Origin of the sequence: Streptomyces sp. NPDC091292, from assembly GCF_044757265.1 — a bacterium.
Taxonomy (GTDB): domain Bacteria; phylum Actinomycetota; class Actinomycetes; order Streptomycetales; family Streptomycetaceae; genus Streptomyces.
Genome location: NZ_JBIVUQ010000017.1, coordinates 1 through 189150 on the forward strand (window position 1 = coordinate 1; position 189150 = coordinate 189150).

Annotated in this window: 181 protein-coding genes, 1 tRNA gene and 1 pseudogene; 89 read left to right on the plus strand and 94 right to left on the minus strand. The window is 70.4% G+C overall.

Features of this window, described 5'->3' with window-relative positions; genetic code table 11:
- Positions 1 to 177: 177 nt before the first annotated feature.
- Positions 178 to 435: a hypothetical protein gene (locus ACIQNU_RS33035; protein WP_401373432.1), complete on the minus strand. Its 258-nt coding sequence runs from the start codon at positions 433 to 435 to the stop codon at positions 178 to 180.
- A gap of 553 nt (positions 436 to 988) precedes the next feature.
- Here ACIQNU_RS33035 and ACIQNU_RS33040 point away from each other — a divergent pair.
- Both ACIQNU_RS33040 and ACIQNU_RS33045 read left to right on the plus strand, forming a co-directional pair.
- Positions 989 to 1222: a DUF397 domain-containing protein gene (locus ACIQNU_RS33040; protein ID WP_401373434.1), complete on the plus strand. Its 234-nt coding sequence runs from the start codon at positions 989 to 991 to the stop codon at positions 1220 to 1222.
- Positions 1223 to 1466: 244 nt separating this feature from the next.
- Positions 1467 to 2297 (plus strand): SAM-dependent methyltransferase, encoded by an 831-nt coding sequence (locus ACIQNU_RS33045; RefSeq protein ID WP_401373436.1) that lies wholly within the window; start codon positions 1467 to 1469, stop codon positions 2295 to 2297.
- Between the two features lie 12 nt (positions 2298 to 2309).
- Here the strand turns inward: ACIQNU_RS33045 and ACIQNU_RS33050 are convergent, their stop codons facing one another.
- Positions 2310 to 3245, minus strand: a complete 936-nt coding sequence (locus ACIQNU_RS33050) for a helix-turn-helix domain-containing protein (RefSeq protein WP_401373437.1) — start codon at positions 3243 to 3245, stop codon at positions 2310 to 2312.
- Positions 3246 to 3583: 338 nt separating this feature from the next.
- Positions 3584 to 4336 (minus strand): SDR family NAD(P)-dependent oxidoreductase, encoded by a 753-nt coding sequence (locus tag ACIQNU_RS33055; protein WP_401373439.1) that lies wholly within the window; start codon positions 4334 to 4336, stop codon positions 3584 to 3586.
- A gap of 95 nt (positions 4337 to 4431) precedes the next feature.
- Between ACIQNU_RS33055 and ACIQNU_RS33060 the strand changes: the two genes are divergently transcribed.
- Entirely contained in the window at positions 4432 to 4764 is a 333-nt protein-coding gene (locus ACIQNU_RS33060; RefSeq protein WP_401373705.1) for a TetR-like C-terminal domain-containing protein, read from the plus strand.
- A 224-nt stretch (positions 4765 to 4988) separates the two neighbouring features.
- Here the strand turns inward: ACIQNU_RS33060 and ACIQNU_RS33065 are convergent, their stop codons facing one another.
- The 6 genes from ACIQNU_RS33065 to ACIQNU_RS33090 form a co-directional block, all read right to left on the minus strand.
- Positions 4989 to 5492: a hypothetical protein gene (locus ACIQNU_RS33065; RefSeq protein ID WP_401373441.1), complete on the minus strand. Its 504-nt coding sequence runs from the start codon at positions 5490 to 5492 to the stop codon at positions 4989 to 4991.
- A complete protein-coding gene (locus tag ACIQNU_RS33070; protein ID WP_401373443.1) occupies positions 5489 to 5668 on the minus strand; it encodes a hypothetical protein in 180 nt (59 codons plus the stop codon). Before ACIQNU_RS33070 ends, ACIQNU_RS33065 begins: the two co-directional genes overlap by 4 nt.
- Positions 5665 to 6081, minus strand: a complete 417-nt coding sequence (locus tag ACIQNU_RS33075; RefSeq protein ID WP_401373445.1) for a hypothetical protein — start codon at positions 6079 to 6081, stop codon at positions 5665 to 5667. The genes ACIQNU_RS33070 and ACIQNU_RS33075 overlap by 4 nt, the downstream gene beginning before the upstream one ends.
- Complete coding sequence (locus ACIQNU_RS33080; protein ID WP_401373446.1) at positions 6078 to 6290, minus strand: hypothetical protein; 213 nt, start codon at positions 6288 to 6290, stop codon at positions 6078 to 6080. Before ACIQNU_RS33080 ends, ACIQNU_RS33075 begins: the two co-directional genes overlap by 4 nt.
- 96 nt (positions 6291 to 6386) lie before the next feature.
- The gene (locus ACIQNU_RS33085; protein WP_401373447.1) at positions 6387 to 7622 is read right to left on the minus strand and encodes a multiprotein-bridging factor 1 family protein; all 1236 of its coding nucleotides are present in this window, start codon (positions 7620 to 7622) and stop codon (positions 6387 to 6389) included.
- A gap of 114 nt (positions 7623 to 7736) precedes the next feature.
- A complete protein-coding gene (locus tag ACIQNU_RS33090) occupies positions 7737 to 7898 on the minus strand; it encodes a hypothetical protein (RefSeq protein ID WP_401373448.1) in 162 nt (53 codons plus the stop codon).
- Positions 7899 to 8031: 133 nt separating this feature from the next.
- Here ACIQNU_RS33090 and ACIQNU_RS33095 point away from each other — a divergent pair, with 133 nt between their 5' ends.
- The 3 genes from ACIQNU_RS33095 to ACIQNU_RS33105 all read left to right on the plus strand — a co-directional run bounded on the left by ACIQNU_RS33095 (position 8032) and on the right by ACIQNU_RS33105 (position 12387).
- Positions 8032 to 10278, plus strand: a complete 2247-nt coding sequence (locus ACIQNU_RS33095; protein WP_401373449.1) for an ATP-binding protein — start codon at positions 8032 to 8034, stop codon at positions 10276 to 10278.
- Positions 10275 to 10919, plus strand: a complete 645-nt coding sequence (locus tag ACIQNU_RS33100) for a response regulator (protein WP_401373451.1) — start codon at positions 10275 to 10277, stop codon at positions 10917 to 10919. The genes ACIQNU_RS33095 and ACIQNU_RS33100 overlap by 4 nt, the downstream gene beginning before the upstream one ends.
- Positions 10920 to 11094: 175 nt before the next feature.
- Positions 11095 to 12387, plus strand: coding sequence for an alpha/beta hydrolase (locus ACIQNU_RS33105; RefSeq protein WP_401373452.1), 1293 nt, complete (start codon positions 11095 to 11097; stop codon positions 12385 to 12387).
- 235 nt (positions 12388 to 12622) lie between these two features.
- Here the strand turns inward: ACIQNU_RS33105 and ACIQNU_RS33110 are convergent, their stop codons facing one another.
- The 5 genes from ACIQNU_RS33110 to ACIQNU_RS33130 form a co-directional block, all read right to left on the minus strand.
- Positions 12623 to 13573, minus strand: a complete 951-nt coding sequence (locus tag ACIQNU_RS33110) for an MBL fold metallo-hydrolase (RefSeq protein WP_401373454.1) — start codon at positions 13571 to 13573, stop codon at positions 12623 to 12625.
- Positions 13574 to 13665: 92 nt separating this feature from the next.
- Complete coding sequence (locus ACIQNU_RS33115) at positions 13666 to 14586, minus strand: fumarylacetoacetate hydrolase family protein (RefSeq protein ID WP_401373455.1); 921 nt, start codon at positions 14584 to 14586, stop codon at positions 13666 to 13668.
- On the minus strand, positions 14583 to 15614 hold the full coding sequence (locus ACIQNU_RS33120; RefSeq protein ID WP_401373456.1) for an amidohydrolase family protein: 1032 nt from the start codon (positions 15612 to 15614) through the stop codon (positions 14583 to 14585). Before ACIQNU_RS33120 ends, ACIQNU_RS33115 begins: the two co-directional genes overlap by 4 nt.
- Before the next feature lie 130 nt (positions 15615 to 15744).
- Positions 15745 to 16737: a LysR family transcriptional regulator gene (locus tag ACIQNU_RS33125; RefSeq protein WP_401373458.1), complete on the minus strand. Its 993-nt coding sequence runs from the start codon at positions 16735 to 16737 to the stop codon at positions 15745 to 15747.
- Positions 16738 to 16771: 34 nt separating this feature from the next.
- On the minus strand, positions 16772 to 17392 hold the full coding sequence (locus ACIQNU_RS33130; protein WP_401373459.1) for a TetR family transcriptional regulator: 621 nt from the start codon (positions 17390 to 17392) through the stop codon (positions 16772 to 16774).
- A 122-nt stretch (positions 17393 to 17514) separates the two neighbouring features.
- On the opposite strand from ACIQNU_RS33130, the gene ACIQNU_RS33135 reads away from it, so the two are divergent.
- On the plus strand, positions 17515 to 19089 hold the full coding sequence (locus tag ACIQNU_RS33135) for an aldehyde dehydrogenase family protein (RefSeq protein WP_401373460.1): 1575 nt from the start codon (positions 17515 to 17517) through the stop codon (positions 19087 to 19089).
- Here the strand turns inward: ACIQNU_RS33135 and ACIQNU_RS33140 are convergent.
- Complete coding sequence (locus ACIQNU_RS33140; protein WP_401373461.1) at positions 19036 to 19956, minus strand: helix-turn-helix domain-containing protein; 921 nt, start codon at positions 19954 to 19956, stop codon at positions 19036 to 19038. The genes ACIQNU_RS33135 and ACIQNU_RS33140 overlap by 54 nt on opposite strands.
- Positions 19957 to 20150: 194 nt before the next feature.
- On the opposite strand from ACIQNU_RS33140, the gene ACIQNU_RS33145 reads away from it, so the two are divergent.
- Entirely contained in the window at positions 20151 to 21131 is a 981-nt protein-coding gene (locus tag ACIQNU_RS33145; protein ID WP_401373463.1) for an aldo/keto reductase, read from the plus strand.
- Between the two features lie 119 nt (positions 21132 to 21250).
- On the opposite strand, the gene ACIQNU_RS33150 is transcribed toward ACIQNU_RS33145, so the two are convergent.
- Together ACIQNU_RS33150 and ACIQNU_RS33155 are read right to left on the minus strand one after the other, a co-directional pair.
- Positions 21251 to 22345, minus strand: coding sequence for an NAD-dependent epimerase/dehydratase family protein (locus ACIQNU_RS33150; RefSeq protein ID WP_401373465.1), 1095 nt, complete (start codon positions 22343 to 22345; stop codon positions 21251 to 21253).
- A 126-nt stretch (positions 22346 to 22471) separates the two neighbouring features.
- Positions 22472 to 23740: a chloride channel protein gene (locus ACIQNU_RS33155; protein WP_401373466.1), complete on the minus strand. Its 1269-nt coding sequence runs from the start codon at positions 23738 to 23740 to the stop codon at positions 22472 to 22474.
- 337 nt (positions 23741 to 24077) lie between these two features.
- Between ACIQNU_RS33155 and ACIQNU_RS33160 the strand changes: the two genes are divergently transcribed.
- Positions 24078 to 24884, plus strand: coding sequence for a helix-turn-helix transcriptional regulator (locus tag ACIQNU_RS33160; protein WP_401373468.1), 807 nt, complete (start codon positions 24078 to 24080; stop codon positions 24882 to 24884).
- A 76-nt stretch (positions 24885 to 24960) separates the two neighbouring features.
- On the opposite strand, the gene ACIQNU_RS33165 is transcribed toward ACIQNU_RS33160, so the two are convergent.
- Positions 24961 to 28728 (minus strand): S8 family peptidase, encoded by a 3768-nt coding sequence (locus ACIQNU_RS33165; protein WP_401373470.1) that lies wholly within the window; start codon positions 28726 to 28728, stop codon positions 24961 to 24963.
- Between ACIQNU_RS33165 and ACIQNU_RS33170 the strand changes: the two genes are divergently transcribed.
- The gene (locus ACIQNU_RS33170; protein WP_401373472.1) at positions 28727 to 28858 is read left to right on the plus strand and encodes a hypothetical protein; all 132 of its coding nucleotides are present in this window, start codon (positions 28727 to 28729) and stop codon (positions 28856 to 28858) included. The two genes, ACIQNU_RS33165 and ACIQNU_RS33170, sit on opposite strands and share 2 nt — an antisense overlap.
- Before the next feature lie 5 nt (positions 28859 to 28863).
- Here the strand turns inward: ACIQNU_RS33170 and ACIQNU_RS33175 are convergent, their stop codons facing one another.
- From ACIQNU_RS33175 to ACIQNU_RS33185, 3 genes are read right to left on the minus strand one after another with little or no spacing between them, the layout of a single operon-like run.
- The gene (locus ACIQNU_RS33175; protein WP_401373473.1) at positions 28864 to 30240 is read right to left on the minus strand and encodes a DUF2254 domain-containing protein; all 1377 of its coding nucleotides are present in this window, start codon (positions 30238 to 30240) and stop codon (positions 28864 to 28866) included.
- Positions 30241 to 30245: 5 nt separating this feature from the next.
- Positions 30246 to 31991, minus strand: coding sequence for a SulP family inorganic anion transporter (locus ACIQNU_RS33180; RefSeq protein ID WP_401373475.1), 1746 nt, complete (start codon positions 31989 to 31991; stop codon positions 30246 to 30248).
- A 10-nt stretch (positions 31992 to 32001) separates the two neighbouring features.
- Positions 32002 to 32301, minus strand: a complete 300-nt coding sequence (locus tag ACIQNU_RS33185; RefSeq protein WP_401373477.1) for a DUF202 domain-containing protein — start codon at positions 32299 to 32301, stop codon at positions 32002 to 32004.
- 366 nt (positions 32302 to 32667) lie between these two features.
- On the opposite strand from ACIQNU_RS33185, the gene ACIQNU_RS33190 reads away from it, so the two are divergent.
- On the plus strand, positions 32668 to 34575 hold the full coding sequence (locus tag ACIQNU_RS33190; protein WP_401373478.1) for an alkyl/aryl-sulfatase: 1908 nt from the start codon (positions 32668 to 32670) through the stop codon (positions 34573 to 34575).
- A 133-nt stretch (positions 34576 to 34708) separates the two neighbouring features.
- On the opposite strand, the gene ACIQNU_RS33195 is transcribed toward ACIQNU_RS33190, so the two are convergent.
- On the minus strand, positions 34709 to 35209 hold the full coding sequence (locus tag ACIQNU_RS33195) for a hypothetical protein (RefSeq protein ID WP_401373480.1): 501 nt from the start codon (positions 35207 to 35209) through the stop codon (positions 34709 to 34711).
- A 298-nt stretch (positions 35210 to 35507) separates the two neighbouring features.
- Positions 35508 to 36365 carry a helix-turn-helix domain-containing protein gene (locus tag ACIQNU_RS33200; RefSeq protein WP_401373482.1) on the minus strand — a complete coding sequence of 286 codons (858 nt, stop codon included), beginning with the start codon at positions 36363 to 36365 and terminating at the stop codon, positions 35508 to 35510.
- A 196-nt stretch (positions 36366 to 36561) separates the two neighbouring features.
- On the opposite strand from ACIQNU_RS33200, the gene ACIQNU_RS33205 reads away from it, so the two are divergent.
- Both ACIQNU_RS33205 and ACIQNU_RS33210 read left to right on the plus strand, forming a co-directional pair.
- Entirely contained in the window at positions 36562 to 37506 is a 945-nt protein-coding gene (locus ACIQNU_RS33205; RefSeq protein WP_401373484.1) for an alpha/beta hydrolase, read from the plus strand.
- Positions 37507 to 37768: 262 nt separating this feature from the next.
- Entirely contained in the window at positions 37769 to 38842 is a 1074-nt protein-coding gene (locus ACIQNU_RS33210; protein WP_401373486.1) for an aldo/keto reductase, read from the plus strand.
- 1106 nt (positions 38843 to 39948) lie between these two features.
- Here ACIQNU_RS33210 and ACIQNU_RS33215 read toward each other — a convergent pair.
- A tRNA-Thr gene (locus ACIQNU_RS33215) sits at positions 39949 to 40022 on the minus strand.
- 216 nt (positions 40023 to 40238) lie between these two features.
- Here ACIQNU_RS33215 and ACIQNU_RS33220 point away from each other — a divergent pair.
- The 3 genes from ACIQNU_RS33220 to ACIQNU_RS33230 all read left to right on the plus strand — a co-directional run bounded on the left by ACIQNU_RS33220 (position 40239) and on the right by ACIQNU_RS33230 (position 42830).
- A complete protein-coding gene (locus ACIQNU_RS33220; RefSeq protein ID WP_401373488.1) occupies positions 40239 to 41375 on the plus strand; it encodes an ABC transporter ATP-binding protein in 1137 nt (378 codons plus the stop codon).
- 216 nt (positions 41376 to 41591) lie between these two features.
- Positions 41592 to 42035 (plus strand): hypothetical protein, encoded by a 444-nt coding sequence (locus tag ACIQNU_RS33225; RefSeq protein WP_401373490.1) that lies wholly within the window; start codon positions 41592 to 41594, stop codon positions 42033 to 42035.
- 63 nt (positions 42036 to 42098) lie between these two features.
- Entirely contained in the window at positions 42099 to 42830 is a 732-nt protein-coding gene (locus ACIQNU_RS33230; RefSeq protein ID WP_401373491.1) for an NDP-sugar synthase, read from the plus strand.
- An 88-nt stretch (positions 42831 to 42918) separates the two neighbouring features.
- Here ACIQNU_RS33230 and ACIQNU_RS33235 read toward each other — a convergent pair whose 3' ends face one another.
- From ACIQNU_RS33235 to ACIQNU_RS33265, 7 genes are all read right to left on the minus strand, one after another.
- On the minus strand, positions 42919 to 44601 hold the full coding sequence (locus tag ACIQNU_RS33235; RefSeq protein ID WP_401373492.1) for a DoxX family membrane protein: 1683 nt from the start codon (positions 44599 to 44601) through the stop codon (positions 42919 to 42921).
- A 105-nt stretch (positions 44602 to 44706) separates the two neighbouring features.
- Positions 44707 to 45651, minus strand: a complete 945-nt coding sequence (gene rlmB, locus ACIQNU_RS33240) for a 23S rRNA (guanosine(2251)-2'-O)-methyltransferase RlmB (protein WP_401373494.1) — start codon at positions 45649 to 45651, stop codon at positions 44707 to 44709.
- Positions 45652 to 45708: 57 nt separating this feature from the next.
- Positions 45709 to 47109 (minus strand): cysteine--tRNA ligase, encoded by a 1401-nt coding sequence (gene cysS / locus ACIQNU_RS33245; protein WP_401373496.1) that lies wholly within the window; start codon positions 47107 to 47109, stop codon positions 45709 to 45711.
- Positions 47110 to 47198: 89 nt separating this feature from the next.
- Entirely contained in the window at positions 47199 to 47603 is a 405-nt protein-coding gene (locus tag ACIQNU_RS33250) for a PPOX class F420-dependent oxidoreductase (RefSeq protein ID WP_401373497.1), read from the minus strand.
- 102 nt (positions 47604 to 47705) lie between these two features.
- A complete protein-coding gene (gene ispF, locus ACIQNU_RS33255; RefSeq protein ID WP_401373499.1) occupies positions 47706 to 48239 on the minus strand; it encodes a 2-C-methyl-D-erythritol 2,4-cyclodiphosphate synthase in 534 nt (177 codons plus the stop codon).
- Positions 48229 to 48987, minus strand: a complete 759-nt coding sequence (gene ispD, locus ACIQNU_RS33260; RefSeq protein WP_401373501.1) for a 2-C-methyl-D-erythritol 4-phosphate cytidylyltransferase — start codon at positions 48985 to 48987, stop codon at positions 48229 to 48231. Before ispD ends, ispF begins: the two co-directional genes overlap by 11 nt.
- 316 nt (positions 48988 to 49303) lie before the next feature.
- A complete protein-coding gene (locus tag ACIQNU_RS33265; protein ID WP_003953493.1) occupies positions 49304 to 49786 on the minus strand; it encodes a CarD family transcriptional regulator in 483 nt (160 codons plus the stop codon).
- Positions 49787 to 50439: 653 nt separating this feature from the next.
- On the opposite strand from ACIQNU_RS33265, the gene ACIQNU_RS33270 reads away from it, so the two are divergent.
- The gene (locus tag ACIQNU_RS33270; RefSeq protein ID WP_401373503.1) at positions 50440 to 51105 is read left to right on the plus strand and encodes a DUF461 domain-containing protein; all 666 of its coding nucleotides are present in this window, start codon (positions 50440 to 50442) and stop codon (positions 51103 to 51105) included.
- A 95-nt stretch (positions 51106 to 51200) separates the two neighbouring features.
- Here ACIQNU_RS33270 and ACIQNU_RS33275 read toward each other — a convergent pair whose 3' ends face one another.
- Both ACIQNU_RS33275 and ACIQNU_RS33280 read right to left on the minus strand, forming a co-directional pair.
- The gene (locus tag ACIQNU_RS33275; RefSeq protein ID WP_033322296.1) at positions 51201 to 51881 is read right to left on the minus strand and encodes a response regulator transcription factor; all 681 of its coding nucleotides are present in this window, start codon (positions 51879 to 51881) and stop codon (positions 51201 to 51203) included.
- Positions 51878 to 53143 carry a sensor histidine kinase gene (locus ACIQNU_RS33280; protein WP_401373506.1) on the minus strand — a complete coding sequence of 422 codons (1266 nt, stop codon included), beginning with the start codon at positions 53141 to 53143 and terminating at the stop codon, positions 51878 to 51880. Before ACIQNU_RS33280 ends, ACIQNU_RS33275 begins: the two co-directional genes overlap by 4 nt.
- Positions 53144 to 53366: 223 nt before the next feature.
- Between ACIQNU_RS33280 and phoU the strand changes: the two genes are divergently transcribed.
- Complete coding sequence (gene phoU / locus ACIQNU_RS33285; protein WP_401373508.1) at positions 53367 to 54047, plus strand: phosphate signaling complex protein PhoU; 681 nt, start codon at positions 53367 to 53369, stop codon at positions 54045 to 54047.
- A gap of 133 nt (positions 54048 to 54180) precedes the next feature.
- Here phoU and ACIQNU_RS33290 read toward each other — a convergent pair whose 3' ends face one another.
- Positions 54181 to 54330, minus strand: a complete 150-nt coding sequence (locus ACIQNU_RS33290) for a hypothetical protein (protein ID WP_401373510.1) — start codon at positions 54328 to 54330, stop codon at positions 54181 to 54183.
- Positions 54331 to 54747: 417 nt separating this feature from the next.
- Between ACIQNU_RS33290 and ACIQNU_RS33295 the strand changes: the two genes are divergently transcribed.
- Positions 54748 to 56562 carry a trypsin-like serine protease gene (locus ACIQNU_RS33295; protein WP_401373512.1) on the plus strand — a complete coding sequence of 605 codons (1815 nt, stop codon included), beginning with the start codon at positions 54748 to 54750 and terminating at the stop codon, positions 56560 to 56562.
- A 133-nt stretch (positions 56563 to 56695) separates the two neighbouring features.
- Here the strand turns inward: ACIQNU_RS33295 and ACIQNU_RS33300 are convergent, their stop codons facing one another.
- Complete coding sequence (locus ACIQNU_RS33300) at positions 56696 to 57988, minus strand: MDR family MFS transporter (RefSeq protein ID WP_401373513.1); 1293 nt, start codon at positions 57986 to 57988, stop codon at positions 56696 to 56698.
- 170 nt (positions 57989 to 58158) lie between these two features.
- Between ACIQNU_RS33300 and ACIQNU_RS33305 the strand changes: the two genes are divergently transcribed.
- The 4 genes from ACIQNU_RS33305 to ACIQNU_RS33320 all read left to right on the plus strand — a co-directional run bounded on the left by ACIQNU_RS33305 (position 58159) and on the right by ACIQNU_RS33320 (position 60572).
- On the plus strand, positions 58159 to 58920 hold the full coding sequence (locus tag ACIQNU_RS33305; RefSeq protein WP_401373515.1) for a phosphoglyceromutase: 762 nt from the start codon (positions 58159 to 58161) through the stop codon (positions 58918 to 58920).
- A gap of 164 nt (positions 58921 to 59084) precedes the next feature.
- Positions 59085 to 59432: a transcriptional regulator gene (locus ACIQNU_RS33310; RefSeq protein ID WP_401373517.1), complete on the plus strand. Its 348-nt coding sequence runs from the start codon at positions 59085 to 59087 to the stop codon at positions 59430 to 59432.
- Positions 59429 to 60103 carry a nucleotidyl transferase AbiEii/AbiGii toxin family protein gene (locus ACIQNU_RS33315; protein ID WP_401373518.1) on the plus strand — a complete coding sequence of 225 codons (675 nt, stop codon included), beginning with the start codon at positions 59429 to 59431 and terminating at the stop codon, positions 60101 to 60103. The genes ACIQNU_RS33310 and ACIQNU_RS33315 overlap by 4 nt, the downstream gene beginning before the upstream one ends.
- A 64-nt stretch (positions 60104 to 60167) precedes the next feature.
- Positions 60168 to 60572, plus strand: a complete 405-nt coding sequence (locus ACIQNU_RS33320; RefSeq protein WP_401373520.1) for a hypothetical protein — start codon at positions 60168 to 60170, stop codon at positions 60570 to 60572.
- A gap of 13 nt (positions 60573 to 60585) precedes the next feature.
- Here the strand turns inward: ACIQNU_RS33320 and ACIQNU_RS33325 are convergent, their stop codons facing one another.
- A complete protein-coding gene (locus ACIQNU_RS33325; RefSeq protein ID WP_401373522.1) occupies positions 60586 to 61605 on the minus strand; it encodes a ferric reductase-like transmembrane domain-containing protein in 1020 nt (339 codons plus the stop codon).
- Between the two features lie 240 nt (positions 61606 to 61845).
- On the opposite strand from ACIQNU_RS33325, the gene ACIQNU_RS33330 reads away from it, so the two are divergent.
- Together ACIQNU_RS33330 and ACIQNU_RS33335 are read left to right on the plus strand one after the other, a co-directional pair.
- Positions 61846 to 62580: a hypothetical protein gene (locus tag ACIQNU_RS33330; protein WP_401373524.1), complete on the plus strand. Its 735-nt coding sequence runs from the start codon at positions 61846 to 61848 to the stop codon at positions 62578 to 62580.
- Positions 62581 to 62635: 55 nt separating this feature from the next.
- Positions 62636 to 63400, plus strand: a complete 765-nt coding sequence (locus tag ACIQNU_RS33335) for a sigma-70 family RNA polymerase sigma factor (protein ID WP_401373526.1) — start codon at positions 62636 to 62638, stop codon at positions 63398 to 63400.
- On the opposite strand, the gene ACIQNU_RS33340 is transcribed toward ACIQNU_RS33335, so the two are convergent.
- From ACIQNU_RS33340 to ACIQNU_RS33360, 5 genes are all read right to left on the minus strand, one after another.
- Positions 63303 to 64709 (minus strand): MFS transporter, encoded by a 1407-nt coding sequence (locus tag ACIQNU_RS33340; RefSeq protein ID WP_401373528.1) that lies wholly within the window; start codon positions 64707 to 64709, stop codon positions 63303 to 63305. The genes ACIQNU_RS33335 and ACIQNU_RS33340 overlap by 98 nt on opposite strands.
- Positions 64706 to 65950 carry an ATP-grasp domain-containing protein gene (locus ACIQNU_RS33345; protein WP_401373529.1) on the minus strand — a complete coding sequence of 415 codons (1245 nt, stop codon included), beginning with the start codon at positions 65948 to 65950 and terminating at the stop codon, positions 64706 to 64708. The genes ACIQNU_RS33340 and ACIQNU_RS33345 overlap by 4 nt, the downstream gene beginning before the upstream one ends.
- A complete protein-coding gene (locus ACIQNU_RS33350; RefSeq protein WP_401373531.1) occupies positions 65947 to 67062 on the minus strand; it encodes a pyridoxal-phosphate dependent enzyme in 1116 nt (371 codons plus the stop codon). The genes ACIQNU_RS33345 and ACIQNU_RS33350 overlap by 4 nt, the downstream gene beginning before the upstream one ends.
- 42 nt (positions 67063 to 67104) lie before the next feature.
- The gene (locus ACIQNU_RS33355; protein ID WP_401373707.1) at positions 67105 to 67800 is read right to left on the minus strand and encodes a class I SAM-dependent methyltransferase; all 696 of its coding nucleotides are present in this window, start codon (positions 67798 to 67800) and stop codon (positions 67105 to 67107) included.
- 227 nt (positions 67801 to 68027) lie between these two features.
- Complete coding sequence (locus tag ACIQNU_RS33360; protein WP_401373532.1) at positions 68028 to 68735, minus strand: TetR/AcrR family transcriptional regulator; 708 nt, start codon at positions 68733 to 68735, stop codon at positions 68028 to 68030.
- Positions 68736 to 68814: 79 nt separating this feature from the next.
- Between ACIQNU_RS33360 and ACIQNU_RS33365 the strand changes: the two genes are divergently transcribed.
- Both ACIQNU_RS33365 and ACIQNU_RS33370 read left to right on the plus strand, forming a co-directional pair.
- Positions 68815 to 70386, plus strand: a complete 1572-nt coding sequence (locus ACIQNU_RS33365) for a DHA2 family efflux MFS transporter permease subunit (RefSeq protein ID WP_401373534.1) — start codon at positions 68815 to 68817, stop codon at positions 70384 to 70386.
- The gene (locus ACIQNU_RS33370) at positions 70383 to 71156 is read left to right on the plus strand and encodes an SDR family NAD(P)-dependent oxidoreductase (RefSeq protein ID WP_401373536.1); all 774 of its coding nucleotides are present in this window, start codon (positions 70383 to 70385) and stop codon (positions 71154 to 71156) included. Before ACIQNU_RS33365 ends, ACIQNU_RS33370 begins: the two co-directional genes overlap by 4 nt.
- An 85-nt stretch (positions 71157 to 71241) precedes the next feature.
- Here ACIQNU_RS33370 and ACIQNU_RS33375 read toward each other — a convergent pair whose 3' ends face one another.
- From ACIQNU_RS33375 to mshA, 3 genes are all read right to left on the minus strand, one after another.
- Positions 71242 to 72951, minus strand: coding sequence for a glycosyl hydrolase family 28-related protein (locus ACIQNU_RS33375; protein ID WP_401373538.1), 1710 nt, complete (start codon positions 72949 to 72951; stop codon positions 71242 to 71244).
- A 132-nt stretch (positions 72952 to 73083) separates the two neighbouring features.
- Positions 73084 to 73575 carry a YbjN domain-containing protein gene (locus tag ACIQNU_RS33380; RefSeq protein ID WP_401373539.1) on the minus strand — a complete coding sequence of 164 codons (492 nt, stop codon included), beginning with the start codon at positions 73573 to 73575 and terminating at the stop codon, positions 73084 to 73086.
- Positions 73576 to 73750: 175 nt separating this feature from the next.
- Entirely contained in the window at positions 73751 to 75082 is a 1332-nt protein-coding gene (mshA, locus tag ACIQNU_RS33385; protein WP_401373541.1) for a D-inositol-3-phosphate glycosyltransferase, read from the minus strand.
- Between the two features lie 231 nt (positions 75083 to 75313).
- Here mshA and ACIQNU_RS33390 point away from each other — a divergent pair, with 231 nt between their 5' ends.
- The 3 genes from ACIQNU_RS33390 to ACIQNU_RS33400 all read left to right on the plus strand — a co-directional run bounded on the left by ACIQNU_RS33390 (position 75314) and on the right by ACIQNU_RS33400 (position 79180).
- The gene (locus ACIQNU_RS33390; RefSeq protein WP_401373543.1) at positions 75314 to 76096 is read left to right on the plus strand and encodes a class I SAM-dependent methyltransferase; all 783 of its coding nucleotides are present in this window, start codon (positions 75314 to 75316) and stop codon (positions 76094 to 76096) included.
- Between the two features lie 302 nt (positions 76097 to 76398).
- On the plus strand, positions 76399 to 77457 hold the full coding sequence (locus ACIQNU_RS33395; protein WP_401373545.1) for an NlpC/P60 family protein: 1059 nt from the start codon (positions 76399 to 76401) through the stop codon (positions 77455 to 77457).
- A gap of 331 nt (positions 77458 to 77788) precedes the next feature.
- Entirely contained in the window at positions 77789 to 79180 is a 1392-nt protein-coding gene (locus ACIQNU_RS33400; RefSeq protein WP_401373546.1) for a PP2C family protein-serine/threonine phosphatase, read from the plus strand.
- Between the two features lie 95 nt (positions 79181 to 79275).
- On the opposite strand, the gene ACIQNU_RS33405 is transcribed toward ACIQNU_RS33400, so the two are convergent.
- The 3 genes from ACIQNU_RS33405 to ACIQNU_RS33415 all read right to left on the minus strand — a co-directional run bounded on the left by ACIQNU_RS33405 (position 79276) and on the right by ACIQNU_RS33415 (position 80866).
- A complete protein-coding gene (locus ACIQNU_RS33405) occupies positions 79276 to 79611 on the minus strand; it encodes a DUF2516 family protein (RefSeq protein ID WP_401373548.1) in 336 nt (111 codons plus the stop codon).
- 118 nt (positions 79612 to 79729) lie between these two features.
- Entirely contained in the window at positions 79730 to 80344 is a 615-nt protein-coding gene (locus ACIQNU_RS33410) for a hypothetical protein (RefSeq protein WP_401373549.1), read from the minus strand.
- A 114-nt stretch (positions 80345 to 80458) separates the two neighbouring features.
- The gene (locus ACIQNU_RS33415; RefSeq protein ID WP_401373551.1) at positions 80459 to 80866 is read right to left on the minus strand and encodes a helix-turn-helix domain-containing protein; all 408 of its coding nucleotides are present in this window, start codon (positions 80864 to 80866) and stop codon (positions 80459 to 80461) included.
- A gap of 326 nt (positions 80867 to 81192) precedes the next feature.
- On the opposite strand from ACIQNU_RS33415, the gene ACIQNU_RS33420 reads away from it, so the two are divergent.
- From ACIQNU_RS33420 to ACIQNU_RS33435, 4 genes are read left to right on the plus strand one after another with little or no spacing between them, the layout of a single operon-like run.
- Positions 81193 to 81894: a TnsA-like heteromeric transposase endonuclease subunit gene (locus ACIQNU_RS33420; protein ID WP_401373553.1), complete on the plus strand. Its 702-nt coding sequence runs from the start codon at positions 81193 to 81195 to the stop codon at positions 81892 to 81894.
- On the plus strand, positions 81860 to 83974 hold the full coding sequence (locus tag ACIQNU_RS33425; protein ID WP_401373554.1) for a Mu transposase C-terminal domain-containing protein: 2115 nt from the start codon (positions 81860 to 81862) through the stop codon (positions 83972 to 83974). Before ACIQNU_RS33420 ends, ACIQNU_RS33425 begins: the two co-directional genes overlap by 35 nt.
- A gap of 44 nt (positions 83975 to 84018) precedes the next feature.
- A complete protein-coding gene (locus ACIQNU_RS33430; protein ID WP_401373556.1) occupies positions 84019 to 84993 on the plus strand; it encodes a TniB family NTP-binding protein in 975 nt (324 codons plus the stop codon).
- On the plus strand, positions 84990 to 85994 hold the full coding sequence (locus tag ACIQNU_RS33435; protein WP_401373558.1) for a TniQ family protein: 1005 nt from the start codon (positions 84990 to 84992) through the stop codon (positions 85992 to 85994). The genes ACIQNU_RS33430 and ACIQNU_RS33435 overlap by 4 nt, the downstream gene beginning before the upstream one ends.
- 91 nt (positions 85995 to 86085) lie before the next feature.
- On the opposite strand, the gene ACIQNU_RS33440 is transcribed toward ACIQNU_RS33435, so the two are convergent.
- Entirely contained in the window at positions 86086 to 86985 is a 900-nt protein-coding gene (locus ACIQNU_RS33440) for a hypothetical protein (protein WP_401373559.1), read from the minus strand.
- A gap of 341 nt (positions 86986 to 87326) precedes the next feature.
- Here ACIQNU_RS33440 and ACIQNU_RS33445 point away from each other — a divergent pair.
- The 7 genes and pseudogenes from ACIQNU_RS33445 to ACIQNU_RS33475 all read left to right on the plus strand — a co-directional run bounded on the left by ACIQNU_RS33445 (position 87327) and on the right by ACIQNU_RS33475 (position 93259).
- Positions 87327 to 87791, plus strand: a pseudogene (locus ACIQNU_RS33445) (DUF2199 domain-containing protein).
- 33 nt (positions 87792 to 87824) lie between these two features.
- Positions 87825 to 88280 (plus strand): DUF6228 family protein, encoded by a 456-nt coding sequence (locus ACIQNU_RS33450; protein ID WP_401373561.1) that lies wholly within the window; start codon positions 87825 to 87827, stop codon positions 88278 to 88280.
- Positions 88277 to 88822 carry a hypothetical protein gene (locus tag ACIQNU_RS33455; protein WP_401373563.1) on the plus strand — a complete coding sequence of 182 codons (546 nt, stop codon included), beginning with the start codon at positions 88277 to 88279 and terminating at the stop codon, positions 88820 to 88822. The genes ACIQNU_RS33450 and ACIQNU_RS33455 overlap by 4 nt, the downstream gene beginning before the upstream one ends.
- Positions 88823 to 88969: 147 nt before the next feature.
- Positions 88970 to 90454 (plus strand): AAA family ATPase, encoded by a 1485-nt coding sequence (locus ACIQNU_RS33460; RefSeq protein ID WP_401373564.1) that lies wholly within the window; start codon positions 88970 to 88972, stop codon positions 90452 to 90454.
- Positions 90454 to 91338 carry an HNH endonuclease gene (locus ACIQNU_RS33465; protein ID WP_401373565.1) on the plus strand — a complete coding sequence of 295 codons (885 nt, stop codon included), beginning with the start codon at positions 90454 to 90456 and terminating at the stop codon, positions 91336 to 91338. Before ACIQNU_RS33460 ends, ACIQNU_RS33465 begins: the two co-directional genes overlap by 1 nt.
- Positions 91339 to 91703: 365 nt before the next feature.
- Positions 91704 to 92138, plus strand: coding sequence for a VOC family protein (locus tag ACIQNU_RS33470; RefSeq protein WP_401373566.1), 435 nt, complete (start codon positions 91704 to 91706; stop codon positions 92136 to 92138).
- A 503-nt stretch (positions 92139 to 92641) separates the two neighbouring features.
- A complete protein-coding gene (locus ACIQNU_RS33475) occupies positions 92642 to 93259 on the plus strand; it encodes a DUF6461 domain-containing protein (protein WP_401373568.1) in 618 nt (205 codons plus the stop codon).
- Positions 93260 to 93291: 32 nt separating this feature from the next.
- On the opposite strand, the gene ACIQNU_RS33480 is transcribed toward ACIQNU_RS33475, so the two are convergent.
- Complete coding sequence (locus ACIQNU_RS33480) at positions 93292 to 93726, minus strand: PPOX class F420-dependent oxidoreductase (RefSeq protein ID WP_401373569.1); 435 nt, start codon at positions 93724 to 93726, stop codon at positions 93292 to 93294.
- Positions 93727 to 93919: 193 nt separating this feature from the next.
- Here ACIQNU_RS33480 and ACIQNU_RS33485 point away from each other — a divergent pair, with 193 nt between their 5' ends.
- Complete coding sequence (locus ACIQNU_RS33485; protein WP_401373570.1) at positions 93920 to 94621, plus strand: alpha/beta fold hydrolase; 702 nt, start codon at positions 93920 to 93922, stop codon at positions 94619 to 94621.
- Positions 94622 to 94652: 31 nt separating this feature from the next.
- On the opposite strand, the gene ACIQNU_RS33490 is transcribed toward ACIQNU_RS33485, so the two are convergent.
- Positions 94653 to 95165, minus strand: a complete 513-nt coding sequence (locus ACIQNU_RS33490; RefSeq protein WP_401373572.1) for a GNAT family N-acetyltransferase — start codon at positions 95163 to 95165, stop codon at positions 94653 to 94655.
- Between the two features lie 119 nt (positions 95166 to 95284).
- Between ACIQNU_RS33490 and ACIQNU_RS33495 the strand changes: the two genes are divergently transcribed.
- Both ACIQNU_RS33495 and ACIQNU_RS33500 read left to right on the plus strand, forming a co-directional pair.
- On the plus strand, positions 95285 to 95968 hold the full coding sequence (locus ACIQNU_RS33495; protein WP_401373574.1) for a class I SAM-dependent DNA methyltransferase: 684 nt from the start codon (positions 95285 to 95287) through the stop codon (positions 95966 to 95968).
- An 83-nt stretch (positions 95969 to 96051) separates the two neighbouring features.
- On the plus strand, positions 96052 to 96705 hold the full coding sequence (locus ACIQNU_RS33500; RefSeq protein WP_401373576.1) for a DinB family protein: 654 nt from the start codon (positions 96052 to 96054) through the stop codon (positions 96703 to 96705).
- A gap of 16 nt (positions 96706 to 96721) precedes the next feature.
- Here ACIQNU_RS33500 and ACIQNU_RS33505 read toward each other — a convergent pair whose 3' ends face one another.
- The 4 genes from ACIQNU_RS33505 to ACIQNU_RS33520 form a co-directional block, all read right to left on the minus strand.
- A complete protein-coding gene (locus ACIQNU_RS33505) occupies positions 96722 to 97687 on the minus strand; it encodes an aldo/keto reductase (protein ID WP_401373578.1) in 966 nt (321 codons plus the stop codon).
- Entirely contained in the window at positions 97684 to 98613 is a 930-nt protein-coding gene (locus ACIQNU_RS33510) for an amidohydrolase family protein (protein ID WP_401373580.1), read from the minus strand. The genes ACIQNU_RS33505 and ACIQNU_RS33510 overlap by 4 nt, the downstream gene beginning before the upstream one ends.
- Before the next feature lie 80 nt (positions 98614 to 98693).
- On the minus strand, positions 98694 to 99017 hold the full coding sequence (locus ACIQNU_RS33515; protein WP_401373581.1) for an L-rhamnose mutarotase: 324 nt from the start codon (positions 99015 to 99017) through the stop codon (positions 98694 to 98696).
- Between the two features lie 5 nt (positions 99018 to 99022).
- Complete coding sequence (locus ACIQNU_RS33520) at positions 99023 to 99778, minus strand: SDR family NAD(P)-dependent oxidoreductase (protein ID WP_401373583.1); 756 nt, start codon at positions 99776 to 99778, stop codon at positions 99023 to 99025.
- 481 nt (positions 99779 to 100259) lie between these two features.
- Here ACIQNU_RS33520 and ACIQNU_RS33525 point away from each other — a divergent pair, with 481 nt between their 5' ends.
- From ACIQNU_RS33525 to ACIQNU_RS33550, 6 genes are all read left to right on the plus strand, one after another.
- Entirely contained in the window at positions 100260 to 101111 is an 852-nt protein-coding gene (locus ACIQNU_RS33525; RefSeq protein ID WP_401373585.1) for a FadR/GntR family transcriptional regulator, read from the plus strand.
- Between the two features lie 95 nt (positions 101112 to 101206).
- Positions 101207 to 104608, plus strand: coding sequence for a discoidin domain-containing protein (locus ACIQNU_RS33530; protein WP_401373586.1), 3402 nt, complete (start codon positions 101207 to 101209; stop codon positions 104606 to 104608).
- Positions 104609 to 104696: 88 nt separating this feature from the next.
- Positions 104697 to 105794 (plus strand): enolase C-terminal domain-like protein, encoded by a 1098-nt coding sequence (locus ACIQNU_RS33535; RefSeq protein WP_401373587.1) that lies wholly within the window; start codon positions 104697 to 104699, stop codon positions 105792 to 105794.
- 100 nt (positions 105795 to 105894) lie between these two features.
- Positions 105895 to 107298: an ABC transporter substrate-binding protein gene (locus tag ACIQNU_RS33540; RefSeq protein ID WP_401373589.1), complete on the plus strand. Its 1404-nt coding sequence runs from the start codon at positions 105895 to 105897 to the stop codon at positions 107296 to 107298.
- Positions 107295 to 108227, plus strand: coding sequence for a carbohydrate ABC transporter permease (locus tag ACIQNU_RS33545; protein WP_401373590.1), 933 nt, complete (start codon positions 107295 to 107297; stop codon positions 108225 to 108227). The genes ACIQNU_RS33540 and ACIQNU_RS33545 overlap by 4 nt, the downstream gene beginning before the upstream one ends.
- Entirely contained in the window at positions 108224 to 109138 is a 915-nt protein-coding gene (locus ACIQNU_RS33550) for a carbohydrate ABC transporter permease (RefSeq protein WP_401373592.1), read from the plus strand. Before ACIQNU_RS33545 ends, ACIQNU_RS33550 begins: the two co-directional genes overlap by 4 nt.
- A 3-nt stretch (positions 109139 to 109141) precedes the next feature.
- On the opposite strand, the gene ACIQNU_RS33555 is transcribed toward ACIQNU_RS33550, so the two are convergent.
- The 3 genes from ACIQNU_RS33555 to ACIQNU_RS33565 all read right to left on the minus strand — a co-directional run bounded on the left by ACIQNU_RS33555 (position 109142) and on the right by ACIQNU_RS33565 (position 112107).
- Positions 109142 to 109954: a DUF899 domain-containing protein gene (locus ACIQNU_RS33555; protein ID WP_401373594.1), complete on the minus strand. Its 813-nt coding sequence runs from the start codon at positions 109952 to 109954 to the stop codon at positions 109142 to 109144.
- Positions 109955 to 110226: 272 nt separating this feature from the next.
- Positions 110227 to 110856, minus strand: a complete 630-nt coding sequence (locus ACIQNU_RS33560) for a choice-of-anchor C family protein (protein ID WP_401373596.1) — start codon at positions 110854 to 110856, stop codon at positions 110227 to 110229.
- A gap of 405 nt (positions 110857 to 111261) precedes the next feature.
- Positions 111262 to 112107: a helix-turn-helix transcriptional regulator gene (locus tag ACIQNU_RS33565; protein WP_401373597.1), complete on the minus strand. Its 846-nt coding sequence runs from the start codon at positions 112105 to 112107 to the stop codon at positions 111262 to 111264.
- 101 nt (positions 112108 to 112208) lie between these two features.
- On the opposite strand from ACIQNU_RS33565, the gene ACIQNU_RS33570 reads away from it, so the two are divergent.
- Positions 112209 to 113231 (plus strand): SDR family NAD(P)-dependent oxidoreductase, encoded by a 1023-nt coding sequence (locus ACIQNU_RS33570; RefSeq protein WP_401373599.1) that lies wholly within the window; start codon positions 112209 to 112211, stop codon positions 113229 to 113231.
- Positions 113232 to 113262: 31 nt separating this feature from the next.
- Here the strand turns inward: ACIQNU_RS33570 and ACIQNU_RS33575 are convergent, their stop codons facing one another.
- Entirely contained in the window at positions 113263 to 113715 is a 453-nt protein-coding gene (locus ACIQNU_RS33575) for a VOC family protein (RefSeq protein ID WP_401373601.1), read from the minus strand.
- 120 nt (positions 113716 to 113835) lie between these two features.
- Between ACIQNU_RS33575 and ACIQNU_RS33580 the strand changes: the two genes are divergently transcribed.
- The 3 genes from ACIQNU_RS33580 (at position 113836) to ACIQNU_RS33590 (ending at position 116899) form a co-directional block, all read left to right on the plus strand.
- Positions 113836 to 114273 (plus strand): ArsR/SmtB family transcription factor, encoded by a 438-nt coding sequence (locus tag ACIQNU_RS33580; RefSeq protein ID WP_401373603.1) that lies wholly within the window; start codon positions 113836 to 113838, stop codon positions 114271 to 114273.
- 68 nt (positions 114274 to 114341) lie between these two features.
- Positions 114342 to 114830, plus strand: a complete 489-nt coding sequence (locus tag ACIQNU_RS33585) for a MarR family winged helix-turn-helix transcriptional regulator (protein WP_401373605.1) — start codon at positions 114342 to 114344, stop codon at positions 114828 to 114830.
- Between the two features lie 137 nt (positions 114831 to 114967).
- Positions 114968 to 116899, plus strand: coding sequence for a DHA2 family efflux MFS transporter permease subunit (locus ACIQNU_RS33590; protein ID WP_401373606.1), 1932 nt, complete (start codon positions 114968 to 114970; stop codon positions 116897 to 116899).
- A 153-nt stretch (positions 116900 to 117052) separates the two neighbouring features.
- Here the strand turns inward: ACIQNU_RS33590 and ACIQNU_RS33595 are convergent, their stop codons facing one another.
- The 4 genes from ACIQNU_RS33595 to ACIQNU_RS33610 all read right to left on the minus strand — a co-directional run bounded on the left by ACIQNU_RS33595 (position 117053) and on the right by ACIQNU_RS33610 (position 120457).
- Positions 117053 to 117847 (minus strand): ABC transporter permease, encoded by a 795-nt coding sequence (locus tag ACIQNU_RS33595; RefSeq protein WP_401373608.1) that lies wholly within the window; start codon positions 117845 to 117847, stop codon positions 117053 to 117055.
- The gene (locus tag ACIQNU_RS33600) at positions 117844 to 118872 is read right to left on the minus strand and encodes an ATP-binding cassette domain-containing protein (protein WP_401373610.1); all 1029 of its coding nucleotides are present in this window, start codon (positions 118870 to 118872) and stop codon (positions 117844 to 117846) included. The genes ACIQNU_RS33595 and ACIQNU_RS33600 overlap by 4 nt, the downstream gene beginning before the upstream one ends.
- A gap of 96 nt (positions 118873 to 118968) precedes the next feature.
- Complete coding sequence (locus tag ACIQNU_RS33605; RefSeq protein ID WP_401373611.1) at positions 118969 to 119811, minus strand: DUF4097 family beta strand repeat-containing protein; 843 nt, start codon at positions 119809 to 119811, stop codon at positions 118969 to 118971.
- A gap of 130 nt (positions 119812 to 119941) precedes the next feature.
- On the minus strand, positions 119942 to 120457 hold the full coding sequence (locus tag ACIQNU_RS33610) for a hypothetical protein (RefSeq protein ID WP_401373613.1): 516 nt from the start codon (positions 120455 to 120457) through the stop codon (positions 119942 to 119944).
- Positions 120458 to 121757: 1300 nt separating this feature from the next.
- Between ACIQNU_RS33610 and lpdA the strand changes: the two genes are divergently transcribed.
- Complete coding sequence (lpdA, locus tag ACIQNU_RS33615; protein ID WP_401373615.1) at positions 121758 to 123161, plus strand: dihydrolipoyl dehydrogenase; 1404 nt, start codon at positions 121758 to 121760, stop codon at positions 123159 to 123161.
- 101 nt (positions 123162 to 123262) lie between these two features.
- Here the strand turns inward: lpdA and ACIQNU_RS33620 are convergent, their stop codons facing one another.
- The 4 genes from ACIQNU_RS33620 to ACIQNU_RS33635 all read right to left on the minus strand — a co-directional run bounded on the left by ACIQNU_RS33620 (position 123263) and on the right by ACIQNU_RS33635 (position 129573).
- A complete protein-coding gene (locus tag ACIQNU_RS33620; RefSeq protein ID WP_401373616.1) occupies positions 123263 to 125398 on the minus strand; it encodes a HelD family protein in 2136 nt (711 codons plus the stop codon).
- A 43-nt stretch (positions 125399 to 125441) separates the two neighbouring features.
- Positions 125442 to 126122, minus strand: coding sequence for a TetR/AcrR family transcriptional regulator (locus ACIQNU_RS33625; protein ID WP_401373618.1), 681 nt, complete (start codon positions 126120 to 126122; stop codon positions 125442 to 125444).
- 54 nt (positions 126123 to 126176) lie between these two features.
- Positions 126177 to 128489, minus strand: a complete 2313-nt coding sequence (locus ACIQNU_RS33630; RefSeq protein WP_401373619.1) for a phosphotransferase family protein — start codon at positions 128487 to 128489, stop codon at positions 126177 to 126179.
- Between the two features lie 208 nt (positions 128490 to 128697).
- On the minus strand, positions 128698 to 129573 hold the full coding sequence (locus ACIQNU_RS33635) for a winged helix-turn-helix domain-containing protein (RefSeq protein WP_401373621.1): 876 nt from the start codon (positions 129571 to 129573) through the stop codon (positions 128698 to 128700).
- A 202-nt stretch (positions 129574 to 129775) separates the two neighbouring features.
- Here ACIQNU_RS33635 and ACIQNU_RS33640 point away from each other — a divergent pair, with 202 nt between their 5' ends.
- Entirely contained in the window at positions 129776 to 129958 is a 183-nt protein-coding gene (locus ACIQNU_RS33640; protein ID WP_401373623.1) for a hypothetical protein, read from the plus strand.
- Between the two features lie 74 nt (positions 129959 to 130032).
- On the opposite strand, the gene ACIQNU_RS33645 is transcribed toward ACIQNU_RS33640, so the two are convergent.
- Both ACIQNU_RS33645 and ACIQNU_RS33650 read right to left on the minus strand, forming a co-directional pair.
- On the minus strand, positions 130033 to 130740 hold the full coding sequence (locus ACIQNU_RS33645; protein ID WP_401373625.1) for an HAD family hydrolase: 708 nt from the start codon (positions 130738 to 130740) through the stop codon (positions 130033 to 130035).
- Between the two features lie 29 nt (positions 130741 to 130769).
- On the minus strand, positions 130770 to 131684 hold the full coding sequence (locus ACIQNU_RS33650) for a GntR family transcriptional regulator (protein WP_401373627.1): 915 nt from the start codon (positions 131682 to 131684) through the stop codon (positions 130770 to 130772).
- A gap of 143 nt (positions 131685 to 131827) precedes the next feature.
- On the opposite strand from ACIQNU_RS33650, the gene ACIQNU_RS33655 reads away from it, so the two are divergent.
- On the plus strand, positions 131828 to 132016 hold the full coding sequence (locus ACIQNU_RS33655; protein ID WP_401373628.1) for a hypothetical protein: 189 nt from the start codon (positions 131828 to 131830) through the stop codon (positions 132014 to 132016).
- A 42-nt stretch (positions 132017 to 132058) separates the two neighbouring features.
- On the opposite strand, the gene ACIQNU_RS33660 is transcribed toward ACIQNU_RS33655, so the two are convergent.
- The 4 genes from ACIQNU_RS33660 to ACIQNU_RS33675 all read right to left on the minus strand — a co-directional run bounded on the left by ACIQNU_RS33660 (position 132059) and on the right by ACIQNU_RS33675 (position 136206).
- The gene (locus ACIQNU_RS33660; protein WP_401373709.1) at positions 132059 to 132901 is read right to left on the minus strand and encodes a GntR family transcriptional regulator; all 843 of its coding nucleotides are present in this window, start codon (positions 132899 to 132901) and stop codon (positions 132059 to 132061) included.
- A 357-nt stretch (positions 132902 to 133258) separates the two neighbouring features.
- Positions 133259 to 134515, minus strand: a complete 1257-nt coding sequence (locus ACIQNU_RS33665; protein WP_401373629.1) for a GNAT family N-acetyltransferase — start codon at positions 134513 to 134515, stop codon at positions 133259 to 133261.
- 68 nt (positions 134516 to 134583) lie between these two features.
- Complete coding sequence (locus tag ACIQNU_RS33670) at positions 134584 to 135597, minus strand: asparaginase (RefSeq protein WP_401373630.1); 1014 nt, start codon at positions 135595 to 135597, stop codon at positions 134584 to 134586.
- Between the two features lie 69 nt (positions 135598 to 135666).
- On the minus strand, positions 135667 to 136206 hold the full coding sequence (locus ACIQNU_RS33675) for an ABC transporter substrate-binding protein (protein ID WP_401373711.1): 540 nt from the start codon (positions 136204 to 136206) through the stop codon (positions 135667 to 135669).
- Positions 136207 to 136573: 367 nt separating this feature from the next.
- Between ACIQNU_RS33675 and dtd the strand changes: the two genes are divergently transcribed.
- Positions 136574 to 137011 (plus strand): D-aminoacyl-tRNA deacylase, encoded by a 438-nt coding sequence (gene dtd, locus ACIQNU_RS33680; protein ID WP_401373632.1) that lies wholly within the window; start codon positions 136574 to 136576, stop codon positions 137009 to 137011.
- A 22-nt stretch (positions 137012 to 137033) separates the two neighbouring features.
- Here dtd and ACIQNU_RS33685 read toward each other — a convergent pair whose 3' ends face one another.
- The 6 genes from ACIQNU_RS33685 to ACIQNU_RS33710 form a co-directional block, all read right to left on the minus strand.
- Positions 137034 to 137999, minus strand: a complete 966-nt coding sequence (locus ACIQNU_RS33685) for a YgfZ/GcvT domain-containing protein (RefSeq protein ID WP_401373633.1) — start codon at positions 137997 to 137999, stop codon at positions 137034 to 137036.
- A gap of 34 nt (positions 138000 to 138033) precedes the next feature.
- Positions 138034 to 138489, minus strand: coding sequence for a Fur family transcriptional regulator (locus tag ACIQNU_RS33690; protein ID WP_401373635.1), 456 nt, complete (start codon positions 138487 to 138489; stop codon positions 138034 to 138036).
- A 30-nt stretch (positions 138490 to 138519) separates the two neighbouring features.
- Entirely contained in the window at positions 138520 to 139092 is a 573-nt protein-coding gene (locus tag ACIQNU_RS33695; RefSeq protein ID WP_401373636.1) for an FABP family protein, read from the minus strand.
- 288 nt (positions 139093 to 139380) lie between these two features.
- Positions 139381 to 140223 carry a hypothetical protein gene (locus ACIQNU_RS33700; RefSeq protein ID WP_401373637.1) on the minus strand — a complete coding sequence of 281 codons (843 nt, stop codon included), beginning with the start codon at positions 140221 to 140223 and terminating at the stop codon, positions 139381 to 139383.
- Positions 140220 to 141083, minus strand: a complete 864-nt coding sequence (locus ACIQNU_RS33705; protein WP_401373639.1) for a hypothetical protein — start codon at positions 141081 to 141083, stop codon at positions 140220 to 140222. Before ACIQNU_RS33705 ends, ACIQNU_RS33700 begins: the two co-directional genes overlap by 4 nt.
- Positions 141080 to 141946 carry a hypothetical protein gene (locus ACIQNU_RS33710; protein ID WP_401373640.1) on the minus strand — a complete coding sequence of 289 codons (867 nt, stop codon included), beginning with the start codon at positions 141944 to 141946 and terminating at the stop codon, positions 141080 to 141082. The genes ACIQNU_RS33705 and ACIQNU_RS33710 overlap by 4 nt, the downstream gene beginning before the upstream one ends.
- 103 nt (positions 141947 to 142049) lie before the next feature.
- Between ACIQNU_RS33710 and ACIQNU_RS33715 the strand changes: the two genes are divergently transcribed.
- Positions 142050 to 142412: a DsrE family protein gene (locus tag ACIQNU_RS33715; protein WP_401373642.1), complete on the plus strand. Its 363-nt coding sequence runs from the start codon at positions 142050 to 142052 to the stop codon at positions 142410 to 142412.
- A gap of 18 nt (positions 142413 to 142430) precedes the next feature.
- Complete coding sequence (locus ACIQNU_RS33720; RefSeq protein WP_401373644.1) at positions 142431 to 142691, plus strand: DUF3099 domain-containing protein; 261 nt, start codon at positions 142431 to 142433, stop codon at positions 142689 to 142691.
- 204 nt (positions 142692 to 142895) lie between these two features.
- On the opposite strand, the gene ACIQNU_RS33725 is transcribed toward ACIQNU_RS33720, so the two are convergent.
- The 7 genes from ACIQNU_RS33725 to ACIQNU_RS33755 form a co-directional block, all read right to left on the minus strand.
- The gene (locus ACIQNU_RS33725; protein WP_127832476.1) at positions 142896 to 143183 is read right to left on the minus strand and encodes a DUF1416 domain-containing protein; all 288 of its coding nucleotides are present in this window, start codon (positions 143181 to 143183) and stop codon (positions 142896 to 142898) included.
- 50 nt (positions 143184 to 143233) lie between these two features.
- Positions 143234 to 144073, minus strand: a complete 840-nt coding sequence (locus ACIQNU_RS33730) for a sulfurtransferase (protein ID WP_401373646.1) — start codon at positions 144071 to 144073, stop codon at positions 143234 to 143236.
- 161 nt (positions 144074 to 144234) lie between these two features.
- Positions 144235 to 144315 carry a putative leader peptide gene (locus ACIQNU_RS33735; protein ID WP_353963671.1) on the minus strand — a complete coding sequence of 27 codons (81 nt, stop codon included), beginning with the start codon at positions 144313 to 144315 and terminating at the stop codon, positions 144235 to 144237.
- Between the two features lie 222 nt (positions 144316 to 144537).
- Positions 144538 to 145293, minus strand: coding sequence for a DUF2993 domain-containing protein (locus tag ACIQNU_RS33740; protein ID WP_401373648.1), 756 nt, complete (start codon positions 145291 to 145293; stop codon positions 144538 to 144540).
- Positions 145294 to 145432: 139 nt separating this feature from the next.
- Complete coding sequence (locus ACIQNU_RS33745) at positions 145433 to 146401, minus strand: hypothetical protein (protein WP_401373650.1); 969 nt, start codon at positions 146399 to 146401, stop codon at positions 145433 to 145435.
- Positions 146402 to 146412: 11 nt separating this feature from the next.
- Positions 146413 to 146667, minus strand: a complete 255-nt coding sequence (locus ACIQNU_RS33750; protein ID WP_401373651.1) for a MoaD/ThiS family protein — start codon at positions 146665 to 146667, stop codon at positions 146413 to 146415.
- A 33-nt stretch (positions 146668 to 146700) separates the two neighbouring features.
- Entirely contained in the window at positions 146701 to 147564 is an 864-nt protein-coding gene (locus tag ACIQNU_RS33755) for an alpha/beta hydrolase (protein WP_401373652.1), read from the minus strand.
- Between the two features lie 200 nt (positions 147565 to 147764).
- Between ACIQNU_RS33755 and ACIQNU_RS33760 the strand changes: the two genes are divergently transcribed.
- The 6 genes from ACIQNU_RS33760 to ACIQNU_RS33785 all read left to right on the plus strand — a co-directional run bounded on the left by ACIQNU_RS33760 (position 147765) and on the right by ACIQNU_RS33785 (position 153348).
- Complete coding sequence (locus ACIQNU_RS33760; RefSeq protein ID WP_401373653.1) at positions 147765 to 148592, plus strand: response regulator transcription factor; 828 nt, start codon at positions 147765 to 147767, stop codon at positions 148590 to 148592.
- 67 nt (positions 148593 to 148659) lie between these two features.
- Positions 148660 to 149682 carry a LacI family DNA-binding transcriptional regulator gene (locus tag ACIQNU_RS33765; RefSeq protein ID WP_401373655.1) on the plus strand — a complete coding sequence of 341 codons (1023 nt, stop codon included), beginning with the start codon at positions 148660 to 148662 and terminating at the stop codon, positions 149680 to 149682.
- A 104-nt stretch (positions 149683 to 149786) separates the two neighbouring features.
- Positions 149787 to 150839, plus strand: a complete 1053-nt coding sequence (locus ACIQNU_RS33770; protein WP_401373657.1) for a S1C family serine protease — start codon at positions 149787 to 149789, stop codon at positions 150837 to 150839.
- 60 nt (positions 150840 to 150899) lie between these two features.
- The gene (locus ACIQNU_RS33775; RefSeq protein ID WP_401373659.1) at positions 150900 to 151157 is read left to right on the plus strand and encodes a hypothetical protein; all 258 of its coding nucleotides are present in this window, start codon (positions 150900 to 150902) and stop codon (positions 151155 to 151157) included.
- A 44-nt stretch (positions 151158 to 151201) separates the two neighbouring features.
- Positions 151202 to 151933 (plus strand): response regulator transcription factor, encoded by a 732-nt coding sequence (locus tag ACIQNU_RS33780; RefSeq protein WP_401373661.1) that lies wholly within the window; start codon positions 151202 to 151204, stop codon positions 151931 to 151933.
- Positions 151930 to 153348, plus strand: coding sequence for an ATP-binding protein (locus ACIQNU_RS33785; RefSeq protein WP_401373662.1), 1419 nt, complete (start codon positions 151930 to 151932; stop codon positions 153346 to 153348). The genes ACIQNU_RS33780 and ACIQNU_RS33785 overlap by 4 nt, the downstream gene beginning before the upstream one ends.
- 183 nt (positions 153349 to 153531) lie before the next feature.
- Here ACIQNU_RS33785 and ACIQNU_RS33790 read toward each other — a convergent pair whose 3' ends face one another.
- Together ACIQNU_RS33790 and ACIQNU_RS33795 are read right to left on the minus strand one after the other, a co-directional pair.
- Positions 153532 to 154416, minus strand: coding sequence for a phosphatidylinositol-specific phospholipase C (locus ACIQNU_RS33790; protein ID WP_401373664.1), 885 nt, complete (start codon positions 154414 to 154416; stop codon positions 153532 to 153534).
- A gap of 179 nt (positions 154417 to 154595) precedes the next feature.
- Positions 154596 to 156437, minus strand: a complete 1842-nt coding sequence (locus ACIQNU_RS33795; RefSeq protein ID WP_401373665.1) for a bifunctional metallophosphatase/5'-nucleotidase — start codon at positions 156435 to 156437, stop codon at positions 154596 to 154598.
- A gap of 169 nt (positions 156438 to 156606) precedes the next feature.
- Between ACIQNU_RS33795 and mshD the strand changes: the two genes are divergently transcribed.
- The 11 genes from mshD to pstB all read left to right on the plus strand — a co-directional run bounded on the left by mshD (position 156607) and on the right by pstB (position 168513).
- A complete protein-coding gene (gene mshD, locus ACIQNU_RS33800) occupies positions 156607 to 157557 on the plus strand; it encodes a mycothiol synthase (RefSeq protein ID WP_401373667.1) in 951 nt (316 codons plus the stop codon).
- A 96-nt stretch (positions 157558 to 157653) separates the two neighbouring features.
- Entirely contained in the window at positions 157654 to 158094 is a 441-nt protein-coding gene (locus ACIQNU_RS33805) for a GntR family transcriptional regulator (protein ID WP_401373669.1), read from the plus strand.
- Complete coding sequence (locus ACIQNU_RS33810; protein WP_401373670.1) at positions 158091 to 159032, plus strand: ABC transporter ATP-binding protein; 942 nt, start codon at positions 158091 to 158093, stop codon at positions 159030 to 159032. The genes ACIQNU_RS33805 and ACIQNU_RS33810 overlap by 4 nt, the downstream gene beginning before the upstream one ends.
- Positions 159029 to 160036 carry an ABC transporter permease gene (locus ACIQNU_RS33815; protein WP_401373671.1) on the plus strand — a complete coding sequence of 336 codons (1008 nt, stop codon included), beginning with the start codon at positions 159029 to 159031 and terminating at the stop codon, positions 160034 to 160036. Before ACIQNU_RS33810 ends, ACIQNU_RS33815 begins: the two co-directional genes overlap by 4 nt.
- 233 nt (positions 160037 to 160269) lie before the next feature.
- Positions 160270 to 162498: an RNA degradosome polyphosphate kinase gene (locus ACIQNU_RS33820; protein ID WP_401373672.1), complete on the plus strand. Its 2229-nt coding sequence runs from the start codon at positions 160270 to 160272 to the stop codon at positions 162496 to 162498.
- Positions 162479 to 163573, plus strand: a complete 1095-nt coding sequence (locus ACIQNU_RS33825) for a CHAD domain-containing protein (RefSeq protein ID WP_401373674.1) — start codon at positions 162479 to 162481, stop codon at positions 163571 to 163573. The genes ACIQNU_RS33820 and ACIQNU_RS33825 overlap by 20 nt, the downstream gene beginning before the upstream one ends.
- Positions 163570 to 163998 (plus strand): NUDIX hydrolase, encoded by a 429-nt coding sequence (locus ACIQNU_RS33830; RefSeq protein WP_401373675.1) that lies wholly within the window; start codon positions 163570 to 163572, stop codon positions 163996 to 163998. Before ACIQNU_RS33825 ends, ACIQNU_RS33830 begins: the two co-directional genes overlap by 4 nt.
- Before the next feature lie 369 nt (positions 163999 to 164367).
- Positions 164368 to 165501 carry a phosphate ABC transporter substrate-binding protein PstS gene (pstS, locus tag ACIQNU_RS33835; protein ID WP_401373677.1) on the plus strand — a complete coding sequence of 378 codons (1134 nt, stop codon included), beginning with the start codon at positions 164368 to 164370 and terminating at the stop codon, positions 165499 to 165501.
- A gap of 101 nt (positions 165502 to 165602) precedes the next feature.
- On the plus strand, positions 165603 to 166610 hold the full coding sequence (pstC, locus tag ACIQNU_RS33840; protein ID WP_401373679.1) for a phosphate ABC transporter permease subunit PstC: 1008 nt from the start codon (positions 165603 to 165605) through the stop codon (positions 166608 to 166610).
- Positions 166607 to 167665, plus strand: coding sequence for a phosphate ABC transporter permease PstA (gene pstA / locus ACIQNU_RS33845; protein WP_401373681.1), 1059 nt, complete (start codon positions 166607 to 166609; stop codon positions 167663 to 167665). Before pstC ends, pstA begins: the two co-directional genes overlap by 4 nt.
- A gap of 71 nt (positions 167666 to 167736) precedes the next feature.
- Positions 167737 to 168513 (plus strand): phosphate ABC transporter ATP-binding protein PstB, encoded by a 777-nt coding sequence (gene pstB, locus ACIQNU_RS33850; RefSeq protein WP_401373683.1) that lies wholly within the window; start codon positions 167737 to 167739, stop codon positions 168511 to 168513.
- 210 nt (positions 168514 to 168723) lie between these two features.
- Here pstB and ACIQNU_RS33855 read toward each other — a convergent pair whose 3' ends face one another.
- Together ACIQNU_RS33855 and ACIQNU_RS33860 are read right to left on the minus strand one after the other, a co-directional pair.
- Complete coding sequence (locus ACIQNU_RS33855) at positions 168724 to 169722, minus strand: anion permease (RefSeq protein WP_401373684.1); 999 nt, start codon at positions 169720 to 169722, stop codon at positions 168724 to 168726.
- 6 nt (positions 169723 to 169728) lie between these two features.
- The gene (locus ACIQNU_RS33860; protein WP_401373686.1) at positions 169729 to 170349 is read right to left on the minus strand and encodes a DUF47 domain-containing protein; all 621 of its coding nucleotides are present in this window, start codon (positions 170347 to 170349) and stop codon (positions 169729 to 169731) included.
- A gap of 236 nt (positions 170350 to 170585) precedes the next feature.
- Between ACIQNU_RS33860 and ACIQNU_RS33865 the strand changes: the two genes are divergently transcribed.
- Complete coding sequence (locus ACIQNU_RS33865) at positions 170586 to 170945, plus strand: metal-sensitive transcriptional regulator (RefSeq protein WP_401373688.1); 360 nt, start codon at positions 170586 to 170588, stop codon at positions 170943 to 170945.
- A 91-nt stretch (positions 170946 to 171036) separates the two neighbouring features.
- Here ACIQNU_RS33865 and ACIQNU_RS33870 read toward each other — a convergent pair whose 3' ends face one another.
- Positions 171037 to 171216 carry a hypothetical protein gene (locus ACIQNU_RS33870; RefSeq protein WP_401373690.1) on the minus strand — a complete coding sequence of 60 codons (180 nt, stop codon included), beginning with the start codon at positions 171214 to 171216 and terminating at the stop codon, positions 171037 to 171039.
- Between the two features lie 97 nt (positions 171217 to 171313).
- Positions 171314 to 172153, minus strand: a complete 840-nt coding sequence (locus tag ACIQNU_RS33875) for a hypothetical protein (protein ID WP_401373691.1) — start codon at positions 172151 to 172153, stop codon at positions 171314 to 171316.
- Between the two features lie 125 nt (positions 172154 to 172278).
- On the opposite strand from ACIQNU_RS33875, the gene ACIQNU_RS33880 reads away from it, so the two are divergent.
- Both ACIQNU_RS33880 and ACIQNU_RS33885 read left to right on the plus strand, forming a co-directional pair.
- Positions 172279 to 172461, plus strand: a complete 183-nt coding sequence (locus ACIQNU_RS33880; protein ID WP_401373717.1) for a hypothetical protein — start codon at positions 172279 to 172281, stop codon at positions 172459 to 172461.
- Positions 172462 to 172605: 144 nt separating this feature from the next.
- Positions 172606 to 174201: an FAD-binding oxidoreductase gene (locus tag ACIQNU_RS33885; RefSeq protein ID WP_401373692.1), complete on the plus strand. Its 1596-nt coding sequence runs from the start codon at positions 172606 to 172608 to the stop codon at positions 174199 to 174201.
- Between the two features lie 571 nt (positions 174202 to 174772).
- On the opposite strand, the gene ACIQNU_RS33890 is transcribed toward ACIQNU_RS33885, so the two are convergent.
- Both ACIQNU_RS33890 and ACIQNU_RS33895 read right to left on the minus strand, forming a co-directional pair.
- On the minus strand, positions 174773 to 175492 hold the full coding sequence (locus tag ACIQNU_RS33890; RefSeq protein ID WP_401373694.1) for a phosphatase PAP2 family protein: 720 nt from the start codon (positions 175490 to 175492) through the stop codon (positions 174773 to 174775).
- 329 nt (positions 175493 to 175821) lie between these two features.
- On the minus strand, positions 175822 to 176832 hold the full coding sequence (locus ACIQNU_RS33895) for an NlpC/P60 family protein (protein ID WP_401373713.1): 1011 nt from the start codon (positions 176830 to 176832) through the stop codon (positions 175822 to 175824).
- Positions 176833 to 177090: 258 nt separating this feature from the next.
- Here ACIQNU_RS33895 and ACIQNU_RS33900 point away from each other — a divergent pair, with 258 nt between their 5' ends.
- The 9 genes from ACIQNU_RS33900 to ACIQNU_RS33940 all read left to right on the plus strand — a co-directional run bounded on the left by ACIQNU_RS33900 (position 177091) and on the right by ACIQNU_RS33940 (position 188423).
- The gene (locus tag ACIQNU_RS33900; RefSeq protein ID WP_401373695.1) at positions 177091 to 177753 is read left to right on the plus strand and encodes a hypothetical protein; all 663 of its coding nucleotides are present in this window, start codon (positions 177091 to 177093) and stop codon (positions 177751 to 177753) included.
- Positions 177741 to 178808, plus strand: a complete 1068-nt coding sequence (locus ACIQNU_RS33905; RefSeq protein WP_401373696.1) for a hypothetical protein — start codon at positions 177741 to 177743, stop codon at positions 178806 to 178808. The genes ACIQNU_RS33900 and ACIQNU_RS33905 overlap by 13 nt, the downstream gene beginning before the upstream one ends.
- 120 nt (positions 178809 to 178928) lie before the next feature.
- Positions 178929 to 180803: a hypothetical protein gene (locus ACIQNU_RS33910; RefSeq protein WP_401373697.1), complete on the plus strand. Its 1875-nt coding sequence runs from the start codon at positions 178929 to 178931 to the stop codon at positions 180801 to 180803.
- A gap of 323 nt (positions 180804 to 181126) precedes the next feature.
- Positions 181127 to 181435, plus strand: a complete 309-nt coding sequence (locus ACIQNU_RS33915; protein ID WP_389885176.1) for a hypothetical protein — start codon at positions 181127 to 181129, stop codon at positions 181433 to 181435.
- A gap of 202 nt (positions 181436 to 181637) precedes the next feature.
- Positions 181638 to 182549, plus strand: a complete 912-nt coding sequence (locus tag ACIQNU_RS33920) for a hypothetical protein (protein WP_401373699.1) — start codon at positions 181638 to 181640, stop codon at positions 182547 to 182549.
- Positions 182539 to 183891, plus strand: coding sequence for a hypothetical protein (locus tag ACIQNU_RS33925; RefSeq protein ID WP_401373700.1), 1353 nt, complete (start codon positions 182539 to 182541; stop codon positions 183889 to 183891). Before ACIQNU_RS33920 ends, ACIQNU_RS33925 begins: the two co-directional genes overlap by 11 nt.
- 23 nt (positions 183892 to 183914) lie before the next feature.
- Positions 183915 to 185456 (plus strand): SCO6880 family protein, encoded by a 1542-nt coding sequence (locus tag ACIQNU_RS33930; protein WP_401373715.1) that lies wholly within the window; start codon positions 183915 to 183917, stop codon positions 185454 to 185456.
- 62 nt (positions 185457 to 185518) lie between these two features.
- Positions 185519 to 186931, plus strand: coding sequence for an ATP-binding protein (locus ACIQNU_RS33935; RefSeq protein ID WP_401373701.1), 1413 nt, complete (start codon positions 185519 to 185521; stop codon positions 186929 to 186931).
- A 1-nt stretch (position 186932) separates the two neighbouring features.
- Positions 186933 to 188423, plus strand: coding sequence for a type VI secretion protein (locus tag ACIQNU_RS33940; RefSeq protein ID WP_401373702.1), 1491 nt, complete (start codon positions 186933 to 186935; stop codon positions 188421 to 188423).
- 25 nt (positions 188424 to 188448) lie between these two features.
- On the opposite strand, the gene ACIQNU_RS33945 is transcribed toward ACIQNU_RS33940, so the two are convergent.
- Positions 188449 to 189027 carry a GNAT family N-acetyltransferase gene (locus ACIQNU_RS33945; RefSeq protein WP_401373703.1) on the minus strand — a complete coding sequence of 193 codons (579 nt, stop codon included), beginning with the start codon at positions 189025 to 189027 and terminating at the stop codon, positions 188449 to 188451.
- Positions 189028 to 189150: the final 123 nt, after the last annotated feature.

A 189150-nucleotide genomic window follows, 5' to 3' on the forward strand; every position in this document is an offset into this window, starting at 1 on the left:
GGCCCGGCCCGGGCGGGGGGGGGGGGGGGGGGGGGGGGGCGGGGGGCCCCGGGGGGGGGGGGGGCGCCCCGCCGGGGGGGGGGGGGGGGCCCCGCCCGGGGGGGGGGGGGGGGGGGGGGGGGGGGGGGCCGGGGGGGGGGGGGCGGGGCCCCCGGGGGCGCCCCCCCCGCCACGGGTTCACAGATGCCGGTCGCTCGGGCAGTCGCCCGTGAGTTCCGCCGTGCGGTGCCGGCCGAGCCGCAGGGCCACGGCGGCGACCGTGGCGGTGGTCGTCAGCCAGTGCCCCGGCTGTTGCTGGAGCAGGGCGTGGGCGGCGGTGGCGGCGACGAGTTCCAGACACTCGGTGAGACAGGGCAGACAGGCCCGTACGGGACGTGGGGCGCGCGGGCGGGCGCGCCGCGGTTTACGGCGGCGCCGCCAGGGGGATGTGGCCATCGCGATCTCCTAGGGGAGTCGTGGACTCGGGACCCCGGCGGAGGCTGGCAATCCGTAAGCCGGGGTCCTGGTGTCACCCGGCCCTCGTGGCCGAGCGCGATCGACGGTAAACGGAGCGTGGCCGCTTTTCCGGTGGTCCGCGGGCCCTGAGCGGGCGGAACGCGACCGTCGACGCGCCCTACGACAGCGCCGCGCCCTCCCGGAAGACGCCGGTGCGTTCGATTGAGGCAGGCCGGATGCGCCCGCTCGCGCTCCCCCTTTTCCCTGGTGAGAGCCTGCCGTGAGCCTGTTGCGAGCCGAGCGCACTCCGTACGGGCCACCGGTGTACGAATGCCGTTCCGGTGTCGCGGCCGGCCCGCGAACACTGTCCGACAGTGCGATGAACGCGACGGTCCCCAAGACGCATTTGCACACGGCGCAACAGTTGAAATCGAGACAATGTGTGCTCGCGCATGCTTGAGGGGCCTGCTGGGCGGCGATCCTCAAGTCTGTCGGGCCCGGATGCAATTGCATGCGGGCAACGGGGAGTTCGTTCACCGCAGGAGGTTGTCCGGTGAGGAAACCGACGAGTGCGCAGGACCGGGCGCAGGGCGCCGGACGGCGGAACGACGCCGTATGGCGCAAGAGTTCGCACAGCAGCCCCGAAGGGGCGTGCGTGGAGATCGCGGAACCGGCCGACGGGCAGGTCCTGTTCCGCGATTCGAAGAATCCGCGAGGCCCCGTGATGGGCGTTTCCAGGGAGACCGCAGCCGCCTTCACCGTCGCGGTGCGCCGCGGCGCCCTGTGAGGCGACGGCCGACCGCTGCCGGGCGCGCTGTCTGCTTCTGCAACGACGTGCCCGGTGGACACCCCCGGCCCCGACCCGTACCGAAAGGCGGCAGGCGCGCGGACCGGCCGCCGCGCTATGTCGAGAAAGCGTTCAACATTGGACATCGCCGCTGACCGACCAGTAGGCATGGGGATAATGCACATGCATCCCGCTCATGCCTGACGTGCGCGGATGCGTCATTCCGACGCCGGGGAGGGTCACTGTGGGGGAGCAGCCGACACCTGAACGGGACGGCGGCGACGGGGACCTCGGGCAGGACAGACCGCACAGCGCGCGGATGTACGACTACTACCTCGGCGGCAAGACGAACTACGCCGTGGACCGCGAGGCGGCCCGCGAGGTCATCCGGGTGTTCCCCGCGATCGAGACGGTGGCCCGGATCAACCGGGCCTTCATGCACCGCTCCGCGCGCTTCCTCGCCCAGCGGGGCATACGCCAGTTCATCGACGTCGGAACCGGCATCCCCACCTCGCCCAACCTGCACGAAGTGGTGCAGGAGGTCGCCCCCGAGTGCCGTGTGGTGTACGTCGACAACGATCCGATCGTGCTCATCTACGCCGACGAACTGCTCGACGGATCACCGGAGGGCACCACGAGTTACGTCCACGCCGACGCGAGACGGCCGGCCGACGTCCTCGCGGCGGTGAGAGCCGAGGGTGTGCTCGACTTCGACCGCCCGGTCGCCCTCAGCCTGCACGCCCTGCTCCACTTCGTCACCGACGAACAGGAGCCGTACGCCCTGGTCGGCCGGCTCCTGGAACAGCTGCCCCCGGGTTCGTGTCTGAGCCTGTCGCACTGCACGGGCGACTTCGAACCCGAGGCGTGGCAGGCCATCGTGGACACCTACACCCGGCGCGGAACCCCCCTGCGGGTGCGCAGCAAGGCGGAGGTTCAGGGGTTCTTCGACGGTCTGGAACTCTTCGGTCCCGGTCTGGTGGTCGCGCACCGCTGGCGCCCCGAACCGGCGAGCGGCCCGAGCCTGGTGAGCGACGGCCACGCGTCGCTCTATGCGGGGGTTGCCCGCAAGACCTGAGGGGGCGGGGGGTCAGCGGCAGTAGTTGGACGCCAGCAGATCCCGCAGCTTCTGGACCGTCTTGGGGGGTGTCAGTGAGGCGGCGCGCAGCGCGTCGAACGCCCTCTCCCGGCGGTCCACGCTCTCCTCGTCCTGAATGATCAGGCCGCCGTCGAAGCTCTCGGCGTAGGCGACGGTGGGGAGTATGCGTCCCGCGAAGTCGAACAGGGTGGTCGTGCACAGCTCCACGGGCAGGTTGTAGCGGTTCAGCTCGGCGAGCCGGATGACGTACCGCGGGTTGGCGGACAGGTCGATCACGTGCTCGACCTGTCGGCGCATGATCTGCGGCGATCCGACGAGGCGCCGCAGCGCGGCCTCGTCGATGACGCAGATCAGCCGCTTGTCCGTGGCCGCCGCGAACCGGGCCTGGCGCTCCTTGCGGAGCTGGAGCAGCGACTCGTGCCGGCTCCGCGAACCGCGTCCCCGCTCGATCAACGCGCGCGCGTACTCCGGGGTCTGGAGCAGGCCGTGCAGGTGCTGGGACTCGTAGGACCTGATGCGCTGGGCCATGTCCTCGAAGCTGACGACGGCCTGCAAGTAGCGTTGTGCCGCGGTCGACCGCTTCTGGTACCACGTGGGCTGGTTGGCGGTCCTGGCCAGCTCTTCGAGCTGCCGCTGCTCCTCCGGGTCGGAGATCCCGTACAAGGAGAAGAACCCCAGCAGGTCCTGTTCCTTGAACTTGTGCTGGCCCTTCTCGATCCTGCTGATCTTCGACGGGGACGCGCCCAACCGGCGCGCCACCTCTTCCTGCTTCAGGCCGAGCGCCTGACGCCGATGGCGCAGCGCGTTGCCCAGCACCATCCGCGGGGCGGAGGGGGCGGCCTCGTCCTGGAGGTACCGCACCCTGCGGCCCGACTTCTGGCCGTCGCTTTCGCCAGGCTCCTCAGGACCGGCCGGCTGCTGGACCACGTTCTCTCCTTGACTGTCTGCTCGACGACTGTCCGCTCGACTGTCTCTCTCGACTATCTATACGGACAGTGATGCTCTCGGGGCTCATCGTGCAGGAAGACCCGTATCGGGGAGGAACAATCGTAAGAAAGTCCAGTTTTGCGCATGCGGTCGGCCGGAATCCATCTATGGGCGGCGCCTTACCAGGAGTAATGCACCGTGCCCGCCGAGGTCAACGCGGCACGCCCCGCGGTGAGTTGGCGCGCCACCGTCCGAACTCGTACCGGGTCGGCGTCCGACGGAGGGCGGACGAGGGCGCATCGGCAGGCGCATTGCGCCGCGCACGATCGGACGGACAGTCAGGCGTGTGCCGTCAGGGCGGGTTCCGGGAAGGTGACGCCGGTCAGCTCCTCGGAGACGGTCCACAGGCGTCGGGCCGTGGCCGGGTCGGCCCGGCTGTCCTGGGCGATGACCCGGTTGCCGAGCCGGGTGACCAGACGTCGCAGGGCGTTGGCGTCGTGGCCCTGGAGGTTGGTGGCGGCCCAGCCGGGGTGGGCGGCCAGCGCGCGGACGGGCGAGCCCGCCGCGTCGAGCCGCCGCTGGAGTTCCAGCGTGAACAGGAGGTTGGCGAGCTTGGACCGGTTGTAGGCCGCCATGGGCCTGTACTCGCCGGTCAGGTCGAGGTTGTCGAAGTGGATACGGGGGTTGCCGACCCGGTGGGCACTGGACGCGAGGGTCACGACGCGGTCGGTGATGTGGGGCAACAGCAGGTTGGTCAGGGCGAAGTGGCCCAGGTGGTTGGTGCCGAACTGCATCTCGAAGCCGTCCTTGGTACGGGCCTCGGGGATGTTCATGACACCGGCGTTGTTGATGAGCAGGTCCAGGCCGCCGTGCCAGCCGGCGGCGAACTCGCGTACCGAGGAGAGGTCGGCCAGATCGAGCCGACGGACCTCCACGCTCCCCCGCGCATCGCTCCGCACGGACCCCCGCACGGTCGCAGCCGCGGCCTCACAGCGACCGGTGTCCCGCACGGCGAGAACCACATGGGCGCCCGCTCCGGCGAGCGCCGCGACGGGGGCGAGGCCCAGCCCACTGTTGGCACCGGTCACCACGACGGTCCGGCGCGCTCGCGCTCCGCGGGTTCGAGCGGCTGGCCGAGGCCGTCGAGGCGTCGCAGGAAGCGGCCGGGGATGCGTTCGCCGAGCGGCTGGACGCCGCGGCCCGCGCCTACGTGGAGTTCGCCCTGTCCAACGCCGCGCTGCTCGACCTGATGTTCGCGGTCAAGCACAGCCCGCAGGCGTCCCAGGCCCTCGGCACGACCGCCCAGGAGTGGGGCGACCAGCTCCTCGAACTGATCGCCGCGGGCCAGCGCACGGGCGAGGTCCGCGAAGGCCCCCCGGAACGGGTCGCCCTTCCGGCCTTCGCGGCGCTCCACGGCTACGCCACCCTGACGGCGAGCGGCATGCTGCCACCGGAGATGACGGAACACGGACTGGACGACGTGATCGCGTCGATCCTGCGGCAGAGCAGACCGAAGTAGCCGGAGTAGCCGGAGTAGCCGGAGTAGTCGGAGTAGTCGGAGTAGAACGTCACCGCGCGGGGCTGCGGGTGCGCCACTTCGCCATCTCGGTCACCAGTTGGTCGAGGGGCATGACGGGGGTGGACGGTTCCAGGTGGCGGTACTCGGAGTACGGGTTCGCGACGACGCGTTCGCTGCCACGGTCTCCATTCGGTTGGCGAGCGGGGGTCGTAGGTGCCCGGTGCTCACCACGGGCTCTCGCGCCACATGCAGGCCCCGGTGTGGATGAAGCCTCTGTGGGTCGCGCTGGGTCCCGTCCAGACGAGAGGCGCGAAGGTGCCGGCCGTCAGTTCCTGTTCGGTGATGGGGTCGTGGCAGGAGAAGCAGACCGGCCGGCCTTTGTCGGCGGCGGTGCGGGCCCGCAGGAGCGCCGCCTGTCCCGACAGGGCCCCGGCGCAGAGTCGTTCCCCGAGCAGGGCGGCGGTCTCGCACGGCTCGCAGGTGGTCCAGTGGGTGTAGAGGTCCCTGTAGGTGCTCACGACCGCAGCCCGGATCGGGTAGCAGGTCCGACAGGCGTGCGGTGCCCAGCCGGAGAATGCGCGGAGGTCGACGCCAGTGCCGGGGGCGAGTGGACCGGCGCACCACACGCAGGCGCCGCCCTCGTTCTGCTCGGTGGTGAGCAGGCGCATGTGCGGGATTTCGAAGAACTGGACGTCGGCCAGGTCCTGGTCCTCGTCGGCGGTGCTCACCGTCGGGTCTCCCGCAGCGCGCGGCGCAGGGCCGTACCGGGCTCGCATTTCCTCTGGTCCGTGTTGCATTGGGCGCAGGTGATGGTGTGCGTGATGAGGGCTTCGTAGGCGAGGGCGGCGTCCGGGTACATCACCGTGTCGCCGTCCTCGGTAAGGGTGAACAGGCTCCTGGTCATACCCGTGTCCCTACGGCGATCCTGTCGGACCCGGCCAGCTTGGCCATCGCCCGGAGCACGATCGCCAGGCGTCGGTCGCCCAGCGACTCCAGGTTCCAGAAGGTCATGTTGCGGGGGAACCGGACGGCGACGACGTAGCCGAGGAACGCCTTGTCCGCCGGAGTCAGGCCCGGGGCGCGGGAGTAGCGGGCCTCGAACGCCAGCCAGTCGCACGAGACCGTACCGTCGTCGTGCTCGGTGACCAGGAGGCGGCGGACATCCTCACGCGCCAGCAACTCGTCCTCCTCGATGAGCGCGGCCACAGCGATCCGCTCGCAGTGGGGCTGGTCCCGCACCCACACGGCCAGTTGGCCGGTCAATAGGGGCGGGCTGTCCGCCGGAGGCGCCGCTACTGCCGGCTGAGGCTGTGTCACTGGACTGCCTCCGGGCGGCGGCGCAGCGCGGCGACCAGGCTGCCGAGCAAGCTCTCGCCCTCGGTCCGTGACAGCACCAGTTCGCTGTCGCCCTGGTACTCGTCGACGGAGTACAGGGCGATGGGCACGCGGACCTCGCCGGTGCCGTGGTCGACAGTCGGCGGTTCATCGCGGCGTGTGGACGCGTGCCATCGCAGGCGTGGGCTCATGGGTTCCCCCTTGGTGGTCTCAGCGGGAGAGTCACCGTAGAGCCGTGCGCAAGCGGAAAGGGGGACAGATTGTCCCCCTTTCCCAAACTGTCCCTGTTACCCGGCAGTCATAACGCCTACTGCCTCAGCGAGTTGACCCGCCTCTTTACGCATTGCACGGGGTGCGGACCGCCACAGGTCCGCAGCGATGGCGCGGGCGGACGGGGTGTAGGCGACGGTCTCCGCACCGATCTCGTGAGCCAGCTTCATCACGTGCAGGGCGGCCGTGCGGTCGCCGCGCTGGAGGTGCCCGCGCGCGACTTCCACCCACAGACGGGCCCGCCGTTCCCGACTCGGCATGATGTCGGGGTCGATGTCATCGGCGAGGCCGAGCGCCTTGCTGCTCTTGCGCAAGTCCGTCGCGACGCTCACGGCGTGGAAGTCCACGTTGGCCCTGCCGAAGACGGTGCTGGGGTGAATGTAGGAGGCGGGCAGGGACTTCGCGACCTGGTCGCCCTTGCCCCAGTACCGCCACGCGTCGCCCTCCCGGCCCTCCCGCGCGGCCGTTACCGCGGCATGGAGTTGGAGGGCGCCGTACACGCCGTGCCAGTCGTCAGGTGCGTTGTCCAGGTGCGGGCGGATCAGTTCGGCTGCCTCCGTCACCACGCGCAGCGCCTCATCCGGATAGGCCGTCTCCCGCAGGATGTTGCCCAAGTTCCATGCCGAGGCCGCTATGGCCGCGGGCTGGTCGGCGTCCTGCGCTGCCGACAGCGCCCGATCCGCCACAACCCACGCCAGCTCTGCGGGAGCCACGAACGCAGTGGCCTGACCCGTGAGGCGACAGATGTCGGAGAGAGTGCCGAGCGCGGCCCGCCGTTGGTCGCCGTCAAGGGCGCGCACTGCGGCTTCTGCGTCGCTGATCAGCTCGGGCAGCAGAGCCCCGACCTCGGTGCGGTTACGGGGCGAGCTGTGCCAGAGGCGCCAAGTCTGATCGGCCCTGCCTTGAAGCAGGACGGGGTCAACGGGTCCGGTCGCCGGGGTGGTCGCGAAGCTACGGTTCATGACAGCAGACCAGATCGCGGGCAGGCCCGGGTGACTGAGGCGTCCGAGCGGCACGGTCACCGTCGCTCCGTCGTTACGGCCCGTCAGGACCGCCAGGTCCGAGATCTGGAGCGCGGCGGCGAGTCGCAGAAGAAGCGTGTGGTTGCTCAGTTCCCGCTCGCCGCTCTCGATCTTCTTGAGCCAGTCGGGGCCCCGGCCGCAGAGCTGGGCAAGGACAGGGCGGGACATGCCGCGTGACTCTCGTAGGGCCCGGATGCGTTCGCCTGTGCTGAGGTCGTCTGGGATGTCCACGCGTGCCCCCTTGTGTGGCGGTGCCGTCTTCGCCAGCGTACGGCGACGGTCAATGCCCTGGGCATGACGAAGACCCCCTCTCGCACGGTGCGGGAAGGGGCCCGAGTGTCGGCGTCAGTATCGGGCGAGCTGGTACCGGTACAGGTGGGACGCGACGACAGTCGCGGCCATGACGCCCCACGCGATCCACCAGCCCTGTGCGGGCTGCACGGCGGCGAGGACGATTCCTCCGCCCGCGACGCCCATCACGTCGCTGTACTTGAGGATCGGATGCACGGTGGGTCTCCTTCCTGTCTGGGTTCTTTCTGGTGGGCGGTGCTGTGGTCTGAGAGACCGTGACCCCGGAGGGGGGTCGGTAGTCTGCGGGCATGCGGTGTCCTGTGCCGCGGGTCCGGTCCCGGTGGTTTCGGTGGGCGACGCGGTCACCTCGCGGGAGCGCGTGCCCGTATGGGTTGCGGCGGTGAGCCTGACCGTGGCCGCCGCCGTCGTGGCCTTCCTCGTGCTGTACGCCCTCGCGCTGCGGCGTACCGCCGGGCTCGCCGTCGCGGGATCGGCCGTCGCCGTCGCCGCGGCCACCGCGACGGGCGCCGCTGCCGGACTGCGCCCGTGGAACGTCGTGGGCACGGCGCTGGTCGCGGCCGGCGCCGCGGCCGTGGCCTGGGTGCTGGGCAGATCGCAGCGGCGGCGCCGGGCCGAACGAGCCGCCCTGGCCGCGTACCGCAGCGGCGCCGCGGCCATTCCGCGGTTCGCCGCGCTCGCCGAGCGGGACCGGCTCGCCGTAGAACTGCACGACGTGGCCGCGCACCGGCTCACCGCGGTCGTCGTCTCCGCCGCGGCGGCCCAGCGGCTCACCGACCCGGACCTGACCGCCGACGCCCTCCGGCACGCGGCGGACGCGGGCCGGAAGGCCATGGCGGAGCTGGACCGCCTGGCGGACCGGGGCGAAGGTGCGGGCGGCTTCGCCGCAGGCGTCTCACTCGCCGATGTCGCCGCGCTGGCCGCCGAGTACGGCGCCGAACTGCACGAGACCACCGACGCCGGACCGGACGCCCCCGCCGCGACGGCCGCGGTCGCGTACCGCGTGGTCCGCGAAGCGCTGACAAACGCGGCCCGCTACGCCCGTGGCGCGGCCGTACGCGTCACCCTCGGCAGCCGCCCCGGAATCCTCACGGTCACCGTGACGGACGGCGGCGGCTCCGCCGCGGAACCGGACCTCGGCACCGGCCACGGCTTGACCGGACTGCGCGGCACGGTCGCCGCGGCCGGCGGCACGCTCTCCTACGGGCCGACGTCCCGTGGCTGGACCGTCCACGCCGAACTCCCCTTGCCCGAAGAGCCGTCGTCGGCGGAGGGCGTACGCCGCCGGGTCCGGTGGTCGCGTCCTCCGGCGGTACCGGCGGTACGCGGACGCCCGCTGCTGCCCGCGTACCCTTCCGCCGGCACCCGCAGCCCGCGCCGCCACCCCCTCTGGCGCGGGCCCACCGCCCTCGACTGGGCCTTGGTCGTGCTTGCCGTAGCGCTCTCGCTCGGTGCGGGCCTGCTCTCCGACGACGTGCCCGATTCGTGGCGCGGTGTGCTGTCCGGCCTCCCCTTCGTCCTCCTGTCCGTCCTGCACGCCGTGCCGCTCGGCTGGCGGTCGCGAGCGCCCGGGGCGGGGCTGACCGCGGTGCTGTCGGCGCTGGTGCTGTGGTGGGGCTGCGACCAGGCCGGCTGGACGCAGCCGCCGGTCAGCGACATCTTCCTCGTCTACTGGTGGGTCGAGCTGACCTTCGCGTACAGCGCCGGCGCGTATCTGCCCGTGCGCGGCGGCGCCCTGGCCCCCGTCGCGGTGGCCGCGACCGGCGGGCTGGCCCTCGCCGACGGCAGCGGCATCACCGGCAGCCGGGCGGCGGCCTGGGCGGCGCTGACCGTGCTGCTGGCCGTCCCCGCCTTCGCGCTGTGGGGGCTGGGAGTACGTACCGCCCTGCGGCGTGAGCGCGGCCGGGCCGCCGCGGCCCGCAGCCGCGAACTGCTCGAACGGGATGCCGACGCCGCCGTACGCGACCAGCGCCGCGTCATCGCCGCGGGCCTGCTGCGCACCGCGCACCGGCACGCGTGCGACGTGGTCGCCGCCGCCGACGCGGGACGGCTCGACACCGTCCTCGCCGCGGCACGGGCCGGCCTGGCCGCGCTCAGGGAACTGCTCGCGGAGCTGCACGGCGAGGACGACGGCGGCACGGACGGCGACAGCAAAGGCGCTGACAGCAAAGGCAGTGACAGTAAGGGCGCTGACAGCAAAGGCGGTGACAGTAAGGACGGTGACAGTGAAGGTCAGGGCAGCGGTGGCGGCGCCGAACCGCCGCCCACGGTCGCCGGCATCTCCGCGCTGGCCGTTCGCCACGGTGCCACCGTCACCTACCAGGGGCCGCGTACCGCCGAACCCGTTGTCGTGGGTGTGGCCGCGTACCGTATCGCCGCGATGCTGCTGGCCGAGGGCGTCGCCCTGACCGTGCGGTGCGGCGCCTCGGGCGTCGAGGTGTCGGGACCGCTGCCGCTGGCGCCGGGCACGCGGCGGCAGGTACGGGCGGTGGCCGACGCCCTGGGCGGTACGCTCACCCGGACCGACGACGCGGTACGCGTGTGGCTGCCGGAGGTGTTCCCATCACGATCACGGTGACCGTCGCCGATGACCAGGCGGTCGTACGCGCCGGAATCGTCGCGATCCTCGACGCCGAACCCGGTCTGTCCGTCGTCGGGCAGGCGGCCGACGGTGAGTCCGCCGTCGCGCGCGTGCTCGAACTGCGGCCGGACGTCGCCCTGATGGACATCAGGATGCCGGGCGGCGGCGGACTGGCCGCCACCGCCCGGATCACCGCCGACGCCCCCGGCACCCGTGTCGTCGTCCTGACCACCTTCGACCTCGACGAGTACGTCTTCGCCGCGCTGCGCGCCGGAGCCGTCGGCTTCCTGCTCAAGGACGCGGAGCCGGAGCGCGTGGTCGACGCGGTGCGCGTCGCCGCCCGCGGTGCCGCGCTGCTCGACCCCGTGGTGACCCGGCGGCTGATCGAGCGGTACGCCACAGGACACGTCCCCGCCGACGCCACCCGGCTGCGGCAGCTCACCCCGCGCGAGACCGAGGTCCTGCGGTACGTGGCCCGCGGGCTGGCCAACGCCGAGATCGCCGCCGAACTCGGCCTCAGCCCGGCCACCGTCAAGGACCACGTCTCGGTGGTCCTCGCCAAACTCCGCGTCCGCGACCGCGTCCAGGCGACGATCGCCGCGTACGAGACCGGTCTCGTACGCCCCGGGATCGGCTGAGGCGGCCAGGGATGGCGAACGAGGTGCGAACGAGGTCGTGACGGGGGGGCGACCGGGGTGGTGACCCCCGCCGTGCGGCGGGGGTCACCACCCCCTCCACCAGCGGATATCGCCGCCTGCCGGTCGTCCGGCGGCCTGACGACCGGGCCCCGCATCGGCGCCTAGCCTCGCGGCCATGGCACTCAGCAACGGCAGGATTCCCTCGCCCGGTCCGCTTCCCCCGCTCGTCCGCCGCATATGCGGCGGCCTCCTGCTCGCCGTCACCGTGGCGCTGACACCGGCAGCCGCGGCGGCCGGCTTCGTCGCGGCGGCGTTCGCGACCGCGAGCGTCCCGCTGCTCGCGGTCGCCGGTCTGGCCGCCGCATCGGCGGTCGCCGCACTGCTCGGCCGGGCGGCGTTCGGCCTGCTCGGCAAGGGCGGCATGCGGGCCACGGCCGCCCTCACCGGCGTCCTGCTCCTCGGCGTCACGGCCCTCGCGGCCACCACCGTCTTCCACCCGATGCCGGCCCCGGCCGCGGGCCCGGTCCCGTCCGACGTCCGCTTCTGGAACCTGCCGACCGGCTCCCGTATCGCCTACGTTCACGCGCCCGCCACCGGCACGCCCCGGCCGACCCCCGTCATCTTCCTGCACGGCGGCCCCGGCACCCCGGCGGAGGGCATCCCCGCCGGCGGGCGGGAACTGGCCGCCGACGGTTTCGACGTCTACTCGTACGACCAGGTCGGCGCGGGCCGTTCCACCCGGCTCTCGGACGCCACCGGCTACACCGTCGCCCGCCAGGTCGCCGACCTCGACGCGATCCGCCGACGCCTCGGCGCGGACCGGATCATCCTCGTCGGCCAGTCGTGGGGCGGCTCGCTGGCAGCCCAGTACTTGCGGGCGCACGCCTCGCACGTGGCGAAGGCTGTCTTCACCTCGCCGGGCGCCCTGTGGGGGCGGGAGTATCCGGGGTCCAAGGCCGGTGAGCCCTGGGACGACCTGACGCCGGCCCAGCGCACCCGGCGCGACGACCTGGAAAGCCGGCCCCGCCTGATCGCCGCGAGCGTGCTCCTCGGCGTCAACCCGCGCGCCGCGCACGCCCTGGTCGGCGACCGCGAACTCGACCACTGGATGCACGAGGTGGCTCTGCTCGGCAAGGACAGCGCCTCGTGCGCGGGAGCGGCGCCCACAAAGGCGCACGACAACCCGCAGGGCTTCTACGGCAACCAGATGACCGTCAAGGACTTCGAACAGCTCCCCGACCCGCGTCCCGTACTGCGCACGGTGCACGTCCCGTCGCTGATCCTGCGCGGCCAGTGCGACTTCATCAAAGCCGAGGTCACCCAGGAGTACCGCCAGACCCTGCCGGACTCCCGGCTGGTCAACGTCCAGGGCGCGGGCCACGGCATCGCGCATGCGCGACCGCGCCTGTACACCGCGCTCCTGCGAGCCTTCCTGTCGAACGAGCCCCTCCCGGCACCGGCGTCCTGAGGGCAGACGCCAAGGGCGTCGGGGGCGCCGCCTTCGGCATCGTGCTGGAGTCCGTCGGCGGCGACCCCGGGCCCAGCGCGACCCACAAGCTCCGCCCCGGCGGCCGGTTCCAGTCCTGGCCACGATGACAGAACACGGCCTGGACGACGTGATCGCGTCGATCCTGCGGCAGAGCAGGCCGGAGTAGCCGGAGTAGTCGAGTAGCCGGACTAGCCGGACTAGCCGGACCAGAACGTCACCGCGCGGGGCTGCGGGTGCGCCACTTCGCCATCTCGGTCACCAGTTGGTCGAGGGGCATGACGGGGGTGGACGGTTCCAGGTGGCGGTACTCGGAGTACAGGTTCGCGACGACGCGTTCGCTGCCGTCGAGAGCGGCGAAGGGGCCCAGGTCGACGCGGTGTGCGGCCTCGGTCCACGGTTGCCCGGCCGCGTGGCTCTCGGCGGCGTACCGGCCGATGAAGCGCAGGTAGTCCTGGACCTCTCTGATTCCGGAGACGTCGGTCACGGGGCCGTGCCCGGGGACGACCGTCTCCGGTTCCAGGGCGATCATCCGGTCGCAGGCGGCGCTCCATGAATGCGCCGGTCCGGCCCACATGACGGGTGTTCCCTGGATGAAGAGAAGGTCCCCGGCGAAGAGGACCCGACTGTCCGGCACCCATGCGATCACGTCACCGGCGGTGTGCGCGGGGCCGAGGTCGAGGAGGTCGACCCGGCGCCCCCCGACCTCCACGGTCAGGTGGTTCTCGACGGTGACGGTCGCGCCCCGGAGCTGGATGCCGTCATGACTGAAGGGCCCGAAGGCTTCCCGCAGATACGCGGCGACCTCGGGGTCCGTCTGTGCCGCCGTCAGCTCGGCGTAGACGCCTGGCGCGAAGGCGTGCAGTTCCTCGTTGAAGTGAGGGCCCGCGTAGATGTGGGTGTCCGGCGGGACGAGTTGGTTGCCGTAGCAGTGATCGCCGTTGGCATGGGTGTTGACCAGATGCCTGATCGGTGCGGAGCGGGTCAGCGGCTCCAGTCCGTCCAGCATCTCGCGGGTGAGGGCGAGATCGAAGAGGGTGTCGACCAGCATTCCCTCGCCGTCTCCGGCGATGAAGCCGGCGTTGCTCCATCCCCAGGAGCCGTCGGGAAGGAGCCACGCGGACACGCCGTCGGCGAGCGCGTGCAGGCCCTTGGTGTACGGGGGCATGGAAAGCCTTCCTGTAGTGGGTGTCGCCTGGTACGGGTGTCGCCTGTTACGGGTGTCGCCTGTTACGGGTGCCGGTGGCTGGTGTACCGCCGTCAGTGGCCGGTCGACAGGCGGTGTACCTCGGGACCGGGGACGACGCGGTTCTCGATGGCGCCCAGTTGCTCGCTGCGGAGGCCGACGGTGTCGCCCGCCTTCAGCCATCCCCGGTACTCGCCGGGTGAGGTGTCGACATGTTCCAGGAGGCACCCGCCCGGGATGGTGCCCGAGCCGATGACGTCGCCGGGGCGCAGCGGGGTGCCGCGTGAGATGTACGAGAGGAGTTCGGCGAAGGACCAGTCCATGTCGCGGCTGGATCCGTGGGCGATCTCTGTGCCGTTGACAAAGGCGCGCAACTCGATGTCCGCCGGGTCGAGTTCGTCGGGGGTGACCAGGTAGGGGCCGAGGGTCAGTGCGCCGTCCTTGCCCTTGGCCTGTCCGATCCCCTGGGCGATGTCGCGGAGTTGCAGATCGCGGGCGGTCCAGTCGCAGAAGAGGGTGTAGCCGGCGACATGGTCCATGGCCCGCTCCGGTGACAGGTCACGGCCGGGGCGGCCGATGACGACCCCGATCTCGGCCTCGAAGTCGAACCACTTCGCGCCGGGGGACACCGGCACGTCGTCCCGCCCGCCGAAGAGCGTGGCGGGGTTGGCGAAGTAGAACGCCGGCACCTGGTCCCACACTTCGGGCAGCTCGCCCGGGTTGCCGATGGCGCGCAGACACCCTCGTACGTGATCCAGGAAGCACGCGCCGTCACGCACCGAGCCGGGGCGGGGTACGGCGGGCCGGAGGGTGACCTCACCGATGTCGGCGGCCACTCCGCCGCGGTGCGCTTCGCGGGCGGCCTCGGCCAGGACGCCGGGGCCCAGGCCGATCAGGTCCTGGATGCCGAGGCCGGTGTCCAGGGCGAACAGTTCACGGCCCACGAGGACGCCGGTGCGGGTGGAGCCGTTCCAGTCGTACGTCGCCCACTTCACGGGATCAGCCCCAGCCGTGCGGCGTTGCCACCGGCCACGCTGTCCCGCTGCTCCGGCGAGAGCCCGGCGGCGGTCAGACGTGCCGGCGGATCGGTGACGCCCATGTCGTACGGGTAGTCGGAGCCGAGCAGGACCTGACCCGCGCCGACGGTGTCGACGAGGTGCCGCAGCGCGTGCGGGGTGTAGACGAGCGAGTCGAAGAAGATCTCGCTGAGGTACGCGCTCGGCGGGCGCTCGCATGTACGGGCGTCGGCGCGCTCACGCCAGGCGTGCTCCGCCCGGCCCATGTAGACCGGCAGATAGCCACCACCGTGGGCGGCCAGGATCCGGAGCCGGGGATGGCGGTCGAAAACCCCGGAGAAGATCAGGTGGCTGAGGGCGATCGTGTGCTCAAGGGGCTGGCCGATCACGTTGTACAGGTACCAATGGTCGAGTCGGCCGTCGACCGTGCAGCCCAGCGGGTGCAGGAACACCAGCGCGTCCAACTCCTCCGCGCGGGCCCACAGCGGGGCGAGCGCGGGGTGGGACAGGTCGATGCGCCCCTCACCGTTCGGCCGCCCCTCGCCGTACGGCGCGAACGAGGAGATCTCGATGCCCTTGAGTCCGCAGGTGAGGACCGCGTGCTCCAGCGCCTCGACCGCGAGCGCCGGGTGTTGCAGCGGGGCGACCCCGAGACCGGTCAGCCGGCCGCCCGCCTGTGCGCACAGCGCCGCGATGCCCTCGTTCGTGGCGGTGAAGATCTCGCGGGCGAGCGAGGGTTCGGCCCAGTAGTAGTACTGGGACGGGCTGGGCGAGACGAGTTGCGCGTCGACCGACGCCGCGTCCATCGCTTTGATCCGGGTGTCGAGGTCCGTCAGGGACCTGTGCGCGTCCTGGGACATCCGGAGGGTGATCCGCACCGAGTCCTGACCCATGAGCCGGGCCTGCGCCTCCTGTTCCCGCTGCTTGCGGCCATCGCCGTCCACGAGCGGCTCCACACTCGGCACCAGTGCGTGCGCGTGTACGTCCGTCACAGTCACGGGTGTCATGGATCCGGGTGTCATGGATACGGGAGTCATGACGTCACCCCTTTCCGTCGCTGTCGTGTCGCCGTAAACGGTCGATCACGCGACGACACCGGCGGAAGACGAATCTGCCGATGCGGCGTATAGAGCGGGGCTATGCGCTGCCCTCGGTGTACGGGCGACCCGGCGCCATCGATTCGGCGAGGTCGAATCCGGGGACGTCGGCCGCCACCCGCACGGCGGCGCGCCGCAGCATGGCGCGCAGCCAGCGGTGCCCCCGGTCGTGGGCGAGATGGGGGTGCCACCAGAACGCCTGCACGACCTCGCCGACGGGGAACGGTGGCGCGAAGACGCGCAGGCCGTAGAGGTGCCGGGCGCGTTCGGCGAGGGAGCGGTGGACCAGCGCGACGCGGTCCGTTCCCTCGATGAAGGCCGGCACCACGGAGAACGTCGCCACGGTGGCCACGGCACGGGGAGCGATCCCGGCGTACCGGAGCTGACGCATCACGATCGACATCCCCGCATCCGCTGTCGCGGAGAACCGGTCGGCGTACACGACCCACGGCAGGGCGGCCAGGACCGCCGGGTCGGCGGCCTCACCGACCTTCGGATTGTCACGGCTGGTGACGCACCGCCACTCGGTGCGCAGCAGATCCAGGTGCGGGGGCCCGCTCAGCACTCCGTGGGGTGCCAGCATCCCGTCCACGTTCCGCAGACCCTCCAGCGGTTCGCGTGGTTCCCAGCCGCGGGGAATCTCGAACCGGACAGCGGCGAGCGGGGCGGCCTCGCTCACCAGCCGGCTGAGCGCCGGGCCCATGGTCTCAAGCCAGAAGTCGCTTGCCAGCAGCCGGAATTCGCGGCGCGAGGTGGCGGGGGCGAAGGCCGTCCGGTGGACGAAGACCCCTTCGAGACCGACGATCACCCCTGCCACCGCGGGCCGCAGGTCCTCGGCCAGCGCGGTCAGCTCGTACCGGCTGCCACGGCGCCGCAGCAGCTCATCGCCGAAGTGCCGGCGCAGTCGGGCCAGCGCGGCGGACATGGAGGGCTGGCTCACCGCCAGCTCGTCGGCCGCTCCAGAGACGCTGCGGTGCGACAGCAGTGCGTCCAGGTGGATCAGCAGGTTGAGATTGAGGCTGCGCAGCTCCACGGAACCCCACTCCTTTCCCCTCCCGTCACTCCCGTCACTCGCGCGCGGCCGTGTCCGGTGCGCGCGGGGCGGCGATCTGTCGTGCGGCCTGCATGACGGCGTCCCGTCGGTGCGCGCGTGAGTCCCGGGCTCCCGCGTCTTCGGCGGACAGCATGCGGGCCATCTGCGGGACGGCCGACCAGTTGCCGGCCAGGGAGATGAGCAGGAACACCAGATGTGCCGGTGCGACGGAATCGTCGACCAGACCGGCCTTCTGGGCCGCCTCGACGGCCCGGGTCTTGCCGGTGTACAGGTCGGTGCGGGCCGCTTCGTCCCGTACACCGCCGGTATCGGCCAGCCCTTCCCACAGCACCAGGCGGGCCGCTTCCGGGTGGTCCTGCTGGTAGTCGAAGGCCTGCCCGGCGAACTGGGCCAGGTCCTCCGCGCAGGTCACGTGCTGGAGCGGGACGTCGGCGGCGAGGCGGTCCAGCTCGCTGCGGATGACGGTCGCGAACAGCGCCTCCTTGTCGCCGAAGTAGTTGTACACGCGCTCCCGGTTGACCCCCGCGCCCTTGGCGATCCTGTCGATCGTCGTGCCCGAGGGCCCGTACCGCGCGAACTCGGCCAGCGCCGCCTCGTGAATCCTGCGCTTCGTTCCTTCGACGTCCCAAGCCATGCCCCGAGCGTATCCCAACACCAGCGTTGCAGTTGGAGATCTGCGGGCGTACAGTCGGATCCAGGCGAAGCCAACACGAGTGTTGGAAATTCCGGTACGGAAGAGACGCCAGGAGGAGAGCCATGACCACGACCGACGAAAACCAGAAGCCCGCCCACGACAACGCCCACGACCGCGACCACGATCACGCCCCCGTCTCCGCTCCCGCCCCCGCCCCCGACATCGGCGAGAGCGTCCGGACGACCCGCTCCCGCTGGTCGTCGGAGCGGGACGAGGACCGGTTCACCGTCGAGGATCCGGCCACCGGCCGCGCGCTGACGGTGGTGCAGGGGAGCGGCGAAGCCGAGGTCGACCGCGCGGTACGCGCCGCCCACGAGGGCTTCCTCTCCTGGAGCCGCCGTACCCCCGCCGAGCGCGGCCGGCTGCTCCAGGACGTCGCGCGGGAGATCCGGTCGTACGCCGATGAACTCGCCGAGCTGGAGTCGCGCGAGAACGGCAAGCCCCGTGGCCAGGCCCAGTTCGACCTGGAAGCCTGCATCGCCTGCTTCGAACTCTTCGCCGGACTCACCCACGACCTGCCCGGCTCCGTGCGGGACAGCGGCTACGCGCTGGATGTGACCTCGCTCCAGCCCTTCGGGGTGATCGGCGGCATCATTCCCTTCAACTGGCCGCCGATCCATACGGCCGGGAAGACCGCCCCGGCGCTCGCGGCCGGGAACGCCGTCGTACTGAAGCCGCCGGAGCAGGCCCCGCTGACCGTCATGCGGCTGGCCGAGATCATCCAGTCGGTTTTGCCCGACGACGTGGTCCACACGGTGCCGGGCAAGGGCTCCGTGGGCGCCGCCCTGGCGGGCCACCCCCTGGTGCGCAAGCTGTCCTTCACGGGCGCCCCCACCACCGGCGCCGCCGTCCTCAGGACGGCCGCGGACAACCTGACCCCCACCCTGATGGAGCTGGGCGGCAAGAACCCCCTGGTGATCTTCGAGGACGCCGACCTGGACGCCGCCGTCGCCGGTGCCGTCGAGGGCGGCTTCTTCAACCAGGGCGAGGCCTGCACGGCCGCCTCCCGCCTGCTGGTCCACCGCTCGGTGCACGACGAGGTCGTGGACCGTCTCGCCCGTGCGGTCGCCGAACTCCGGGTGGGCCGGGGCCTGGACGCGACCACCCACGTCGGCCCGCTCGTCACGCGGGCGCAGCAGCGACGCGTCCTGGACTACATCGACATCGGCGTCAGGGAAGGCGCCAAGATCACCGCGCAGGCCCAGCTACCGGCGGACCCCGACCTCGCGGGCGGCTTCTACGTGGCCCCGACCCTCTTCACCGGCGTACGCCCGGACATGCGTATCGCGAAGGAGGAGATCTTCGGCCCGGTGGTCTCCGTGATCCCGTTCGCGGACGAGTCCGAGGCCGTCGAGATCGCGAACGGCACCGACTTCGGGCTGGTCGCGGGCGTCTACACCGCCGACAGCGCGCGGGCCCTGCGCGTCAGCCGGGGCATCGAGGCGGGCATCGTCTTCGTCAACAACTACAACCGGGCCATGATGGGGTCGCCGTTCGGCGGCACGAAGCACAGCGGCTACGGCCGCGAGCACGCCGCCGAAACCCTCAGGGAGTTCGGCTACAGCAAGACCGTCAGGCTGCCCTCAGGACTCAGGCCGATCCCGCGCTGGACCGCGGTCGACGAGGTCCTCACCTGACACCACACCCTTGCCGTCCCCGTCGACGGTCGCGGCCCAACTGGCCAGCAGCCTCAGGGCGTCGCAGGTGGGTGTGGCGGGTTCGGCGCTGTAGGCCATGATCGTCAGCCCGGTGTCGGCGGGGAGTTCCAGGGCCTCGTACGCGAGGGTGAGTTCGCCGACGACGGGATGGCGGAGTTGTTTGGTGCCGGCGCGGTGCTGGAGGACGTTGTGGGTGGCCCAGCGGGTGCGGAACAGATCGCTCCGGGTGGAGAGTTCCCCGACCAGCTCGGTCAGGGCTCTGTCGTGGGGGTCGCGTCCGGCTTCGGCGCGCAGGATCGCGACGGTGCCGGCGGCCATGCGTTCCCAGTCGACGTAGAAGTCGGTCGCCGCGGGGTCCAGGAACATGAAGCGGGCCCCGTTGGGCGGCCGGCGCGGGGTCGCGAGGATCGGGCTGAGGAGGGCTCTGCCGAGTTGGTTGGTGGCCAGGATGTCCAGACGGCGGTTGCGTACGTAGGCCGGGGTGGTGGACATGGAGTCCAGGATGCGCTGGACGCTGGGGCGCACCTGGGGCCTGGGGGTGCGCGGGGGTGTCCGTGTGCCGGCGTTGGCGGCGGCGGCCAGGTCGAACAGGTGGGCCCGTTCGGCCTCGTCGAGGTGGAGGGCGCGGGAGAGGGCTTCGAGAACGCTGTCGGAGACGCCGCGCGCGTTGCCGCGTTCGAGCTTGATGTAGTAATCGGCGCTGACGCCGGCCAGGAGCGCGACCTCCTCGCGGCGCAGACCGGGCACCCGGCGGTTTCCGCCGACGACGGGGAGACCGGCTTGTTCGGGGGTGATTCCGGCGCGGCGGGACGTGAGGAAGTCGCGGAACTCGGAGCGGGCGTCCATGCCGTCCACGATAGGTCCGCCCACCGTCCACGACAGGTCCGTTTCCGCGCGCGTGAGGGGGCCTGGCAGTACCTGCAACAGCAGGAACTCCCTGGTGGGAGGCCATGCGCGGCATTTCGTGCCACGGTGGGGAGGGAAGGCAGCCGCCTTCTGGACCCCGTACGCACGTCCGCGTCACCGAGGAGCAGTGAGCGATGGAGTACACGCGATTGGGCACGTCAGGGCTCAAGATCAGCCGGATCGCCCTGGGCTGTATGAGCTTCGGCGACCCCGCCGAGAGGACGAGCTGGGCGCTCGACGACGTCGCGGCCGAGCCGGTCTTCCGCCAGGCCGTCGAGCTGGGCATCACGTTCTGGGACACCGCGAACATCTACGGCCTGGGCACATCGGAGGAGATCGTCGGGCGGGCGCTGCGCAAGTACACCCGGCGTGAGGACATCGTCCTGGCGACCAAGTTGTGGGCGCCGATGCACGAGGGTCCGGGCGGGGCGGGTCTGTCCCGCAAGGCCGTCATGGAGCAGATCGACGCCTCGCTGCGACGCCTGGACACCGACTTCGTCGACCTCTACCAGATCCACCGCTTCGACCCGGAGACGCCGGTCGAGGAGACGATGGAGGCGCTGCACGACGTGGTCAAGGCGGGCAAGGTCCGCTACATCGGTGCCTCGTCGATGTGGGCCTGGCAGTTCGCCACCATGCAGCATGCCGCGCAGGCCAACGGCTGGACCCGGTTCGTCTCCATGCAGGACCAGTACAGCCTGGTCCACCGCGAGGAGGAACGCGAGATGTTCGGCCTGCTCGCCCACCAGGGCGTGGGCAGCATCCCGTGGAGCCCGCTGGGCGGCGGCCTGGTCACACGCCCCTGGGGCGAACGCTCCACACAGCGCGCGGAGCTGAACCGGACCGTCGACCAGCAGGACCGGCCGATCTTCCTCGACAGCGACCGCGCCATCGTCGAGGCCGTCCAGCGCATCGCCCAGGCCCGCGGAGTGTCGATGGCGCAGATCGCGATGGCCTGGGTCCTGAAGAACCCGGTGGTCTCGGCCCCGATCGTGGGCGCGACCAAGCCGCACCACCTCGCCGACGCCGTCGCCGCGCTGGACATCGAACTCACCACGGAGGAGATCGACGCCCTCGAAGCCCCGTACGTCATCCGCCGCCCCACGTTCTTCTGACGCCGCCACGTTCTTCTGACCCCGCCACGGCAAGGCGGACCTGGGCGGCGCCCGGCCTCACCGGAGCCGGCCGGGACGGAGCCTGCCCCTTCGAACCGCGGCACGGGCACGGCTCCGATTCACCGGCGCTGCCCGGAAGACGTGGCGGTGCCGTTCCCCGGCAGGGTGACGGCGCCCAGCCGGATCAGGCTCTCCGCGGTTGCCACGATGGTGTCGCTGACGTCCAGGGGCTCCCAGCCAAGGACGGAGCGGGCCTTCTCGTTGCTGATGTCGGGGATCCTCCCCTCCAGAACGGCGGCGTCCCGCAGCGCGGGCTCGGTCTTCGCGGCCTCGCGTACCTGCTCGATGGTCAGTTCGGCGGCGGGCAGTCGGTCGGCCGCAGCGGGGAAGTGCTCGCGAAGGATGTTCGCGATGATGAAAAGGCTCGACGATCCGCTGTTGGCGAGGAACCGCTCGCCCGCGGCCCTCGGGTGCAGCATCGCGCGCAGATGCAGGTCCACGACGTCACGCACATCGACGACGCCGAAGTTCCAGACCGGCACCGCGGACATCTCCCCGGCCATCAGCGCCTTGATGAGTCCGATCGAACCGGAGGGCCGGTCCACGAGTTGGGGGCCGAAGATGCCGGTGGGGTTGACGACCGCCAGCTCGATGCCGCCGTTGGTCCGGACGTAGTCCCACGCCGCCGCCTCGGCCAGCACCTTCGACTTGTGGTAGGCGGGGAGTCCCGGGGTGTCCGGGTCGGTCCAGTCCGTCTCCGTGTAGTGGTCGTCGGGCGTCAGGGTGTAGCCGACCGCGGCGAAGGAGGACGTCATGACGACCCTCGGGATCCCGGCGCCGCGAGCAGCCGCGATCACCCGCAGCGCACCGTCGCGGGCGGGGAGGACGACCTCGTCCTCCGTCTCGGGCGGGGTGGGCGGGAAGGGCGACGCGTGGTGCAGGACGTGCGCGATCCCGTCCATGGCCTGTACCCAGCCGTCGTCGGCGCTGAGGTCCGCCACCGCGAACTCCAGCAGGTCCGCCGGATCGACCCCGGCCTGCTGGAGCGCCGCCAGCACTTGAGCCTCCTGTGCGGGGCTGCGGACCACCACTCGGATGCGATGGCCCTCGCGCAGCAGGCGGACGGCCGTGTGGCTGCCGACGAAACCGCTGCCACCGGTGACCAGGACCCTCTCCTCTTCGGGAAAGGAGACGGTGAAGTCTTGTCTGCTCATTCTTCGGTCCTGCTCATTCTTCCGTCCTGCCTCACCACCGTCGCACGGACCACAACGGCCCACCACCGCGACCGCCACCGCCACCGCCGCCCCCCACCGTCAGCCCTCCCCCGTCACCTCTCCCCGTCAACTCTCCCGAAAGGGCGGGACATCCGGCCCCGTCGGCAGCAGCTCGGTGACCACGAAGGACGTCACCGCCGCCAGGATGATCACCGGAAGGGCGTCCGTGTGGCCCACCAGCAGCGCGACCAGCACCACCGAGCTGACCGGCAGCCGCAGCGCCGCCACGGACGCCGCCGCCATGCCCGCGGCCATCGCGGGCACCACCCCGTACCCGGGCAGCGGCGCCAGCAGAGCGCCGGCCGCGCCGCCCAGGAACAGGGAGGGGAAGATCGGGCCACCGCGCAGGCTGCCCAGGCACAGGGCGTACGCCGCGCCCTTGAACGCCAGCACCGCGATCAGCGCGCCGACCGGCCAGGAGCGCGGGTCCTTGGCGAGTTCGGCGAGCGCCGTCTGCCCGGACAGCGCCGCCTCGGCGGGTGAGCGGCCCGTCGTCACCGCGTACAGCGAGACGCATACCGCCATGGCCGCCGCGCACGCCGCGATCACCGGCAGCGGACGGGCGGCGGCCGACACGGCGGTGCGCCGCCCGAACACCAGCACGTAGTGCACGGCCGCCCCGATGGCGGCGGCCATCAGCACCGACCAGACCACGTCCCCGGTGTCCAGTTGCGGCGGCTCGGGCAGCCCCAGCTTCAGGCTGCCGACCTGCAGTCCGGTCCAGCGGCCGAAACCGGTGAACACGATCGACCCGACGCCACTGGCCAACAGGGCGGGCAGCATCACGGCGACCAGCCGCGCGCCGCCGAACCCGGCGGCCTCCATCAGCAGGATCGCGCCCACCAGCGGGTTGCCGAAGATCGTCGAGATCGCCGCGGCCGACCCGGCGGCGCCCATCAGCGCGGTGCTCGCCGGCGTGGCCGGCGGCCGTACCAGGCCGCGGAAGAACAGGGCCAGCCCGCCGCCGAGTGCGATGAGCGGCGCCTCCGGGCCGAGCACCACGCCCCACGGCAGGCAGCAGGCGGCGGCCAGCACGACGCCGGGCAGGGCGGCCTTGGACGCGCCGCCCGGCTGGAGCCCGGCAGCCGGTACGTGTCCGCCCCGGCCAGGCAGGTACCGCACCGCCAGGATCACGCCCACCGCGGGCACCACGGCCATCGGCAGCGGCCACCACCACGGCGGAGTGCCGTACGCGAGGGCGTGCGGCCAGGTGACCCAGACGATGTGTTCCAGCTCGTGCATACCGGCCAGGAACCAGAACGCGAGCAGCGAGACCGGGATGCCGATGATCCCGCAGTACACCAGGTCCTTCAGGTAGCCCGGTCGGCGCAGCATCTCGCGCAGGGGGACCTCCTGCGGATTCCGCGGCGCGGGTTGCACGGGGTTCGCGGGGCTGGGGGGCTCGGCGATGGTGGCACTCCTCGTGGCGGGGCCGCCGGTTGCACGAGGGACGTTCGGCGCGCGCCCCCGGGGCGGGCAGCAGACCCTACCCACAGGGTTGGTGCCGCTCCGCCCGCCACACCCACGTCCACACCCACCACCACACCCACCGCCACGGCCCAACCCCCGTTCGGCCCACCGCCGGGGCCGGCAGCCATGTGGGCCGTCACCGGCGGGGCCTGTCCGTGGACGGCCTGTGCTGCCGGCGGGGACATGCACGACACTGTGCGGCATGCCGTCCGACCCAGGAATACCGCCGTCAGATCCGTACCCGCCGCACCCACCGCTCCCCGCGCTCACCCGGCTCCAGGAGGAGCTGCGCCGTGCCGAGGCGACCGTCACCGGGATGCTCGAAGCCGGCGAGCGGCAGCACCGGCAGCAGCAAGGGACGCTGATGGCGGGGCTCGTGGAGTTGGTGGAGGGACGGGAGGCTCAGCGGCGCAGGCTGCTGGAGTTGGAGCATGGTGCGCGTTCGACCTTCGTCGGGTGCCAGTCGGGAGCCAACCTGGTGGCTCCGGTGCCGTCGACCATCATCGATCCGCAGATCGAGCCCCTGCCGGGGGGTGCGCGTACCGGATTGGCCGGTGTGGACTACCGCAACCTGGTGGACCGGGACTTCCTGACCGAGCCGGCCGCCCTGCGGGCCCTGGACAAGCGACTTGAGGAGGGCCAGCAGGTCCGGGTGGTGGATCATCCGCTGACCAAGCTGGTCGTGGTCGACGACCGCCTGGCCATGGTGCGGTTGAGCCCCGAACGGTCGATGGTGCTCAAGCCGCCGCTGGTGATGCTGGTGAGCGAGCTGTTCGAGGCGCACTGGCGGCGCTCGCGCCCGTACCTGCGCGAGGAGGGCGATCTGGGCCCGGCCGACCAGCGGATCCTGCAGTTGATGCTCTCCGGGCTGACCGACGCGGCGACCGCCAAGCAGCTCGGCACGTCGCCCCGCACCGTGCAGCGCAGGCTGCGGGTGCTGATGGACGCGGCGGCCGTGTCCTCCCGCGTTCAGTTGGGCTGGTACGCCGTGCGCAACAACTGGGTGTGATCCCGGGACCCCCGGGACCGCCGGGCCCGAAGCTCCGACCCGGATCGGGCCGGAGCTTCGGGGAGTCCCGTTGCGGCTACTTCAGTCCGAAGGCCCGGATGACGTCCTGGCCGACCGTCAGCCCCCCGGGCGCCTGGGCGGTGGCGCGCAGCGAGACGAAGCCGCCGGTCCGGCGCGGGGTGTCGAGGTTCGCCGTCCAGCGGCCGTCACCCGCGCGGCGCAGGGCCACGGGCTGCCAGGTGGTGCCGTCGTCGTAGGACACCTGGAGCGTCGCGGCGGTCGCGGAGACCCCGCTGGGGTGGACGGCGGCATCGAGACCGAGCGTGGTCCTGTGGCCCGCCCGGACGCCGTTGGCCAGGTCGGTGTCGACGTCGTAACCGAGGTTGAGCAGGTCGAGCGGTTTGCTGCCCGACGTGCCGGACGGGAACGGAGCGGTGGTGAAGCCCCATTCGGTGCGGGTGCTCGTCGAGGTCTTCCACAGCGAAGCGTCCCGGGAGCCCTGGACGACGAGGCGGTAGTCGCCGGAGGGCTGGCCGAAGACGACGTTCGCGGTGGAGGTGGCGGAGCGGACCAGGGTGTCACCGCGGTAGAGGGCGCTGGTACCGCCGCCCGGTGCGGTGTGGCCCGTGCCGCCGCCCGACCAGGCGGGCACGACCCAGCGGATGGTGCCGGTGCTGGAGTAGGAGGACGTCTGGTACGCGTCTCCGAACCGCGGGGCCTGTACGGGGGCGAACCACTCACCCGGATAGGTCCGGCCCGCCCGGTAGGTTTCGAGCCCGCTGCTCTCCTGCAGGCCCGAGCCGAGAGCGGTGGTGTGCTGCTCGAACCAGGTACCGAAGCCTGCGGCGACGGGAGTGACGTAGTCGGCGCTGGTCGCGGGGTAGGACTCCGGCTCTTCGAGGCCGACGCCGCGGCCCCACGCGGGCACGAAGTAGCGGTTGCCCGAGCCGGGCGTGGCCGCCGGGGAGTGGAAGCGGTTGTCCACGCGGGCCAGATCGCGCACGCGCGGGACGTAACGCAGGGAGCGGTCCGGGATCGCGCCGTCGTACGCCTGGACCAGGTCGTAGCGGTAGTCCGGGAACCGCTGCTCGCGGACGGTGAGGACGCCGTGCCCGGACTCGGCCTCGGAGATGAGCCGTTGGCCGTCGCCCGTCATGACGGCGGCGATGGTCAGTCCAGTACCTGACGGGAACTTCTCGTAGAGCAGGCCGCGCTTGTCGTTGACGGTGATGAGCATGGCGGCGCCCGCCGCCGCGGCGGCCTGGGCCCGCTCGGCGGGCGGGACGGCGCCACCGCGGTCGACGACGACCGCCTTGCCCTTGGCGTCCAGGCCCGCGTAGTCGCCGGCCGCGCCCGCGCCGGCGTAGACGGTCCGCAGCACCCGTTGTCCGTCCCGCGCGGTGGTGCCGAGCTGGCCGTGCAGTGCCACATCTCGGCCGGTGCCGGTCCTGGCGTCGAGGTTCTTCTGCCGCATCCGCCAGTGGATCATCAGCTTCTGCTCGCCGAGAGTGGGCGCATCGGAGGGTGCCGCATAGACCGAGTCGTAGATCGCCCCCAGTTGGACCGTGGTGTCGAAACCCAGGCCCGAAGTGCCGCCGCCGCGCGGGAAGGAGCGGTGGTAGTCGATCACGGTCTGGGTGGTCTCGGACTCGCGCGGCGGCACGGCGGTCGCCTGGTGCACGGCGCTCGCGTCCAGGCGGACTGTCGTATCGGCGGTGAGTTTCGTCTCCGGCGCGGTGAGCAGCGCCAGCCCCTGGGAGTCGGGGGTGTCCCCGGGGACGTCCAGGAAGTCCCACGCGGTGTACGTGTTCGGCGGCAGGCGCAAGGTGGACTGACCGTCGACGTCCACCGCGACCGGCGCCGACGCGCCCTCGTAGGAAAGCAGGACGGTGTCGTGGGCGGGTTTGCCGTCGCGGCCGGTCAGTTTGATCGTGTAGTCGTACAGCTCCCTCTCCTTGTGGAGCGCGAAGCCGGAGTGGGCGGCGACCTCGCCGGTGGCGGCGTCGGTGGCCACGACCTGCCCCGAGTACGTGGTGTCCAGCGAGACGGCCGACGGGTCCAGGACGAGCGTCACGTCGGCAGCGCCGCCCGCCGGTACGGTCACGGTCGTCGCGGACAGGGTGGCGGCGGCAAACGGCTTGTCCAGGGCCAGGTTCAGCGTGACGTCGGCGCCGCCGCTGTTGCGGTAGGTGAGGGTCCGCCGGGCGGGCTGTGCCGCGGTGTGGGGCCACCGGAACACGGCCTCCCGTACCGAGCCGGTGGCCTCGACGGTGCCGGTGACCGCGGCGGCGACGTCGACGCGGCCGGTGCCCATGGAGTACGGGGTGTACGCGCTGAGCTGCCGGGAGGTGGACATCAGCGCGTCCTTGAGCTGCCGGCCGGTCCAGTCGGGGTGGCGCTCCTTGAGGAGGGCGGCGGCGCCCGCGACGTGCGGGGTGGCCATCGAGGTGCCGCTCATCGTCCGGTACGGGCCGTCCGTCCACCCGGGGACGGACTGCGAGGCAGCCGCGGTGACGCCCACACCGGGTGCGGAGATGTCGGGCTTGAACCCATAGGAGCCGGTCAGTGGGCCCTGGCTGGAAAAGGAGGCGCGTACGTCGTTGCCGTCGACCGCGGCCACCGTCAGCGCGGCGGCGGCCGAGCCGGGCGCGCCGATGGTGCCCTTGCCGCCGGTGTTCCCGGCCGCGACGACGTACAGCGGGCCGCCATCGGCGGACAGCGCGTCCACGGCCTGCGACAGCGGGCCGTCGCCACCGTCGCCGTCCGGGGACCCGAGGCTCATCGACACGATGTCGGCACCCCGCTCCTTGGCCCACTCCATGCCCGCGATGACGGCGGAGTCGGCGCCGGAGCCGCTGTTGTCCAGCACCTTGCCGACGAGCAGGCTCGCGCCCGGCGCCGCGCCCTTCTCGACTCCGCCGGACGCGGCGCCGGTTCCGGCGATGGTGGAGGCGACGTGCGTACCGTGGCCGTTCCGGTCGTCGACCGCCTCGCCGGGCACGAAGCTCTCCTCCGCGACGACCTGGCCCACCAGGTCGGGGTGGTCCTCGTCGATACCGGTGTCCAGGACCGCGACCTTGACGTCCTTGCCGTCGTAGCCGCTCGCCCACGCCGCGGGCGCGCCGATCCGGGCGACGGAGTCGCTGAGGGTGGCCCGCACCCTGGCGTCGAGCCACAGCTTGCCGCCACTCGCGGACCGGGCAGTGCCGCCGGCGCCGAGGCTCGCCTCGACGTCCTGCCAGAAGGTCCGGGCCCGCCGGGCGTCCGCCTTCATGGCCGTGCCCTTGATACTGGGCAGGTCCCGTATGTGTTCGGCTCCGCGAAGTGCGGCGGGGGCTTTGGCGGACGCGGACCGGGCCTGCGACGCCGGGGTCCCGATCACGGGAATGCCGCCCGAGCGGGCGTCGTCGTAGCCCATCGCGATCAGCGCGGTGACGTCGAACAGCCGCGGGTCCAGCCGGTCGGCCGCCAGCAGGGGCTCCGCCTCGGCCGGGATCACGTAGGTGTCGTCGCCGTAGCTGTGCACCTGTACGTTGCCCGTGGCGCCCGCGGGCCGGTCGATGGTGACGATGTCGTTGCTTCCGGGCAGGTCCGTGTAGTGCACGACGTCACCTGTGATCAGCGTGATGTCGTAGCTGGGCGCGAGACTCTTGTCGTCTGTTGCTGTCGCTGTTGGTCTTGCTGTCGCTGTTGGTCTTGCTGTCGCTGTTGCTGATGCCGTTGGCCTTGCCGTGGCGGAGTCGGCGGCGGTTGCCGGGGTGGCCGGCAGTGCGAGCCCGCCTCCGAGCAGCGCCGCGACCGCGGCGGCGACCGGCGCGGTCCTGCGTCTGAATGTCGAGGTCATGCCGCGTGTCTATCGGCCGGAGATCCTCAACACAGCGCTGTTCGTTGACGAGATCTCGTCACGTCGCCAACTCGCCACGGCGACCCCGGCACACCACCTCGTCACGCTAGTCACGCTCGTCACGGCGTGAACGGTTCACTCGGTCGGCCCGGGGCGGGGTGCCGGTCCGTCGTCGGTGGAGGCCGGGCCGCCGAGGCCCTGGGGGTCGGGTGTGGTGGCGGTCGCGGTCATGGCGGGGTCCGCAAGAGTGTGTGCCGAGCGGTCCAGCATGCCGCGGTAGGCGGTGAGGGCCGCGATCCGCGCGGGCGGGACGGACCGGGCGAGGGTGTCGAGGAGGGCGCGCAGGCGCCGTTGGACCTGGAGCGAGTCGGAGCCGTAGTGGAGGATCTCGGCCAGCGCGAGGTCGAGGATCTCGTCCCAGCCGGGGCGAGGCACGGTGAGGCGGGCGGTGCCCTCGCGGTCGTGGAACGTCGCGGTGCCCAGGGGGCGGGGCGCGAGGCGCAGCAGGACGGCTTCGATCTGGTCGAGGGACTGGACGGCCGTCGTGGGGTCGTTGACGGCGGGCGACAGTGCGCGGATCGCTACGTCGACGAGGAGGCGCAGGCCGTAGGCGGGGTCGTGGTCGACGTGCCGGGAGGGGCCGAGGCGCACCGCGCGGGTCAGGCGGCGCGCGGCGCTCCTGGGCACGGTCCGCGGGGTGGTGTGCGGCGAGTTGGTGTCCAGTGGGGTGGTGTCCAGTGCGGTGACGCGCAGGAGGGGGGCGCCGGGTTCGACGAAGCTGCCGACGGCGGTCAGGCAGGTGACGTGCACGCCGTGGCGTGCGGCGACCTCGACGATGGCCGGTGCGTCGACGTTCTGGACGACTCCGCTGCGGGGCGCGGTGAGCGTGGCGGGATCTCCGGGTCCGGGGCCGGGGCCGGGTCCGGGTCCGTTCCGCGCCGTGGCCGGGGGCTCCGGAGACTCCCAGACGCTGTCCAGCACCGAGTGGACCCGCAGGCCGACGGCCCGCGCGAGGCCGCCGCCCGTGACCACCTCGCGCAGACCGGCGAGGGTGGCCAGGGTCGCGCCGGTGGACAGTACGACGAAGACGATGGCCAGCGTGACGGACAGGCGCGGCACGTGCTCCGGGCTGACCTGCGCGAGGACCACCAGGGCGTAGACGGCGGTGCCGGTGAGCGCGCCGAACAGGACCAGGGAGTGCTCGAAGAAGCCGAGGAGGCCGGCGAGCCGGGGCGAGGTGTTCTGCACGGACTGGATGACGAGGGTGACGGCCGTCAGGACGAAGCCGGTGAGGGTGATGATGCCCGACGCGATCGCCCCCAGGGTGGCCTGGGCCGCGCCCGTGTCGTAGGACAGACCGCCGAGGGGGTGGCGGCGTTCGATGTGCGGCAGCCACCAGCCCAGGAGTACGGCGCCGATGATGAGGGCGACCGCGAGACCGCGGTTGGGCCAGGCGGCGCGCGGCGAACGGTAGGTGCGCTGCCGTTCGCGCCGTGACGGTGCGTCGCGCATGGGGCTCACTCCTGCCCTGGCCGGGCATCGGCAGCCGCCCGCAGGGCGTCGTCGACGGTGGCGTGGACCGCGGCGGGGCCGAGCCGGGCGGCGAGGGGGTGGCGGGCGAACTCGCCGCGGGCTGCGGCGCGCAACTCCGCCAGGTGCAGGACGCACCCGCGCCGGTCGAGCGCGTCGCGGAGTTCGTCCAGGACGTCGAGGACGGGGACGCCGAGGTGGTACGTGGAGCCCAGGTCCAGGACGACGGTGTGCGGCGCGGGTTCGGCCGCCGCGGCGAGGGCGAGTACGTCCTTGCGGATGCGGTCGCAGTTGCCGAAGAAGAGGGCGCCGTCGGGGCGGGCGACGAGGACGCCGGGTGTGGTGATGGCGTCCGGATGCCGACTGGTCTCGCCGTAGAGTCCGCTGGTCTCCCCGTAGAGTCCGCTGGTCTCGCCGTACAGCCCACTGGTCTTGCCGTTCGGCCGGCTGCCGGGGAGCCGCCCCAGGACCGCGACGCGGATGGTGCTCGCCGAGGCGATGAACAGCACCAGGGACAGTGCGACGGCCAGCAGCAGACCGGGCAGCAGGTCGAAGAGCAGCACGCCGAACAGGGCGGTGAGCGCCACCCACATACTCGCGGAATCCGCCCGCGCGTAGCGGCGCAGCTGGTCGGTGGAGAGGAAACCACGGACGGCGACGATCACGATCGCGCCGAGCACCGGTTCGGGCAGATCGGTGAAGAGAGGGGTGAGGAACGCGCCGGTGAGGAGGATGAGTACGGCGGCGATCAGCGAGGCCAGCCGGGAGCGGGCACCGGCCGCCTCGGCGGCGGCGCTGCGCGAGGCGCTGCCCGAGACGGTGAAGCCGCGGAACAGCCCGACGCAGATGTTCGCCGCCCCGACGGCCGCCATCTCCCGGTCGGCGTCGACCTCGTCCCCGTGCTCGCGGGCGAAGCGCGAGGCGATGCTGAACGCCTCCGCGAACACCACCAGGGCGACACCGCAGGCACCACCGGCCAGGTGCCACCAGTCGGCGGCCGGAATGCCCGGCAGGTGAGGGACCGGCACGGCCGCCGGGATCGGCCCCACCACCTCCACGCCGTGGTCCTTCAGCTCGGCCGCCGCCGACACCACCAGCGCCACCACCAGCACGACCAGGGACGCGGGAAGGCGCGGTACGTAGCGTTCCAGCGCGAACAGGGCCACCAGGGCCGCCCCGCCGACGGCCAGCGACGCGAGCGACCAGTCGGGGAGCTGCCGCAGCACCGTCCACAGCCGGGGGAAGAACTGCCCGTCGCCGCTGGACGTTCCGACGATCTTCGCCGCCTGCCGTACGACGATCGTCAGGGCCATGCCGAACAGGAACCCGTAGAGCGCGGGCTCCGCAAGGAAGTTCGTCACGAACCCCAGTCGTGCGAGGCCGGCCGCCAGCAGCACACCGCCGGCGATCACGGCGAGCGCGGCGGACAGCCCCACCGCCTGCTTCGGATCCGAGCTGATGTCCGCGACGGTCGCCCCGGACAGGACCGCCGCCGCCGAGGTCGCCCCGATGATCAGGAACCGGGAGCGGCCCACCAGGACGTACACGACCAGGGCGACCGGGGCGGCGTAGAACGCGTTCTGCGGCGGCACCCCCGCGATCTGCGCGTACGCCACGCACTCCGGCACGATCAGTGCCCACGCGGTGGCCGCTCCCAGCGCGTCGCCCCGTACGCTCGCGCCGTTCATGGCGTTCATGCCGAGCAGCGACCGCAGGCGGTCCGCGGCGCTCATGACGCGGCACTCATGACGCGGTGACGATGACCGCGACGACGAAACCGGCGAGCACCAGCAGGGCCGTCATGAGAACGGCGGGCCCCGCGGCGTGGCGCAGCGGCCGGCCTTCGCGCATCCGGAGCTGGCGGGAGCGCCACTGGGCGTATCCGGCGACGGTGACGGTGCCGGCCAGGGCCACCAGATAGCAGCCCAGGGCCAGTCGCAGGGCGCGCGGCGTGACGTCGGTGAGTTTGACGACGGCGAACGCGGCGGCCAGGAAGGCCAGCGCGGTACGGGACCAGGCCAGCAGGGTGCGTTCGTTGGCCATGGTGGCCCGGTAGTCGGGTTCCTTGCCGCGCTTCCACCAGGGCCCGCGCCCAGAGCCGCCCTCCCGACCCCGTCCCCCACTCTGTCCCCCGCCCTGTCCCTCGCCCCGGTCCTCCACCCCGTACTCCGATCGCCACGGCCAGAACGTTTCCCAAGCTCCACGGGGCGCCCCGGGCCCGCCACCTGGCAGACCCACCTGAGTGAGTGACCTCAGGCACCGGCTGCCTCGAACGGACCAGGCCCGCTCGTGGGGCAGCGCTGTCCGGGTGAGGCTGGCCGAGGTGGTGCCGGTCGGGCATCGGCCGGCCCGATGCCCGCAGGAAGCAGCAGCAGAAGAAGACGAAGAAGAAGGAAGAAGGAGACCGCGATGCCGCAGCACAGCGAACCCGGGCCCGCCCAGCCCGCCATCGGCGGCGCCAACCGGAAGGCGGCGTCACACCTCCCCTTCGACGACACGCAGGACTTCGACGACGTGCGCCGTGGCTTCGTCGGGACGGCATCGGACCCTCTGATCAAGGACGCGGACGGGCGCGCGGTCTGGGACCTCGACGCGTACGCCTTCCTGACCCAGGACTGCCCGGACACCGTCAACCCCAGCCTGTGGCGGCAGAGCCGACTGTGCGCCAACCACGGCCTGTTCGAGGTGGCCGACGGGATCTACCAGATCCGCGGCTTCGACCTGTCGAACATGACCCTCGTCGAGGGCGAGCGCGGGATCCTCGTCATCGACCCGCTGCTGTGTGCCGAGACCGCCGCCGCGGGCCTGGCCCTGTACCGGTCGCATCGCGGCGACCGGCCGGTGACGGGCGTGCTGTACACCCACAGCCACGCCGACCACTTCGGCGGCGTGCGGGGCGTGGTGACCGACGACGACATCAGCGGCGGCGTACCGGTGTTCGCGCCGCGGGGCTTCCTGGAGCACGCCATCAGCGAGAACGTGTACGCGGGCACCGCGATGAACCGCCGCGCCGCGTACATGTTCGGAGCGGCTCTGCCCAAAGGCGCGCGCGGGCAGATCAGCACCGGCCTGGGGCAGACGCTCTCGACGGGGTCGGTCGGACTGATCCCGCCCACGCGGGACATCACCCGCACCGGGCAGGAAGAGACCGTCGACGGCATCCGCATGGTGTTCCAGTTGACCCCGGGCACCGAGGCGCCGGCGGAGCTGAACATCCACTTCCCCGACCACGCGGCACTGTGCATGGCGGAGAACGCCACGCACAACCTGCACAACCTGCTGACGCTACGGGGCGCCGAGGTCCGCGACCCACGGGTGTGGGCGCACTACCTCACTGAGGCGATCGACCTGTTCACCGGCTCGTGCGACGTGGCGTTCGCCTCGCACCACTGGCCCACCTGGGGGCGCGAGCGCGTGGTGCGGTTCCTGTCCGAGCAGCGGGACCTGTACGCCTACCTGCACGACCAGACGCTGCGCATGATCAACCAGGGCCTGACCGGCGCGGAGATCGCCGAACAGCTGGAGACGAGCATGCCGCCCGCCCTGGAGCGGGCCTGGAACACGCACGGCTACTACGGTTCGGTGAGTCACAACACCAAGGCGATCTACCAGCGCTACCTGGGCTGGTTCGACGGCAACCCGGCCCACCTGTGGGAGCACCCGCCCGTCGAAGCCGCCCGCCGGTACGTGGAGTTCATGGGCGGCGCCGACCAGTTGCTGAGCCGGGCCCGGCAGTCCTTCGCCGACGGCGACTTCCGCTGGGTGGCCCAGGTCGTCGACCACGTGGTCTTCGCCGACCCCGACAACGCCGAGGCCCGCGCCCTCCAGGCGGACGCCCTGGAGCAGCTCGGCTACGGCAGCGAGAACGGCACCTGGCGCAACTTCTACCTCATGGGCTCCCTGGAGCTGCGCGACGGTTCGGTGGGCACGCCGACCGCGACCACGTCGCCGGACGTGCTGGCCGCGCTGACGCTGGACCAGCTCTTCGACGCCCTCGCCATCCGGGTCGACGGCCCGCGCAGCTGGGACGCCGACATCTGCGTGCGCTGGAACATCCGGAACCAGGACCCCGTCACGCTCCGCCTGCGCAACGGCGTCCTCACCCACGTCACCGGCAAGGGACCGGCCGCCGCCGACCCCGATGTCGAGATCGCCCTGGACGAGGACACCTTGCGCGCCGTACTTCTCGGCACGGTCCCACCGTCCGACCTGGCCACCCACCCGGGCGTGACGCTCACCGGCACCCCCACCAAACTCACAGAACTCCTGAGCCACCTCGCGGCCCCCGACCCGGACTTCGCCATCGTCACCCCCTGACGAAACGATCACGGCGAAGGTAAAGGCCCAGGTCAGAGATGTCTGACCTGGGCCTCACGCGAGCCCCCGGCGGGCAGTCTGACGGTGAGCGAGATTTCATCGGTGCCTCCACGCAGCTCGATGACGAGCTGGGTCAGCTCGAACAGGTGCCGAAGAAGTGCTTCGGGGCCTGGGCCAGATTCATCTCAAGGAAGGGCAGCGCGTCCAAGATGCCCATGATGTTCTCGGCCGGCCCGGCGGGTTCAGCCGCGTCTGTTGCCCTTCGGCCAGCTCTGGTAATAGGTGAGCTGCTTGCGTTCGACACCACGCATCCGGCGGTCGCAGAAACGTGCGAGGGTTCCGGAGACCAGACCCGCGGCTGGGTTCCAGTCGTGTCTTCGTGGCGCCCTTCGCCGCCTTGGCCGGGTTGGGGTGCCGGTAGTGCTTGGCGGCGTACCCGGGGGATGTCGAACCGCTCGTGGTTCCTCTTGCGTCCACGTGCATCGAGTTCCAGTCGGCCTGACTCGACGTCGTAGAAGTGGCAGACGATCACCCAAGCCTCGGGCAGGGCGCTCTTGCTGTTGTGGAGTTGACGCATCAAGGACTGGCGCGGATCCTGCTGGTCCTCCGTCGATGTCCGGCCCATCCAGGCCACTCGTACCTCACCATGCAGGAGGGGGGCATACCGAAGGGAGAGCGGGCCAGGTCCGACAGTTCCGACCCGCCGCCGATACCGGGAAGTACCCGCCCGTCCGGCGCCGGCGTGGCGCAAGGGGTCCAGGACGGCCACCCGGGGCCATGAGCAAACACCGGGCACCCCGCTACGACGTCGGCAGAACCGTCAAACGCGCCGAGACCCTCAAGGCCATCGGCAAGCCCGGAAGATCTTGGTGGCCAGGGAACAAGCTCAGCAGCGGCTCAGCGGTGCTACCCCCGCCCCTTCGGGCCCGGTGTCATGCCCGCTTCCCGGCCCATTGGAGGAGGAAGCGCAGGGCATGGCGGGATTCGGTGTCGTGGCCTGTGTACGTGGCGAGGAGTTGGTCGCGGGCGGTGTCGACGGAGAGTTGCTGAACGTCGACGGTGAGGCTGCCCGCCGTGGGGTGGTGCAGGCGTTTGACCAGTTGGCGGGGGCCCGCGACCTGGTAGTCGGCCCACCAGCGGCGGAAGTCGGGGTCGCGGTCGTTCAGTTCGGTGACCAGGGCGGTGAGGTCGGGATCGTCACGGTGGTGGCCTGCTTCCTGGCGCAGCACGGCCACGCATTCCCGGGCCACTCTCGGCCAGTCGACGTACAGGGACCTGAATCCGTCGTCGAGGAAGGTCAGTCTGACGATGTTGCGGTGGGGTACCGGTAGTGCCTGGAAGTCACCGAGCAGGGCGGAGGCCGCGCGGTTCCAGGCCAGGATGTCCATGCGGCGGTGCAGGACGACGGCGGGGATGTCGTGCATGTCGTCGAGGAGTCCGCGCAGTTGCGGGGCCACGTCGGGGCGGCCCGGGGCACGGGCGGGGGTGTCCGTGGGGACGTCGGCGAGGCTGAAGAGGTAGTCGCGTTCGTCGGGTGTGAGCTGTAGGGCGTCCGCTAGGGAGTCCAGGACCGAGCGGGAGATCCGCCGGGTGCGGCCCTGTTCGAGGCGGACGACGTAGTCGAAGCTGATGTGGGCGAGGTGGGCGAGTTCCTCGCGGCGTAGGCCCGGTACCCGGCGCAGCCCCACGTCGCCGGGCAGGCCGGCCTGTCCCGGGTCTGTGGCGGCGCGCCGGGCGCGGAGGAACAGGCCCAGTTCATTGTGGTGGGCGGGAGTGCTGCGGTCGGCCATACCGCCAGTGTCCGTCCGCCCGGAGCCGGCTGCCTGGTACTGGCTTCCATAGCTTCCCCGGTCTCTGGAACACCCCCGGCAAGGCGGTGAATCTGGATGTGTGACCGGCTGACCCGCCCGGATCCCGCAGCCCGCGGGAAGTGGTCGGCCCGGCCGGTCCGGAATCCTGACCCGTCTTGTGCAAGGAGCATCAGCGATGCGTACCGACGTCACTTTCGACAGCGCGGGCCTCAAGCTCGCCGGACATCTCTACACCCCCGACCAGCCCGCCGACGGCCCGCGTCCCGCAGTCGTGGTCTCCCACCCCATGACCGGCGTCAAGGAGCAGACCGCCGGCCTGTACGCGGAGCGGCTCGCCCGTGAGGGGTTCGTGGCCCTGGCCTACGACTCGGCGCACTGGGGCGAGAGCGAGGGGCAGCCGCGGTTCCTGGAGAACCCCTTCCAGCGCGTCGAGGACATCAAGAGCGCCGTCACCTTCCTCACCACCCGCGACGAGGTGGACCCGGACCGGATCGGTGCGCTGGGGATCTGCGCGGCCGGCGGTTACACGGTCGCCGCGTCCGCGACCGAGCACCGGATCAAGGCCGTCGCCACGGTCAGCGCCGCCGACGAGGGCAGTTGGTTCCGTGACGGTCTGGCCGGCGGCCAGAGCCCGGCGGAGCTGAGCGCCCTGCTGGACCGCTCCGGCGCCGCCCGCACCGAGGAGGCGCGGACCGGCGAGGTGGCGCGGATGCCGATCCACCCGGACAACCCGGAGCGCGGGGACGTCAAGCGGAGCCTGACCCGGCATGTGTACGAGGGCTGGGAGTACTACCGCACGCCCCGCGCCTTCAGCCCGCGCACCGAGAACTACTTCGCCCTGCGAAGCGTCGATCTGCTCACCCAGTTCGCCCCGTTCCAGCACGCCGGCCTGATCTCGCCCCGCCCACTGCTGATGATCGCCGGTACCGAGGCGATCTCCGACTACTTCAGCATCGACGGCATCAAGCAGGCTCGCGGGCCCAAGGAACTCTTCTGGATCGAGGGGGCCAGCCATGTCGACCTCTACGACCTGGACGAGTACGTGACCCCGGCGATGGTCAAGCTGACCGACTTCTTCACCGCCGGACTCACCCAGGACAAGGAGGCTCCCGCCGCCTGACCAGCCGTGTCCCGTGCCCCGGGCGCCAGGCCCAGGGCACGGTACCGCCGCCCCCGCTCCCTGGACGCCGCCGCGTACACCCTGGTCCGACGAAAGGCATGGCCATCTTCCGGGCCGGGCCCATCGTCGAAACAAACGCGTTATGGATTCGGGAGAGTGCGGGTGCGGAATTCCGGCATGGGTTACGGGGAGAATCGGACATGGCCGGCGCCAGAGAAGCCCGCGGTTTCCGAATGAACGGCGCCCAAGAAAGGGGAAAGAGATGCCCACGAGCATGGATTCCTATCGCACCCTCGGACGCAGCGGACTGCGGATCAGTCCGCTCACGCTCGGCGCGATGCTCTTCGAGGACACCCGGCGCGGCTGCGACCGTGACACCGCGTTCGAGATCATGTCCCGATTCGTGGACACCGGCGGCAACATGATCGACACGGCGAACAGCTACGCGGAAGGGCGTTCCGAGGAGACAGTGGGCGCGTTCCTCGCCACCCGCCCCGGGCTGCGGGACCGGCTGGTCATTTCCACCAAATTCGGCAACAGCCTGTTCCCCGGCGACCCCAACGGCGGAGGAGCGGGCCGCAAGGCCCTCATGCGGCAACTCGACGGCTCGCTGCGGCGGCTGGGCACCGACTACGTCGACCTGTACTGGCTGCACGGCTACGACCAGCACACGCCGCTGGAGGAGACGGTCGCCGCGCTCGACGACGTGGTCCGCGCCGGCAAGGTCCGCTACGTCGGCTTCTCCGACGTGCCCGCCTGGGCCATCGGCCGGGCCGCGACCATCGCCGAACTGCGCGGCTGGGCGCCCGTCGTGGCCCTCCAGCCCGAGTACTCGTTGCTGGCCCGCACCGCCGAGAGCGAAATGCTCGGCGTGGCACGCGAGCTGCGGCTCGGTGTGACGCCCTGGAGCCCGCTGGCCGGGGGCGTCCTGTCCGGCCGCTACACCCGCGACGGGGGCGCCCCCGAAGGCTCTGGCCGCACCGCCGCCCCGACCGTCCGGACCCTGCTGTCCGAGCGGACCTTCCAGGTCCTGGACGCCCTCGGCGAGATCGCCAAGCGCCAGGACACGGACGTGGCCGCGGTCGCCCTCGCCTGGGTGCTCCAGCAGCCGCTGATCACGTCCCCGATCGTGGGCACGCGTACGGTGGCCCACCTGGAGGGCGCCCTACGGGCCCTGCCCGTCACCTTCACCGACGAGGAACTCATCACCCTGGCCGAACTGACCACCCCCACCTTCGCCTTCCCCTATCCCTACCTGGGCGGCGTGGCGCAGCTTCAGCAGGCCGGAGCGACGGTGAACGGCGTCACGTCCACGCCTTTCACACACACCTCGTAGAAACCCATTCCCCGGGGTACCGCTTTCGGAGCACCTCGGGGAATGACATGTAACCCCGCAAACGCGGATTCACCCCTTCAACCGCAATGGACATCTGCACCGGGCTGTAATTTCCACGGCGGCAGTGTTGCAGGCAGTACCTTGTCCTTCTCTTACGCCGGCCTGGTGACGGTGGAGGCGTGAGCTGCTCTGGCTGCTGGCATACAGCGGCAACGTCAGTGAACTGATCCTGGCGCCCGCGCTGGTCGCGGCAGGCATGATTGCCGCCTCCTGGCTCTGGGCTGCACAGCGTCGGCCGTACCGCCACCTGGCACCCGCCGTGGTGGCCGCCGCCGCCACCGTGAGCGCCTTGGCCGTCCACCCGCTGGGCTACGCCGAAACCAGGTGCTGTCACTTGTCGCCTCCAACGCCGTCCCCAAAGACATCCCCAGGTGCGCTCACACGGGGCCTTGGCCCGGCGGCTTCGCCTTGGGGCCGATCAGCGTCCGGCTTTCACTCACGGCGGGAGCCGACCCCGGCGTCGTATCAGCCGGCTTCGCCCCCGACAAGGTACGCATCGCCGAGCAGGTACGCCGCCTTCCGCAGGAGGCTCAGCTCCCCGTCCCCGTGGTGGTCGGCGGTATCACTGGGCATCGGCATGGCCCGCAACTTCCTTGGCTACCTTGGCCTCGCTCTTCTCCTCCAAGTTCTCGCGGGTGCCCGGTTCGCCTCTGCGGTTGTGTCGCTGTTTCCGATTCTGTGCTCTGCCTTCGGCATCAGATACGGCACGCCAAGTGTCTGGGCGTGGCCTTTGCACGAACCCTCTTCCCGATCGGCCCTGACACAGGCCGGCATTCTGCTCGCCATCGGCCTCACCGCGTCGGCAGGTCCCCGGCGTTTGCCTCGGATGTCCGGTTGATCATGTGATGCCGTAGAGGGCGAGGAGGCGGTGGCGTTCGATGTGGGCTCGGCGCTCGGCAATCACCCGCCCGCCCACCGCACGCCTGTCCACCGAATGTCCACCGGTAGCGATCACAGCTCCCACGGAGCGCCGCCCCGCCACCGCAAAATGATCACAGAACGGATAAAGGCCCAGGTCAGACACCGTCCGACCTGGACCCCACAAGAGCCCCCTGTCGGATTCGAACCGACGACCTTCGCTTTACAAGAGCGGCGCTCTGACCAGCTGAGCTAAGGAGGCGTTGCCGAGCAGTGTACCCAGTGCCGCGCGAGGTCCCGACGGGAATTGGGTCGAAGTTCACAGGGTCCCGGCTACTGACAGATCGGGTGAACGGGAGGTAGCGTCCGGAGTCAGTTCACCCAGGTGGACTACACCACTGCGGAACACCCCGCGGTGGTCACCTTCTTTACTCGGATCGTCCGGCACGTTCCTGCCGGTGAAGGGGGCTTCACAGCCATGGCAACTGTCACGTTCGACAAGGCGACCCGGATCTACCCGGGCACCGAAAAGCCCGCCGTCGACGGCCTGGAGATCGACATCGAGGACGGCGAGTTCCTCGTCCTCGTCGGCCCGTCCGGCTGCGGCAAGTCGACCTCGCTGCGCATGCTGGCCGGCCTGGAGGACGTCAACGGCGGCGCCATCCGCATCGGCGACCGCGACGTCACACACCTCCCGCCGAAGGACCGGGACATCGCCATGGTGTTCCAGAACTACGCGCTGTACCCGCACATGACCGTCGCCGACAACATGGGCTTCGCCCTGAAGATCGCCGGCGTCAACAAGGCCGAGATCCGCAAGAAGGTCGAGGACGCCGCGAAGATCCTCGACCTCACCGACTACCTCGGCCGCAAGCCGAAGGCGCTCTCCGGCGGTCAGCGCCAGCGTGTCGCGATGGGCCGCGCGATCGTCCGTGAGCCGCAGGTCTTCCTCATGGACGAGCCGCTGTCGAACCTCGACGCCAAGCTCCGCGTCTCGACCCGTACGCAGATCGCGTCGCTCCAGCGCCGCCTCGGCATCACCACCGTGTACGTCACCCACGACCAGGTCGAGGCCCTGACGATGGGCGACCGGGTCGCCGTACTGAAGGACGGTCTGCTCCAGCAGGTCGAGTCGCCGCGCAACATGTACGACAAGCCCGCGAACCTCTTCGTCGCCGGCTTCATCGGCTCCCCCGCCATGAACCTGATCGAGGTCCCGATCACCGACGGCGGCGTGAAGTTCGGCAACTCGGTCGTGCCGGTCAACCGCGAGGCCTTGTCCGCCGCGGCCGACAAGGGCGACACCACCGTCACGGTCGGCATCCGCCCCGAGCACTTCGACGTCGTCGAGCACAACGGCGCCGCCGCCAAGTCCCTCTCGAAGGAGAGCGACGACGCCCCGGCCGGCCTCGCCGTCCGCGTGAACGTCGTCGAGGAGCTGGGCGCCGACGGCTACGTCTACGGCACCGCCGAGGTCAACGGCGAGCAGAAGGACCTCGTCGTCCGCGTCGGCGGCCGTGAGGTCCCGGACAAGGGCGTCGAGCTGCACGTCGTGCCGCGGCCCGGCGAGACCCACGTGTTCTCCACGTCGACCGGCGAGCGCCTCTCCGACTGAGCCTCCAACAACACAAAAACGTACACAGGGCCACGCAGCCCTCGGGAGCCCCGCGCACACCGCGCGGGGCTCCCGTACGTTGTCGACAAATACCCCGGCACAGCGGGGCATTTCGAGCAGTGTGCGTCAACACCCGCGAAGAAAAGGACGCGTTGCCGTCCCTCTCCCGAGTGACTAAATGTCGCCAAATCATCACTGACCGCTACGCTCTCCCGCGTGACGCCTTCGCACTCCTACAAGACGCAGCCGCGGCGCGGCCCCGCCCGCCGTATCGGCCGCACCCTCGCCTTCGTCCTGCCCGTCGTCCTGGTGCTCTCGGGCACCCTCGCGGTCACCAGTGTGAACTGGTCGGGCAACTCATCGGACTCGGTGCTCACCGCCTCCGCGGAGAACGTATCGAGCCGGGCCAAGTCCCGCGCACCGCAGGACGTCCTGCGCGACCGACTGCTCCTGGAACTCCAGGAGAAGAACCCGGGCGTGGCCCTGACGCACCTCCAGGAGGAGATCAACCGCAAGCCCTCGCTGGCCGCGCACTGCGTCTCCATCGCCCGCGCCCTGGGCCGCGCCGCCGTCCGGACGTACGGGCCGGCCCGCGCCCAGTCGTACGCCCGCCCGGTCTGCGACACCTCCTTCGCCACCGGAGTCGCCGCCCAGGCGTGACCCCCACGGCACCGGCACGGAACCTCAGCGAGCCGGTCCGCACGTAACCCGTACAGTTCGGGCATGACCGATCCGAACGCCCACGCGCGTCCGACGCAAGCCGTGGTCCTGGCAGGCGGCCAGGGCTCACGGCTGCGCCCGTACACCGACGACCGGCCGAAGCCGATGGTCGAGATCCCCGGCACCGGGACCCCGATCATCGGCCATCAGCTCGCCTGGCTCGCCGAAGAGGGGGTGACGGACGCGGTCGTCTCGTGCGGCCACCTCGCCGAGGTGCTCCAGGAGTGGCTGGAGGCGGCGGATCTCCCCCTGCGCGTCACCACGGTCGTCGAGAAGGAGCCGCTGGGCCGCGGCGGCGGACTCAAGTACGCCGCCGCGCACCTGCCGCACACCGACCGGCCCTGGTACGCGACGAACGGCGACATCTGGACGCGCTTCTCGCTGCGCGAGATGGCCGCCTTCCACGCCGAGCGCGACGCGACGGCGACACTGGCCCTGGCCCGCCCCCGTATCCCGTGGGGCGCCGTCGAGACCGACACCTTCGGTCACATCACGGACTTCATCGAGGCCCCGCCGTCCCCGTACCTCATCAACGCCGGTGTGTACGTGTTCTCGGCCGCCTTCACCGAGCTGCTGCCCGACCGCGGCGACCACGAGCGGACCACCTTCCCGCGCCTGGCGCGGCAGCAGCGGCTGGCCGGCTTCCCGCTCCCGCAGGGCGCGTACTGGCGGGCCATCGACACCGCCAAGGACCTCACGGAGGCGTCGAAGGAACTGGCCGCCGCCCGCTCCTGACCACGCACCGGGACACAGAACGGGACACAGAGGAGGGGCCCGGCACGCACACCGCGCGCCGGGCCCCTCCCGTCATCCGTCCGACCCGTCAGCCGCCCCCACCGATCAGGCCGCCCACCAGACCCGGCTTCCGCCCGGAGTCGCCCCCGGAACCGCCCGATCCGGTGCCGCCCCCGGTGGAGCCGCCCGACCCCGTACCGCCATCGGTACCGCCACTCGTCGCGGGCCCGGCACTCGTCGCCGGGGCCTGCTGCGGCGGGGCCGTCTGCTGGGGCGGCGCCTGGCCCGCGGTGCCCTGGGTCTGGCTGGGCTGCTGCCCGGCGCTCGCCGCGCCCGCCGTCTCCCGCGCCGCCGCCCCGGGCGTCTCCGCCGCCTTGGAGGGACCAGCGGTCGCGCCGCCCTGCTGGCCCTGTGTCGGCGTACCGGACGCCGACGGGCTCTGGCTGCCCTCGCTGCTCCGACCGGGCTCCTGCGGCAGCGGAGAGCCGGGCAGTTCGTTGCGCGGGGCCTCGCCGGGACCGGGCACGGTGACCCGGTCCGCGTCTCGTACAGCGCCGCCGAGCAGCGAGCCGACGAGCAGCGTCACACCGACCACGACGGCCGCCACGAGCGAGCCGCGCCGCAGCACGCGCCGCCGCAGCTCCCACAGTTCGGCGCGCGGCCCGAGCGTCCGCCACGCCTCCGACGCGAGCCGTCCGTCGACCGAGTACACCGGGGCGCCCGCGATGATCAGCGGGGACCAGGCGGCCAGGTAGATGATGTCGGGCGCGTCGTACGCCGGTACGGTCTTCCAGCTCACGGTGAGGATGAGCGCGGCCGAGAGCAGCGCGCCCACGACGGCCGCGACCCGCTGCCAGAGTCCGAGCACCGTCAGCACACCGACGATGACCTGGAAGAACGCGATGCACAGCCCGGCGCCGACCGGGTGCTGGAGCGCGAAGTCACGCAGCGGCTCGGCGAGCGCCCAGGGGTGCAGCGAGTTGAGCCACTTGACCATGGAGCCGCGTTCGCCGCCGTCGAAGTAGACGGGGTCGCACAGCTTGCCCATGCCGGCGTAGATGGAGATGAAGCCGAGGAAGACGCGGAGCGGGAGGAGCACCACGCCCAGGTTCATCCGGCGGCCCGGATAGTAGGCGTGCCGGACCGGGTCGGCGCCGTGTCTGCGGGTGGTGGGCTCGTCGCCCGCCTCGTCGAGTGCGTAGGAGTCGCCGTCGAAGGTCCGGAACTCGTCGGTCCGGTCGGTCCGGTCGGTCTCGTAAGGGAGTTCGTCGTAGGCGCTGCCCGCGCTGCGCATCTGCGCCGGGAGCAGCCGGGTCTCGGGGCCCGCCGCGCGGTAGGGCTGGGAGAGGCCGGGGGTCTCGACGGTGTCGTCGAAGTCGATCCGCGGGATGACCTGCGTGGCTCCCCCGTCGGCTGCCGCCTCGCCGTCCGCGTGGCGCACGCTGCTGCCGCGCACGGCCTGGAGGAGTCCGGTGGCGCCGGGGTCGCCAGGGGCTGACCGGCCGCTCCAGACGACGGGGGCGCGGCGGCGCGCGCCGACCGCGCCGGCGACGGGGGTACGCGCGGTCTCCCCGGCGGCGCCCTGGTGCCGCGCGATACGCGGGGACCGGGTCTGCGGCGCGGTGGGGAGCTGCACGCGGAAGCTCGCATGATTGACGATGACCTGCGCCGGATCGCTCGGCACCTTCACCATGCTCAGCGCGGGAGCGTCGTCGAAGCCCGACGAGCGGTCCCCCGTGGGTGTGCGGGGTGTTCTGGTGTCCACACTCATCTAACCGAGTGACGCGAGGTTTGGACACTGCCTTGACCCGGCCCAAATGTCCGGGCCGCGTCAAAGGATCACCAGAGTCCCGACATCTGGGGATGTACCCCCAGTTCAGGCCCGTCGCCGCGAGGCCTCGTACAGCACAACTCCCGCCGCCACGCCCGCGTTCAGCGACTCCGTGCCGCCCGGCATCGGGATGCGGACCCGGAAGTCGCAGGTCTCGCCCACGAGTCGGGACAGGCCCTTGCCCTCGCTGCCGACGACGATGACGACAGGGCCGCCGAGCGCGGCGAGTTCACCGACCTCGGTCTCTCCGTCGGCGGCGAGCCCGACGACGGTGATGCCCGCCTTCTTGTACGCCTCCAGGGCCCGCGTCAGATTCGTCGCGCGCGCCACCGGCGTACGGGCCGCGGCACCGGCCGACGTCTTCCAGGCGCCCGCGGTCATCCCGGCGGCGCGCCGCTCGGGTACGAGGACGCCGTGGCCGCCGAACGCGGAGACGGACCGGACCACGGCACCGAGGTTGCGCGGGTCGGTGACGCCGTCGAGGGCGACGATCAGCGGGTCGGCGCCCTCGTCGTACGCGGCGCTCGCCAGGTCCTCCGGGTGCGCGTACTCGTACGGCGGGACCTGGAGGACGAGGCCCTGGTGGTTGAGGCCGTTGGTCATCCGGTCGAGTTCGGGCCGGGGGGCCTCCATCAGGTGGATGCCGCCGCGCTCTCCGGCGAGCTGGAGCGCTTCGCGGACCCGCTCGTCGTTGTCCACGAACTGCTGGACGTAGAGCATCGTGGCGGGCACGCCCTCGCGCAGCGCCTCGACGACCGGGTTGCGGCCGACGACGAACTCGGACGTGCCCTTGCCGCCGCGGCCCTTCGGGGTCGCGGTGCGGCCCGTCGCGCGGCGCGCCTTGGCCTGCGCGGCGCGCTGCTTGGCGTGGCCCTTGCGCATCTCGGCGGGCGGAGTCGGGCCTTTGCCTTCGAGTCCCCTGCGCCGCTGGCCGCCACTGCCGACCTGCGCGCCCTTCTTGCCGGACATGCGGCGGTTGTGAGCGGCCATGACCTACCTGTTCTCTGAATTCTCTGGAAATTGACGATCTGACGATCTGGGTGTGGCTCAGCGGGGGCCGAGGGTCCAGCGCGGGCCCTGCGGGGAGTCCTCGATGACGAGTCCCGTCTGGTTGAGCTGGTCGCGGATGGCGTCGGCGGTCGCCCAGTCCTTGCGCGTACGGGCCGACTCGCGCTGCTGGAGCACCAGGCGTACGAGAGTGTCGACGACGCCGTGCAGATCCTCGCCCCGGTCCGTCTCACCGGACCACCGCGGGTCGAGCGGGTCGAGCCCGAGGACACCGAGCATCGCACGGACCTCGGCGAGACGCGCGACGGCGGCTTCCTTGTCGTCGGCGGCCAGCGCGCTGTTGCCCTGCCGGACCGTGGTGTGCACGACGGCGAGCGCCTGCGGCACCCCGAGGTCGTCGTCCATCGCCTCGGCGAAGGCGGGCGGCACCTCGGCGGCGGCCGGTACGGTCTCCCCGGCCTTCTCGGTGACGCGCTGCACGAACCCTTCGATCCGCGCGAACGCCGACTCGGCCTCGCGCAGGGCTTCCGGGCTGTACTCGATGGTGGAGCGGTAGTGCGGGGTGCCGAGGTAGTACCGCAGGACGATGGGCCGCCACTGCTTGAGCATCTCGCTCACGAGCACCGAGTTGCCCAGCGACTTGGCCATCTTCTCGCCACTGATCGTGACCCACGAGTTGTGCACCCAGTACCGCGCGAACTCGTCGCCGTACGCCTTGGCCTGCGCGATCTCGTTCTCGTGGTGCGGGAAGATCAGGTCGATGCCGCCGCCGTGGATGTCGAAGGCGGGGCCCAGGTACTTGTGCGCCATGGCCGAGCACTCCAGGTGCCAGCCGGGGCGGCCCCGGCCCCACGGGGTCTCCCAGGACGGCTCGCCGGGCTTGGCGGCCTTCCACATCGCGAAGTCGCGGGGGTCGCGCTTGCCGGTCTCGCCCTCGCTCTCCGGCTGGAGCAGGTTGTCGAGTTCCTGGTTGGAGAGCTGGAGATAGCCGGGGAACGACTTCACGTCGAAGTAGACATTGCCCTCGGACTCGTAGGCGTGGCCGCGCTCGATGAGGCCGCGCATCATCTCGACCATCTCGGTGATGTGGCCGGTGGCGCGGGGCTCGTAGCTGGGCGGGAGGCAGCCGAGCGCGGCGTAGCCGTCGTTGAACGCGCGCTCGTTCTCGTAACCGATCGACCACCACGGGCGGTGCTGCTCCGCCGACTTCCGGATGATCTTGTCGTCGATGTCGGTGACATTGCGGATGAACGTGACGTCGTAGCCGCGGTACTCGAACCAGCGGCGCATGATGTCGAAGTTCAGCCCGGACCTGATGTGCCCGATGTGCGGGGCGGCCTGCACGGTGGCGCCACAGAGGTAGATCGAGACACAGCCCGGGGTGAGCGGGACGAAGTCACGGATCTGCCGGGCGCTGGTGTCGTACAGGCGAATGGTCACTCCTCAAGGGTAGTGGGCGCAGGGCAGTGCCCCGCGACCCTTGGGCCGGGGGGCACTGATTCGTGACCGGGGCGCGCGGGCGGGCGCGGTCAGATCCGGCCGACGACCTTGCGGGGAGTGATGCGCACGACGACCCGCTGACCGTCCTCGGCAGCCGCCGGGTTGAACTCGGCGTACGGCTTGCCGGTGTACTTCAGCGACAGCTCGTCGATCAGCTCAGGACCGCCCTCGGTGGTGAGCGTGGCGGTGCCGCGGATCTCCGCGTAGGTGTACGGGGCGTCGAAGGGCTGGACGACGACGCTGACGCGCGGGTCGCGCCGGAGGTTCAGTTCCTTGCGGCGCCCGACGGTGGTGGAGAAGAGGACGTCGTCCCCTTCCCGCTTCACCCAGACCGGCGACACCTGCGGACTGCCGTCGGGCTGAAGGGTGGCGACCGTGATGAACACGGGGGTGTCGAGAAGTGTCTTGAGCCCATCGGAAAGCGAGGCGGACATGGTGGCCTTTCTTGGCGTACGAAGTTCCAGGCGTACGAAGTTCCCGCGCCCGATCCTGCCGCGCCCCCGATTCGGGGCCGCACATTTCGGCCTCCGGCCCTGTCAGCCCGTCGGATGCCGGTGGACCACCAAGGCCGTCGCGATCGCCGCCAGACCTTCCGCCCGGCCCGTGAGGCCGAGGCCGTCCGTCGTGGTGCCCGAGACGGAGACCGGTGCTCCGGCGGCCTCGCTCAACGCCTTCTGGGCCTCGTCGCGCCGCTTGCCGATCTTGGGGCGTACGCCGATGACCTGGACGGCGATGTTGCCGATCTCGAAGCCTTCGGCGCGGACGATACGGGCGGCCTCGGCGAGCAGGGTGGTGCCGGACGCGCCGGACCACTCGGGCCGTGACGTGCCGAAGTGGGCGCCGAGGTCGCCGACGCCGGCGGCCGAGAACAGGGCGTCGCAGGCGGCGTGCGCGGCGACGTCCCCGTCGGAGTGCCCGGCGAGCCCGTACGTCTCGTCGGGCCAGAGCAGGCCCGCGCACCACAGCTCGCGGCCCTCCTCGAAGGCGTGCACATCGGTGCCGACGCCGATCCGGGGCAGCGGCGGCGCCAGCGGTGTCGCGGGGTTCGTCGCGGGGATGTCAGTAGCCATCGTTCGCCCTCCTGCGGGCCAGGACCGCCTCGGCGAGGACGAGGTCCAGCGGCCGGGTCACCTTGAACGCCTCTTCGTGCCCTGCCACGAGGACCACGGGCTCCCCCATGCGCTCCACGAGCCCCGCGCAGTCCGTCGCTCCCTCGCCACCGACGGTGACGGTGGCGTGCGCGCGGACGAGCGTGTCGTGGTCGAAGCCCTGCGGGGTCTGCACGGCCCGCAGCCGGGCCCGCTCCGGCGTCGCGACGACCGGCTCGGGCTCCCCCTGCGGACGCGGCTCGATCTCCTTGACGGTGTCGGTGAGCGGCAGCGCCGGTACGACGGCGGGGGCGCCGTCGCGTACGGCGTCGATGACCGCGTCGACCGTGTCGACCGGCACCAGCGGCCGGGCCGCGTCATGGACGAGGACGATGCCGATACCGGGCGGCAGCGCGTCCAGGCCGAGCCGTACGGACTCCTGGCGGGTCTCACCGCCGGGTACGACAAGAAATTCGGTGCGCTCGGGCAGCGTGTTCGCGTCGAGGAGTGCCTTGACCTCGGGCGCGCCGTCGGACGGCGCGACGACCACGACCAGGGACACGGACCGCGAGGCGGCCATCGCGCGCACCGCGTGGACCAGCATCGGAGTGCCGCCCAGCGTGCGGAGGGCCTTGGGGGCGCCGGGGCCGAGGCGCACGCCCCGGCCGGCGGCGGGGATCACTGCCGCGGTGCGCGGGAGCGGCGGTGACGGGCGCGAATCGTCAGACATCGGTTCCGTTCAGGTTTGTTTGCTCGGCCGACATGGGTATGGCCACAGCGTGCCGGGCGCGACACCTCGACCGAACCCTTCCGTGACACGGTCGAGTGAGCGTCCGGGCCCGGCACACAGCCGTCACTCGGCGGGTGCCGCGGGGTCACGATCCGCACCGTGACACACCAGCGCCGTGGCAGGTGTACGAACATGCCGCAGCCGAACATGCCGCAGCGCCCGGCGACCGCCCGTGCTTCCCAGCACAGGCGTCATCGGGCACCGCGGCATCGCTGTGCGTCGGGGCGTATCGGATCCGGGCAGCGGATCCGCTGCGTCAGGACGCGAGGACCTCGTCGAGGAGCGCCTCGGCCTTGTCCTCGTTCGTGTTCTCCGCGAGAGCCAGCTCACTCACCAGGATCTGGCGAGCCTTGGCGAGCATGCGCTTCTCACCGGCGGACAGTCCGCGCTCGCGCTCACGACGCCACAGGTCGCGCACTACCTCCGCGACCTTGATGACATCGCCGGACGCCAGCTTCTCAAGATTTGCCTTGTAACGACGCGACCAGTTCGTGGGCTCCTCGGCATACGGCGCGCGCAGCACCTCGAAGACCCGGTCCAGCCCGTCCTGACCAACCACATCACGCACGCCGACGAACTCCGCATTGTCCGCTGGCACACGCACCGTCAGGTCGCCCTGGGCGACCTTCAGCACCAAGTAGGTCTTGTCCACGCCTTTGATCTGGCGAGTTTCGATAGCCTCGATCAGCGCGGCCCCGTGATGGGGATAGACCACGGTGTCGCCAACCTTGAACGTCATGTGACAGGTACCCCTTCCGTGGCTATCCAGGGTAACACGAGAACGGCGTCTTCTGAATGGCGTTTTCGCAGGTCAGGGCATATCTCGGGGCTTGACAACCACGACTGGAACGTGCTGCGGAGGGGGCGCGGAGGCTGCTATGCGACGGGTATGCGCAGGTCGGAGGCGCTGTCCGGGTGGGGAGAAACGCGCACGTTACACACACCGGAACGGCACGCCAAGTGGCTGAACGTCCCGTTTTGCCTGGTTCGTAAGGGCGTACTTCTTCGAGTTCCCGCTACTCCGTTCGGCCGCCCGAGCACTGTCCGAAGGGAATCAGGACACGTACGCGGAGAATCCGGAATTGATCATCGAGTGGCGTGATCAATTCCTGTGAGCGATCCGCATTCCTTAACGAAAAATCCGCAAGAGGTCGTTCGCGGGCCGTTCGGGGGGCTTATGTGAATGGTGAACGAGCGGGCAATACGACCGTCACGGGGGCGGTAGGGGCGGGTCGGGTGCGGTGGCGCAGGAACGGCTCGGTAACCTAAGGCCGCTGACACACCCTCGGGACGGCTTCGCCGCCGTCCGCACCGCCGTATCGCCGTAGCACCGCACCGCCGTATCGCCGTACGTCCGTCCGCACCGTCCCCGTTCAAGGAGTTGCCGCCGCCGTGAGCCGCAGCCTTCGACGCGGCAGCCTCGCCGCCACCGTCCTCGCGTTCTCCGTCGCCTCGCTCGCCGCGTGCGGCGCGGGTACCAACGCGCAGACGCTCCAGGTCAAGCCGGACAACGCCGCCACGTCGGTCGGTGACGTCCAGATCCAGAACGCGCTGATCATCACGCAGCCGGATCTCAAGGCGACCGGGCCGGCCGTCGTCTCCGCGACCGTCTTCAACAACGGCACCACGGACCAGACGCTCGACTCCATCACGCTGACGGGCAGCGGCGCCGGCACCAAGGCCGACATCAAGCCCGCCTCGGGGAGCGGGCCGATCACCGTACCGGCCGGCGGGTCCGTGATCATCGGCGGCAAGGGGAACGCGTCCGCCGTGCTGCCGAGCGGCCGGGAGGCCGTCCAGGACGGGAACGCTCAGCCGGTGACGTTCGCGTTCAGCAAGACCGGGGACGTGAAGCTGGAGTCCTTCGTCGTGCCCGCCGCCGGGTACTTCTCGGGCTGGGGCCCGAGCGAACTCCCGAGCGCCCCGGCGTCCCCGTCGACCTCACCGGGCGCCTCGACCTCACCGGGCGCCCCGGGCAGCACCCCCTCGGGTTCACCGTCGGAGTCCACGTCGGGCGCACCGTCGGAGTCGGCATCGGAGACGGCGACCGGCCACTGACACGGCCCCCTCACGGGGGCACGCGGACAAGAGCAGGGGCGGGAACCGGCCGGTTCCCGCCCCTTTGCTCGGTGCGATGGTTGGTGAGCTGCGGTTTACGGCTCGAACTTGTAGCCCAGGCCGCGGACCGTCACCAGGTAGCGCGGGGCGCCCGGGTCGGGTTCGATCTTGGCGCGAAGGCGCTTCACGTGGACGTCGAGCGTCTTCGTGTCGCCCACGTAGTCCGCGCCCCACACGCGGTCGATCAGCTGCATGCGGGTCAGGACGCGTCCGGCGTTCCGCAGGAGCATTTCGAGGAGGTCGAACTCCTTGAGCGGAAGGTCGACCTTGGAGCCCGAGACCGTGACCACATGGCGGTCCACGTCCATACGGACCGGGCCCGCCTCCAGCGCGGCCGGGGTGACCTCCTCGGGCTCCCCGCGGCGGCGCAGCACGGCGCGGATACGGGCGACCAGCTCGCGCGAGGAGAACGGCTTGGTGACATAGTCATCGGCTCCTATTTCCAGGCCGACCACCTTGTCGATCTCGCTGTCCTTGGCGGTCACCATGATCACCGGAACGTTGGAACGGCTGCGCAGCTGGCGGCAGACCTCCGTACCGGGCAGGCCCGGCAGCATCAGGTCGAGCAGGACGAGGTCGGCGCCATTGCGCTCGAACTCGTCGAGACCGTCGGGCCCGGTGGTCGCGATGGCGACCTCGAAGCCCTCCTTGCGGAGCATGTACGACAGGGCGTCGGAGAAGGATTCCTCGTCCTCGACGACGAGCACTCGGGTCACGGAAGGACCTCCGGGGCAGGAAGCGGTTCATACGGGGATGAGACGGTTGTCTCGGGCTGCCCGTTCTCGTCCTCGTCGATGAGGCCGGGCTCCAGGGGCACGCGGTCACGGGCCGCGCCCGCCTCCGGTAGCCGCAGGGTGAACGTGGAGCCCTGACCCTCGGAGCTCCACACCGTGACCTCCCCGCCGTGCGAGGCGGCCACGTGCTTGACGATGGCGAGTCCCAGACCGGTGCCTCCCGTGGCGCGGGAGCGGGCCGGATCGACCCGGTAGAAGCGCTCGAAGATGCGCTCCTTGTCCTTGTCGGAGATGCCGATGCCCTGGTCGGTGACCGCCAGTTCGATGAGGTCACCGCCGGAGGCTGACACCCGGCGCGCGGCTATGCCCACGCGGGTACGGGCCGGGCTGTAGTTGACGGCATTCTCGACGAGATTGCCGAGGGCCGCCGCGAGCTGTCCGCGGTTGCCCCAGATCTGGAGGTCGGCCGTCCCCCCGGAGGCCATGGTGATCTGCTTGGTGCCGGCCTGATGGCGGCAGCGGTCGATCGCCTCGACGACGAGTTCGTCGACGCGGACCGGTTCGGCGTCCTCCAGCGGGTCGTCGTTCTGCACCCGGGAGAGGTCGATGAGTTCCTGGACGAGGCTGGTCAGCCGGGTCGCCTCTATCTGCATCCGGCCGGCGAAGCGCTCCACGGCCTCCGGGTCGTCCGAGGCGTCCATGACGGCCTCGGAGAGCAGGGACAGGGCGCCGACGGGCGTCTTCAGCTCATGGCTCACATTCGCGACGAAGTCGCGGCGTACCGCCTCGATGCGGCGGGCCTCGGTGAGGTCCTCGACCAGCAGGAGCACCAGGCGGGAGCCGAGCGGGGCGACCCGCGCGGACACGGCCAGGGCCTCGCCGCGACCGGTGCCACGGCGCGGCAGATCCAGCTCCACCTGCCTTATCTCACCGTCCCGCCGGGTGTCACGGGCCATCTGGAGCATCGGCTCCACGGCGAGCTTTCCACCACGCACAAGACCGAGAGCGTACGCGGCGGAGCTGGCCTTGACCACGGCGTCCGCCTCGTCGAGCACCACGGCGGACGAGCGCAGGACCGACAGGACCGTGTCGACGCCGGGCGGCAGTACGGGGTCGGTGTGCAGCGAGGTCCGCGTGGGGCGTTTCTGGTCGCGCTCGCTCCAGCGGAACGCCAGCATGGCGATCACGCCGGTGCACACCCCGGCGATCGCTGCCGCTGCGGCGACCGCCGCGTTCACGTCCATGTCCCCAGGTTATGCACGGTCTGTCCCCCATCCACAGCCATCCGGGTGTCAGCTCGAACACTCGTCGCTCAGAGTTCACTGAGGGGACAGGGGTGATTCACTTGCGATGCCGGAAACCGTCGCGTAGGGGCCGGAACGTGGGAGCGTGGGGTTGACGGGCCCCTGAATACCGGAGTGAACACCCGAGTGAACCCCGAGATGACCTGAGAGAGGGACGAGCCACATGCGGGACGCGTACCACGAGGAACTTGACTCGATCGGTGAGGACCTGGTCGAGATGGCCCGGCTCGTCGGATCGGCGATAGGACGCGCCACGACCGCGATCCTTGACTCCGACCTGAAGCTGGCCGAGACCGTGATAGCCGCTGACCAGAAGGTGGACGACCTCCAGCACGACCTGGAGGCCAGGGCCATAGCGCTGCTCGCGCGGCAGCAGCCCGTGGCGACCGATCTGCGGATCGTGGTCACCTCGCTGCGGATGAGCGCCGACCTGGAGCGCTCCGGCGACCTCGCCCAGCATGTCGCGAAGCTGGCCCGGCTGCGCTTCCCCGACCGTGCCGTCCCGCACGACCTGCACGCCACGATCCTGGAGATGGGCCAGCTCGCGCAGCGCCTGATGGCGAAGGCCGCCGAGGTCATCGTCTCCAAGGACGTCGATCTGGCGATGCAGCTGGAGCAGGACGACGACGAGATGGACCAGCTCCACCGCACGCTGTTCCAGCACCTGATAGACGAGCGCTGGCACCACGGCATAGAGACGGCGGTCGACGTGACGCTGCTCGGCCGGTACTACGAGCGGTTCGCGGACCACGCGGTGTCGGTCGCCAAGCGGGTCGTGTACCTGGTGACGGGTGAGCACGCGGACGAGCTGTCCGCCGTGCCGACGCCGGTCGAGGGCGCCTGACCCCTCGGGGAGGGACACCCGGTTCTTCTTCTGACAGTGCCCCGCACGAGTGCCGTGCGGGGCATTCGTCTGTCTGCCGGTTCTGTGGGCGGTCGGCGGTTCTGTGTGCGGTGGGCGGTGTGCCGTACTGCCGTCAGCCGCAGCCGCCGCCGCACTGGCAGGGGCCGCCGCTCTGGCAGCCGCACGAGCAGCCGGGGCCGCACTGACAGCCGCTGTACGGCAGGGGTGCGCCCGGTGACGCGGTCGGCTCGGGAATGGTGTCGGGCTTCGGGGACTCGGCCATGGGTTCCCTCCCAGCGAGGACATCGAGGCACTGCGCCTCCTGCCCATTGCATGCCCACCCGGCCGGGCGCATCAACGGCGCACACGCGCGCGAAGCGGGACGGCGCCGACGGGTTCGCGTACCCCGCCAGGTGAACGCCGGGCGACCTGACCGGGTCGGTACGGCCAACCTCCGGCGCGCGACGGAAGAACACCTCCGGGACGCCCGGGGCGGGCGTGGTCCAGGGGGTCGGCGCGGCCCTAATATCACTCCGCCGGAGGGGGGCTCCGCGGTGTTCGCCGAGCTGAGGCGCGTGCGTGTAACGCGTACGAGACGACGCCCCGCCCCACCCGGTCTCGTTCTCACGCACCGTGACGTATCACTGCGACGTCTCACCGTGACGTCTCACTGTGACGTCACTCTCAGGGGGGTTCCTGAATGAATCATGTTCTTGACCGGCGTCGGCGGTCCAGACGCCGGGGCGCGGCTCTGGCCGGGTTCGCGCTGACCGTCTCGCTCGCCGGGGGCGCGCTCGCCGTGCCCGCTTCGGCCGCTTCGCCGGAGCCGGGACCGTGGCGCGGGGCGTCGGCCGGTACGCCGGCCCCGTACGCGTACCCCGGCGCTTCCGCGAACCGGGGCGTGCCCGCCGCCGCGCCGGACGCGGAGCTGCGCGAGCGCGTGGTGGCGGCGGCCGAGATGGGCGCCGCACCGGGCGCGGCGCCGACGCGGGCCGCGCGGACCGGGGCCGGTCCGACCCCGTTCCTCATCGGCGGCACCGAGACGTCCATCTCGTCGGCGCCCTGGATGGTGCAGCTCGGCTACTACGACGAGGCCAAGGACGAGGGCTACTTCTGCGGCGGCACGCTGGTCGCCGCCGACAAGGTCCTCACCGCGGCCCACTGCGTGTCCGGGCTCAACTGGTCGCGCAACGGCGCGGTGCTCGCCGGGGCCACGAAGCTGGACGACGCGGCCTCCGGGACCGTCGCCGGGGTGCACCGCCAGTGGCAGCACCCGAAGTACAGCTCCACGACGCTCCGCAACGACATCGCGGTCCTCACGCTGGACCGTGCGCTGGACAAGCCGTGGCTCCGGCTCGCCGCGTCCGACGACAGCGCCCTGTACAAGACGGGCACCAGCGCCACCGTCTACGGCTGGGGTCTGACCTCCGGCGCCGCCGACGCGACCCTGGCGTCGAAGCTCCGCAAGGTGACGCTGCCGATGGTCGCCGACTCGACGTGCAACACGGCGATGAAGCAGGTACTCGGTGCGGACTGGTTCGCCGAGGGCTCCATGGTGTGCGCGGGGACGCCCGCCTCCGGCGCCGACGCGGGCACGAAGTCGACGTGCAGCGGTGACTCGGGCGGTCCGCTCGTGGTCGGCGGCAAGATCGCGGGCATCGTCTCGTGGGGCGCCGAGAGCTGCACGGCCAAGGGCGCGTACCCGGTGTTCACCAAGGTCAGCTCGTACGTCGGGGCGGCTACGGCCCGTATCAACGACACGGATCTGAGCTGGGACGGGAAGGCCGACCTGATGGCGCGTACCCCGTCCGGCGGGCTGTTCCAGCTCAACAGCAAGGGCAGTTCGCTCGCCACGCCCGCCTACGTGTCGAAGGACTGGCAGTCGATCAGCTGGGGCATGCAGACCGACCTCGACCGTGACGGCTACCAGGATCTGCTGATCCGGGACAAGACGGACGGGAAGCTGTACCGGAACTACCTGAACCACTCCACGGGCAAGTGGGCGTGGATGCAGGTGTCTTCGGTGTGGGGCGGCTACAGCTCGTACGCGATACCCGGGGACCTCACCGGGGACGGGCGGCCGGATCTGATGGCCGTGGACTCGTCGGGCAACGCGTATCTCTATCCCGGCAAGGGCAACGGCCAGTTCTACGGCAAGGTCCAGACCGTCAAGGGCTCGTGGAAGGGCGTCAAGCTGCTCGGCCACGGGGACCTGAACGGGGACGGCAAGGCCGATCTGCTCGTCGTCGACCGGTCCAAGACGCTGTGGCTGTACCGGGGCACCGGCAAGCAGAAGACGCCCTTCTCGACCCGTATCAAGGCGCGTACCGGCTGGAACTTCACGGCGCAGGTGGCCAACGGTGACATGAACGGCGACGGCATCGCCGACATCCTGGCCCGCACCTCGTCGGGAACGCTGTACCTGTATCCCGGTACGGGCAAGGCGTCCTCGGCGTTGTTCGGGGCCCGCAAGTCGCTGGGCACGAGCTTCAACAAGTACAACGCCCTTTTCTGAGGCGGCTTTTGAGGCGGCTTTTGCGGTACTGAGGCGGGATCGTGTGCTGTTTCGATGGCGCGGTCCCGCCGATGACCTGGGTGAAGCCGTCGTTCCTGTGGATGACGTACCGCTCCGGGCGGTGTCTCCTTGGTCAGGCCGCGACCTCGTCCGTAGGGGTGGGCGCCGGGGCCATGGTCGGCGCCGGGGTGTCCTTGACGTCGGCTGCCGGCCCCCGCATCACGACCCAGTACCCGACGGCCGCCACCGTCCCGACCACCGCGCAGCCCGCCCACAGCCAGTCCGCGCCGTACCGGTCGATCATGAAGCCCGACATCAGGGGTGCGATCAGGGCGGCGGCCGACCAGGACAGGGTGTACATGCCCTGGTAGCGGCCCCGGCCGTGGGTCGGCGAGAGGCTGACGACGAGGCTGGTCTGGGTGGGCGCGTTCACGATCTCGGCGAGGGTCCACACGCAGACCGTGAGCGCGAAGACGCCCACCGACCCGGCGAAGGCGGTGAGCCCGAACCCGTATCCCGCGACGAGCGACGACAGGACGAGCAGGCGGCGGGGGTCGCGGTGCTCGATGAAACGGGTGACCGGGATCTGGAGGGCGACGATCAGGACGCCGTTGACGGCGAGGGCCATGCCGTAGTCGGCGGGCGTGAATCCGGCCTGGCCCATCGCGACGGGCAGGCCGACGGCGCCCTGCTGGAAGATCAGCGCGACCAGGAACGACAGCCCGACGACGGCCATGAACCGCCCGTCCCGCAGCACGCTGCCGAGCCCGACCTCCGGCTCGGCCGCCTTCTCCTGCGCGGTGCGCACGGGCCGCGACTCGGGGAGCTTGACGAAGACGAGGATCGCGCAGATCAGGGTCATGGCGGCCTCGGCGAGGAATCCGGCGAGGTAGCTGTACTCGGCGACGAAACCGGCGCCGGCGGCGGAGACCGCGAAGCCGAGGTTGATCGCCCAGTAGTTGAGCGAGAAGGCGCGGACCCGGTCCTCGGGGCGCACGATGTCCGCCATCATCGCCTGCACGGCGGGGCGCGACGCGTTGCTGGCCATGCCGACGAGGAACGCGACGCCCGCGATGGCGACCGGGTGTTCCACGAACCCGAGCGCGGCGACCGTCACGGCCGTGGACGACTGCGCGACGAGGAGGGTGGGGCGGCGCCCGAGCCGGTCGGTCATGACGCCCGCGCCGATCGAGGAGACGACGCCGCCGAGCCCGAGGAGGGCGGCGACGAGTCCGGCGTACGAGGCGGAGTAGCCGCGGTCGAGGGTGAGGTAGAGCGCCATGAAGGTCGCCACGAAGGCGCCGAGGCGGTTCACCAGGGTGCTGAGCCACAGCCACCAGAAGGCGCGGGGCAGCCCCGAGACGCTCTCCCGGACGGCCCGCCGTATCCGCCCCTCGCCTGTCCGTCTCTCACCTGCGCGCGACATAGGGGTCCCCCCGACAACCGGAATGTAAGTGGCCCTTGTAAGTGGCTCTTATGGTGAGCACAAGTTACGAGTGGCGGGTCGGGCGGCGCCAGTGAATTGACGGCGACCGTCAATCGACGGGGCGGTGGGCGCGGGGCGGGCGCGGGGGTGGGGTCGATTAGGCTCGGGGCATGGCCGACGCACCGTACAAGCTGATCCTCCTCCGCCACGGCGAGAGCGAGTGGAACGCGAAGAACCTGTTCACCGGCTGGGTGGACGTCAATCTCAACGAGAAGGGCGAGAAGGAGGCGGTCCGCGGCGGTGAGCTGCTGAAGGACGCCGGCCTGCTGCCCGATGTCGTGCACACCTCGCTGCAGAAGCGCGCGATCCGCACCGCGCAGCTGTCGCTGGAGGCCGCCGACCGCCACTGGATCCCGGTCCACCGCAGCTGGCGCCTGAACGAGCGGCACTACGGCGCGCTCCAGGGCAAGGACAAGGCCCAGACGCTGGCCGAGTTCGGCGAGGAGCAGTTCATGCTCTGGCGCCGCTCGTACGACACGCCGCCGCCCCCGCTGGCGGACGGCGCCGAGTACTCCCAGTCGGACGACCCGCGCTACGCGACGATCCCGCCGGAGCTGCGTCCGCGCACGGAGTGCCTCAAGGACGTCGTCGCCCGGATGCTGCCGTACTGGTACGACGACATCGTCCCCGACCTCCTGGCCGGCCGCACGGTCCTGGTCGCGGCCCACGGCAACAGCCTCCGCGCCCTGGTCAAGCACCTGGACGGCATCTCGGACGAGGCCATCGCCTCCCTGAACATCCCCACGGGCATCCCCCTGTCCTACGACCTGGACGCCAACTTCAAGCCCCTGAACCCGGGCGGCACCTACCTCGACCCGGACGCGGCAGCGGCGGCGATCGAGGCGGTCAAGAATCAGGGGAAGAAGAAGTAGCCCCTCTTGACGCGGCTGAACTTGGCCGTGCGTCTCGCGGCCTCCTGCCTGCGGAATATCCGTGGGCGGGGGGCCGATGCCGGTTGCCGGGAAGGGGCTCGGGCTGGAGGGCGGGCGCCCCGGTCGAGGACCCGTAATAGTCGAGGACCCGTAATAATCGGGGCATGGCTCCCACGCCCACTGTCTCCGAACTCCGGCGTGACCGGTTCGACCGGCGTCGGCCCGGTCGCCTCGCCGAGCTGGCCGGTCCCGTTCACGGCACCGTGTTTCTGCCGCTGCACCTGGCCTGGTCCGGGCTGACCGAGTTCGACCTCGACCAGCCGCGTCTCCGGATGAGCTGCTATCGGATCGTTCTGGCCGAGGGGCAGCGCGAGGACCTGGTCCGGTACCTCGACGCAGACCTGCTCACCGAGATGTGGCCAGTCCTTCGTACGCTCGTCAGTCGCGACCTGCGTGACGTCTGGGAACACGCCTTCCCCGAACTGGCCCCACCCAACAGGGCTGTCGCGTGAACCTCACCGACCTGCACCGCCGTCTCCTCACCGACGTACTCAACGTGGGCACGCCCTACCCTCTCGCCCTCACCGGCGGCTACGCCGTCCAAGCTCACGGTCTGGTGGACAGGCTCAGCCAGGACCTTGATGTCGCCACCGAAAACCCGGAGGCGATGGAGACCATCGCCGCCACTGTCCGGACGGGCCTGGAGCAACGGGGCTGGTCGGTACGCACGCTGGAAACGGATCCCCTCTCGGCTCGGCTGATCGTCACCGACCCGGGGAGCGGTGAGGAGTGCGAGGTCGACGTTCTGAAGGAAGCTCTCTGGCGCCCGCCCGTGCGGACCGAACACGGCCTCGTCCTCTCCCTGGAGGACGTCATCGGTACGAAGGTCCGGGCGCTGGCCGATCGGGGGCTGGCCCGGGATCTCATCGACGTTCGGGCCGCCGCGGACCTCCGTAGCCGGGCCGAACTCGAAGAAGTCGGGCGCCGGCACGCCCGCGACACATTCGAACTCGTCGAGCTGCAAGCCCGGCTGACTGGTGCCGACTGGATCGACGACACCGAGTTCGCCGCCTACGGGCTCGACGACCAGGCCATCAGTGACTTGCGGCGATGGGCCCAGGAGTGGGCGGACGACATCGCCGAGCGTCTTGCCGAGTTGAGTTCTCCGGAGGAAGAGGAGTAGCGGCGCAGCAGGCTGTTCCTGCTGGTCAGGGGCGTTGTCAGTGGGGGGCGTTAGCTTGGGGGGCATGACCAGTAAGCCGTCTGAGCAGTGGCGTGATCGTGTGGTGGAAGAGGCTCGGGAGGTGGCCGCGGGGCGGCGGGCGCCTGAGTGTGCTGTGTGGGCGCGGTTGTTTCCGGAGTCGTTGCTCGATGCGACCGACGGGGCGCTCGCCGGGTTCGAGGGGGCGGTCGCCGCGTTGGGGCCCGAGCCGTCGGACGCCGACGTTTTCGGTGTGGTCGAGCGGGTGGTGCTCGCGCTCAACGGGATCAATGAGGACCACGGCGGCAGTGGCTTCGAGACCAGTGAGCGCGAGCAGTTGTGCGACTACATCCACCTCACGCTCACCGGGCAGGGAATTGACATACCCGCCCTCGCCGAGCGCAACGGCATGGGCGCCCATGAGATCACCGACAAGTGGCGCGATTGGTGATCAGCCGTAGTGATCAGCCGTGGTTGTGCGTCGACGACGTGTCCTCCGGGGGTTCCGCACGGCCGCCGTCTCGGCCTGTGGCCAGCACCGCCACCAGTGCCACGAGGACGCCCGCCGCGAGCACCCGGCCCGTGAGGCGGGTCGTCCAGCCCGCCGCCGAGCCGGGGTGGTCCCGGGGTGCGCGGAGGCGTTCCGAGCGGCGGGCCGGGGCGAGCAGTCGGAGCAGGAACAGGGCGGCCAGGGGGAGTTGGAGGAGCCAGATCGTGGTGCGGAACCAGCCGTCGTACCAGACGTTCGTGCCGTAGAGGAGCGTGTGCCAGACCGACAGGACGTAGACCGCGATCACGAAGCGGTGCAGGACGCGCCAGGTCTTCGGGCCGATGCGGTGGCGTACGTAGAAGAGGAGGCCCAGCGGGATCGCCAGGTACAGCGCCGCCTGACCCACGGGGATGGCGATGCGGCCGGTGCCCGAGTCGTAGCCGCCGGGGACGAAGGTCTCCACGAACGCCGTGCCCACGCGCGCGTACCACGCGTCCGTGTCATGGCGGATCAGCTCCACCGCGAACAGCAGCGCGTGCGCCGTGATCAGGGCGATGGTGTTCAGGCTGGTGGTGCGGTGCAGGCGTTCCAGGGACGGGCCCGACCAGGGCAGCCACCCCGGGCGCGGGCCCGACAGGAGCAGACCCAGGATCACCGTCCCCCACGCCCAGAGCAGCGCCGACCAGCCGAACGCCTGGCTGAGGAAGTACACCCAGAACGCTCCCGCGTCCGCCATGAACGGCATCACCGTCACGGTCGACGACGTCTTCGCGCGGATACGGAGATAGAGGACGCCGAAGATCGCCGCCGTGATCGCCAGGGCGATGGCGCCGTCGAGGAGGGAGGCGCGGAGGTCGGAGCGGAGGGTTACGCGGGGGGAGGAGGTTGGGGAGGAGGGGGGCGCCTGATCCGGGTGGGGTTCCGGTTCCGCCACCGGCTCCGTCACCGACCCCGGTTCCGGTGCTGTTTCTTCCGGATTCGATCGCATCGCCATCGTTTCCCCTCCGCCGACACCGGGACACAGACCGGGAGCGAGCCCGCACACCCCCGCCCGCGCAGCGCCTCCCGTGCAGGAGTCGGGCGGGGTCGCACGAAAGTTCCCCCCGAGCCCTCACCGTACGAATGTGATGTGCATCACGCACCATCCGTGTCCTGATTACCACCCTCAACACCCGTTCCGTCCGCATCAGTTGTGCTTCCCCGCCTCCCCCACGTGCCTGGCACCATGGCGGGCATGCGCGCAGGACCGGGACTCCGCGTCGCCCACACCGCGGTGCTCGCCGCGGTGTGCCTCGTGCTGTCCGGGCTCGGCCACGCCCTGACGTCGGGCATGTCGCCGTCCCCGTGGGCGTACGCGCTCGCCGTCCCGCCGCTCTGCGCAGGCGGCTGGCTGCTCACCCGTACGGAACGTTCCGCTTCGGCCGTCGTCGCCTTCTGCGCGCTCGTCCAACTCGCCCTGCACGCGTGGTACGGGCTGATCGAGCCCCATGGTCCGGCGGCGCGTTCCGGTACGCACCCGGGCCACGGCTCCCCTTCCCTTTCCATGGCGCCCGGCATGACCCATGGATCCGCCCACCCGCCCCCCGCGCCCGCGAACCCCTCCGCCGGCTCCCCCGACGACGTCGTCGCCGAAACGTTCGCCGTCCTCTTCGACGGTCTCACCCCCGGTATGACCGCCGCCCACCTCCTCGCCGGCGCCGTCTGCGGCTGGTGGCTGTGGCGGGGCGAGCGGGCACTCGTCCAACTCGCCCGCGCCCTGCGCCTGTTCGCCGGAGCGCCGCTGCGGTCGGCCGGCGCGCGGCTGCGGTTCGCCCGCGCGGTACTCGCCGCCGTACTCGGCGGTGCCTACGCCGGGCTCCCGCCCGCCGCGCCCGTACCGGTACGGGACCGCCGCCCGGCCCGGCTCCCGGCCTCCGTCGCCCTGCTGCGCGCCGTCCCGCGCCGCGGCCCCCCGCTCCTTCCGTCCTGAGCCGCCCCCTCACCCCCTCACGGGCCCCGCGCCCGGACGCGAAGGACGATCCGCGATGCCCCCTGCCCACACGCCGCTTCCCCCTGCCCGCACACCCATTTCCCCTGCCCGTCAGCCGGTTCCCCCGGCCCGTGCGCAGACCCCGCCCGCCCGTACGCGGGACGAACGCGATGCCGAGGTCACCGCCTGGGCCATCGCCGCGGGGCTCGGCGACCGCCGCGCCGCCGAGCTGTTCGTGCACGCCACGTACGACGACGTACGCCGCTTCGTCGCCCATCTCACCGCCGACGTACGCGGCGCGGACGACCTCACCCAGGAGACGTTTCTGCGCGCGCTCACGAGTCTGCGCGGGTTCGCCGGGCGGTCCTGCGCGCGGTCCTGGCTGCTCGCCATCGCGCGGCGCGTGGTGGTGGACCGGTACAGGCGGGCCGCCGCGCGGCCCCGGATCGCCGAGACCGTCGACTGGCTGGGCGCCGCCGACCGCGCGCAGCCGCGCCATCTGCCCGGATTCGAGGAGTCCGTGGCGCTGACGGACGCCCTCGACGCGCTGGAACCCGGTCGCCGGCAGGCGTTCACCCTGACCTGTCTGCTCGGCCTGTCCTACGCGGAGGCCGCCGACGCGCTCGGCTGTCCCGTGGGCACGATCCGGTCCCGGGTGGCGCGGGCCCGCCGGGACCTGGCGGAGGTGTGGAACGAACCGACTGGAAGGACCGAGAAGGTACTTACGAGCGAGCCGCCGCCGCATGCCGCTGCCGCGCACGTCCCCGTCGGACCGACGCGCCCCACAGCGCCACCGGCAGCAGCACGCTCTGCGCGCTGACCGCGAACCAGAACACGGCCGCGTCGCCCACCTGTTCGGCGGCCCCGTACAGCGGGCCGCCGAACAGGGCGGCGGCGAAGGCCCCGAACCCCGCCGCCAGCCGCTGCCGGCCGAAGACGGTCGCGGCGGGCGCCCGGGAACGATCCAGTGCCTCCAGGTCGTTACGGAGGAAGAGCACGGTTTCAGCGAAGCAGAGCAGTAACGACCCGACCACGATCCCGACCACGATGCCGGCCCCGGCGCCCACCCCGAGGCCGACCCCATCACCGGTCCCCGACCCGGACCCCGACCCCGCCCCCATCCCGGTCCCGACGATTCCGCCCGCCCCGATGACCGCCGTCCCCACGGCCATCGCGGCGAACCCGAGCCGGAGCGCCCGCCCGTACGGGAGTCCGGCGATCCAGCCCGCGAGCAGCGGTTGCGCCACGACGAGCAGCAGCGCGTACGCCATGAGCACCGAGGCGTAGAAGGCGGCGGACGTGCGGGGTACGGCGTAGAGCGCCAGGTAGTGCTGGAAGTACATGAAGACGAGTACGGAGAGGAGGGTGTACGCGAAGGGGGCGCGAGCCCAGTCCGGGCGCGCGGCACGCTCAGGGACGACGCGATCCTCGTGGGTCCGCGCGGGGACGACGCGATCCTCACCCGCCATGTCGGGGACGACGCGATCCTCGTGGGTCCGCCCGAGGACGACGCGATCCTCACCCGCGGCCTCGGGGACGACGCGATCCTCACCCGCCACCCCGGGAACGACGTCCACCACCCCCGGCAACCCCATGTGCCCCACCCCCACCACCGCGAACAGCACGGCGACCCCCGCGAACAGGGTGGTCGGGGACGTGAGGACGAAGGGGGCGGCTGCGGGTGGGCCGAGGGCTATGCCCGCGTTGAAGGCCGAGCCGCTGGCCGCGAGCAGGGCGGGGCGCCGCTCCGGCGCGCAACCCGCCACCAGATACGCCTTGTTCGCCGGGAGATACAGCGCGGCCCCGGCCGACACCAGGAACAGGGCCACCACGGCGAGCCACGGCCGGTCGAGGCCCGGTACGAAACAGGCGAAGCCCGCCGTGCGGACCGCGAGTGCCACCAGCATCGTCGCGCGCAGCCCGATCCGGCGGGCGACGGCGGCCCCGACGACCCCGCCGCCGAACTGCACCAGCGAGGCCACCGCGAGCACCGCGCCCACCGTGCCGAGGCCGAAGCCCCACCGCTCGTGCAGGAGCACCGACATGAAGGGCAGGACGGCGAAGCTGCCGAGAGTGATCAGGAAGGAGGCGCCCAGGAGGAACAGGGAGGGACCGGTGAAGCGCTTCACGGTGTCGACTTCATGACCGCCCGTACCGTCGTCGCCGCGCTCCACGCGCGGTGCTGGGCGAGTTCGGCGGTGGGGGCCTCGGCGAGGACCATGCCGGTGCAGCCGCGCTGGTCGCCGATGTCGGGGACGGTGTCGCCCGGTGCGCGTACCGGGTACCACTCGACGGCGCCCGGGAAGGCGGCCAGCCCTTCGAGGCCCGACCACTCCAGGAGGACGCCGGGCCGGTCGGCGTAGACGAGGACGAACGCCACGGCGGGGCCGGTGCCCTGGAGTTCGGTCGGTGCGTCGAGGAGGGCGGGGCGGCGGCCGAGTGTGACGTCGATCAGGGCCGAGTAGACATCGGTCCGCAGCGCGCGGCACAGCGCCTCGCCGATCAGGGCGCCGCCGATCCGGCGGTTGATCTCGACGAGTTCGGGGCCGTGCGCGGTGAGGACGAACTCGACGTGGGCGAAGCCCTGGTCGTGGCCCGCGACGGCGAGCACGCGGGCGACCCACCGTTCGATCGTGGAGAGTTCGGCGGGTGGCAGCGCCACCGGGAAGGCGGCGGCCTCCTCGCGGACGGCGGGGCTGCGCGAGGTCTGCCGACTCGCGACCCCGAGCAGCCGGGTCGCGCCGCGCCAGCTCAGGGTCTCGGCGCTGTAGAGGGGCCCGGCGAGGAAGGGCTCGGCGAACAGCCGTCCCTTCAGGGCGACTTCGGCCTCGGCCTCGGCCGCCTCGCCGAGGGCGTCCCGCAGCGCCGCCCGGTCCGGGGCGATCCACACGGCGCGCGACGAGGTGCCGGCCGAGTCCTTGAGGACGGCGGGCAGCCCGACGGCGTCCGCCACCTCGTCGGCGCGGTCGGGGTGCGGGTGGTCGACGGGGTACGCGGTCCCCCGGCTCAGCCCGGCCCGGTGCAGCGCGGCGCGGACCCGGGCCTTGTCGCGCAGCAGCCGTACGGCGCCGGGTCCTGGCCCCGGAAGTCCGAGTTCGGCCGCGAGGTCGGCGGCCGGGACGCTCCAGGTGTCGGTGGTGTTGATCAGCCCCGCGAGATCGGGCACGGCGGTCAGGGCACGGCGTACGGCACCGAGGTCGGTGGTGTCGACGTCGACGATGTCGAGCGCGTCGGCGGGGAGCGTCGCCAGCTCGTGCCGGTAGACGCTCCGGTCCCCGGTGAGCAGTACGAGCCGGTGCCCGGCGGCGCGGGCCGCCGAAGCGGTCCTGCCCAGGCCGAACGACAGGGCTTCGAGCGCGACAACGGTCACCGCGCACCCCCGACCGACGTGGCCTTCGCGTTCGCGGGGGAACCGTCGACCCTGGCCCCCGACGGCGCCTCTCGCCTGCCCCACTCCATCACGGACCACGGCGGCCGTAGTTCGGTGAGCGCGTCTATCCGCCGGGGAGCCAAGGTGTCCGGAGACAGGGCCTCCGTATGGCGGGCGAAGACGCGGTCCGTGTAGCGGTGGCCGGTGTCGGCGGCGAGGACCAGATACGTGCCGGCCGCAGCCGGATGGGGCGCCGCCTCCCGGACGGCCTCCCACCGGGCCACCAGATGGGCGGCGCCCGTGGAGAGCCCGGCGAACACGGCGTGCCCGCGCAGCAGTTCGACCGCGCCGGCCATCGCGTGCCGGAAGTCGAGCCAGTGCACGGTGTCGTACAGCTCGTGCCGGACGTTGCCGAACGGGATCGAGCTGCCGATTCCGGCGATGATCGCTTCCGGATCGCTGAACCCCTCGCTCCCGAAGGTCACGCTCCCGAAGGGCTGGACCCCCACGAGCCGCACCGCCCGCCCGGTTCCGCGCAGCGCCTCCGTCAGCCCGCCGGTCGACGCGCCGGTGCCGACCGCGCCGACCACGGTGAGCGGCCCGGCGGGCAGCGCGGCGGCGGCGAGTGCGGCGAACTCGCGGTAGCCCGCGTAGTGCACGCCGTCGTGGTACTGCCGCATCCAGTGGCAGTCCGGCCGCCGGTCCAGCAGCTCCCGCACATGCCGGACGCGCCGCTCCTGGTCGAGCCGCAGGCTCTCCGACGGCGGCATCTGGTCCACGGTCGCGCCCAGTACTTCGAGCTGGGCGCGCAGGGCCGCGTCCACGGTGGTCGAGGCGACGATGTGACAGCCGAGGCCGTAGCGGTGGCAGGCCATGGCGAGGGCGAGCGCGTAGATGCCGCTCGAACTGTCCACCAGGGTCTGCCCCTTCACCACCCGCCCGGCGTCGAGCAGCGCGCGGACGGCGCCGAGCGCCGCGTACACCTTCATCGTCTCGAAGCGCGCGAGCACCACGGAGTCCGAGAGGCGTACGAAGGCGGGGTCCTTGAGGGCGTCGGTGATGTGCTCGTGCACGCGGACGGTGTCGCCTGCGGGGGGTGTCAACTGGTGCATGGCGTACGGGTCCTCCGGTGGGGGTGGGCGGGGACTGGGCGTTCAGGCGGCGGCTCGGCCCCGGACGACGAGGCGCCGCGCGTGCTGGTCGTAGGGCCCGCCGTCGAAGTCGCCGAAGCAGGTGACGTCGGTGAACCCGGCCGCCACGAAAAGGTCGTGGAGTTCGGCGGCGCTGTAGAGGAAGGAGTGGATCGAGGCGGTACGGGCGGTGGTGCCGCGTACGAGGGTCCAGTCGGTACGGAGCCTGCGCCAGCTGTCGAGGACGGTGTCCCGCTGGACGACGTACGCGCCGTCGGGCAGGTCCACGGCCTGCGGACGGCCGATCCAGCCCGCCAGGACCTCCTTGCCCATCACGTCGACCAGGAGGTGGCCGCCGGGGGCGAGGCTGCGGCGGGCGTTGCGCAGGACCTGGAGGTTGTCGGCGGGGTCGGCGAAGTACCCGAAGGACGTGAAGAGGTTGAGGATCACGTCGTACGCGCCGGGTTCGATGTGGTCGAGCATGTCCGCGCGGACCAGGCGTACGGAGGTTCCGGCCCGGTCGCAGGCGGCGCGGGCGGCTTCCAGCATGGCGGGGCTGAGGTCGACGCCGGTGACCTGGTGGCCGCGCTCGGCCAGCGGGACGAGGAACAGGCCGGGGCCGCAGCACAGGTCGAGGACCCGGGATCCTGCGGGGAAGTCGAGCAGGGACGCGTCCCGGACGAGCGCGGCGACGGACTCGGCGCGGGCGCCGGAGAACATGGCGGGCGCGAAGTCCACCCAGAGGGTGTCGTCGGCGTACCAGGCGGGGTTGTCCGTGGTGGCGGCGTCCGTGGTGGGGTCGTACGAGACTGGGTCGTCGTTACGGCTCATGCCCAAGGTGTCGTCCGGCAAGTGCCCTGAGTTCCCGGGCAGTTGAGGCGCCCGGTGCGGACGAGGCGTACAGGGCCGGGCGATCGCCCGCCAGAGCCGCCCGTCAGAGCTGCCCGTCAGAGCTTGGCGGCGCCCTCGTCCTCCGGTCCGAACGCCCGTAGGAACGTGTCGACGGCCGCCGCCGTCACCTCCACCAGCTCGGCGTCCGCGATCTCCACGGTGCCCATCTGCGAGCGGGCCTCCATCGGGCCGATGAGCAGGGCCAGGAAGTGTTCGGCGGCGCGGGTCGGGTCGGTGGCGCGCAGCCGTCCCGCGAGCGCGAGGCGCGCGAGGCGGTCGGCGAGGGCCTGCACCAGGCGGTGGGGTCCGTGCTCGCTGACGATGGTCAGGGCGTCGGGGAACCGTGTGACCTCGGCGTACAGCAGGCGCCGCAGTGCGCAGGAGCGGTCGTCGCAGTGCAGCCGGAGCACCGCGAGCCCGACTCCGTGCAGGGTCGCGCGCAGGTCGTCGCCGGGGGTGAGGAGCGGGTCGAGCGCGGCGAGTTTGTCGTGCAGCGCGGACCGGGCCGCCGCGTCGAGCGCGTGCCGGAACAGCGTGGCCTTGTCGGTGAGGTGGTTGTACACGGTGGGCTTGGCCACGCCCGCCTCGTCGGCGATCTCCTGGACGCAGGCCTGGGCGTACCCCTGCCGGGCGAACACGGTGAACGCACCGTCGAGGATCGCCTGCCGCTTGTCGATCCGGCCACGTGAGGCGCGCGCCGGTGAGACGCCCGCCGGTGAGGCGCCCGCCCCGCGGGAGGAGGGGGGTGTGCTGGTGGCTGCCATGTCGCTGATTGTACGCACGGGTTCATTTATTTGGTCGGTGTGGTTGTGTATGAACTCACTGGGTCGCTAGCTTGAACCCATGAGTTCAAAAACGCCGCCGACTCCCGGCACCGAAGACCGTCTGGACTCACGCCTGCTCGGGCTGATCGCCGTGATCCTGCTCGGCGGACTCCTCGGCATCCTCAACAGCACGATGGCCGCCGTGGCCACCGACACCCTCGCCACGGCCCTCGGCACCTCGCTGAACGCGGTCGGCTGGGCCTCGACCGGGTTCCTGCTGACCGTCACGGCGACCATCCCCTTCACCGTCTGGGCGGTGGACCGGTTCGGCGGCAAACGGCTGTGGCTGACCGGGCTCGCCCTGTTCCTGGCGGGTTCGCTCGCCGCCGGGCTGGCGTGGAACATCGGCAGCCTGATCGCCTTCCGCGTCGTCCAGGGGCTCGGTGCCGGGCTGCTCGACCCGCTGGTGCTGATCCTGCTGGCGCGCGCCGCCGGTCCGCGCCGGGCGGGCCGGGTGATGGGCCTGATGGGCGTGGTCCTGTCACTCGGCCCGGTCCTCGGCCCGATCGCGGGCGGCGCGGTCCTGAGCGCCCTGCCGTGGCGGTGGATGTTCCTGCTCAGCGTGCCGGTCGGGCTGATCGCGTACGGGCTTGCGGTATGGGTGATTCCGGCCGATCGTCCGCCGACCGGCACCCCGGCCGCTGCCACGTCGGCCTCTGCCACCCCGGTCTCCGGCACCGCAGCCTCCGGCACCCGCCTCGACGTGCTCGGCCTCGCCCTCCTCGGCCCCGGCTTCGCCGCCCTCGTCCTCGCCCTCTCGCAGACCGCCGCACACGCCACGCCGGCCGCCTGGCAGGCTCTCGCCCCGCTGGCCGTGGGCGCCGCGCTCCTCATCGGCTACGGCGTCCACGCCCTCCGTACCCGAAGCACCCCGGTCACCCCGGGCACCCTGGGCACCCCAGCCCCCCGGAGCACCCCGCCCCTGATCGACCTGCGGCTCTTCGCGCACCGCGGCTTCTCGGCGAGCGTCACGATCATGGGCCTGAGCGGCCTGGTCACGTTCGCCGCGCTGTTCACACTCCCGCTGTACTACCAGCAGGCGCACGGGCGCGGGGTGCTCGCCGCCGGGCTCCTGATGGCCCCGGTGGGGCTCGGCAGCGCCCTCGCGATGCCGCTCGCCGGGCGGCTCTCGGACCGGCTCGGCGCCCGTGGACTCGCCACCGGCGGAGGGGTGGTGTCCGTCGCGAGCGGTCTCGCGCTCACCCGGATCGGCGCGGACACGCCCGAACTGTGGCCCTCGGTGGCCGCGTTCGCGCTCGGTCTGGGACTGGGGTTCGTCACCGCGCCCACGATGGGGTCCCTGTACCGGGCGCTGCCGGCGCCGATGGTGGCGCAGGGCAGTTCCGTGCTCTACATGCTCAACCAGCTCGGCGCGGCCCTCGGCGTCGCCCTGGTCACGCTCGTCCTGGAGACGTCCGGCGACGCGATCTCCGGCTTCCGCAATGTCTTCTGGCTGGCCGTCACCGCAAACCTGATCATTCTGGCCGCTCTCCCTCTCCTCCCCGGCCGCCTCACGCCCCCGGCCTCCGGCTCCGGTTCCGGGGACGCCGTCCACGAACCTGCCGTACGCAAGCCCGAGAGGACACGATGAGAACCCTCGTCATCACTGGCGGAACCGACGGAATGGGCAAGGAAATCGCCCGTACGTATGTGGCCCGGGGCGACACCGTCGTCATCGTCGGACGGGACGCCGAGAAGGCGAGGACCGTGCCGGGCGCCGTCTTCGTCCCGGCGGACCTGAGCCTGATCAGCGAGAACCGGCGGGTCATCGAGCGGATCAACGCCGAATTCCCGTCCGTGGAAGCCCTGGTGCTGTGTGCCCGGTACTTCCGCGCGACCCGGCACGAGACCGCCGAAGGCATCGAGAGCGTCTTCGCGCTGGACTATCTGAGCCGGTTCCTGCTCAGCCACGGCCTGACCGCCCCGAAGACCGTCGTCAACGTCTCAGGACCCGGCGTCCCGGGCGGCCGTATCCACTGGGACGACCTCATGCTGACGCGCGGCTACGACGGGATGGCGGCCCAGTTCCAGGCGGGCCGGGCCAACGACCTGCTCGGCGTGGCGTACGCGGCCCGGCACGCGGCGGACGGACGGCGGTACGTACTGATCCACCCCGGTTCCGTGTCCACTGGTTTCTGCGGCGAGTTCGACGCGGCGACCGCCGCCCATGTCGCCCGTCTGAAGAGGTACGGCAAGCCGGTCGCGGAGGGCGTCAAGCCGATCATCGCCCGGATCGACACCCCGCCGCCCGCGCCCCTGAGCGCTTTCGTCCTGCACGAACCGGCCACCCTGGACGACCCGTCGTTCGACCCGGCGTCGGCGGAACGGCTGCACGACCTGACGAGGAAGCTGCTCGGATGAGGCTGTACTTATGGGGCTGCTCAGGGGAAAACGGCCCCCACGCGCGCGGGAGGCCGTTTTCGGTGGCGTGACCTATAGGTGATGCCTAAAGGTCCCGCTGGGCGTCGTACAGATTGCGCGGACGGACCACGTCCGCCGTCCCGTACAGCTCCAGGCGCGCGTGCAGATCGCCGGTGAAGTCGGGTACGTCGATCTGGTCGAACTCGGTGACCTCGTTGATGCCGACGGTGGCGCTCCAGGGCGCGAGTCCGTCGATCTTCATCAGGCCGGCGCGGCCGTTGGTGACGCGGATGTTCCAGTGGGTGAACCGGGCGCCGAACAGGGGTCCCGCGATGGCGTCGCCGCCGTGCCGCCCGTTGTTGTTGACGGTGATGTCGGTGCGGACGTTCGCGAAGGGCATCCCTCGGTGGCTGTCGAAGGTGCCCATCCGCATGTCGCCGCGCGACCACACGTTGTACGAGGAGAGACCCTCGACGTTGATGCCGTGCAACTGGGTGCCCGAGGGCGCCGGAACCGTGCGCTCCTCGATGGTGAAGTCCTCGACGAGGTTGTCGTGGGCGCCCTCGCGGCAGAAGTACGGGTGGTGCGAACCGCGTCCGCCGACCCGGGTGCGCCGCAGGGTGCACGCGGAGGCGGCGACCAGTCCGAAGCCGTTGTCGACGTGCCGTACGGAGACGTCGTCGGCCCAGCAGTCGTAGGCGCACTGGAAGGTCACGCCGTTGAAGCCCTTGTCCAGGAGGTGCGGGGACTGCGGGGTCTCGACGGCCTCCAGGGTCAGGCCCTCGACGCCGGAGCCGGTCAGCGCGCCGGTGTGCGTGGTGATCCGGGGATCCCACTCGGGGCGTATGTCGAGGGGCAGGGGGCGCTCGAAGGTGACCTTGCGCCCGCGTACGGAGGCGATGCGTACGGGCCATTCGTAGGGCACGTAGGAGGTGAGTTTGGTCTTGTCGTCCCAGGAGTACGCCTCCGGGCCCGGACCGTCGCCCGCCATGTGCTGGAGGAGGCCGTGCGCCGCGTCGTCGGCCAGCCGCAGCAGTACCAGGTCGCCCCGGCGGAGCTTCGACGCGTCGGCGACCCGGACCGACCAGGAGCCGCGCAGCGCGGGCTCGACGGTGGTCAGCGTGGACCATTCGTCGCGTTTGTTGCCGGTCCAGCCCTCGAAGGGCCATGCCTTCGCCCGGATCGCGTCGGTCAGCTTGCGGAAACGGTCCTCCGGGCAGAGCCAGACGAGACCGCCGGCCCATGACCAGCTCGACTTGTCGCCGCCGTAGCGGGAGCCGTAGACGCCGATCAGTTCGGTGAGGTTCTTCGTCGCGTAGAGCTTGGTCCGGCCGCTGCCCGCGCCGCGCAGGACGGTGTTCGCGTGCCCGATGTGGATGAGGTCGTCGATGCGGTACGTGCCCGGGGGAACGAGAACCGTGCCACCGCCGGTCCTGCCGACAGCGGCGATGGCACGGTTGATCGCGGGCGCCGCGTCGGCCGAGCCGTCCGCCTTGGCGCCGTACTGGAGGACGTTCGCGACGACCGGGCGGCGGGGGAGGCGCCGCGCGCCGACGTACGCGCCGGCGCGGCCGACGTAGGGGATCTGGGGGTGGGTGAAGGGGGCGCGGGTGTATTCGCGCCACAGGGCGGGGGTCTGCCCTGCCGTGCCGCCCCCCTTGCCCGCTTCGCTCGCCGGGTGGCCGGTGGCGGCCATCGCGGTGCCGCCGCCGGTCGCGGCGACGGCCGCCACGGCGACGGCGCTGCCGAGGAGCGCGCGTCTGCCGATTCCCCTGCCGGTACGGTCCTGATCCATGCGCCGCTGATCCATGCGCCCGCCTTCCATGGATGTGAACAGAGTTCATATCTGCGTCGGCGGTGAGCATGCCATGGCGAGCGAGGGCGGGGAAAGGGTTGTGCGGACGGTATTTGAGGCGCCCGGGGCGCGTCAGTCGGCCGGGCGCTGCGTCAGATGCGTGAACGCGTCGAGATTCCGCGTGGACTCGCCACGGGACACCCGCCAGGCGTACTCCCGGCGGATCGCGGACGCGAATCCCAGCTCCAGGAGCGTGTTGAAACCACCGTCAGCCGCTTCGAGTACGGAGCCGAGCAGCCGGTCGACCTCGTCGGGCGTGACGGCGGCGAGGGGCAGCTTTCCGACCAGGTAGACATCGCCCAGCGGATCGACCGCGTAACTCACCCCGTACAGCTTGAGATTGCGCTCAAGGAGCCAGCGGTGCACGGCCTCGGTGTTCTCGTCCGGATGCCGCACCACGAACGCGTTGAGCGACAGCGAGTGCTTGCCGACGATCAGGGACACGGTCGTCGACAACTTCCGAGAACCGGGCAACTTCACGACGAACGCCCCGGCTTCCGGACTCTCCCACTCGACGCCGGAGTCGGTCAGGACGTGCTCGATGATCGTGGCAGCGTCGGACATGGGGCGAGCGTACCGGGGGCGACGAGGGGAACGGCCCCTCTCACTTCCAGCGGCGGCGGGGGCGAGGGGCGCAGCCCCATTCATTTCCCGCCGCGGCGGTGCTCAGCCACGACGGTGGCACCCGGCGGTGCCGAACCGACCGTCCCGGAGAACCGGGGGCGAGGGGCGCAGCCCCTCAGCGCTGTCGGGTGCGGAAGCGCATCGCTGCGGTGTACACCTCCGCCGTCGCCGACGCCGCCGTGTCCCAGCCGAAGGACCGGGCGTGGCGGGCGGCAGCGGCACCCATCCGCGTACAGAGATCCGGGTTGTCGGCGAATTCGCGCAGCACGCGCGCGTAGGCGACGGGTTCGTGGCCGGGGACCAGGACGCCGGTGACCCCGTCCCGTACCGCGACGGGCAGTCCGCCGACCGCGGCGGCGAGCACCGGCGTACCGGCCGCCTGCGCCTCTATGGCGACCAGGCCGAAGGACTCGCTGTACGAGGGCATCACGAGGACGGAAGCGGCCCGGAACCAGTCCGCGAGCTGCTCCTGCCCGACGGGCGGCCGGAACCGTACGACATCCGCGATCCCCAGCCGTGCGGCGAGCTTCTGGAGCCCTTCCGGCTTGGCCAGCCCGCTGCCGCTGGGTCCGCCGACGACGGGCACGACGAGCCGTCGGCGCAGGTCCGGGCGCTCGCCCAGGAGGACGGCGACCGCGCGCAGCAGCACGTCGGGGGCCTTGAGGGGCTGGATACGGCCCGCGAACAGGGGCACCAGGGCGTCCTGCGGCAGACCGAGCCGGGCCCGCGCCGCGGCGCGTCCGTCGGCGGGACAGAAGCGGTCCAGGTTGACGCCGGGGTGGACGACGGCGACCTTGCCGGGGTCGGACTCGTAGTGCCGGACGAGTTCGTCGGCCTCTTCGGCGGTGTTGGCGATGAGACGGTCGGCGGCGCGCACGATCTGGGTCTCACCGATGACACGGGCGGCGGGCTCCGGGGTGTCGTCCTCGGCGAGCGCGGCGTTCTTGACCTTGGCCATGGTGTGCATCGCGTGCACCAGGGGGACGCCCCAGCGCTCGGCGGCGAGCCAGCCGACGTGGCCGGAGAGCCAGTAGTGCGAGTGGACGAGGTCGTAGTACCCCGGGCGGTGCCCGGCCCACGCCTGCATCACCCCGTGCGTGAAGGCGCACAGCTGCGCCGGCAGGTCCTCCTTGGCCAGCCCCTCGTACGGGCCCGCGTCCACATGGCGTACGAGGACCCCGGGCGCCAGCTCGACCTTCGGCGGCAGGGCGCCGGTCGTCGCGCGCGTGAAGATCTCGACCTCGATATTGATCGCGGCGAGACGTTTGGCCAGCTCCACGATGTAAACGTTCATGCCGCCCGCGTCGCCCGTGCCGGGCTGGTGCAGCGGTGAGGTGTGCACGCTGAACATGGCCACGCGCCGTGGCCGCCTCGACCCGCCCGGCAGCCGCAGCCGGGACGGGGATACGGGGGAACGTCGCCCGAGCCTGCCGACGTACTGGCTCACGAAGCGGGCCTCCTTGCGGCTCCTGCGTCTACGGTCCCTGCGCTGCCCCCGAACGCAGGAACACGCCCTCCCCCCACCCACATTTCCACTTTGCCAAACAATTACCTGGACCTACTCAACCGTGCGCGAGATCCGAGGCACGTCATGCGCAGACGTTCCACGCAAACCACCCGCGCCCGGCCCCCCGTACCCTCAGCTCCCCGTACCCTCGGCCCCCCGTACCCTCAGGACATGCCCCCACGCCCCATCGGCGTGGTGACCCGCGGCACCACGAACCCGAACCGCCTGCGCCGCATGGACCGCTGGATCACCGCCACCCACGCCCGCCCCCTCCGCACCACCCCGACCCCGACAGCGGTCGACCTCGGCTACGGCGCCACCCCCTGGACAGCCGTGGAGCTGTTGAACCGCCTCCGCACGGTCGCCCCCACCACGGAAGTCGTCGGCGTCGAGATCGACCCGGGCCGCGTCACCGCCGCACACCCCTACGCGCGCGAGGGCCTCACCTTCCGCCACGGCGGCTTCGAGGTCCCCCTCCCGCACCGCCCCGTACTGATCCGCGCGGCGAACGTCCTGCGCCAGTACGACGAGTCCGAGGTTCCCGCGGTCTGGCGGCGCCTGTGCGCCCGTCTCGCCCCGGGCGGCCTCCTCGTCGAGGGCACCTGCGACGAGATCGGCCGCCGCCACGTCTGGATCGCCCTCGGCCCGGAGGGCCCCCGCACGGTGACCTTCGCGACCCGCCTCGCATCCCTGGACCGCCCGTCCGACCTCGCCGAACGCCTCCCCAAGGCCCTCATCCACCACAACGTCCCGGGCCAGCCGGTCCACACCTTCCTGCACGACTTCGACCGCGCCTGGGCGAGCGCCGCGCCCTACGCCGCGTACGGCGCACGACAGCGCTGGATCCGCGCCGCGCAAGCCCTCGCGGGCGACTGGCCGGTGACGGACGGCCCGTCGAGATGGCGGCAGGGCGAAATCACGGTGAAGTGGGAGGCTTTGGCGCCGCGACGGTGAATTCGTGGTGTCTGATGTCTGGTGCTTGGTGTGTATCCGGTGGGGATCCGGCGCGTATCCGGCGGTGGGGGCGGGAACGATCTCCCGGGCCCACTCGTCGGATCAGGTGGGCGGGACATCGGCGGGACATCGGGTGGGGCCATCCGGGAGGGGCATCGGCGGGGCACCCGTGGGGACTTCGGGCGGCATGTCCGGCTTCACGGCTCTGTCGTATTGCGCGACGACATGGCACCATCCGAAGGCGCACCACAAGTTACTGACGGTAAATCAGCTTGAGGTCTGAGGGTTTGAGGGGGCGGAGCGTGACCGTGAACCGCAGTCTGACCACCGCGGCCGTGGCGCTGGTCTGCGCGATCACCGTGCTGGGCGCACCGGGCACGGCGTTCGCCGATCCAGCGGCCCGCCCGACCCCAACACCCAAGAGTACGAAGACGCTTGAGGAGGTCCGCAAGGAGCTGGAGCGGCTCTACCACGACGCGTCGGTCGCCACTGACCAGTACAACGCGGCGGAGGAGTTGGCCGACGAGCAGTCGAAGCGGATCGTGGAGCTGGCCCAGGACATCGTCAAGGGCCAGAAGAAGCTGGACGACCTGAAGGACCGCGTGGGCGCCGCCGCCCGCGACCAGTACCGCACGGGCGGTCTGCCGACCGAGGCCCAGCTGATGCTGAGCGGCGACCCGAAGGGCTTCCTCGACGGCGCGGGCCGCGTCCGCCAGGGCCAGCAGGCCACCAAGGGGCTGCTCACGGACATGGCGCGCACCCAGGAGGACCTGGAGCTGTACGCCAAGGACGCCTCCGCCGGCTGGAAGAAGCTGGAGTCCAACCGCAAGGCCAAGGCCTCCGCCAAGAAGAAGATCAAGCAGCGGATCGCGGACGCCGAGAAGCTGGAGTCCCAGTTGCAGAAGGAGGAGCGCGAGCGGCTCCTCAAGCTGGAGCAGGCGGCCGAGTTCAAGGCCCAGTCCGCCTGGCTCGACTCCGGCATATTGGACGAGATCAGCAGCAAGGCGAGCGCTCAGGGCAAAAAGGCCGTGGCATACGCGACGAAGCAGATCGGCAAGCCGTACCAGTGGGGCGCCGAGGGCCCGAAGACGTTCGACTGCTCGGGGCTCACCTCACAGGCGTGGGCCGCCGCGGGCCGGCCCATCCCGCGCACCTCGCAGGAGCAGTGGCGGCAGCTCCCGAGTGTCGCCATCGAGGACATGCGCCCCGGCGACCTGATCATCTACCACGACGACGCCAGCCATGTCGGGATGTACATAGGCGACGGAGCGATCATCCATTCCCCACGCCCGGGGCGCACGGTGACCATCGCGGGCGCCGGCTCGATGAAGATCCTCGCGGTGGTACGGCCGGACAAGTAGGGCACCAGGGGACTCGGCCGCCGCGCGATGAGCGGGACGTGATCTGGGGCAAGTGACCTGGGGCACGTGACCGGGGGCACGTGATCTGGGGCACGTGATCTGGGGCACGTTGGGGACGGGGGCTCAACCCTGCCCGCGTGATGTTCGTCATCCCTCACGGGACCGAGCACGTCCAATTGCGCCCTGGGATGCGGCATATGACGGTGGCTGATTGCCCGGAGCCATTCCATATCCCATTCCATTGCGGTGTCGGCACCCGCTATGGTCCCCGTCTGGTGGAGCGTCGATCGTCGTTCCACCCTGCCCTCGGGGGGAGGGAGGAAACCACGCGATGCCCGCACCCGTACCGCGGCAGAGAGCGATCCCGGCCGCGGAGAGTGGTCCGGCTGAGACGGCGCCCACTGCTGCGCCCATGACTCCGGAGGTGCCGGCGGTCCGGGCGGAGAACTCCGACACCGCAGAGCCCGAACCCGCTTCCGGTTCTGCTTCCGGTTCCGCCTCCGCCTCCGGTTCCGGTACGAACCTCACCCTCCTGGTCGTGGAGGACGACCCGGCGGGCGCTCTGAGCATCCCCGAACTCCTGGACCCGGCGGGCAAACCCATCCGTATCCGCACCGCCCGCAACCTCACGGAGGCCGAGCGGCTGCTCACCGACGACGTGCACTGCATCCTGCTCGATCTGGCGCTGCCCGCGGGACGCCCGGGAGCGGGAGACGGTGCCGGTGCCGGTGACGAACTGGCCACCCTCAAACACATCCTGCGCCTCGCCCCCCGGCACGCGGTCCTCGCCCTCACCCGCTCCGGCGACGCGGAGGGCGGCGCCGAGGCCGTCCGCGTGGGCGCCCAGGACTACCTCTTCCGGGACGAACTGGACGCCCGGCTGCTGAGCCGCGCCATCCGGTACGCCGTGGAGCGCAAACGCGCCGACGCCGCCCAGCACCAGCTCACCGAATCCCGCCTGCGCGCCCAGGAGAACGCCCGTCTGGAGCGCGGCCTGCTGCCGAACCCGCTGCTCGACGGCTCGTCCCTGCGGTTCGCCGCGAGCTACCGCCCCGGCCGCTCCCGCGCGCTGCTCGGCGGCGATTTCTACGACACGGTCCGTACGCCCGACGGCACCGTGCACGCGATGATCGGCGACGTCTGCGGCCACGGCCCCGACGAGGCCGCGCTCGGTGTGGAGCTGCGGATCGCGTGGCGCGCGCTGACGCTGGCCGGCCTGTGCGGCGACGAACTCCTCTCGACGCTCCAGCAGGTGCTGGAGCACGAGCGGGCGGACGACGAGATCTTCGCGACCCTCTGCACGGTCGACATCGCACCGGACGGCCGCCGCGCCGGACTCAGCCTCGCCGGACACCCGGCCCCGCTGATCGCCCGCGCCGGCCGCCCGGCGGAGCTGCTGCCGTACGAGAGCGGCGGCCCGGCGCTCGGGCTGCTGCCGCGCGCCCGCTGGCCGCGCCGCCAGGTGGAGCTGGGCGGTGCGTGGAGTCTGATGCTCTACACGGACGGCCTGATCGAGGGCCGCGTCGGCGACGGGAACCGGCGGCTGGGCCAGGACGGGATGGTCGAGATAGTCCGCCGCCAGTTCGCGGCGGGTCTGTACGGGGAATCGCTCCTGGAGGCCACCGTCAACGAGGTACGGAGCCTCAATGGCGGTGACCTCACGGACGATGTCGCCGTGGTCCTCCTGGACCGGCTGAGGGGAAGCGCGCAACAGCGAAGCTGAAACGTCACTGCACCCACAGGAGCGCCAGGAGCCGCAGGCGACCCCGCACTCACTACTAGCGGCACTAGCTGCGCGCTAGTTGCGCACTCGTTTGCTTACCGCCCGCCGTTGTACGGCCCGTACGGCCCGTCGCTGCTGCTGCCGCGGCCACGGCGACCGCCACCGCCGCCGGAGACCTGGCGGAGCGCCGGGCGGACGTCGACGAAGAAGACGATCGTGGCGATCAGTCCGGCGATCTGCAGGAACAGCATGGGCACCAGCAGATTCACCGCGACGGTGATGCCCAGGATGATCAGCCAGAACATCTTGTTCTGCTTGTCGGCGGCGCGGTACGCGTCATCGCGGGCCAGAGCCGCCATCACCAGCGCCACCACCGCCAGCACCAGCATGGCGGTGAAGAGCAGCCACATCAGGCCGCTGAATCCGGTCATCAGCACAGTGCCCACCACCCGAGTCGAATCATTCCTACGCCGCCACCGTACCCGCACAACGAGCCGGGCACGCCGATCGTGCCCGGCTCCCTGAGGTTGCTCCGGTTGCTGCGGTTGTTCACTTGGCGGAGGGCGGGGTGGTCTTCTTGGCGTTGGCGTTGGCGTTCGTGGTCCTGCGGGCCGGGGCCTTCTTCGCGACGGGCTTCTTCGCGGAGGCGGCGGGCGCCGGGGCGGGCTTCTCGTCCTTGACCGGGACGGCCTTGACCTGGACGGACTCCGACTTGGGCTCGACGGCCTCGGCGACCTCAAGGATCTCGCCGGCGGCGTCGCCGCGCCAGGTCTTGACGGCCTCCTCGCCGTGCTCGGCGACCTTCTCGTAGGTCTCGCGGGCCCGCACGGCGTACTCGGCGGCGACGCCGACCCCGCGCAGAGCCAGGTCCTGGGCGGACTCGCCGAGCTTCTTGAAGTCGGTGTCGAGGGTGCTGATGAACTCGGTGACCTTCGCCTGAAGGGTCTCCTGGACCTCCTTGGCGCGGGCCGTCGCCTTGTCCTGGACGGCCTTCGGGTCGGTGTTGCGCACGGCGTCGATACGGGCCGGAGCCTCGGCCCGGAGCTGCTCGACCAGCTCCGGCACCTTCTTGGCCTGCTGGTAGGCCAGGTCGGCCGTACCGGCGGCGAAGTAGAGGGGGGTCGGGTCGGCGAACGTCTTGCGCAGATCGTCGGTGATGGCCATGGTCAGCGGTCCTCCCGGATCACTCAGGTATGAGGGTTTTTTGGTACGGGGTCTCTGTCACACGTGTTGATCACATCGACAACGTGGATCACATCTGTTGATCACGTCGGTCGATCACAGCTCTTTGTCACGGGGTTCCGGGTCGTCGTCGGATATCGCGCCCCCCGGCGCGTTTCCGGTCCCGTTCTCCTTGCGGAAGGAGTCGTAGATCTGGAGCAGCACCTGCTTCTGCTGCTCGTTGATGGAGGGGTCGGCGAGGATGACGGCGCGCGTCTCCAGGTCGTCCCGCTCACGCTCGTCGAGAATGCCGGCGCGTACGTACAGCGTCTCGGCGGAGATCCGCAGCGCCTTGGCGACCTGCTGCAACACCTCGGCACTCGGCTTGCGCAGCCCGCGCTCGATCTGACTCAGATACGGATTGGACACCCCGGCGGCATCGGCGAGCTGCCGCAACGACAGCTGCGCGTTGCGCCGCTGCTCGCGCAGGTACTCACCAAGGTTGCCGACGTTGAGCGATGCCATACCCCCACCCTGCCCCGCCCCGCTAACTTTTGCAAGCAGACGCTTGCAAAAGTGTTCCACACCACCTGAAGCCGCGCTCAGCGGGTGACGTGTCTCACTGAAGGTGAGCCAGTCTCGGTCGATCTGAACCATCTGGTCGCTCGTCTCAGTCAACCTTGACCATCTGTCGATCTGTCTCGCTCTTCTTGACCCGCTGCCGCACCGGGGTCCCTACGGTCTTCGCATCGGGTGGGTGCCGAGCGGGGGTGGCTGATGGCTGAGGCGGACTTCTGGCTGGAGTACGTAGACGCCTGCGGTAAGCCGCACGGCGGGCCGCTTGAGGTGATGTGGCCGACCCGTTTCGAGGCAGCCGGTCAGGTACGCGGGTTCCCCTCGTACCGGGGCAGCGAAACTTCCCGGGCTGGTACTGGGCTGCTACAGGTGGTGACCTGGTGGGCTATGAGTCGTGGGTGGAGCTCGGGCACCTGATGAGGCTGGACGCCGAGCCGGATGTGGTGGCGGTGGCCTCGCAGCCGTTCCGGCTGTCGTGGGGGCACGGCGACCGGGCCCGGCGGACCCGCCATACACCGGACTACTTCGTACGCCGTCGGGACGGCACCGCTGTGGTGCTGGACGTACGTCCGGACGATCGGATTGAGCCAGACGACGCGGCGAAGTTCGCGGCCACGGCCGCGGCCTGCGCCCGGGTTGGCTGGGGCTTCGAGCGAGTCGGGATGCTCGATCCCGTGCTGGCGGCGAATCTGCGCTGGCTATCGGGCTACAGGCACCCGCGGGTGCGGCGCGAGCCGGTCGCCGATGCCCTGCAAGCGGTGTTCGCAGAGCCGCAGGGACTGCTTGCGGGAGCCCGGGAAGTCGGGGATCCGATCGCCACGCTGCCGGTGCTCTTCCACCTGTTGTGGCGCCGTGTGTTGGCCGCTGACTTGGGGGGCGAGTTGCTGGCGGGGGCCACGCGCGTGCACCTCGTTCCTGCGGTGGCGAAGGAGGTGGGCGGGGATGCCGGCGCGTCCGCAGCTGCTGTCGCTGGGTGATCGGGTTCGCTACGACGGGCGCGAGCACACCGTGGCCGCCTTGCACGGCACTTCGGTGCGGCTGGTGGATGACGCCTTGGCCGCCAGTGTGGTGCTACTGGGGAACTTGCTGGCCTCTGAGGGATTCACCGTACTCAGCAGCGCGCCGAGTCGCCCGCCGCTGCCCGATGCGGGGGTCCTGGAGGGGCTGCCCGAAGACGCCGCAGAGCGGGCCGAGTGGTGGCGAAGGCACCTGACCGAACTGCTTACGGGCCGTCCAGACGTCGATGCGCACACCCCAGTGAAGGCCGAGTACGACCCGACCGTGAACTCCTTGCGGCAGCGGGAGCTGGCCAAGCTCGCCCAACTACGCGAAGCAGGCGAGGAGGTGGGGCTGAGCACGTTGCGCAGGATGCGCTCTCGCTTCGAGCGCGAAGGGATGGCGGGTTTGGTGGACGGTCGGCAGCGCAAGCCCGCCACCGGCACGAGCCGGGCCGATCCTCGGGTGGTCGGGGCCATCGAGAAGATCGTCAGCAGCCGGACCGATGAGCCGACCGTGTCCGCGCAGGTGCTGCGGCGCAAGGTCGAACGCCTGCTGGCTGCTGAGCACGGCACGGGAGTGGTTCCGATGCCCTCCAGGGCGACGTTCTACCGCTTGTTGGAGGCAGTCTCGACCGGACAACATCTGCTGGGCTCGGCCCGCACCCGCCGCTCGCTGGGCAAACAACCGAAGCGGATGTTTGGGCAGCTGGCGACAGCACGACCAGGTGAAGTGATGGAGATCGACTCCACGCCACTGGACGTAATGGTCGTCCACGACGACGGGACAGTGGACCGCTGTGAGCTGACCGGACTGGTCGATCTGGCGACGAGGACGCTGGCCGCGGTGGTGTTGCGGCCCTCGACGAAGGCGGTGGACGCCGCCCTGCTGCTGGCGCGGGCAATGACGCCCGAGGTGGTGCGGCCGGGCTGGTCGGACGCGTTGCGCATGTCCCGGTCGGTGCTGCCCTATGTCTCGCTGCTGACGCTGGACGAACGGATGGCCAAGGCCGCCGCGAAGCCGGTGATCGTCCCGGAGATGGTGGTCAGTGACCGCGGGAAGGCGTTCATCTCGGACAACTTCCGTAATGCCTGTCGCCACTTGGGGATCTCGTTCCAACCCGCGCATCCGGACACCCCGACCGACAAGCCGCACATTGAACGGACCTTGGGCTCCGTGGCAACGATGTTCGCCCAGGATCTGCCCGGCTACACCGGCCGTAGTGCCGAGATGCGAGGCAGGGATCCATCCGCACGAGCGGTTTGGTCCATCCACGAGCTCCAGGAACTGCTCCAGGAATGGGTCGTTTCGACGTGGCAGGTCAGGCCGCACGGCGGGCTGCGGGACCCGTTGATGCCGGATCGCCCGTTGAGTCCGAACGAGAAGTACGCCGCGCTGGTGGCGGCGGCCGGATACGTGCCGGTCGCACTGAGCCCGGAGGAGTACATCCAGCTCATGCCCCGCGAATGGAGGGTCATCGGTCCCGAAGGGGTGCGGATCAACAACCGTACTTACGATTCCTCCGACCTTGTCCCCTTTCGGCGCCAGCCCTCAGGGGCGGGTCCGGACGGGAGGCTGTGGGAGGTCCACTACGACCCTTATGACATCTCCTGCGTCTGGGTACGCAACCACCGTGGCACGGGCTGGATCACCGCAACCTGGCGCCATCTACGCACTTCGCCCGTCCCCATGGGTGAACTGGTCTTCGACCGGGCCCGTCAGGTGCTGGCCGAACGTGAACAGCGCAAGCCGGACGAGGAAGCGGTCGCTGAGGCTGCGGTCGAGCTGCTTGACCGGGCCGCTGATGGTCACGGAGAACGCCCTGTCCGGCGGCGGAAAGGCTCGGGCCGTGCGGCCGAGCGGCGTGACCGCAAGGTCGTCGGCCGCACCCGTGCCACCAGCCAGCCGGCCTGGCCTCGTCCCGAGACGCCCGCCGCCTCGCAAGCGCTTCCGGCCGAACCAGCTCAGGTCTCCGATGCCGCTGAGGAGGGCGAGGAGTTGGCGAAAGTGGTGCCGCTGGGGATCTTCGACGCTCGTGAGGAGGCGAAAAGACGGTGGTGAGCCCCTCCGGAGATGATCGCTCTGGGGCCGACAAAGACGAACGTATGGAGCCGCCCACCACTCTCACTGGCTGGCGACGGTTCGTGGAGAAGGACCCGCGCCCCTTCGACCTGCTTCCCCGCCCTCGATGGGAGTCGATGAACGACGAGGAACGCACCGACTACGACGAAGCTCGCATCGACTACCACTCAGAACTCCAAGTGGTACGCACGTCCACAGTTAAGGAAGTCGCCCACCAGGGACGCCTTCTGACCCTGCTCAACCGACGCGAGCACGGAGCTCGCCGCGGCCTGATCATCTCCGGCGACCGCACCACGGGCAAGACCACTGCACTCCGACAGCTCGGGCGCCTTCATGAACTGCGTGTTCGGCAGAGATCCGGCGAAGGCCAACGCATCCCGGTGGTCTATGTCACCGCACCGCCAAAAGGATCACCCCGGAAGCTCGCCTTGGAGTTTGCCCGCTTCCTCAACATTCCGACCATCACCCCACGCCACAACACCGCCGACATCACGCATTCCGTCTGTCAGGTGCTGACAGAGGCCCGCACGGACCTGGTGCTGGTCGACGAGATCCACCTCATGAACTTGGGCACGATTGCCGGAGAGGAACTCTCCGACCATCTGAAGTACTTCAGCGAGCACCTGCCGGCCACGTTCATCTACGCCGGCATCGACGTCGAACACTCCGGACTGTTCACCGGCATCCGCGGCGGCCAGATCGCAGGTCGCTGCACCCTCCTGCATACCGGACCCTTCCCGCTGGGCCGTGAATGGGAAGGGCTGGTCGCGACCATGGAGGGCACCCTTCGCCTGCACAGGCACGCCCCCAACACATTGACCAAGTTGCACAAATACCTCTACCAGCGGACCGGCGGCATGATCGGCAGCCTCTCCCATCTTGTCCGTGCCGCAGCCATCTCCGCGATCCTGGACGGCAGCGAAAGCATCACCCGGCGACAACTACACGCCATCCACGTGGACCACGCCAGCGAGAGCGCCTACCGGACATCCGCATGATCGGGGTCAAGGCCCCGACCGGACGGGCATGGCCTCTGCCTCTGGCCTCCCCGCCCTTTCCGAATGAGACTGTTCGGTCCTATGCCGCGCGGCTCGCGCTGCTCAACGGGGTTCCCCCGAAGCACGTGCTCCGCCGCTTCTACTCGGCGGAGAGGCCCCTGGACAGGCTGGATCTCCTCGCCGTTCGCAGCGGTCAGACACCGAAATCCCTGAGGAAGGCACTGCCCGAGCTGACCACCGCCACGGCATGGCACCATCCGGGCTACCCGTTGATCAACCGGACCTGGGCCTGCGACTTCTGCGCGGCCGCACATACCGGAAAGACCAGCTGGCGGATCGAGATCTGGGGGCTCCGAGACCTCAACAAGCTGTGCGTCAAGCACCGCCGGTGGACAGGCAGTGGCACCGCCTACGACTCGTACTTTGAGCGAAGCATCGAGATCCCTTCAACCGGTCAGTGCAGCGTTGCGCAAGCTCCCGAGATCGTTGAAGCTCAACGGCGCCTCCACCGGCTCTGCCGTCACAGCAGATACCGCAGGATCCTGCCCGCCTACGACGAATGCTCCAAGTTCTGGCGCGACCTGACCAGACACGGCTACGCAGCAGACCGCACGGAGCGCAGACTCCGCTTGATCCATCCGGACGAGACCAGTCGGCACCGGCCATACCCATACGCCGAGGCCGCCGACTTCCCCGACGTCGTCCAGGTCGCCGCTCTCTTCGCTTCCTTCTACTGGCGAAAACAAGCCCTCGGAAGCCAGGGAGAGGTTCAGCGCTTCCGCCGAGAGTTCGACAGGCGACTACCCGTAGAGCGGAAGCTGAGGACAACCGCCATCCCATGGCTCCAAGAAGAGATCGTGCGGCTTGCCCAACGGGTCGACGAGGCCGTCCGCCACCATGAGGCCAGCCTCGACGGGCTCGTAACCGCCCACCCGCACGACCAGTTCCCTCCCCTTCTCATCCGAAGGATCTTGAAGCGCTCCCCAGCACACGCACGGTGAACTGCCTCTGCCCTCACCTCTGGGACTGATCGCCTCTGGGCGATCGACGGCAGCGGGAGCATGGCCGAGGATCTCGGGCGGGCAACTCAAGTCAGGAGTCGCCGCCCTCGGGCGCGCTCAGGGTCAGGATCTCGCCGAGCGCGATGTAGGTCTGCAGAAAAATGAAGCGGGCCTCATCAATGGTGACCTCGGCGTGAGTGCCTGCGGAGCACCGGGCGTAGAGATCAGACAGGGTCCGACGTAGACGGTCCCTGCGGCTCTTCGACGCCCCGCAGGCGTGGGTGTGGGCCTGGAGACGGTTCAGCACCTGCTGTGGTCCGACCTTCAGGTCGACCTCGTCCCCGATCTTGTATAGCTCGTCCCGGGCCGGGAACACGTAGTCCGCAGAGGAGTCGATCAACCGGCGGCAGGTGGTGAGGGCCTGGCTGACAGACTCGGGGTCGCCGTCCCGGAGGCGGTCAGAGATGCGCTCGATCTTTTCGAGTGCAGTCCCGCTCGCCGCCGCCAATGACCCGTCGACCTTCTCCTGGGTATCCGCGAACAGACTCGCCTGGAGCTCGCTGAACAGGAGCTCGTGGTAAATCTCGTTAACCATGTTGTAGACGGTCGCGACGACTTGCCCGCAGATTCCGATCCACGTGCCGAGGTTCGATGACGACTGGAGGATCCGCGAGTCATGGTCGCGCGACGCAGGGATGAGCATGTCGCCTGAGTAGTTGCCCCCGCCGCGCAGCGCGTCGATGGCCTGCCGGGCAGACTCGACATGACCCTCCACTTTCGCGATCGACACGGTGTAGAAGGTGTTCTTCTCCTTGTCGGCCCAGCGGCCCGCCCGCCCGATCCACGTCCCCGCCGAGCCGTCGGTCGGATACCCGCTGCGCTCGAACCCGAGAAACTCCGTCAACTCGGTGTGGCCGACCAGTCGGGCGAGCCTGCTCGCCTTCAGGACGACCTCGGACGCCTTCAACCGCTTAAGCTCGATGTCGGCCAAGAGCTCGTCCGCAACGCGGATCGCTTCTTCCTGTCGCCCCATTGCTAACCGCCCGTCTGCTCGAACTTGGCTGGGTTGCAGTCGTACCACGTGGGTCCGACACATCTGTGCCGACTATTTCGGTGACCGCGACAGCCTCCGCATCATGGCAATCCACGGTCGGGTTCAGGCTGAGAGCGTTCAGCTTCCGCAAACCCACGGGGATCACAGTCGCTCTGGTTCACCGTCACCGAGACGGGACCGACGTCAGCTGCGTCGGAGCCGATCATTAGGCTCCGCTCATGACCAGCAACCCCGGATTCACATGCTCGTGCTGCGGCAGCCACCACGCCGAGCTACCGATGAACTACGCGGCCACCGCCCCGTACGTCTGGGAACCGAACTTCGCAGACTCTGCGGACTGCCTTCTCTCATCGGATCAGTGCGTGATCCAGGCACAGCACTACTTCGTCAAGGGTCTGGTCGAGATACCGATCATCGGCAGCGACGAGGTGTTCTCCTGGGCCGCATAGGTCTCCCTCAGCCGGGACAACTTCTCCCGATCCGCAGATCTTTGGGACACCACGGGACGTGAAACCGAGGAGCCGTACTTCGGGTGGCTGTCCACCGACCTCTTCCTCTACTCGCCCAGCACCATCAACTTGAAGACCCGCGTCCACACCCGTCCCATCGGACAGCGTCCCTTCATCGAGCTGGAGCCGACCGACCACCCTCTCGCAGTCGAACAGCGGACCGGCATCACCATGGAGCGCGTCCGTGCAATCGCCGAAGCCGTGCTCCACCTCACCGACAACGAATCCAAGTGACGCCGAACAGGCTGCTGACCTAGCGTTCCGCCCATGACCACACCAGACGTCGGCACTGACGATGAGGCCAGCGTGTCCATCCGCTGCCAGGAGAACGCCTCCGTCAGCGTGACGTTCTGCGACCGGTTCAACTTCGACGCCGACTCCGTGCACTATGCCGTCGAACTGCGCGCTCCCGGGCTGACCGCTCGCGTCGACGAGGTCGTCGCCTGGATCTGGGACAGCGACCTCACCGCGTTTCTAGAAGAGCTCGCCACCGACTACCAGGGGTGGGACGGCGAACGGAGCTGGCATGCCAACGACCGCGACCTGACGGTGTCGGCGGCCTTCCGGTCCGGCGGCTACGTCGGGCTGACCTGGGCCTTGCGGCCGTGGACGCAGGCCGCAGGCGGCTGGGGCGCCTCGGTGACCACCTGGCTGGAGGCCGGCGAGCAGATGACTTCCCTCGCCGCCGATGTCCGGGCCTTCCTCGCCGAGGAGAACCAGTGACATCCCACATGCGCATCACCTGGACGGTTGCAGGATCCGGGTGGGCCGACTGCACCCTTGAAGATCGCCAGGTAAAAGTCGAGCTCACCGCGTCCTACATCACCAATGCGCCCGAGGAGCTCCTGACCGCGGTGGGCCGGCTCGTCGCCGGCGAGACAGAGGCCCGTGCCCTGTTCGAGGCCGAGCCGACTGCCTACCGGTGGATCTTCTACCGCGGAGGCGAGGACATCTGGATCCTCGTGCTGGAACTACGCGACGGCAGCGATCACGACAACAGGGGAACCGAAATCTGGTCCAGCCAGCTCGGCATCGACCAGCTCGCCCGCACCGTGATCCGCTGCTTCGACGAGGTCGCGCAGACTTACGGCGAGAGCGGCTATCGAGGCAAGTGGGGCGAACACTTCCCACGAACCGAGCTCGAAGCCCTCAGACGCCTCTGGCACGCCCCCACCGCAGCAAAAACACATAGCCGCACCAGCCCGCAGCAAAGCAACGGCGGCCCTACTCCAGACTCCAGCGGCGCACTCCAGCCGGGCCGCTGAGTTCGCGACGTCCGCCCCCGTACACCCGTGCGCGCCGCCGCCTAAGATCGCACATCACGACGGAGCACAGTAAGCAGGGGGAGGGCCAGGAAAACCGTGCGATTCGGCGTATTTTATGATGACCGTCGCTTGGCCGAAGGTGGCGCCATGGCGGAGGATCTTTTCGATGCGCTCCTCGTCCACGACACCTGGGACGACGACGGATACCGCACCATGTTCACGTTGCGCGTTCTGACCAGGGAGGGCTGGATCGAGGTCGGCACGGTGAAGATTGGCCACGTGGCGACGGATGGCGAGAACGTTCCCGCCAACTATCTGCTCCCGGAGCGCTTCAGCCGCCTGGACAGCTCGCGCTATTTCTCGGTGGGCCAGGATGAAAGCTATTACTACACGCTGAGCGAGATACCCAGCGCCATCCGGGAGGAAGTGCTCACCGCGCTCCGGGACATCGCCTACGACGAGGACTCCTTCCGCCTCGCACGGAACCAAAATGTGACCCGTACTTCGCTACTGCGCTTCGTCAAGATGTCGACCGTGCGCGGGCAGCTGCGGCGTCTCGCACGCGGTGGAGCGCGCCGGGTAAGTTTCGATATCGCCTACGAGCCGCCGCTGCCCCCGGCAATGGCCTCCGTGCGGTTCGAATTCAAGGTCGAACCAGGCTCCCGGCCAGCCAGCAATGTGCACGCCCTGACCGGACGGAACGGCGTGGGGAAGTCATATGTCCTTTCCCACTTGGCCCGCGCCGTCGCTGCTGTCGAGCCACAGACACTGGAGCTCGGGCGGATCACCGAGTATGGCCGCGAGGGCCGCTCCTTCAACAACTTGGTGGCCGTCTCGTTCAGCGCCTTTGACGACTTCCCGCTCGTCGAGGGCGACGAGATGTTCGTCGCTTCCTATGTGGGCCTGCGTGTTCAGGGCCCACTATCCCCCAGGTTCAAGACCCCTGGCGGGCTCAGGAAAGACTTTGCGCAGGCAATGAAGGCATGTCTGACGCGCGAGCGCAGCCCACAATGGATCAGGGCATTGCGCACCCTCGACTATCCCGGGAGCGGACTCCTGGAGGAGGGATGGCTGGAGAACTTCGAGAACACCGCCAGCCTGAACAGCCGCGAGAATAAAGCCCGGCAGCTCTTCCGCCGCCTCAGCGCCGGCCACCGACTTGTTCTGCTCACCATGTCCCGGCTCATCGAGCACGTGAGTGAGCGGACCCTCGTCATCATCGATGAGCCGGAAACCCACCTCCATCCGCCCCTGCTGTCCGCGTTCATGCGGGCGCTGTCCGATCTGCTCGCCGAGCGCAACGGGCTGGCCATCGTCGCCACACACTCTCCGGTTGTACTCCAAGAGATTCCTGCCCACTGCGTCTGGAAGCTCTGGCGCTACGGCGGGCAGCTCGGCGCCGCGCAGCCCCGCATCGAGACGTACGGCGAGAACGTCGGCGTGCTGACTCACGAGGTCTTCGGTCTGGAACTCACCGAAGCCGGCTTTCTGCACGAACTACGGCGACTGGTCGACGTCGGCTACTCCTACGACGCTGTCCTGGAACACTTCAGCGGACGGCTCGGCAGCGAGGCGCAGTTGGTGCTCAGCGCCTTGCTCGGCCAGCGCGACGACGTGGAGGGACACGGCTGATGCAGCACATAGATCCTCCGACCTTCGACGCACGCGACGTCTACACCACCTGCATCGCCAACGCCCGCCCAAATAACCGAAAACGGCTGGAGTCGTTCACCGACGCGGTGGCCGATGCAGCAAGCGCGTACGAGGCAGCCGCTCAGGGCCAGGCTCTTCACACCCTCACCGGCCTCGCCGCCACGCCTGGCACCCGTCGCGACCGCAAGGCACTGGAGGGGGTTTACACCGACCGGTTGGCCAAGGACCGTGCTCCGGGCCGCCGCATCTACGAGGCGCTCAAAGGTACGACCGACCAAGAAGGCCGTCGACGGGATAACCGATGTCCCCTGTGCGGGGAGGGCCTGGTAACCACGCTCGATCACCACCTACCCAAGAACACGTACCCGCTGCTCAGCGTGGTACCGGTTAACCTCATCCCGGCTTGCCGCGACTGCAACACCATCAAGCGCGCGACAGTCCCCATCAATGCGGGTGACCAGACCCTGCACCCCTACTTCGACGACTTCTCCCACCACCCCTGGCTTCGAGCTCGTCTCAGGAGGCCACGCGGCAACGAGCAGCCGTCGATGAAGTTCTTCGTTTCCCCCCACCCTGATTGGAGCGACACACTCACAGAACGCCTCCAGAAACACCTGAAGGTGTTCGACCTGGACTACCGGTACAGCCTTCTGGTGAGTAGCCACATCGCATCCACCAACCACGACCTCACGATGATGCCCACTAACTCCGTCGCCCCCTGGCTTGAGCACAAGGCCGAGGGCTGGCGCTACCGGGGTAACCCCAACACGATGGGCTATGCCCTGTTCAAGGCCCTGGCGGCCGACAAGTGGTATGTCAACGGCGGCTGGCGCGGATCAAGCCCGGAGACAAACCTCGACTAATCGGCCCGACAGCCATTCTCCGAGAAGGCCGATTTGAGGACACGCCACGACTTCGGAGAAGAGGGTGCAACAGCTCACTGGGGCTGGACGTGACGCCGCAGTCAGTCCGCCGCGGGACCGACCGATGGCGTGGTCATCGGGTTCGCCGACCGGGCCCCCTTCTGCGGACCCCGGCCAAGTGTAGAGGCCGACGGGCTTGTCGTCGGTTCTCTCTCGTGTCGTGGTTTGGGCGCACCAGACGCGGCACGACTCCGCTCGACGGCAGAGCGACTGGGTTCGATGTCAAAGGACAGCTGCTCAGGTCACCGCCTCACGATGGCCCACTTCCATTGAGACGGGACAGCGGGCCCCACTACGGTGGCCCGATGGCGTTGATCAAGAAGTTCCAGGTCACTTTCGACTGTGCGGAACCCGAGCGGGTCGCTCGTTTCTGGTGCGAGGTGTTGGGGTATGTCGTACCGCCGCCGCCGGAGGGGTTTGCCACCTGGGGCGCATTCGATCGGTCGCTACCGCCCGAGCGTCAGGGTGCGGCGTTCGCCTGCACGGATCCCTCGGGTGTGGGGCCGCGCATGTATTTCCAGCGCGTTCCCGAGGGCAAGGTCGTCAAGAACCGGGTGCATCTCGACGTGCGGGTCGGCACCGGGCTCGTGGGTGAGGAGCGCCTCGCCGTACTGGAGACCGAGTGCGCACGGCTGGTCGCGCTCGGCGCGGTACGCGTACGCCTCCTGCGTGCTGACGGTGTCAACGAGTCCTGCATCGCGATGCAGGACATCGAAGGCAACGAGTTCTGCATTGACTGAGATTGACTGAGATCGACTGAGGGAATGGCTGCCGGCGGCACCGATCACGATGAGCCACCGTCGGATCGGCGATCGAGCGCCGTACGGTGTCCGCGAAGTCATGGGCGGCGCTGCCCGGCTGGAAGCCGCTGATCAGGACGTCGACGCTCGCCCGACAACAGCGGATGCGACCGCGGCAGAAGTGACGGTACGGGAACGGGCGGTGGCCGACGCACGGACGGCCGTTGAGCGCGAGGCAAGTCTCGTGCACGTCTCTTGTGCGGGGTGTACCTCCGTACGCGTGGTGGGCGCCTTCTCGTCGAGCGGCGGGCCGCGTTCGCAGGACCGGACAGCTTGCCGTGGACGAGCCGGCTCGTGGCGACGAGGGCGGAACAGGGGCGCGTACGGGAGGCCACGCGCTGGCCGAAGCACCCTGACCCGCGCCCTCAAGGACCCGCTCCTCACACCATCCCCCTGACCACCGCACCCACCGAATGTCAGAGGCGTACGGGACGATGCGGCGCATGACCGCCAGCCCAACTGCCACCGACTACCGATGGTTCGAGGAGCGCTTCCCGGGCCTCGCCGAGGCCTACTGCATCACCCTGGTGCGTGACCTGTCCCCCACGGACGTACTCGCCCGCCTCGGGGGCCGGACCGAGCCCGCCCGGACCGGGGTGACGGCGATGGTCGAGGCGTCCTTCGCACACCTCGACCGTGCGGAGAACTCGCGCCAGTTCCTCGCCATGACCACGGTCCGGGACTGGACCCTCCTCATCGAGCCCAACGGCTGCCTCGGCGTCTCCGAGGAGTCGGCCCTCCCGGCGTCCGCCGGGACGCGATGGGTCTCGCACTTCGTCGACATCGAGGGCCACGAGGCGTTCCTCTGGGCCGAGGACACCGTCAGCCGGGTGCAGTTCGAGCCGGGGACACCGGACCACCGCTGGGGGACGACCCCGGACGAACTCCTGGACGCCATGCACGACTGCGGATTCCAGTTCTGGAGCGAGACCTCCGACACCGCGGAATTCCTGTGCGACAAGGCGGCCTTCGCCCTCGCCGAACACCTGACGGGCGTCCGCCTCACCCCGGACCTCCTCCAGGACACCACCTATGTCTGCCGCAGTGTGAAGACCGGCTGAGCCCAAGCCGCGTACTTTGCCTCAGGCTCGCCTTATGACAAGTCCGCCCCGTAAACCTTCTCCACCCTCAGTGTCAGCAGTACGCGGCGGTCCGCGACCATGACCGCGCGGTACTCCGCCCAGTTCGGGTGTTCGCCCGCCGCGTTGCGGTAGTAGTCGACCAGGGCCTCGACCTCGGGGCCGTCGGGGTCGGTTCCCGGGCCCGTGAGGGTGACCGTGCCTTCGGCGGTGGCCCACGCGCGGCCGTCCGCGCTCGTCACCTCCAGTGCGGCGCGCGGGTCACGGCGCAAGTTCTTGGCCTTGGCCGTGCTCTCGGTGGTCGACACCCGGATGACGCCGGCCTCCGGGTCGTACGCCGGCATGACGGGTGAGAGCTGGGGGCGGCCGTCGGATTTGATCGTCGCGAGTACGCCGAGCCGGCTCCGCGCGAGCAGGGCGTGCGGGTCGAAAGCTGTGTCGTCGCTCATGGACCGTTCAACCCGGCGCCGAACGGCCCGTATTCCGATTCCTTCCGATTCCGACCCACGGTGCCCCTCCCCCTCACCCATGTGGCCCACCTCGCATTCTGCACCTCGGTCGCCCCCACCGGCCCGTCGCCGCCGAGTAGGGGCCCCCGGCCGATCCCGGGTCGTTGTCAGACCCTCGGGTTACGTTGATGTCATGGCTGAATTCGTGATGGTGGCAGGGGCCTGGCTCGGGGGCTGGGCGTGGAGCGATGTGGTGCCGGAGCTGCGGGCGGCGGGGCACGGGACGCATCCCTTGACGCTGTCGGGGCTCGCGGAGAAGCGGGGCGTCGGGGCGGGTCAGCAGACGCATGTACGGGACATCGTGGACGAGGTGGAGCGGCTCGATCTGCGGGATGTCGTCCTCGTCGGGCACAGCTACTCCGGGATCCCGGTCGGTCAGGCGGCCGAGCGGATCGGGGACCGGTTGGCCCGGGTGATCTTCGTGGACTCGGGGGTTCCGGCGGACGGTGAGTCCTTCGCCTCCGCGTGGTGGCAGGGACAGGCGGCCTTCGAGGCGATCCTCGCGGGGAACGGCGGATCGTGGACACCGATAACTGCCGAGGAGTGCGAGGGCCAGGGGCTCACTGACGAGCAGATCGCCAGGTTCGTGGGCGGCGCGACCCCGCACCCCGGCGCCTCGCTCACCGAGCCCGCCGTCCTCACCCGCTCACTCGCCGAGCTGCCGGCGACGTACATCAAGTGCCTGCTCGACGGGGACCAGCCGACCGACGACGTCGCCGAGTTGCTGAAGAGCGAGCGGTGGGAGCTGGTGGAGATGGACACCGGTCACTGGCCGATGTTCTCCCAGCCGGCCGAGCTGGCGCGGATCATGGACGGGGCGATACGGGGGCGGTGATCAGTCACTGACCGGCCACCCCTCTTCCCCTTCACTCCAGCTCGTCGGCCAGCAGGTCCATCAGGAGGCCGTCGTGCCAGGTGCCGTCCGGCCCGCGCTCGTACTGCCGCATCAGGCCCACCGGGCGGAAGCCGACCTTGCGGTAGCACTCGATGGCGGGGGCGTTGTCGGCGGCCGGGTCGATCACGAGCCGGTGGTATCCGTGGTCGTCGATCAGATGGCGGGCCAGAGTGCGGACGGCGTCGGTGCCTACGCCGCGCCCGTGCACCGCCGGGTCGACGTAGATGTCGATGTTGGCGTGTCGGTAGTCCGGTTCGTCCTCGGAGCCCCACTGGATCGCGCCGACCACCCGGCCGTCGTACTCGATGGCGAGCATCCGGGCCTCGGGGTCGTCCAGATCGTCGGCCACGACGGCCTGCATGTCGTCGCCGCCCTGCCAGCGCGCGAACACCTCCGGCGTCGTACGGATCGCCGCGAGGGCCGGGATGTCGGCCGGCGTCGCCGGGCGCAGGGTGACCAGGGCTCCGGGAAGGATCGTCCGCATACGCCCCATCGTCCATGGGGAGAGCGCCGGGCGCGACGGATTTCCCGGTGGCGCGTTCTCGGCGGTGCGTCCCCGACGCGGCCGGGGATTGTCAGTGGCGGCAAGTACCGTCCCCACCCATGACCACCACCTCTGCCGCCCGCCTGGGCACGACCCGCGCGTCGTACGACACCGTCGCCGCCGACTACGCCGAACTCTTCGCCGACGACCTGGACGGCAAGCCGCTGGACCGGGCCATGCTCGCCGCGTTCTCGGAGGTCGTACGGGCCGTCGGACTGGGACCGGTCGCGGATGTCGGATGCGGGCCCGGCCGGGTCACGGCGCATCTGACCAGGCTCGGGGTGACCGCGTTCGGCGTGGATCTGTCGCCGGGGATGATCGAGGCGGCCCGGAAGAGGCATCCGGAGCTGGATTTCGCCGTAGGGATGATGACGGCGCTCGACATCGGGGACGGCACGCTCGGCGGGGTCCTCGCCTGGTACTCGATGTGCCACACCCCGCTGGACGAACTGCCGCCCGCCTTCGAGGAGTTCCACCGGGTGCTGGCCCCCGGCGGCTATCTGCTGATGGCCTTCATGACGGGCGGCGCCGAGCAGATGGTGCACTACGACCACGGGTACGGGCACGACCTCGATCTCGACATCCACCGGCACGACCCGGACAAGGTGGCCGCGCTCATGACGGAGGCGGGGTTCACGGTGACGGGCCGTCTGACGAGGGAGGCGGACGCGCGGGAGAAGACGCCGCAGACGTTCATCATGGCGCGGAGGCCGCAGACGGAGGGGGAGGTGGGGGCGGAGTAGCGGGGGTCGAGCCGGGGGCAGTGACGGCGTAGCGGGGGTTATTCCGTTGGTCCGGCGGGCGGGCCGATGGCACCCTGCCCGGCATGACCACACCCGCGCCCACACCCGCGCCCACGCCCACACCCACGCCCGCACCCGCGACCCCTCCGCCGCCCCCTCCATCGCCCCCGCTCAACCCCCGCGTCGACCTCCTCGTCCGCCAACTCGACCTGGTCTGGACGCTGTTCGAGTACCACCTGCCGAAGCTGGACGACGAGGACCACTTCTGGGAGCCGGCGCCGGGGGCCTGGAGTGTGCGGCGCGACGCGGCGGGGCGGTGGGTGGCGGACTGGGAGGTACCGGAGCCGGAGCCGGTACCGACCACGTCCATCGCGTGGCTGACCTGGCACATCGGCTACTGGTGGACGACGACGCACCAGCACGTTTTCGGACCGGGCGCGCCCGCGCGCGAGGACATCACCTGGCCGGGCACAGCGGCGTCGACGGCCGACTGGCTGCGCACGATGAAAAGCGACTGGCGCACCGCCCTCCTCCCCCTCACGGACACCGACCTCGACTCCACGACCCGCACCCAGGGCCTCCCCTGGGGCGGAACCCTGACCCTCATGGACATCGCGAGCTGGGTGAACTTCGAACTCACGAAGAACGTGGCAGAAATCGGACTCACCCACCGCCTGCGGGCCGCAGGAGTCCACGGCAGTCGGACTTCTGACCCTGCCTGGACAGGGCGCCTCTGAAGGATCCCGGAGCCGGTCAGCGCGTCGCGGCCCCGTCCAGGTCCGACCACGCCTCGGCCGTCAGGTCGTCGGCGATCCAGCGCGCGGCCGACGTGACCTCGGCGGCGGAGCGGAAGCCCGCGACCACACCCGCCACGACCGGGTCGCGCAGCGGGAAACGGATGGCGGCGTGGGGCAGGACGGTCCCGTGCCGGGCGCAGACCCCGGCAAGGCGCCGGGCGCGGCGCAGCATCGCGTCGGGGGCGGGGCCGTAGTCGAAGAAAGCCTCGTCGGGAGGGTGGGGCCGGCTGAGGAGACCGGAGTTGAAGGGCGCGGCGGCGACCACCGAGACGCCTCGGCGCGCGCAGGCGTCCAGCAACGGGCGAGCGGTCCGGTCGAGCAGCGTCCACCGGCCCGCCACCATCACGGCGTCCACGTCGGCTTCGGCGACGACCCGCAGCAGCGGGGCGACGGCGTTCATGCCGACGCCGACCGCGCCGACGACGCCTTGGTCGCGCAGCGCCGCCAGGGCGGGCAGGGCCTGGTCGACGGCGGCGTCCAAGTGATCGTCGGGGTCATGGACGTACACGATGTCGACGCGGTCCAGTCCCAGTCGGATCAGGCTGCCCTCCAGGCTCCGCAGCACGCCGTCGCGTGAGTAGTCGGGGCGGCGGATCAGCGTGTCCGGTACGGCGAAGCCCCCCGCCGCCAGGTCGGATCCGGTGGGCGCGGGATGGGGTTCCAGCAGGCGGCCGACCTTGGTGGAGACGGTGAACTGGGCCCGCGGCCGGTGGGCGAGGGCCGCGCCGAGTCGTCGTTCGGACAGGCCGAGGCCGTAGTGCGGGGCGGTGTCGTAGTAGCGGACACCGGCGTCCCAGGCAGCGTCGACGGCGGCCAGGGCCTGGTCCTCGTCGAGTGGGGTGTACAGGTTGCCGATGGGGGCGGCGCCGAAGCCCAGGGGACTGACGCGGACACGCGTACGACCCGGCCCGCGGGTGGTCATGCGGTGGGCCCGATCCCGTACCAGCGTGCGGCTGTCGTGCCGAAGACCGCCTCGCGCTCATCGGTGCTCAGCGCGCCGGTGAGGGTCTCCGCGAGGGTCAGGACGTCGTCGTAGCCGGCCGCGAGCAGGCAGACCGGCCAGTCCGAGCCGTACATGAGGCGGTCGGGGCCGATCGTCGCGAGCAAGTGGTCCGCGTACGGGCGCAGTTCGTCGGCGGGTGCCTCAGCGGTACGGGTGACCAGGCCGGACAGTTTCACGGCGACGTTGGGTGCGTCGGCCAGTTCGGTCAGGAGCCTGCTCCACGCTTCCAGCCCGCCCACCCCCAGCCCACCCGATTCCAGCCCACCCGATTCCAGCCCACCCGTTTCCAGCCCGCCCGTTTCCAGCCCGCCCGATTCCGCCTCGCCGTCGCCGACGACCGGATTACCGGCGTGGTCCAGGACGAATCGGACCTCCGGAAGCGCGCGTACGGTCCGTACGGCGGCGGCCAGTTGGTCCGGCCGGACGAGCAGGTCGTACACCAGGCCCGCCGCTCCGACCGCCGCGATACCGCGGCGGACATCGGGACGCGCCGCCCAGTCGGGATCGGCCTCGTCCTGGATGCCGTGCCGGATGCCGACGAGCGTGGAACCCCCGGGTCGCTCGCGCAACTCCGCCAGGCGGTCGGCGATCCCCGGGTCGGTCAGGCTCGTCCAGCCGACGACCGCCCGGACGTGCGGGTCTTCCGCCGCCAGGGCGAGCAGTTCCGGTGTCTCCTCCGGTACGGCGATGGTCTGGACGACGACCGTGGCGTCGATGGCGTTCCGGTCCAGCGCGGGCCGCACGTCCTCGGCGGTGAAGGTCCGGCGCAGGGCGGGGAGGTCGCGCGTCCACGGCTGGTCGCGTACGGCGAGGTCCCAGAGGTGGTGATGGGCGTCGATGCGCACCGTTCGGTTCCTTGGGTCGGAAGACGGGTGGACGGGGGGAAGGGGGCGGGTAGACGGGGGGCGGGTGGATGGAACCCCTCTCAGTCGAGGTGGAAGACCTCCTCGGCCTCGGCCCACCACTGCCCTTCGGCCACGCCGTCCAACGGCCGCTGGCACGGTTCGGTCAGCGTCCACCACTCGCGGCTGAACGGGTCGGCGGCGATCCGCGCGGTGTCGGCGGCGTAGTCCGTGCCGGTGTATTCGAAGTAGCTGAACAGCAGGCCGTCCCGCAGGAAGATGGAGTAGTTGCCGATGTTGGCCCGCTTGAGGGCGGCGAGCACGCCCGGCCACGCGGCGGCGTGCAGGGCACGGTACTCGGACTCCTTCTCGGGCCGGAGCCTGATCACGGCGGCGAAACGCTGCATCCCGCTCAGCCCTCCTTCCGCAGCCGTAGCCGCAGGCCGTCCATGCCGCCGTCCACGGCCAGCGCGGTGCCTGTTGTCGAACCGGCGGCCGGGGAGGCCAGGTAGGCGACGGCCGCGGCGACCTCGTCGGCGCTGACCAGCCGGCCGTGCGGCTGCCGGGCGGCGAGCGCCGCGTGTTCGGCCGCCGGGTCGTCCGCCCGGTCGAGGAGCCGGCTGACCCAGGGGGTGTCGGTGGTGCCGGGGCTGACGGCGTTGACGCGGATGCCCTCCGGCAGCAGGTCGGCGGCCATCGCCCGGGTGAGCGACAGCACGGCGCCCTTGCCGGCCGAGTACAGCGCACGCTGCGGCAGCCCGGCGGTCGCCGCGATCGAGCTGATGTTGACGACCGCCGCATGCCGGGAAGCGCGCAGTGCGGGCAGCGCGGCCCGGGTGACCCGGACCAGCCCGATGACGTTGATGTCCAGGACCCGGCGCCATTCGTCGTCGGAGTTGTCCTCGATGCCGCCCTGCGCGCCGATCCCGGCGTTGTTGACCAGCACGTCGAGGCCGCCGATGGCCCGTACGGCCTCCTCGACAGCGGTCACGACCGATGCGTCGTCGCCGATGTCGGCCCGGACGTGCGCGGCGAAGCGGGGTGCCGCGTCGGTCAGGTCGAGTACGGCCACCCGCGCCCCCTCGGCCGCGAGCAGCCGGGCCGTGGCCAGGCCGATGCCGGAGGCGCCGCCGGTGACCAGGGCGCCCAGTCCGTCGAACGCGCCCATGTCAGGCCCGCCCGGAGGTCCGGCGCCGCCGCGCTCCGTCAGCCCCTGGTATCAGGGGCCGTTCGGCTCCCGCCGTGCCGTGGCGTGCCAGTCTCATCGCGTTCTCTCCCACAGGTGTGCTTCCACAGGTGTGCTCCCGGCCGGACCTGCTCCGGGAGGCGGGTGTGCGCTCGGAATGCGGGTGCGCTCGGAGTTCCCGACCGCGGGTCCCGGTGGGAGTCACGCTCGACACCCGTCCCGGCATCGCCGCGCACCCTCCGCCACAGAAGGATCTGCTTCATCCGGCATGCAGGACCTTAAGGATCTGATCTCTTGTACGCAATGGCCCTGGAGAGATGCACCTTTTGTCATGCTAAGCAGCCCTTGCGGAAGCGGATTCAACAATTTCTCGCCTCACTCTTCTCAACTTGTAACACCGATGTCATAGTGACCTCACCCAATGAACATGATTAATCCGAGCAGACAACAGGGGGATGACTCAGTGGGAGCTTCGACGCAGGTACCTGACGAGGAACATGACGATGCGTCAGGCCGCTACCGGCCCGGTTACGAACTGGTCGCCGAGCAACTGCTCAACTACATCGCCGAGCAGAACCTGCGGGCCGGGGACCGGCTGCCCACCGAACAGGGCCTGGCCCAGATCCTGGGCGCCTCTCGCAATGTCACCCGCGAGGCGGTGAAGGTCCTGTCCGCCATCGGCCGGCTGAGTGTGCGGCGCGGCGCGGGAATCTTCGTCGCCGACTCGGCCGGCGGTCTGGTGGACGACCACTTCTCGCACTTCCGGCCGACGAGCATGGAGGACGTCCTGATGCTCCTGGACTACCGGACGGTCATCGAGTCGGAGACGGCGCGCCGCGCCGCCACCCTCGCGACACCGATCGAGGTCCGGACCATCCGGGAGTCCGCCGAGACCTCGCTCGTGGCGGGCAGGGCGAACGACGGTTACGGCTTCGCCGAGGCCGACGAGGCGTTCCACGACGCGGTGGGCGCCGCCGCGCACAACGTGTTCCTGCGGTCGAGCGTCGCCGGCGTACGGCGTCTTGCGTCGCAGTCCGATGTCCTGCTGTTCCACGGGGACGCGCCCGGGTCCCTGGAAGTGGCGGCGGAACAGCACCTCGCCATAGCCGAGGCGGTCGCCGCGGGGGAGGCCGATCTCGCGGCGGAGCTGATGGTGGCGCACATCGCCACCACGCAGAGCCAGTTCGAACGAAAGATCCGCGATCGGCTGTTCAACGTGGACAGCCGCGGCGCCTCCGGTCCGCCGGCGCAGCCGTCGAGGCGGGCCGGTGGGGCGGCGGACGAGCCGCGGTCACCGGAGTCGTCCGCCTCGTAGAACCGCATCGCGCTCCCGGCCCGTGAGCCAGATGTCCGCACCCTCATGAGCCACCCAACGCCGGAGGAGCCCGGAGGACGACCGGGTCTCCCCAGATGTCACCTCATTCAGGCGATTGGATTTCCATGTCTGCACCGTCTGCACCATCTGCTCCCTCCGCACGGTCCACTCCCTCCGCACGGTCCGCTCCCCCCGCACCGTCCACTCCCTCCGCACCGTCCACTCGTGAGCGAATATCCGTGCCGCTCCGAAGAGTGCTGGCAGGCGCGCTGTCCCTGGCCGCGGCGACGGCCCCGCTGGCCGCGTCACCGGCCCAGGCGGCCTCGCCGAAGAAGGGCCTGAGCGTCTATGTCTCGCCGACCGGCAAGGACTCCGGCACCGGCACCTCCGCGCACCCCTTCAGGACGCTGGAACACGCGCGGGACTATGTGCGCCAGGCCAAGAAGAAGGTCAGCGGCGATGTCCATGTGCTGCTGAAGTCGGGCACGTACCAACTGAGCCGCACCTTCAGCCTCACCGCTCAGGACTCCGGCCAGGACGGCTCCCGTGTCATCTACGCGGCGGCCCCCGGCGCCGAGCCCGTCATCAGCGGAGGCAGACAGATCACCGGCTGGACCCCCGCCGACTCGACGGGCAAGGTCTACAAGGCGAAGGTGGGCGACCTCCGGACCCGCCAGCTCTATGTGAACGGCGAGTTGGAGACCCGCGCGCGTGGCGCGAAGGACCCGTCCGGCTTCAGCAAGACGTCCACCGGCTACACCTTCACCGACACCGCCATCAGCGGCTACAAGCGCCCCCAGGACCTGGAGGTCGTCAGCAGTTGGGGCTGGAAGCTCCAGCGCTGCGGAGTGCGGGCGATCTCCGGCAACACGATGGAGATGGAGCAGCCCTGCTGGCACAACGCCCACCTTCAGCAGGGCCAGGAGATCCAGAACCCGACCTGGCTGGAGAACGCCCGCGAGCTGCTGGACACCCCGGGTGAGTGGTATCTGGACGAGGGCAAGGGCGAGATCTACTACATGCCCAGGGCCGGTCAGAACCTGGCCAAGGCGACCGTCACGGTGCCGGTCGTGCAGGATCTGGTCGACCTGAACGGCACCCGGGACAAGCCCGTCACCGATGTGTCCTTCCAAGGCATCACCTTCTCCTACTCCACCTGGCTCGCCCCGAGTTCGCCCGACGGTCTCATCGAGGGACAGGCGGGCTTCCGGATGGTCGGCGAGGGCAACCCCGACTTCGACTCCACCCGTCTGAAGTGGCAGAAGACGCCCGGAGCCGTCAACGTCAGCCACGGCCGCGGCATCGGCTTCGACGGCAACACCTTCACCCATCTCGGCGCGGTGGGCCTGAACCTGAACACCGGTACCCAGGGCACCGGTATCACGGGCAACGTCTTCCGGCAGATCGCCGCCACCGGCATCCAGATCGGCGGCGTCGAGGCGGGCGACGCACACCCCGACGACCCCCGGGACATCACCAAGAACACCACGGTCAGCAACAACGTCGTCACGAAGGTCGCCGACCAGTACAACGGCTCGGTGGGCATCCTGGCCGGCTACACCGACCACACGGTGATCACCCACAACAAGGTCTACGACCTGCCGTACACCGGCATCTCCGTGGGCTGGGGCTGGGGCCTGACCGACCAGGGCGGCAACGAGGCGTACCCGAACAACGGCGGCGTCCCCGTCTGGGACTCCCCCACCACCAGCCGGGACAACATCGTCGCCGACAACGAGATCGGCGACATCATGAAGTCGCAGGCCGACGGCGGCGCCGTCTACACCCTCAGCACCAACCCCGGCGGCAGGGTGTCCGGCAACTACATCCACGGCGTTCCGGCGCCCGCGTACGGCGGCATCTACCACGACGAGGGCAGCCGCCACTGGCACAACACGGGCAACGCCCTGTGTGACGTGTCCTTCCAGTGGATGCTGATGAACCACGGCGAACAGAACACCGTCACGGGCAACTACACGAGTAACCCCGCTTTCAGCGTCCAGGGCGGCAGCAAGGACAACGACGTCAGCGGCAACATCGCCGTCGACTCCTGCGCGCAGCTCCCGGCCTCGATCGTGAACAACGCGGGCCTCCAGAAGGCCTACCGCCACCTCGACCCGGGTCCGGACGTCACGGACCGCACACCGCCCACCGCCCCCGGCACCCCGACGGCGGTCACCGACTTCCCGACCGTGGCGGACCTCACCTGGCCCGCGTCCACCGACGACACGGGCGTCACGGGCTACTCCGTCTACCGTGACGGCACGCTCGTCAGCGCCACCGGGAAGACCTCGGTACGTATCCCCGGTCTGACCGCGGGCACGGCCTACCGCTTCCGGATCACGGCCCGCGACGCGGCCGGCAACGAGTCGCCGCGCAGCGGGGAGCTGAAGGTCACCATGCCGACCGGCGGCGACCTGGCGCTGAAGAAGCCGGTCACGGCCTCCTCGTACTCCGAGGACAACACCCCCGCGAAGGCGGTCGACGGCGATCCGTCCACGCGCTGGGCGCAGGGCCTCGGGCTGCCCGACCCGTCCTGGATCCAGGTCGATCTCGGCGCGCGGTACGACGTGGACGGCGCCATCACCACCTTCGAGAAGAGCAGCGGATACAAGTACCGCGTCGAGGTGTCACCGGACGAGATCAGCTGGCGGACGCTGGTGGACCGCACCACCGCCGACACCACGGCGATGACCAGCTACGCGCACGCCGCCGAACCGGTCACCGGCCGCTTCGTACGCCTGACGGTCACCGGATCGCGGGGCAACGGCGGCAGCGTCTTCGACTTCCAGGTGTACGGCAAGGCCGCGGCGCCCAGCGCGGACCACACGGCACCCTCGGCTCCCGGAAAGCCCGAAGCCAAGCCGCTGCTGCCCAGCCTGGTGGATCTGAGCTGGCCGGCCGCGACCGACGACACCGGGGTGACCGGCTACGCCGTGTACCAGGACGGCAGGCGGATCGGCCTCACCACCGCCACCACCCTGCGGGTCTCCGGCCTGACCCCTGAGACCGCGTACTCCTTCACGGTCGTGGCCCGGGACGCCGCGCTGAACACCTCCGAGCCCAGCGAGGCGGCCGTCGTCACCACGCCGGCCGACCGCAACCTGGCGCTGCGGAAGCCGGTGACCGCGTCCTCGGACTCGGAGGGCAACGTCCCCGGGAAGGTGGTGGACGGTGATCTGACGACGCGCTGGGCACAGGGCCTCGGCCTGCCCGACCCGTCCTGGATCCAGGTGGACCTCGGTGCGGACACCGCCGTGTCCAGCGTGGTGACCACCTTCGAGAAGTCCAGCGGCTACCGCTACCGCCTGGAGTACTCCACCGACGGCTCGACCTGGTCGACTCTCGACGACCACACCGCCCGGAACACCGTCTCGGCGGCGACCTACTCCTTCACCGACAAGCCCGTCACCGCCCGCTACCTGCGGCTGACCGTCACCGGGTCCAGCGGCAACGGCGGCAGCGTCTACGAGATCCAGGTGTACGGCGGGTTCTGACGGCGGTTCTGACCGCGGGTTCTGACCGTACGCGCACCGCACGCGCCCCTCCCCGAGCGCCACATTCCCCACAGAAACGAAAGCCAGAATGAAGATCACCCATGTCGAAGTACACCGGATCGATGTTCCGGCGGCCAGCCCGCCCTTCCGCTGGCGGGACGGGCTGAGCGGAAGCGCTCCGGTGGGCGACGGCGCGGTCCTGCGCATCGGCACCGACGAGGGAGTCGAAGGGGTGGCCGTGTTCGCCCGGCCGGGAGCCTTCGCCACCCTGCGGGACCTGGTCGATCTGGTCTTCCGTGACGAACTGGTCGGCGCCGACCCGTTCCAGCGGGAGTGGCTGTGGCACCGGGTGTGGGAACTGGACCGTATCCACGAACTCCCGCTCCCCACCCTGGGCCTCATCGACACCGCTCTGTGGGACCTGGCCGGCCGGTACCACGGCCAGCCGGTCTGGCGTCTGCTCGGCGGCTTCCGCGAGGCGATCCCCGCGTACGCCTCCACGGCGACGTTCTCCAGCGTCGCGGAGTTCCTGGACGTGGCGGACCAGTGCCTCGAACTGGGCTACCGGGGTATCAAGCTGCACGCCTGGGGCGACGTCCACCGGGACACCGAGCTGTGTCTGGCGCTGCGTGACCACGTCGGCCCTTCGGTGCCCCTCATGTACGACGGGTCCGCCGGATTCGACCTGCCCGACGCGATCCGTCTGGGGCGGGCGCTCTCGGAGGCCGGCTACCTCTGGTACGAGGAACCGATGCGCGAGTTCAGCATCACCGCGTACCGGCGGCTGGCGGCGGCCGTGGACGTACCGCTGCTGGTGGCCGAGACCTCCGACGGGGCCCATATGAACTCCGCGGACTTCATCACGGCCGGCGCCGCCACCTTCGGCGTCCGGGCCGGTACCACCCTCCGCGGTGGGATCACCGGCGCCATGCGCACGGCACACCTCGCCGACGCCTACCGGCTGCGGGCCGAGGTGCACGGTTCGGACATCCCGAACCAGCACCTGTGCATGGCCATCTCCAACACCACCTACTACGAGTCCCTGGTGACCGCGGCCAAGGTCGTCCGCGAACGCCATGTGGACGATCAGGGCCTGGTGCACGCCCCCACGGGGCCGGGCATAGCCCTCCCGCTCGACTTCGGCTACGGCAGCGAACTGCTGCCGTACGTCGAGCAGCCGCGCTGACCGGACGGTGACGGTCCCTGCCCCCAGGGACCGCCACCGCAGCCGGCGCCCCCATCAGGCGCGTCACCTCTCCCACGCAAGAAACCAGAAAGGCACGACCATGAGGTCTTCCGGATCTCCGAGAGCCGGCTCTTCGACGGACGGCCGGCGCCGCACCGTTCTGCGTACCGCAGCCGCCGCGCTCTCCCTGGCCACCGCGGCCGTACTGACGGGCTGCGCCAGCGCCGACACCTCCTCCGGCTCCTCCCCCTCCGAGGCGGCGGCCTTCAAGCCGGGCGCGCAGAAGGAGGGCTCGCAGATCACGGTCTGGGCGGACTCGACCCGGCTGCCGTCGGTGGAGGCGTACCAGAAGGCGAACCCGGACGTGAAGATGAAGATCGTCACGTACGACGGAGGCGCCGACGGTTCCACGTACCTCCAGTCGAAGGTGCAGCTCTTCGACCGGACCGGCAGCGGCTGGCCGGATGTGGTGTTCGGCTCGCCCACCGACGTGACCTGGGCGTCCGAGCCCACGAAGCCCGGCGCGCAGCCCTTCGCCGCGCCCCTGGACAGCGACCTCGTACCGAAGAGCACGCTGGACGGTTTCGCCGACGGCTCGCTGGCTCCCTGCCAGTTCAACGGCCACACCTACTGCCTGCGCAACGACATCGCGCAGGTGGTCCTCTGGTACAACAAGACCCTCATGGACAAATGGGGCTACGACACCCCCACCACCTGGGAGGAGTACGAGGCCCTGGGGAAGCGGGTCGCCAAGGACCACCCCGGATATCTCGTCGGATCGGTCGGCGACACCAACTCCCATGAGTCGTACTTCTGGGCCGGTCAGTGCCCGGCGTTCCAACTGACGAAGCCGGACACCCTGCGCACCGACCTCCAGGACCCGAACTGCACCAGGATGGCGGGCCTTCTCGACGGACTGATCGACGCCAAGGCCGTCACCACCAAGGGCTTCTTCAGCCAGGGCTTCGCGAAGGACAGCGGCAGCAAGGTCCTGATGGCGTACGGCCCGTCCTGGTACGGCCAGTACCTGTTCAAGACCGCCTTCAAGACCCCCGCCAAGCAGATCGCCGCGGCGGCCCCGCTGAAGTGGGACGGCGAGACCACGGCCGCTACCGGCAACGTCGGCGGCGGGGTGTGGATGGTGTCCTCGCACAGCGCCAACCTCAAGGCGTCCACCGACCTGGCCACCTGGCTGACCACCTCCGACGAGAACCAGGCGTCCGCGCCCACCTACCCGGCCTACGGCAAGGCCGCCGAAGCATGGCTCGCCAACCCGGTCAACAGCGACTACTTCGCCAACGACATCAGCAAGCCCTTCCAGGAGGCCGCAGGACAGGTGTGGACGGGCTGGTCGAACACCAGGTTCTCGGACGCCACCGCCTGGTCCAGTGTCGTCCTGCCCGCCCTGACCTCGGGCAAGAGCCTGACCTCGACGCTGCCGACCTGGCAGAAGGAGATCAGCAACGAGGCGAAGGCCCAGGGGTACCAGGTGGTCAACGAATGACACTGCTGGAGACCGAGCGTGTCGCCGTCTCCCCGCTCCGCCGCGGCGCCAAGCCGAGGCGGAGCGGCCCCGGCCGCACGGGCTACCTCTTCGTCGCCGGCTACACGCTCCTGCTGCTCGCCTTCGGGGTGTTCCCCACCTGCTACTCGTTCTATCTGGCGCTCACCAACGACCAGGGCCAGTTCACCGGGTTCAACCAGTTCGTGAAGGTCGCCCAGGACTACCGCTTCGTCCCGGCCTTCACCCACATGCTGATCTACCTCGTCATGTGGCTGGTCGTCCTCGTCGTCATGGTGGTCCTGGTCGCGGTGCTCCTGCGCGGCCGGGTACGGCCCGGAACCTCGGCGCTGCTGCGCTTCCTCTACTACATTCCCGGCGCCCTCGCCGGTGTCGCCGGTGTGCTGGTGTGGCTGTTCATGCTGGACCCGGACGTCAGCCCGGTGTCCTGGCTGCTGAACAGCATGGGAATGCACAGCTTCGCGGCCGTACTGACCCCCGGCAACCTGCCGCTGATCCTCATGCTGATCGCTTTCTGGACCGGCGCCGGCGGCTGGATGGTCGTGATGTACGGGGCGCTGAACAACATCCCGGACGAGGTCCTTGAGGCGGCGCGAATGGACGGCGCGGGGCCCTGGCGCACCGCCTGGCACATCCAGATCCCGATGATCCGGCAGTGGATCGTGTACATGACGATCATGGCGTTCGCCACCGGCACCCAGTTGTTCGTGGAGCCCCAACTGCTCCAGACGGCCAGTCTCGGCCGGGTGAGCCCCACCTGGTCGCCGAACCAACTGGCCTACGTCTACGCCTTCCAGCAGGGCGACTTCAACGGCGCCGCCGCCATCTCCGTATTCCTGCTGGCGCTCGGACTCCTGGCCGCCGGACTTCTGGTCGCCCGCTCGAACCTGTTCAAGTTGGATGAGAAATGACGCGATCCGCTCTCTCCTCGCCGGCGACGGGCCGACGTCCTCAGCCCTCCCGGGTCGTCTCCTTCCTGATCGTGGGCGTCCTGCTGGCCCTGCTGCTGGTGTTCTTCGTCCTGCCGGTGATCTGGCTGCTGCTCGCGCCCTCGAAGACGGCGGGCCAGGTGGTGCGGGACAACCCGCTCTCCTTCGGGTCGTTCCAGCAGATCGGCGCCGCCTGGCAGCACCTGTTCGCCTTCCAGGACGGCGCGATGGTCACCTGGCTGCGCAACTCGGCGATCTACTCGGGAGGTTCGCTGATCCTGACCCTGGCCGTCAGTGTCCCGGCGGGCTACGCGCTGGCGCTGACGCAGTTCAGGGGCCGCAAGACGCTGCTGACCATCACCCTGGTCACCATGATCATGCCGCAGGCCACCCTGGTCCTGCCGGTCTTCCTGGAACTCAACCAATTCCATCTGATCGGTACCGTCTGGTCCGTGATCCTGCCCTTCTCCTTCTATCCGTTCGGCGTGTACCTGGTCTACATCTACTTCGGCAGCAGCCTGCCCAGGGACCTGCTGTCGGCCGCGCGGATCGACGGCTGCAACGAATGGCAGCTCTTCACGCGTATCGCGCTGCCCCTGGCCAAGCCGGTGGTCGGACTGGTCGCGTTCTTCAGCTTCGTCGGCAACTGGAACAACTTCTTCCTGCCGTACCTCGTCCTGCCGAACAGCGAGCAGTTCCCCATCCAAGTGGGCCTGAACCAACTGCTCACCTCCACCCCGTCGTTCAACCCGGTGGCGGGCGCGGGCCTCAACATCACCATCCCGGAACTGGCCCTGGCGATCGTCGTCGCCATCCTGCCCGTCCTGGCGCTCTTCCTCTTCTCGCAGCGCACGTTGGTGTCGGGCATGCTGGCCGGTGCGACCAAGGAGTGAGGGTCAGTGGTGGTGGCCGCTCCGCCCCAGGGTCTCCACGGGGGTCGCGCCGGGGCGGGTCCACTGGGGGGCGGGGCGGCTGGTCGGGCCCCAGGTGGCGTTCCCGTCGGCGTCCGAGCGCCAGTACCAGCAAGGGCTCTGCCCCTCGGGCCGGCCGTCGTCGGGGTTGTCCTCCCACACCTCGCCGCGGCCGTGGGCCGTCATGTCCAGCAGGGCGAAGGAGCCGGTGACCGGCTCGTTGCCGCGGCCCGTCGTGGAGTACGTGAGGAAGACGCGGTCGCCGTCGCGCACGTAGCAGGTGACGAACCCCATGTCGCCGCCGACCGGCTCGGCGACGTCACGCACCGAGTACCAGGGCTGGGTGTAGCCCATGAACGCGACATAAGGGGCCACCTCGTCCCAGCTGCCCGTGGTCACGATGGCGAAGGAGACGCCCCGGGCGTTGAGGTAGACGGCGTCCTTCACCTGCCAGGCCATGAGGGTGCAGCCCTCGCACTGCCCTTGGTGCGGAGCGCCGTCGTGCCACATGTGCTTGTAGACGATGAGTTCGTCCCGGCCCTGGAACAGGTCCAGGAACGGGACCGGGCCGTCGGGTCCGACCACCTCGACGGTCCCGTCGAACTCGACCATCGGCAGCCGGCGGCGGGCCGCGGCGAGGGCGTCGCCCGCGCGGGTGTGGGCCTTCTCGCGGATCAGAAGCTCGTCGCGGGCGGCCTGCCAGGTGGCCAGGTCGACGACGGGCGGGAGGCCGGGGGACGTGGGGTTCACCTCGTCCGGGGCGGTCGCGGTCGCGTCTTCCGGGGTCGTGGGCGTCATGGTGTTCTCCGTGGTGTCTCGGGCGGGGCAGCGTCGTACGCCGTCCTACGACGGTCACCACTGCAGACTCTCCGGCCGGCCGGAACTCATCGCGGCCGATAGGCGGTGGCCGGTACGGAGACGGTGGGTGACGTGCTCGATCCGTACGGTGGCCGTGCGCGCGAAGTCAGTGGTGCGGGGTGCTCATGAATGCCACGCGGCGAGTGCGCAAGTGTGCGGCGCGCCCCCGCCGACAAGCGTCGGCGGAGGCGCGCTGCGAGGGGTAGGCCGGGTCAGCAGCCCGTGGAGCAGGAGCAGCAATTCGGGCGGACCTGGATGTTGTCGAGGACGGGACCCCATGCGCTGCCGATGGTGCTGGCGAAGGTGAGGGTCGAGGTGGCGCCCGTGGCGACGAACGTGAACTGGCGGGTCACGTATCCCATGTTCGCGTACGTCTTGCCGGTGACGTTGAAGGAGAAGTCCTGGAAGTCCTGGCCGTCGATGAGGGCCTTGCCGGTCTTCAGTACCAGGTTCGAGGGTTGGCCGGGGTCCGGGTTTCCGGCGAGCGCGTAGGACACCGTGTACGTCGCGCCGGGCGTGGTCGTGAAGGTCTGGGACACCGTCCCGGCCGCGGTGCCGTTCAGGTCGATGGACTGGTCGCCTTCCGCGGCCTGCCAGAACCCTTTGCCGATCAGGTCGATGGAGCCGCCGGTGACCTCCCAGGGGCCGACGGCCTGGCCGGCCGCGTACGTCGAGAAGGCGTTCGCCGGGGCCTTCGGATACTCGAAACTGCCGTCGTCGAAACGGCTCACGGCTGCGGCGGCGTTCGCGGGGGACGCCACCACCGAACTGGCGCCCGCGAGTAGGGCGGCGGAGGCGACGGCGGCGGCAACTGAGGCGGTGCGATTGCGCAGGACTTTCATGGATCCTCCGTGAGAAGTCGTGCTGGAGCCGGATGTGGCTCGGCGCACATGAATTTCCCCCCGGACAGCCCGCGAGCCAAGACTTATGAGCGGGCGCATCATGGCGTACGCGGCGTTATTCGCGCCTCCGCGCGCCTGTTTCGCCGGTCCGGGGTGCCGTACGTCTGGCCTGGTGGGGCCGTTCTCAGGTCGCCCGTGGGGGCTGGGGTGACGCCTCGGAAAAGCTTGGCGAAAATCCGCTCCGGAGAATCGATACGGCGGTCTTTTGTGCGGGAGAACAGATATTCGCGTAGCAGTTGTAAGCGGCGCGAATAAGCCAACACGACCTCGCGGAATTCCGGACACTTCCCGGACGGATTTCCCTCGTGACGCGTTCCCGGACCCGGGCGCCTACTCGACCAGCGTCTACTCGACCAGCGTCTGCGTGCCCAGGACGATGGCCAGCGCGAGGCGTTCGGCGTCCTCGGTGCCCGGCTCGGCGGTGTAGACCGTGACGCGCAGATCGTCCAGGGCGACGAGGAGTGCGTCGCAGTCGAGCGTGATCCGGCCGACCGCCGGGTGATCGACGACCTTGTGGCGTGACGGGTCGGGGAGGGGAGCCGGGGCGTCGGAGTCCCAGAGTTCGGCGAAGCGCGGGCTCTGGTCTGCGAGTTCGCCGATGAGCCGCCGGAGCGCTCGGTCGGCGGGGTACCGGGCGGCGGTCAGCCGCAGGTCGGCGACGAGTCGCGCCTCGTGGTCGGCCTGTTCCCGCGCGGTGTGCACGGTGCGGTTGCCGGGTCCGACGAGGTTGCGCCAGATGGCGTTGCGTTCGATCCCGTGCCAGGTCGATGTCTCGCCCATGAGTGCGTCGTACGGCGCGTTGGCGGTGACGAGCGTCCAGGTGGCGTCGTACACGACGACCGGGGTGTTCGACAGCCGGTCGAGGAGCCGCTGCACGCTCGGCGCGATCCGCGACGGCACGACGTCGGGTCCGGGAGCGGTGAGACCGGCCAGCCGGTAGAGGAGGTCCCGCTCCGGGTCGGACAGGCGCAGCGCCTGCGCGAGCGCCCCGACGACCTGCGCCGAAGGTCCGGTCGCCCGCCCCTGCTCAAGCCGGGTCAGGTAGTCGGTCGAGATTCCGGCGAGCCCGGCCAGCTCCTCGCGCCGGAGCCCGGTCGCCCGGCGGCGCCGTCCGGCCGGAACGCCGACGGTCCCGGGCGCGACGCGGTCACGCCAGCGGCGCACCGTCCGGCCGAACTCCCACGACTCCATGCCCTCAGTGTGCGGCGCGCCGTCGGCGTTGTCCTGGCCCTGGCATTCCTACGACAACACGACGACTGGTTGACCGCCCTCCTTCGTCGGAAGCTCGACTTATGACCTCCACCACTTCCCACACCTCCACGGAAACCGGAACTGTTCTGATCACCGGCCCGACCAGGGGCCTGGGCCGTGCCGCCACGCTCGCCATGGCGGACCGCCCGGACCAAAAACGCCCTGATCTGCTGCTGGTGGGCCGCGCCGGAACGTCCCTCACGGAAGTCGCCGACGAGGCCCGCGCGCGGGGCGCGACGGTCCATGAGATCGGCTGCGACCTGTCCCGGCTCGCCGACGTGCGGGCCGCGGCGGCCACCGCGCGGGCCCTGCTCGACGCCCAGGCGGTACGGCCCCTGCGGGCGCTGGTCGCCAACGCCGGCCAGATGTCCGCCGACACCCGCACCGCGTCGGCCGACGGCTACGAGATGACCTTCGCCGTGAACCATCTCGCGCACGCCCGGCTCATCGGCGACCTGCTCGGCGCATGCAGGGCGCCCGAGGGTGCACCCGCCCGCTCACTCAGCCATGCGCCACTCACCCATGCCCCCGCCCGTGTGGTGCTGCTCGGCTCGAACACGTACCACGCCAATGTCTACCGGCGGATCCTTGGCGTGCCCGCAGCGGAATGGCGCGACCCGGTCGAACTCGCCAGGCCCGCGACCGGGGAGACGAACCCGGGCATGAAGGCCACCGGTGTCGCCTACTCCAACGCCAAGCTGGCGATCCTGTACTACGCCCACGAGTTGCAACGCCACGCCGGGCCCGGCGTCAACGTCTCGGTGTTCGAGCCGGGGTGGATGCCCGGCACCGCACTGGGCCGTGGGACGCCCCCGGCCCTCCAGGCGATGGGGCGCGGCCTGGCACGCCTGCCGGGGGTCGCCACCCCGGAACGCTCCGGGCCCGCGCTCGCCTCGGTCGCGCTCGACGACAGGTGGGCGAATCTGCGCGACGGCGCGTTCGTGGTGATCGACAAGGTGCGGGACGTACTGCCCGTGGCGCAGGACCGCGACCGGGAGCAGCGGCTGTGGGCGGCCACCGCCGAACTCCTCGACAAGGCCGAAAGGGCGGGGACGCCCAGCTGACCAAGTCAAAGGGGCTGCTGGCAGTACCTAGCTAGTCGCGTGGCGGGCTGGTCGCGGGCCCGGCGGCGACGCAGAACTCGTTGCCTTCCGGATCCACCATCACCACATGGTGCTCGTCGTACTCGCCGACGATCGCCCCGCCCGCCTTCACCAGCCGCTCCGACTCGGCCTTGATCCGCGCCCAGCGGTCCTCCGGGCTCCCATGACCCGGCACCCGAACGTCTATGTGCAGCCGGTTCTTCGCCGTCTTGGGCTCCGGGACCTTCAGGATCGCCAGTCGGGGGCCGGTACGGTCCGGGGCGCAGAGCCAGGCGCCGTCGTCCAGCGAGTCGTCCTCGGGCAGGTCGAAGCTCGCGTGCCATTCCGCGCGGGTCGCGAAAGGCGCGGGCGGCGGCTCGTCCACGTAACCGAGGGCCGTCTTCCAGAAGTCGGCGACGCGCTGCGCGTCCGTACAGTCGAGGGTCAGATCGAAGCTGATGGCCATGAGACGACCGTACGGCCCACCACTGACAACCCGGACTGATCATGCGGACTGACCATGCGGACTGACCAATCCGGACTGAACAATCCGGCGGGACCCCCTCCGCGCAAGTACCCTATTTGCATGGACGCGCAAGAAGATTCCTGGGACGCCGAGGCCGCCGAGCGGGCCGTGACGGTACTGAAGGCCGTCGCCGACCCCTCGCGGTACCGGCTCCTGTGGGCCCTCAGCCGGCGCGAGCTGCCGGTGAGCGAGCTAGCGCGGGTGCTCGGCGCGCATGTCGCGGCGACCTCGCAGCACCTGGCCAAGCTGCGGGCGGCCGGTCTCGTGGACTCGCGACGCGACGGGACCCGGATCTACTACCGCGCCGCTGACGTGCGGGGACTCCTGGACGAGGCGGTTCTCGCGGCGGACGCGGTGAGCGGTGGCGGGAGTGGGCCGCTCGTGGCGGACGGCGACGCGGTACCGAAACCCGCCGAGGCCGAGGCCGGGTCCCGGTCCCGTGCGGGGGCCAGGCGGGCGGCTCGCGCACCGCACTCGCAGCCGGCCACGGAACAGTAGCCACCGCCACCCCTATTACTCATTAGCGGATAATCCGCGACGGAACATTTCTCGCTACCCTGGCCCGCATGACCGCCATGGCTCCCACCCGTACCGAACCGGACCTCTCCTTCCTCCTCGACCACACCAGCCACGTCCTGCGGACCCGCATGGCCGCCGCGCTCGGCGAGATCGGGCTGACCGCGCGGATGCACTGCGTCCTCGTCCACGCCCTCGAAGGCGAGCGCACGCAGATCCAGCTCGCCGCCATCGGCGACATGGACAAAACCACGATGGTCGTGACCGTCGACGCCCTGGAGGCGGCCGGCCTCGCCGAGCGCCGCCCGTCGAGCAAGGACCGCCGCGCGCGGATCATCGCCGTCACCGAGGAGGGCGCGCGGGTCGCCGAGCAGAGTCAGCAGATCGTGGACCGGGTGCACGAGGAGGCACTCGGGGCCCTTCCGGAGGGCGAACGCGAGATTCTCGTACGGGCGTTGGAGCTGCTGGTGGACGGGCATCTGGCTGCTCCGGTGGAGGGTCCGCAGGCGGTACGGAGGGCTCGGCAGCGGGGGAAGTAGCGGAAGCAGCCCGCACCGAAGTGCGCAACCCAAGCGCGCAACCGAGGCCCGCGAATCTCGTACCGAAACAAATAGTCTGCAACAAAACCATCTGCTACGGTCAGTCCTGTCGGCTTCCCTGACAGGAGAGACCACTCATGACCCGTGTATCCGCTGAGCCAATAGATGTGACCCGGCGCCGCGTCGCGCTGATCGTCATCGCCGCCAGCCTCCTGATGGTCGTCCTCGACGGCAGCATCGTCACCGTCGCGATGCCCACCATCCAGAGCGACCTCGGGTTCTCCCCGGCCGGGCTGAGCTGGGTCGTCAACGCGTACCTCATCGCCTTCGGCAGCCTGCTCCTCCTCGCGGGCCGGCTCGGGGACCTCATCGGGCGGAAGCGGATGTTCCTCGCGGGCATCGCCGTTTTCACCGCGGCCTCGCTGCTCGCGGGCGTCGCGGACGGCCCGGCCACTCTGATCGTGGCGCGGTTCCTGCAAGGCGTCGGCAGCGCGATGGCGTCGGCGGTCGGGCTCGGGATCCTCGTCACGCTGTATCCACGCCCGGCCGAACGCGCCCGCGCCATCGCGGTGTTCAGCTTCACGGGCGCGGCCGGGGCCTCGATCGGGCAGGTGCTCGGCGGGGTCCTCACGGACGCGCTCTCCTGGCACTGGATCTTCTTCATCAACCTGCCGATCGGACTCGCGGTCCTCGCCCTCGCCGTCCCCGTGCTCCCCGCCGACCGGGGGCTCGGCCTGGCCGCCGGCGCGGACGTGATCGGGGCGATGCTCGTGACGGCGGGGCTGATGCTCGGGATCTACACCGTGATCCAGGTCGAGCGGAACGGCTGGACGGGCGCGCCCACCCTCGCGTTCGGCGCGGTCGCGCTCGCGCTGCTCGCCGGGTTCGTGGTCCGCCAGGCCCGCGCCGCGACCCCGCTCATGCCGCTGAGAATCTTCCGCTCGCGGGCGGTCACGGGGGCGAATCTCGTCCAGATGCTGATGGTGGCGGCGCTGTTCTCGTTCCAGATCATGGTGGCGCTGTATCTCCAACGGGTCCTCGGATACGGGGCGTTGGAGACCGGACTCGCGATGCTGCCGGCGGCCGTGGTGATCGGGGTGGTGTCACTGGGCGTGTCCGCCCGCCTGAACGCCCGCTTCGGCGAGCGCCGCGTCCTCCTGACCGGCCTGCTGCTTCTGATCACCCTCCTGGTCCTCCTCACCCGGCTCCCGGTGCGGGCCCACTACTCCACCGACGTCCTCCCGCTCATGTTCCTCGCCGCCGGATTCGGCCTGGCCCTGCCCGCGCTGACGACGCTGGGGATGTCCGGGGCGGACGAGCGGGACGCGGGGCTGGCGTCGGGTCTCTTCAACACGACACAGCAGATCGGGATGGCGGTGGGGGTCGCGGTCCTGTCGACGCTGGCGGCGTCGCGCACGGAGTCACGGGTGGCAGCGGGAACGGGGGCGGCGGAGGCGCTGACCAGCGGATATCACCTGGCGTTCGGGGTGGGGGCGGGGTTGTTGGCGGGGGCGTTCGGGGTGGCGTACTGGGTGTTGCGGGGCGTGGGGGGCGTGGGGGGCGTGGGGGGCCGTACGGAGTCCCCTGTGGCGGCGGAGTCGGCTAGCCCGGCGGAGTCGGCTGGTCCGGCGCCGCGCCGCCTCACGGATTCGGCACTCTCGGCGCTCCTCTCCGAGCAGCAGTTCGGCGTACTGGCGGCGGTCCGCTCCACGGGACACCCGCACCTGTCGACGGTGCTGTACCGGTGGGACCCGGAGGAGCGGGTGGTACGGGTCTCGACGACGGCGGAACGGCTGAAGCCCCGGCAGTTGCGACGGGATCCGCGGGCGGCGCTGCACGTACAGGGGCCGGATGTGTGGTCGTTCGCTGTGGCGGAGGGCGCGGCGGAGATCTCGCCCCCCACGCTGACACCCGGCGACGACATCGGCCGCGAACTCCTCTCCCTGACCCCGGGCTTCCCGACCCCGGCGGCGGAACGCGCCTTCCTCGCCCAGGCGGTACGGGAACACCGGGTGGTGATCCGGCTGAAGGTGACGCGGTTGTACGGGACGGCGCTGGATGTCGGGTAGTGGGGGGCGGTGAACGGGGGCCGGGGCGGGAGGAACGGGGGCGGGGCGGCGTACTCCGACGGGGGTGTCGGGGTACGCCGCCCTGGGGTGGCGCGGGCTGGGGAGTTGGGCAGGGGCGGGGGCAGGTGCGGGGATTGGCGCTCGGCTCTGCGGTTACTTCGGGTCGCGGTTGAAGAGGGACTTGGACCAGAAGTAGCCGAGTACGGCCAGGGCCAGGCACCAGGCGACGGCCAGCCAGCCGCTGTTGCCGATCTCGGTGCCGAGCAGGAGCCCGCGCAGGGTCTCGATGGCCGGGGTGAACGGCTGGTACTCGGCGATCGGCCGGAACCAGCCCGGCATCGCGTCGAGCGGCACGAAGGCGCTGGAGAGCAGCGGCAGGATCATCAGCGGCATCGCGCTGTTGCTGGCCGCCTCGGCGTTGGGGCTGGACAGACCCATCCCGACGGCGATCCAGGTGAGCGCCATGGAGACGAGGGCCAGCAGCCCGACCGCCAGGATCCATTCCAGGGCGGTGGCGTTCGTGGACCGGAACCCGATGGCCACGGCGACGGCCCCGACCAGGACCACGCTCATCACGCACTGGATGACGCTGCCGACGACGTGCCCGATGAGCACCGATCCGCGGTGGATCGCCATCGTGCGGAAGCGGGCGATGATGCCCTCGTTCATGTCCGTGGCGACGGAGACCGCGCTGCCGATGGTGGTGCCGCCGATGGTCAGCAGCAGGATGCCCGGGACGAGATAGGCAATGTAGTCGGACCGGTCGGCGCCACCGCCGCCGATGCCGGCGCTCATCACGTCGCCGAAGATGTAGACGAAGAGCAGAAGCAGCATGACGGGCGTGAGCAGCAGGTTCAGGGTGAGGGACGGGTAGCGCCGGGCGTGGAGCAGGTTGCGGCGCAGCATGGTGGACGAGTCACGGACGGCGAGGGAGAGGGCGCTACTCATCGGACGTCTTCCTTGCTCTGGTTGGGGACGGCGGTGGGGGCGTGGGTGGTGGAGGTGGTGGAGGCGGTGAGGGCGAAGAACACGTCGTCGAGGTCGGGGGTGTGGACGGTGAGTTCGTCGGCCTCGATGCCGAGGGAGTCCAGCCAGTCGAGGAGGGAGCGCAGTTCGCGCTGGCTGCCGTCGCTGGGGATCTGGAGGGCGAGTGCGTCGTCGTCGCGGGTGGATTCGCGCAGGGCGGTGGCGGCGGACTGGTAGGCGGCCGGGTCGGAGAAGCGGAGCCGTACGTGTCCGCCGGGGATGAGCCGCTTCAGCTCGTCGGCGGTGCCCTCGGCGGCGATCCTGCCGTCGTGGAGTACGGCGATACGGTCGGCGAGTTCGTCGGCCTCCTCCAGGTACTGGGTGGTGAGGAAGACGGTGACGCCGTCGGAGACCAGTTCGCGGATGATCCCCCACATGGTGTGGCGGGAGCGGGGGTCGAGGCCGGTGGTCGGCTCGTCGAGGAAGATGATCCGGGGGCTGCCGACGAGGGTCATGGCGATGTCGAGGCGGCGCTTCATACCGCCGGAGTAGCTCTGGGCGGGCTTCTTGGCGGCCTCGGTGAGGTCGAACCTCTCCAGCAGTTCGGCGGTGACCCGCCGCCCCTCGCGCTTGGACAGGTGGTGCAGGTCCGCCATGAGGAGCATGTTCTCCTCACCCGTGATCAGACCGTCGACGGCGGAGAACTGCCCGGTGACACCGATCGCGGCGCGCACCCCCTCCGGTGAGTCGGCGATGTCGTGGCCGGCGACCTGGGCCTGTCCGCCGTCGGCGCTGATGAGCGTGGAGAGGATCTTCACGGCGGTGGTCTTGCCGGCGCCGTTCGGCCCGAGCAGCGCGAAGACAGAACCGGCGGGGATGTGCAGGTCGATGCCGTCGAGGACGGTCTTGTCGCCGTACGACTTGCGCAGACCGACGGTGGAGACGGCGGCGGCCGGGGACGGGTGACCGTCGCTCCGCTTGGACGTGGGCATGACAGATGAAGGCATGGGGCCCTCCCGTTCGGGGGCTGGGGTGATGGGGAAGTGAGTGGGGTGGGGGGTGAGGTGGGGTCAGGGGCCGATGCGCCGATGCGCCGACTGAGGTCAGGGCTTGGCGCGGCGGACGTCGATGTTGCCCCACTTGGTGCGGGCGCGGATCTTGACCGTGTCCTCGGTCGTCTCCGGGGTCTCGGACGCGGTGAGCGTGTTCCGTACCTGACCGGCGTTCGAGCTGGCGTCGAGCCAGGCGGCCGTACCCTCGCGGACGCCGATCTCGATGGCTCCGAAGGAGGTCTCCAACTGGACGGTGCCACGGGCGACTTCGGCGACGCGCAGGGTGCCGTGGGCGGTGGTGACCGCGACCGAGGCCTCGGCGCGCGCGACGTCGATGTCGCCGTGCGCGCCCCGCACCCGCAGGTCGCCTGTCACGGCACCGACGGTTGTGCTGCCGTGCGAGTTCTTCAGGACGGCGGTGCCGTCGATCAGACCGACACGCAGGCTGCCGGAGCTGGTGGTGATCTCGGCCATGCCTTCGACCCGGTCCACGGTGATCGAGCCGTGCGAGGCGGTCAGCTTGAGCGGGCCGGTCGTGTCGAAGCGGGCGTCGCCGGAGGAGGTCTTCACGTGGACCTCACCGAGCCGACCCTCGCCGAGCACCTGGGTCCAGGCGCCGGTCATGTCGAGACTCGAACCCGTGGGCAGGTCGACTGTCACATCGACGGTGCCCGTGCGGCCGAACATGTTGGACTTGGGTGTCCGGACGGTCAGTACGCCACTCGCGTAAGTGACCTCGGTCTGGTCGGCCGTCCGCACGTCCAGGTCCTTCTTCGGGTCGCGGGGCCGCACCTCGACGAGGGTGTCGGGGCGGTCGCCGGCGCTGAACTGGATGGAACCGGCCTCCACGCGGGCGGTGACCGAGATCGGTGCAGGAGTGTCGAAAGAAGGCATGGCTGTCCCGTCCTCTTGGGTCTTCAGGGCGTCCCCGCTGGTGGGACGTGGTGTGGGCGAAGTGAGGTGTGGTCGAAGTGAGGTGTCGTCGAGGTAGTGCGGGCGGGGGGCGAACCCCGGGGGTGGGCGGCTAACGCACCCAGCCGGTGAAGCTCTGCCCGACGGTCTGGGCCTTCTCCGTAGTACGCGGCCGGGTGCCGCCGTCGACCGCGGCCGACACGGCCCGTACCAGCCAGGCGTTGACCGACAGGCCCTCGCGGTTCGCGGCCTCTTCGGCGCGCGCCTTGAGGTGGGCGGGCAGCCGCAGATTGACGCGGGCGGTGCCGCCCTCGTCGCCGTCGGCCGGCGCCTTGAGCGGTTCGAGAGGTGCGGTCGGCTCCACGAGGGCGTCGCCGCCGTGGGTGGCCGCCGGTGTCACCACGAAGTCGGGGTCGAGCCCTCGCAGCCGTAGGTCGACGGAGCCGGGGGCCAGTTCGCGGGTGATCTCGTCCATCGCGGCGGAGAGAACGTTGAGCAGGGTCAGCCGGGTCGCCGACTCCAGCGGAGCGGTGAGCCTGTCGGCCAGCTCACGAGCTTCGTCGCCACCGGCTTCGGCGGCCACCGCAAGCTCGCGGCGGAGGGAGTCGACATACGGGGTGAGATCCATGACGCCATCATGGCACCACAATGGCGCCACGCGCAAGCAGTGAAGTGAAGTTCGAGGGGAGAAGCTTGCTTCGACGCCTCTGACCTGCGGGAATGTAGTCACGCCCGATTGAGCCAAGGTGGCGCCATGCCTGCTCATGTGCGATCGGGGGTGTGGAGTGGCGCTGGATGGCGCCGGGTGGCACCGGATGGCGCCACGTGGTGCCAGTGGGTGCCTGAGCGGCACCGGAGCGGGGGTGCTTGTGGAGGAGTTGCGGGAGGGTTCGGGCGAGGATCGACTCGCGGCTCGTGGGTCGGCCGCCATGGATGAAGCGGATGGTGTCGGGGGCGCGGTCGAGGGCGAGGGGGTGCTCGAACGTTGGTGGCGCGGGGAGAGTGAAACGCCACCCGATTTCGCCTCCACGACGGGGCACCACCGAGCCGACCGGGGAGGAGGTGCTCGAACGTTGCTGGCGCGGGGAGAGCGAACACCATCGGATTTCGCTCCCGCGACGGGGGCACCACCGAGCCGACCGGGTGAGGAGTGGAGGGGGCTGAGGGCCAGAAGAGCTGTCGGCGGCCGGGCCGTGGAGGCGGCGCGGCGGTGTCCGACCGAAGGGTGGGTGGGGAAGACGGGCCGGAGGCGACGATCGGGCGGCAAGCCCCAGCGGGTGGGGGCGGGCCGCAGGCCAAGGGCCGGCCGCAGGCTGAGAGCGGGCCGCAGGCCAAAGGCGGGCCGCAGGCTGAGAGCGGGCCGCAGGCCAAAGGCGGGCCGCAGGCCAAGAGCGGGCCGCAGGCCAAGAGCGGGCCGCAGGCCACAAGCAGGCCGCAGGCCACAAGCAGGCCGCAGGCCAAAGGCGGGCCGCAGGCCAAAGGCGGGCCGCAGGCCAAGAGCGGGCCGCAGGCCACAAGCAGGCCGCAGGCCAAGAGCGGGCCGCAGGCCACAAGCAGGCCGCAGGCCAAAGGCCGGCCGCAGGCCACAAGCAGGCCGCAGGCCATACGGGCGGGCGGGTGGGGAAGCCGGGCCGGAGGCCACAACCGGCCGGCAAGCCCAGCGGGTGGGGAGCAGGCCGCAGGCCAAGAGCGGGCCGCAGGCCATACGGGCGGGCGGGTGGGGAAGCCGGGCCGGAGGCCACAACCGGGCGGCAAGCCCAGCGGGTGGGGAGCAGGCCGCAGGCCAAGAGCCGGCCGCAGGCCAAGAGCCGGCCGCAGGCCAAGTGCGGGCCGCAGGCCGGTCCCGGTCACCGACCCGGAGGGTATGCGCAAGGATCAGAATCAGCACCCACAGGTCCAAGCAAGGCAAGCAAGCCAGGGAGTGTTCCATGGAAGACCGTTTCGACGTCGTCGTACTCGGAGCCGGCCCGGGAGGCTACGTCGCCGCGATCCGAGCCGCCCAACTCGGCAAAACGGTGGCGGTGGTCGAGGAGAAATACTGGGGCGGCGTCTGCCTGAACGTCGGCTGCATCCCGACCAAGGCGCTCCTGCGCAACGCGGAACTCGCCCACATCTTCACCCACGAGGCCAAGACCTTCGGCATCAAGGTGAACGGCGAGGTCTCCTTCGACTACGGCGAGGCGTACCGCCGCAGCCGCCGCGTCGCGGACGGCCGCGTCAAAGGCGTGCACTATCTGATGAAGAAGAACGCGATCACGGAGATCGACGGCCGCGGCACGTTCACCGACCCGCACACCCTCCAGGTCGCCCAGCCGGACGGCACCACGCGCACGGTCACCTTCGAGAGCTGCGTCATCGCGACCGGCGCCACCCCGAAGCTGCTGCCCGGCACCCACCGCACCGACCGCGTCGTCACCTACGAGGAGCAGATCCTCACGGACGACCTCCCCCGCTCCCTCGTCATCGCGGGCGCCGGCGCCATCGGCATCGAATTCGCGTACGTACTCCACAACTACGGCGTCAAGGTCACCATCGTGGAGTTCCTGGACCGGATGGCGCCCCTGGAGGACGTCGAGGTCTCGGCGGAACTCGCCCGCCAGTACCGCAAGCTGGGCATCGACGTCCTGACGTCGACCCGGGTTGACTCCATCGACGAATCGGGCCCGCAGGTACGCGTCACGGTCACGGCCAAGGACGGCAGCCAACAAGTCCTGGAGGCCGACAAGGTTCTCCAGGCGATCGGCTTCCAGCCGAATGTCACCGGGTACGGCCTGGAGGCGGCCGGTGTCGCCGTCACGGAGCGCGGCGCGATCGACGTGGACGGCCGGTGCCGTACCTCCGTACCGCACATCTTCGCCATCGGCGACGTCACCGCGAAGCTGATGCTGGCGCACGCCGCCGAGTCCATGGGCATCATCGCGGCCGAGACGATCGCGGACGCGGAGACCATGGAGCTGGACTACGTGATGATCCCGCGCGCCACCTACTGCCAGCCGCAGATCGCGAGCTTCGGATGGACGGAGGCGCAGGCGCGCGAGCAGGGGTACGACGTCAAGGTGGCGAAGTTCCCGTTCACGGCGAACGGCAAGGCGCACGGCCTCGGCGACACCGTCGGCTTCGTGAAGCTCATCAGCGACGCCACGTACGGGGAACTCCTCGGCGGCCACCTCATCGGCCCCGACGTGACGGAACTCCTGCCGGAGCTGACGCTGGCCCAGCAGTGGGACCTCACGGTGCACGAGGTCGCCCGTAACGTGCACGCGCACCCGACACTCGGCGAGGCCGTCAAGGAGGCGGTGCACGGCCTGGCCGGCCACATGATCAACTTCTGACCCCTGTCACCCCCTGTCACCCCCGTTCACCCCCCTTCACACCCCTTCGCACCCTCGTCACGCCGCCCGCTCACGCCGCCCGCTCACGCCCGGGTCCAGCCTCACGCCCCGAACGGCAGCGGGCGGCTGTGCACGACATCCAGCCGCGACACGGCCCGGGTGAGCACGACGTACAGCCGGTGGGCTCCGCGCGGTTCGGCCTCCGCGACGGCGGCCGGTTCGACGGCGACGACATGGTCGTACTCAAGCCCCTTGGCGAGAGAGGCGGGCAACACGGTGACCCGAAACCCAAGCTGCCCGACCCCGCCCGCCCCGATCCGACCCGCCTCGATCCCGGCCTCCGCGAGAGCCCCCCGTACCCGATCCACCTGCGCGTCGGCGGCGATCACCCCGACCGACCCCTCGAACCCGAGCGCGTCCCGCACCGCGCACACGCTCCCGGCCAGCACATCCGCCACCTCACGCACCCTCAACTCGCCGTCCCGGCGCAGCGACCGGCCGGGCGGTACGTCGACGTCCAGTTCGGCGAGGAGCCGGTTCGCGAACTCCACCAGCGTGGCCGGCACCCGGAACCCGGTGGTCAGCGGCACCACCGGAACCTCCGGGCGACCGAGGTGCCCGAGCAGTTCGGCCCAGTCCCGTACGGCCCAGGGCGCGGTGGCCTGGGCGAGGTCGCCGAGCACGGTGAGTGAGCCGTAGCGCGCGCGGCGGGCGATGGCCCGGCACTGCATCGGGGAGAGGTCCTGCGCCTCGTCCACCACGATGTGCCCGTATCCGCCGGGGTGTTCGAGCAGTCCGGCGACCTCGTCGAGCAGCACGAGGTCGGCGGCGGACCAGCGGGCGGACTTGTACGAGCGCGGGGGCCGCGCCCACAGGAGCGCCGCCCGCTCATCGGGGCCGAGTATCCGGTCGGCCGCGCGCGCGAGGGTGCCCGGGTCGGACAGCACCTCGGCGACGACCTCCTCGGGCCGCACCCTCGGCCAGACCGCGTCGAGGTACGCGGTGACCGGCCGCGACGCGCCGATCCGCCGTACCCACGCACCGTTCTGCGGCCCGGCCCGCCGCTCGGCACGCGCCCGCAAACGCGCCACCACGCGCGTACGGACCCTTTCCCGGCCGGTCCCGTACGGCAGCAGCTCCGCACGGACCTCCGCGACGATCCCGTCGAGTACGTCCCCCGGAACCCGCCAGCGATACGACCCGTCGGCCACGCTGAGGTCATCGCCGACTGTCGTATCGCGGATATCGGTCCCCACGCGCGCGTAGAGGGCGCGATACAGCACCTCGGCCATCCGGGCGTCGTGCTTGACGACGGCGGCGGCCTCCGTGTCCTCGGCCGTCACGGGCTGCCGCGCGATCTCGTCCTCCACGGTCGCCTGCCGCACCCCGGTCTCACCGAGCGCGGGCAGCACCTCGGAGATGTACCGCAGGAAGGTCCGGTTGGGCCCGAGCACGAGCAGCCCGGCGCGCCGGAACCGCTGCGGATGCGTGTAGAGCAGGTACGCGGCCCTGTGCAGCCCGACGGCGGTCTTGCCGGTGCCGGGGGCGCCCTGCACACAGACGGACGCGGTCAGGTCACCCCGTACGAGATCGTCCTGTTCGGGCTGGATGGTGGCGGCGATGTCGCGCATGGGGCCGATGCGGGGGCGCTCGATCTCGCGCGCGAGGAGCGTGCCGGGCGCTGCCGGACCGAGGCGCGCCGCACCGGGCCGCTCATCAAAACGCCCGTCAAGACGCTGGTCAAGACGCTGGTCAAGACGCTCGTCCTCAAGGCCGGTCAGGTCGGCGGAGGCGCCCGTACTGGCCGGGGCCCACCCGAACCGGCGGCGGACGGAGACGCCCTGCGGGGCGCGGGGGCTCGCCTGGTAGAAGGCGCGCGAGACGGGGGCGCGCCAGTCGACGACGAGTGGGGGCGCGGAGGGGTCTTCGGTGATGCGGAGGCGGCCGATGTGGTAGCGCTGGCCCGCGTGGTCACCGGCGGAGGCGGCGGCGGTGAAGTCGAGGCGGCCGAAGAAGAGGGGCCCTTCGGGGAGTTCGCGCAGCTCCTTGGCCTGGCTGCGGAGCGCGTACCCGAGGACTTCGGCGTCGGCACCGGACGCCGACACGTCCTCGCCGATGACGACCTGTTCATCGGCGCCCTCGACCATGGCGGCGAGGGCGGCGCGGCAGACCTCGTGGTAGGCGCGTTCCTGTGTGAGGGCGTCGAGGGTGTCGAGGGCGTCGTCGGGTGGCGTCATTCCATCGAGGATACGCAATAACGCAACCGAGTAACATTTCTTACTAGGTTTTGTTCTGGAGCCCGTCCCGGAGCTGCCCGAAGGCGAGGTCGGCGGCGGCGACGGCGTCGTCCCGTACATCGGACGCGGTCGCGCCGTCCGCGATCCGCCGCCAGTTCTCGTGGGCGAGGACGCGCTGGACGGCGACGATCTGACCGGCGGCGAGCCGGGCGGCGAGACCGGGGTCGGCGCCGTCCGCCAGGGCGCGGGCGAGAGCGGCCTCGGACCGCTCCAGATACCCCTGCATACGGGCGACCAGCGCCGGGGTCCCGTACAGCAGACGGAGGTAGGCGAGGACGGCCGGATGATCGTTGAGGCCGGTCACGGGGTCGCGGCGGTCCAGGCCGGCGAGGAAGTGCCGGTGCAGGGCGTCGAGCGGCGACTCCCCGGCGCCCCGCCCGGCGACCACCCGCGCGGCCTCGTCCTCGTGATCGGCGAACCGATGCAGGACCAGATCCTCCTTGGCCGGAAAGTACCGGAACAGCGTCGGCTTGGAGATCTCAGCGGCAGCAGCCACCTCTGCAACCGATACGGCATCAAACCCGCGCTCCAAGAACAGCGCGACAGCGACATCGGAAACGGCCTGATAAGTCCGCAACTTCTTCCGCTCCCGAAGCCCAGGCTGCTCCCGAAGCCCCGGCCGCCCCCGCACCCCTGCCTCACCCACACCACGCACTTCATCCATGAACACCGAGGGTACGCAGCCCGGCGGACGGCCGATGTGACGCCCCGATGAGGCTCAGCTTCCGGGCACGTCGACCACGTCGATCGCATCAATCGCGTCAATCGCGTCGATCCCGTCGATCCCGTCGACCAGGTCGAAAAGCTCGGCCAGCTCGGCCGGATCCCGGTTCGGCAGCGCGCGCGCCAGATACGGGTTCGCGAACGACTCGGGCCGCAGCCCCAAACACCCGGCCGCCGTGGCCAGCGTGACCGCGTACGAGTCCACCGCGCGGCACACGTTGGGCGCGTCGAGGCCCGTGCGGGTCATCAGCCGGTCGAGGTCCACATACGCCGAGCGGACGATCTCGATCTGCCGGTAGACGTGCCAGTCCTCGCGCCAGCCCTTCGTGTGGGTGGCGGGGAGCTGCTTTTCCCAGCGGTCGAACATGCGCTTGCGGATCTCGGGCGGGGTGGGCGTGAGATGCATGTGGCGGACCAGGTCGTAGAGCGGGTCGCCGATCATCGCCATCTCCCAGTCGATGACGGTGAGTCCGGCGCCGTTCTCGCCGCGCACCAGGTTCCAGGGGTTGAGGTCACCGTGCAGCAGGGCGGGGGCGCGGGGTACGACCCTGTGCCGGGACAGGATCTCGCGCAGCCGAAGGCCGCGCGGCAGCCCGAGCACGGTGGCGAACCGCAGGGACTCGGCGGGCAGCGCCTCGACAAGGCGCACAAGTTCCCTGGTGAGCCAGTCGTAGAAGTCGAGGGTGTCGGCGGCCGGGTCGAGTCGGCGGTGGTCGACCCGGGTGAGCGCGCCGAGTTGGTCCACCAGGTCGTCGGCCTCGTGGGGCAGCAGTCCGTCCACGGGGTGATGGGGCGGCTGGTCGCTGTTCGGCGGCCCCACATAGGTGTGGATGGCGAAGGGGACCCTGCGGCTGCTGGTGCCCAGGGCCACGACGCGGGGCGCCCGCACCCGGGGCGCGTCGCTGCCCGCGGGGGGCTGTGCTTCCTCGATGGCGGCGAGCACGGCGTGTTCGCTGAGGAAGACCCGTTCGCGCCGGGGCACGGACGCCGCCTTGCGGCGGACCACGACGGGAAAGGGCACACCGCTGACCCGGACCACCGAGTTGAGATGGGCGGTGCCCTCGAACACGCGTCCCTCGCGGGCGGCGCTCTCCGCGATCAGCGCCTCGTGTACGGCCGTACGGGGGAAGTCGGGCTGCTCGGGGACCCGCTCGTCGGGCACCCAGTGGATCGCGGTGACCGTTCCGGTGCTCCCGTCGCGGCCGTGTCGCACGGCACGCCGGCGGAAGAGGATCCGCTCGATCTCGCGCTCGTCCGGAAGGTCACGCAGGTCGAGGGGTTCGGCGGCGGCCTCCAGGGCCCGGCGGACCGCGCGCGTGGCCGCGTCGAGGCTCCTCTGGTCGTACGAGCGCTCCAGCGAGTTCGCGGCCCGCATCACGTCGGGGTAGACGGACTGGGCGCGCTCGAAGGAGACGTAGTGCCGCAGGTCGTCGCCGAGACCCTGGAGCGCGGCGGGCCGGAAGCGCCGCATGGCGTCCGCCCAGGCGTCGATCACCTCGTCCCACTGGTCGTCGGGGTAGCGCATGCGCACCAGATGGGTGGCCAGGTCGTGCAGCGGATCGCCGTAACTGGCCAGCTCCCAGTCGACGCAGATCATCGGCGGGTCACCGTGGTACGACATGATCACGTTGTCGCGGTGCAGGTCCGTGTGGAGCAGGCTGAACGGTCGGCGGCGCATCACCGGGACGCGTTCGGCGAGGCGTTCCATCGCGTCGTCCGGGATGCCGAGTTCGGCGAACAGCCCACCGAATTCAGTCCAATTGGGCTGACGGATCTGTCGCTCGGCGAGATGGCAGAGGGTTCTCAGATATCCCTGGCTGTCCGTGTGGTCGGTGGGCCAGTCTGCGGGCAGCCGGGGCAGTGCCGCGCGCCGCACCCGGGTCATCTCGCCGAAGACCTCGGCCAGTGCCTGCACGACGAGCAGGTCGACATGTTTGTCGTCGGGGCAGACGCCGGACAGCGGGACGCCGTCCACATAGCTGTGGACGGCGGTGTCGCCCAGGACGGCCAGACAGCTCGGGACGTTGGGCAGTACGCCCTCGACGGCGCGGAGGATCTCCGATTCGTCCTGCCAGGTCCTGATCACCACCGGCAGCGCGTCGGCCATCCGGCTCCGCACCGTCACGAGGGTTCCGGGTTCCCTGCCGAGCCGCCCGGCCATCGGCTCCGTCAGACCCAGTACGTGGTTCTGGTTGTGGTGCCCCTGGTGGACGGTCCCGAGTTTCCTGGCCAGTTTCACGAACTCGTCGTACACGGCGTCGGGAGCGCATTCCCCGTTGAGCAGGCGGGGAACAGGAGGTGCGCCCACTGGCAGCTCCAGGATTCTCGTGAATACTCCCCCACCGCGGGGGAAAGTGATGCACACCCTAGCGGCGGGAACTGGTCCTTCCGAATCGAGTCCGCCGATTCGTGATGCGGCCCGTGGGCCGCATGGGGTGCCATGAGGGCGTCACCTGGGTGCGCTGTCACTCGTCCGCGAGGGCATGCGCTGTCACTCGTGCGCGAGGGGTGCGCTTTCACTCGTCGGCGAGAAGGTCCCACCACGAGTTGAAGGCCGCCTGCATACTCCCCACGAAGACAGAGCCCTGTGCGTCCTGGTCGTCGTCGGCGACGTAGTGGGTGAGCGTGGAGCCCAGGCCGATCACGTCGAGTGCCCTGACCCGGTCGCCGCCGTCCAGCGCGATGGTGCGCTCGACGGCCTCATAGGGGCCGTGCAGCGCCTCGACGCCGTTGAGGATGTACAGCTTGCAGAACGGGGTCAGCCGCACATGGCGGATGGTGAGCCGGACGGACTCCACCAGCTCCTCGGTCTCCAGGGCACCGAGCACCTCCCGCAGCGACTCCGTGTGCCGGCGGGTGATGGCCCGAAGGCGTTCCCTCAGCCGGGGATCGGCGGGGTCGTCGAGGGAGCGCGGATAAGGCAGCGCGAGCGATTCCGAGGGCAGCAGCATGCGGACGCTGATCGTCTCGGGGGCGATCTCCTCGGCCCGGATCCGCTCCGACTGCACCCGGATGTGCGTGTCCAGGGACTCCGATGTCAGCGTGAAGACGTCCAGCGTGACCTGGGGGCTCTCGAACGCGGCACCGATGAGCGGCCCCAGGGTGAGGGAGCCGGGGCGGCCACCCTTGGGCGCGCTGGAGTGGATCCGCTGGGTCTTCATCACGACCCAGGTCCCGCTGCCCTGGCGGGAGGCCGTCCAGCCCTCGCCCGCGAGTTCGTTGAGCACCCGCTGCACGGTGTCCCGCGAGACCCCGAACTCCTCCACCAGCTCCCGCTGCGTCGGAAAGCGGCTGCCCAACGGGTACGTCCCGTCGGCCAGCCTCGCGCGCAGTACGTCGCCGACCCGCTGCACCTTGTCCCCGCCGACCTTGCCGGGCTGTCCTTCGCTCACATCGCGACCGTACCTCTCCTCTTCAGCGAGCAAACCGCTTTCAGTCAAATTGGCTGCTGTTGAAAGGACTTGACGGGAGTTGGTTACGCGATCAGTCCGCGAGGGGACAACCAATTCAGTGAACCAGTCCAATTGGACGGCTAGTTGATCGGTTCACCGAAGATGACAGATGTGGAAGATGACAGATGTGGGGGTGGGTTCCATGATTCTCCTGCACGTGCTCCAGACACTGCTCTTGCTCGGCCTTGAGCAGGTGCTGCAATGGCGGTTCGGCGCGATGGGCCTGATCGGCCTCGTACTGCTCGGCTTCGGTCTGCATCTGCGGCGCTCCAAGTGGATCTGCCTGAGCGCCGTTCTGTTCGTCCTGCTGATGGTCCAGGGCTGACAGCGGGGCGTGAAGCGACCTTTCACGCCCTGCGCTTGGTCATTCCCTGTGCTTGGTCACGCCCCGCGGCTCGGTCACGCCCCGCGCCTGAGTACCCGCAGCACGGAGTCGAGCGAAGTCACCACCACGTCCGCCCCCGCGTCCAGGAGCAGCTTCTTCTTCTGCTCGTTACGCGCGTAGCCCAGGAACGGCACCTTGACGCTGCGGGCGGCGGCCAGGTCCGACGGGGCGTCGCCGATCATCAGTGCGGCGGCCGGGGCCGCGCCCATCGCGTTCAGGGCGCGGACCAGACAGTGCGGGTCCGGCTTGAGGAGATGCAGGTCCTGGGTGCGGCCGTAGACGTGGGGCGCGAAGCACTCCAGCAGGCCGCGGCCCGCCAGGTACTCGCGGACCACCCGGGGCGAGTTGTTGGTCGCGATGGCCAGCCCGGAACCGACGGCGGACCAGGTCCGGATCAGCGGATCGGCGTAGGCCGTGGGCATCGCCGACGGCACCGCCCGCAACTCCTCCTGCGTGAGGCGCTCCTCCAGCTCCGCCACGAGGTCGCTGCCCGGGTGCCTGCGGTCCACGGCACGCAGCACGACATGCGGGTCGAGGGAGTCCCGTTCGACCTCGCTGAGCAGCCCGTGCAGGCCCCGCCCTTCGAGCCACTCGACAAGATCGCCCGCCACCCGCTCGGCCTTGTGCCCCGCGAACAGCCGGCAGATCGGCCCGTCGAAGTCGAAGAGCACGAAACGTGCACGGTCGATCAGTCCGTGTGCATTTTCGCTCTCTTGTATCACCAGTTCAGTCTGTGCGGTCTCAGAAGTCACTAGGAGAGTGTCAGGTCGGACGTGACGGTTTCCCAGAGGGCGTCGAACCACTTCTGCGACTCCTCCACGAACGTCCCGTCTCGTCCCCCTGCCTGCTTCTCGAACGGGAACAGCACCGACTCGCTGCCGAGCGCGTCGTACATGTCGAGCGTCCCCTCGTCCCCCTCCTCCGCCCGCCTGGTCACCATGTAGTAGGCGAGCAGGGCCTCGGAGGCATTGAGCAGATACAGCTTCACCGGGGGCGTGAACGGCAGGGCGCGGAAGGTGACGCTCACGTCGATGCCGTGCGACGAGCGCAGCGCCCTCAGGTTGTGGCGGAGCACCTGTCCCTGGGCGTTGCGCTGGGCGAGCCAGCGCTGGTGTACGGGGTCGCTCTCGTTGCCCGAGTCGGAGGAGGCGCCCTCGTCGGCCGTGTCGACCGACACCGGGAACGCCAAGGTGATGTCCCTACTCGGGAGCAGGATGCGGACCGCGATCGATTCGGGGCGGATACGGCCCTCGTGGATCTGGCGTACCGGTTCGCCGAGGGCCAGCATCAGGGTCTCCGCCGTGAGGCTCACCGCGTCGATCCGGACCCGTGGCGCCGAGAACGCCTCGGTGAGGCGGGGGGCCAGGGCCACCATCGTGGGCTGGGGCTCGCCGCCGGCTCCCGTTGTCGCCGGGCTGGCGACCCGGGGCGGGCTGCCCTTGCTGACGTTGCTGAGGAATCCGGCCTCCTGGAGATGGCGCAGGGCCTGTCGTACGGCGCCCCGCTCCACGCCGAACTCCTCGGCGAGTTCGGCCTGCGTGGGCAGCCGGTCGCCGGCCTTGAGGACACCCGCCCTGATGCGCTCGCGCAGGTCGTCGGCGATGTCCTGGGGTGAGTACTGGGGCTGACTGCCGTTCACCGCACCGTTCTCCTGTGTCACAACCAAACGCTACAACTTCTCTCCATCTAAAGGGAGTTGTCGGAGAGTTGTTTATGGATCCCAACCAAGTGGGGACAACTCAAGTGTAGTTGGTTGCCAACTTACCCAAGATGGCAGACCACTCCTCCCACCTCGAAGGAGGAACCACCGTGCCTGCTGTCGCATTTCTCTCCGCTGCCTTCGTCGTCGGCTTCGAGCAGCTCGTCCAACTGCGCTACGGCCCGGTCGGCATCGCCGGACTGCTGCTCCTCACCATCGGCATCAAGGCCAAGAACCACACATGCAGCTCGATCGGGGCAGTCGTACTCGCCCTGATGGTGGCGGCCCCGGCGCTCTGAACCGGAAGCCATCGGCCGGAAGCCATCGGGTCAACCACGACGTCACGTCGTCAGCGTCAGATCCGAACTGATCGTGTTCCACAGGGCGTTGAACCACACATGCGACTGCTCCACGAAGGTCGTGTCCCGCAGCCCCGTCCCCTGTTCGAAGGGGAACAGCGGCGACTGCCAGCCCTGGGCGTCGTACATCTCCAGGTACTCGTGGTCGATCTCCTCGCCACGCCGGGCCAGGGTGTAGTAAGCGAACAGGGCCTCGCAGCCGTTCAGCAGATACAGCTTTACGGGCGGGGTGAAGGGCAGCGCCCGGAAGGTGACGTTCACCTCGATGCCGTGCGAGGAGCGCAGGGCGAGCAGATTGTGCCGTAGAACCTGGCCCTGAGCATTGCGCTGCGTCAGCCACCGCTGGTGCAGCCGGCTGTCGGCGCCCGTGTCGGCGGGGACCACCGGGGCCGGGAAGGCGAGGGCGATGTCGCGGCTGGGCAACAGGACGCGGACGTCGACCTTGGCCGGATTCATACGCCCCGCGTGGATGTGCCGCAGCGGTTCACCGATGGCGAGGGTGAGCGAGACCGCCGTCAGACACAGCGCGTCGATCTCCACATGGGGCGCGGCGAACGCGGCGGCGATCCTCGGCGCGAGCGCGACCGTGGTCGACTGCGGCTGCGCCTCGGGCGCCGCGAGCGCGTGCTCGGTCGGTCCGGCGACGGTGGCCGGGCTCCCCTTCGTGACATTGGCCAGCAGGTGTTCCGACTGGAGAATGCGCAGGGCCTGGCGTACGGTGCCGCGCTCGACGCCGAACTCGTCCGCCAACTCGGCCTGCGTCGGCATGCGTTGGCCCGGCCGCAACCGTCCGGACCTGATCCGTCCGCGCAGCTCCCGCGCCACCTCGTGGTGCGTCGGGGTTTCACGGTTCCCAGCTTCCCGGTCCACGACCAAACCCTACAACTTCTCGCCATCTTTGGGGAGTTACCCGAAAGGTGGTTATGAGACGTGCCATCGCGGAGATAAGAACCCTGGAGTTGGTTACCAACTTGGTGAACATGGCTGAGGCTGAACCAGGTTGGGCCGAACCCGGGCTTCCTTCCGGAGGGGAGCCGGAAGCCCGGTCAGGCCGTACCGCCGTACCGCCGTACGACGAAGGAAAGAGAGGTCACGCACCGCACACGCACCGCACGCACCACACGCACCACACGCACCACACGAAGCAGCTCTGAAGTTCGCTACGGACAGATGCCGCTTCGGTCAGAACATGTCCGGGCACCACGGTCGCCTGGACGTACGGAGCAGGGCGTCGGCAACGGCGGCGGCGCCCGCACGCTCCTCCTCCACCCGCCCCAGCGCCGCGAGCCGCACGGCCGACGCGTCCCCGAGCCACAGCTCCGCCAGCTCGCCGGAGCCGACGACCAGATCGGCGGACCGGGTGCTCGGCGCACACGTGGCGCCGTCCGGCGAGGCGTCGAGCTGGAAGCGCCCGCCCGACAGCCCGTCCGGCGCGCTCACCTCGATCACCAGCGACCCGGAACCGGCGTACGTCCGCGCCTCCATGGCCCGTACGACATCCAGGACCCTGATCCACAGCCAGTCCGCCTGGGTGGTGATCCGGGCGGCGCGCGGGTCGGGCAGCAGATGCGGAAGCAAGTCGTCCGGGGCGCGGTAGCCCGTACGGATGGTGGTGATCCAGTCGATCGAGGCCAGGAACAGCCAGAGGGCGCGCTCGGCGGCAGGCGTGAGCGCGATGAGACCGCGCACGCTCGCCGTGTCCAGCGGCTGCTTCGCGTCGCCCCACACATCGTCGGGCTTGAACGTGAGCAGCCCCTCGACCTCGCCGCTCGGCGAGCGGTAGAGCGCGTGGAACGGCTCCGTCCAGGGGTCGGGGCCCACCACTCGCAGCGCGCCCGTCGTGGTCTGCCACCAGCGGTCGTCCCGGTCCACGGCGCCGGGCTGCGCGCGCCGGAAGCGCTCGTACAGGTCGGGGCCGTGCTTGCGTACGTCCTCCGCGTCCACCAGGTCGATACGGGCGCCGTCGTCCGGGCCCGCCCAGCGGGGGTCGAGACCCGCGCGCGGTACGTCGACGCTCCACTGGGTGGCCGTGGTGGCGGGGCCGAATCCGTACCGGCCGTAGATCGGGTACTCGGCGGCGATCAGGGTGGCGAGGACGTCGCCGCGGTCGCGGGCCGCCGCGAGGTCGGTGGCCATCATGCGCGAGAGGAGGCCGCGGCGGCGGTGGGTCGCGGTGACGGTGACGTTGGAAATGGCGTTGGCCCCCACGAGGGCGCCGCCGACCGCGGTGAGTTCCTGCGCGAACGACCGGAAGGTCGCCACACATCGCGCACCGTCGAAGGCGCCGACGGTACGGGACCGGGTGAGCATTGGTTTACGGTGCTCGACCTCGGTCACCGGAACGGACGGTTCCCTGAGGAAGCCGGTGTTCAGGGCGCGGATCCAATCGGGGATCTCGTCCTCGGTCACAGGGCGCACGGATATGTCGTCACGACGCATGAAGCTCACGCTAGGTGAACCGGCCACAGGGTGTCGCCCGGATTTCCCCCAGGTCCCCCTTAGAACACCTAGAACACCGCCCGCACCTCCCCCACCTCCACCCCGCCCCCCATCAAAGGCGTCCGCATCAACGGCGCCCGCCCCACCCGTGCCAGTACCTCCGACTCGACTCCCAGAAGGTGGAGGGCTCGGGACAGGATCGGGCCCAGGGATCGGGTGGCGCCGTCGGTGATTTTGAAGGCCAGGGCCCGGCCGTCGGGGAGCGCGACCGCCTGGACGGCTTCGGCGCCCATCTTCGAGAGGGCGCCGGGGATCTCCCGCATGAGCCAGGTGTCGTGGCGGCGCGTGCCGGCGACGTACTCCGGATGCACGCGCATCGCGTCCGCCACCCTGCGCTCGGCCGACCCGGGCGCGGCGGTGACGAAGTGCCGGAAGGCGCGGGCGAGACCCGTGAGACTGATGGCCGCCAGCGGCGCCCCGCACCCGTCGGTCCCGAGGGCCGTGACCGGCTCGCCGGACGCCTCTTCGACGACGGTCAGGACGAGCTTCTGGAGGGGATGGTCCGGGTCGAGGTAGGACGCGGTGGGCCAGTCGTTGAGGACGCACGCCGCGAGCATCGCCGTGTGCTTGCCGGAGCAGTTCATGGTGGTCCGGTCGCGTACGGCACCGGCCGCGAGATAGGCCTCCGCCTCCACGGGGTCGAGCGGCAGATCGGCGGGGCACAGCAACTGCCCTGCGGTCAGCCCGTGCTCGGCCAGCATCGTCCGCACCAGGGCCAGGTGGAACGTTTCGCCTGAGTGGCTGGCCGCCGCCAGCGCCAGCCGTTCACCGCTCAGCGCGAGCCCGGCGCGCAGTACGGCCGCCGCCTGCATCGGCTTGTTGGAGGAGCGCGGAAATATCGGCGCCGCCACATCGCCGAGCGCCAGCTCGACCCGCCCCTCGGCGTCCAGCAGCACCAGGCTCCCCCGGTGCTGCCCCTCGACGAATCCGGACCGTACGACCTCGGCGAGGACCGGGGGCGCGGCGGCGGCGACAGCCGTGGAGAGGGAGTCGGCGGACGGGGTACCGGTAGTAGCTGGCATGGTGACCTTCCGGGGCGGGCATGGACCCGCACCCCGTCCACGGTCACCGGGGTCGCCGGAACCGCCGTGTCACGCGAGCAGGTCGTCTACTTGGGCTTCGCCGTCACGGTACCTGCGGGCGATCTCCGCGCTGCAATCGTCGGTGGTCCGCTGAAGCTGCTGGCGGCGGCGCGAGACCTGCTGCTCGTACCGTACGAGCCGCCCCATCGCGTCGTGCAGCTCGTCGTCCGTACGGGCGTCCAGGTCCGACAGCTCGACCTCGGCGAGCATCTCGGCCGCGAGGATCCGGTACTGCTCGTTGTGCGGGGTGCCCAAGGTCACATGCCGGGCCGACGAGCGGGTCCGCGCCGGCTGGTCCGTGAGGATCTCCGGCAGCCGGTCCACGACGGGCGCCCGGGGCGCGGTACGCCGGGCCAGCTCGGCGCGGAGGATGTCGATCCGGCCTTGCAGCAGCCGCCGTACATAGCTGAGGTCGGCCTCGTCCTGCTGGGCGTCCCGGCGCACGGTCCGCAGTTCGGGCAGCCGGAGCCCCGGCAGCTCCGGCACCGGCAGCTCGTCGAAGAGCGGACTGCCGCCCGTCCGCTGCGTGGGCGGACGCGGGGTGCTCAGACGCCCCACGGAACCCGTTCCCCCGGAACCCGTACCCCCCGTACTCCCATGCCCCGTACTCCCATGCCCCGGACCCCCATGGCCAGGACCCCCATGCCCCGCATCCGGGCTCGTACGAATCAGTGACACGGGTCCGGGCGGCTGCCCGGTGCTCGGTGTGCTCATGCGTCTCTACCGTCCCCTCGACCGGCGCGGCAAGCCGCGTGAGAAGCATGGTGCCACTCCCAGTGGGCGCTATGTGACCGAGTGCCCCCGATCGGCCCCGGATGGGGGGTTCGGGGCCTTGCGGGAGACCCGGATGGGCGCGCGGCGGGCGGCGACAGGGCCTGTGGGAGGGGGTGGGGGCGCGCACGGCATGATGGGCGCCATGCGTGCGGTGGTACAGAGAGTCGACGGGGCGAGTGTCGTGGTCGAGGGCGACGGCGGGCCCGAGACGGTCGGCGAGATCAGCGGTGAGGGGCTGTGCGTCCTGGTCGGCGTCACCCACGACGACACCGAGGAGAAGGCGGCGCAGCTCGCCCGCAAGCTCTGGTCCGTACGGATGCTGCACGGTGAGAAGTCCTGCTCGGACATCGACGCACCGCTGCTCGTGATCAGCCAGTTCACCCTCTACGGGGACGCCCGCAAGGGCCGCCGCCCCACCTGGAACGCGGCGGCCCCCGGCGACATCGCCGAGCCGCTGGTCGACGAGGTGGTGGCGCGGCTGCGGGCGCTGGGCGCGACGGTGGCCACGGGCCGGTTCGGCGCGGCGATGCGCGTGGGCCTCACGAACGACGGCCCGTTCACGCTGGTGCTCGACATCTGACGCCGCGCACCCGTACGCCGGACTACGGCTCGACCACCGTCTCCTGCGCGGCGGCCGTCGCGTCGGCGACCAGCGGGGCGTCCGGCGGAACGTTCCGCTTCACCAGCGCCAGCGCGATCGGCCCCAGCTCATGGTGGCGTACGGAGGTCGTGACGAAGCCGAGCTTGCGGCCGTCCGGACCCTCGTCCGCGAGATACAGGGGCGTCCCGTGCGGCGGCAGATGGACCTCGCTGCCGTCGAGGTGCAGGAAGACCAGGCGGCGCGGGGGCTTGCCGAGGTTCTGCACCCGGGCGACGGTCTCCTGTCCTCGGTAGCACCCCTTCTGGAGGTGGACGGCGGAGCCGATCCAGCCCAGCTCGTGCGGGATGGTGCGGTGGTCGGTCTCGAAGCCGAGCCGCGGCCGGTGCGCCTCGACCCGCAGCGCCTCGTACGCCAGGATCCCGGCCGCGGGCCCGTACCCGGCCGCGAACGTCTCCAGGTCACCACGCGGCAGGAACAGATCACGCCCGTACGGGGTCTCGCGGACGACGGTGCTTTCGGGGACCTCGGCGATGGAACCGGCCGGCAGCTGCACGACCGCGAACTCGGCAGTGCGGACGGCGACTTCGACCCGGTAGAAGAACTTCATCGACTCCAGGTACGCGACGAGGGCGTCCTCGCTGCCGGGCTCGACATGCGCCCATACGGCCGTACCGTCGTCCACCAGGTACAGGGCGTGTTCGATGTGGCCGTGCGCGGAGAGGATCAGCGCCTCGGTGGCCTGGCCCACGGGCAGGTCGCTGACGTGCTGGGTGAGCAGGAGGTGCAGCCAGGCCAGCCGGTCGTCGCCGGTGACGGTGATGACACCGCGGTGCGAGAGGTCGACGAAGCCGGTCCCGTCCGCGAGGGCGCGCTGTTCCCGGAACAGGTCGCCGTAGTGCGCGGCGACACCTTCGTCCACCCCCTCGGCGGAGACGGCACCGGGCAGCGACAGCAGAGGACTCTTCATATCCACTTAGAGTAGGACCCCCGCCGGGCGCCTTTTATTTCCCGCTCTGCTGCTTCTGCGTGGCCTTCTTCGCCTTCTGGGCGCAGTCCGCGCACCGCCCGAAGATCGCGAAGTGCTTCATGTCGGTCTCGAACCCGAAGGTCTCGCGCAGCTTCGCCTTGAAGTCGGCGGCGATCTCGACATCGGCCTCGATGACGTCGGTGCAGTCCCGGCACACCAGGTGCAGATGGTGGTGCCGGTCCGCGAGGTGGTACGTCGGCGCGCCGTGCCCGAGATGCGCGTGGCTGACCAGCCCCAGCTCCTCCAGGAGTTCCAGGGTCCGGTACACGGTGGAGATATTGACCCCGGACGCGGTCCTGCGGACTTCGCCGAGGATGTCGTCGGGGGTCGCGTGCTCCAGGGTGTCCACGGCTTCGAGGACAAGCTGACGCTGCGGTGTCAGCCGGTAACCGCGCTGCCGCAGATCACTCTTCCAGTCGGTGCTCACCACACTGGAAGTCTAGGGCTTCCGGTGTGCGGCCTACTTGAAGAAGGCGATGCCGTCGTCCGGGAGGTCGCCGAGGTCCTTTGCCCAGTTGGCCACGTCCTCCGGGGTCACGACCTTCTTCAGGTGGGCGGACATGTACGGGCGCAGCGGGACCTCCGGGGTCTGCTTCTCGCCCACCCACATCAGGTCGCTCTTGACGTACCCGTACAGCCGCTTGCCGCCGGTGTAGGGGCCGGACGCGGCGGTGCGGGCCACGGCGTCCGTGACCAGGTCGATCTGCGGCTTCTTGTCGGCCAGGTCGCCGTACCAGACCTCGACCACGCCGTCGTCGCGGACCATCACGACCTCGACCTTGCGGTCCGCGTCGATACGCCAGAAGCCGGACTCGGACTCCAGGGGCCGCACCTTGTTGCCGTCGGTGTCGAGGGTCCAGGTGTGCGAGTGGTACTCCAGGAAGTCCCGCCCGTCGTGGGTGAAGGAGACCTCCTGCCCGAAGTTGGCCTTCTCGGCGCCGGGGAAGTCGGTGACGCCCGCGCCCGCCCAGTTCCCGAGGAGGAAGGCGAGGGGGACGAGGTCCTTGTGCAGGTCGGACGGGATCTCGATCATGTGCGGCGATTCCTAAGCAGGATGAGCGGGAGGGGGGAGGTCCGGTGGGCGGACCCGGCGGTTTCCGCCCCGGTCTTCCCGCGGTCCTCCCGCGGAGCGATCAGCGCTGGCCCTCGTACAGCTTCTTCACGGCGAGCCCGGCGAAGGCGAGAACGCCGACGCAGACCAGGGCCAGCAGGGCTTCGAAGAATGCCTCAAGCACGGGTGCTCCTCGGTGAGCGGAATGAGCGGTACGGACCGGGCCCCAGCTTAATGCGCCGGGGCCCGGCGCTCTCCGTGAGGTCGAGGTCAGCCGAGCAACTGCATCTGGAGGGTGACCGTCTGGTGGAACGGCACGGCGGCGGCGGAACCAGCACGGGACTGCACGACCAGCGCGAGCGTGTCGCCGGCGGTGAGATACGCCTGGCGGACTTGCTCCTTGCCGTAGGGCTTGTTCTCCGTGTAGGAGAAGCGGCGGACGTTGTTCGGATTCGCGGCGGCCGGATGACCGTCGTCGGAGCGGACGTCCGACGCGCCCCGCAGCTCGTACTTCGGCGCTTCGAAACCCGCCAGTTCGTTCCGGACGTCGTCCGTGACGACGGCCGTGTCGAACTGGAGTAGATAGACGCGGGTGCGGGTGCCGTCCTGGGCGGTCCAGCCGCGCGCCGCGATGTGCCGCAGACCGTAGTCGGTCAGCAGCTGCCCCAGCTCCTCGCGGTCGCCCCAGTCCTCGTATACGCCGAGGAACGCCTTGCGCGCGAGCCAGCCGTCCTCGCCGCGCAGCGCCGGATCCGGCTTGGCGCCCTCGGGCGCGGGCAGCACCAGCTTGCGCAGGTCGGCGAAGTGGGTGCCGGCCGGGTTGTCGCCGTCGAAGGGCCCCGGGCTCCCCTTGGGCAGCGGCTGCCGCTCGATCTCGGGGTAGTCCCACCTGCCGTCGGACTCGGTCGCGAGCCCCGGCACATCGGTGCGCTCCATGCGCGTGATCCCGTACGCGGCCGAGGTGCCGACCGCCGCGAAGACGATCGCGGCGGCGGTCCACCGGAGAACGGCACGCAGGACGCGCCGGTCCTTCTTGAGAGGTGCGGATGGTGCGGGTACTACGGGTGCCGCCTCGGGCATCGGGGGCGGCGCGATGATCTGCTGCTCGGTCATACCGCCTCCCCGGGCGACTCGATCCGGTCGAGCTGCTCCCGGAGCAGTTCGGCGACACCCTTGGTGTCCAACGGCTGCCCACCGTGCGCGGTGGCGCTGACCAGCACGTCTCCGACGTACGCGGTGCATATCATCATGTCGAGGTCGTACTTCTTGCCCTTGGGCATGAGATAGCACAGGGCGTTCTTGTGGCCTTCGATCTTCGGGCCCTTGCGGAAGATGTCGACGGCTTCGAAGAACTCCTTCTGCCCGGCGACGCCGTTGCGCACCGCCGTCCGGTTCTCCATGCGGGACAGCACCATCGACACCGTGAACGTCTTGTCGATGCTGGTGTAGCTGCGCATGACCATGCCCTGGATGCGCTGCTTGTCGATCAGCCGCTCCATCGCCTGGCGCTGGCTGCGCGGCAGGCCCTGAACCGACTCCTTGCGCATCTCGGTCGCCCGGCGGCCGTTCAGTTCCTCGTCGGAGCCGAAGGCACCGAGGTCCGGACCACGGCTGGAGCCCTGTGTTCCGTACGGCAGGAGCATGCCCTTGAGACCCGTGGCCCGCGTGCTCCGGGTGTCATCGGCCTTGTCCTCGGGGAAACGCCAGGTCGGCTTGCCCGGGTCGCGGTCGGCGTTCTTGACGGTGACGGCGGTGAAGCCGACGCCTCCGGCGATCAGCGCGAAGGCCGCGACGGACGCGGCGAGGGTGATCAGGGTGCGGCGGGTGAAGCGCGGGGGCTTCGGCGGCTCGGCACTCGCTTCCTCGCTCATCAGCGGCTCAGTCGGCTCCTCGGTGATCGGCTCCTCGGTGATCGGCTGTTCGCTGACCGGCTGCTCGGCACTCGGCTGCCCGCTCATCGGTTGCTCGCTCACAGCCGCTCCATCTGCCGCTTGGCCAGGTCCATGATCTTCGCCTTGGAGATGGGTTTGGTGTCGTGGATCCAGATCTCCATGGCGACGTCCCCGCGCCAGGCGTGCGCCTGGGCTGTGTAGAACGGGACGTAGCCGGGCTCGGCGGTCGGCCTGGTGTGCACATAGACCATTCCGGCGCCCGTCCCCGGAATGGTCTCGCTGCTGGTTCCGTCCTTCTCCTCGGCCCAGTACTGGTCGCTTTCGGCGGCGACCGCTGCCTGGAGATCCTCCAACTGGTGGTACTGGACCAGGCGGATGTCCACGTACTGGTCAGCGCCCTGCTTCCACGACTTGACCGCCGCGCGCCGGAACTCCGACTCCAGCAGTTCCTCGAACGCCTTGCCGGGCCGCTCGTGCAGGTTTGCGTAGCCGGGCAGCGACATCCAGTCCTTGTCAGCCCCCTCCAGGTCCGGCGCGTACCGCGCCCCCTTCGGCTTCGACAGCAGCAGTTTCCGCAGGTCGCCGTCCGTCTTCACGCGGCGGTCCTGGGCGGCGGAGAGGGGTTCAGGGGCCGGGCCCCTGGCCTGCTCGACCTTCGGCTGCGAGAGCGAGGCAAGCGGGGTCGGGTCGCGGTCGGCCTGGATCAGATAACCGGTGCAGGTGCCCGCGACGGTGCCGAGAACGGCGGCGCAGGCGATGAGCAGCGCCGTACGTCCACGGCGCCGGGGTCTCTTGCCGGGGCTGGACTCCTCGGCGGACTCCGGCTGCCCGGAGCCGGTCTCCGAGGATTCCGGCGACTCCGACGACTCCGGTGGTTCCGGCGGTTCCGATGGTTCCGGCGATTGCCGTGAATCGGATGGTTCCGGCGGTTTGAACGATTCCAAAATGGTCCCCCCACGGGACTAGAAGCGCAGCTTCCGCAGCCGCGCGCACAGAAGACCCACAGCCACCGGCCCTGGTTGTACGGGCGTTGATTACGATTCGGCCATGGCGAAGAAGCTCGTGATCAAGGTGACGGCAGGGGCGGACGCGCCCGAACGGTGCTCACAGGCGTTCACGGTGGCGGCCGTCGCGGTGGCGAGCGGGGTCGAGGTGTCGCTCTGGCTGACCGGCGAGTCGTCGTGGTTCGCGCTGCCGGGGCGGGCGGCGGAGTTCGAGCTGCCGCACGCGGCGCCGCTGCCGGACCTCATCGAAGGCATCATGGCGGGCGGCCGGCTCACCCTGTGCACCCAGTGCGCGGCCCGTCGCGACATCACGGAACAGGACGTGATCGAGGGCGTACGGATCGCCGGGGCGCAGGTGTTCGTACAGGAGGCGATGGCCGACGGGACCCAGGCGCTCGTCTACTGACGGACGTACCCTGAAACCATGTACAGGCGCAGGCGCCGTGTGTACTTCGTGATGATGGGCATATGCGTCACGCTCTTCGTGCTCGCGTGGGGCGTGGTCCGCATCTGGTCGGTTCCGGCCGCCGTGGGCATGTGTCTCGTCGCGATGGTGATCCCGCCCGTCGCCGCCATGATGGCGAACCGCCGAGGCCCCGACGACCGCTGGTGGGACGACCCCTCCGGCGACCCGAAGTCGGACGAGTGGTGGGACGAGTTGGACGGCAAGAACAAGCGCCATTGAGGCGCCGTTGAGCAGTCCGGAGTCGCCCCCAGGGGCGCGGGGAACTGCGCGCCCAGCCGCCCACGGCGGAAAGCCGAAGCACCCACCCCGGCCGCCCCACCCCGAAAAGCCCGCAAGCCGAAAACCAAAAAAGACCGAAAGGCCGCATCCCGGTGCATGGGCGTCCAACCCCCAGGGATGCGGCCTCCGGCCGTCAAGAAGCCGTCACACGGCGATGGCGACCTCGGCGAGACCGCCGGTCTGCGCGACCACGGTCCGGTCCGCCGTACCGCCGGGCACCAGCGCCCGCAGGGTCCACGTGCCCTCGGCCGCGTAGAAGCGGAACTGCCCGGTCGCCGAGGTCGGAACCTCGGCCGTGAACTCGCCGGTCGAGTCCAGCAGGCGCACATAGCCGGTGACGGGCTCGCCGTCGCGGGTCACCTGGCCCTGAATCGTGGTCTCACCGGGCTTGATCGTCGAGGCGTCGGGGCCGCCGGCCTTCGCTCCACACATATGTCTTGTCCTCCAGGACGAATTGCTTGGCTTGGCCGAAAGGCCGGGGGCTACTTCGCCGCGCCGAGTTCGATCGGCACGCCGACGAGGGACCCGTACTCGGTCCACGAACCGTCGTAGTTCTTGACGTTGGTCACGCCGAGCAGCTCGTGCAGCACGAACCAGGTCAGGGCGGAGCGCTCACCGATGCGGCAGTACGCGATGGTGTCCTTGGCGAGGTCGACCTGCTCGTCGGCGTAGAGCGCCTTGAGGTCGTCGTCCGACTTGAAGGTGCCGTCGTCGTTGGCGTTCTTCGACCACGGGATGTTGCGGGCCGACGGGACGTGGCCCGGACGCTGCGACTGCTCCTGCGGCAGGTGGGCCGGGGCGAGCAGCTTGCCGGAGAACTCGTCGGGCGAGCGGACGTCGACCAGGTTCTGCGTACCGATCGAGGCGATGACGTCGTCGCGGAAGGCGCGGATCGAGGTGTCCTGCTCCTTCGCCTTGTACGTGGTGGCCGCGCGGGACGGCACCTCGTCGACCAGGTCGCGGGAGTCCAGCTCCCACTTCTTGCGACCGCCGTCGAGCAGCTTCACGGACTCGTGGCCGTAGAGCTTGAAGTACCAATAGGCGTAGGACGCGAACCAGTTGTTGTTGCCGCCGTAGAGGATGACGGTGTCGTCGTTGGCGATACCGCGCTCGGAGAGCAGTTTCTCGAAGCCGGCCTGGTCGATGAAGTCCCGGCGGACCGGGTCCTGGAGGTCCTGCTTCCAGTCGATCTTGACGGCGTTCTTGATGTGGTTCTTGTCGTACGCGGACGTGTCCTCGTCGACCTCGACGACGACGACCTTCGGGTTGTCGAGGTTGGCCTCGACCCAGTCGGCGTCTACCAGGACGTCGCTGCGGCTCATGCTCTTTCTCCTCCGGGGCAGGTGCGGCGGGCGGTGCTTCGTAGGGGGCGGTGCGCGGCGCGCCGTGCGCGCCCGGGAGGGGCGGCGCTGGTCGGCGCGGGTTTCGGGGCATCGCGGACGGCCGGTGAAGGCCGGCGGAATACGGGAGTCGGAGGTCCCGCTCAGAAGGTGCGACAGAGCATGGCGGCGACGCGGCACAGGTCGACTGCCCGCCGCTTCGTGAGATCCGCCTGTCGCCTCATGCCGTCGATCGTAGGTACGCGCAGGGGGCCATGTCACCGGGGTGTCATATCTTGAGACACGATCGTCCGGAATGCGGGATGGCGGTGGGGTCGGGGCCGCCCCCGCACGGCGGACGGGGCTCCGCCGGTGTTCACCCATCTGCTGAGCGGACTGGTCCGTCTCGCCCCTCGGACACGCAGATCGGCGGACGGGGTGGTCGGCGCGACCAGCTACCCGACCAGCTACCCGACCAGCCTGACGGCCGAACCCTTCACGGAGACGTTCACGCCGTCCGGCGCCGCCTCGACCTTGTCCAGCTCGATCCCGGCGGGCAGCCGGCTGATCATCTGCTGGAAGTCCGTGATCGTCCGGATGCGGTCCTCGGCGACCGGCACATCGCCGAACTTGGGCAGCGCGTCGGCGCGCACCTTCACGACATCGCCCTCGACCGTGGCCGTGCTGAGCACCGACACCGGCTCGGGGATCTTCTTGCCGAGGACGGTCGCCTCGACCTCGACCTTGATCTTGCCGTCACCGCCGTCGGAGAGCCCGACGACATTGGCGGTCACGCCGGGGGCCACCTGCACGGTCTCGACCTGGGCGGCCTTGAGGAGTTCCGCGTACGAGATCCGCGCGGTGCCGGACGCCTTGTCGGCGGTCGCGGAGCTGTAGTCGCCGGAGAACGCCACGCCCCGCATCTCGGCGGTCAGCTCGTCGATACGGATCTTGTCCGGACCCTTGGCGCCACCGATGCCGCCCGACGCCGACGCCTCGTAGTCCTTGATCCCGACCTGAACGTCGTCCAGCGACCCGCTCACGACCTGCGTGAGGAAGGGGAACCCCTTGATCGACACGTCCGGCGTGCTCGACAGGCCCTCGCTGGTCCGCAGCTTGTCCGCCGCCTTGTCCTCGGCGAAGCCGACGGCGATACGGTCCACCGCGACGAACAGGCCGCCCAGGACGACCACGACGATCAGAAGTATTCGCAGTGCGCGCATGCTCGGTCTTTCCCCCCGCGGATCTCGGACAGTGCGGCGAGCCTAACGCGGGCGGGCCCCCGCGCAGGGGGCCCGCCGGACCTTGTCGAACAGCTGTGACGAGCGCTGTGAACGACCGGCCACCAGCAGTGACGACCGGTCAGCCGAGTGCGCGGCCGAGCAGATAGACGGCCGGGGCGGCGGCGGCCAGCGGCAGGGCGACCCCGGCGGTCATGTGCACGAAACGGGACGGCAGGTCGTAGCTGGCGGCGCGGTGGCCGATCAGCGCGCAGACCCCGGCGCCGAGGCCGAGCAGGGCGCCGTCGGTGCCCAGGTCGGTGAGCTGCCCGGCGGCGTAACCGGCACCGGTCGCGGCGAGCAGCCCCACGAGCACCGAGACGATCAGCGGCAGGGGCAGCGCCCGCGCGAGCACGGCGGCGGCGACCGCGAGGCCCCCGACGGTGACGGCGTCCGGTACGGCGGCCAGATGACCGGCGGCCAGGATCGCGAGGGCGGACGCCGCGACGGTGGCCATCAGGCCCTGCATCCGCTCGTCGGGGCCCGCGTGGCTGCGGAGCTGGAGCACCAGGACGAGGAGCACCCAGACGCCGAGGGTGCCGAGGATCGCGGCGGGCGCGTTCTCCCGGCCCACGCCGATCAGGACGGCGTCGGCGGTGAGACCGCCCGCGAAGGCCAGCGCGATGCCCTGCCGGGCGGGCCACATGCCGTTCAGCCGGAACCAGCCGGCCGCGGTCACGGCCTGGAGCAGGACGAGCGGTACGAGGAGGGCGTACTGGCCGAGCGCGGCGCCCCCGGCGAGCAGGGCGCCGAGTACGGCGGTGAGGGCGGCGGGCTGGAGCCCCGGTTCGATGACCGTGGGCAGGCCGGCGGCGCGGGCGCGCTCGGCGGGGGTGAGCTGACGCTCCGGGGCCGGGTCGGCGGGCGGTTCCGGGGTCGGGTGCTGGGGTGGAAGGTAGGCCGGGTCCGCCGTGGTGACGGGTTGTTGCTGCCACTGCTGGGCGTACTGGTGCTGGGGCTGGGCGTACTGCTGCTGCCCGTAATCCTGCTGCGGGTGCTGCTGCTGTTGGTACGGGTCGTATCCGTCGTATCCGTACGGCTGGTTGCTCATGGTGTTGGGGGTCACCCTCCTGCGAACGGCGGGAGCACCTCGACCGTGCCGCCCTCGGCCAGGCGTACCGTCTCATGTCCTCGGGTGCCGACGGGGGCTCCGTCCACCAGGAATGAGCATCTGCGCAGGACGGTGGTCAGTTCGCCGGGGTGGTGTGTGCGGGCGGTGTCCAGGGCCTCTGCCAGGGTTTCGGCCTCGTAGGGCTCTTCTGCGGTGCCCGCGGCGGCTTTGGCTGCCGCCCAGTAGCGGATCGTGCCCCTTGCCATGCCGGCGCCCTCCCTTCCCTGTGACGGGGCCCATCATGCCGCCTGCACACATCGATCTGAGCACCAGGCCGAGATCCGGTCCAACAACTCATCGCTCGCCGCGTGTTCCGCGTGGCCCATTCCCTGTTCCAGCCAGAGGGCTGCCTCGCCCCTGCCCGCTGCTGCCAGGGTGCGGGGGTGGTCCAGGGGGAAGTACGGGTCCTGGTCGCCGTGGACGATCAGGAGGGGGGTCGGGGCGATCAGGGGGACCGATTCGACCGGTGAGAGCGGGACCGGGTCCCAGTCCTCGTGGTGGATACGGGTGCGGAAGCCGTAGCGGCCCACCAGGCGTCCCGCCGGCCGCGTGACCATCCAGTGCAGCCGCCGCATCGGCGCGGTTCCCCGGTAGTACCAGCGGGCCGGGGCGCTCACCGCGACCACCGCGTCCAGCCGCGCTCCCGTGCGCCCCTCGTGCCCCGGGTCGCGCCCCGTGCCGCCCGAAGCCGCGTGCCGCAGGACCACCGAGCCGCCCATCGAGAAGCCGACGGTCACCACCCGTTCGTACCCGAGGCGGCGGGCCCAGTCGACGGCCGCCGCCAGGTCGAGGACCTCACGATCGCCGACCGTGGACCGCCCGCCGGAGGCGCCGTGCCCCCGGAACGAGAAGGTGATCACGCCCGCACGCTGCGCGAAGACGCGCACGGCCCGCCGTACGTGCGGACGCTCCAGATCACCGGTGAAACCGTGCGCCACTACGATCGCGAGGGGTCCGCCGGCACCCGTTCGGGTGTCCGGGCCCGGGTCGTGGTGGGCGTCGACGAGGACCCCGTCACCCGTACGCAGAAGGGTGCGCCGACCGCGCTCCGTGAGTGGTCGGCCGGAAGAGCGTGACGTTTGACCTGCCGGACCTGGACGCATGTGAGCTATTCTGCTGCGAAGAGGACTCGGGCAACGTAGCCCCCGGGTCCTTTTGTGCTTTCCGGCGCGTTGTATACGACAGCGGGCCGGCGGCTCGTACGAAGAGTGCCGCAACGTCCTCGCAGGGACCGAGGAGGAACCGACGTTATGGGCGAGCGATCCGTGTACGCAGGCAAAACGACCCGGGCAGGTGGGGCGCGATGAGTTCTCTGCTGCTCCTGACCAATGCCCTCCAGCCGTCGACGGAGGTGCTTCCCGCGCTCGGCCTGCTGCTGCACAACGTACGAGTGGCCCCGGCGGAAGGCCCCGCCCTCGTCGACACCCCCGGCGCCGATGTGATCCTGGTCGACGGACGGCGTGATCTGCCGCAGGTGCGCAGCCTGTGTCAGCTGCTCCGGTCCACCGGGCCCGGCTGCCCCCTGATCCTGGTCGTCACCGAGGGCGGTCTCGCGGCCGTCACCGCCGACTGGGGCATCGACGACGTGCTGCTCGACACGGCGGGGCCCGCCGAGGTCGAGGCGCGGCTGCGGCTGGCGATGGGCCGGCAGCAGATCGTCAACGACGACTCCCCGATGGAGATCCGCAACGGGGATCTGTCGGTGGACGAGGCGACGTACAGCGCGAAGCTGAAGGGGCGGGTCCTGGACCTGACCTTCAAGGAGTTCGAGCTGATCAAGTACCTGGCGCAGCACCCCGGCCGCGTCTTCACGCGCGCCCAGCTCCTCCAGGAGGTCTGGGGCTACGACTACTTCGGCGGTACGCGGACGGTCGACGTCCATGTACGGCGGCTGCGGGCCAAGCTGGGCCCGGAGCACGAGTCCCTGATCGGCACCGTACGGAATGTGGGCTACCGCTTCGTGACGCCCGAGAAGCCGGGGCGCGAGAACCGTGACGGTCGCGAAGGTCGTGACGGTCGCGAAGGTCGTGGGGGTTCGGTGGCGGCGGCCGAGGAGTCCGCACCCGCACCGGCCGCGAAGGCGGAGGCGCCCGTTTCCACGGTTGCGGCGGAGGAACCCGTTCAGGGGTAGGGCCCCCGTGCAAATGAATGCCCGTACGGCCTGCAAACTGGCGGGTTGATCCGCGTAGACTTCGCGCGTGGCCAAGGTGACGCGGGACGATGTGGCGCGACTGGCGGGGACTTCGACCGCGGTCGTGAGCTACGTGATCAACAACGGACCCCGGCCGGTCGCCCCGGCCACGCGCGAGCGGGTGCTCGCCGCGATCAAGGAGCTGGGGTACCGGCCGGACCGGGTGGCGCAGGCGATGGCTTCGCGGCGCACGGATCTCATAGGCATGATCGTGCCGGACGCCCGGCAGCCGTTCTTCGCCGAGATGACCCACGCCGTCGAACAGGCCGCCGCCGAGCGCGGGAAAATGGTCCTCGTCGGCAACTCCGACTACCTCGACGAGCGCGAGGTGCACTATCTGCGGGCGTTCCTCGGGATGCGGGTCTCCGGGCTGATCCTGGTCAGCCAGGGCCCCAGTGAGACGGCCGCCGCCGAGATCGACGCGTGGGACGCGCGCGTGGTGCTGCTGCACCGGCGGCCCGAGGCCATCGAGGACGTCGCCGTCGTCATCGACGACGTGGGCGGCGCCGAGCGCGTCACCCGCCACCTCCTGGACCACGGGCATCCGTACGTCGCCTGTCTCGGCGGTACGGAGAAGACGCCCGCCGTCGGCGACCCCGTCACCGACCACGTCGACGGATGGCGGCAGGCCATGCGGGACGCCGGGCGGTCGACCGAGGGGCGGCTCTTCCAGGCGCCCTACAACCGGTACGACGCCTATCAGGTCGCCCTCGGGCTGCTGTCCGGGCCCGACCGGCCGCCGGCGATCGTGTGCGCCACGGACGACCAGGCGATCGGGGTGCTGCGCGCGGCGCGGGAGCTGCGGATCGATGTGCCGGGGGGCCTGGCCGTCGCCGGGTTCGACGACGTCAAGGAGGCCGGGCTGACCGATCCGCCGCTGACGACGGTGACGTCGGACCGGCCCGCGATGGCGCGGGCCGCGGTGGATCTCGTCCTGGACGACGGGCTGCGGGTCGCCGGGTCGCGGCGGGAGCGGTTGAAGCTGTTCCCTTCGGAGCTGGTCATCCGGCAGTCCTGCGGATGCCCCTGAACTTCTGAGTTCCCGGGGCTCTTTATATGGGGCATACAGGGTTCTGTCGGGCTTCTTATTCGGGTCTCAGACGGCTCTCATGTGAGCGGGACACGCTCTGAGACATGACCGAGAGCTTCCGCCGTAGCGGCGAGTACCCCGAGGGTGACCACCAGCAGCCCGCGTACCCCGAGAACGCCGGGTTCCAGCACTCACAGCAGTCGCAGCACTCCTACCCGCCTCCGCCGCCCCCGCCTGCGTACGCCCCGCCCGCCCCCGTCGGCGCCCCCGCCGTCGCGTCGCGGCGCCGGGCCAAGGGGCCTCTCGCGCTGCTCGCCGCTGTCGCCATCGCCGCCGCCGCGGTCGGTGGCGGTACGGCCTACGCGTTCCAGCAGCTCACCGGCGAGCAGAACACGAGCGGCGCCACGGTCAACGGGACGCAGGTCGCCGCGAGCAGCAAGGGCACGGTCGCCGGGGTCGCCGCCGCCGTGAGCCCCAGCATCGTCGAGATCAACGCCACCTCGAACGCCGGGCAGTCCACCGGGTCCGGAGTGGTCATCACCTCCGGCGGCGAGATCATCACGAACAACCATGTGATCTCCGGCGCCTCCTCGGTCACCGTGGTCATGAGCGACGGCAAGAAGTACAGCGCGAAGGTCGTCGGCACCGACAGCAAGAAGGACCTCGCGCTGATCAAGGTCAGCGGTGCCTCGGGGCTCAAGCCCGCGTCGCTCGGCAACTCGGACAACATCGCGGTCGGCCAGGAAGTCGTCGCGATCGGCTCCCCCGAGGGGCTGACCGGCACCGTGACCAGCGGCATCGTGTCGGCGCTCGACCGCGATGTCACGGTCGCCACGGGTGAGGGGCAGCAGCAACAGCAGCCGGGCGGCGGCTGGCCGTTCGAGTACGGCGGGCGGCAGTTCAACGGCGACACCGGGTCGGACACGACGACGTACAAGGCGATCCAGACCGACGCGTCCCTGAACCCGGGCAACTCCGGCGGTGCCCTCATCGACATGAACGGCAACATCATCGGCATCAACTCGGCGATGTACTCGGCGAGTTCGGGCTCCGGCGGCGGCTCGTCCGACGCGGGCAGCGTGGGCCTCGGCTTCGCCATCCCGATCAACACGGTCAAGAGTGACCTGGCCACGCTGCGGGCCGGCGCCACGAACTAGCAGGCGATACGAACCAGCCGCCGATACGAACCAGCCTGCGACACGAACTGGGAGAAGCGCATGATCAAGGTCATCACGGTGCGGCACGGCGGGGGCGACACGTCCCCCGCCGACCCGGCGGGGACCGCCCTCGCGCTCGGCATCGCCCGCACGCTGCACGGCCCCGCCGCCCGCGCCGCCGAGGTCAGCGCGCCCACGGCACGCAAGCAGGCCGCACGTAACCAAACCGCTCGTAACCAAGCCACCCGCGACCAAACCGCCCGTAAGAAGGCCCGTCGCGACGCGGCCCGCGACCGCCGCCGGACCGTGCGAGGCTGATACCGACGACCCCTGCCGGACCGGACCTTGTGGAAAGAGCGCCGATGAGCCCCGCCGATGGCGACCGCGAACCCCTGCGCATCCTGATCGTCGACGACGAGCCCGCCGTCCGCGATGCGCTGCACCGCAGCCTCGCCTTCGAGGGCTACGGCACCCAGGTCGCCGTGGACGGCGCGGACGCGCTGGAGAAGGCCGCCGCGTACCGGCCCGACCTGGTCGTCCTCGACATCCAGATGCCCCGGATGGACGGCCTGACCGCCGCCCGCCGGATCCGGTCGTCCGGCAGTACCGTGCCGATCCTCATGCTCACCGCGCGCGACACGGTCGGCGACCGGGTCACCGGGCTCGACGCGGGGGCCGACGACTACCTGGTCAAGCCGTTCGAGCTGGACGAGTTGTTCGCCCGGATCAGGGCGCTGCTGCGGCGCAGTTCGTACGCGACGTCGACCGGGCAGGCCGAGGAGGGCGATGTCCTGTCCTTCGCCGATCTGCGGATGGACCTCGCGACGCGGGAGGTCACGCGGGGCGGCCGTACCGTCGAGCTGACCCGTACCGAGTTCACGCTCCTGGAGATGTTCCTCGCGCATCCGCGCCAGGTCCTCACCCGGGAGCAGATCCTGAAAGCCGTCTGGGGATTCGACTTCGAACCCAGCTCCAACTCCCTGGACGTGTACGTGATGTATCTGCGCCGTAAGACCGAGGCGGGCGGCGAGCCGCGCCTCGTACACACCGTGCGAGGTGTGGGCTACGTGCTGCGGGCGGGCGGCGCCGAATGAACCGTGCGCTGCGGTGGGCCCGTGCGCTGCCGCTGCGGTCGCGGCTCGCGATCCTGGTGGCGGCGGCGGTCGCGGTGGCGGTCGCCGCGGTGGCCGTGGTGTCGTGGTTCGTGGTGCGCACCGCCCTCGTGAACTCCCTGGACACCGCGCTCAGCAACAACCGACTCAACAGCGAGTCGGTCGCGACCTTCGTCGGTGGCGGCACCTGCAACCGGGCGCTGCCCGCCGAGAACACGACCCTGTATGGGGCGACCGTCCAGCTCATCGCTCCGAACGGGGCCAGTTGCGTCATCATCGGCGCGCACTCGGTCGCGGTCACCTCCGCCGACAAGGAGGTCCTGGACGGCGAGGTGTCGCAGTCCTTCCACAACGCCCGGGGCTCGGACGGCAAGGAGTACCGGGTCCTCACCTACACCGTCCCGCGCTGGCCCGGCGCGGTCTCCACCGCGCGGCCCCTGACCGAGGTCACGGCCACCCTCAGCGATCTCTCCCTGGTGCTCTTCCTGGTCGCCGGGATCGGGGTGCTCGGGGCCGGGGCGGCCGGGGCGTGGGTGGCCAGGACCGGGCTGCGGCCGGTGGACCAGCTCACCGGTGCCGTCGAGCATGTGGCGCGCACGGAGGATCTGACCGTACGGATTCCGGTCGAGGGCGACGACGAGATCGCGCGGCTGTCGCGGTCGTTCAACGCGATGACCGCGGCGCTCGCCTCGTCGCGGGACCTTCAGCAGCAGCTCATCGCGGATGCCGGGCACGAGTTGCGTACGCCGCTGACCTCGCTCCGTACCAACATCGAACTGCTGGCGCGCAGTGAGGAGACCGGGCGGGCGCTGCCGCCGGACGACCGGCGGGATCTGCTCGCCTCCGTGACGGCGCAGATGACGGAGCTGGCCGCACTGATCGGTGACCTCCAGGAGCTGTCGCGCCCCGACGACGACGGGCAGCACCTGGGGCGGGTGCAGGTGATCGCGCTGCACGACATCGCCGAGGTGGCGCTGCGGCGGGCGCGGCTGCGGGGGCCCGAGGTGACGATCACCGCGGATCTTCAGCCGTGGTACGTGCGCGGGGAGCCCGCGGCGCTTGAGCGGGCGATCGTCAACATCCTGGACAACGCGGTGAAGTTCAGTCCGCCCGGGGGCACGGTCGAGGTGGCCTTGAAGGAGGGCGCGCTGACGGTACGGGACCACGGCCCCGGCATCCCGGACGAGGAGCTGCCGCACGTCTTCGACCGCTTCTGGCGCTCACCGTCCGCGCGCGGGATGCCGGGGTCGGGCCTGGGCCTTTCGATCGTGGCCCGGACGGTTCAGGGGGCGGGGGGCCGCGTGGCACTTCACCGGGCCAAGGGCGGCGGCACGGTGGCCGCCATCCACTTGCCGGGAGCCCCGACGCCGCCTCCGGCGGGACCCGGAACCCCCTGATCCCCGTCACAGATTCCGCCGAACCCTCACCGCCGTGGCAAACCGCCGTGGCGGCGGGAAGAAATACCCACCTTCCAGGCGGAGCGAACACGGCTCCCGGCCGGAGGCCGGATTTCTTCCCGCCGCAGCGGTCATGCGCCACGACGGCGTGCGTCCGGCGGAATCCTCGACGGGCGATCAGCGCTACGGATTATGCGCCAATACCGCCTCAATCAATCCCCCGGTAGCCTCCGGGAAATCCATCGGGACAATGCCCAGACCGGTCCAACCCGCGCTTCCCGACCCCGTGAGGAACGTCTTCACCCTTGGGTTGAGTTGGCCCGCGTTGTAGGACGGGGGAAGCAGTGCCGCTGTGCTCACGAAATTGATGAACTGCTTTCCTGGCTGCTGGGCCGCCTTGCGGAAATGGGCCTCGATCAGCGGGTACTTGCTGCCGGGCGCCGCGTTCCAGTCGTCCTGGATGTCGTAGATCCCGGTATTGCCCCACTGGGGACCGGGCAGCCCGCCGTTGTTGGCGATGAGGACGACCTTGCCCCGCGCCTGCCCGAGCGAGGGCAATGCGTCGGCGATGTGGAAAAGGGAACGCCACCCCCTGTTCAGGTAACTGTCGAACACGCGCCGGAACTCCGCGTCGCTCTCCGTCGAGTACTCCTGCTTCACCCGCATCAGCACGGTCTCGGACGGCCGCGAGGAGAGGAAATCACGGCAGGCGACGAGGACGTCGTCGAAATTGAGGTTCTGGTAGAACGCCTCGTGGTGGATCGTGAAGGCGTTCTCGAAGAGCCGGCACCGGATGTCCAGGAATCGGATTCCGGCGTTCAACTGCTCGGGAATGGTGATGTTCTGGCACTTCACCCAGGCGTTGCCGAAGCGCGCGCCGGAGTCGTGCGTACCGGGTATGGACAGCCGCTGGAGCGCGGTGGCGTCGCCGAACCCGCCCATCCAGTCCTGGACGCCCAGGGTGCGGGCCGATGCGGGCGCCGCACTTCCCGCGTACGCGAGCAGCCCGGCGGCCGAGACCGCGCCCGCCCGCCTCAGAAAGCCTCGTCGATCGAGTGTGGGGGTCATGGCAGCAGAGAACCACAGGACTGGACCAAGTGACAGATGAGGTAAGGGAGTTGGCCGAGTCGTCCCCTTCCCGTCACACCAGGACCGGCGAACGCGAAAACCGGGGTGCACACGAAAACCGGGGCGTGCGCGACACAAGTCGGCACGCCCCGGCTTCCAGGGGGGTTACGCGGTACGGGTCACTTCACCACGGTGATCCGGTCGGCCTTCGGGGGCGCGATCGGGGCCGCCGCCGAGGAGTTGGCCGTCAGGTAGTCGGTGAACGCCTTCAGGTCGTCGCCGCCGACCAGCGTGTTCTTGCCCTTGCCCAGCTCGGCGAAGCCGTCGCCGCCGCCCGCGAGGAAGTTGTTCGTCGCGACACGGTAGGTGGCCGCCGGGTCGAGCGCGGCACCGTTCAGCTTGATGGAGTCCACGACGACGCGGTCCGCGCCGGCCTTCGTCAGGTCGAGCGTGTACGTCAGACCGCCGGAGATCTGGAGGATCTTGATCGAGGCCGCGTTGGCGCCGCTGACCTGCTGCTGGAGCGCCGTCACGAGCTGCGCGCCGGTCAGGTCGATGAGGTTGACCGTGTTGCTGAAGGGCTGCACGGTGAAGCCCTCGCCGTAGGTCACGACCCCGTTGCCCTCGGCCCCGCTCGCCGCGTACACGAGGTCGGCCCGGATACCGCCCGGGTTCATCAGCGCGACGACGGCCTTCGGGTCCAGCGCCTTGGCGTGCGCGAGCTGCGCGTCGGCGATCAGGTCACCGAGCGGCGACTCGGGCGTGGTGCCCGTCCGGTTGATGTCGGCGGAGATGTAGCCCACGGGCCAGTTCGCGATCGGCGCGGCGAGCTTGTTCCACTGCGTGATCAGGTCCGTCATGTCCTTCGCAGGGGTCTGCGTACGGTTCACGACGTGGTTCGCGGACTTCACGCTGGTGCGCACGATGTCGTTGGTGCGACGGTCGTACGTGAGCGTGGTGTCCGTGTAGAGCCGGCCGAAGGAGGAGGCCGAGGTGACCATGCGCGGGTTGCCCGCCGGGTCCGGGATGGTGCACGCGTACGCGTTGTGCGTGTGACCGGTGACCAGCGCGTCGACCTTGGGCGATATGCCCTTGGCGATGTCCACGATCGGGCCGGAGATACCGGAGCCGCCGGACGGCGAGTCGCAGTCGTAGTTGTACGAGGCGGAGGCCGGGACGCCGCCCTCGTGGATGAGCGCGACGATCGACTTCACGCCCTGCTTCTGCAGGATGTCCGCGTACTTGTTGACGGTCTCGATCTCGTCGTGGAACTTCAGGCCCTTGACGCCCTCGGCCGAGACGATGTTCGGGGTGCCCTCCAGGGTCACACCGATGAAGCCGATCTTGACGCCCTTCTCCTTCCACACCCAGTAGGGCGCGAGGACGGGCTTGCCGGTCTTCTCGTTGGTGACGTTCGCGGCCAGGTACGGGTAGTCGGCGCCCTTGAACTTGCGCCCCTTCTCGTAACAGCCGTCCTTCGGGTGGCAGCCACCGTTCTGGATACGGGCCAGCTCTACGGCGCCCTCGTCGAACTCGTGGTTGCCGACGCCGGTGACGTCGAGGTCGAGCTTGTTCATCGCCTCGACGGTCGGCTCGTCGTGGAACAGCCCGGACAGCAGCGGGCTCGCGCCGATGAGGTCACCGGCCGCGGCGGTCACGCTGTACGGGTGGCCCTTGCGGGCGGTGCGCAGCGAGCTGGCGAGGTACTCGACACCGCCGGCCTTGACCTTCTGCGTGGTGCCGTCGGGCAGGTTCTCGGTGACCTCGCCGGACGAACCGGTCGGGGCCTCCAGGTTGCCGTGGAAGTCGTTGAACGACAGCAGCTGCACGTCGACGGTCGAACCCTTGCCGTGCGACGAGTGGTTGCCGTGCGACGAGTGGTTGTCGTGCTTCTCGGGACCGGCGACGGCGGGCAGTGCCGCGACCAGAGCGCCGATGGTGGCGAGTCCGGCGCCGGCGACGAGAACGCGGTACGCGCGTCTGGACTTGCCGTGCTTACGTGATTGGGACGTGGCTGACACGTGCCCCCCTGTGTGGATCGGCGATGCTTTTCGGCATGGTGGATGTGACACAGGCTCCATGGGTCCTGCGCAGCGCAGCCTAGGGTCAACGCGCGTAGCGCAACAGGGGGAAATGGTTACGGACTGGTTGCGCGCTGATGGCGCGACGGTCGGCCGTACTCTCGTATCCATGACCAGCGACGCCGTGTCCCCCGCGCCTCTCCGCCGCATCGAGACCCGTACCGAACTGAGCCCGGACCGCGCCGACGAGGTGCTGGCACTGATCGCCGACGCCGCCCGTGAGGACGGTCAGCAGGCGGTGTCCGAGCAGGGCCGGCTGCAACTGCGCGGCGGCCCCCGCGCGGGCGTACGGCATCTGCTGCTGATGGTCGACGACGAACTCGTCGGGTACGCGCAGCTGGAGGACACCGACCCGGTCGAGGCACCGGCCGCCGAACTCGTCGTACGCCCGGCATCCCGGGGGCGCGGGCACGGCCGGGCGCTGGGCACCGCGCTGCTCGCGGAGTCCGGCAAGCGGGTGCGGGTGTGGGCGCACGGCGGGCACTCGGCGGCCCGGCACCTCGCCCAGGTCCTGGGCCTGACGCTGTTCCGTGAACTGCGCCAGATGCGGCGCTCGTTGTCGGACCTGGAGCTGCCGGACCCGGTACTGCCCGAGGGGGTCGCGGTGCGCACCTTCGTGCCGGGGCAGGACGACGCGGCCTGGCTGGAGGTGAACGCGCTGGCTTTCGCGCACCATCCGGAACAGGGCTCGCTGACGCAACGCGATCTGGACGACCGGATGGCCGAGCCGTGGTTCGACCCGGCGGGCTTCTTCCTCGCCGAGCGCGTCGGGGGCGGCGAGGGCGGCGAGGGGGGCCGTGAGCTTGTCGGCTTCCACTGGACGAAGACGCACGCGGAGGAACAGCTCGGCGAGGTGTACGTACTCGGGGTCCGGCCGGGCGCCCAGGGCGGCGGCCTCGGCAAGGCGCTCACCACGATCGGGCTGCGCCACCTCGCGGCGAACGGGCTGCCGACGGCGATGCTCTATGTCGACGCGGACAACACGGCGGCGGTGGCGGTGTACGAGCGGCTGGGGTTCGCGACATATGAGACGGATCTGATGTATCGCACCGAGTCGTAAGGGTCCAGGGAGCCCAGGGGGCGGCGTGATTTGACGCCGCCCCCTTCTTTGCACCACCCTTCCACTACTCAATTAGTGAAAGGGTGGTGCAAGGGAGTGGTCGAGTTCCGTATCGACCGGCGCAGTGGCGTCGCCACCTACCTCCAGATCGTCCAGCAGACCAAGCAGGCGCTCCGCCTCGGCCTGCTCGAACCGGGCGACCGGCTGCCCACGGCCCGCGAGGTCGTGGAGGCCACCGCCATCAACCCCAACACCGTGCTGAAGGCGTACCGCGAGCTGGAGAACGAAGGGCTCGTGGAGGCCCGGCGCGGCCTCGGCACCTTCGTCCGCCGCACGCTCGGCACCGGCGCCGCGGACTCACCGCTGCACGCCGAACTGTCCGGCTGGGCCGCGCGGGCCCACGCGGCCGGACTCGACAGGGACGACGTGTCCGCGCTGTTCGCGTCCGTACTGGACGAGCACTTCGCACGCGTCCCTGACGCACCCGTCCCCGACCGTCCACCGACCGTCCACCGCTCCAAGGGAGACCAGGTATGACCGATACCGCCATCGAGGCGGCCGGCCTCGGCAAGCGCTACGGCGGCCGACGGGCCCGTAACGCCCAGCGGGGCCGCGACACCGGATGGGCGCTGCGCGACTGCGGTTTCCGGCTCCCGGCCGGCCGGGTCTGCGCCGTCGTCGGACCCAACGGCGCCGGCAAGTCGACGCTCCTCACGCTCGCCGCCGGACTCGACCGCGCGACCGAGGGCACCCTGCGCGTCCTCGGCACGGACCCGGCATCGGCCCGCGAGCGGATCGGGTACGTCGCCCAGGAGAAGCCCCTCTATCCGCAGCTCACCGTCGCCGAGACCCTGCGCCTGGGCCGGGAGCTGAACCCGGGCCGCTGGGACGCGGCGCTCGCCGGGCGGATCGTCGCGGACGGCGACCTCGACCCGGGCGCCCGCGTCCGCGCGCTCTCCGGCGGCCAGCGCACCCGCGTCGCCCTGGCCCTCGCGCTCGGCAAGAGCCCCGAGGTGCTGCTCCTGGACGAGCCGATGGCCGACCTCGACCCGCTGGCCCGGCACCGGTTGATGGGCACCCTGCTCGCCGAGGCCACCGAGCGCGGCACCACCGTCGTGATGTCCTCGCACATCCTCGGCGAGCTGGCCGGCGCGTGTGACTATCTGCTGCTCGTCAGCGACGGCGGGATACGGCTCGGCGGCGGCATAGACGACATCGTCGCCGCGCACACCCAGGTCGTCGGGCGCGGCCCGGTCGAGGAGCTGGCCGCGCACACCGTGGTCGAAGCCCGCGCCACCGGCCGCGGCACCACCGCCCTGATCCGCCCCGACGGCCCGCTCGACGCCGCCTGGGAGACGGCCGAACCTCCCCTGGAGGACATCCTCCTCGCCCATCTCCGCGCCCCGGACACCCCACCGCTGCTCACCCCGAGCGCGACCCCGGCGTCCGCCGACCGCCAGGTGGTGACCGCGTGAGCGCTCCGACCCTGTCCGGCGTGGACCGGATGACGATCCTGCTGCACCGCAGGGTGCTGTGGCTCGGGCTCGGCCTGGCGGTACTGGCCGGTGTTCTCGCGGGCGCGGTCCGGCTGTGGACCCGGGCGGCCTCCGACCGGGCGGCCTGTCTGGCCGGCGCCGACCGGGCCGAGGAGTGCGGTTCGGGCATCTTCGGCTACCGGAGCGCCGAGGGCTGGGACCGGCTCTTCGCCGAGTCGGGCGCCACCCTCCTGCTCGTCCTGCCCGCGCTCCTGGCCGCACTGGTCGCGGGCCCGGTGATCGCCCGCGAGCTGGACGGCGGACTGCACCGCCTCGCCTGGACCCAGTCCGTCACCCCGGCCCGCTGGCTCACCTCCCGCCTCGCGGTCTTCGCGACGGCCGCCCTGGCCCTGTCGACCGTGCTCGTCCTGGTCTATCGGCTCATCTGGCAGCCGCCGGCCGCCGACCCCGACGGGTACTGGTCGTACGGCCTGTACTGGCACACCACCGGCTCCTACGAGGCGACCGGACCGGTCCTGGTCGCCCTCAGCCTGCTCGGCGTGTCCGTGGGCGCCCTGGCCGGGGTCGTGACACGGCGCACGATCGTCGCCCTGGCATCGGGCGCGCTGGCGATGGCGGTCGTCCAGTTCGCCCTGGTCCGCATCCGGTTCCGGCTCTGGCCCCACTCGACGGCATCGTGGCTGACCGGCCAGAACGGCTCGCCGCCCGCCGGCAAGCTGCCCTCCGGCCCGATCTGGTACGGCCCCGGCGGCTGGATCAACGGGTCCGGTGAGCGACTTCCCTTCAGCCTGTGCGACAACGCCGGCGGCACGGAGGCGTACGTCGCCTGCCGGGAGCGGAACAACGTCGTCGGCCAGTACGTCGACTTCCACCCCGCATCCCACCACTGGCCCCTCCAATTCGTGGAGACGGGCATCATCCTCGCGCTGACGGCCGTCGCCGTCCTGGTCACGTTCCGTGTCCTGCGCAGCCGTACACCCTGACGGACATCGCTCTGACGGCCTACCGGAAGGAAGCGGCCCTCGGCGGTGCGAACCCCGGGGGCCGCACGGCGATGTCCTGCACGTCATGTCTCCGTAACCAACGATTCAGACAGGCTTGCAACGCTCGGTGAATGCAGCCCGCTGTGCCCGACCGTCCCCTCAACGGGACATTCCGCCTCACTCCGGCGCGCTCCGACGCGCCGGTCGCGCCCCTCGCGCGGCACCATGGAGGCATGAGCCAGCCCGATGCCAAAGCGCAGGTCCAGCACGCCCAGCCGTCCGTGGGTTCCATCGCCGCCCACCGGCCGCACACCGTCGCGGCGGCGGTGTCCGACCTGGAGCCGGACCTGGACGCGGATCTTGACGCGTACGAGGATGACAGCGAGGGGGAGCAGTTGCCCCAGGGGCGTTTCCTCGACCGTGAGCGAAGCTGGCTCGCCTTCAACGAGCGCGTGCTCGAACTGGCCGAGGACCCGCAGACGCCCCTTCTGGAGCGCGCCAACTTCCTCGCGATCTTCGCCAGCAATCTGGACGAGTTCTTCATGGTCCGCGTCGCCGGTCTGAAGCGCCGCATCGCGACCGGTGTCGCCACCCGGTCCGCGTCCGGGCTCCAGCCCCGCGAGGTGCTGGAGATGATCTGGGCCCGCTCCCGGGAACTCATGGCCCGGCACGCCGCCTGCTACCAGGAGGACGTGGCGCCCGCGCTCGCCGACGAGGGCATCCACCTGGTCCGCTGGGGCGAACTCACGGACAAGGAGCAGGCGCGTCTCTTCACCCTGTTCCGGCACCAGATATTCCCCGTCCTGACCCCGCTGGCCGTCGACCCCGCGCACCCCTTCCCGTACATCTCGGGTCTGTCGCTGAATCTCGCGGTCGTCGTCCGCAACCCGGTCAGCGGCCACCGGCACTTCGCGCGCGTGAAGGTGCCGCCGCTGCTGTCGCGGTTCCTGGAGGCGTCGCCCTCGCGGTATGTGCCGATCGAGGACGTCATCGCCGCCCACCTCGAAGAGCTGTTCCCCGGGATGGAGGTCCTGGAGCACCACATGTTCCGGCTCACCCGGAACGAGGACCTGGAGGTCGAGGAGGACGACGCGGAGAACCTGCTCCAGGCCCTGGAGAAGGAACTCATGCGGCGCCGCTTCGGCCCGCCCGTGCGCCTTGAGGTCGAGGAGTCCATCGACCGCTACGTCCTGGACCTGCTGGTCCGCGAGCTGAAGATCGGCGAGGCCGAGGTCTATCCGCTGCCGGGACCGCTCGATCTGACCGGCCTGTTCGGCATCGCGTCCCTGGACCGGCCCGAGCTGAAGTACCCCAAGTTCATCGCGGGCACCCACCGCGACCTCGCCGAGGTCGAGTCCGCGTCGGCGCCCGACATCTTCGCGGCCCTGCGCGAACGGGACGTGCTGCTGCACCACCCGTACGACAGCTTCTCCACATCCGTACAGGCGTTCCTCGAACAGGCCGCGTTCGACCCGGACGTGCTCGCCATCAAGCAGACCCTGTACCGGACCTCGGGCGACTCGCCGATCGTGGACGCGTTGATAGAGGCCGCGGAGTCCGGCAAGCAGGTCCTCGTCCTGGTCGAGATCAAGGCGCGCTTCGACGAGCAGGCCAACATCAAGTGGGCCCGCAAGCTGGAGGAGGCCGGCTGCCATGTCGTCTACGGCCTGGTCGGTCTGAAGACGCACTGCAAGCTGTCCCTGGTGGTCCGCCAGGAAGGCGAAACGCTCCGCCGCTACTCGCACGTCGGCACCGGCAACTACCACCCCAAGACCGCCCGGCTCTACGAGGACCTGGGGCTGCTGACCGCGGACGCCCAGGTCGGGGCCGACCTCTCCGACCTCTTCAACCGGCTCTCCGGCTACTCGCGCCGCGAGACCTACCGCCGGCTCCTGGTCGCCCCCAAATCCCTGCGGGACGGCCTCATCTCCCGTATCAACAAGGAGATCCAGCACCACCGCGCCGGCCGCCCGGCCTATGTCCGCATCAAGGTCAACTCGATGGTGGACGAGGCCGTCATCGACGCGCTGTACCGCGCGTCGCAGGCGGGCGTCCCGGTCGACATCTGGGTACGCGGCATCTGCGCCGTGCGCCCCGGGGTCCCCGGCCTGTCGGAGAACATCCGCGTACGGTCCGTACTCGGCCGCTTCCTGGAGCACTCCCGGATCTTCGGCTTCGGCAACGGCGGCGAGCCCGAGGTGTGGATCGGCAGCGCGGACATGATGCACCGCAACCTGGACCGCCGTATCGAAGCGCTCGTCAGGGTCACCGACCCGGCCCACCGGGCGTCCCTGAACCGGCTCCTGGAGACCGGTATGTCCGACTCGACCAGCTCCTGGCACCTGGGCCCGGACGGCGAGTGGACCCGGCACGCCACCGACGCGGACGGCCAGCCCCTGCGGAACGTACAGGAGACGCTCATAGACGCCCGGAGGCGCCGGCGTGGCACAGCAACACCATGAACTCGCGGCACAGGCCGCGGCGGGAGACGTTCTGACGGCCTATCTGCAGGACAGGGCCACGGACTTCCTCCGCTCGCTGCGGCTGCACCGCGAGAGCGGGGGAGCCACCAACGGAAGTGAGGAGACGGTCGACGCGGCACGGCAACTGCGCCGCTCGGCGCGCCGCATCAGCGGCACGCTCCACACCTTCCGCCCGCTCCTCGACACCGAATGGTCCGACACCCTCCGCCCAGAACTGGCCTGGCTCTCGGGCACACTGGCCCGGGAACACGCGTACGCGGCCCGCTTGGAACGGCTGTTGGCGGCACTGCAACGATTGTCGGGCACCGTGCCTGTGTCCGTGCCCAACCCAGCTGTGGGCAGTCGTTCCGCTGGGGCGGAACGGGTGGGCACAGCGGGACCCGGAGGCGCCGGTCCAGCGATCCGACCCCCGAGCGGCCAGTCGCAGGGCACCCTCACCGTGGGGGCCGCCAAGGCGGGTGCCCTATTGGAACGCCAGCTCACCCTGGCCCGCACAAGAGCACACTCCGCGGCCCTCCAAGCCCTGGGCTCCTCCCGCTTCCACGCCGTCGCGGACAACGTCGCGGTCCTCGCCAGCGAGGTCCCCCTCTCCCCCACGGCGGCCACGGCCGACCTGAACCCCCTCGCCGCGGAGGCCGAGTCCCGCCTGCTCGACGCGGTGACCGCGCTCCCGCTGCTCCAGGCGGGCCACCCGTACAACGCGGAAGCCCTCGTCCACGGCCTCGCCGCCGACCCCGCACCGCAGTCCCAGGACTCCCCCTGGCACCAGGTCCGCCTCCTGCTGCGCCTGCACCGGTACGCGCACGAGGTGCTGGCGGGCACCGGCGCCGACGTCCTCGCCGACCCGCGTCTCGTGGGCGCGGGCGAGGCCCTGAACCGGCACCGGGACGCGGCGGAGGCGGCAGCGGCGGCGGCCTCGGCGGCCCGTACCCCCCGGATCGCCCCGACGACGGCGTACGCGCTCGGGGTCCTGCACGCCGATCAGCGGCACGAGGTCGAGGCCGCGCGCTACGCGTTCCAGCAGGTCTGGTTGAGGGAGGCGGTGAGCAGATGACGACGGACGGCACCGGCTCCGGCACCGTCCTGGCCGCGGGCTGTGTCCTGTGGCGGCGGTCCCGGACCGACGGTGGACTGGAGATCTGTCTGGTCCACCGGCCCAAGTACGACGACTGGTCGCACCCCAAGGGGAAGCTGAAGCGGGGCGAGGACACGCTCACAGGCGCGCTGCGCGAGGTCGAGGAGGAGACCGGCTACCACTGTGTGCCGGGCGCGGGCCTCCCGACGGTCCGCTACCTCGCGAACGGCCGGCCGAAGCGGGTGACGTACTGGGCGGCGGAGGCCACGGACGGCACTTTCACGCCAAACAACGAGGTCGACCGCATCGTCTGGCTCCCCCCGACACAGGCGCGCACGTACGTGACCCACCCCAGAGACAAGACCCTGGTAGACGACCTCCTGACGGCCCTGCACCTCATTTAGTGCCGTACGGACGGCCTCCCGCCCCGCTGTGGGCAGGCGTTCCGCACGGCGATGGGGGTACCTCCCGGTCGAGCGAAGCCGAGACTGGGGGAGGGTGGGCACAGCCCAAGACGCGGGGCACCCCAAGGTCAATGGCAACCGAGACCCCGGCGAGACAAACCCTCGCCCATTCCGTTACCTCACCGCACCGCCCTCAGGGGTTCACCCTCCGTTCACCAAGGGCCATAGGCCACTTCACCTGTTCTGCCTAATTTCGGCCTTACGCGCCGCGGGCCGTCCACATCCAGGCCCGCGCCGTACACGCACTCCGTCACGTACGACACCGCACGCCGCCAGGGTTACGGCGGCTCCTGGAAGGAACTCCAAGAAGTGAAGCTTCAGCGCAAGAACCGGCTTCGCGCCCTCTCCCTCGGTGCAATCGCCGTCTCCGGCGCCCTGGCCCTCACGGCGTGCGGCTCCGACGACACGGGCAGTGGCTCGACCGGTGGCAACGGCAACGCGACCGCCTCGTCCGGTTCGATCAAGTGCGACGACGCCAAGGGCAACCTGCTGGCCGCCGGCTCCTCCGCGCAGAAGAACGCGATCGACGCGTGGGTGACCAAGTTCCAGGCCGCCTGCAAGGACGTGAAGATCAACTACAACCCGAACGGCTCGGGCGCGGGTATCACCAACTTCGTGCAGGGCCAGACGGCCTTCGCGGGCTCCGACTCGGCGCTGAAGCCCGAGGAGATCACCGAGTCCGCCAAGGTCTGCAAGGACAGCCAGGCCATCGACCTCCCGATGGTCGGCGGCCCGATCGCCATCGGCTACAACGTCCCCGGCGTGGACAACCTCGTCCTGGACGCCTCCACCCTCGCCAAGATCTTCGACGACAAGATCAAGACGTGGGACGACAAGGCGATCAAGGCGCTGAACCCCGACGCCAAGCTGCCGAACACCAAGATCTCGGCGTTCCACCGCTCGGACGAGTCCGGCACCACGGACAACTTCACCAAGTACCTGATGGCCGCCTCCCCGGCGGACTGGAAGTACGAGGGCGGCAAGGCGTGGCAGGCCAAGGGCGGCCAGTCCGCCTCGGGCTCCTCCGGCCTGGCGCAGCAGGTGAAGCAGACCGCCGGTGCGATCTCGTACTTCGAGCTGTCCTACGCCTCCGAAGGCATCAGCACCGTCGACATCAAGACGGACGCCCCGGCCCCCGTCAAGGCCACCACGGAGAACGCCTCCAAGGCGATCGCCGCGGCCAAGGTCGTCGGCAAGGGCAAGGACCTCGCCCTTGAGCTGGACTACAAGCCCACCGCCGAGGGTGCGTACCCGATCACCCTCGTGACGTACGAGATCGTCTGCGAGAAGGGCAACAAGGCGGAGACGCTGCCCGCCACGAAGGCGTTCCTCACCTACATCGCGAGCGAGGAGGGCCAGGGCCTCCTGTCGGACGCCGGCTACGCCCCGATCCCGACCGAGATCGCGACCAAGGTCCGCGAGACCATCGCGTCCCTGAGCTGACCTGAGCGTGCGGGCGGACCCGATCCGGGTCCGCCCGCACCGTCCGGTGCACCGCCGCCTGGAGCCACATCACCGTGTGGCCCCGCAGACCGGAGACTCCCATGGACATATCGACACCACAGAACACGGCACCACCTCCCCCCACCCCCCAGCCCGCCGAGCCTGTCGGAATGCGTGCCCGTGGCACCTCCCGCGCCGGCGACAAGATCTTCCTCGGGCTCTCCCGGGGTTCCGGCATTTTCCTGCTGGTGGTCATGGCCGCCATCGCCGGCTTCCTGACCTACCGCAGCGTGATCGTCCTCTCGAAGAACGAGGGCAACTTCTTCACCACCTTCGAGTGGAACACCAACATCGAGCCCCCGGACTTCGGTATCGCGGTCCTGGCGTTCGGCACGATCGTCTCGGCGCTGATCGCCATGCTCATCGCGGTCCCGATCGCGGTGGGCATCGCGCTGTTCATCTCGCACTACGCGCCGCGCAAGATCGGCGGCGCCCTGGCCTACGTCATCGACCTGCTGGCCGCCGTACCGTCCATCGTGTACGGCCTCTGGGGCGCCCTGGTCCTCGTACCGCACATGGGCGGCCTGTTCAGCTGGCTCGACGCCTACTTCGGCTGGACCGGGATCTTCGAGTGGCAGGGCGGCCCGGCCCGCTCCATGCTCACCGTCGGCATCCTGCTCGCGATCATGATCCTGCCGATCGTGACGAACGTCAGCCGTGAGGTCTTCCGGCAGGTGCCGCTGATGCACGAGGAGGCCGCGCTGGCCCTCGGCGCCACGCGCTGGGAGGTCATCCGCATGGCCGTCCTGCCGTTCGGCCGCTCCGGTGTGATCTCCGCGTCGATGCTCGGTCTCGGCCGCGCGCTCGGCGAGACGATGGCCGTAGCCACGGTCCTCTCGCCGAGCTTCACGATCAACGCCAGCCTGCTCGACCCGGGCGGCGGCACGTTCGCCCAGAACATCGCCAGCAAGTTCGGCGAGGCCACCGGATCGGGCCGTGACGCGCTCATCGCCTCCGGTCTCGTCCTCTTCGTGATCACCCTGCTGGTCAACGGCGGAGCCCGCGCGATCATCGCCCGCCGCAAGGAGTACTCGGGGGCCAACGGATGAGCCACGCAGTCACGAACAAGCGTCCCGCCTCCACCCTCCGGGGCGCGACCCTGCCGCGCTGGTCGCCCTGGGCGATCGCCGCCGGGTCCGTCCTCGTCGCGGTCGGCATCGGCCTCGGCGCCGGACTCGACAGCAAGGTCCAGTGGGGCATCATCGCCGCGCTGCTCTTCATCTTCGGTACGTACCTCATCGCGGCGCGCGTCGAGGGCCGCCGGCAGGCCAAGGACCGCGTCGCCACCAGCATCGTGTGGGTCGCCTTCATCCTCGCCGTCATCCCGCTGGCCTCCCTGATCTGGGAGACCGTCAAGCGCGGTGTGAAGGTCTTCGACGTCTACTTCCTCACCCACTCGATGCTCGGCATCGCGGACACCCAGCCCGGCGGCGGTGTCTACCACGCGCTCATCGGCACCCTGGAGCAGGTCGGTATCGCCGCCCTGATCTCGGTGCCCATCGGCATCCTGACCGCGGTCTACCTCGTCGAGTACGGACGGGGCAAGCTCGCCAAGGCCGTCACCTTCTTCGTCGACGTCATGACGGGTATCCCGTCGATCGTCGCGGGTCTGTTCATCCTCAGCTTCTGGATCCTGATGATGGGCATGGACTACTCCGGCTTCGCCGGATCCCTGGCCCTGTCCATCCTGATGATGCCGGTCGTGGTCCGCTCCACCGAGGAGATGCTCAAGCTCGTCCCGAACGAGCTGCGCGAGGCCTCCCTCGCGCTGGGCGTCCCCAAGTGGCGGACCATTCTCAAGGTGGTGCTGCCGACCTCCATCGGCGGTATCACCACCGGTGTGATGCTCGCCGTCGCGCGTATCACCGGTGAGACCGCCCCCGTCCTGCTGCTCGTCTGGGGCGCCGCCTACATCAACAACAACCCCTTCGAAGGCGCACAGGCGTCGCTGCCGCTGTACATCTATCAGCAGTACGCGAACAGCGCGGGAGAAGGCGCGGCGTACGACCGTGCCTGGGCAGCGGCCCTCGTCCTCATCGGCTTCGTCATGATCCTCAACCTGGTGGCCCGCGGCATCGCCCGCTGGAAGGCCCCGCAGCGCTGAATATGCGGCTGCCGCCGCGTGGCAGGCCGCTGACGCGGCCAAGCGACTTTCGAAAGAAGAGAAGTGATCCCATGGCCAAGCGAATCGACGTCAGCGGCCTGACCGCCTACTACAGCGCCCACAAGGCGATCGAGGACATCTCGATGACGGTGGAGCCCCGCTCCGTGACGGCCTTCATCGGCCCGTCCGGCTGCGGCAAGTCCACCTTCCTGCGCACCCTGAACCGTATGCACGAGGTCACCCCGGGTGGCCGCGTCGAGGGCAAGGTGCTCCTGGACGACGAGGACCTGTACGGCTCCAACATCGACCCGGTGGCCGTGCGCCGTACGGTCGGTATGGTCTTCCAGCGCCCGAACCCGTTCCCCACGATGTCGATCTTCGACAATGTGGCCGCGGGCCTCAAGCTCAACGGCTCGTACAAGAAGAGCCAGCTCAGCGATGTCGTGGAGAAGTCCCTCAAGGGCGCCAACCTCTGGAACGAGGTCAAGGACCGCCTCAACAAGCCCGGTTCGGGTCTCTCCGGCGGTCAGCAGCAGCGGCTGTGCATCGCCCGCGCCATCGCGGTCGAGCCGGACGTCCTCCTCATGGACGAGCCGTGCTCCGCGCTCGACCCGATCTCGACCCTCGCCATCGAGGACCTGATCGGTGAGCTGAAGGAGCGCTTCACGATCGTCATCGTGACGCACAACATGCAGCAGGCCGCCCGCGTCTCGGACCGTACGGCCTTCTTCAATCTCTCGGCGGTCGGCCAGCCCGGCAAGCTCATCGAGATAGACGACACCGAGCGGATCTTCTCCAACCCGTCGGTGCAGGCGACCGAGGACTACATCTCGGGCCGCTTCGGCTAAGCCCCTCGCGGTGCTGCATGGCGGTGCCACCGCGAGGAAAAGGGCCCGCCCCCTGGCTCCCGGGGGGCGGGCCCGCGTTATTTGCAACACCTGATGGTGCGGTGCCTGATAGTTGCTGGTACCCGTTGTGGGCAGGCGTTCCGCTGGGGGTCCCCCCAGGCCCTTGAGGCACTGGGGGAGGAACGGGTGGGCACAACGCCCGACGGGCGGTCACCCGAAAGCGAGCTGTACCACCCAATAGCTGAGCGCAGCGACAAAAGCCGCCGCAGGCATAGTGATAAACCACCCCATGATGATGTTCTTCGCCACCCCCCACCGCACCGCATTGACCCGCTTGGTCGCCCCCACACCCATAATCGCCGAAGTGATCACATGCGTCGTAGAAATAGGCGCATGAAAAAGAAACGCCGACCCGAACATAATGGAAGCCCCGGTCGTCTCGGCGGCAAACCCTTGCGGCGGATCCAGCTCAATGATCTTCCGCCCCAACGTCCGCATGATCCGCCACCCACCGGCATACGTCCCGAGCGACAACATCACCGCACAGACGATCTTCACCCACACCGGAATGGGATCCCCGTAGTCCTCGACATCGGCGATGACCAGCGCCATCACCACGATGCCCATCGTCTTCTGGGCGTCCTGAAGACCATGCCCGAGCGCCATCCCGGCCGCCGAAACGGTCTGCGCTATCCGGAACCCCCGCTTGGCCTTGTGCGGATTGGCCTTACGGAACATCCACAGAATCGCGCACATCACCAGATAACCGGCGACAAGTCCGACGATCGGTGAGACGAACATGGGGATGACGACCTTGTCGAGCACCCCGGACCAGATGACGTCCGTACCGCCGGCGAGCGCCGCCCCGACCATGCCGCCGAACAGCGCGTGCGACGAGGACGACGGCAGTCCGTAGTACCAGGTGATCAGGTTCCAGATGATCGCGCCGACGAGCGCGGCGAAAAGGATGCCCATCCCCTTGCCGCCCTCGGGCGTGGCGATGAGCCCCTCACTGACCGTCTTGGCGACCCCGCTGCCAAGAAAGGCGCCCGCGAGATTCATCACGGCCGCCATCGCGAGCGCGGCCCGAGGAGTCAGCGCCCGGGTGGAAACGGAAGTCGCGATCGCATTCGCTGAATCGTGAAAGCCGTTGGTATAGGTGAAGAAAAGCGCGACCCCGATGGTCACGACCAGCGCAAAGGTGTCCACGTCCGCTCAGGACTCCTTGACCGCGATGGTCTCCACGGTGTTGGCGACTTTCTCGAAAGCGTCGGCCGCCTCTTCCAGCACATCCACGATCTGCTTCAGCTTCAGCACCTCCATGGCGTCGTACTTGCCATTGAAAAGGTGCGCGAGCAGTTTCCGGTGGATCTGGTCGGCCTGATTCTCAAGCCGGTTGACCTCGATCCAGTACTCGGTGAGATTGTCCATCGTGCGCAGATTCGGCATGGCCTCGGCGGTCAGGTCGGCGGCCCGCGCCAGCACCTCGATCTGCTGCTCGACGCCCTTGGGAAGCTCTTCGACCTGGTACAGCACGACCAGGTCGACGGCCTCCTCCATGAAGTCCATGATGTCGTCGAGGGACGAAGCGAGGGTATAGATGTCCTCGCGGTCGAAGGGCGTGATGAAGGAGGAGTTCAGCTGGTGGAAGATCGCATGCGTGGCATCGTCCCCGGCGTGTTCCGCGGCCCGCATGCGCTCTGCGATCTCGGCCCGAGCGGAGGCGTCCGCCCCGAGCAGTTCCATCAGGAGTTTCGAGCCGGTCACGATGTTGTCCGCGGACGCCGCGAACATATCGTAGAAGCTCGTCTCCCTGGGGGTCAGACGAAAGCGCACGTTGGGGTCCTCGGGATGCTTTGGTTTTCGGTCAGGGTGATGCTAAGCGCATCATCCGGCCACAGCTAACCGGCGTTCCCAGTGTCGCCCATCGGGCAGGCTGATCAGCACGGGGCCCGGCCAACCGTCCCGTACCCAGGAAAGTTCGTTACTATATACCCACCCGGGGTATAGGAAACAATTAGGCCCCTATGTGACACAGAGCACCTCGGGGCAGCATTCAGCAGGAGGACGCGATGACGACCACCGAGGCCGACGCGACGACCGGCGCGCCCTCCGGCGAGACGGGCGCGGTCACCGACCACGACCACGGAGTGCACGGCTACCACAAGCAGAAGGACGAGCACCTCAAGCGGCTGCGCCGGATCGAGGGCCAGGTCAGAGGCCTCCAGCGCATGGTCGACGAGGACATCTACTGCATCGACATACTGACCCAGGTCTCGGCGTCCACCAAGGCGCTCCAGTCCTTCGCGCTCCAGCTCCTGGAGGAGCACCTGCGCCACTGTGTCGCGGACGCGGCGGTCAAGGGCGGCGACGAGATCGACGCGAAGGTCGAAGAGGCCACCAAGGCGATCGCCCGCCTGCTCAGGACCTGATCATGGCCAAGTAGCGTCGGCCACGGACCCGGCCGGACCATTCCGATCCCGGCCGGACCATTCCCGGCCGGACTGGTCCAATCCCGCCGGACTAGTCCGATCCGGCCGCCCACTCGTGGCCCACCCGCAGCACCTCGTCGATACGGTCCGCGCTGAGGCGTTCGTCGTGGGACGCCGACGCGGCGATGATCAGTTCGCCGCACATCTCGATCTCGGCCAGGGCGACGTGGTCCTGCACCGCCGTCGCGGTCGACGCTGCCACGCACCTCACCTCTTCCTGCCGTCGCCGACTTCCTAGAGTAGGGAGCGGCCTACGCACCGCGCATGGCACGGACGGACCATTTCCGGCCCGCCCGACCCGTCCGGGACTACGGCTCCGCGATCTTCCCCGCGAAGATGTCCCGCTCGTCCGGAAGCCGCACGGAGACGGGTGCCCCGAAGTCGTAGAGCAGCGTCGTCGAGGCGACCGCGACCGTCTCCTTCCGGCCCGCGTTGGTGAAACTGAACTCGTGCCGCAGCTTGCGGATCCGCCCTTGGTGGTCGAGGTACGCGTCGAAGGGCACGTCCGTACGGGAAAACCCTTTCGCCGCCGCCGCGAGCGCCCGGCCGGTCTCCGCCGACGACACCTTCGCGGCCCGCGTCAGATCGGTGGTGCCCCGGTAGTGCCGTACCGGAACGCCCGCGACCTCCGTCTCCCCGACGAAGGTCACCTTCTCTGCGCCCCGCAGGAGTTCGGCGGCGGCCAGCGGATCAGTCGCGCCACCGGTGACCAGATTCCCGTCCGACAGGGTCGCCGTGTCCACGCGTACCCACTTGTCGGCGGGGACGCCCGCGCCGCGGTTCTTCATGTAGAGGGCGCCGGGGGCAAGGAGTTCCGTGATGGGGCGGTGCCCGTCGGCGCCGGTCGGGTCCTGCGGAAGCATCACCCGCAACTGCCCGAGCCGGTCCTTGTAGTCGTAGACGCCCTGGCCGCGGATGGTGACGCGGGTCCCGCCGGTGGCCATCTCCATCGAGGTACGGGCCTTCGACGAACCTGCCCTGATCAACTCGCCGGCCGCGCGGTGCACGGCGTCGACCGGATCGCCGGGATCCACGGTCTCGGCGGCGGCCCCCGACTCGGAACACCCCGTGGCGCCCGTGATCAGACCCGCCACCGCGACGGCCGCGATCAGCGCGCCGCCCGGCCTCCCATGCTGTCGCACCACCATCGGCTGCCGACCCCCAAGTCAGTCCCGACAGGGCGCCCCCTGTCGTGCGTTTAACGACCGGTGGGTGCGCTCGTCACGCGCCGACCCGCGCCACGGCCGACCACGCGGCTCGGTACCGTGGACGCGTGGCGCATCAGCAGGACGTGACCGAACCCCCGTCCTCCTCCGGGGACCACACCACGAAGATCGTCGAGAAGGGCCGCTTCACATCGGCCCGCTGTACCTGCGGCTGGCGCGGTCCGGCCCGCCGGGCCCGCAGCAAGGCCCGCTCGGACGCCGCCGAACACGCGCCCCCGCTCGACCTGTGACTTCCTTTGCGCCCCCTTTGAACCACGCGCCCTTGCACACCCGTATCTCCGTGGAACGCTGGAATCCGCCGGACCGTCCCGTACTGAGGGACCCGCGGCGGACCAACCGTCCGGGGCTCCACCCGGGACGCACGGGGAGGCGACATGGAACGGCGTACGTTCATCGCGGCGGGCGCGGCGGCACTGGGCATGGGCGTGACCGCGGCGTGCAGCACCGGCGGTGACGGAACCGGCGGCGCCCCGGGCACCGCCGCACGCGGTACCACCGGAACCGCGACCGGCACCCCTCCCACCCACTCCGCCCCCGCGACGGCGACCGCGCGCGCCACCGGACCGGCCGACTGGAAGGCCCTCGCACAGGACCTCGACGGTCCGCTCGTGCGGCCCGGCGACCGCGACTGGGCGACGGCCCGCCAGCTCTACAACACCCGCTTCGACGGCCTGAAACCGACGGCGGTCGCCTATGTCGCGCACACCGACGACATCCGTTCGGCCCTCGCGTACGCCCGCGCACACCACATACCGGTCGCGATCCGCAACGGCGGCCACTCCTACGCCGGCTGGTCGTCGGGCGACGGCCGGCTGATCGTGGACGTGTCGAAGCTGTCGCGGATACGGGTCAGCGGGAACGAGGCGGTCGTCGGCGCCGGCAGCAAGCTGATCGACGTGTACCGGGCGCTCGCCGCGAAGGGCGTGACCATACCCGCCGGTTCCTGTCCCACCGTCGGCGTCTCCGGCCTCACCCTGGGCGGCGGCCACGGTGTCGTCTCCCGCGCCTACGGGCTGACCTGCGACAGCCTCACCCAAGCCACCCTGATCACGGCCGACGGGACACAACTCGTCACGAACGAAGACCGGAACAGCGACCTGTTCTGGGCCCTGCGCGGCGCGGGGAACGGCAACTTCGGCGTCGTCACCGAACTCCGCTTCCGTACGCATCCGGCCCCTCAGGGCGTGACGGCATACATGTCATGGCCGTGGAGCCGGGCCGCCGCCGTACTCGGCGCGTGGCAGGAGTGGGGCCCCGGCCAGCCCGACGAAATCTGGTCATCGGCGCACTTCGCGAGCGCCGCCGGAGGCACCCCGACCGTCTCGGTCGCCTGCTTCTCACTCGGCACGTACGGCGAACTCCAGAACGCCGTCGACCGGCTCGCCGACCGCATCGGCGCCTCCGCGAGCAGCGTCTCCCTCAAGCGGCGCTCGTACCAGCAGTCGATGGAGGTGTACGCGGGCTGCTCGACGTTCGGCGACGACGCGCAGTGCCATATGCCGGGGCCGACCCCGGGCCGCGCCCCGCGCGGCGCCCTCCAGCGCGAGACGTACGCGGCCCGCTCGGACTTCTTCGACCGCTCCCTGTCCCCCGCCGGGATCCAGACCCTGCTCTCCCGCATACGGTCCGTCCAGGGCGGCACCGGCAGCATCGCCCTGACCGCACTCGGCGGCGCCATCAACCGCGTCGACCCGACGGCGACGGCTTTCGTCCACCGCCGCTCCCGGATGCTCGCCCAGTACCTCGCATCCTGGCGCCCAGGCACCTCGGGCGCAGCAGCGACAACCTGGCTCGCATCAGCCCACAACGCGATGCGGCCCCACGCCTCGGGCGCGGCCTACCAGAACTACACGGACCCCACCCTCACGAACTGGCGCCGCGCCTACTACGGAGACGCATCCCAACGCCTCCAAAATCTAAAACACCAGTACGACCCAACAAACTTCTTCAGGAACCCCCAGTCCCTGTAGCACCCAAGGCCGACCCCAGCCGGTCCGGTCCCGTCGTGGCCACCACTCGGCCGGTCCGGCGTCGCTGCGTTCGGCGCCCCAGCCGACCCGGCCTCGTCGCGATCAGCGCCCCAGCCGATCCGATGCCGTTGGGTCAGCGCCCGGTCGCCCCAGCCGGTCCGGTCCCGTCGTGGCCACCACCCGGCCGGTCCGGCGTTGCTGCGCTGGGCGCCCCAGCCGGTCCGTCTCGGTTGTGGGCAGGCGTTCCGCACGGCGGAACGGGTGGGCACAACCGAGACGGACCGGCACCCGAATGCGGCCCGTACCCCGAACAGCCCCGCTCAACTGGTCCACCCCCCGCACGGGCGGTCCGCTGAACACATGACCCGCACCCGAATATCAGGAACAACCGGAATAGCCGCCGGCACGGCAATCGCCGCCGCCTGCCTGACCGCAGGCGCAATCCTCGCCTCCGCCACAGACGACGGCACCCCCCACCCCACGGCCGGCGCCTGGACCCTCACCTCCGCCGCGACAGCGACAGCCGCCGGCGCAACCGGCCTCGTCCTCCTGCGCCGCCGGCGCGCAGCGACTACGCCGCCAGATCCCGATCCCCGGACCCCGCCCCAGGAGTCCTGGCCTCAGGAATCCCCACCGTCTCCCGCGCCACCGCCACCGCAGACCGGGGCCACACCAGCCACCCCACCCTCCGAGACGCCCCCACAGCCCGCGCCAACGGAGTGAGCAGCGCCGCCGCGAGCGGCGAGAGCAGCAGCGCGACAGCCGTACCGAGCGCGAAACCACCGATCACGTCGGTCGGATAGTGCACGCCCATATAGATCCGGCAGAACCCTTCGACGACGGCGAGCCCGATCGCCGCGAGCCCGATCCTGCGGTGGGCGACGAAGAGACCGACGCCCATCGCCATGGCGAGCGTCGCGTGGTCGCTGACGAACGAGAAGTCCGTCTTGCCGTCGACCAGGACCTCAAGGCCCTGATGGTCCAGGAAGGGCCGGCGCCGCTCGACGAAACCGCGTATCGGCACGTTCACCAGGATCGCGAGGGCCGCTGCGAGCGGCGCCCACACCACGGCGGCGGCGGACGAGGCGGCGTCCTCCAGGGTCGCGGCGCGCTTGCGCAGGGACCACCAGGCCCACAGCACCAGCAGGACCGTACCGATCAGCAGCCCGTACTCCCCGACGAAGCCCACCGTCCGGTCGAGCCAGCCGGGCGCGGCCTTGGCCAGGCCGTTGATGTCGTAGAGCAGGCTGACGTCAGGGTTCGACCCGGATGTCTCGTCGAGTCCAGCCATGGTGCCCGGCCCCTTCGTCCTCTTGCGCGCGCGGGCGCACGTCGCTGTGCGCCACTCCACCAACCCCCGTGGTCGTAGATCCGCTTCAGCAAAAGGAACGCACGACCCCCCTCCATACGTTCCAATCTCCACCGAATGATCACTCAGACGTTATCGAAGAGAGATACATCGCCGCAGCTCAGCGGGGGTGGACAGGGAGGGGCCTCCGACGGGATCCGGCCATACCGACCGACCTCGACCGACCTCGGGTGCACCATCATCACACGCGCGGACGGCACAGATCATCACCCGCGCGCGGAACGGCCGGGAACGGTCCGACGCGGTCCTGATCAGACGTTGGGCGGAGCCGTCGGCAGCGCTTTCGCGCCGTCTTCGGTGACGCGGGTCGCACCGAAGTAGTCAGGGGTGTCGATCGGGTCGAACCGGATGACGGCGTTCCGGCGCGGCGCGTCGATCATGTAGCCGCCGCCGACGTAGATGCCGACATGCCGGATGGCGCGCGAGTTGGTGAGGTCGTCCGAGAAGAACACGAGGTCACCGGGGAGCAGTTCGTCGCGCGAAGGGTGCGGGCCCGCGTTGTACTGGTCGTTGGCGACCCGGGGCAGCGTGATCCCCACCGTCTCGTACGCGGCCTGCGTCAGCCCGGAGCAGTCGAAGCGGCCCCCTTGCTCCGCGGTGCCGGTGCCGCCCCACAAATACTCGGTGCCGAGCTTCTGCTGCGCGTAGTAGATGGCGCCCGCGGCCTGCTGCGAGGGCTGCACCCGCCCGACGGGCCGGGCGAAGCTCTGCTCCAGACTGCGGATGGTCTTCACGTAGTTCTGCGTCTCGCGGTACGGGGGGACGCCGCCGTACTTGATGACCGCGTACGCGCCCGCGTTGTAGGCGGCGAGCATGTTCTCGGTCGGGTCGCCCGGCGCGTCCTTCACATACTTGGCGAGCTTGCAGTCGTACGAGGCAGCCGACGGAATGGCGTCCTGCGGGTCCCAGACGCTCGCCTTGCCGTCCCCGTTGCCGTCGATGCCGTGCGCGGCCCAGGTGCCGGGGATGAACTGGGCGATGCCCTCGGCCGCGGCCGGGCTCTTCGCGTTCGGGTTGAACCCGCTCTCCTGGTAGAGCTGCGCGGCGAGCAGCGCCGGGTTGATCGCGGGGCACAGGTTCCCCCACTGCTGCACGAGCGACTGGTACGCGGCCGGCACGGCGCCCTTCGCCAGGCCGACGGCGCCTTTGCCGATGCCGTTGGTGAGGTTCCCGGCGACCATGTACGTCCCGACGACGAGCAGCATGACGAACCCGAGCCCGCCGCTGGCGGCGGCCCCGGCCACGATCCACGCCTTACGCACCGTCAACCGCCTCTCACCGCACCGCAGTCCACCGTCAGCCAGTGTAGGGGCGCGGGCCCGCCCGGCCAGAGGGCATCGCCGGACGCCCCCGGCCGTTCCCCGACGCCCGACCGCTCTCCCCCCTCCCTGCCTCCCGCCCTCCCGGCCTTCACACAATCCTCCCCGGTGGCAAAGATTCCGCCCTGGTGCCCCGAACTCGCCGTGGATAGCGTGAGTCCGGATCCAGCCAACCCCTCATCCACCCAACGGGAGTCGACCGTGAACCGCCGCCGCACCCTGTTCACCGTGGCCACGCTCACCGCCGCGGCGACCCTCACGCTGTCGGCCTGCGGCGGGAACGACAAGGACAAGGCACCCGACGACAAGATCTCGGGCGCGGAGACCGGCGCCGGCGATTCGGCCACGCCGAGCACGAGCGCTTCGGAGGTGGCAGCCGGCGACCGGCCCGAGATCACGCTGCCCGCCGACCTCAAGCTGACGTTCGAGGGCGCGAAGACCGGGGACGCCGTCAAGGACGCCGTACTCGCCGACAACGAGCAGCGCATGCGCGCGGTGGACGCCGCGATCACCGGCACCGACGCGAAGGGCGAGGCGCTCGCGTACTACAACACGGGCAAGGCGCTGGAGGCCGCGCTCGACTGGGTCGGGCAGTTCGAGAAGGCCGGCGCGACGATGACGGGCGAGGCCCGCTACTACGACCGGACGGTCACGCTGAAGGGCAAGACCTCCGCCGTGCTGACGTTCTGCGCGGACGAGAGCAAGGGCTTCAGCAAGGACAAGAAGACCGGCAAGGTCGCCAAGACCCCGGTCACGAAGGACAGTTACGTCTTCTACAACACCCGCCTCGACAAGAACGGGGAGGGCGTCTGGCAGACGTCGCAGATCATTTCCACACGGGGAGCTTCACCATGCCAGCCTTGACCGCCGCCTTGTCGGCCTGGACGCCCTTGAAACGGGCCACGGGAGCCGCCGCCGTCGCGGGCGCCCTGGTCCTGGCCGCGACACCGCCCGCCTGGGCCGACTTCGTGCCCGGCGGCAACGGTTCCGGTTCGGAGACTCAGGTCGACGGGGGCCAGAGCGACGGCGGCATATCGGCCACGGCGGGCGCCGTCGTCTTCGACCGCTCCAAGAACGGCTCGGGCCCCAGCGCGGGCCCGGTCACGACGTCGTCAGGGGACTGGACGCCCCCCGCCTGCTATTACGCGCCGAAGTACTCGCCGGACGAGCTGAAGGCCTACCTGGAGCCCACCTGGAACTCCGAGTCGACCGGTTCCCAGTGGGACCTCTCGCAGCGCGAGCACTACGTCAACGGCAAGCCGTACAAGGACTTCAACAAGGACAAGGAAGGCAAGGGCCACTGGTGGTCCGGGTTCGTCGCCGAGGGCCGCATCGGTGACCCCGGCGCCCTGGACTGCGACGAGCCCTACTTCTGGGTCGACCAGGGCGACCCGCCGCCCGCCGACATCCCGCAGGCCATCACCCCGGAGATGCTCGCCCAACTCGCGTACGCCGAGATCCGCGTCCCGTCGACGGAGGTCGACCTCGCACCCGCGGGCACCACCAAGGTGAATCTGCCGACGTGGGCGTGGCTCAACGGCGCCCAGTTCAAGCCGGTCTCCGTCACCGCTTCGGTGCCCCTGCTGGGCATCACCGCGACGACCACGGCGGAACCGGTCTCGCTGAAGATCGAGCCGGGCACGGACGACGCGATCACGTATCCCGCGTCGGGCGAGTGCCGGATCGTCGACGGCCGCATCGGCGAGCCGTACAGCAAGGGCAAAGCGGGCACGACCCCTCCCTGCGGAGTGAAGTACCTGCGCTCCTCCGGCGACGACACCTACCAGCTCCGGGCGACGGTCACCTGGAAGATCCACTGGGCCGGTACGGGAACTCCGGGACCCGTGGGGCTGCCTGACGGGACGTTCGGCGACGACCAGAACGTGACGGTCCAGGAAATCCAGTCGGTCAACCGCTGAGACACTGCGTATCGTGCGTGGGTCCCGGAGTTCCGGGGCATCTCACTGCGTAGCGAGGCCGGGCAGTGCGGGGGACGGACGCCGACCGGGCGTCCGGCGACCAGGGGGAGTCGAGGCGTCATGGTCTGGGACCAGCGACCTGAGAACGAGGACGGAAACACAGGCGGGAACGAAGGCGGGAACAAAGGCGCGCACGAAAGCGGGAGCGGGGACGGCGGTACGGGGGCCGCGGCGGCCGACCGGGTGCCCACCCAGCCACCGGCACCCACCGAGCCACCCGCACAACCGCCCGTACCACCGTCCGTACCGCCCCAGGCGCCCCCACCCCCGTCCTTCCAGCCGTCCCCGGACAACCCGTACGCGCAGAACAACCCCTACGCCCCGCAATCCCCCTACGGACCGCCCCCCGGCGGCCCGTTGCCCCCCGACTTCGCCCCCGGCGAGTTCCTGCACAGCGGGCCACCGCCCCGCCCGCCCGCGCCTTCCGGCCCCGCGGACCCCCTGCGGGCCGCCGCCGTCGCGCTGTTGAACCTCAGCGGGCTCGGCATCGGATACGCGCTGCTGCGCCGCTGGGGCGCCATGGGCGCCTGCTGGGTCGCCACCGCCGTGCTGCTGTTCGTCGCGCTGCCCGCCGACGTCGACGGCGTCTCCGGGGGAGTGCTGGCCGGCTATCTCGTCGTGCTCGCGCTCGCCGCGATCCATGGCGCCTTCCGCGCGCTGCGTACGCCTCTGCACTGGCCGCCGCGCGCCCCCATCGCCCTCGTGCTGGGTGTCGTGCTGCTCGCCGTCCCGGCGGGCGGTGTCGTGGCGTACGGCGCCGCGCACGACGAGGCCGTCGAACAGATGCTGCTCGACCGGCTCGGCACCGCCGACCGGCTCGTCAGCGGCGCCGCCGACCGGCCGTTCAATGCCGCCGAGAGCGACCTCCGCCGGGCGCTCACCGTCTACCGCGACCTCGGCGACGACCATCCCGACTCGCGCGCGGCCCACCGCGTACCGGACCGGCTGACCACGTACTACAAGACGGTCGGGGCGCCCTACGACAACAAGAAGTACTGCGACGCCGTCGAACCGCTGACCTTTCTGCGGACCGTGCCCGACACCATCGACCGCGACCGGCTCGGCTCCCTCGCCGGCTGGCCCGATGACCGGCTCGCCACCTCGCTGTACGAGTGCGGCGTCAGCACCGAACTCGGCGTCACCGACAGCGTGGGCGCCGCCGACGGCAACCTCGGCGAACTCCTGCGCACCTTCCCGAAGTCCGAGCCCGCCGCCCGCGTCGAACCGGCCGTCAGCTCCGCGATAGACACCGCCGCCAAGGGCATCAAGGGCGGCAAGCCCTGCGACGCCACCGACCGGCTGCGCGTCCTGAACCGGCAGGCGCTCCGCCTGCCCGGCGACAAGGCGGGCATCACGGACGCGCTCCACAAGGACGCCGCCCGCGCCGAGTCGAAGCTCGCGCCCGGCCTGTACGCCTGCGGTGTCGACCAGTACAAGGACGGCGACTTCAAGGAAGCGCAGAGCACCCTGGACGACTTCATCGGCAGCTACAAGAACGACAAGAACCGGGCCCGCGCCCAGAAGATCGCCATCGCCGCCGAGATCGCCCAGACCAATCCCGCGGCCGGCAAGCGGCTGCCGTCGACCGGCAACCCGGGCGGCAGCATCCCCGTCACGTTCAAGAACGACAGCCCCGACGAGATCGAGGTCCTGTTCACCGGCCCGGTCACCGGCAGCATGAAGCTGAAGCGCTGCGCCGGCTGCTCCACGTACAGCTCCGCGATCACCGCCCGGAGCAGCGCCTGCCAGGCGAGCGGCCGGAGCTACCCGAGCAAGACCCTGAGCCTGCCCCCGGGCACGTACTACTTCCTCCACAAGCCTGTGGACAACCCCTCCGTCACCACCCCCGGCAGCGACACCGCGAACATCCGCAACGGCTACCTGTACACGGAGTGCGCCTACGTCCTCTCCAGCGGCCTCGGCTACGGACTCTGACGCCGCCTCACAGCCGGGCAGGGTAAAAAGGGGCCAGGGGCAAAAAGGGGACAGAGGTAAAAGGGGAACAACGACACAACCACGTGACAGGTTTCGGGGTCCATCATTGCCCGGCGTGACCCCGCGTGATACACAGAGTGACCATACGGTCCTTCGTATGCCGTCTCACGCCACCGCGGGAGCCGGTTCCCGGGGATTCGTACGAAACCCGCCAATCAATGACGCCAAGTCGACATCCGTCGGCGCCATTGTCGGCGACAATAGGCGTGACCTCTGCGCACTCGCAGAGGAGCGGGAACTACCCAACAGGGGCGGTGAGTTACATGCTTATGGCAGCCGAAAAGGGCGACATCACCACCATCATCGGCGGGATCGCCCCGGACTGGGGGCCCTTCGGGAGCCTGGGCAGCGAAGCGCGGGTGATGATCCAGGTGGTGATGGCGGTCGCCATCATGCTCTGCCTGGGCATCGCGATCTGGGGCGCGGCCAAACAGCGCATCGGTGCGACGGCGCTGCGCGACACCTTCAGCGCGGAACAGGGCAAGGGCCTCATCATCGCGGGCCTGACCGGAGTCTTCATCATCGGATCCCTCGGCACGCTCTTCACCATTGTGTACGGCATGGCCGTCTAGCCGCGCCGCGTCCGGCGCCCGTCAGTCCCGGTCGGCGCGCCCTCGTCCCACCCCCGTCCCACCCGTCCGTCGCGCCCACCGGCTGAGGTTGCGTTTCCCTGATGTCGAGTCACCACACCGCGCCCGCGCGGGAACCAGCACGGCTACCGTCGTACTACGCGGTCCACGCGGTTGGGTACGACGCTGAGGGGGCGTACGCGGTATGAGCCCGAGTGACGACCACGGCTACGACGGCGAATCCGCCCGCTACGGCGGAGGCGACGGGCGGTACGCGGGATACACCGATGACCCGGGGCGCGGCAACGACGAGTTCGGCGGCAGCGGACAGACCCGGACGCGGCTGCCGGACCGGGGCGGCGACGGATACGGCGACGGGTACGGGGGCGCCCGCAGAGCCGGGCGCGCTCCCTCGCGCAGCGTCGTCACCGTCGTCGGTGTCGTCGTCCTCCTCATCGCGGCCATCGCCTTCGCGAACCGCGGCGGCGACGACCCCGCGTCGAAGTCCGGCACCGACAACCCCAAAACCTCCGCCACGAACGCCTCCGGCACCCAGCCGGTCGACGGCAAGAACGGGGGGATCCCTTCGGGGTTCGCGCATGACAGACAGGGGGCGGAGTCGGCGGGCGCCAACTACGCCGTGGTCCTGGTGTCGTCCGACATCCTCAAGTCCGACCGGCGCGGCGACATCGTCCAGCGCATCTTCGTCGCCGACAAGGTCGCCGACCTCCAGAAGAACCTGGACACCGCCTACTCCAAGGACGTCCTGTCCGCCATGGGCCTGGACGAGAACGGCAACGCGGCGGCCGGCCGCACCTACGTCTCCCGCACCATGCCCATCGGCACGAAGGCCACGCGCTACAGCGACAGCACCGCCACCGTCGAGGTCTGGTGCACCGGGGTGTTCGGCACGGCGGGCGAGGACTCCACCAACCCCGTCACCAGCGACTGGTTCACCATGACCCTCGCTCTCCGCTGGTCCGACGGCGACTGGAAGGTCGAGAGCTTCTCGCAGAAGGACGGCCCGGCCCCCGTGAACGGCGACAACCAGGTCTCCCCTTCCGACGAGATCGCGAAGGCCGTGCAGGAGTACGGAGGCTTCACGTATGCCCGATAGCCGGCGCACCCGCCCCGACAGCCCGCACCGCACCCGCCGCACCCTCAAGGTCGCCGCCGCACTCACGGCCCTCCAGGGCGCCGCCGTCCTGCTGGCCACCCGCGCCGTCGCGGCCCCCACCCCCGCGCCCTCCGACGACAAGTGCGACCTCATCGTCGGCCCGGCCAAGCAGTACTGCGAACGAGGCAACGGCACCAGCCGCTCCCCCAACACCCCCTCCGACACCCTCCCCAGCACCCTCGACCCCCTCGCCGCCCTGGCCAAGGGCTGTGCGGACGCCGCGTCCTGGACCGTCACCAAGCTGTCCGACGCGGTGAAGGAGACGGCGAACGTCGACTTCACGAACCCCAAGTTCCTCCAGCAGTACGCCGTCGTGTTCGCCGCGTCGACCGTCCTGACGCTCCTGCTGTGGCTCCTCGCCGTCGCCAAGCGCGCGGTCCGTGGCGTCCCCCTCGGCACCGCCCTGTCCGAGGCGATCGGTTTCCTCTGGCTGACGGTCCTGGCCTCCGCGTTCACGCCGCTCATCCTCTACACCGTCGTCTCCGCCACCGACGGCGTCACCGCCGTCCTCGCGAAGTCCACCGGCGGCCAGACGGACGTGTTCTTCGGCTCCTTCTCCGAAGCCCTCACCAAGGGCACCGACATCGGCGGCGGCCCGATCATGCTGATCGTCGTCGCCCTCGTGTCGATCCTCGCCGCCGGCATCCTCTGGCTCGAACTCGTCATCCGAGCCGCCCTGCTCTACGTCGGAGCGCTCCTCGGCACCGTCGTCTACGCCGGACTCGTCGACAAAAACCTCTGGGGCCACGTCCGCCGCTGGGCAGGCATCATGATCGCCGTCATCCTCGTCAAACCGGTCATCGTGATCGTCCTCGGCCTCGCCGGCGCCCTCAGCGGTTCCGACAACGGCCCCGACGCCTTCTCGGCCGTCATCTCCGGCCTCGCGATCATCCTGCTCGCCATCTTCGCCAGCGCGATGATCTACCGCTTCGTCCCCGGCTTCGGCGACGAGATCGCGGGATCCCGCAACAACCGTATCCAGCAAGGTGCCGAGAACAGGGCCGCGGCCGTCATCAGCTCCCCGGCCGCCCTCGTGTCCCAGGGCATCAAGACCCACAGCGCCCGGGGCAGGGCCGAAGGCGGCGGCCAGCCGCCCCGGCCCGCGAACCCGGCGAGCGGCGGGGTGGCCGCACACAGCTCCCGCGGCACGGGCGCCGGCGGTACGGGAGGCGGCGGATCTGTCCCCTCCGCCGCACCCGCACCCCGCAGCAGCCCGATCAACACCCCGCACGCGGGCAACCGCAAGGGCAGTAACCACCGCACGGGAGGTGAAGGGCGTTGACCACCGACTCCTCGGTGTCCCATATGTCCCATCCGGTCGCGCCCCGCCGGACGTATCTCATCGGCCGCGCCCGGCCGAACGCCGTCGTCGGACGCAACCGCGAGACCGGCGAGATCGTACTGATCATCGCCGGGGCGTTCCTCGGCATGATGTGCGGACTCCTCGTCCCCGTCCTGTCCCTGCGGATCGTCCTCCTCATGGGCTTCCCGCTGCTGGCCCTGGCCGCGGTCTACGTCCCGTACAAGCGCCGCACCTTCTACAAATGGTTCGAGATCAACCGCAGCTACAAGCGCCGCGTCAAACAGGGCACCACGTACCGCTCCCAGGCCCCGGAGGCGGGCGTACGGTTCGACGGCCGTGAGGTCGAGGTCGGGCCGCCGCCCGGCATCGGCCGTATCACCTGGCTGGCCGCGCCGTTCGGCCCCGACGAGATCGCCGTCCTCCTGCACGCCGACCGCAGAACCGTCACCGCGGCCATCGAGATCGAGGGCCCCGGCGTCGGCCTGCGCGACTCCGAGGACCAGGAAGCCCTCGTCGACCGCTTCGGCACCCTGCTGAAGCACGTCGCGAACGGCGACGGCTTCGTCACCCGCCTCCAGATGCTCGCCCGCACCCTGCCCGCCGACCCCGACGCCCACGCCAAGGACGTCGCCCAGCGCGGCGACGAACGCGCGCCCGGCTGGCTCCAGCAGTCCTACGACCAGCTCCAGTCCATGGTCTCCACCAGCAGCGAGCAGCACCGCGCCTACCTCGTCGCCTGTATGCACTACAGCCGCGAACTCGCCGGCGAGGCACACGCCATGGCCCGCGCCGCCCGCCCCACAGCGGGCCGCAGACTCGACCGCGACGCCGGCCTCGCCGTCGTCATGGCCCGCGAGCTGACCGACATCTGCTCCCGCCTCCAGGAAGCCGACATCCGCGTCCGCCAGCCCCTCGGCCAGGGCCGCCTCGCATCCCTCGTGCACTCCATGTACGACCCGGACCACCCCATCGACCACCTCCAGGCCATGACCCAGCGCAACGCCTGGCCCGCCGAACTCGACGCCATGGAACCCACGTACCTCCAGGCGAAGACCCGCGAGTCCAGCACCCGCGCGCCCTGGTGCCACGCCACCGCGTGGGTCAAGGAGTGGCCGATGACCCCGGTCGGCGTCAACTTCCTCGCACCGCTCCTCGTCCACACCCCCGACGTGATCCGCACGGTCGCCGTCACCATGGACCTCGAACCCACCGAGATCGCCATCGAGCGGATGCTCACCGAGAAGACCAACGACGAGGCCGACGCGAGCCGCGCCGCCAAGATGAACCGGACCGTCGACCCCCGCGACATCGCCGCGCACTCCCGGCTCGACCAGCGCGGCGAGGACCTCGCGTCCGGCGCGGCAGGCGTCAACCTCGTCGGCTACATCACCGTGTCCTCGCGCTCCCCGGAGTCCCTGGCCCGCGACAAGCGCACCATCCGCGCATCGGCGGGCAAGTCCTATCTGAAGCTGGAGTGGTGCGACCGCGAGCACCACAGGGCATTCGTCAACACACTGCCGTTCGCGACCGGCATCCGCAGGTAGGTCGACAGGAGCTGATGTGGTGATGCGGGAGCTGATGCCGTGATGCGGGAGCTGATGTGGTGATGAGGGATCCGCTGTCCATCCTGACGGACGCCTTCACCGCCTTCCTGTTCGGGAAGGTGGAGACGACCCGGCTGCCGGTGCGCACCTCCTCGGGCCAGGCCCAGGCGGTCTACCTGCCCACGGCCGCACCCGGACTCGGCGACTCCGGCGTGATCATCGGCCGCGAGGTCTACTCCGGCAAGGGCTACATCTACGACCCCTTCCAGTTGTACGGGCAGCAGCTGCCGGCCCCCCACTGGCTGGTCCTCGGCGAGTCCGGCAACGGCAAGTCGGCGCTGGAGAAGACGTACGTCCTGCGTCAGTTGCGCTTCCGCGACCGGCAGGTCGTCGTCCTCGACGCCCAGGGCGAGGACGGCGTCGGCGAATGGAACCTCATCGCGGAAGAGCTGGGAATAACCCCCATCCGGCTCGACCCGACAGCGGCGCTCGACATGGGCATCCGCCTCAACCCGCTCGACCCGTCGATCACCACCACCGGCCAGTTGGCGCTGCTGCGCACCATCATCGAGGTCGCGATGGGCCACGGCCTCGACGAACGCTCCGGCTTCGCCCTGAAGGTCGCGCACGCCTACGTCAACGAGACCATCGTCGAACGCCAGCCCGTCCTCACCGACATCGTCGAGCAACTACGTCACCCGGAGCCGGAGTCCGCTGAGGCGATGAACGTCGCCATAGACGACGTACGCGCCTGGGGCCTGGACGTCGCCCTCGTCCTGGACCGGCTGGTCGACGGTGACCTGCGCGGCATGTTCGACGGCCCGACCACGGTCGGCATCGACCTGGACGCGCCGCTGATCGTCTTCGACCTGTCCCACATCGACCGCAACTCCATCGCGATGCCGATCCTGATGGCGATCGTCGGCGTCTGGCTGGAGCACACCTGGATCCGCCCGGACCGCAAGAAGCGCATCTTCCTGGTCGAGGAAGCCTGGCACATCATCAACAGCCCCTTCGTCGCCCAGCTGTTCCAGCGCCTGCTGAAGTTCGGCCGCCGACTCGGCCTGTCCTTCGTGGCGGTGGTCCACCACCTCTCGGACGTGGTGGACGGAGCGGCGGCCAAGGAGGCGGCGGCGATCCTCAAGATGGCCTCCACCCGCACGATCTACGCCCAGAAAGCCGACGAGGCCCGCGCCACGGGCCGCGTCCTGGGCCTCCCCCGCTGGGCCGTCGAAATCATCCCGACGCTCACCCCGGGCATCGCGGTCTGGGACGTCAACGGCAACGTCCAGGTCGTCAAACACCTCATCACCGAGTCGGAACGCCCCCTCGTCTTCACGGACCGTGCGATGACCCAGTCGTCGGCCGAGATGGCGGACGACGCCCTACGCGCCGCGGAGCTGGAGGCGGAGGAGCGCGCGGCATCGTTCGTCGAACAGCAGCTGACCGACTCATCGGAATCCACGGTGGCCTGACATGCCAGGACAGGAACGCGCAGGGTACGGGGGCGGGGGCGCCGAACACCGGGAACGAGGCGTCCCCGACGGCCTGTTGGTGGGCGTCCTCGCCTTCCTGCTCGGCACGACGGTCATGGTGTGGTCGGCGACGGGCCTGGCGGGCCTGTTCGCCCACGGCTCCTGGCCGTCATCGGTGACCTTCGGCAACACCCCCCTGGCCATGCGCCGCCTGGTCTCGTCCCCGCAGGACATCCCCGCGGCCTGGCCCGAGACCCCACCGGCCCAACTCTCCGGATACGGCCTCTTCTGGGGCCTGTTCATCGGCCAGGTGATGGTGCTGGTGGTACTGGGGGTCTTCGTACTGGGGACGGTGGCACGCGTACGGGCGATGAGGCGGGCGCCGAAGCAGGTGGCTGCGCCGGAGGAGCACAGGGAACCTACGGCACTGGCGAAACCGACGGAACTGTCGGAATCGATGCGACCGACGCGACCGGTGGAACCTGTCGAACCCGTGAAACCTGTGGAACCCGTGGAACGGCAGCCTGCCTGGCCGACTGAGGCCACGACCCCGATCCCGCCACCTCGCAGAGGCCCGCTACTCCTCGGCCCACCCGCCACCCGCCACCCGGCCGCCATCCAGGCCGTACGGGACGCCGAGGGCCCCGCCGTCGTCGTCACCTCCGATCCCGCCGTCTGGGAGGAGACGAAGGACGCCCGCGCCAAACTCGGCCCGGTCCTCCTCTACGACCCGTCCCACCTCTGCGACACCCCCGCCCGTATGCACTGGTCCCCCATCGCCGGCTGCGAGGACCGGGACACGGCAGCAAGCCGGGCCAAGGCCCTGCTCGCCCCCGTACGCCCCACCGCGAAAATCGACGCGGCGGTCGCCGACACGGCAGATACGCTCATGCGCAGCTTCCTGCACGCAGCCGCCGTGGACGGCCGCCAGTTCCGGCACGTCCACCGCTGGGCCCAGGGCAGCCAGGTGCAGGAGGCGGTGCGTGCGCTGCGTACGCATCCCAAGGCCGCGTCGGGCGCGGCGGGCGAACTGGAGGCAGCGCTCACGGCGCACCCGGAACGCCGGGACATGGCACAGGAGTTGACGGCCCGTGCGCTGTCGGCCCTGTTCACGGTCCACATCCGCGAGGCGTGCACCCCGAACCGAACTGATGCCCTCACCTTGGATTCTTTCGTGAACGAAGGGGGCACGCTTTATCTGGTGGGGGAAGCCGTCGAAGACCCCAGGACCCGCCCCGGAGCCATGCCTTTGCACACGGCTCTGGCCTCAAGCGTGGTCGAGCACGGCCGGCGCATGGCCGAACGGTCATCCTCTGGTCGGCTCGACCCACCACTTATGTTCGTCCTGGAGGACGTGGCGGCGGTGGCTCCGCTTCCGCAACTGCCGGAGCTGCTGACGACGGGAGCGGACCGGGGCCTACCGACCCTGGCCCTGCTCCGCTCCCGCGAACAGGGCCGCAGCCGCTGGCCCCACGACGAACTCCCGGTCTGAAAACGGGGTTTCCAGGCGGGTGGCTCTAGTCCCGAGTCGGCCTGTCAATAGCCGGCCTGTCGATCACCAACTCATGGTCGTACAACTCGTGCCGGCCCGGCCCTGCCGGCTCCATGACGGTCACGCCAGTCGGTACGAAGCCGACCTTGCGGTAGAAGCCCTCGGCCCGGCCGTTGTCCTGGTGCACGAAGAGCCGTACCCGCTCGATACCGTCCACGGACCAGGCCCATTCCAGCGCGGCATCGAACAGCGCCTCGGTGAGTCCGGTACCGCGGTGCTCGGCCCGCACGAACACACCGACGAGCTGCGCCTGACGCCGGATGACAGGGCGCCCGAAGAAGTCGAGCGCACCGGGCTCCTCGATGAGAACGACGACGGTGCCGCCCCAGGTCCCGTCGGCCCCTTCCGCGACGAACTGCCGCTGCACCACACCCTGCGCGGCCTGGGCCGTACGGCCCTGCCAGAACACGTCCGGCTTGGGGCAGGCGTCGTCATACGTCTCCAGAAAGGCGACCGGCGCCGCAGGGTCCAGCAATGCGGCCAACCGCAACTCTTTGACCTGCGGCCATTCATCGGCGCGTACGGCGCGTATCACGTGCTCCATGGGCCGATGGTACGGGCCGGCCAATCACCCCGTAAAACGAAAAAGCCCCCGCACCTGAGGTGCGGGGGCTTTCCCCTAAAAATAGTTCGGCGGTGTCCTACTCTCCCACAGGGTCCCCCCTGC

Coding starts and splice junctions, on each gene's coding strand:
- ACIQNU_RS33035 (WP_401373432.1), bottom strand. CDS start 435: ATGGCCACATCCCCCTGGCGGCGCCGCCGTAAACCGCGGCGCGCCCGC.
- ACIQNU_RS33070 (WP_401373443.1), bottom strand. CDS start 5,668: ATGACCAGGAGCCTGTTCACCCTTACCGAGGACGGCGACACGGTGATG.
- ACIQNU_RS33080 (WP_401373446.1), bottom strand. CDS start 6,290: ATGAGCCCACGCCTGCGATGGCACGCGTCCACACGCCGCGATGAACCG.
- ACIQNU_RS33105 (WP_401373452.1), top strand. CDS start 11,095: ATGGCACTCAGCAACGGCAGGATTCCCTCGCCCGGTCCGCTTCCCCCG.
- ACIQNU_RS33110 (WP_401373454.1), bottom strand. CDS start 13,573: ATGCCCCCGTACACCAAGGGCCTGCACGCGCTCGCCGACGGCGTGTCC.
- ACIQNU_RS33120 (WP_401373456.1), bottom strand. CDS start 15,614: ATGACACCCGTGACTGTGACGGACGTACACGCGCACGCACTGGTGCCG.
- ACIQNU_RS33130 (WP_401373459.1), bottom strand. CDS start 17,392: ATGGCTTGGGACGTCGAAGGAACGAAGCGCAGGATTCACGAGGCGGCG.
- ACIQNU_RS33135 (WP_401373460.1), top strand. CDS start 17,515: ATGACCACGACCGACGAAAACCAGAAGCCCGCCCACGACAACGCCCAC.
- ACIQNU_RS33140 (WP_401373461.1), bottom strand. CDS start 19,956: ATGGACGCCCGCTCCGAGTTCCGCGACTTCCTCACGTCCCGCCGCGCC.
- ACIQNU_RS33145 (WP_401373463.1), top strand. CDS start 20,151: ATGGAGTACACGCGATTGGGCACGTCAGGGCTCAAGATCAGCCGGATC.
- ACIQNU_RS33150 (WP_401373465.1), bottom strand. CDS start 22,345: ATGAGCAGACAAGACTTCACCGTCTCCTTTCCCGAAGAGGAGAGGGTC.
- ACIQNU_RS33155 (WP_401373466.1), bottom strand. CDS start 23,740: ATGCTGCGCCGACCGGGCTACCTGAAGGACCTGGTGTACTGCGGGATC.
- ACIQNU_RS33160 (WP_401373468.1), top strand. CDS start 24,078: ATGCCGTCCGACCCAGGAATACCGCCGTCAGATCCGTACCCGCCGCAC.
- ACIQNU_RS33170 (WP_401373472.1), top strand. CDS start 28,727: ATGCCGCGTGTCTATCGGCCGGAGATCCTCAACACAGCGCTGTTCGTT.
- ACIQNU_RS33165 (WP_401373470.1), bottom strand. CDS start 28,728: ATGACCTCGACATTCAGACGCAGGACCGCGCCGGTCGCCGCCGCGGTC.
- ACIQNU_RS33175 (WP_401373473.1), bottom strand. CDS start 30,240: ATGCGCGACGCACCGTCACGGCGCGAACGGCAGCGCACCTACCGTTCG.
- ACIQNU_RS33180 (WP_401373475.1), bottom strand. CDS start 31,991: ATGAGCGCCGCGGACCGCCTGCGGTCGCTGCTCGGCATGAACGCCATG.
- ACIQNU_RS33185 (WP_401373477.1), bottom strand. CDS start 32,301: ATGGCCAACGAACGCACCCTGCTGGCCTGGTCCCGTACCGCGCTGGCC.
- ACIQNU_RS33190 (WP_401373478.1), top strand. CDS start 32,668: ATGCCGCAGCACAGCGAACCCGGGCCCGCCCAGCCCGCCATCGGCGGC.
- ACIQNU_RS33200 (WP_401373482.1), bottom strand. CDS start 36,365: ATGGCCGACCGCAGCACTCCCGCCCACCACAATGAACTGGGCCTGTTC.
- ACIQNU_RS33205 (WP_401373484.1), top strand. CDS start 36,562: ATGCGTACCGACGTCACTTTCGACAGCGCGGGCCTCAAGCTCGCCGGA.
- ACIQNU_RS33210 (WP_401373486.1), top strand. CDS start 37,769: ATGCCCACGAGCATGGATTCCTATCGCACCCTCGGACGCAGCGGACTG.
- ACIQNU_RS33220 (WP_401373488.1), top strand. CDS start 40,239: ATGGCAACTGTCACGTTCGACAAGGCGACCCGGATCTACCCGGGCACC.
- ACIQNU_RS33230 (WP_401373491.1), top strand. CDS start 42,099: ATGACCGATCCGAACGCCCACGCGCGTCCGACGCAAGCCGTGGTCCTG.
- ACIQNU_RS33235 (WP_401373492.1), bottom strand. CDS start 44,601: ATGAGTGTGGACACCAGAACACCCCGCACACCCACGGGGGACCGCTCG.
- rlmB (WP_401373494.1), bottom strand. CDS start 45,651: ATGGCCGCTCACAACCGCCGCATGTCCGGCAAGAAGGGCGCGCAGGTC.
- ACIQNU_RS33250 (WP_401373497.1), bottom strand. CDS start 47,603: ATGTCCGCCTCGCTTTCCGATGGGCTCAAGACACTTCTCGACACCCCC.
- ispF (WP_401373499.1), bottom strand. CDS start 48,239: ATGGCTACTGACATCCCCGCGACGAACCCCGCGACACCGCTGGCGCCG.
- ispD (WP_401373501.1), bottom strand. CDS start 48,987: ATGTCTGACGATTCGCGCCCGTCACCGCCGCTCCCGCGCACCGCGGCA.
- ACIQNU_RS33265 (WP_003953493.1), bottom strand. CDS start 49,786: ATGACGTTCAAGGTTGGCGACACCGTGGTCTATCCCCATCACGGGGCC.
- ACIQNU_RS33280 (WP_401373506.1), bottom strand. CDS start 53,143: ATGGACGTGAACGCGGCGGTCGCCGCAGCGGCAGCGATCGCCGGGGTG.
- phoU (WP_401373508.1), top strand. CDS start 53,367: ATGCGGGACGCGTACCACGAGGAACTTGACTCGATCGGTGAGGACCTG.
- ACIQNU_RS33290 (WP_401373510.1), bottom strand. CDS start 54,330: ATGGCCGAGTCCCCGAAGCCCGACACCATTCCCGAGCCGACCGCGTCA.
- ACIQNU_RS33295 (WP_401373512.1), top strand. CDS start 54,748: ATGAATCATGTTCTTGACCGGCGTCGGCGGTCCAGACGCCGGGGCGCG.
- ACIQNU_RS33300 (WP_401373513.1), bottom strand. CDS start 57,988: ATGTCGCGCGCAGGTGAGAGACGGACAGGCGAGGGGCGGATACGGCGG.
- ACIQNU_RS33305 (WP_401373515.1), top strand. CDS start 58,159: ATGGCCGACGCACCGTACAAGCTGATCCTCCTCCGCCACGGCGAGAGC.
- ACIQNU_RS33310 (WP_401373517.1), top strand. CDS start 59,085: ATGGCTCCCACGCCCACTGTCTCCGAACTCCGGCGTGACCGGTTCGAC.
- ACIQNU_RS33320 (WP_401373520.1), top strand. CDS start 60,168: ATGACCAGTAAGCCGTCTGAGCAGTGGCGTGATCGTGTGGTGGAAGAG.
- ACIQNU_RS33325 (WP_401373522.1), bottom strand. CDS start 61,605: ATGGCGATGCGATCGAATCCGGAAGAAACAGCACCGGAACCGGGGTCG.
- ACIQNU_RS33330 (WP_401373524.1), top strand. CDS start 61,846: ATGCGCGCAGGACCGGGACTCCGCGTCGCCCACACCGCGGTGCTCGCC.
- ACIQNU_RS33335 (WP_401373526.1), top strand. CDS start 62,636: ATGCCCCCTGCCCACACGCCGCTTCCCCCTGCCCGCACACCCATTTCC.
- ACIQNU_RS33350 (WP_401373531.1), bottom strand. CDS start 67,062: ATGCACCAGTTGACACCCCCCGCAGGCGACACCGTCCGCGTGCACGAG.
- ACIQNU_RS33355 (WP_401373707.1), bottom strand. CDS start 67,800: ATGTTCTCCGGCGCCCGCGCCGAGTCCGTCGCCGCGCTCGTCCGGGAC.
- ACIQNU_RS33360 (WP_401373532.1), bottom strand. CDS start 68,735: ATGGCAGCCACCAGCACACCCCCCTCCTCCCGCGGGGCGGGCGCCTCA.
- ACIQNU_RS33365 (WP_401373534.1), top strand. CDS start 68,815: ATGAGTTCAAAAACGCCGCCGACTCCCGGCACCGAAGACCGTCTGGAC.
- ACIQNU_RS33370 (WP_401373536.1), top strand. CDS start 70,383: ATGAGAACCCTCGTCATCACTGGCGGAACCGACGGAATGGGCAAGGAA.
- ACIQNU_RS33375 (WP_401373538.1), bottom strand. CDS start 72,951: ATGGATCAGGACCGTACCGGCAGGGGAATCGGCAGACGCGCGCTCCTC.
- ACIQNU_RS33380 (WP_401373539.1), bottom strand. CDS start 73,575: ATGTCCGACGCTGCCACGATCATCGAGCACGTCCTGACCGACTCCGGC.
- ACIQNU_RS33390 (WP_401373543.1), top strand. CDS start 75,314: ATGCCCCCACGCCCCATCGGCGTGGTGACCCGCGGCACCACGAACCCG.
- ACIQNU_RS33400 (WP_401373546.1), top strand. CDS start 77,789: ATGCCCGCACCCGTACCGCGGCAGAGAGCGATCCCGGCCGCGGAGAGT.
- ACIQNU_RS33405 (WP_401373548.1), bottom strand. CDS start 79,611: ATGACCGGATTCAGCGGCCTGATGTGGCTGCTCTTCACCGCCATGCTG.
- ACIQNU_RS33410 (WP_401373549.1), bottom strand. CDS start 80,344: ATGGCCATCACCGACGATCTGCGCAAGACGTTCGCCGACCCGACCCCC.
- ACIQNU_RS33415 (WP_401373551.1), bottom strand. CDS start 80,866: ATGGCATCGCTCAACGTCGGCAACCTTGGTGAGTACCTGCGCGAGCAG.
- ACIQNU_RS33425 (WP_401373554.1), top strand. CDS start 81,860: ATGCCGGCGCGTCCGCAGCTGCTGTCGCTGGGTGATCGGGTTCGCTAC.
- ACIQNU_RS33430 (WP_401373556.1), top strand. CDS start 84,019: ATGGAGCCGCCCACCACTCTCACTGGCTGGCGACGGTTCGTGGAGAAG.
- ACIQNU_RS33435 (WP_401373558.1), top strand. CDS start 84,990: ATGATCGGGGTCAAGGCCCCGACCGGACGGGCATGGCCTCTGCCTCTG.
- ACIQNU_RS33450 (WP_401373561.1), top strand. CDS start 87,825: ATGACCACACCAGACGTCGGCACTGACGATGAGGCCAGCGTGTCCATC.
- ACIQNU_RS33460 (WP_401373564.1), top strand. CDS start 88,970: ATGGCGGAGGATCTTTTCGATGCGCTCCTCGTCCACGACACCTGGGAC.
- ACIQNU_RS33465 (WP_401373565.1), top strand. CDS start 90,454: ATGCAGCACATAGATCCTCCGACCTTCGACGCACGCGACGTCTACACC.
- ACIQNU_RS33470 (WP_401373566.1), top strand. CDS start 91,704: ATGGCGTTGATCAAGAAGTTCCAGGTCACTTTCGACTGTGCGGAACCC.
- ACIQNU_RS33475 (WP_401373568.1), top strand. CDS start 92,642: ATGACCGCCAGCCCAACTGCCACCGACTACCGATGGTTCGAGGAGCGC.
- ACIQNU_RS33480 (WP_401373569.1), bottom strand. CDS start 93,726: ATGAGCGACGACACAGCTTTCGACCCGCACGCCCTGCTCGCGCGGAGC.
- ACIQNU_RS33485 (WP_401373570.1), top strand. CDS start 93,920: ATGGCTGAATTCGTGATGGTGGCAGGGGCCTGGCTCGGGGGCTGGGCG.
- ACIQNU_RS33490 (WP_401373572.1), bottom strand. CDS start 95,165: ATGCGGACGATCCTTCCCGGAGCCCTGGTCACCCTGCGCCCGGCGACG.
- ACIQNU_RS33495 (WP_401373574.1), top strand. CDS start 95,285: ATGACCACCACCTCTGCCGCCCGCCTGGGCACGACCCGCGCGTCGTAC.
- ACIQNU_RS33500 (WP_401373576.1), top strand. CDS start 96,052: ATGACCACACCCGCGCCCACACCCGCGCCCACGCCCACACCCACGCCC.
- ACIQNU_RS33505 (WP_401373578.1), bottom strand. CDS start 97,687: ATGACCACCCGCGGGCCGGGTCGTACGCGTGTCCGCGTCAGTCCCCTG.
- ACIQNU_RS33515 (WP_401373581.1), bottom strand. CDS start 99,017: ATGCAGCGTTTCGCCGCCGTGATCAGGCTCCGGCCCGAGAAGGAGTCC.
- ACIQNU_RS33520 (WP_401373583.1), bottom strand. CDS start 99,778: ATGGGCGCGTTCGACGGACTGGGCGCCCTGGTCACCGGCGGCGCCTCC.
- ACIQNU_RS33530 (WP_401373586.1), top strand. CDS start 101,207: ATGTCACCTCATTCAGGCGATTGGATTTCCATGTCTGCACCGTCTGCA.
- ACIQNU_RS33535 (WP_401373587.1), top strand. CDS start 104,697: ATGAAGATCACCCATGTCGAAGTACACCGGATCGATGTTCCGGCGGCC.
- ACIQNU_RS33540 (WP_401373589.1), top strand. CDS start 105,895: ATGAGGTCTTCCGGATCTCCGAGAGCCGGCTCTTCGACGGACGGCCGG.
- ACIQNU_RS33545 (WP_401373590.1), top strand. CDS start 107,295: ATGACACTGCTGGAGACCGAGCGTGTCGCCGTCTCCCCGCTCCGCCGC.
- ACIQNU_RS33550 (WP_401373592.1), top strand. CDS start 108,224: ATGACGCGATCCGCTCTCTCCTCGCCGGCGACGGGCCGACGTCCTCAG.
- ACIQNU_RS33555 (WP_401373594.1), bottom strand. CDS start 109,954: ATGACGCCCACGACCCCGGAAGACGCGACCGCGACCGCCCCGGACGAG.
- ACIQNU_RS33560 (WP_401373596.1), bottom strand. CDS start 110,856: ATGAAAGTCCTGCGCAATCGCACCGCCTCAGTTGCCGCCGCCGTCGCC.
- ACIQNU_RS33565 (WP_401373597.1), bottom strand. CDS start 112,107: ATGGAGTCGTGGGAGTTCGGCCGGACGGTGCGCCGCTGGCGTGACCGC.
- ACIQNU_RS33570 (WP_401373599.1), top strand. CDS start 112,209: ATGACCTCCACCACTTCCCACACCTCCACGGAAACCGGAACTGTTCTG.
- ACIQNU_RS33575 (WP_401373601.1), bottom strand. CDS start 113,715: ATGGCCATCAGCTTCGATCTGACCCTCGACTGTACGGACGCGCAGCGC.
- ACIQNU_RS33580 (WP_401373603.1), top strand. CDS start 113,836: ATGGACGCGCAAGAAGATTCCTGGGACGCCGAGGCCGCCGAGCGGGCC.
- ACIQNU_RS33585 (WP_401373605.1), top strand. CDS start 114,342: ATGACCGCCATGGCTCCCACCCGTACCGAACCGGACCTCTCCTTCCTC.
- ACIQNU_RS33590 (WP_401373606.1), top strand. CDS start 114,968: ATGACCCGTGTATCCGCTGAGCCAATAGATGTGACCCGGCGCCGCGTC.
- ACIQNU_RS33595 (WP_401373608.1), bottom strand. CDS start 117,847: ATGAGTAGCGCCCTCTCCCTCGCCGTCCGTGACTCGTCCACCATGCTG.
- ACIQNU_RS33600 (WP_401373610.1), bottom strand. CDS start 118,872: ATGCCTTCATCTGTCATGCCCACGTCCAAGCGGAGCGACGGTCACCCG.
- ACIQNU_RS33605 (WP_401373611.1), bottom strand. CDS start 119,811: ATGCCTTCTTTCGACACTCCTGCACCGATCTCGGTCACCGCCCGCGTG.
- ACIQNU_RS33610 (WP_401373613.1), bottom strand. CDS start 120,457: ATGGATCTCACCCCGTATGTCGACTCCCTCCGCCGCGAGCTTGCGGTG.
- lpdA (WP_401373615.1), top strand. CDS start 121,758: ATGGAAGACCGTTTCGACGTCGTCGTACTCGGAGCCGGCCCGGGAGGC.
- ACIQNU_RS33620 (WP_401373616.1), bottom strand. CDS start 125,398: ATGACGCCACCCGACGACGCCCTCGACACCCTCGACGCCCTCACACAG.
- ACIQNU_RS33625 (WP_401373618.1), bottom strand. CDS start 126,122: ATGGATGAAGTGCGTGGTGTGGGTGAGGCAGGGGTGCGGGGGCGGCCG.
- ACIQNU_RS33640 (WP_401373623.1), top strand. CDS start 129,776: ATGATTCTCCTGCACGTGCTCCAGACACTGCTCTTGCTCGGCCTTGAG.
- ACIQNU_RS33665 (WP_401373629.1), bottom strand. CDS start 134,515: ATGCGTCGTGACGACATATCCGTGCGCCCTGTGACCGAGGACGAGATC.
- ACIQNU_RS33670 (WP_401373630.1), bottom strand. CDS start 135,597: ATGCCAGCTACTACCGGTACCCCGTCCGCCGACTCCCTCTCCACGGCT.
- dtd (WP_401373632.1), top strand. CDS start 136,574: ATGCGTGCGGTGGTACAGAGAGTCGACGGGGCGAGTGTCGTGGTCGAG.
- ACIQNU_RS33685 (WP_401373633.1), bottom strand. CDS start 137,999: ATGAAGAGTCCTCTGCTGTCGCTGCCCGGTGCCGTCTCCGCCGAGGGG.
- ACIQNU_RS33695 (WP_401373636.1), bottom strand. CDS start 139,092: ATGATCGAGATCCCGTCCGACCTGCACAAGGACCTCGTCCCCCTCGCC.
- ACIQNU_RS33700 (WP_401373637.1), bottom strand. CDS start 140,223: ATGACCGAGCAGCAGATCATCGCGCCGCCCCCGATGCCCGAGGCGGCA.
- ACIQNU_RS33715 (WP_401373642.1), top strand. CDS start 142,050: ATGGCGAAGAAGCTCGTGATCAAGGTGACGGCAGGGGCGGACGCGCCC.
- ACIQNU_RS33720 (WP_401373644.1), top strand. CDS start 142,431: ATGTACAGGCGCAGGCGCCGTGTGTACTTCGTGATGATGGGCATATGC.
- ACIQNU_RS33725 (WP_127832476.1), bottom strand. CDS start 143,183: ATGTGTGGAGCGAAGGCCGGCGGCCCCGACGCCTCGACGATCAAGCCC.
- ACIQNU_RS33730 (WP_401373646.1), bottom strand. CDS start 144,073: ATGAGCCGCAGCGACGTCCTGGTAGACGCCGACTGGGTCGAGGCCAAC.
- ACIQNU_RS33735 (WP_353963671.1), bottom strand. CDS start 144,315: ATGAGGCGACAGGCGGATCTCACGAAGCGGCGGGCAGTCGACCTGTGC.
- ACIQNU_RS33740 (WP_401373648.1), bottom strand. CDS start 145,293: ATGCGCGCACTGCGAATACTTCTGATCGTCGTGGTCGTCCTGGGCGGC.
- ACIQNU_RS33745 (WP_401373650.1), bottom strand. CDS start 146,401: ATGAGCAACCAGCCGTACGGATACGACGGATACGACCCGTACCAACAG.
- ACIQNU_RS33750 (WP_401373651.1), bottom strand. CDS start 146,667: ATGGCAAGGGGCACGATCCGCTACTGGGCGGCAGCCAAAGCCGCCGCG.
- ACIQNU_RS33755 (WP_401373652.1), bottom strand. CDS start 147,564: ATGCGTCCAGGTCCGGCAGGTCAAACGTCACGCTCTTCCGGCCGACCA.
- ACIQNU_RS33760 (WP_401373653.1), top strand. CDS start 147,765: ATGAGTTCTCTGCTGCTCCTGACCAATGCCCTCCAGCCGTCGACGGAG.
- ACIQNU_RS33770 (WP_401373657.1), top strand. CDS start 149,787: ATGACCGAGAGCTTCCGCCGTAGCGGCGAGTACCCCGAGGGTGACCAC.
- ACIQNU_RS33775 (WP_401373659.1), top strand. CDS start 150,900: ATGATCAAGGTCATCACGGTGCGGCACGGCGGGGGCGACACGTCCCCC.
- ACIQNU_RS33780 (WP_401373661.1), top strand. CDS start 151,202: ATGAGCCCCGCCGATGGCGACCGCGAACCCCTGCGCATCCTGATCGTC.
- ACIQNU_RS33785 (WP_401373662.1), top strand. CDS start 151,930: ATGAACCGTGCGCTGCGGTGGGCCCGTGCGCTGCCGCTGCGGTCGCGG.
- ACIQNU_RS33790 (WP_401373664.1), bottom strand. CDS start 154,416: ATGACCCCCACACTCGATCGACGAGGCTTTCTGAGGCGGGCGGGCGCG.
- mshD (WP_401373667.1), top strand. CDS start 156,607: ATGACCAGCGACGCCGTGTCCCCCGCGCCTCTCCGCCGCATCGAGACC.
- ACIQNU_RS33810 (WP_401373670.1), top strand. CDS start 158,091: ATGACCGATACCGCCATCGAGGCGGCCGGCCTCGGCAAGCGCTACGGC.
- ACIQNU_RS33820 (WP_401373672.1), top strand. CDS start 160,270: ATGAGCCAGCCCGATGCCAAAGCGCAGGTCCAGCACGCCCAGCCGTCC.
- ACIQNU_RS33830 (WP_401373675.1), top strand. CDS start 163,570: ATGACGACGGACGGCACCGGCTCCGGCACCGTCCTGGCCGCGGGCTGT.
- pstC (WP_401373679.1), top strand. CDS start 165,603: ATGGACATATCGACACCACAGAACACGGCACCACCTCCCCCCACCCCC.
- pstA (WP_401373681.1), top strand. CDS start 166,607: ATGAGCCACGCAGTCACGAACAAGCGTCCCGCCTCCACCCTCCGGGGC.
- pstB (WP_401373683.1), top strand. CDS start 167,737: ATGGCCAAGCGAATCGACGTCAGCGGCCTGACCGCCTACTACAGCGCC.
- ACIQNU_RS33865 (WP_401373688.1), top strand. CDS start 170,586: ATGACGACCACCGAGGCCGACGCGACGACCGGCGCGCCCTCCGGCGAG.
- ACIQNU_RS33875 (WP_401373691.1), bottom strand. CDS start 172,153: ATGGTGGTGCGACAGCATGGGAGGCCGGGCGGCGCGCTGATCGCGGCC.
- ACIQNU_RS33885 (WP_401373692.1), top strand. CDS start 172,606: ATGGAACGGCGTACGTTCATCGCGGCGGGCGCGGCGGCACTGGGCATG.
- ACIQNU_RS33890 (WP_401373694.1), bottom strand. CDS start 175,492: ATGGCTGGACTCGACGAGACATCCGGGTCGAACCCTGACGTCAGCCTG.
- ACIQNU_RS33905 (WP_401373696.1), top strand. CDS start 177,741: ATGCCAGCCTTGACCGCCGCCTTGTCGGCCTGGACGCCCTTGAAACGG.
- ACIQNU_RS33910 (WP_401373697.1), top strand. CDS start 178,929: ATGGTCTGGGACCAGCGACCTGAGAACGAGGACGGAAACACAGGCGGG.
- ACIQNU_RS33915 (WP_389885176.1), top strand. CDS start 181,127: ATGCTTATGGCAGCCGAAAAGGGCGACATCACCACCATCATCGGCGGG.
- ACIQNU_RS33920 (WP_401373699.1), top strand. CDS start 181,638: ATGAGCCCGAGTGACGACCACGGCTACGACGGCGAATCCGCCCGCTAC.
- ACIQNU_RS33925 (WP_401373700.1), top strand. CDS start 182,539: ATGCCCGATAGCCGGCGCACCCGCCCCGACAGCCCGCACCGCACCCGC.
- ACIQNU_RS33930 (WP_401373715.1), top strand. CDS start 183,915: ATGTCCCATCCGGTCGCGCCCCGCCGGACGTATCTCATCGGCCGCGCC.
- ACIQNU_RS33935 (WP_401373701.1), top strand. CDS start 185,519: ATGAGGGATCCGCTGTCCATCCTGACGGACGCCTTCACCGCCTTCCTG.
- ACIQNU_RS33940 (WP_401373702.1), top strand. CDS start 186,933: ATGCCAGGACAGGAACGCGCAGGGTACGGGGGCGGGGGCGCCGAACAC.
- ACIQNU_RS33945 (WP_401373703.1), bottom strand. CDS start 189,027: ATGGAGCACGTGATACGCGCCGTACGCGCCGATGAATGGCCGCAGGTC.